Here is a 224,432-nt window from a genome sequence, read left to right on the forward strand (position 1 = left end):
CGCCTTCGCTGGGTGAACTGATTGCGCAGGGTAAGAACAACCTTCAGGCACCCTGGCTGGGGCTGACGGCCTTCTTCACTATGTCGATCATGCTTTCGTTGCTGATTTTCGTCGGTGAAGCAGTGCGCGATGCCTTCGACCCGAGAAAGACCTTCCGATGATCGACTGTCGCGTTTTGTTGGGTTTTGTGGCACTCTATTCGCGGAATGCTTTTGGAGAGTTTCATGAACAAGATTGTGCGTGACCACTACCCTGTAGAGAAGCTGCCTGCTGACCTTCGGCAAGGGCTGAGCGATCGTTCCACCGTGCGTGTTGTGATCGAGGTGGAAGAGACGCCGAAAAACCAGGGCGGTGAGCATCTTCGCGGCTTCGCTGGTCTGGAACAGAGACAATCAAAGCCGCTGACTGCTATCGACACCGTGAATATTATCGCCCGATATAGAGAAGAAAATCAGCAGCGCGTTACGGCAGACGAAGCGGTTGAACGTATCCGTCGTCTCCGCGATGAGTGGGATGATTGATGAAAGGTATTGAAAGAGTTTATCTCGATACGAATATTTTTATTATGGCAATTGAAGGCGATGACGAAGAAATCAGCAATAAACTGAATGATTTATTCCTTGTTGACAATGAAAATTCTCCAGTATTGGTGACAAGCCAACTGTCGTTATCTGAACTTGTCGTAAAGCCATACAGGGAACTAAACGATTCACTAATCGACAAATATGAGAATATGATATCGACCAGCGACTGGCTTGAAGTTGCGCCCGTTGAGATGCCGATATTGAGATATGCTGCCGTACTACGTGCGCAGCACAAAGGGCTAAAATTACCAGATGCCATTCATCTTTCGACTGCCATTGGAATGAGCTGTTCCCATTTTCTCACAAACGATCTCGGAATTCGCGGGCAATATCAACTTGTTCACGAGCGATATGGATTCGCGAAAAAAGCTCCTCCGATTAATGTTGTTCGCCCTGACGAGGCCAGTCTGACATCCATTACTGAAAGCCTCTCTGTATGACCGCTCCGCTTCTTTCCGTCCGCGATCTCTCCGTTGCCTTCCATCAGGGTGGCAAGGAGAGTGTGGCTGTCGATCATGTGTCGTTCGACATCATGCCGGGTGAGGTCGTGGCGCTGGTGGGTGAGTCGGGTTCCGGCAAGTCGGTGACCGCGAATTCCATTTTGAAGCTCTTGCCCTATCCGGCGGCGAGCCATCCCTCGGGGCAAATCCTGTTCGAGGGTAAGGATTTGCTGAATGCGTCGCTGCGCGATCTTCGCAATGTGCGCGGCAACGATATCACCATGATCTTTCAGGAGCCGATGACGTCGCTCAACCCGCTGCACAGTATCGAGCGGCAAATTGGCGAAATATTGGAGCTTCATCAGGCCATCACCGGTATCGAGGCACGAAAGCGGACGCTGGAACTGCTTTTGCAGGTCGGCATTCGCGAGCCTGAGAAGCGGTTGAAGGCCTATCCGCATGAACTCTCCGGTGGCCAGCGGCAGCGTGTGATGATTGCCATGGCGCTCGCCAACCGGCCGAAGCTGTTGATCGCGGACGAGCCGACGACGGCGCTGGATGTGACGGTGCAGGCGCAAATTCTGGAGCTTCTGGGCGATTTGAAGAACCAGCATGATATGTCCATGCTGTTCATCACCCATGATCTCGGCATCGTGCGTAAATTCGCAGACCGCGTGTGCGTGATGACCAAGGGCAAGATCGTTGAGACCGGCACGGTCGAGCAGGTCTTCAACAACCCGCAGCACGCCTATACCCGCCATCTTCTGGCTGCCGAGCCTAAGGGCGAGCCGCCGCTGTCTGATAGCAGCAAGCCGGTGGTGATGCAGGGAGACGAGATCAAGGTCTGGTTCCCGATCAAGGCCGGGCTGATGCGCAAGGTGGTAGATCACGTCAAGGCGGTGGATGGCATCGATATTACCCTGCGCGCCGGGCAGACGGTCGGTGTCGTGGGTGAATCCGGTTCCGGCAAGACGACGCTGGGCCTTGCGCTTTCGAGGCTGATATCCTCCAAGGGGCGCATCAGCTTTATCGGCCAGTCCATCGATGGCTATTCCTATTCCATGATGAAGCCGCTCAGAAACCGGCTTCAGGTGGTGTTTCAGGACCCTTACGGATCGCTGAGCCCCCGCATGTCGGTGGGGGAGATCATTGCCGAAGGTCTGCGGGTGCATGAGAAATCCCTGTCTGCCGATGAGCGGGACCGGAGGGTAGCGCAAGCGCTGGATGAGGTGGGGCTCGACCCCGCCACGCGCTGGCGTTATCCGCATGAATTCTCCGGCGGCCAGAGACAGCGCATTGCCATTGCCCGCGCCATGGTGCTGAAACCCCGCTTCGTCATGCTGGACGAGCCGACATCGGCGCTGGATATGAGCGTGCAGGCGCAGGTGGTCAATCTGTTGCGGGATTTGCAGGCCAAGCATGATCTCGCCTATCTCTTCATCAGCCACGACCTCAAGGTTGTGAAAGCGCTTGCCAATGATGTCATCGTCATGCGTCACGGCAAGGTGGTGGAAAGCGGACCGGCAAAGTCCATCTTCGAGGCGCCGAAGGAAGACTACACACGCGCGCTTATGGCGGCTGCCTTCAACATCGAGGCAGTCAAGACGGCGGCGGTGAGCGAGTAGGCGCGCTCAAGCGCCTGCTTTCGCTGAAAAACACGCTGGCCTTATGCGTCTTGCCCACGTAACATAAGTGGGGACATTGGGAACTGCGGGGCATGATGTCATCATGACAGCGCGATATCTGATCTATCAGCAGCAGGATGCTTTTCGTTAGCAGCACTTGTGCCGCACCCAAAAACGAAACAACCTTCTGGTGAATGATGGCCGATATTGAATACGCAAAGACCTTTTTCGAACAAAACCCCGATATTGAAATTCTTGAAGCCTTTGTCATCGATGTGAATGGCGTGCCGCGCGGCAAATGGATACCGCGTGAACGGGCCATCGACGTGCTGGAAAAAGGCATGGCCCTGCCACGCTCCGTCTATGCGCTGGACATCTGGGGTCGCGACGTCAATGCCGCTGGCCTTGCAGAAGGCACGGGTGATCCGGATGGCCTGTGTTTTCCTGTGCCGGGCACGCTCTCGCGCGTCACATGGCTGGGGCGCCCCACGGCGCAGGTGTTGCTGGCCATGCAGGACCCGGATGGCAGCGGTTTTTATGGCGATCCGCGCAATGTGCTGGCGCGGGTCATGAATGGCTTTACCAAGCGCGGTCTGACACCCGTGGTGGCCACGGAGCTGGAATTCTATCTCATCGACCCTGTGCGCTCGGCGCTCGACCCGGTGCGACCGCCGCGCAGCCGAGAAGGCCGCTGGCACACTGGCCAGACGCAGGTTCTGTCGATTTCCGAATTGCAGGATTTCGAAGAAGTCTTCCACGATATCGCCACCGCCTGCCGCGCGCAGGATGTGGGGGCTGATACGACCCTTCGCGAAAACGGCCCCGGTCAATACGAAATCAATCTCAACCATGTGCCGGATGCGCTCAAAGCTGCGGATTTCGCGGTGTTTCTGAAGCGCATCGTCAAGGGCGTGGCGCGCAAGCATGATCTTGATGCCACCTTCATGGCCAAGCCTTATGGCATGCAGGCGGGCAATGGCATGCATGTCCATTTTTCCATGCTGGATAGGGACGGCAACAATATCTATGCCGGCGAAAACGGCGCATCCGAAGCGCTGATGCATTCCGTCGGCGGTCTGTTGGAAAACATGGGAGAGAGCATGGCGGTGTTTGCGCCCCACGCGAATTCCTACCGCCGCCTGCGCCCCAGCGAACACGCCCCGACCTACGCCTCCTGGGGCATCGATAACCGGTCGGCTGCCGTGCGCGTCATCACCGCCAGCAAGCCCGCAACCCGCATCGAACACCGCGTGGCGGGTGCCGATACCAACCCTTATCTGGTGCTGGCCATGATCCTCAGCGCGGCCCTTGCCGGCATGAAGGAAAAGCGCCAGCCGGGTGGGGCCATCTCGGGCGATAGCCACGCCATCAATCACGAGCCGCTTCCGACCAACTGGGACTATGCGCTGCAGCGTTTCACGCGCTCCAGCTTTGCCTATGCGACCTTCGGGCAAAAATATCGTACGCTGTATTCCGCCTGCAAACAGCAGGAGCTTTCCGAGTTTTCGCTTCGCGTGACCGACGTAGAGTATGACGCATATATCAGGACGGTGTGAGATGGCTAAAGTAACCGCTAACCCCAATCCCGGCCACACGACCTCATGGTACGCGGCATCTGCGAACAACAAGACGGTGCGCACCACGCTGCAAGGCGATCAGGATGCGGATATCTGCATTATCGGTGCTGGTTTCACCGGCCTTTCGGCGGCGCTGGAACTGGCAGAAAAAGGCTTTTCCGTCATCGTTCTGGAAGGCGAGCGGATCGGCTTTGGCGCATCCGGGCGCAATGGCGGCCAGATCGTCAATGGTTATAGCCGCGACCTCGAAACCATCGCCGGGCGTTATGGCCGGGAGAAGGCAGCGCAGCTGGGTGCGATGTCGCTGGAAGGCGGGCAGATCATTCGCGACCGGGTCGCGAAATACACTATAGATTGCGATCTGGTGGATGGCGGTTTCTTTGCAGCCTTCACGCCCAAGCAGATCAAGGAAATGGCTGAGAACAAGGCCAATTGGGAAAAGCACGGCCATACCGGGCTGGAGATGGTCTCCAAGGCTGAGGTCGGCAAATATGTGAAGTCGGACCGCTATGCGGGCGGCATGATCGATCGTTTCGGCGGTCATATCCATCCGTTGAATTATGTTCTGGGCGAAGCGGCAGCGATTGAGAGCCTCGGTGGACGTATCTTCGAAAACTCGCGCGTCATCGCCGTGGAGCAAGGCTCAAACCCCGTTGTGCGGACGGCGCAGGGCAAGGTCGCCGCCAAATATGTGCTGGTCTGCGGCAATGCCTATCTCGGCGGACTGCTGCCGGAAATCGGCGAGCGGATGATGCCGGTGTCCAGCCAGGTCATGGCGACGGAGGTGCTGGATGCGGCGCTGATCGAAGAGCTTCTGCCTGCCAATTATTGCGTCGAAGATGCCAATTATATCCTGGATTACTACCGCCGCACCTCCGACAACCGCCTGCTCTATGGCGGCGGCATCGGTTATGGCGGCAGCGATCCCGCGGACCTGACCAGCGTTATCCGTCCCAATATGCTGAACACCTTTCCGCAATTGCAGAACACCAAGATCGATTTTGCCTGGAGCGGCAATTTCGCGCTGACGCTAACCCGCATCCCGCATATCGGACGTCTGTCACCCAACGTCTACTTCTCGCACGGCGATAGCGGCCATGGCGTGACGACGACGCAGCTTCTGGGCAAGATATTGGGAGAGGCGGTCGCAGGACATGCGGAACGCTTCGATGTCTGGTCGTCGCTGCCGAACTATCCATTCCCGGGTGGAAAGACGTTCCGTGTGCCGCTTACCATGCTCGGTGCGTGGTGGTATGGCCTGCGCGACAGGCTGGGGATTTAGAGCAATTCCAGCAAAAGTGTGAAGCGGTTTTGCGTCCGGAATTGCGTGAAAACCTATAGCGCCGACAGACCCTTCAAGGCGTTCTCGGTGATTTCGTCCGGCGTGGCGTCGATGCTGACCGTGACGACGCCGGGTTCGCCGGTTGGGACTTCCAGAGTGGCGAGCTGTGTCTTCAACAGCGAGAGCGGCATGAAGTGGCCGGTGCGTGCACCCATGCGCTGGGTCAGCAGCGCTTCGCTGCCTTCCAGATAGACAAAGGCCAATGGGCCACCGCAGGCTTTGCGCAGTCGCTCGCGATAGGTCTTCTTCAGCGCGGAGCAGGAAATGACGATGCCGCCCGCCTCATAGCCTTTGCGCAGTTCCGCGCCGACGAGATCGAGCCATGGCCAGCGGTCGTCATCGTTGAGCGGTGTGCCCGCAGCCATTTTCTCCACATTGGAAGCCGGGTGCAGCTTGTCGCCTTCCATGAAGGGAATGCTGAGCTTTTCGGCCAGTTCTTCGCCCACGGTGGATTTGCCGCAGCCGCTGACGCCCATGACGATGATTGCCTGTTTCACGAAAACCTCTGCATCTTCTCATTCGATCTTCATCCGCCTACAGCATGACGCTAACTGGCGGACATCTTTTCTGCGTGCAATTCAGTAGCCCGCACGCTGGGCAGCCTTTGCTTCCAGCATGGATAGCCCGCTATGGATCAACACGGCAAGGGCTGCAACGATGAGACCGCCCTGAAGAATGAAAGCAAGATTGTTGGATTGCAGCCCGGCAATGATGACTTCACCCAGCGTGCGCGCTGCCACCGTCGAGCCGATGGTGGCGGTGGAAAGGCTGATGACGGCGGACAGCCGGATACCCGCAAGAATGGCGGGCAGCGCAAGCGGCAGTTCGATGCGCCACAGACGCTGGAAGCCAGTCATGCCAGCACCGCGGGCTGCTTCGACAATAGCGGGCGGAAGGGTGGTAAGGCCAGTGATGGTATTTTCAAAGATCGGCAGCAGCGCATAGAGAAACAGCGCCATCAGCGTCGGTTTCTCGCCAAAACCCATGATCGGCACGGCAAGCGCCAGCACCGCAACAGGCGGAAAGGTCTGGCCGATATTGACGATGCTGCGCGAAAGCGGCAGGAATTCCCGCCCGAAACGCCGGGTAACGAGAATGGCCAGCGTACCGGCAATCACGATAGCGGCGCCCGTGGCAATCGCGACCGTCGCCAGATGAGACAGTGTCAGCGACAGAAGATTGGCCTGTATGTAGATGGCCGGGGCATTGGTCTGAACGAGAGGCTTGAACACGGGTTCGAACAGCTCTGGCTCCACGAGGAAGGTGATGAGCAGGAGGCTGAGTGCGGCCAGCAGAAAAGGACCGAGCCGCTTCGTCATGCAGACCCCGCCGCATTGTGCAGCAAGACCTCACGGCGAATGCGTCCTGCCGCCTGTCCATCCGGCCCGGTCACGGGCAATGTGTCACGCCCGGTCCAGAGCATAGCGGAGAGAGCATCGCGCTGGCTGGTCGCTGCGGGCAAAGGTTCGCCCTCGGCCTCTCCCGGCTCCACGATCTCGCCGACGGTTGCAACGGACAGCAGCCGCAGCGGTCTTTCCCGCTCACCGATCATGGTACGCACGAAATCCGTTGCCGGTTCGCGCACCAGCTCGGCGGGTTTGCCATATTGAACGATTTTGCCCTTGTCCATGACGGCGATACGGTGTGCCAGATGAAAGGCCTCATCCATGTCGTGGGTGACGAGAACGATGGTGACGCCCAGTTTTTTCTGGATCGCCAGCAAATCTTCCTGAGCCTTGGCACGAATGATTGGGTCCAGCGCACCGAAGGGTTCGTCCATCAGGAGAATATTCGGCTCCGCTGCCAGCGCGCGGGCCACGCCCACACGCTGTTGCTGGCCGCCCGAGAGTTCGTTGGGAAAACGGTTTGCATAAAGGGTGGGGTCGAGCTGAAAAAGCTCCAGAAGTTCGGTCACCTTGGCGTCGATTCGGGAGCGGTCCCAGCCGATCAGTTCGGGAACGGTTGCAATGTTTTGCGCCACGGTGCGGTGCGGAAAAAGTCCATGGCCCTGAATGGCATAGCCGATACTGCGACGAAGCTGGTAGCCGGGCATATCCAGAATATTCTGTCCGTCGATGCGGATGATGCCGGATGTCGGTTCGACCAGACGGTTAATCATACGCAGAAGCGTCGTCTTGCCGGAGCCCGACGTGCCGACGATAACGGTGATGCTGCGGGCTTCCATCGTCAGCGATACATTGTCGACGACGGTCGCGCCGTCATAGTCCTTGGTCAGATTTTCGACCTCGATCATGCGTTGCTCCCGCGCTTGAAAAAATTGCTGTCGATCAGCGCATCCAAAAGAATGGCAGCTGTAAATCCGAGAATGACGGTCGGGATCGTGCCCAGCAGAACGAGATCCATTGCCGTCTGGCCGATACCCTGAAACACGAAGACACCAAACCCGCCGCCGCCGATGAGGGCCGCGATGGTGGCAAGGCCAATATTCTGGACGAGAACGATGCGAATGCCTGTGAGTATGATGGGCAGCGCCAGAGGGAAATCCACTTTGATCAACCGCTGCCAACCCGTCATGCCGAGACCGCGTGCCGCCTCCCGCACAGAATTCGAAACGCCGTCCAGCCCGACAACCGTGTTGGAAACGACTGGCAGCAGCGAATAGAGAAACAGGGCGACGAAGGCCGGGGCCATGCCAATGCCGCGAATGCCGAGGTCGGATGCACCGGGGACATTGGCGGCAATCCATCCCAGCGGGGCAATCAGCAGGCCAAACAGCGCGATGGAGGGAATGGTCTGAACGATGTTGAGACTGTTCAGTACACCGGCACGCAGCTTCTGCACCTTGTAGCAGAGAACGCCGAGCGGAATGCCAACCAGAACGGCTGAAAACAGCGATCCGATGGCGAGCTGCACGTGCCGAAAGGCTTCCGTCCAGAAAATATCGGCGCGACTTTGATACTCTTTCAACAGGGAGAGATCGTCCCATTGCCCGGAGGCAAGCATGGTGCCGACAAGGGCGAGCGCCACAACAAGCAGCAGCACACGAATGGCGGGTTTGGGATCGAGCCGCGCAATCGCATCCGTCGCCATCACGATCAGACCCGCCATCAACAGCCAGAAGCCGCTGGCCGGGGAAACGCGGGCATAGGTGTTTTCAGCGGGGGTGAGATGGGAGGCCGAAAGGCCAATCATAAAGGCAAGAACGGCAAGGCCGATCAGTGCCGAAACAAGCCGGACCTTCGTTTCGCTGCGAAAAAACGCCACCGCCGCTGCGGCGATGACGATTGCGATGAGGCCATATCCGGCAAGAGGCGGCAGGGCGTCGAGGATGCCGCGCGTCTCGCCCTGGATGATGCGGTTGGCGCGAAATGCCGCAAAGGGCAGAGCCACCAGGGCATAGACCAGCAAGGCGGCGATCAGCGCGCCCACCTTGTCAGGCTTAAACGTCAGACGCTCAGGGGCAGAGAGGGCGCGCTGCAAAGTCGCCTCTTATTGTATGAGGCCGTTCTTCGTCAGAAAGTCCAACGCCACGTTTTTCGCCTGTTCGCCACCCACCTGTACGCGACCGTTCAGCTCCTGAAGGGTCTTGAGATCGAGTTTTTCAAAGACAGGCTTCAGCAGCTGCTCGATATTGGGATGTTCCTTCAGAACGGCTTCGCGAATGATCGGTGCAGGTTGGTAGACCGGCTGAACATTCTTGTCGTCTTCAAGCACCACGAGACCGGACGGGGCAATGCCGCCATCTGTGCCATAGACCATGGCCGCATTGGCATTATTGGTCTGGTTGGCAGCGGCAGCGATTGTTGCTGCCGTATCACCGCCGGAGAGGGTAATGAGCTGATCGGACTTCAGGGTGAAGCCATAGGTTTTCTGGAAGGCGGGCAGGGCGGCTGCGGAATTGACGAATTCCGACGATGCGGCAAGAACCATCTGGCCACCACCGGAGACGTATTTGCCGAGATCGCTGAGCGTCTTCAGATTGTTCTTGTCGGCAATATCCTTGCGGATAGCGATGCCCCAGGTGTTGTTGGCAGGCGAAGGTGTAAGCCAGACAATCTTGTTGGCATCGTAATCCAGCGTCTTGGCTTCTTCATAGGCTTTGGACGCATCCTTCCAGAGCGGATCGTCGGCCTTTTCGAAGAAGAAGGCGGCATTGCCGGTATATTCGGGATAGATATCGATCTCACCCGCTGTGATCGCCTTGCGTACGACCGGCGTCGCGCCCAGCTGGATGCGGTCGGTCGTCTCGATATTGTTCTTGTTGAGAACGGTCAGAATGATGTTGCCGAGGACGCTGCCTTCGGTGTCGATCTTGGACGACACAACCACCTGCGCCTGCGCAATCGACGCGTAAAGAGCGAGCGCCAATCCTGCGCCGGTCAGCTTCATCAAACGCTTCATCAACAATCTCCATGGGAACGGGTGCGGGCCAGAGGGAACGCGTCATGTCGATGAAATCGATGGTTCCCCGATTCAGTAGGCGGTAACGAAACCGAGAGCCAAATGGTTGCATCCGAATTTGAATTTATACGCAGCGACTAAAATGAACTCAGTCGGTTTTCCGGCGCGCATCCTTGCCCATGACCAGCGGCATCAGCGCGGAGAGGAAAAGCAGGCGCAGCACATGGTGGGAACCGACATAGGCGGTGTCTGCGTGCATCATCACGGCCATGGCCGCCATGGTTTCCAGACCGCCCGGTGAAAACGCGATCATGACGGCGTTGAGCGGCACGCCTGTTAGTCTCGATACGAACACGGCAATGACGGAGGCGAGCAGCATGACGACGACCGTCACCACACCGCCGGCAAGGAAGGCCTTTCGCATGTCCCGCAACGATGCGCGGGAAAAGCGGGTGCCGATAAGGCTGCCGAGAACGATATAGGTGGGTTGGCTGAGCCAGCTCGGCACGCCGCCACTGGTAAGGCCGGTAATGTGAATGCCGATGGAAACGGCCACGCCACCCAGCAGAAGCGCTGCCGGAAAGCGCCAGCGCATGAACAGCCAGCCGACCGCCAGTGACGCCAGAATGGTTAGGCCGAGTACGACAGGATGCATGGGCAGAGGTAGGATCGGCGGCTCGATACTGATCAGGTCGAGATATTCGACAATGAAAGGCACGGCGAGCGTCAGAGCCAGCACGCGCACGCTCTGGATGACGCTGACGGTTGCCAGATCGCTCTTCGTTTCCGCCGTCAGGCTGATGATGTAACTGAGATGGCCGGGCGAGGCGCCCAGCATCGCCGTGGTGCGGTCATAACCGAAGCCACGCAAAATCCAGTAGGCGACATAAAGAAGAATGACGACGGTGACGAGAACGGCAAGGAAGCTCAGCGGCCATGTCTTCGCAGCGCCAATCACCTCCGGCGTCACGCTCGTTCCCATGGAAATGCCGACGATGACGAATGTGGCGTTGCGCAGCAGATTGGGAACCGAGAGCCGAAGACCGGCGAGCCCGGCAAGCGTGACGGCAAGGGCCGGGCCGCAGAGAAAGGGTGCCGGGAAGTCGAGCATAAACGCAACCAGAGCGCCGATGCTACCAATGATGGCAGTGAGAATGAAACTCTGGAGGTCTGGCTTGATGATCATTGCGAATACTAAGGGGAATCGAAGAGGCGGATTTCGGTTTCCAGTTGCGCCCTTTCAGGCGCGCCCGTCAACCTTGAAGCCTTTAAAAAACAAAACCCGCGAACGAGGTCCGCGGGTTGCAAATCGTCATGCCGTCATACTCAGGCGGCAGGTGCGGCCACGGCTGCAACAGGGCGGCGCTTTGCCATCGTGTCTTCCAGACCCAGCAGGAAGCTGATCTGCGGGCGTGCCTTGACGAGGTCGTCGATGGAATATTGCGTCAGCACGTCGAAGAACGCGTTGAGCGCCTTGCGAAGGGCGGAGTTGAGGCCGCAGCTATCGACCAGTGGACACTCCACAGCACCGTCTTCGAAACATTCCGCCATGGCGAAGCTATCTTCGGTCACCTTGACCACGTCGAACAGGCTGATCTTGTCCGCAGGCTTGCCGAGCTTCACGCCGCCATTGCGACCGCGCACGGTTTCAACCAGGCCAGCCTTGTTCAGCGGCTGGAGAATTTTGAACAGGAACAGTTCGGAAACGCCATAGGCTTTCGCGATTTCTGGAATTCGGCTGAGGTGGCCGTCGTTGGCAGCGCAATACATCAACATGCGGACGGCATAGTTGGTCTGTTTGGTCAAACGCATGCTGATCTCCTAACTCCGGTAATTGTGGAGTTATATAGTTGCTTTTTCAGTTTAGAACAATTCCAGAAATGAAAAATTCTTTAACGGATTTTTCCATCTCACATTTGCCCTGTTGACCGCTCATTCGATTCATGAACAAACAACTCAAGAATCCAACTTATCGGAGGCATTTCCCATGGCAAGCATGAAATCCGTGATTTGTGCGATTGCGGCTGCGACATCGGTTGCCAGTGGCGGAATGTCCACAGCTTTTGCGGGTGGTGAGGTCAATGTCTACTCCTACCGCCAGCCGGAACTGATCCAGCCATTGCTGGACGCCTTCACCAAGGAGACCGGCATCGAAACCAATGTGCTGTTTCTGGACAAGGGTCTGGTGGAGCGTATTCAGGCCGAAGGCGTCAATTCCCCAGCCGATATTCTGCTGACCGTTGATATTGCCCGGCTGGTCGAAGCCAAGGAAGGCAAGGTCACCCAGCCGGTCCTGAACGATCCGGTGATCGAAAAGGACATCCCGGCCAATTTGCGTGACCCTGAAGGCGAGTGGTTTGGTCTGACGACGCGCGGGCGCGTGGTCTATGCGTCCAAGGATCGTGTCAGCCAGAAAGACATCACCTATGAGGAGCTTGCCGACCCGAAATGGAAGGGCAAAATCTGCATTCGTGATGGCCAGCACTCCTATAATATCGCGCTGTTCGCCTCGATGATTGCCCATCATGGCGTGGATTATACCCGCACATGGCTGACCGCGCTGAAGAACAATCTGGCGCGCAAGCCCGATGGCACCGACCGCAGTCAGGCCAAATCCATCTATTCTGGGGAATGCGATATCGCGCTGGGCAACACCTATTACGTCGGCCTGATGCTGACCAATGAGCAGGAGCCGGAAGAGAAGGTCTGGGGCAGTTCCGTGCGGGTCATCTTCCCCAATGCCAATGACCGTGGCACACACGTCAATATTTCCGGCGTTGCGATGACGAAATATGCGCCCAATAAGGACAACGCCCTCAAGCTGATGGAATTCCTGGCGTCCGGCGAGGCGCAGGAAATCTATGCCAAGCAGGTTTTCGAATATCCGGTTCTTCCCGGCGCGCAGACATCTGACGTGGTCAAGAATTTCGGGCCGATCAAGCCGGACACGCTGTCGTTGACAGAGATTGCGGCCCACCGCAGGCAGGCCTCCGAACTGGTGGACGAGGTCGGCTTCAACGACGGTCCGTCGAACTGATATCGGCTAAGCTTGAAGGATAATATGAGTGCCGTCTTCGAAGCGGCACTCGGCGCGGGATCAGCCGCGCTTGCGGCGCAGGCGGATGACCACGTCCACATGGGCAATTTCCATGCCCTCGGGTGGTTCCGGCAGGTTGTCGATCTGCAGATTGTTGACCGGAATATCCAGAACCTCGTTCTCACCTTCGACAAAAAAGTGATGGTGATCCGACACATTGGTGTCGAAATAGGTCTTGGCACCTTCGACAGCCAGAACGCGGATCAGCCCGGCTTCGGTGAACTGGTGCAGCGTGTTGTAAACGGTTGCCAGCGAAATCGGCACGCCAGCGCTCACGGCTTCGTCATGCAGCTCTTCAACCGTCAGATGGCGGTCACCCTTGGCGAACAGAAGATCGCCCAGTGCCACGCGCTGACGTGTTGGCCGCAGGCCAAAGCGGCGCAGCCGTGTTCCGATATCCAGTGTGGCGTCAAATGCCATGCTCATTCGGCCCCAAAAACCGGTAAAATAAACCCAATTTAGAAAGCATATAACTTTTACGCGCAGTGCTTTCAATAGTTTCCGCTGGCCAAGCGCGGCAATTGGCTGCAAAGCGGCGGTTTTTGCAAATTTCCTCTGGTTCCGGCCTTTCGCTTCCTGTATGCGGGCGCCATGTTTAGACGAGGCCTCTGAAAAGAGCGAGACGTGGCCGGATATGCAAGCTGCCCTTGTGGCGCTTCATTTTGAACCTAACTTGCTCTACAGAAGTCGTTCAACAACTGGTCAACGGGGAAACGGAAGCAATATGGCAACGAGGCAATCGAGCTACAATTACGAGGAAATTCTGGCATGTGGACGTGGCGAACTCTTCGGCCCCGGCAATGCGCAGCTTCCTCTGCCTCCTATGCTCATGGTTCACCGCATCACTGAAATTTCCGAAACCGGCGGCGCCCACGACAAGGGTTTCATCCGCGCGGAATATGATGTGTCTCCGGACGACTGGTATTTCCCATGCCATTTTCAAGGCAACCCCATCATGCCCGGCTGCCTCGGTCTCGACGGTATGTGGCAGCTGACCGGCTTTTTCCTCGGCTGGCTGGGTGAGCCCGGTCGCGGCATGGCGCTCTCTACGGGCGAAGTCAAATTCAAGGGCATGGTTCGCCCGGAAACAAAGCTTCTTCAATACGGCATCGATTTCAAGCGCGTCATGCGCGGTCGCCTCGTTCTCGGCACCGCCGACGGCTGGCTGAAGGCCGATGGCGAAACCATTTATCAAGCGTCGGACCTGCGTGTCGGCCTGTCGAAAGAAAAGACCGCCTGACCCCTGACGTTTGTGCGTGGCGGTTTCCGCCCAGAACAGACACGTCAGTCGGCAAACAAAGAAAAGGTCAACTTTATGAGAAGAGTTGTAGTCACCGGCCTCGGTATTGTTTCATCGATCGGCAGCGATGCCGCAGAGGTTACGGCGTCCCTAAGAGATGCGAAGTCGGGAATCTCGTTCTCACCGGATTTTGCCGAACATGGCTTCAAGTGCCAGGTCTGGGGCAAGCCATCGCTCGACCCGACCGATCTGGTCGACCGTCGCGCCATGCGGTTCCTGTCTCAGGGCGGCGCATGGAACCACGTTGCCATGAAGCAGGCGATTGCCGATTCCGGTCTGGAAGAAAGCGTCATCAGCGGCAATGAGCGCACCGGCATCATCATGGGTTCGGGTGGTCCGTCCACCCGCACCATCGTTGAGGCATCGGATATCACGCTGAAGAACAACAGCCCCAAGCGCATCGGCCCGTTCGCCGTGCCGAAGGCCATGTCTTCGACCGCGTCCGCCACGCTTGCCACATGGTTCAAGATTCACGGCGTCAACTACTCCATCTCGTCGGCCTGCTCGACCTCTGCGCATTGCATCGGCAACGCGGCGGAAATGATCCAGTGGGGCAAGCAGGATGTGATGTTTGCGGGTGGCCATGAGGACCTCGACTGGTCCATGTCGAACCTGTTCGACGCCATGGGTGCGATGTCTTCCAAATATAACGAGACGCCATCCGTCGCCTCTCGCGCCTATGACGCCAACCGCGACGGCTTCGTCATCGCTGGTGGTGCTGGCGTTCTGGTTCTGGAAGAGCTGGAACATGCAAAGGCACGCGGCGCAAAGATTTACGCGGAAATCGTCGGTTACGGCGCAACATCAGATGGTTACGACATGGTCGCGCCATCGGGTGAGGGCGCGATCCGCTGCATGCGTCAGGCCTTAGCGACCGTGAAGGGTGACGTCGATTACATCAACACCCACGGCACCTCCACACCTGTTGGCGACAGCAAGGAAATCGGCGCGATCCGTGAAGTGTTCGGCGCCAACATTCCGCATGTCCAGTCCACCAAGTCGCTGACGGGTCACTCGCTCGGCGCTGCCGGTGTGCAGGAATCCATCTATGGCCTTTTGATGATGCAGGAACGTTTCATCGGCGAGAGCGCGCATATCGAAACGCTCGATCCTGAATTCGAAGGCGTGAACATCGTTCGCAAGCGCATCGACAATGCCAAGATCGATACGGTTCTGTCCAACTCCTTCGGCTTCGGCGGCACCAACGCTACGCTCGTCTTCCAGCGCTACAACGGATAATTGCCCATGAATGGCATCATGCAGGGAAAACGCGGCCTCATCATGGGTGTCGCAAACAACCACTCCATCGCCTGGGGCATTTCCAAGGCGCTGGCCGCCCAGGGCGCGGAGCTTGCCTTTACCTATCAGGGTGAGGCTCTGGGCAAGCGTGTGAAGCCGCTGGCCGCAGAACTCGGCTCCGACTTCATCGTTCCCTGCGACGTCGAGGATATCGCCTCGGTGGATGCCCTGTTTGATGCCGTGCGTGAGCGCTGGGGTTCGCTGGATTTCGTCGTCCACGCCATCGGCTTTTCCGACAAGAACGAGCTGAAGGGTCTTTACGCGGATACGACGCGGGCAAACTTCAGCCGCACCATGGTCATTTCCTGCTTCTCCTTTACGGAAATCGCCAAGCGGGCTGCCGAACTGATGACCAATGGTGGCTCCATGCTGACGCTGACCTATAATGGCTCCCAGCGCGTCATTCCCAACTATAACGTGATGGGCGTGGCCAAGGCGGCTCTCGAAGCCTCCGTGCGCTACCTCGCTGCCGATTACGGTCCGAAGGGCATTCGCGTCAACGCCATTTCCGCCGGTCCGGTTCGCACGCTGGCGGGCGCTGGAATCTCGGATGCGCGCGCGATTTTCTCCTGGAACCAGAAGAATGCACCTATGCGCCGCACGCCTGACATCGAGGATATCGGTGGCTCCGCGCTGTACCTGCTGTCCAACCTGTCGCGTGGCGTGACCGGTGAATGTCACTATGTCGATGGCGGCTTCAACATCACTTCGATCCCGACGCTGGAAGTGCTTTACAACGCCGACAGCGAGTAAGGCGAAGCCCTGACACAATGAAAAAAGCCCGGTCATGCCGGGCTTTTTGTTATCTGCTTTCCACTCAGACCGGGTCGAAACCGAAGAGTTCTTCCGGGTTCGTCACCAACGCCTTGTGGCGGGCTTCCTCCGATGGCAGCCATGACAGGACCGTGTCCAGCAGGTCGGCATCGTCAGGATATTCCGCGGTGATCTTGGCATTGTTGTGTGGCCAGTTGGTGCCCCAGATGATGCGGTCCGGGGCGTATTCGGCAATCACGCGGGCGATGGCGGCGATGTCTTCGAAATCGGGTCCGCCGGAACGGCTGGATTCGTAGCAGCCTGCAAATTTGAACCAGCAATTGCCCTTGTCGATGAGCCGCTTTAACGCTGCGATCTGTGGGCTATCCGGCGTCACGCCTGCGAAGAACTTGCCGTGATGGTCGAAAATCCAGCGGCTCTTGATGGCCGACAGGCGTTCCTCGTGATCGAGAATGTGGGAGCCGTCGAACTGGACGGCAATGCACCAGCCGAGTTCCTGGGCAATGCTGTCGACCTCTTCCAGATGGGTTAGATCGACTGCGCCGCCCGGCAGGTCCATAATGCGCACGCCGACGACGCCGACCTCGATCAGTTCCTGCAATTCATCCAGCGGTGTCTCGCGGGTGACGACTGCGACACCCTTGGCGACACTGCCCATGGCACGCAGGCAGGCGATCAGATTGCCATTGTCGCGCTGGTGGGCATTGCCCTGGGTGATGACGACGCGGTCGATGCCGATCCAAGTCATCAGGCGACGATATTCATCCGGTCGCGGCGTGCCCTCGGGCACGGGTGGGCCACCGGCCAGCCCCGGAAATTCGGGCAGATACATGTGCATTTGCGTGTCGATGGCGCCCTTGGGCATAGCGATGCGCGGCTGTCTGCCCTCGAATGTTCGTGTCAGTGTCATGAGGTTCCTCCGGGCATCATGGCCCTGCTTGATACGGAAAGCGCCATGCGTCCTCCTGCGACGCATAGACGTGCTTTCGCGGGTATAAGGCCTTAGCGTTCCACCTGACGCAGCATGGCGCGGTAACGCTGCTGGCTTCCCTTCAGATGCTGGCGCATGGCTTCGCGAGCAGCAGCGGCATCGCCGTCTGAAATGGCGTGGGCGATGGCGTCATGCTCTTTTTGAAGCTGCTGCAGATAAGACGCTGCGGCTTTTTCGGATTGCGACGAGCGAAGGGCTGCGCGCGGAATGACATTCTGGCCCATCACTTCCAGAAACTCGCGGAAACGCGGATTATTGGTCGCATCGGCAATGGCAAGGTGAAGCTTGAAATCGGCTTCGGCGGTCGGCTTGCCGTTCTCGATGCAGTCCTGAACGGCGGAGAGGCAACGGATGATCGCCTCTTCCTGTGCCGGCGACCTGCGCACGGCGGCAAGTTCCGCCGCTTCGGTTTCCACGGCGGCACGCAATTCCAGAAGTTCGATGATGGAGGAAATGCGGTCGTGGTCGACATCCTGAAATGGCTGTGGCTGTTGCGTGGGTAGCGTCAGCACGAAAATACCGGCACCATGGCGCGCTTCGACCAGCTTGTCGGCACGCAAGGCAGCGACCGCCTCACGGACAACAGTACGGCTGACCTTGTAAAGCTCCGTCAGGCCCGCTTCGCTGGGCAGCTTGTCGCCAGGCTTGTAGACGCCGGATAGGATGGCCTGACGCAGGGCATCTGCCGTCTGGCTGACAAGCGAGCCGCCAGCGCGACCGATAGAGGAATTTTCTTTCGCGCCGCCTTCGACGGTTTCATTGAAGCTGGCCAATATTCACTCCAGGCAATTTGAGACATCGCTATGCGGGCTGTCTTCGTTATCGTTTATATTCTGCAAATATCCAGTAATTCAGCAAAATAGGCAATATTTATATTATTTCCGGCATTCACTGATATGATCTCCGGTATCCTGGCCGGGAATGCAAGGAATCGTTCCAATACAGGAAATGCGATATTTTCACGAAAGAAAATGTAAACGAAGCCGCCATATAATTGTATCGCATAAAAGCTTTCGGGCAGACATGCTTTCCCGTCATGAAGATTGAAAAAGCTCGATGCGATCACTGGTTTCCAAATTCCCACTGGCCCGGCGGTTTGCGCGCTCGCGTGATGGCACGGCAGCCATAGAATTCGCCATTCTGGCCATTCCCTACTTCGTCGTCGTTTTCGCCATCATCGAAACCTTTCTGGCAATGATGGCCGAGCAGCTGGTGACGAATGCGACAGACACCATGGCGCGCAAGCTGCGCACGGGGCAAATCGCCAGCACGATCACGCAGGAAGAGTTCAGAAAGCAGTTCTGTGCCGAGGTCTCTATCCTGATCACCTGCTCGGCAGAAGAGATCAAGACGCCCAAACAGCTCTATATCGATCTTCGGCAATTCGGCACCTTCGCTGCCATTCCCAAAACCATACCGCTGGTGCCGAACGGGGAATATTACGATCTGGATTCCTCGGCCTTCGGATTTTCACCGGGCGGTCCCATCTCCATCAATATGCTGCGGGTCTATTATCGCTGGCCGGTCATCACCGATCTGGTCCGTCCATACCTCACCAAAATCCGCCCAAGGGATGGTTCCATGCCCTCCCATTTTCTGATCGTTGCGACGGACGCCTTCCGCAATGAGGCCTATCAGTGAGCGTGCCGATGATGACACAGTCAAAACGCGCCCTGCGCGCATTGGGGCAGACCTTCAAACGGCTGAAGCAGGACAAGCAGGGCGTTGGCGCTGTCGAGTTCGCTATTATCTTTCCGTTGCTGCTGGCGCTTTACATCACCGCTTTCGAGCTGACGATCGGTTTTAGCGTCTATAAGCGCGCGACCCGTGCAGCGGGCGCCATCGCCGATCTGGCCTCGCAGCCGCAGACCGTCAACAAGGCCTTTCTCAACACGATGGAAGATGTCGCCGCGGGGATTTTCGTGCCCTATGCCACCACCGGCCTGACATTGAAGATCAGTGGCATTCAGGTAGATGCCAACAAGATCGCGAAGATCAGCTGGTCTTGGGATCAGGACGACAAGCGGCCTTATGCGGTCAATTCCATCGTCAACATTCCCGATAATCTGCGTCAGCCCAACGCGTTTCTGGTGCATGCGGAGTTGACGATACCGCACACGCTGTTGATGTTCATGTCATCGGTCTCAACATCGATCAGGCCGATCACCATCGGTCGCGACTATTACTTCGCCAAGCGTGAAGCCGACCCGATCACCTGCGGCGATTGCTGAGCCGCAACAGACATCCAGACATGAAAACGCCGCGGGATCGATCTGATTCCGCGGCGTTTTTGGTTTCGACGTGTCTTATTCGGACGGCATATCCAGCGTCCGGCTGAAATACAGTGCAACGATGGTGCAGAGCGCGCCGGAGAGAAGATAAATCCCCACCGCAAACAGGCCGAATTTCGACGAGAAGCCGAGCGCGACCAGCGGCGCAAAACCCGCACCGATCAGCCATGAGATATCCGACGTCAAAGACGCACCGGTATAGCGATATTCGCGGCTGAAGCGGGACGCGAGCGCCCCACCGGACTGGCCGAAGGAAAGGCCGAGCAGAGCGAAGCCGATCAGGACGAAAAGGTAGCGACCAATATCGCCCGATGCCAGAAGGATAGGGGCAATGAAGCTGAAGATCGCGATCAGTGCGGCGGCAATGCCGATCAGCTTGCGACGACCGATCTTGTCCGACAAGACACCCGAAACGACGATCATGCCGCCTGCGATGATGGCGCTGACGAACTGCACGAACAGGAAGTCGGACACTCGCTGATTGGTATTGAGCGATACCCAGCTGAGCGGAAACACGGTGACGAGGTGGAAGAGCGCAAAGCTCGCCAGCGGCACGAAAGCACCGGTCACAACGACGCGGGACTGGTTGCGCAGCATCTGGAACATCGGCTTGGGTTCCAGCTCATGCTGTTGCAGCATGGTCTGAAATTCGGGCGTCACGATCATGCGCAGGCGGGCAAACAGCGCCAGAACATTGAGCGCCAGGGCCACGAAGAACGGGAAGCGCCAGCCCCAGGCCAGGAATTCCGGGTTGGACAGCTGCGTGGTGAAGATGATGAAGAAGGCGCTGGCCAGACCAAAGCCCATGGCGGCACCCAGCTGCGGCATCATCGCATACCAGCCGCGCTGTCTTTCCGGCGCATTCATGGCCAGAAGCGAAACGAGACCATCCCATGCACCGCCAAGGCCAACGCCCTGTCCAATACGGAAGACGGCGAGCAGGATCGGCGCGAGCATTCCTGCGTCGTCATAGGACGGCAGGAAGCTGATCGCCATGGTCGATCCACAGAGGGTGAACAGCGCTGCGGTCAATTTGACGGCGCGTCCGAACTTGCGGTCGATCTGCAAAAACAGGAGTGAGCCAATCGGACGGGCGATGAAGGCGAGCGAGAAAACGGCGAAGGAATAGAGCGTTGCCGTGAGAGGATCGACAAACGAGAAGAAGACGTGAGGGAAGACCAGCGCCGATGCGATGGCATAAACGAAGAAGTCGAAAAATTCCGTCATTCTGGCCAGGATGACCGCGATCGTGATGCGATCGGGATCGACAGCGACAGGCGTTGTCGGCTGGCCGTTCGTTCCGTTATGGTCTTTATAAGAGGCCGTATCCGTGTAGCTCATAAAATTCCCTCCTGCGTATGGGCAAGCCATGTGTGTAACGCTCACGGCTCCTCATCCGTTCACATCACATGCGGCGGATTGTCACACAGGGGTTCAAGGCCGTCAAATGAAGATTGCTTGTAAGGGGTTGCCCATGCGGCATCCTATGAGATAATGCGTCACTTTCTACATTCAGATGTCTTTTCATGCGCCGCAATGATTGCGGTCTGAAAGTTATGTTGCACCGCGACAAACTACCTCATGTCATTTATGACGTTTGATAAGTATACGCCACAATACCCAAAACAGTACGAGTCCCAAAACGTGCGCACGCTTATGAAAATACCCTCCGCCCTCCTGGCCATTTCGTCGCTGCTGCTTTTGAGCGGCTGTGACCTCGTCGTGATGAATCCTTCGGGTGATATCGCCGTCCAGCAGCGCGATCTCATCATCACCTCCACGGTCTTGATGCTCCTCATCATCGTTCCGGTTCTGGCTCTCACGCTGTTCTTTGCGTGGAAGTACAGAGAATCCGCCAAGGCGGAGGATTACGATCCTGAATGGCACCATTCCACGCGCCTCGAAATGGTCATCTGGTCCGCGCCTGTTGCCATCATCCTGATGCTCGGCACTGTGACCTGGATTTCGACGCACCGTCTGGACCCATACCGTCCAATCGAGCGCATCGATGAAGAGCGTCAGGTCACTGCCGACATGAAGCCGATCACCGTTGAAGTGGTGGCCATGGACTGGAAGTGGCTGTTCTTCTACCCGGAGCTGGGCATTGGCAGCGTCAATGAATTCGCAGCACCGGTCGATGTGCCGATCAACTTCAAGATCACCGGTACCACGGCCATGAACTCGTTCTTCGTGCCTGCGCTGGCCGGCCAGATCTACGCCATGGGCGGCATGCAGACCAAGCTGCACGCGGTCATCAACAAGGAAGGCGTCTATGACGGCTTCTCGGCCAACTTCTCCGGCCCCGGCTTCTCGCATATGCGCTTCAAGTTCCATGGTATGAGCCAGCAAGGCTTCGACCAGTGGGTTGCCAAGGCCAAGGATGGTGGCAAAGGCTTCGGCCGCATGGAATATCTCGAATTCGCAAAGCCGAGCGAACGCGAGCCCGTGCAGTATTTCGCCAATGTCGATCCGGAGCTTTACGACGCGATCCTCAACCGTTGTGTGGAGCCCAACAAGCTTTGCATGCGTGACATGATGCACATCGACGCCAATGGCGGCGGCGGCAAGGAAGGCATCGATATCGCCAAGGCTCTGAACTCCGTGGTCTGCACGCCGCTTTCGCCTTACGGCGTAGCGTCCGGCCCGCAGTCTGTGCCAGCGGCCATCGAAGGCCAGACATTCGAGCCGGCAGCTCTGCCAGATACGAAGGCTGCCGTGTCGTCCGCTGGCAAGAGCGCTGGCTGAAGAAATGAATTGCATGTGGGCCGCGCGAGGTTCGCGCCGCTCTGAGCGTGCCGGTCCGTCCGGTCCGTAGATTCAATTACGTGGGGTGTTTCTGTTCGTCCAAATGGACGAACGGCGCTCCAAAAATCGCAAGAGGCTAAAATGGTCGTCAATACCGATCAAACGTCGTTTCTTTTCGGGAAGCTGACGTGGGAATCCATCCCCATTCATGAGCCAATTCTGATCGTGACCTTCGCGGTTGTGGCCCTTGGTGGCGCAGCCGTGCTCGGTGCGCTCACCTATTTCCGGCTCTGGGGTTATCTCTGGAAGGAATGGTTTACGTCTATCGATCACAAGAAGATCGGTATCATGTATATCATTCTGGCCCTCGTCATGCTGCTGCGCGGCTTTGCCGACGCCATCATGATGCGCCTCCAGCAGGCCATTTCCTCAGGCGGTTCTGAAGGTTATCTCAACCCGCATCACTACGACCAGATTTTCACCGCCCACGGCGTGATCATGATCTTCTTCATGGCAATGCCGATGATCACCGGTCTGATGAACTACATCATTCCGCTGCAGATCGGCGCGCGTGACGTGTCCTTCCCGTTCCTCAACAACTTCTCCTTCTGGATGACCACGGCTGGTGCCGTCATCACCATGATCTCGCTGTTCATCGGTGAATATGCCCAGACCGGCTGGCTGGCCTATCCGCCGCTGTCAGGCATTCAGGGAAGTCCGAGTGTCGGCGTCGACTATTATATCTGGGGTTTGCAGATCGCCGGTGTGGGAACGACGCTGTCGGGTATCAACCTGATCGTCACCATCATCAAGATGCGCGCTCCTGGCATGACAATGATGCGCCTGCCGATCTTCGTCTGGACATCGCTGTGTTCCAACATCCTGATCGTGGCTTCCTTCCCGATCCTGACCGGCACACTCGCGCTTCTGACGCTTGACCGTTACGTTGGTACGAACTTCTTCACCAACGATCTCGGCGGCAACCCGATGATGTATGTCAACCTCATCTGGATCTGGGGTCACCCGGAAGTCTACATTCTCGTGCTGCCTGCTTTCGGTATCTTCTCCGAAATCGTATCGACCTTCTCCAACAAGCGTCTCTTCGGTTATGCTTCGATGGTCTATGCGACGGTGGTCATCACCATTCTCGCTTACGTCGTATGGCTGCACCACTTCTTCACCATGGGCTCTGGTGCCAGCGTCAATGCCTTCTTCGGCATCACGACCATGATCATCTCGATTCCGACGGGTGCGAAGATCTTCAACTGGCTCTTCACCATGTATAAGGGCCGCATCAAGTTCGACGTCCCCATGTTGTGGGCCATCGGCTTCATGATCACCTTCGTCATCGGTGGTATGACGGGCGTTCTGCTCGCCGTTCCTCCGGCTGACTTCGTGCTGCACAACTCGCTGTTCCTGATCGCCCACTTCCACAACACGATCATCGGCGGCGTGGTCTTTGGTGTTCTGGCCGGTATCGCCTACTGGTTCCCGAAAGCCTTCGGCTACCGTCTCGATCCGTTCTGGGGCAAGCTGTCCTTCTGGTTCTGGTTCATCGGCTTCTACTTCGCATTCATGCCGCTCTATATTCTCGGCCTGATGGGTGTAACCCGCCGTCTCAGCCAGTTCGAAGACACCTCGCTGCAAATCTGGTTCATTGTTGCGGCCTTCGGTGCATTCCTCATCGCACTCGGCATTGCCTCCTTCATCATCCAGCTCGTCGTCAGCTTCCTGCGACGCGAAGAGCTGCGCGATGTCACCGGCGATCCCTATGGCGGTCGTACACTGGAATGGTCGACGTCTTCGCCGCCGCCTGCCTACAACTTCGCTTTCACGCCGGTCGTGCATGAAATCGATGCCTGGGCGCATATGAAGAAGCACAATGCAGAACGTCCGGTCGATGGTTTCATCCCCATCCACATGCCGAAGAATACTGGCACGGGCGTCGTCATCAGTGCGATCAGCGTCGTCCTCGGCTTTGCACTGGTGTGGCACATCTGGTGGCTGGCAATCGTTTCGATGGTTGCGATCATCGCGGTCTCCATCGCCCACACCTTCAACTACAATCGCGACTATTACATCCCGGTTTCGGATGTGACGGAAGTCGAAGCAGAACGTACGAAGCTGCTGGCAAATCAGGCGTAAAAGAATGTCTCAAGCACCTGCCCAGAGCGCCAACGGCGCAGAAAAGCCGGTCTTCTACCTGAAGGAAGACCACCACCCGGAAAACGGTACATCCATCGGTTTCTGGCTGTATCTGATGAGCGACTGCCTTATCTTCGCAACGCTCTTTGCAACCTATGCCGTCGTCGGCCGCAGCTATGCGGCCGGTCCTTCCGGCGCGGATCTGTTCGATCTGAAGCTGGTGGCGATCAACACCGCCTTCCTGCTGCTCTCCTCCATCACCTATGGCTTTGCCATGCTGGAGGCCGGCAAGAAGAACGTGAACACGACGCTGGTCTGGCTCGCCATCACCGGCCTGTTCGGCCTCGCCTTTCTCGGGCTGGAACTCTACGAATTCCATCACCTGATCGAAGAAGGCGCGACACCGCAGCGTTCGGCCTTCCTTTCGGCCTTCTTTGCGCTGGTCGGCACCCACGGTCTTCACGTCACCTTCGGCGTGATCTGGCTGGTGACGCTCATGGTGCAGGTCAAGAAGTTCGGCCTGCACGCTGAAAACATGCGCCGCCTGACGTGCCTCTCCATGTTCTGGCACTTCCTCGACGTGATCTGGATCGGCGTCTTTTCCTTTGTCTATCTGGTTGGAGTTCTGTGATGAGTGCAAACACACACGACCATAGCCACGATCACGCTCATGCACATGACCATGGTCACGATCACCACCACGATAGCGGCGAAGATCACGGCTCCTTCAAGAGCTACATGATCGGCTTCATCCTCTCGGTCATCCTGACGGCTATTCCGTTCTGGCTGGTCATGGGTGATGTCATCGACAACCGCACCACCACCGTCATCGTCATCATGATCTTCGGTGTGATCCAGGTTTTCGTGCACATGATCTACTTCCTGCACATGAACACCAAGTCGCAGGGCGGCTGGACCTTCATGTCGCTGCTGTTCACGCTCGTCGTGGTCATGATCACGCTCGTTGGCTCGCTCTGGGTCATGTACAACATGAACAAGAACATGATGCCGACCATGACCATGGAGCAGATGCGCAACATGCCGTAAGCGGCACCGTTGCAACGACCTAGTGGCCCGCGCAAAAAAAGCGGGCCGCTCTTCTCCGAGAGACACAAAACCCCATGAATCGGAGAGCGGATTCATGGGGTTTTCTGTTGAGCGGGAAAGCTCCGATGACCATTCAAAATGAAACCAAGCCACGCAAGGGCATCCGCCCTGCGGCCATCGTCGTCATCTTCATGACTGTTGTGCTGACCGGCTGCCTGCTGGCGCTGGGCACATGGCAGGTGAACCGTCTGGCGTGGAAGCGTGAACTGATTGCCAACGCCGAGGAACGCGCCCACGCCGCCCCCGTGGAAGCGCCTGTGGCCAGCGAGTGGCCGTCACTAACCGAGCCATCGCAATACGAATATCGCCGCGTCCACCTGTCCGGCACCTTCCACCATCAGGATGAGGTTCAGGTCTATACCGTCTCTGACCTCGGACCCGGATACTGGGTGCTAACGCCGCTGCAGCGCGACGATGGCTCCTCCGTCATCGTCAACCGCGGTTTCGTCCCCACCGACAAGCGCGAACCTTCCGCACGTCCCCAAGGTGAGGTCGAAGGGCGTATCGATGTTGTCGGCTTGATGCGTGCTCCGGAGACGGGTGGGCTCTTTCTGCGCACCAACGATCCGCAGAACAATCGCTGGTATTCCCGCAATATTGCCCAGATCGCCGAGACCAAGCAGATCGCAAATGCCGCGCCGTTCTACGTGGATGCAGACGCAACGCCCAATCCGGGCGGCCTCCCCATCGGTGGCAAGACCATGTTGACTTTCCCCAACAACCACCTGTCCTATGCCATCACATGGTACATTCTGGCGGGCATGGTGGTGGTTGCGGGCTGGTACGTCACGCGAAACCTCAATGCGCCGAAGATAGCCAGCAAGAACGAGGCCACAGGCGTTCAAGAGAGTACTTAAAGAAAGCGTTTCACCTTTTCTCTCGCGGTGATTATATCACTCGTTTGTTATCGCGGCCTCTGCGCCGCGCTTTTTGGGTGACGCATGGCACGGGCCTTTCTTCTCGTTCTGGATTCCTTCGGTGTCGGTGGCGCGCCGGATGCCGAGCAATATGGCGATCTCGGCTCCAACACGCTTGGCCATATTGCCGAATTCTGCGCTGCCGGTGCTGCTGATCGCGCAGGCCTGCGCTCCGGCCCGCTGAAACTGCCGAACATGTCGGCGCTTGGGCTTTTGAACATCGCCCATCTCTCGAGCGGCGAAACACCGGCTGGCATGGAGCCGCCCGAACGCATCTATGGCATCCATGGCTGCGCCAATGAGGTGTCGAAGGGCAAGGATACGCCGTCAGGCCATTGGGAAATCGCAGGTACGCCGGTGCGGTTCGATTGGGGTTATTTCCCGACCGAGGGCGATGCTTTCTCTCCTGAACTGGTCGAAGCCATTTGCGAGCAGGGCGAGGTGCCCGGCATTCTCGGCAATTGCCACGCATCCGGCACCGAGATCATTGCGCGTTTCGGGGCGGAGCACATCCGCACCGGCAAACCCATCTGCTACACGTCCTCGGATTCGGTGTTCCAGATCGCAGCGCATGAGACGCATTTCGGGCTGGAGCGTCTGATCGCTTTTTGCCAGACGGTACGCAAGCTGGTCGATCCCCTGAATATTGGCCGCGTCATTGCTCGTCCCTTCACCGGCGAAACCGTGACCACATTCGAGAGAACCGGCAACCGCCGCGATTTTTCCGTTTTGCCGCCAGAGCCAACTTTGCTTGATCGTCTGGTGGAGATGAACCGTAAGGTGCTGGCCATCGGCAAGATCGGCGATATCTATGCACATCAGGGCATTTCCCGCGTGATCAAGGCCAATGGCAATGACGCGCTGATGGATGCAACATTGCAGGCGATGGAAGAGGCCGAAAACGGCGATCTCGTCTTCACCAATTTCGTCGATTTCGACATGATCTACGGCCATCGCCGCGATGTCGCCGGCTATGCCGCAGCACTTGAAGCCTTCGACGCCCGCCTGCCGGAAATTCACCGCAAGATGCAGCCGGGTGATATCGCCATTCTCACCGCAGACCATGGCTGCGACCCGACATGGCGCGGCACGGACCACACCCGCGAGCGCGTGCCGATCATGGCCTTCGGACCCGGCATTCGTGAACGCAATATCGGCATCCGCTCATCCTTTGCCGATATCGGCGAGAGCATCGCCTCCCATCTCAGCATACCAACCGGCCGCCACGGCAGGAGTTTCATGTGACGTCACATTTGTTGAAAGCAGAAATCCACTGCCATCTGGAAGGTGCAGCCCCGCCTGCATTGGTGGCACAGCAGGCACAGAAATACGGCGTAGACAGCAGCAGCTTCCTGCGCGATGGCGCTTATATCTGGACGGATTTTGCCGAATTCATTCGCTGCTATGACGCCGTGGCCCAGGTCTTCAAGACCGAAGAAGACTACGCGCTTCTCACTGAGACCTACCTGACTGAACTGGCTGGCGAAAACACCATCTACAGCGAACTCATCATTTCGCCCGATCACGGCGACCGCATTGGTCTGGGTGCGGATGCCTATCTCTCCGGTATCGCTGCAGGCATTGCGGCGGCCAAGGAAAAGACCGGCATCGAAGCGCGCATCATCGTCACCGGCGAGCGTCATTTTGGCCCGGAAAGCGTGATTGCCGCCGCGGAATATGCAGCACGGGTCAAGCACCCGCTGATCACCGGCTTCAACATGGCAGGTGAAGAGCGCATGGGCCGGGTGGCCGATTATGCCCGCGCTTTCGACATTGCCCGCGACGCCGGGCTGGGACTGACCATTCATGCGGGTGAAGTCTGCGGTGCTTTCAGCGTTGCGGACGCGCTCGATCTTGTGAAACCGCAGCGGATCGGCCATGGCGTGCGATCCATCGAAGACGATGCAGTGGTCGCGCGGCTGGTCGAACTCGGTACCGTGCTGGAGGTCTGCCCCGGCTCCAACATTGCGCTCAACGTCTACCCGGATTTCGAAAGCCACCCCCTGAAACGTCTTCGTGATGCGGGCGTGCGCGTCTGCATCAGCTCGGACGATCCACCGTTCTTCCACACCTCGCTGGCGCAGGAATATGAGATCGCCCATCATGCCTTCGGGTTTAGCGATGCGGAGATCAATGCCATGACCCGTACATCGCTGGAGGCTGCTTTCGTGGATGAGGACACACGCGCGACGCTGCTTGCCAGGCTGAATGCGCAGCCTGAAGCGGCATAAATCGAGCGGGAACGGAGGTGCAAAATGCGTTTCCGGTCTTGCGAAAGCCGCTCATTCGGTGAAATACAGAGACATCATAGATAAAAGAAAAGGCCAGCTTCATGGACGGCGTCACCGTTATCGCTCATCCCCTCGTGCAGCACAAACTCACCATCATGCGCAAGAAGGAAACTTCCACAGCCGGTTTCCGCCGCCTGCTGCGCGAAATTTCCACGCTGCTGTGCTATGAGGTCACGCGCGATCTGGAAATGACGATGGAAACCATCGAAACGCCGATGCAGACCATCGAAGCGCCGGTTCTTGAAGGCAAGAAGCTGGTGTTCGCCTCCATCCTGCGTGCTGGCAACGGCCTGCTGGAAGGCATGCTGGAGCTCGTGCCGTCTGCCCGCGTCTCGCATATCGGTGTGTACCGCGATCACGACACGCTGGAAGCCGTCGAATATTTCTTCAAGGCACCGGACAATCTCGATGCGCGCCTGATCATCGTGGTCGATCCGATGTTGGCAACCGGCAACTCGTCCATCGCAGCCGTCGACAAGTTGAAGGAACGGGGCGCGAAGAACATGCGCTTCCTATGCCTGCTGGCCGCCCCCGAAGGCATCAAGAATTTCCGCGAAGCACACCCGGATGTGCCGATTTTCACGGCATCAATTGACAGCCACCTGAACGAACAGGGCTACATCATGCCCGGTCTCGGTGACGCGGGCGACCGCATGTACGGAACGAAATAAACAATAAAAAAGCGCCCTCAACGAGTTGAGGGCGCTTGGTATCTTAGTCGGCGTTACTTCATCGTTGGCATGACGAATTCCGCACCGCTTTTGATGCCGGATGGCCAGCGGGCCGTGACCGTCTTGGTCTTCGTCCAGAACTTGATCGAATCCGTCCCGTGCTGGTTGAGATCCCCGAAGCTCGAAGCCTTCCAGCCGCCGAAGGAGTGATAGGCCAGGGGAACCGGGATCGGAACGTTGATACCGATCATGCCGATATTGATGCGGCTGGCGAAGTCGCGGGCAGCATCACCATCGCGGGTGAAGATCGCAACGCCGTTGCCATATTCATGCTTCATCGGCAGTTCCAGCGCATCCTCGTAGTTCTTGGCGCGCACGACGGACAGAACAGGTCCGAAGATTTCCTGCTTGTAGATGTCCATATCGGTGGTCACGTTGTCGAACAGGCAGCCGCCCACGAAGTAACCATCCTCATAGCCCTGAAGCTTGAAATTGCGACCGTCAACGACAAGCTTTGCACCTTGCTCAACGCCACTGTCGATCAGGCCACTCACGCGTGTCTGCGCTTCCTTGGTGATCAACGGACCCATATCGGCCTTGTCATCGGTGTAAGGGCCGATCTTCAGCGCTTCGATCTGCGGAATGAGCTTTTCGATCAGGCGATTGGCCGTCTCTTCACCCACGGGAACGGCGACCGAAACGGCCATACAACGCTCGCCAGCCGAACCGTAACCGGCACCCATCAAGGCGCTGACGGCCTGATCGAGATCGGCATCTGGCATGATGATCATGTGGTTCTTGGCACCGCCGAAGCACTGCGCGCGCTTGCCGTTTGCGGCAGCCGTGGCGTAAACATAGCGTGCGATGGGCGTGGAGCCGACAAACGAGATCGCGCCGATATCCGGGTTGGTCAGAATGCCGTCAACCGCGCTCTTGTCACCATTGATGACGTTCAAAATACCCGCAGGCAGACCAGCTTCGATCATCAATTCGGCCAGACGGATCGGTAGCGATGGATCGCGCTCGGATGGCTTGAGGATGAAGGCGTTGCCGCAGGCAATCGCGGGAGCAAACATCCACATCGGGATCATGCCGGGGAAGTTGAAAGGCGTGATACCAGCGCCGATGCCGACCGGCTGGCGGATGGAGTACATGTCGATGGCAGGACCGGCGCCTTCGGTAAACTCACCCTTGGCCAGATGCGGAATGCCGCAGACGAATTCACAGACTTCCAGCCCGCGAATGATATCGCCCTTGGAATCCTCGACCGTCTTGCCGTGCTCGCTGGAGAGAAGAACCGCCAGCTCATCCATATTCTGGTTCAGTAAATCAACGAATTTGAAGAAAACGCGGGCGCGGCGCTGCGGGTTGGTCGCGGCCCACTTCGGCTGTGCGGCCTTGGCGCTTTCAACAGCGGCCAGAATTTCTGCATCGCTGGCCAGGGAAAGCGTTGCCTGCACTTCGCCGGTTGCCGGATTGTAGACATTGGATGTGCGACCGCTAGTGCCTGCCACATGCTTGCCGTCGATGAAATGACCGATCTGCTTCATGGATGTTCCTCCTGATTTTTTGATGCTCCCACCTTTGCGCTTTGAATTGCACAAATCAATGACTAGGAATAATCATCCGTTGTGCAAAAATCGGCATAACGAGGTCGCCATGAACTGGGATGATGTGCGTTTTTTCTTGAGCGTCGCGAGAAGTGGCCAGTTTCTGGCAGCCGCTAAAAAGCTCGGCGTCAACCACGCCACGCTCAGCCGCCGCGTCTCGTCGCTGGAAAGCGCACTCGAATGCCAGCTTTTTCTGCGCAACACGACCGGCTGCGAGTTGACGGAGGAGGGGAGCCGGTTCCTGATTTCGGCGGAGCGTATGGAAACGGAAATGCTCGCCGCGCAGGCAAGCCTCGGTCGGGGTGATGCCGCCATCAGCGGCACGGTGCGGATCGGTGCGCCGGATGGGTTTGGCGTTTCGTTTCTGGCCCCGCGCCTTGGCGCCCTGACGGCGCTGCACCCTGATCTGAAAATCGAACTGGTGCCGGTACCACGCTCTTTTTCGCTGTCGCAGCGTGAAGCAGATATTGCCATAACGATCGAAAGGCCGGAGCAGGGCAGGCTGGTGTTCTCCAAACTCACCGATTATTCGCTCGGCCTTTACGCCTCAAAATCCTACCTAAAAGAAAGCGGCTTGCCCGAGACGGTCGAGGCGCTGAAAAGCCACCGCCGGATCGGTTATGTCGAAGACCTGATCTTCTCGCCATCGCTGAACTACACCGGCGAAATCCTGCGTGATTGGGATGCGAGTTTCGAAATATCCAGCGCCATCGGCCAGACGGAGGCCGTGCGCTCGGGGGCAGGCATCGGCATTTTGCATGATTACATTGCTCGCAGTCATTACGAACTGGTGCGGCTATTGCCAGAGGTTTCGATCCGCCGATCCTACTGGACTGCCTTTCACGAAAACGCTCGGCAGTTGGCGCGCGTCAGAACCGTGGCGCAGTTTCTTCAGGATATCGTGTCCAGCGAACGGCAGATCTTTCTATAACGCTGTAACTGGACAGCTTACGATCTTTCATTTTTTCTGACGGAATTTTTGCAGGTTAGGCATCGCGCATATACAGATCGAGGCGTCCTTGGGCTTGACTTGGAAATGGACCTCGCGGAGTCATGGGCTTCTAGGGAGTTCAAAAACAAAATGCCCAATTTCATTCGCCAGCTTTCACCCACGGGTCTCGGGGTGGCTGTCATGCTGCTCGGCATGCTTCTCTTTGCGCTGAACGACGCCATGGGCAAATGGCTGGTGTCGACCTACAGCCTTGGGCAAGTGGTTCTGGTGCGCAGCGTTGCGGCCATTATCGTGCTGACGCCCATTCTATGGAGGGCTGGCTTGAGCAACGTCGTGCGTGTCGAGCGCCCGGGCTTGCAGGCCGCGCGCATGTTTTTCTCTACGGCTGAACTCTTCTGTTTCTATTTCGCGGTCAAGGCGCTGCCCTTGGCGGATGTCATGACCTACTGGCTGGCGGCCCCCATCTATGTTGCGGCACTATCGCCGTTTCTCTTGGGCGAAAAGGTCGGCTGGCGGCGCTGGACGGCGATTGCGATTGGTTTCGTCGGCGTCTTGATCGCGCTGAAACCCAGCTCGGCATCCCTGACGTCAGCGGCTCTGTTTTCCATTCTTGGCAGTGCGGCTTTTGCCTTCATGATGCTCTCCGGGCGTCAGCTGCGGAATACGCCCGATACGGTTCTGGCCTTCTGGCAGATCGTCGGGGCAGCGCTTGCCGGTATCGTCGCCATCGCCGTTACTCCTGCGGGCTGGGTGCCGCTGCAATCCGGCTTCGATCTGTCCCTGCTGGCGTTGCTGGGCATTGTCGCCATGACGGCGCATGTGCTGGTCAACCGCGCGCTGAAGCTGGCCGATGCCGCAACGGTAGCGCCGTTGCAATATACGCTGCTGCTCTGGGCCGTGGTATTCGGATGGCTGATCTTCGGCGATGTGCCGCAGTCCAGCATCGTCATCGGTGCTGGTCTCATCGTGCTGGCGGGCCTCTATATCTTCTTCCGGGAAAATACGCTCAAGCGCAGGCAGGCGAAATCCGCCAATCCGCCGCTGGATGACCTCGTCTAAGCTTTCGGATCAACGGGCCAGCCAACCGCCATCGACCGGCAGAACCGTGCCGTGAATATAATCGGCAGCGCTGGAGGCCAGAAACACCGCTGCTCCGCCAAGCTCTTCCGGCTTGCCCCAATGGCCTGCGGGAATGCGCGCCAGGATCGCCGCGTTTCGGTCCGGGTCGTTGCGCAGGGCTTCCGTGTTGTTGGTGTCGAAATAGCCCGGCCCGATGGCGTTGACGTTGATGCCCTTGGCAGCCCATTCACAGGCCAGAAGCCGGGTCAGACCGGCGAGGCCGCTCTTGGATGCCGTGTAGGAAGGAATGCGGATCCCGCCCTGAAACGACAGAAGCGAAGCAATATTGATGATCTTGCCCGGCTTGTTTTCCGCAACGAGATGACGGGCAAAGGCCTGGCTGAGAAAGAAGACCGTCTTCAGGTTCACATCCATCACCGCATCCCAATCGGCTTCGGTGAAATCCAGCGAATCGGCGCGCTTGATGATGCCTGCATTGTTGACGAGAATATCGGCGCCGCCAGCAAGGCGCACTGTCTCGCTGATGACCTCTGCCACGGGCGCAATTGAGGAAAGATCGGCCTTGATGCTGTGGCTCTTGCCGCCAATGGCCGTAATCGCCTCCTCCGTCTCTGTCATGGAAGACCGACCGACCAGCGCAACCGTTGCACCCGCACCCGCCAGCGCTGTGGCGATGCCCTGTCCAAGGCCGGTATTGGCACCCGTGACAATCGCTGTCTTGCCGGTCAGGTCGAAGGAAATCGTCATCGCGCTTCTCCATGCGTCGGAAACTGTTATGCGTCCGTCTTTACCGCAAGCGGATTACAGGGGCAAGAAACAAATAGTATCTCTTTTTAAAATGATATGACAACATGATTCGACGCAACTTTTGTTTGCAAATCGAACGGGAAAGGCGATGAAACGTCGTGATTGTGCCTAAAAAACAACTTTGATCTTGACGAAATCACAAAGTTGCGAGACTACAAAGGCATTCCAGCCCCTGACATCGGGCTTGGAGATTGAACTTTGGTGCCGGGCCCCTCTGGCGAGAGTTTTACGGCGCTCTCGCGATGTCGGTACCGCCTGCTTATGACGCCGGCGGATTTAAACCCATGAAAAATCTGACCATGCATTCCATGCGTGCACTTTGCGCCATGCCTGCTCCACGTTTTCCCGTTCGCCCAACCCGCGCGGGAGCCCTGTGATGACACCGACAACAAAATCCTCACTCACCTATTTCAAATGGGCCTTCATCGTCACCGTCGTCGGCCTTCTGCTGGGCGGCTGGCTCGGCTGGGAAATGACGGGCACCATCAGCGGCACCGCGACGATCTTCTTCATCTGCGCGGTTCTCGCGGTTCTGGAAATCTCGCTGTCCTTCGATAACGCCATCGTCAATGCCAACAAGCTGAAAGACATGACGCCGGAATGGCAGCATCGCTTTTTGACCTGGGGCATTCTCATCGCCGTCTTCGGCATGCGTATCGTTTTCCCGCTGCTCATCGTCGTCATCGCGGCCAATGTCGGCCCCTGGACGGCCATGGTCATGGCCGCGACGGAACCAGAGCGTTATGCGCAGATCATGAAGGACGCGCATCTGCCGATCGCGGCCTTTGGTGGCACCTTCCTGATGATGGTCGGCCTTAGCTTCTTCTTCGATCATGAGAAGGACGTGCACTGGGTTCGCTGGTTCGAAGAGAAGATCGCGACCTATTCGTCGATCAAGGGCATCGAGATCGCTTTCGTGCTGATCGTCATGCTGGTCTTTTCGCGCATCATCGCCAATAGCGCTGATCCGGCGCTGGGTCCTGAAGCAGCCACTCTCTTCTTCAGTTCGGCGATCTGGGGTCTGTTGACCTTCCTTCTCGTGGAAGTTCTGGGCGGTATTCTGGACCGCAGCCAGCAGGTGCTGGAAGGTGCGGCAAAGGGCGGCTTCGGCGCGTTCCTTTACCTCGAAGTACTGGATGCCAGCTTCTCCTTCGATGGCGTCATCGGCGCTTTTGCACTGACGTCCAACCTCTTCATCATCGCCATCGGTCTTGGCATCGGCGCCATGTATGTGCGCTCGATGACCATCATGCTGGTCGAAAAGGGAACGCTGGCGGAATACCGCTATCTCGAGCATGGCGCGTTTTATGCCATCCTCATCCTTTCGGTCATCATGTATGTCCAGAGCCTTGTCCACATTCCGGAAGTCATCACCGGTCTGGGCGGCGCAACGCTTATCGGTATCTCGCTGTGGTCCTCCATTCGCTACAACAGGCAGGAGAAGGCACGGGAAGTCGAAGGCGCGCAGGGCGCCGAGATTTAAAGCTTTTCAGGCTGTTCATCTCTAAGTGAACGGCGCGGAATTGTGCGATGCTACCAAATCGCTTAAAATATAAGCTCCGGCGACATCCTCGCCGGAGCTTTTTGTTTGCCAGAGCCTGAGTTGCGGGCTTTTTCGCTGAAATTCGCAACTGGCACGCTTGATGCATGTCTCTCTTCAAGTCCAGAGGGGACGCAAAGCTCGAAAACGAGCGCAAGAACCGCCGCCACATCGATGCGCACCAAGGTGCAGACATCATGGGCGGCGGTTTTGTTTTGTTCATTGATTTGCGCCAAAATCATTCGGATGACCTTTGTGGATTGCAAACGAACGGAGCCGGGAACGTGTCTGTCGAACTGTCGCCAAGCCAGGCGCTGAACCTCTGGCACCGCGTGGTGCTGGCGCAGGTCGAGGAAGATGCGCCGGATCTGACGGCCCGGCAGATGGCAATTCTGCTCCACATCTATCTCGTGCCACCACCGCATACCGTTAGAGGACTAGCCTCCGTGCTGGGCGTCACCAAACCCGTCATCACACGGGCGCTTGATAGCATGGGCACGCTGGGGCTGGTGGACCGGGAGCGCGATGAGCGTGACCGCCGCAATGTCATCATCAAACGCACGGTGGCCGGTGCGCTTTATCTGGAAAAATTCGGCGATCTGATCATCGAGCACGCCCGCAGGGCTTAGCCTCCCGCCTCAAAAAGGTGTATGCCGGTCATCGAATAAAGAAATGAAGGCGAGCAGGACGCAGCGACATGACAATTACGGACACCACACTCGACCGCCGCCTCAACATCTTCCGCGCCGATCTCGCTGATGAGACACTCAAGGGCAAGGTCGAAGCCGAACGTTTCGTCAAGGGAACACCGGCACAGGTCACGGTGCCGGTCATCGGGCTGCGTCCAAAGCCGGATTTGACCGCCGGTATCGATACGGAATTGCTGCTGGGCGAAACGATCAGGGTGTTCGAAAAAGCCAGCGGCTGGGCCTGGGTGCAGGCGGATGCGGATGGTTATGCCGGGTATCTGCCGGAGACGGCATTCGGTGAGACCGTAGCACCCACTCATCGCATCATTGCGCCCCGCACATTCCTCTATCCCGCCGCCGAACTGAGAAAACCGCCGGTTGCGGCGCTGTCCATGGGCAGCCAGATGCGTTTTGTCGGTGAAGCCGAAACGCGCGGCACACAATATCTGATGACCGAAAACGGCGAGGGCGTTATCGCAGCCCATTGCCTCAGCGTGGAGCAGAAGTCTGCAGAAGACTATGTTTCCATTGCCCTTTGCTTTCTGGAAACGCCCTATCTCTGGGGCGGGCGATCGGGCTTTGGCATCGATTGCTCCGGTCTGGTCCAGCTTTCCATGGCCATGGCGGGCACGTCGGTTCTGCGTGATACGGATATGCAGGTCCGCTCCCTCGGCACCGAGATCACCCGCGCAGAATTGCGCCGTGGCGATCTGGTGTTCTGGAAGGGCCATGTCGGCCTCATGGAGGACGAAGAAACGCTTCTGCATGCCAATGGCCACACGATGAATGTCTCGCGGGAAAATCTCGATGAGGCAATCAAGCGCATCGGCTGGCTTTACGAGATGCCAACCGCCTACCGCCGCCCTTGAAGTTTTCACGAAAACGTTTGCATCGATCCGGTGTTTTGGTGCGATTGTCGTTCTATATAACAGGGATAGAACATTCGGCAGGACCACCCCAATGGCACGACCAGCAATCAGCATCGCGGCTTTCCTTTTCGCCAGTCTCTCCTGTGCTGCGACCGGTCAGGCACAGACCGTTTATGAAAACGGCTACCTGCCTGCCCCCGATGCCTATGCCAATCTGCCGGGTGTGAAAGACCCCAAAACATTGCAGCCAAAAGAACGTTACACCTGCCATTCGGCCCCGGTGATTTCGAGCTATTCGGATGGCCCCTACCGCGACGTTTTTGGCAGTCGCGGGCTGGCCGTGCAGGGTTATCGCTGCACGGGGTCTGCCGGTGTGACGACGACCGGCACGCGCGTGCCGACATCGAAGGACTGGTATCCCGGCATCAACCCACCTGCGGTGGATTTCTAACGGCCAGCCAGAACCGTCTTTGCTGAAACCGGTCTGGACTTGCCGCTGTTTTATCAGATAAGTCTTTGTCTCCGGAGCAGATCAGGCTCCTGAAGGCTCAACGCCTTTCGAAATGCGCGGCGACACCGGTTTTGTCCGGTGCGGGGGATAGCAGCAGCAATGACGAAGACAGACATAGCGACCCGTGTTCACAACCACACCTGGAAGCTCGACCCCATCGTCCGCAGCCTTATCGATACGGACTTCTATAAGCTCTTGATGTTGCAGATGATCTGGAAGCTGTATCCAGAGGTGAATGCGACCTTCTCGCTGATCAACCGCACCAAGACCGTCAAGCTTGCCGATGAAATCGACGAGATGGAGCTGCGTGAACAACTGGATCACGCCCGCAGCCTGCGACTTTCCAAAAAGGAGAGCATCTGGCTGGCGGGTAATACCTTCTACGGCCGTTCGCAGATTTTCGAGCCGGAATTTCTGTCTTGGCTGGATAGCTATCAGCTGCCGGAATATGAGCTGTTCAAACGTGACGGGCAGTATGAGCTGAATTTCCACGGTCGCTGGATGGATACCACGCTATGGGAAATCCCGGCCCTCGCCATCATCAATGAGCTTCGTTCGCGCAGTGCCATGCGATCGCTCGGTTACTTCACGCTGGATGTTCTCTATGCCCGCGCAAAGGCCAAGATGTGGGAAAAGGTGGAGCGCCTGCGCGAATTGCCGGGTCTGCGCATTTCCGATTTTGGCACCCGCCGCCGCCACAGTTTCCTCTGGCAGCGCTGGTGCGTGGAAGCGCTGAAAGAAGGCATCGGCCCGGCCTTTACCGGCACCAGCAATGTATTGCTGGCTATGGATTCCGATCTGGAAGCCGTCGGCACCAATGCGCATGAGTTGCCGATGGTTGTTGCCGCACTCGCCCAGAACGACGAGGAGCTGGCTGCAGCACCCTATCAGGTGATGAAGGATTGGAACCGGCTCTATGGCGGCAATCTGCTGATCGTTCTGCCGGACGCTTTCGGCACTGCCGCTTTTCTGCGTAACGCGCCCGAATGGGTGGCGGACTGGACCGGCTTCCGTCCCGACAGCGCCCCGCCCATCGAAGGCGGCGAAAAGATCATCGACTGGTGGCAGAAGATGAACCGCGACCCGAAGAAGAAGCTGCTGATCTTCTCCGACGGTCTGGATGTGGATGCCATCATCGACACCTACAAACACTTCGAAGGCCGCGTGCGCATGAGCTTCGGCTGGGGCACGAACCTGACGAACGACTTCGCTGGCTGCGCACCCAAGACTATCGAAAGCCTCAAGCCCATTTCGGTGGTGTGCAAGGTCATCGATGCCAACGGCCGCCCGGCCGTCAAGCTTTCCGACAATCCGCAAAAGGCCACCGGCGAGCCGGAAGAAGTGCAACGATACCTGAAATTCTTCGGTCAAGAAGACCGCAAGGAACAGGACGTCGTCGTTTAAAGATGCGACGTGCGTTTCACACGGACGCCGCCTCAGCCTGCTGTGATCTGAATTTCAGGCTCAGCACCAGCGGTATGCTGATGGCGTAAATGGTGACGACCGACAGCCAGATCGCACCCGGCCATTGCTCCCTGACCACGAAATAGAAGCTGGAAAAGAACAGCGGTGCCACGATGGAAGCCAGACTGACGATGGATGCCAGTACGCCCTGGAACTGACCCTGCTGGCTGGCGTCCACCTGACGGGTGGCGAGAGACTGCAATGCCGGCACGCCGATGCCAGCAAGCGCAAATATGGGCATGATCGCAAAAATGACCCATCCCTGCGTGGCAAAGGCCATGACGATCAATGAAACGCAGGCGCAGGTTATACCGGTCAGAATGGCATTGCGCTCACCCAGCAGTTTGACGGCAGGGCCGGGAAGAAACGCCTGCGAAAGCGCCTGGCAGACCCCGAACGTACCAAGCGACAGGCCGATGGAAAGGCCGTTCCACTGAAAGGTGTCGGCACCCCAGAGCGCCCATGATGTGCCATAGGCTTCACCGGCGGCGCTGAAGATAAAAAACACGAAGACGATGGGCAGAACGCGTCTCAGCGAAAACACCCAGCGCAATGGACGAAGCGGATTGAGTGCGGCAAGGTCGATCGCCTCACGGCTTGGTTTGCGCGATTCCGGCAGCACGAAGAATGCCAGCAGCAGATTGAACCCGTTCAGCACCGCGGCGGCGATGAAGGGTAGTCGCACCCAGTAATCACCCAACGCGCCGCCCAGTATGGGACCGATGATGAAGCCAATGCCGAACATGGCGTTGAGAAGGCCGAACCGGCTAGCGCGTGTCTCTTCAGGCGAGATATCGGTGATGTAGGCACTCGCCACAGACACATTGGCGCTGGTCAGCCCGGCGATGGCGCGACCGAGCAGCAGCATCCACAGACTTGGGGCAAAGGCGAGGAAAAGATAGTTGATGGCGGCACCCGCCAGCGAGATCAGAAGGACCGGACGACGACCCAGCCGGTCGCTCAGCGAGCCGAGCACAGGGGCGAAAACGAACTGCATGGCCGCATAGAGTGCCGCCATCACGCCGATATAGGCAGCCACGTTTTCGGCATGGGTCACGCTTTGCAAGAGTGTTGGAAGAATTGGGAAGATGAGACCGATGCCAACGGCATCGAGAACGATGGCAGCGAAGATGACAATAAGGGATTTGCTCATGACGAGTTCCAGTCAACGCAAGCACGCGTAGGCGCTCGGCCTGATGGCTTGCGATTGGGTTGATATGCTGTGTTTGGAACCGCTGGCCGACAGTGGCCCTGAAAGACCAGAGTGGCGTGTGCTTGACCGCCTGGACGACAATTCGTCCACCTGTTTACTCCGCTACCGAGCGGATCAAGGGAAGCAGCCGCTTTTCGCGACGGCTGCAAAATAAGACGAAATGCCGTGTGTGGCAAGCATGTTTGATGGACATAGAAAATGACAGGATTTGCAGATGCCCAGAGGCTTGTCTGGGCATCTCGAAAGCACCTGTCAGGCTTGCAGTAACCGCCCTGTTACTTCTTGGCGAAGCTGCGCGAGATGTAATGGAACAGCGCGCGGATTGCCTGTGCCTCGCCGCCGACGGATGAGTGTGAGCGGTCGCTCAGAGACCAGCCGTAAATATCGAAATGCACCCATTTCTTCGTGCTTGTTACAAAACGCTTGAGGAAGAGGGCCGCTGTAATCGATCCGGCCATGCCGCCTGCGGGCGCATTGGTAATGTCGGCTGCGCGCGAGCGGATGTCCTTGTCGTAGCCCATGTAAAGCGGCAGGCGCCACAAGGGATCATCCACATCCATGCTGGCATCGGCAATGCTGTGGGCCAGGTCTTCGTCATCTGTGAAGAAGGGCGGTACGTCAGGGCCGAGTGCGACGCGGGCCGCACCCGTCAATGTCGCCATATCAATCATCAGATCAGGCGCATCCTCATCGGCATAAGCGAGCGCATCGGCCAGAATGAGGCGGCCTTCAGCATCGGTATTGTCGATCTGGACCGTCAGCCCCTTGCGGCTCTGGTAGATATCGCCCGGGCGGAAAGCGTTTGCAGAGATGGAGTTTTCCACCGCAGGCACGATGACGCGCAGATCGACGGGCAGGCGGGCATCCATGATCATCAGGGCCAGGCCCAGCACATTGGCCGCGCCGCCCATGTCCTTCTTCATCAGGGCCATGGAGGAGGAGGGCTTGATGTCGAGGCCGCCGGTATCGAAGCACACGCCCTTGCCAACCAGCGTCAGGCGCGGATTGCCCTTCTTGCCCCATGTCATTTCCAGAAGGCGCGGCGCGCTTTCACTGGCGCGACCGACCGCATGAACGAGCGGGAAGTTTTCCTTCAGCAGATCATCCCCGGCAACCACCGAAACCTGCGCCTTGTAATGGGCGGCAAGGCTGCGGAAGGCGATTTCCAGCTGATCCGGCCCCATATCGTTTGCAGGCACGTTGATGAGGTCGCGGGCCAGATAGACGCCAGCCAGAATGCGCTTGATTTCCGCATCTTCCGCATCGCGCGGGATCAAAAGCTTCGCGCCATTGCTCTTCACTGTGCGGTATTTGTCGAAGTGGTAGGCGCCGAGACCAAAGCCCAGCATCAGGCGATTGACCGTCAGCGGTGCCGTTTCGATGTGCCAGTCGCCCTCCGGCAATTCTCTCGCCAGTTTACCGCTGATGAAAGGCAGTTCGGATGGGTTGGTGCCGAGACCCATAAGCGCGCCACCAAGCGCACCTTCTGCAGACGGGATCAAAAGAATTGCACCCGCATCCGCCTTGAAACCTGCCTTGCGTGCCCAATCCAGCGCAATCGGATCAATCGCACCCTGTTCGATATGGGCGGGCGTCACGGCAAAAACCGGCAGCGTCTTGCCTGCTTTGGAACTGAAAGGCGTGGTGCGTTCGATAAATTGATAGGGAGGCATTAGGCTGCTTTCGTAAAGGTCTGGAATCGGCAAATTAACACTCTGTTAGGGTTAACAGATTATTGCTGGAGCGAGGGTTGCGTCGCATTTCATTATGCCATGCCGCCCATTGCGATCCAAACCGAAAGCCGGGGCAATGTCATGATTGCTGTTTCTAACATTTCAGCCCGCCACAAAACGCTGCTTCGCGGTGTCTGCGCGGCCGTGCTTGCCCTTTCGCTTGCAGGATGTTCCACCAACAAGCCGGACCGCATGTCGACGGGATCGATTGCTCCTGTCTCCCATTCCTATGATCAGATGAACATGGAGCAGTTGCGACAGGCAGAGGCCACCACCGGCAAAGCCTATGAGCGCAACCCTAAGGATCGCAACACCGGGCTCAACTACGCCAATCTTTTGATGATGACCGGCAAGAACACGCAGGCTCTCGCCGTGATGCAGCAGGTCGCCATCGCCTATCCATCCGACCGCGAGGTTCTCGCCTCCTATGGCAAGGCGCAGGCCGCTGCCGGACAGCTGGAGCAGGCACTCGGCACCATCGGCCGTGCACAGACGCCCGATCGCCCCGATTGGCGTCTTTATTCCGCCGAAGGTGCGGTGCTGGACCAGCTTGGCCGCTCCAACGAGGCACGGGCCAAGTATCGCCAAGCCTTGGATCTGAAGCCCAACGATCCGAGCATTTTGTCCAATCTCGGCATGTCCTACGTGCTTCAGAGTGATCCGCGCACCGCAGAAACCTATATGCGCTCTGCCGCCTCCCAGCCGGGAGCTGACAGCCGCATCAGGCAGAATTTGGCACTCGTCGTCGGCTTGCAGGGCCGGTTCGAAGAAGCCGAGCGCATCGCCATGCAGGAGCTTTCCGCCCAGCAGGCGCAGGCCAATCTCACCTATCTTCGCGGCATGCTGTCTCAACAGAACGCTTGGTCGCAACTGTCGGATAAGAACAAGAAGACGGCGACCAACTGATAATCCTGTGATCCATCGCTAAAAAAGGCGACCTTGACGGTCGCTTTTTTCGTTTGTCCGTCGTCGTCAGAACGTGTCGGAAATCCGAATGCCCGCAGGGCCGAGAATGACCGCCACCAGAACCGGCAGGAAGAACAGGATCATCGGCACAGTGAGCTTTGGGGGCAGGGCGGAGGCCTTCTTTTCCGCTTCGTTCATCCGCTCGTCACGGCCTTCCTGGGCGAGAACGCGCAGCGCCTGCGCCAAGGGCGTACCGTAGCGTTCAGCCTGGATCAGCGCCTGCACCACGCTTTTTACGCCATCCAGCTGGGTGCGAATACCGAGGTTCTCAAGCGCTGTTCGCCGGTCCTGAAGGAAAGAAAGCTCCGCCGTCGTCAGCACCATTTCCTCGGCGAGTTCTGGCGACTGGTCGGCCATTTCCTCGGCCACGCGGCGCATGGCCGCTTCCATCGATACGCCTGACTCCACGCAGATCAGCATCAAATCGAGCGCATCCGGCCAAGCGCGCTTGATGGATTTCTGGCGCTTGGACATCTGGTTGGAGATGAAAATATTGGGTGCATAGAAGCCGAGATAGCCGAAACCCAGCACGGCCATCAGGCGCAGGCCAAACGGCCTCGTGATCAAGTTTCCGGCGACGAAGACCCATAGGAAAGCAAGGATCAGAAAGACGAAGGGCAGAATGAAACGGGCGGCCAGAAAGGTATTGAGTGCGTTCTGGGATCGGTAACCGGCAGCGCGCAGCTTGTTGACCGTATTGGCATCCACCAGCGCTTCACGCAGGTTGAAGCGCTCGACGATGCGCCGCGCCGACTTGTTGTTGTTGGCGCGCAGCGACGCCTTGCCACCCTTTGCGGCTTCGCTCATACGGTCGCGTTCGCGGCTTCTGATCTGGTCGCGCTCGGTGGAGACGGCCTTCATGCGCTTGTTGAGGTCGCCCTTTTCGAAATAGGGGATGGCCAGCGTATAGAAGGTGGCAAACACCGCAACGGACACCAGAATGGCAATGATGAGGTGCGGGTTGGTCAGGCTGGCTGCAAGTTGTTCTGACATGGTGCTACCGCCTCAAATATCGAAGTTGATCATCTGGCGCATGATGACGATGCCGATGGACATCCAGATCGCCGATGCGCCCAGAATGAGATGCCCGCGTGGATCGGTAAACAGCACCATGATGTAGTCTGGCGAGGTGAGGTAGACGAGCGTCGCCACGATGAAGGGCAGAGCGCCGATGATGACGGCAGACGCCTTGGCTTCCATGGAAAGTGCCGCGACCTTGGCCTTCATTTTGCGCCGCTCACGCAGCACCTTGGAAAGATTGGCGAGCGCTTCGGAAAGATTGCCACCCGCCTGCGCCTGAATGGTGATGACGGTGCCGAAGAAGTTCACTTCCGGGAGCGGCATGGTCAGCATCATGCGGTTGATGCCTTCGGGAATGCTCATGCCCACCTGCTGCGCTTCCACGACGCGCTGGAACTCGGTCTTGACCGGCTCCTGCCCATCGGACGCGATCAGTCGAACGGAATCGTTCAACGGCAGACCGGATTTGATGGAGCGGTACATGACGTCGAGCGCGTTTGGAAACTCTTCCAGAAACTTGGTCTGCCGCCGCTTGACCAGAAAGCGCAACACCCAGCGCGGCAGGCCGAGCGCGCCGACAATGCCCCCGCCCAGCGCCAGAAGCAGTGGCGCCGCATAGAGCAAGGCGACGAGAAAGACGGAGAGTCCAAGCCCCGCGCTCATGAAATAGAATTTCTGGATGGAGATCGAAAGACCGGCCTGAGCGAGCCTGCCGCGCAGGCTCGTGTCCTTTCGGTCCTTGGACTTCTCGTTCTGCTTCTTCTCCAAGTCCTTCAGCGTATCCTGAACGGATTTGCGCCGCTTGCTCATTTCCTGAACGCGGTCGCGGGCAGCCTTGATCTTGGTGTGGTCGGTTTCCGCAGATTTGACGCGGTTTACGCGGCTTGCGGTCTTCTTCTCGACTTCGATTTGCGGGAACAGAAAGACATAGGCCATCGCGCCTGCCGAAACGGCGACGAGGATCACAAGCAGCATCACCGTCATGTTCATTTACTGTCCGCCTTGGCCTTGGGCCTGCCGCGCGTCCCCTGACGCTGGCACGCTTTATTTTATTGAGACTTGCTTTCCATTTCATCGAGAGCCGCCGCAAGGCGCTTTTCCTCGTTGAAATAGCGTGCGCGATCCCAGAAATGCGGCTTGCTGATGCCGGTGGAAACATGGCGGCCCAGCAACTTGCCGCCCGCATCTTCGCCGTCGATTTCGTAGCGCATCAGATCCTGGGTGATGATGACATCCCCTTCCATGCCCAGCACCTCGGTGATCTGGGTGATGCGGCGCGAACCATCGCGAAGACGGGCAGCCTGAATGACGATATCGACCGAGCCGGAAATGATCTCGCGCACGGTCTTGGCGGGAAGGCTGAAGCCTCCCATGGCGATCATCGATTCCATACGGCTGAGGCACTCACGCGGGGTGTTGGCGTGGATCGTGCCCATGGAGCCATCGTGACCGGTGTTCATGGCCTGCAACAGGTCGAACACTTCGGGGCCACGCACTTCGCCGACGATAATGCGTTCAGGGCGCATACGCAGGCAGTTCTTGACCAGATCGCGCATGGTGATCTCGCCTTCGCCTTCAATGTTTGGCGGGCGGGTTTCCAGACGCACCACATGCGGCTGCTGAAGCTGCAGTTCGGCGGTGTCTTCGCAGGTGATGACGCGTTCGGTCTTGTCGATATAGCTCGTCAGGCAGTTCAGAAGCGTCGTCTTGCCCGAACCGGTACCGCCTGAAATGACGACATTGCAGCGAACGCGCCCAATGATTTGCAGCAGAACCGCACCTTCCGGCGTGATCGCACCGAAGCGCACCAGCTGATCGAGCGTCAGCTTGTCCTTCTTGAACTTACGGATCGTCAGCGCCGGACCATCGATGGCAAGCGGCGGGGCAATGACGTTGACACGCGAACCATCCGGCAGACGAGCGTCGCAGATCGGGCTCGATTCATCCACACGGCGGCCAACTTGGCTGACGATGCGCTGGCAGATGGACAGAAGCTGGGCATTGTCGCGAAACCGGATATCGGATTCGATGGTCTTGCCGCCGACTTCGATGAAGGTCTGGCCGGAGCCATTGACCATGATATCGGCAATGTCGTCACGGGCCAGAAGCGGCTCCAGCGGACCATAGCCCAGAACGTCATTGCAGATGTCTTCCAGCAGTTCTTCCTGCTCGGAAATCGACATCGCGAAGTTCTTGATGGTAATGATATCATTGACGATATCGCGGATTTCTTCGCGCGCGCTCTCGGTATCGAGCTTGGCCAGCTGCGACAGATCGATGGTGTCGATCAGCGCGGAAAAGACCTGCGCTTTCGTCTGATAATAGTCGTCGGTGCGGACTCGCTTTCGCGCCTGCGCAGGGGCTGCATGCGTCGGCGGCGCAGGTGGCGCAAGCACCATGGTCTCGGCGGGCTCGGCCCGTGGCGTAGCGACGACGGGAGACGGGGCAGGGGCGGAGGCCGCCTGCCCTGTGGGTGTGGCTCTGGAGAAGCCTTCGTTGCCACGTTTTCCGAACATATGTTTCTTCCGGCATGTCGCTGCACAGGCAGCAATGCATTATTTGCGTTTTATGAGGTCCATGATTTTGCCAATGCCTGCGCGCTTTGCCTTGCGTGCGGAGGATCGGCCCGTCACGACATGGGAAATCTGCGAGAAGGTTTCGGCAATCGGGGATTTTGCATCGATTTCGCTGATCATGCGCCCGCTATTGGCGGCATTGCCAAACAGCTGCACATCGAAGGGAATGATCGCGATCGGTTCGATTTCCAGCGGTTCGAAGAAATCGGCAGGCGCGATTTCCGGGCGTTTGACCATGCCGACCTGGTTGAGCACGAGATGCGGAACCTTGTCGTTCGGTCGCAGCTTTTTCAGCGCATCCAGGAGGTTCTTGGTGTTGCGAAGGTTGGCGAGATCAGGCACTGCGGTGATCACCACCTCGTCGGCCTCCGCCAGTACCGTCTGTGTCCATTCCGACCAGATATGCGGAACGTCCAGAACGGCTATGGGGGTGCTGCGCTGAAGAAGTTCCAGCAAGGGCTGAAAGGTCAGCCGCTCGAAATCGTAAGACCTGTCCAAAAGCGAAGGGGCTGCGAGTAGGGACAGATGTTCGGAGCATTTGGTCAGCAAGCGATCAAGGAAAACCTCGTCCAGCCGTTCAGGCGCATAGACCGCTTCGGCAATTCCCTGAGCTGGGTCCTGGTCGAAGTCGATATTGGCCGTGCCGAAGGGCAGGTCGAGATCGGCAAGAATGGTTTCGGTCGAGAACAGGCTCGAAATACCGAAGGCGCAGTTGTGAGCAATGGTGGATGAACCGACACCACCCTTCGCGCCGATGAAAGCGATGTTGCGGCCCAGCGGCTCAGCCTCGGGGTCCACGAAAATGGCCGAGATGGAGGCCAGCAAATCCGGCATCTTGATGGGCGCGACGAGGTATTCGGAAATTCCGTTGCGGATGAGGTCGCGATAGAGCGAAATGTCATTGTAACGCCCAACGATGATGACGCGGGTCGTGGGGTCGCAGACTTCGGCCAGCGGTGCCAGATCGTTCAGCAGGTTAGAGGGCTCTCGCGCCGTTTCGAGAATGATGAGGTTCGGCGTCGGGCTGGATGAAAACATCGTCGCTGCCGCTTCGATCTCTCCATTCGTCACACGCAGGCTGACCTTGGTCATGCGCCTGTCGTTGGAAAGGCGTTCCATCAGCCGCTGCATGGCCTCGCTTTCGCAAAAGGCATGGATGGAGATACGGGGCAAAGGCCGCAAGCCGTCCATATCGCCTGCGCGCAATGGCTCGTCGGCGCTTGGCTCTTCGGGATGTCCGCGCTGAATATCGTAATCTACCGAGCTCATTGTTTTTCCCGTTGCCGCATGCGTTCTCTGTCGGACATCATTCCGTTGTCGCCGTCGTCTTGCCTGCACGATAATTGCCGATGACGACGGAGCGGCGCTCCGCATCGATCGGGCTCATGCCGCGCGGGCCGACAAGGTCCATCGGGTTGGCCACCTGGGCCGCCAGATTGTTCTGGGAAGCGCAGCCGAAATTGTACCAGTTCTTGTTGGAATAGGTGTTGTTGGACAGGTCTTCCGGCCACTGTCCGCACTGCCCGGTCATGGCCGTCATGGCAATGAAGCTCAGGCGAATGGGAGCGGCGTCGCCCGTTGGAGCAGCGCCATAATGCGTCTCCACGATCTTGCCAGCGGGGATGCCTGAAGAGTTCAGCACCGAGCGGATCTGGCGCTTGAGGATCGAGGCGGCTGCCGAATTCGCGGAGCCCGTCGGCACCTGGATTTGCACGACACCGGAGGACGTCGCCGTATAGCTCTGCGCAAAGCCCTTGATATTGTCGGCCATGCCCACCGTCAGGCGGTTGTCGCCGGACGAGACCGGAATATCCAGCGAGTGCTGCGCTTCCGAAAGCGTAATCGGGTGACGGGTGCGGTAATCGTCTGGAATGGCGCCTGTTGACATCGGGTCGCGCGCGCAGCCCTGCGCCAGCGCAGCTGTCGTCAGCAGTGCCAGAACGAGGCCGGCCCGGCGGGTGGTGTGGCGGTGTGCGAAAGGCTTCATCTGAAATATCTTTGTCATTTGTAGATAAACCCTACCGAGCCCTGATAGGGCTGTGTGTGAGCCTGCTGCCTGTTGCCGTAAACCTTGTTCACCCGGTTCATGAAATACATGGCCGCATCGTTTTCCGGGTTGAAGTTGTCGTCAGGCCGGGCGATCTCGTTACGCGATACCGGCCGCACCAGATAAGGCGTGGCGATGATGACGAGTTCGGTTTCGTTACGAATGAAGTCCTTGCTGCGGAACAGCGTGCCCAGAACCGGCACCTTGGAAACGCCGGGAATGCCGGACATTGCTTGGCGCACATTATCCTGAACGAGACCTGCGATGACGATAGAGCCGCCGGAGGGAAGTTCCACGCTGGTCGAGGCCTCACGCTTGCGGATCGACAGATATGTGCTGCCGGGAACCCTTGTGCTGCTGCCGTTGCCAGTCGTGACGCTGCCTTCATAGGTCGGCTCGGAAACGTTGGTCTCGATTTTCAGGCTTATGCGTCCGGGCGACAAGACAACGGGTCGGAAGTTCAACTCGATACCGTAATTCACCGTATCCGTTGAGCGCGTGACGGTCGGCTGACCTGTGGTGCTGTCGAAAGCCACTTCCTGTTCGGCAGCCAGACGAAATTCTCCGCCGACATAGAATTTTGCCTGCTCTCCAGAAATCGCTGTCAGGCTAGGCTCGGCCAGCGTCCGCATGACACCTGCCTGTTCCATGGCATTGAAATAGCTGCCAAGGGTCAACTTGCCGATTGTCCCGGTAATGTTGCCAGTGCCTGCGAGACCGATGGCGTTTCCGAGGTTGGATGGATTGGAGAACGAGACCTGACCATTTGAACCGCTGATCGAACCATTGAAACCAAGTTGCTTCAGAACCTGACGGCTGACTTCCGCAACCGTTACCTTCAGCGTTACCTGATCTTCACCCTCGATCGTCAGCATATTGACGATGGAGGATTGCTGGCGGTCTTCGGCAAAGATGGCGACGGCGCCATCACCATTGCTCTGGCTTGTTTCGGTAATGTTACGCGTGGTCGCCTCGCCACCCTTCAGGAAAGCGGAGGCGAGCTGGACGGCGCGGGCGGAATCCTGCGGCGTGCGCACACTTCCCGAAAGCACGATATTGTCTGAGACGATCTCGACGCGAATATCCGATTCCGGAATGAAGCGACGCAGATTGGCCTGAAGCCCGGAAATATCCCGCTCGACTTCCAGATCGAGGCTGACGATTTCCTGACCCTGATCTCCGAAGATGAAGATATTCGTCTGACCGACAGCCTTGCCGAACAGATAGATGCGCCGCGAACTGCGGGTCACGGCATCCGCCATGCTGGGATCAGCCACGAGAATATCGTGCGCATCCTGCGGCAGATCAATGACGAGTGCCTTGTTCAGGCCCAGCTTCAAGCGCTTGCGAACGCCTTGGCCGCTCTCACTGATGCGCACGATGCTGGCGCTTTGGGCAAGCGCTTCATGCGTAGAAAGCCCGAACGGCGCATTCATGCCGGGGAAACCCGAAAACGCGATACAAAACGCCAGTCCGCCCGTGACGGAAGAGCGCATGGCCTGTTTCAGACGCAAAAACCCATGAGATGCGATCATTGTGACGACCCTCCCTGTCCTTCCCGGACGATCGAGCCGGATTTGATCACTTGAATTGCCGGTTGTCCCGAGCCACCGCTCAAGAGATAGTCGGCGGCTTTCGTATCGCTGTCCTGAGCGTCGGCAATCGAGCGCAGGGATAGCGTCAAACGATCCGCCATCTGTTGCGCGACGGTCATGATTTTCGCCTGCTCAGGCGTCAGTTCCAGGGTCGCGGTTGCACCGACAACCGCAGTCGTGCCGCCTTCGCCTTCCTTGATCTGCTGGTCGATGGCCAGAACGCGGACATTGTTGAGGACGTTTTCGGTGATGAATGTGCCTGCATCACCCTTGCGCACCATGATGACGTCGACACGGTCATTCGGCAGCACGAAACCGCCCGCACCTGTCGCGACCGAGATTTCCGTGGCGACGGCACGTTTGCCGGCAGGCAGCAGCGAGGACATGATGCTGGTGCTGGAATCCACCAGCTTTTCAGAACGCAACGGCTCGCCTTCAAACAGCGGCAGCCGCACGATGGAGCCGGTCAGTTCGGTGATGGCGTCCGGTCTTTTGGTCTCTGTAACGAGGCTGTCATTGATGCTTCCCTGTGGCCAAGGCGCCCAGCGCACGGAATCCGGGCTTAACCGGCTGCCGACGGGAAGATTGACGGACGAAACCAGAACATTGACCGTCGGTTCTTTCTGGATAATCGCTTCCGCTTTTTCAACCACCTGCTGAGGGGTCGCAAGCTGCATGGCCAGCAACCCGGCAAGACCGGCGGCAACGACAGCGACAGAAAGAATGATGACACGCGACGGCTTCATGCTGGGACCTTGAAAGAGTCAGAATCTCTGCCCTCACCATGGCCCGCCATTGGTGTAATTATAGTTAATAAAATCTGTCGGCTTGTGGTTAATGAAAAATAAACGCAGCTATTATCGCCGGATTAGCTTTACAGCATGTGCTGCATTGCAAGCTGTACGATTGGCGCTTCGGGGTAGGTCAGCAGACCAGCGATGGCGATAGCGATGCCATAAGGGACTTTTTTCGCGACAAGAAGTGAGTCGGGAATAGGCAAGCCTGTGACCATGATTTCTTGAGAGCGGGAGCGCAGCAAGAGAATTGCTATTGTCAGAATACCGCCAATGAGCGCCACGCAAATCATGAACGTGACGAGCGATATATTAAATCCGAACCAAACCGCGGAAGCGGTCAAAAGCTTTGCATCGCCGCCGCCCATGACGTTGAGTGCGAAGAGCGCGAAGCAAACGCAAAAAACGATAAGTCCGGCAACAAGGCTCATGCCTACAGTATTCAAGTCCACGCCGAGTGCAAAAGCGATCACGAAAAAAGAAATTAGAAGCGTGATGGATACACGATTAGGAATTGTCATCGTGAACAGATCGGTAACTGCTGCAAAGCTCAGGCAGAAAGGTAAAAGCAAAAAAGCCGCAATACTAACCACAGTTCAACTCCCCAGCTTCACCTCTGTTTTTTGATCATAGGCTATCAAAAAGGTGTCATCAGCATAAACCCAAACGCCGCCCCATGGGGAGCGGCGAGGCATGTATTGGAGTGAAGCGTTTTTTACTGACCGGATTTTGTAGCAGCGGTCGTCATCTTCGTACCAAGATTGGTAAAGAGCGTACCGATCTGAGTGCCAACAGTCGTAGCACCAGTGATAATAGCAACGGAAATCAGTGCTGCGATCAGGCCGTATTCAATGGCGGTCGCGCCGGACTCGTCTTTCAGGAAGCGAGCGAAAATCTGTGTCATGCGGGTTCTCCTAAACTCTGTTTGTTGTTCAGCACGCCGACAACTGTTTTCCGTTGTTCGGTTGTCCCTAAATTACAGAAGCCCGATTTCCAACCGCTTAAGAAATCTCGTTAAAAAACGGTAAATACGAGGTTGAATTCAGCATAGTAAACAATGATGTAAAGGTGAATTTCAAATTTTACAGAAGGCTAGATGCGCCTGTTTCCAAGGGTTTCGGCGTGTTTTTTTTGAAAGCCTGCCTCAAAACGCGACGTATGCGTTGTGCAATTATGGGTCATTGGAGAGGTGTTGCCGACACAACCGGAAATTTGTGATCGATGCATATCATTATGGGATTCGTACTTAACGCTTCATTCACCAATCCCGCGCATGGTGTTCTTGATCACATTGCGCAATCAAGGCTGCCCCTATCCATGTCATCTGCTTTTATGGCTCGAATCGCTGTTTCCCTGACGGTGCTTGTCGCAACGCCAGCAATGGTGATGTCTGCCGATGACGATATGCTGCGTGTTTCCATGAATCACGCCCGCGTCCTGAAGCTTGATCGTCCCGTCAGCAAGGTCATTATCGGCAATTCCAAGGTCGCGGATGCCACTGTCGCAGACGCCACCACGATCGTTCTGACAGGCCGCAGCTTCGGTACCACCAATCTCGTGCTGCTGGATGCCGAAGGCAATGCCATCGTCGACGAGCGCGTGCTTGTTTCTATCGATGAAGGCAACACGGTGCGCGTGTTCCGCCAGACCGCCCGCACGGTTCTGTCCTGCACGCCGAACTGCGAAGAGCATTCGCCCAACGAAGGCGCAGCCGCTGGCGGCCAGTAAGCCATAATCACATTTTTAGGGTGTTTTTGTCAGCCACGACGCGAATCCGTTTTGGTCGTTGAAAAATGCGTTTTCGCTTGGCTGTTTCCCGAACAAACAACACTCATCACCTCGCCCCGAGGGCGATTTTTCTCAGTGTCATTTTCGGTAAGTGATTGATCTGGCTAAGATCAAAAATGGAATGGTGCCCAGAAGAGGTGCGAGGGCACCAAATCGAACCAACTGGGTTTTTGCACATTCCTCAATTATTTCAGAACCTTACTAGATGCCTTATCAGTCGGTGCTTTCCGTCGTTGTGGACATTAAGCGGCACGATTGTGGACCGCAAATCACTACTACTTCGGCCCGATCATGTTGCCAAGTACTCGCGATTAAAATGATGCGGCTGCATATCGTGCCGGTTGCAATAACGGCTTAACTCTGATGGAGATACCAAACTCATTTAGCAGTAGGTAATCTATGAAAAACGACCGGCGTACCTTCTTTCTCTATAATATTGAGATTGCTTCGAAGAAGGAGGGTGCCACTCTTCCTACGATGCAGGAACTAATGGGTGTTTGGAATAAAATGAAGCTGAGTGGCAGGACCTATCCGATTAACGGCGGCGAGGGAACCATGCTTCTCGGTGACGTTCGGTTTCACGCTGCTGACCAATATATGATTCTCTTACTTCGCTTATCCGACAAGAAAGCACCGAACAGTGTGTATTCGGACCCTACGAGTGGAGAATTCACTGAGCATCCGAAAACCGGCAACACTGGGTCAGACTTCGCGTGTCATGTTTTGATTTCGACCGCACCAGAGGCGGGAGTGCCAAACGTGCATACCTGCGCGATCGAACGAGTGACCAATATCCACGCCGGATTAGTTCAGAGAATTCTAAGTAAGCTGCTGAACTATGAATACCATGATAATTTGGAGTTCTTCTCATATCCGGCTCCAGGCGGCGGCCTGAACAAAGACGGACTTCCAAGAATGGAGCGCTGTTGCCCCCATGTGGACCTGAATGGACGCCCCTCGGCTGCTTTGATAACCGATATCAACACGGGTCACTTATCTGGCATCAGTTTGATCAGGGACGAACCCGTTCTGCCAATCGCGGGCGCTCCTTATCTAAAGAAGTCAAAGACCGAATTGAAGTTGACGATTGACAGGGGTAACCTTCCCAATCAGCTTTGGAACTCATTGGAACTCATTGGAACTCATTGGAACATGCGATGCACGCGAATTCGGGAGCGTATGGAAAGGCCAAGGTTTCATATAAGCGGCCCGGCTCAAGTCGGATCGTAACCGTCGAGCTTAACGCCGCAACCGGGCAACCGCTGAACGATATGTATATCGAAAGTTTCGAAGTGGGCCCAATTTTCCCACCGTTAGCGCAATCAACAAATACGACTGTTCCACGCCTGTATAACCCTGCGGTCACTCAATTCCTGACCTATAGGTCGATTTAGATGATCCGGGAGCTCATTTACGAACTGACGCGAGGTCTTGCCTACCGAAGTATTCAGCACCCTGAAATGACGAAATATACGGTATGGCTACCTCTGCTTGGATACGCGATAGCGATTGGTGTCTACTGTGGGCTTGGTTTGGATTTCGTGTGGTTGGGTGAGAAAGGGGTTTTCGCTGCATTTCTCACGATCTTATCGACCTTGCCCGGCTTTTATTTCGCTGGCTTGGCTGCGGTCGCGACATTCGGAGGAACGGGGATGGATACTCCGCTCGCCAACCCTGCGCCGACAATTTCCATCCGTGTCAAAGGTGTCTATCGTGATCACCCTTTGAACCGTCGCCAGTTTCTTTCCTATTTGTTCTCGTATCTAGTCATAATATCCTTCACGCTATGCTTGGCGCTAGTCTGTCTTAATGCGCTCGCTCCCGCTTTGCCCAGCATCGCGGCTCGGTTTTTGAATTACCCGTACGGTGAGTTCTTCTGGCTCGCTGTTAAATTCGGAGTGGGCTCGACGCTACTACTCGTCTTTTGTTCAATGCTCGTCACCACCCTACATGGAATTTTCTTCCTGACAGAGCGGATGCACCAGCCTTAGCTTCCGCACACTTTGGGTAGCCACAATAAAGTAGATTGTAACCACTATTGGATAGGAACACCTGATCGAATGCCTGAGGCGGAGGTTTCGATCCGTCTTGCGGACCATCTTTTCCGAACTCCCGACATTCGGCGGGACGGTTGATGTCGCTATCGAAGGTGCTTCGGTTCGTGTTCATCGGCTTCGAAACCGAAACGTCAGTCGTTCAGTATAATTTCGGCCATATCGTCGAGGGATCGCTTGACGGTTTCCCATTGGGGCATCGCACGGCTGAGAAGTCGAAAGAACTCTGGACTATGATTGTGTTCCCGCAGATGACAGAGTTCATGGGTAATGACATAATCAATGCATTCGCGGTTCGCGCGGACAAGGAAAGGATTTAGCGTAATTGTGCCCCCGGCTGCACAAGTGCCCCAGCGGGTTCTCATGTCCTTCAACTGGAATTTCGGAACTTCCTGCGGCCATGGTAGCCCTTTGGCAATGACGCTAAGACGATAGGCGAAGTAGTCCCGCGCCTTCAGCTTGTACCAAGCCCGGACCCGCGCTCTCACCGCATCGGTTGACAACTGATCATGCGCGACCTCAAGCAGAGCGCCTTTGAGCTTGATCGTCCGCTCTGTGCGGGGAACATGGCGAACCTTCAGACTGTATCGCCGTCCGAGATAAAGGATTTGTTCGCCGCTAACGTATTCACGCGGCAGGACATGCTCGAACCGTCGCCTCGCGTCAAGCACATGGTCATGAACCCACCGGGCTCGCTTCTGCACGGCCTTGCCGATATCTTCCGCAGTGGCTTCTTCAGGGGCTTCGACTTCGACCGTGCCGTTATGATGCACGTGGATGCGGACTCGTTCACGGCGTCCCGTGGCAATTCTTACGGTGTAAGGAATGGCCTCGCCGCCATAGTGCAGCACCCGTTCAAAGCGTCCCACGGCTCACCCCCAGTCGCACAACCTCGACAACGCGGTCGATGAGAGCGGTTGCTTGGTCGAGTCCGCCCAGTTCCTTGAAGTATCGGGGCAGGAGTTCGCGGCGGATTTCCGCCTCCACATTCACGGGATTGATCGAGTGTTTGGCGACGGCATCGTTGACGACGCTGTCGATGTGCATTGCTTCCGAGACAAGCCACTCCTCTCCCCGTTGCTGGGACACCGGGTCCCCGAGAACGAGGGGAAACAGCCCATAGTAAGCCTGTGCGTGACGATTGTCGCCAAAGCGATCAGGCACATTGGGGTTGGCTCTGGCTTTGGCTTGTTGCTCAAGGTCTTTGAAAAGCACGAACTGTTTGTGCGGGTGGTCGAACAGGGCTTCGGCCTCGCGGATTGCGTTGCGCAGCAGTTCGGAGAACACGGCCTGAGCGTATGGATCATCGGCAAGGTCCTGCTCGATGGTCTTGGTTAGGCGTGTCTTGATGACATCAGTTTCGGCTCGGGTCTTATCGTCGCCCCACGACTGCGGATCGTCGAGCGAATAAGCGGCTTGGTTTCGTGCAGTCGATAGCCAAAGCAGAAGCTGTTTAGGTAGCACTCCCCCGGATCTTCAAGCAAGACGCTCGACATCCCAACTTCATCAGGAGTTTCCGACGATGTGGTGAAGAATATGTCCCCTTTCTTTACCCGATGCTGTGCTTCCTTTGGGCCGATGTTGACAAAATCCACTTTGCTCATGTCAATAGCGGAGTTCCCAAATACCATCATGTAGGTAATGTACGGCGCTCCGCTGCCGAAGTCCTCTTTGGATTTTCCGGTAAGCCCCCCGTAAGTTTCCCCAAGCTCCCCAACCGATATTGTATCCCACTCCCCTTCGTACCCTTTCAGTCGCCGCTTGCCGGTCAACATTTGTTGCATGAGCGCCCGCTTCTGCGCCTCTGCATTAGCGAGCAGCTTCTCGGTGGTCTCTATGGCTTTGTCCCATGAGTATAGGATTTCCGAGATTTTCTTTTGCTCGATAAGGGGAGGGATGTCCCACGGTATTCGCTTGAAATCGTTGAAATACAGGCGGAGTCTGTCATCGGTGAGCCCATAGGAGTACGCCCAGAATCGGTGGATCATTTCTGGCAGCTTGAACAGGTGCGCAGCAAAAAAGGGATCAATACTCTTCCTAGGGGTGAGGACTACATATGCCGGACTGACTAGTGCATCTATTTCAGCAAGGCCGGAGGCACCCTGCCACATACGCATCATATTATACGCGATGTCACCTTGACGAACGCGTAAGTGCTCCTCCGGTGAGAGACTGGTCTCTGTACGGCGCTCAAGTGAGTCGCGCGGCACAAGGCCTCGATTAAGCGTCACCGACAGAGTCGGAAGCCCCGCGCTTCCCCGTTCGCGGCGGCTCGTGAAATGGGCCCCTAGTCTTGGTACTTGAGCATTCATTTGTAGCCAAGCTCCTTGAGGTAGCTTTCCATCTTGGCTTCAAGCTCATCCATGTTGGCCCTCAGTGCCTCTCGCTCTGCGTGAACCGCCATAAGATCGATCTCCACCTCCTCCTCAAATGTATCGACGTAACGGGGAATGTTGAGATTAAAATCGTTTGCCACGATCTGCTCTTGGCTAGCGAGATAGGCAATCCCGGTCCCGGAGGTTGGGGCGCTATAGTCTGCTTCTGGAACGGCGACACCCTGACAGAGAGGGTCGAACTTTCAGACGGTGCCCACGACACGACAAACAATAAAATGGAGTTGTCGGCAGCGTTGTCGGCACTCGTCTACATTCGTGAGCGTGGTGATTTCGACCAGTCTGTACCGATCACCGTTGTAAGCGACAGTAAGTATGTCTTGGATGGTTTCACAGACTGGCTTCCGAATTGGGTTCGCAACGGTTGGCGGACATCGGGCAAGAAGCCCGTTAAAAATCAGGACCTTTGGAAAGGCTTTGAATTTGTCGCAAACGGCCTGTCACTGACATTCCAGTGGGTGGAGGGTCATGCTGGCAACGTAGAGAACGAGGCTGCTGACGCGCTCGCTAATGCCGCCACGGACCGCTTTCGCGTAGCCGCCTAACCCCTCAAGAGACCCTATCGCCAACCTAATCAGCCTCCTCCGCATCCCGCGCAGGGGGCTTTTCTATATCCACCATAATTCAGGAAAATATCACATGGCCAATGGCTTATTCGGAATCAACATCGCTGCACCGCAGCTTGAACAAACCCGCCTAACACCCGCAGGTGTTCCCGGCAGCACCTTTATCCGCCCCGCTCAGCAGCAGACAGGGGGCAACCTCAAAGCCCTCGCTGACAGCCTACAGGGCCTCAACGGTGCCCTCCAGAACTACGGCAATGCCACCGCTCGACAGGAGCAGGACCCGCAGTCTCGGGCAAACCAAGAGTGGATCGCAAAGCGTCAGCTAATGACCACCGACCAGCTTCGTGAGGAGGCCCGTATTGGGTCCCCTGACGGCGTTCGTATTCGTGAAGACGCCTTGAACTCGCTGCTTGGTGAGAAGGCCAATGACGACTTCCGCGCCCGCTGGACCACCTTCTATAACACCGAGTTCGACCAGACCTCCGGCAATGCCGCCGCTGAATACGAACGGATGAGACAGGAAACGGCTGAGGCCCTTCCCAATGATCTATCCAAGGCCAGCTTCTACCGGATGACCAAGGATCACTTCTCATCGTGGATGCAGAAGGACACCGAGCGCAAGGTCGAGAACACGATGGGTGAGATCGACACGGCGATTGTCGGGTCTTTCAGAGCCACCATTGATGACGGCCTTGGCATCCACAAGCTGACCCCTCAACAGGCGGCTGATGCGGTGTTCAAGAAGTCGTCTTCCAACCGGGAGTTCCTCGGTCTGGACGGCAAGCGCCAGAATGACACCATCTTCAAGATCGCGGAAGAATACGCCCTCCAAGGCAACGAGGAACTGGCACGGGCATTGCTCGAAGGCCAGCGCACCGGAGCCGATGGGAACAAGCTTCCAGCGCTCAAGAGCATCCCCGCCTACACCGACAAGGTGATCAAGCTGCTGGACCAATCGGGGAATATCCGGGACCAGAACGCCAAGGATGGCAGCTTCAAGGTTCAGGTCGAAGACAATGATCTAATCCAGCGTGGAGCCTTCACCAAGGCTGAGGCTGACAAGCGCAGGGCAGCATCCCCCGGTATTTATTCCGACACACAGCTTGCAAATATGGTCGATCAGTCCAGCCGGACTCGCATCGCCATCGAACAGAAAGCCGAAGAGGAGCGGCAACGGCGTGAGCGGAAGCAAATGTCGGAAAGGGAGGAGGGCAGCGTGATTGCCCAGGCATTCTCAGCCATGACCAACATGAACGGTGCTGACCGCATCAAGGACGTGGAGATTGTCAGCCCGACAGGCGAAGGCACGAGGACACTCACTCGCCAGACGATCATCAACCAAGTGGTCAATCGCTTCGAAAGTCACATGGCCGACCGGACAGAAACCCTAATGCAGGGCGGCATGTCGCAAGAGCAAGCGGTCCTCCAGACTAACCGGGAGAAGATGACGTGGTATGCCGCAAACAAGATCGAGAACGATGAATGGAGCAGTGTTCTCAACGGGATTGCTGGCCGTGCCACAGTAGAGAACCTTTCCGAGCGCGGAAACGTCTCCAAGAAGCTGCTGGAACAGGCGGAACTCTATCGGACCTTGAGGGCCACAAACTCTCCGTATCTTTCCACGTTGTTGACGGACAAGAAGTCCACGGAGTTCCTTGAGGCTTACGATAACGCCGTCACCTTCCGCAGAATGTCCCCCGAAGATGCAGCTTTTACAGCAGCCTCATACGCGGCTCAGGACGAGAAGACGAAGGCGAGTGTCATGATTAATCAGCGTGATGCTGCCAAGCTCGCTGAGGACGCCCTAAGGGATATTGGGGCGGATGCCCGTGGGCAGAACAATGCTTATGTGATGGCGCGGATTGCCGCCATGTCACTCTCAGGTTTTACCGACAAGGAAATTAAGCAAAATCTCCAGAAGGAGCTTGAGGACAACTATGTGCCGATCAACGGCGTCATGGTCGCTGACAACCGCGATCTTCCTGACCATTTTCCCGAGTTAGTCGAGCAAGAGCTTGCCGACAGGATGGAAGTCTATGGCAAGCGCCTCGGTTTGGCCGAAGGTGATCTTTACGTGACCGCCGAAAGTGGCCAGTCGAAATGGCTGGTTATGAGCAAGTCCTTGGGCGGCGCTATCGGCTCCAGCGTGATTACTCCGGCGTCCCTCGAAGCTCGTCGCAACCGTCGCCGGATGGATCAAGAGGCGATAACCATGGGGATGATTGAGGCCAGCGACGGCAAGCGGGCAGAATACCAGCAGCGTTACAACGATGATATCCAGCGACAAAAAGCCAACATCGGACGCTTCTCTAAGCGATCAGGCTTCCTGTCTCAGACCATAGCGAAGAGACTGCAAGGCAACCTCGACAGTCAGCTTAATGGCGACCGGGAGAAGTTTGAGGGTCAGCTTCGTCTTGCCATTGAGGATTATAGGAAGAAGCGAGACGATGCTTCCAAGCGCCGTATGGACTTTTTCCGGTCGCTGGTTCCCTCGGTGACAATCGGCGGCAAGACCATCATCGACTAAACACAGTGGCCCCGCTTCGGCGGGGTCAACTATTTCAGGGGAACAGCCGAATTGCCAAGCGATTGCGGCTACGTGGATAAAGCCAAAGCTGCCTTCACCGCTGTAAGTGCGACCTCAAGCCTTGCGTCGGGGCCACCATATCGCTCACCCATGCTACCCTTTGAGTGCCCAAGCACAAGGTTGCGGTCGAATTCATCAACACGCGCCCGAAGCATTCGATCTTCCATCGTGTGGCGAAGCGAGTGAACCACGATCTTTGGGTCCTTTGTCACGGTGCGCACATGCTTCATAAGGCTGGCAGACGCTCCATCCGCACCGCGAACACGCCCATAGCGTGGAAACAGAAATTGCCCCTTTCCAGCGGCATTGAGTGCTTCACGAGCAGCGTCTAGTGCTGTTCCGACCAAAGGCACACGCCGTACCGAACCCGCAGTCTTGAGCCGTCTGTGAGGGTGATTGACGAGATCGATATATGGGATCGGCGCATCGATTTTTACGTCCGACACTAGCAGACCGGATATCTCACCAAGTCGGCATCCTGTTCCCTCAATCATTCGCCATATCTGCCATAGATCATGCCCCGCATGGGCCGCCATACGATTTCCTATAGCTTTCAGCATTTTATCCGAGATTGGTGATCGTTCATCACGCGCAACAGTATCAACCTTTATCGAAAGCTTGAGAAAAGGATTGAGTCCGTCTTTGACCCCAAGTTCGACGAGGCCGGTTGCTACGAGCGCCCGTACATCGTTCATATACCGTTTCACAGTTGCCGGCTTCATGCTGAGATCATGTAGCATATGATCGCGGACCTCTCGTGCGTCTTCGCGGGTGAGTTGGGCCAAGGGGCGGGTATCTTCTATCACGTGAGACAGATAGCCCATGACACGCTCGATGCGGCTTTTCTTGGCAGTCTCGTTGATGTCGCCTTTAATTTTCTCAGCAACATAGAGCCGCTTCGCGTCGGCAAGTGTTGGGACCGGACGCGCTACGCGCCCGCCGCTCGACAAAATGCCGAAGGCGCGATTTGCCACGGCGTCACCGCCGACATGTTCACCTGTATCGGGATCGATAGGAATTCCAGCTAGGTAGCTTTCGTGAAGAATATCGGCGGCGTCTGGATGGCTCGCATCAAGTTCGCGCCCGCCAACAAAGACTTTGCCGTTAGCCATACGAAGGGCAAGGCGCTGTGCTTCTTGATGAATCTCTAAAGCCGTTGAAGGTTGGTCGGCTTCGGCTGCATTACGTTTGGCATGGGCAACGAGTCGCTCAAACTCCAAATCGACTTTGGGATAAGCCTTCATGGCTTCCGGGCGAGTGGCACCGAGAAACCTTTTGAATTCGCCTTGATCTAGAAGATTTCTAACCGCCGTGGGAATGCGACGACGATATTGCCAAGTGCTCGCCTTGGTAAGTCTGGCATATTTCAAAACTAGCCCCATGTGGACCTCCGGTGGACCGGAAAGTGTACCGAAGGGACCTATTAAGTCTTGAAACTATTGAGAAATATGGCTTTCTCATAATGGAATGGTGCCCAGAAGAGGACTCGAACCTCCACACCCTTTCGAGTACCAGCACCTGAAGCTGGCGCGTCTACCAATTCCGCCATCTGGGCGACGAGGAGCCATGTACGGGGGCAGCCGTCTGGTGTCAACAGAGATTTTGAAGTTTTGTGACGATCATTGATTTTTCAACGAAAAAACTTGAGGAACCTTCGTGGATGCCTGTTGGCGACACATTGAGATGCCCACGACAGGCCTCCGTGAACCTGCCGTGAAAGGAATCAGCTATCCAGCCCTTCGTTCTTGGACCGGTCGAGGTGGCCGAGGTCGCGGTCGGGGTCGATGACATCGCGGACCCGTTGCTTGAGTTCCTTTGGTCCGGGGAAACCGCCATCGCGCTTGCGTTCCCATAGGACGTTTCCATCCAGCAGGATTTCGAAGCGTCCGCCGGTTGCGGGCACAAGGGAGACTTCTGCAAGGCTGTCGGAGAATGTATGCAGCAATTCCTGCGCCATCCATGCCGAGCGCAGGAGCCAGTTGCACTGGGTGCAATAGATAATGGAAATGCGTGGCTTGGCCGCTGTGTCTGGCATTTGGGCCCTCATCGGTGGTCCGGTTTCGAAACTATGAGGCCATGTTCTGCGGCCAAGCAGATGTTTGCAAGCGTCGATGTGGCGAAAATCTAGCCGATGTCTTTGTAGAACCACGTCGTATCGCAGTAACGACCATCGGGATGCATGGCGTAATTGGGGATGACGCCAACGCGCTGCCAACCATAGCGAGGGTATATCGCTTCGGCCTTGCTGCCGGAGGCCGTATCCAGAACCAGAAGTGTACGGCCACGGCTGACGGCTTCGGCTTCGACCCGCTCCATGAGCAGGCGCGACAGCCCAAGCCCGCGGGCGGAGCGATGCACCAGAAGTTTCATCAGGTCACCACGGTGAGGCTGGTTGGGTTTGGAGGACAGTCCCACCTGCACGGTGCCGAGGATTTTGCCGTCCACCTCTGCCACCACATGGATCGTGTCGCCATTTTCCACTGACTTTGCCACGTTCTGCCAGAAGGCAGTCGCATCTGCGGGCGCAAAGGGCAGCATGAAGCCGACGGAGGCGCCGCCATTGACGCAATCGGATAGGACTTCGCAAAGATCCGGGAGTACGGCCAGGGTTTCCTCGCCGTTCAGTATGCGGATAGTCGTCATTTAAAACTCCTGAAATGTCAGCGTTTTCGCTGGTCCAGCACCACGGCATAGCGGGCAGGATGGTCGGACGGATTGTGAAATATGTGCCCTTCGCCGACGGGCATGAACAGGCAGTCGCCAGGCTCCATCAGGTAGACCTCGGCACCTGTCGCCATTTCGAGGCTTCCCTCCAGCAGCCAGACATATTGCGTCATGCCGCGGCTTGCGGTGTGTGGAGGAAAACTGACCTTTGCATGGGGCGGAAAATCGACCTCGACGATATCGATATCGGAATCGACCCGCGGCGGAGAGATGACGCGGCGTACGTAACCGCTTTCCGGGTCCTTCCAGGTGGATTGATCCCGTTTGCGCATCAGCGGGGAAACGATCTCGTTATCCTGCGCAAAAAAGCCGGAGAGCGAAAGGCCCAATGCCGCGCAAATCCGCGCCAGTAGCGCTGCCGTTGGGCTGGCTTCTCCGCGCTCGATCCGCGAGATCATGGCGCGACTGACGCCGGAGGCGCTGGCGAGCTGCTCGAGTGTGAGGCTGCCCTGCGTTCGCAGATACTTGATGCGATCCGCTATCGAGCGTTCGAAGGTGTCGGTTTCATTTTCCATTATGAGAGAATATAAATCTCAGATGATGGAGTCAATATCCATGATGATGGAATTGTTGATCACTAAGTGAGAAATCCGGCATGCAGCTGTGCCATGCAGCATCTCAACTCGCCATATCGCTTGTCACATTTCTGCTAACGCTCGCCTGCCTGCTGAAAAAGCCCAACTTAAAAGGCTTTTAACCAAATTCCCGCTTTTCCAGCGCAAAGGCCCCTGCTATAGCGCGGAGCATGAGCACAAATTCGACCCGCACTCCGCTTGACCATATCCGCAACTTCTCCATCGTTGCCCATATCGACCATGGCAAATCGACCCTGGCAGACCGGTTGATCCAGTCTACTGGCGGCCTTGCCGAGCGCGATATGTCCGAGCAGGTGCTCGACAATATGGATATCGAGCGCGAACGCGGCATCACCATCAAGGCACAGACCGTGCGCCTGCATTACAAGGCCAATAACGGCGAAATCTATGTGCTGAACCTCATCGACACACCCGGCCACGTCGACTTTGCTTACGAAGTCTCGCGCTCGCTTTCGGCGTGCGAAGGCTCGCTTCTGGTGGTGGATGCGTCCCAGGGCGTGGAAGCGCAGACGCTGGCCAATGTCTATCAGGCCATCGACAACAATCATGAACTGGTGACGGTTCTGAACAAGATCGATTTGCCTGCTGCCGAGCCGGAGCGCATCAAGGAACAGATCGAAGAAGTCATCGGCATCGATGCATCTCAGGCCGTGCTGATTTCGGCCAAGACCGGTCTCGGCATTCCCGATGTTCTGGAAGCCATCGTTCACCAGTTGCCGCCGCCAAAGAGCGAGCTTGGCGAAAAGGGTCCGTTGAAGGCTCTGCTGGTCGATAGCTGGTATGATACCTATCTCGGCGTCATGGTTCTGGTGCGCGTGCTTGATGGCGTGCTGACCAAGGGCCAGACCATCCGCATGATGGGCACGGACGCGAAATATCAGGTGGAACGCGTCGGCGTTCTCACGCCCAAGATGGTGGCTGTCGACAGCCTCGGTCCGGGCGAAATCGGCTTCATTACCGGTTCGATCAAGGAAGTGGCCGATACCCGTGTCGGCGATACCATCACCGAAGACAAGCGCCCAACCGCGCAGGCTCTGCCGGGCTTCAAGCCTGCCCAGCCCGTGGTGTTCTGCGGCCTGTTCCCGGTCGATGCCGCCGACTTTGAAGATCTGCGCGCCGCCATGGGCAAGCTTCGCCTCAACGACGCGTCCTTCTCCTTCGAAATGGAATCGTCCGCTGCGCTCGGCTTCGGTTTCCGCTGCGGCTTCCTCGGCCTGCTGCATCTGGAAATCATTCAGGAACGCCTCGAACGCGAATTCGATCTCGACCTCATCGCGACTGCCCCTTCGGTGGTCTATCAGCTGACGATGACTGATGGCTCGGAGCGTGAGCTGCACAACCCGGCTGACATGCCTGACGTCGTGAAGATTTCCGAGATCCGCGAGCCGTGGATCAAGGCGACCATCCTGACACCAGATGATTATCTGGGTGGCATTCTGAAGCTTTGTCAGGATCGTCGTGGTGTTCAGACCGAGTTGACCTATGTCGGCAAGCGCGCCATGATCACCTATGAGCTGCCGCTCAACGAAGTCGTTTTCGACTTCTACGACCGCCTGAAGTCCATCTCCAAGGGTTATGCTTCCTTCGATTACCATCTCGATGGTTACCGCGAAGGCAATCTCGTGAAGATGTCGATCATGGTCAATGGCGAGCCGGTGGATGCGCTCTCCATGCTGGTGCACCGCATGGCTGCCGAAAAGCGCGGCCGCGACATGTGCGAAAAGCTGAAAGACCTCATCCCGCGCCACATGTTCAAAATCCCGATCCAGGCCGCCATCGGCAGCAACGTGATCGCGCGTGAAACCATCTCGGCCATGCGCAAGGACGTGACCGCCAAGTGCTACGGTGGCGATGCCACCCGTAAGCGCAAACTTCTGGACAAGCAGAAGGAAGGCAAGAAGCGCATGCGCCAGTTCGGTAAGGTGGACATTCCGCAGGAAGCCTTCATCGCAGCGCTGAAGATGAAAGACGATTGATCTTGCCTTCAAGCTTGATGCGTATAAACTATGCGCATCAAGTCGGAGGTCACTATGCCGTCTACAGCCAGAAAAGCAGTAAATCTTTCCCTGGATAGCGTGCTCGTCGAGCAGGCGCGTGAGTTGAAGATCAATATTTCGCGCGCGGCCGAAGAAGGCATAAGTCAGGCCATCAAGGCGGAACGTGAACGCGTGTGGCGGCTGGAAAATGCCGAGGCCATTCGGCAATCTAATGAGTATGTCGAAAAGCACGGTTTGCCGCTGGCACAATATCGTAAGTTCTGATGGCGCGTTTCGATATCTATCGCCTGAAGTCTGGCGCGCTGGTCATTGAGCTTCAGGCAACGATCATTGACAATCTCGACACACGCGTCGTGGCACCGTTGCTGTCTTTCGAAGAGTTTCCCAAGCCGATCCTGCGCCTCAATCCCAAATTAGAAGTGGCTGGAAAGACTGTGATAATGGTCACTCATATGTTGGGCGTCATATCCGTGCGGGATATTCACGAAACCATCGGTCGCTTTTCTGACGATGATCATGCGATCATGGCCGCAACGGATTTTCTGTTTCAAGGCTTTTGATATTTTCAGCCCCGATAGACGAGCGCAAAAAAACCGCCTGCCCGGTGGGGCAAGCGGCTCTTCACTTAACTAACAACCTCAGTTGTTAAGGCTGTGTCTGCGTGCCACCAGTGTTTGGCGAAGCAGGGGTCGTGTTGTTGGCTGGCGGAGCGGCCGGGGTCATTGGCGCTGGTGCTGGAGCCTGGTCGCTGACAGCCGGAGGTGTCGTTGACGACGTTGTGGTTGGGTCAGTTGTCGATGGTGCGCTCATCTGCATCCAGATGAAACCGCCGACGAGAAGGACGGCGATGACGGCTACCCAAGGTGCCCAGCCAGCCGACTTGCGAGCGGCTTCTGGCGTGGTACGCAGCTCCGGACGGTCCGGACGAAGATTAGGGTCGCGTGGCAGATTTGGATCGAAAGTCATGGTGTTTTCTCCTCTTCTATGGGGAGAAAATGCAAATCTGCGTGATTGGTTCCAGAAATGTGAGAATGATGAAATATACCGCTAGAGCGTTTCCTTGTTAAATGGAAACGGTTCTGTTGGTTCAAACGGGATCGACTGATTGTTCGGACGGCGCGTGCCGTAGCCTTAGCATACAGCCAAGCCGTCCGGGCAAGCAGACGGCCCGTTTCAACCAACCCGAAGGGCCGGGCATATTTCCGCCAGGGCTAAGGCGATCGGCTCGACCGTACCTTTGGGTATGCCCTTCGCCGATCGCCTTAGCCCTGACGAAAATCTGCTCCGGCAGAACGTTTCCATTTAACAAGGAAACGCTCTAGGCGCGCGATCTCATGGAAGCCATCGCCTGTTGCACTATGTCGATCATGCCTGGCCCATCGCATTGTGAGACATTGAACCGCATGAAGGCGGACGTGGTCTCTGCCTGACCGAAGATATTGCCCGGCGCGAGCACCATGTTTTTCGCCAGTGCGTGTCGGGCAAGTTCTGCGGCATCTACCCCGTCGGGCAGCTTGCACCACAGAAAGACCCCTGCCTGCGGCTCGATCCACGGCGTGATGCCAATTCCTTTCAGTCGCGTGGCGACATCCAGTCTTGCCTTGGCAAGCCGCGCCTTCACGGCCTCCATATGGCGGCGGTAATGGACGTCCTTGAGGGCGGTAAATACCAGCAGCTCACTCAGTTGGCTGCCGGAGAAACTGGCGGCGATCTTCATGTCCGCCAAAGGCTCGATCCAGTCTTTGGGTGCTGCAATGTAACCGCAACGGGCCGAAGCCGAGAGGGTTTTGGAAAAGCTGCCAATCTGCACGACGCGGTTGAGCCCATCGAAAGCGGCAAGACGCGGTGCCTTCTGCTCTTCGAAATCCGCAAAGATATCGTCCTCGATAATGGTCATCCCGGCCCGTTCGGCCAGCATCAGTACCCGATGCGCGGTGACCGGTGACAGCACGGCTCCGGTCGGATTGTGGATGGCGGAATTGGTGATGTAGAGCCGGGGCTGATGTTCGCTCAACGCCTGCTCGAACAGCGCCACATCCGGCCCATGGGGCGTGTAGGGTACGCCAACGACCTTGACACGGTGGGCGCGCAGCAGGGCGTGAAAGTTGAAATAGCACGGGTCGTCCACCAGCACGGTCTGGCCGGGCTCCAGCAGAAAGCGGCAGAGAAGATCGATGGCCTGCGTGCCGGAATCGACCAGCATGATTTGCTCCGAACCCGCCTGCACGCCCTGTTCTGCCAGCCGGCGGGAGAGAAGCTGCCGCAAGGGCACAAGCCCGAGCGGGGTGCTGTAGTCCGTCAAGTGCTGCACATCCCCGCGTGAAAGCGTGCGCATGGCACGGCGCAGGATGCCTTCAGGCATCCATGAGGCTGGCATCCAGCCGCAACCGGGTTTAGCCATATCGTCGCTGCCATCAAGCGCCAGCCGCGAGACCCAGAAAGGATCGATCGCGCGGTCGAGTTTTGGGCCGATATCGGCTAGAGAGAGCGGTGCAAGAGTGCTCGACACATAAAAGCCGGAGCCGGGGCGAGACCGGATGGCGCCTTCCGCCACCAGCCGTTCATAGGCCTCCACAACGGTCGAAGCGGAAACCTGCATGGCCTTGGCAAAGCCACGCACGGATGGCAACTTTGCGCCCGGCGTCAGCGTACGGGCAGAAATACGGCGTCGAATCTCCGCCATGACAGCCTCTATGCGGGGCGCTGAACTATCCACTTTCAAGGCGGCTATATTCATCCGTACTGCTCCAGAAACCATAACAGTTTGTGTAAACTGTATCGCACTGTTTCTGTCATTACCAGCCGTGACGGCGCATAGCTTTAGCCGAAATGGAGTTATGACATGGACAGAACATCGAGCGGCTGGTGGAGCGGATTTTTAGGCGTGGTCATCTTCAGCGGCTCTTTGCCTGCGACGCGTATGGCGGTGACGGGCTTTGATCCGGCGTTTCTGACGCTTGCCCGTGCCAGCATTGCCGGGCTGCTTGCTCTGGCGCTGCTTGTCACGTTTCAGCAAAAGCGACCGGCGCGCAGCGATCTTCTGTCTTTGGCCATCGTTTCGCTGGGCGTAGTCGTCGGCTTTCCGCTGCTCACCGCCCTAGCGCTGAAACATATTACCTCTGCCCACTCCATTGTCTTCATCGGCCTTCTGCCGCTCGCCACCGCCGTTTTCGCTGTCTTGCGTGGTGGGGAAAGGCCACGCCCGGCATTCTGGGTCTTCTCCTGCCTCGGCAGTGCCTTGGTCGCCGGTTTTGCGCTGACGCAGGATGGTGCCGCGTCGCTGAGCGGCGATCTCTTGATGCTGGGTGCCATTGCCGTTTGCGGGTTGGGTTATGCGGAAGGCGCTGCCCTGTCGCGGCGACTGGGCGGCTGGCAGGTCATTTCATGGGCGCTGGTTTTGTCGCTGCCCGTCATGCTGCCGCTCGCCATTTTCACTATGCCCGCATCCTGGGGCAACATAACCGGCATGGCCTGGGGCGGCCTCTTTTACGTGTCGCTGTTCAGCATGCTGATTGGCTTCATCTTCTGGTATCGCGGCCTGGCGCTTGGCGGCATAGCGGCTGTCGGGCAGCTGCAATTGCTCCAGCCCTTCTTCGGCCTCACGCTGGCCGCGACCTTGCTGGGTGAGCCGGTGAGTGTGGCGATGATGGTCGTCACACTGGGTGTCGTGGCCTGCGTGGCGGGTGCCAAGAAGTTTTCGACATAGGCGCCCGCCCGGTGATCAGCCGTTGCTGCGTGTCCAGCGATGCCAGGACTCTTCGCTGCCGCTGAAGACGTTGAGGTCGATCTTGCCTTCCACCCCGTGTGACAGGCCGGAGCCGGAATATTGCCAGAACAGCCATTTGCGGTCTGGATAGACCTTGGATGGATGCTGGGCCACGGCGCGCAGCCAGAAGGGATAGTTCAGGAATTCGCCCGACAGGTGGTCCTTATAGAAATCCGGTGCGGTGTAGATGATCGGGCGCTGGCCGTAATGGCGCTCCAGCATGTCCATGAAGACCTGCATCTTTTCCAGTACCTTGGCGCGTGGCAGGCGCATCTTGCAGCTGGATTCACCGTTATATTCCACGTCGATGACGGGTGGCAGGGCATCCGGGTCACGCGGAACGTTGCGAATGAACCATTCCGCCTGATGGCTTGCCGGGCGGCACCAGTAGAAGAAGTGATAGGCACCTCGTTTGACACCAGCCGCCTTGGCGCGGTTCCAGTTGGTCTTGAACATCGGGTCCAGATGGTCGCCGCCATCGGTTGCCTTGATGAAGGCGAAGTTCGCACCGCGTGATCTCAACCGTTCCCAGTCGATGTTGCCCTGCCAGCGAGAAACATCGACACCGTGAACCGGGAAATGCCGTGGCGTGACCTTGCCGAAATTGATTGGCTTGGCATCGCTGAAATTGGATTTGAAAATGCGCGAGCGCACCGCTGGACCGGCATTGATGGCAGGTGCTGCGGCCATGGCCATCTGCACCGGCTTTTCATTGGGCAGAACCACACCCGCCTGCGGGGCCATCGGTCTCTCGATCTCTGGCACCACGCGCGGCGCCGTCGTCTGATGATCAACGGCAGCAAAAGCGGGTGAGCCTGATGGCATCGGACCGCCCCAGGCCAGCACTTTTTGCGCGGGTTCGGCACGAAGCGGGGCGCCGACACTGGCTTGCGGCACGGGAGCCGAAGGCGTCACCGAACTCGTGGTTTCCTTGGAAGGTATGCCCGCCATCAGGCCTTCCGGCCCGGAGCTGGACGTACAGCCGGTAATGGATAGGCAGGCTAGGACGAAGGCTGGCACTGTCAATCGATGCATGAGAACCCGTACGCAAAACAAGCGGGCAAGCACAACGCGCACCACCCTGAGACCCGAGAAAAAATATGACTAACGACAAATTATCAAAAAAGGCTGAATCCAATCTTTACGGATACCAATGAGCCAAAGCGGGAGGAATTTTTTAAGGTCAAGATTTCGCTATCTAGATGTGAACGCCAGAAAGCAAAACGCGCGGACAAGATGCCCGCGCGTCAGTTAGATCATCAGTCGATGGAGCTTATGCCGCGAAACGATGGTTCCGCTGTCTGTCATGCGATTCCAGACGGAACTGCTCCAGCAGACTCAGCAGCTGATCGGTTTCTTCGTTCAGCTGTTCGCTGGCCGCACTTGTTTCTTCCACCATCGCCGCATTCTGCTGCGTCAGCAGATCCACCTCGCCGACGGAGCTGTTGATCTGCTGCATGGCAACGGACTGGTCCTGTGTCGCCTGGGTGATCTGCTGGACCTGATCGCTGACATGCGAAATCTGCGTGCCGATCTGGGCCAGTGCTTCACCCGTCTTGGTCACAAGGCTCGATCCGGCTGCGACTTCGGTGGAGGAGATTGCAATCAGCTCACGGATTTCCTTGGCGGCTGCGGCTGATCTCTGGGCAAGCTCGCGGACCTCATGGGCAACCACGGCAAAACCCTTGCCGGCTTCACCCGCACGCGCCGCTTCCACGCCCGCGTTCAAGGCCAGCAGGTTTGTCTGGAACGAGATAGAGTCGATGACCTCGGTGATATTGCCGATTGTCTGGGACGCATTCTCGATGCGCTGCATGGCTGAGACCGCATTGCGGACGATGACCAGCGATTCCTCGGTGTTGCGACGGGTCTTGTCGACAATGCCGTTGGCTTCGCGGGCGCGGTCCACAGCATTGCGCATATTGGAGTTGACCTCGTCCACCGCTGCTGCCGTTTCTTCCAGCGATGCCGCTTGGCGTTCGGTACGGCGGGCCAGATCGACGGCGGATTCCGACATCTGCTGGGCATTGCCTCTGATGGCACCGACATTCTCGCGAATGCCGCCAATCGTCTCGCGCAGCCGCAGCATGGACTGGTTGAAGTCTACACGCAATTGCTCCAGACGGTCGTTGAAGGGCGTGTCGATGGTGGTGGAGATGTCACCGGCAGACAGCCGCTCCAGACCGCCAGCCAAGGCGCTGACGGCAAACTGGATCTGGCGATCCAGCTCCTTGCGCTCGGCATCATTGGACTGCCGCTGTGCTTCGGCAGAAGCGCGCTGCTCTTCGGTTGCCACTTCCAGGCGGGTGCGCTCCTCGGCATTTTCCTTGAACACCTCAAGCGCACGCGCCATGTCGCCGATTTCGTCGTAACGGTTCTTTCCATCCAGCGGAATGTCGATATCGCCCTTGGCCAGACGCTTCATTGCATTGACGATGCCGAGGATCGGACCCTTGAAGGTCATGACCAGACCAATACCGGCAAAGATTGCGACGAACACACCGATGACCATGGCGGAGAGCGAGATGCTGTCGGCCTTGCTGCGTTCGGTATCGGCAGCGGTGCGCTGCTTTTCGGCGAAATCCGTCAGATTGACCCAGACACGGCGGATTTGCTCTTCCGCCATGCTGAAGGCAACCTTGCGCTGCTGCGAGAGGGCCAGCAGGTCGGCTGCGGCGCGGTCAAGTTTGGTTGCGGTTTCGTCGATGATCTTGGCACTCTTGCGGGTGATATCGGACATGGCCGTATCGCTCGACATCCCACCTGCCGAAACATTCAGACGGAAAGCTGCATCGCTGAACTTTTCCTGCGCTGCTTTGGTTGGGGCGGCGACATAGCCCGCCATTTCAAGCTCAAGGTTCTTGGCATCGTCACCGATCTGGCGCGCGGTTGCCAGAAATGTGCTGGCCTGTTCGATGGGCTGGTCAAGCTGGCCGAAAACTTCCGTCGCCTGCCGGGATTTGACGGTCGCAAAACCCTGGAGACGAATGGTTGCCGGGCGCATGAGGTTGACCACGCGCTCAATGGTGCCGACGGTGGCATCGTTGACGACACCAATGTCCAGCTGTGCACGGATTTGCGTCACGCCGTCGGCAAGCTGATCGATGATCATCTTCTGGTCAGCGGAGGCAATGGCGACGAGGTCCTTGACGGTTGGCTCCAGCGTGCCGATGGCAGCCTTCACCACGGCGGTCTTTTCTTCCGGCAAGGTAACCTTGTTGAAGTCTGTCACAACAGTGGCAATGAGATTGGCGCCACGGTTCAGCTTGTCGGCCTCACGCAAAAGCAGCTTGGCCTTGGTCTCGTCGGTCTGAAGCGTGTTTCTGATGTTGGTGGCGTTGGCCAGAAGACCGTTCAGCTCTTTCAGCACGGTGGAGAGGTCGGCACCCATGCCAGCACGAAGCGCCTGCTCCTTCTGGTGGCTCGACCACAATTCATCGACCTGCGCATCGATGGTTTTTGTCCGTTCGATTGCATCTTTTATTTCGGTGGAGCTTCCATCTTCGTTCGCGCGCAGGAAATTGGCTTGCTCGGCAAGCTGGCGGTGCAGCGCTGTCCGCGTCTCATCATTGGTGTTGTTCAGAAAAGATGTCATGCCGCCATAGACTTCCTTAAATCCCGTCAAGGATTGAAGGATGGTGTTGGAAACATCCATACGACTTTGCAAAAGGTTTGAGGCATAGAGGCCGGAAAGCCCTACTGCCAGAATACTTGCGACGAATGGCGCGATAAAAACAATGACTTTTGTCTGTATTTTGAAGCGCGCTAATAAGTTGTCGATAAGCATTATATTCCCCAAGGCCAGTTTTTGATTTTGACTTTCTTCGCCGCTGAAAAGACCAGCGCCCTACCACTTCTGCAACCGAGGTTTGAAAATAATGTTAATATTCAGTGAGTTCCGTATTGTATGATTTCGCATGGCAAAGCCGGCGGAAAGAACCACCGGCTTCAATCCCTATCCCAAAGATCAGTTACTGGCTTTAAGCGTCGTCTGAAACGCATCCACGATCAGCTTCACCAGTTGCGCGTGAATGTCCCTGCGGTCGCGCGGACCTGCTGGTTCGCAGATCGGGTCGATCTCCCCGACCGATTTCAGAAATTCGGAGGCTCCCGGCTTGCAGACGGGCAGGAAGCTGAAGTGATCGGCATCATCAACCTGCGCATAGGTCGCATGCGGCACATCCCTGGCAAGCTGGTCCGACAGCACGGAAACAGGTATCTTACCGACGCTGCCCAGATTGATGAAGGATAGCGGAATGTCGATGGCCTTCAGGCTGTCCTTGGTGAAGGCAACCTCCAGACCGGGATCGACAAGAACCGCCGTGCGGATGCGGGCATCGTGGTTGGACTGTTCGAACCGGGCCTTGTCGACACTGCGCAGATCGAACTTCGGCACAGTGATCTGCTCTTCATTCTTGTAACCGCGCCCACCGGCAAACCACTGGCAATCCATTGAGGTCGCATAATCAACGCAATATTGAACATAAGCGTCGAGATTGGCACGAGCACCGGCCAGTTCCAGCGCCGTACTACCACCCAAGGAAAAGCCGAGAACGCCGATACGACTGGGATCGACGGATTTCGACCATTCCGCATCGGCTGTCAGCGAGGTGATGATGGTGGAGATGTCATCCGTCCGCTCCCAGATTTTCGGTGTGTCTTCCGGGGTGGAATCGCCGCTTGTCGTGCCGGGGTGGTCGGGTGCGACGACGAGGAAACCAGCTTCCGCCAACGCCGTTGCAACCCACGCCATGCCGATACCGCGTGAGCCGGAGCCGTGCGACAGGATAACAAGCGGCAAATGTTCGGGTTGAATGGCGGCATTCTTGAGAGCAGAGGCACCCTCGAAAATCCTGTTTTCGCCGACCCTGACCGTTTCGCCTCTGCCATCAGACGGATACCAGACGGTGACGGCCAAATCCTTGGCGCGGGCAGGGGAATGGATGGTGATATCACGGGTGCCGACACTCTCACCCGCCAGAGCGGATTGCAGGGTGAATGCCGACAGAAGAATGGTTGCGGAGATGATGGAGCGCATGGAAAAGCCTCATGGTTTGAAACAACGAGGCTGGTGTCGACCTATCGCAGTTTTTTCACGCCCTGAAACATGTTTGAGGTCGTCCGCAAACGCGATCTGGTCCATGTAGGAGGCATTCTTCTTTTTGTTTCAGGTCGCCTGCCGTGGTTTTCATTCCCCTGCCTATCGTCGTCGCACTCTTGCTGTGTCTGATGCTGGTATCGATCCTTCGCGGCAATGGCGAAGGCAGAGCCAATCGACCGTTTCTGGCCTTGATTGCACTCAGCGCCGTGCAATCAACCCTTGTCGGTTTGCGCTGGGGATATCAGATCGACGCGCTGAAATTCGCCTTGCCGATCATGGCGTCATTCTTGCCGCCGCTCGCCTATGCCAGTTTTCGCAGTCTGATGAAGGACTGGAACGTCAGAAGTGCCGCAAACATTACCAGCATCGCCTTGCCGCCTGTGGTTATCGCCGTCACGCTGGTCGTGTTTCCCATTGCCATCGATTTCATGCTGATAACGCTCTTCGTCGGCTATGCGATTGCCATTGTGCTGCTTGGGCGCCGGGGTCCGGATGGGCTGGAGGAGGCGCAATTTGCTAGTGTCACATCGGTCCACCGCGCGCTCTATATTGCTGCCGCCGCTCTTTGCCTGTCGGCGGCTTTCGATGTTCTCGTCCTGCTCGATTTCCACTGGGCGCGCGGCGAAAATGCAGGCGTGATCGTCAGCAATGGCAATCTGCTCGGCCTCCTCCTGATCGGCCTTACCGCATGGGTTGCCGGAGACAGCAAACCGGAGACAGTGCCAAGCGCCATTGAGGCGGAGACGGAGGCAGCCAGCCCGACTGCCGAAGATCAAGAGATCATGTCACGGCTGGATGATCTGATGGCGCGGCAAAAATTCTATCGCGACGAGAACCTCAATCTGACCCGCTTGGCCCGCAGGCTATCGCTGCCCAGCCGCCAGATTTCCCACGCGATCAACCGCGCAACGGGCGGCAATGTCTCGCAATATATCAATGCGCTGAGGGTGCGGGATGCCTGCCGCCTGCTGGAGGAAACGGATCAATCCGTGACCGCGATCATGCTCGAAAGCGGCTTCCAGACCAAATCCAACTTCAATCGCGAATTCCGCCGCATCACCGGCATGAGCCCGCTGGCATGGCGGGAGCGCGAAGTCTGGAAGCTCGTCTCTGCCACCAATAAAAATGGCCACCCGGCATAGTCGGGCGGCCATTCGGTACGATCAAAATCAGATGATTACAGATTGCCGTTACGCTGCTGGATCATCATGTAGGTGTCGTAGGTGTATTCCGCGATCTGCGCCCAGAGATAGGCGTCTTTCTTGAAGGCCTGCTGGCTTTCGTAGATCTTCTTGAAGTTCTCGTTGACGGCGGAAATCTCCGCATAGGTCTCTAGTGCTGCCTTGTGGCAAACGTCGAGGATCTCCTGGCTGAAAGGCCGCAGGATCGCGCCCTGTGCCACCAGTTCCTTCAAGGCCTTGGGATTGTGGGCATCGTAGCGCTCCAGCATGGAGGCGCTGCCCACCGCGCAGGCGTCTTTCAGCATGCGCTTGTAGTTTTCCGGCAGGCTGTTGAACTTCTCGAGATTGACGAAGGCGTGGCAGGCCGGGCCACCTTCCCACCATGCGGGATAGTAGTAATATTTCGCGACCTTGTAGAAGCCGAGCTTCTGGTCGTCATAGGGACCGACGAATTCGGTGGCGTCGATGGTGCCCTTTTCCAGCGCGGCATAAACGTCACCGCCTGCGATCTGCTGCGGTGTGATGCCGACCTTCTGCATGACCTGGCCGGTGAGGCCGGCGATGCGCATCTTCAGACCCTTCAGGTCATCGATGGTGTTAATTTCCTTGCGGAACCAGCCGCCCATCTGCGCGCCAGTGTTGCCAAGCAGAATGGAATAGATGTTGTGCTTGGCCAGAAACTCGTTGAGCAGCTCGTTGCCGCCCGCCTGATTAAACCATGCGTTGGTCTGGCGTGCGTTGAGGCCGAAGGGAACAGACGTGCCGAGCGCAAAGGTCGGGTCTTTACCGACATAATAGTAGGAGCAGGTATGGGCCATTTCGACCGTGCCTGACGTCACGGCATCCGCAGCCTGAAGCGCGGGCACGATTTCGCCACCGGCAAAATGCTGAATGGTGAAGTTACCGCCGGATGCTTCCTTCACATGGTCGGCCACGATCTGTCCTGCGCCGAACAGGATGTCGAGACCCTTGGTGAAGGAAGAGGTCATGCGCCAGGTAATCTTGGGATTTTCCTGCGCGATGGCCGGTGCGGCAAGCGCGGTTGCTGTAACGCCAGCGCCGACGGCACCTGCATTGCGGATGAATGATCTGCGATCCATGTCGATTTTGCCTTGAATATAGAATTTAAGGCGAACCGCCTGGTACGCCTCCCGCGAACTACTAACCATGTCCGATTGCAGCCTTCAAGAGAATCTTGGTGATATTGCGTCAAGCATTTCCGTTTTTCTAATGGACGCAAGCTCTTGCTTTATCGCTTCATTGCGGGATCATCGAATGCCGGATTGTAGAACAGTGAAAGCGTCAGGCTGCGGGCGATGCGCTCGGCTGTGGCCATGAACCAGTCCCGCGCCTCCCGGCTGGGCGAAATCTCTTCCAGCGTCTGCGCAAAAAGCGCCAGCCATTGCGTAAACAACCCCTCGTTCAGCCCATCCATGCCATGATGCGCCTGCACCGGCTTGCCGCCATAGGCCCCGGTCTTGAAGGCGATGGCAGACCAGAAGCCTTTCATCTTATCCATATGCTCCGGCCAGCGACCATTCAGGCGATTGTCGAAGACCGAGCCGAGCGTCTCATGCTCGCGAATACGGGCGTAGAAGGTCTCTACCAGCCTTTCGATGAAGGCCGCATCGACGCCGATCTTCGCCATTGCTGCCTCCGCACGGCTTTGTATCTCTGCATTGTGCGCGGCCCGTGCCTGGATGCTTTCGGTCATCGATATCTTCTCCGTCATGGGCGCATTATGGACGCCCGATCCGCCGCTCACAATGCGACGTTTTGGACGTTGAAAAACGAATTAGAATGGTTCTAATTTCGCTTGCGGAAAATATCGCGGAGGATTATTTAGAATTATTCTAAGTAGGATGATCCCATGTTCCGCAGCCTCTTCTCCTTGTCAAAGCGCCCTTTCACATCTCTGGGTGAGCAGGAAATCCTCGCTCTCGCCATTTCGTCGGAGGAGGATGATGCGCGCATCTACCGGTCCTATGCCGCGCATCTGAAGGCGCAATATCCGCAGTCCGCGAAACTGTTCGAGGACATGGCCGAAGTCGAGCAGACCCATCGCAACATGCTGATCGAGCAGCATCGGGATCGTTTCGGCGAAATCATTCCGCTCATCCGCCGTGAACATGTGCGCGGGTTTTATGAGCGCAAGCCGGACTGGCTGGTGAAGAACCTGCCCCTTGAAACCATCCGCGAAGAGGCCGAGCGCATGGAGGCGCAGGCCATCCGCTTTTATGATGAGGCGATGAAGCACGTTACGGACGCTTCCACCCGCAAGCTGCTGGGCGATCTGGCCGAGGCTGAGCGCGGGCATGAAGACATTGCTGGCATGTTGAGCGGCAAGCATCTGCCGGAAGATGTGAAATCCGAGGAAGAGGAAACCGCAAAGCGTCAGTTCCTGCTGACCTATGTTCAGCCCGGTCTCGCCGGACTGATGGATGGCTCTGTCTCGACGCTCGCCCCCATCTTCGCTGCCGCCTTTGCCACCCAGGATACATGGCAGACCTTCCTGATCGGTCTGTCAGCATCCGTTGGCGCAGGTATTTCCATGGGCTTTACCGAAGCCGCCCATGATGACGGCAAACTGTCAGGGCGGGGATCGCCTTTGAAGCGCGGCCTTGCATCCGGCATCATGACCGCCATCGGCGGTCTGGGGCATACGCTGCCCTATCTCATTTCGCATTTCTGGACGGCAACCGCTGTGGCCGCCGTCATCGTCTTCGTGGAACTCTGGGCCATCGCCTTCATCCAGAACCGCTATATGGAAACGCCGTTCCTGCGGGCGGTGTTTCAGGTGGTGCTGGGCGGTTCGCTGGTGCTGGCGGCGGGCATTCTCATCGGTAATGGCTGATAGCGCTCGATACCGACAGCGTCCAGAAATGCCTGATCGTGGCTGACCACCAGAAGCGCGCCGTCATAGGCGCGCAAGCCCGCCTCGACAGCTTCTATGGCGTCGATATCCAGATGGTTCGTCGGCTCATCCAGAATGAGAAATGACGGTGGGGCGGCACCTCCCAGGGTACAGGCCAGACCCGCCCGCAAAAGCTGTCCGCCGCTCAATGCTCCGACCGTCTGCAAGGCCGCATCGGCGCGAAACATGAAGCGGGCCAGCGCCGCGCGGCATGCATTGTCGTCGGACTGCGGGTTCAAGCGGCGGAAATTGTCGAGAATGGATGTGGTGGCATCCAGAATGCTGACCTGCTGATCCAGCATGGCCCAGTCCGTGAAAAGCCTGATCTCACCGCGCCACGGTTTTAACGCGCCTGTTATAAGCGACAGCAGCGTGGATTTGCCCGAGCCATTCGCGCCGGTCACGGCAATCCGTTCCGGCCCGGTGATGGAAAAGGAGACATTACGCAGGACCGTTTGGCCCGGCAGATATCCCGCTGTGATCCCGTCCATCTGCAACACCATCTTCGTTGCAGGCAGGCCGGTTGAGGCAAGAGAGACCGATAGTGGCTGAAGCACTTCTATCTTGCGACGCGCCGTTTCGAGTGCCTGCGTAGCGTCGGCCTCTCGGCTTTCCGCCAACCTTGAATGGCTGCCGCTGGTGCCCTCGCTTCGGTTTTTCATGGCTCCGAGGAGGATGCGGGGCTGGTCGCCCTTGGCCGCCTTGCGCCGCCCGTTACCGTCTTTGCGCGCTTTGGCCTCGGCCCGCTCCTGCGTTTTGCGGGCGACCTCGTTCAGCTGTTTCTCAGCCTCGGACATGTCGCGCTCGACCGCAGCTAGCTCCAGCGCTTTCAGGCTGCGATAATGGCTCCAGTTGCCGCCATAGCGTTTTGCACCAAGCGAGGTGAGGTCCACGATGGCATCCATTGTTTCCAGCAATTCGCGATCATGGCTAACGACCACCGCCCCGCCGCGCCATGTCGAGAGGAAATCGATGACGGCTGTGCGGCCTTCGCGGTCCAGATTGTTGGTCGGCTCATCCAGCAGCATGAAATCCGGCTTTTGGAATACCAGCGCCGCAAGCCCTGCGCGTGTGCGTTGCCCACCGGAGAGGGATGACAGAGATGTTTCGGCACTGGCATCGAGACCGAGAAGACCAAGGGCCGACCACATGCGGTCTTCCAGCGTCCAGTCGGCAATCTCCAGTTCCGCAAGCGTGGCCTGACCGCTTTCGGCACGCCGAAGAATGGCGAGCGCTTGAGACACACCGAAAAGATCGGCAATGGTCTCATGCGCATCCACCTGCACGATCTGCTGCATCGTGCCGATGCTGCCCGTGATGGAGACGCTTCCGGCATGCGGGAGAACGTCGCCAGCGATCAGTCTCAACAATGTGGATTTTCCAACGCCGTTGCGACCCACAAGGCCGGTCCGCTCACTGTCGAAGCTGAGTGTCAGGTTTGAAAAGAGGGCGCGCCCGTCAGGCGTGGACCAACTGAGATTGGAGAGGGTTATGGAGGCAGGCATGAGCAGGGACTTTCCCGAAAACAACAAAAAGGGTGACTGTTGTTGTGGGGGAGAAATCCATGTCGAACACATCCTGCAAGAGTTGGCTGGAACCCTATAATAGGATCGGCTCAATATGTGTTCAAGCTAAAATGAGACTTTGGAAGGCGCTGTGACACGCCGTTCCCGAATTGCGGCAGGCGCGAACCCGCCGCATCGCGTCATCAACGCAGCGCGCCCACCAGAACGTCGCGACCATCTTCGATGGAGACCCAGCGGCCTGTGTTGAAGGATGCCTGGCGCTTGAGATAGGTGTAGTTGGTGTCCGTCCAGAGCTTCACATCGTCAGACAGATTGTCGAGAATGAAGTCACCCTCATTGGTGCGCACGGTCAGCACGGCGTGGCCTTCTCCATCTGGCTTGCGCACGACGGTGATGAGAAGGTCGGAAACGGCAAAGCCGCGTTCCATCAGCTTGCGGCGCTTCAGAAGCACGAAGTCCTCGCAATCGCCAGCGGTCTTGGGATATTCCCAGACCTCGTCCTTGCCGTAGACTTCCAGATCCGTCATGGCGACGATGGTGGAATTGACTTCCTTGTTGATGTCGCGAATGACCTTCCAACCATATTCCGTCACGCGTGGTGGCGGGGTCAGCTTGCTGCGGATATCGCATTCGGACATGTACTTCTGGCAGAACTCATAATGGCCGATTGGCTGGGACGTGATGCCGCCGGTGACCATGGACGGGCTACCCTTGTTATCTGCCTGCGCCGAGGCCGCAGAAAGTATTCCGGCCGCAACTGCTACAAGCAGAGCAAGCGCCCGCGGTGCATTCATCATGAAACCCGTCCCTTAAAATCTTAACGAAAAGTTAAAAAGGTTAGGGGCGGGAGTCAATCGGAACTCATGGTCCATGAATGCAAGATGAATAATATGGTTAAGATCGTTGCGCTTTTGCCGCCAAAACAAGGCTTTTGGCCGCTGCCAGCATCCGCTCGATATCCTGCGGACGCGACAATCGGTGGTCTCCATCACGGATGAGGCTTAGCACCACATCATCGGCGGGCAGGTGGTTGAGCAGCTTGAGGGCATGCTGATAGGGCACGTCATCATCCTTCATGCCCTGCAAGATATGCACCGGGCATCCCGTTTCGATGATGCCCTTGAGAACGAGATTGTTGCGCCCATCGTCTATCAGATTGCGGGTGAAGATGTTCGGCTCCGGGCTGTATTCCGATGGCTCCTCGAAATAGCCGCGCTCCGCCAGAGATGCTTTTTCGGCATCCGACAGATTAGGCTCTATCAATTCAGCGGTGAAATCCGGCGCGGGCGCAATCAGCAGCAATCCGGTGACCTGCGGTCCAGCCGCGTCTTTGCGCAGTTCCTCGATCAGCCGCAGCGCAATCCAGCCACCCATGGATGAGCCGATGGCAATGATGCGGTTGGGGGCCTTGTGGCGCAAAACGGCGATGGTTTCTGCCAGCCAGCGCGAGATCGTGCCCTTGTTGAAGTCGCCATTCGAGGCGCCGTGGCCGGAATAATCGAGGCGTATGCAGGCAAGACCGTTTTCAGATGCAAACCGGTCCAGCTCCACCGCCTTGGTACCCGTCATATCCGAACGATAACCGCCCAGCCACACCAGGGTCGCTGAATCCTCACCCGCCTGGGCTTCGCGCGCAAGGATCGCAATGTCTCTGGCGTCATCGGCGTTGCCAACGGTAATGTATTCAATCGCTTGTTCGCTCATGGGGGCATAAATCTCCTGCTTTTTACGCACCTTGTAGAGCAGATTCTTAAAAAGCACGACAGGAGGTGATTTTTTTGCGCGGACGTGCTATTGACTTCGCGGCGGCATTCACGACATTTCCGCCATTTGCACCGACAAGCTGGTTTTTGCCGACGCGATCCCGAAACAGATCAGGAGAATACGACCATTCGCAGACCGTTCAAAGCCGATGCCCCCGTCAAAGAGGGCCCGCGCTCCAACAGGGAAATTCGAATTCCCAAGATTCAGCTCATTGATGAAGAAGGCCAGAACCTTGGCGTGATGCCGACGGATCAGGCGTTGAAGATGGCAGAAGATGCCGGTCTTGATCTGGTTGAGATTTCGCCGAACGCGGAACCGCCGGTCTGCAAAATTCTTGATCTTGGCAAGCTGAAATATTCGACCCAGAAAAAAGCGGCCGAAGCGCGCAAGAAGCAAAAGATCGTTGAAGTCAAAGAAATCAAGATGCGTCCCAACATCGACACCCATGACTACGAGGTGAAGATGAAGGCGATGAACCGTTTCTTCGACGAAGGCGACAAGGTAAAGGTAACGCTGAAGTTCCGTGGCCGCGAAATGGCCCACCAGGAACTCGGCATGAAGCTTCTTCTTCAGGTCAAGGAAGACACCCTGGCGATTGCCAAGGTTGAAGCAGAACCGAAGTTGGAAGGCCGTCAGATGATGATGGTTCTGGCGCCAAAATAAGTCTGAAACGTCTGAATCCCAGGCGTTTACGTCCCGTCGCAGGGGAATTTATCATTCCCCGTTGCTCTTTTTCATAACTGCGGTTATAGGAGCGCGTCCGAACGGTCCGGCAGGGCATGCCGTGGCCGTTCCAGAATAGCTTGAAAGCAGGCTTCGTCTGCCTGTTTTCGATACAAAATAATGGAGTAGCAAAATGCCCAAGATGAAGACGAAGTCCGCCGCGAAAAAGCGGTTCAAGATCACTGGCACTGGCAAGGTTCTCGCAGCCGCTGCCGGTAAGCGCCACGGCATGATCAAGCGTTCCAACAAGTTCATTCGCGACGCGCGCGGAACCATGGTTCTGGCCGACGCTGACGGCAAAAAAGTCGTCAAGAACTACCTGCCGAACGGTCTCTAAGACTTTTCCGCACATTTGGACATTTTAAGGAGATCATGACATGGCACGCGTAAAACGTGGCGTAACTTCCCGCGCCAAGCACACCAAGACACTCAAGGCAGCCAAGGGCTTCTACGGCCGTCGCAAGAACACCATCCGCGCAGCCAAGGCTGCTGTGGACCGTTCCAAGCAGTACGCTTACCGCGACCGTAAGGTCAACAAGCGCAACTTCCGCGCTCTGTGGATTCAGCGTATCAACGCTGCTGTTCGCGAATTCGGCCTGACCTATGGCCGCTTCATCGACGGTCTGAACAAGGCTGGCATCGAAGTAGACCGTAAGGTTCTGTCCGACATGGCTATCCATGAGCCTGCTGCTTTCGGCGCTCTCGTAGACGCTGCGAAGAAGGCTCTTGAGTACCTCAAGGACGCTGGCACGACCAACGAATTTGAAACCGCTGTAAAGTAATTACGGCGCGGACAAACTGTTGTTCATTTTGAAACCCGCGCCGGGCCACCGGTGCGGGTTTTTCCATTTTTACCGCGGTCCGTCCCGACTGCGAAACGGGCATATGCCCACGAGTTTTGAATGTTAGAAGCCGCGGCCCCAGATGAGAAAGCAAGAGGTTTCCACGTCCATCTCGAGGATGCGGATATCGCTGCTCTCATGCAGGTTCTGCTGACGAGCGATCGGCGCATCCAGCAACTCAATCTTTCCGTCGGCTCCGTCTGGATCAAGCGGCAGGGCACGGAGCAGGCGCCGTGGTGGGTCAAGCTCCAATCGCTTCTGGGATCGGCGCTGCCTTATAAGTTTCTCAAGCCATCGCCCATTCTAACGCCCGCCGCCATGATGGCGCGCGAAAAGCGCAGAATGATCGAATTCGGCGAAAAGGGCTTTCCGGTGCCTGATATCATCTATGCATCCGAAACCGCCATCGTGCTGGGTGATGTGGGACCAACCGTGCAACGCATCCTCAAAAGCAAAATCCGTGCGGGCGATGTCGATCACGATGCGCTGCTTGTCGATTGCGCGGCAGCCATTGGCAATCTGCACGCAGCCGGTCTCTGCCACGGTCGCCCGCATGTGCGCGATTTCTTTCTGCGCGATGGCCGCATCGGTTTCATGGATTTCGAGGAAGAGCCACAGGCCGTCATGCCCATCGAGACTGCACAGGCGCGCGACATCTGGCTTCTCTTTTTACCACTCACAAACCTTGCCCAGCATGGTCGGCAAACGCTGGATGCTGCCTACCGCGCCTGGGCATCGCGGGCGCCGAAAGCGGCAATTGCCGAATTGCACCGGCTGGTGCGTGTTCTCGGCCGTTTTTTGCCGCTCGCCCGGTTGATTGGGCGCGTGCAGATGGGTAGTGATCTGCAACGCTTTATCGAGGCGACCGACTATCTGAAGAACGCTGTTGAAACCGAAGCCGCAGGCTAAAGCCCGGCGAGGCAGGAAAATATGACTGAACTGGATACTTTGAAATCGCAATTGATGTCGGACATCGCCGCCACCGGGGATGAAGCGTCTATCGAAGCCGTGCGCGTGTCTGCGCTGGGCAAAAAGGGTTCGGTCTCCGAGCTTTTGAAAACGCTGGGTTCGATGACGCCGGAAGAGCGCCAGACGCGCGGTGCCGCCATCAACCAGCTCAAGAATGAGGTTACGGATCTCATCACCGCCCGCAAGGCCGAACTCAAGGACGCCGCTATCACCGCGCGCCTGAAGGCGGAAACGCTGGATATCAGCCTGCCGGTTCGCCAGTCGCCTGCGGAACGCGGTCGCATCCATCCGATCAGCCAGATCGTCGATGAGATCACCGCCATCTTCGCCGATATGGGTTTTTCCATTGCCGAAGGTCCGGATATCGAAACCGACTATTACAACTTCACGGCCCTGAACTTCCCCGAGGGACATCCAGCTCGTGAGATGCACGACACGTTTTTCTTCCAGCCGGACGAGAATGGTGACCGCAAGGTGCTGCGAACGCACACCTCGCCCGTGCAGGTCCGCACCATGGAAACCCAGAAGCCACCGATTCGCATCGTCATTCCGGGCAAGACCTATCGTCAGGATAGCGACGCCACGCATTCGCCGATGTTCCATCAGGTCGAAGGCCTCGTCATCGACAAGACGTCGAATGTCGGCAATCTGCGCTGGGTTCTGGAAGAGTTCTGCAAGACCTTCTTCGAAGTCGACAGCGTCGTCATGCGCTTCCGCCCCTCCTTCTTCCCCTTCACGGAACCGTCTTTCGAGGTGGATATCCAGTGCGACCGCTCCGGCCCCATCGTCAAGTTCGGCGAAGGCAAAGACTGGATGGAAATCCTCGGCTGCGGCATGGTGCATCCCAACGTGCTACGTGCCGGTGGTCTCGATCCGGATGAATATCAGGGCTTTGCCTGGGGCATGGGGCTGGACCGCATCGCCATGCTGAAATACGGCATGCCCGACCTGCGCGACTTCTTCAACGCCGACGTCCGCTGGATGACCCACTACGGCTTCCGCCCGCTTGACATGCCGACCTTGTTCGGTGGTTTGAGCGCTTAAGGAGATAAACAATGAAATTCACACTCTCCTGGCTGAAAGAGCATCTGGAAACCGATGCGTCTCTCGAACAGATTTGCGAACGCCTGACCGCCATCGGTCTCGAAGTCGAGGACGTGGATGACAAGGCGGCTTATAAGCCTTTCGTCATTGCCAAGATTTTGACGGCTGAAAAGCACCCGGAGGCCGACCGTCTCAAGGTGTTGAGCGTCGATGCGGGTGATGGCAAGCCTGTGCAGATCGTCTGCGGAGCGCCCAATGCGCGCGCCGGTCTCGTCGGTGCGCTGGCGCGTCCGGGTGACTATGTTCCGGGCATCGATGTGACGCTGGCAGTTGGCAAGATTCGTGGTGTGGAAAGCCACGGCATGATGTGCTCCGAAAAGGAGCTCAACATGTCCGATAGCCATGATGGCATTATCGATCTGCCCGACGATGCGCCGGTCGGCACGTCCTTTGCGACCTATGCCGGTCTCGACGATCCCATGATCGAAATCAACCTCACGCCCAACCGCCCGGATTGCACCTCGATCTACGGCATCGCGCGCGATCTGGCGGCCTCTGGTCTCGGCACGCTGAAGACAAAGCCAGCACCGACCTTCAAGGTCGAAGGCGTGACCTCGGTCGACGTGAGCCTCGATCTGGACGATGCCGCACTCTGCCCCGGTTTCGGCTTGCGCCTCGTGCGCGGCGTGAAGAACGGCCCCAGCCCCAAATGGATGCAGCAGCGCCTGATCGCCATCGGCCTGCGCCCTATCAATGCGCTGGTGGATATCACCAACTACATGACCTTCGATCAGGGTCGCCCCATGCATGTCTTCGACGCGGCAAAGGTCAAGGGCAACCTCGTCGTTCGTCGCGCCAAGGACGGCGAAACCATCCTCGCGCTCGATCAGCGCGAATACAAGCTCGGCCCGACCAATGTCGTCATTGCCGATGATAACGGCATCGAATCCATCGGCGGCGTCATGGGTGGCGAGCATTCCGGCTGCGATGAAAACACGACGGATGTGCTGATCGAATCCGCGCTCTGGGACCCGATCAACATCGCCAAAACAGGTCGTTCGCTCGGCATCATCACCGATGCCCGTTACCGATTCGAGCGTGGCGTCGATCCCGGCTATATGGTGCCTGGTCTGGAGCGCACGACCGAGCTGGTGCTGGATCTCTGCGGCGGCACGGCAGCCGAAGCGAAGGTCGTCGGCTACAAGGGCTTTGAGCCCAAGTGGATCGATTTCCCGCTGTCGGAAGTTAAGCGCCTGACGGGTCTGGATGTTTCGGCTGAGGAAACGCTCGATATCCTCAAGGGTCTCGGTTTCGGCATCGAAGGTTCGGGCGAGCGCGTCAGCGTCTCGGCGCCCTCGTGGCGTCCGGATGTGGATGGCAAGGCCGACCTGGTGGAAGAGGTCATGCGCATCCATGGCGTCGATAACATCAAGCCGGAGCCGCTTGAAAGCCTTGGTGCCGTCAATGGCCGTATCCTGACGACGCTGCAAATCCGCACCCGCACGGCCAAGCGTTCGCTTGCCAGCCGTGGCATGCTGGAAGCAGTGACATGGTCGTTCATCCCGGAAGCGCAGGCCAGGCTCTTCGGTGGTGGTTCGCCCGCGCTGAAGCTTGCCAACCCCATCGCTGCCGATATGTCGGACATGCGCCCGTCTCTGCTGCCCGGCCTGTTAACGGCGGCCCAGCGCAATGCCGACAAGGGTCACGGCGATGTGGCGATTTTCGAAGTCTCCGGCACCTATGAAGGTGATACGCCGGAGGCACAACGTCGCGTGGCCGGTGGTGTGCGCCGTGGCACCGCATCGCTGGCTGGTTCCGGTCGCATGTGGTCCAACACGACCAAAGGCGGCGGCAAGCCGGTGGATGTCTATGATGCCAAGGCCGATGCGCTCGCCGTCATCGAAGCCTGCGGCCTGCCCATGGGCAATGTGCAGATCGAGGCAGGCGCTCCTAACTGGTATCATCCGGGCCGTTCCGGCACGATCAAGATGGGCCCGACGGTCATCTTGGGTTACTTCGGCGAATTCCACCCGAAGACGCTCTCCGAACTGGATGTCTCCGGCGCCTATGCGGGCTTCGAAATCTATCTCGATGCCATGCCCGAGCCGAAGAAGAAGGCGACCCGCACCAAGCCTGCGCTGGAGCTGTCACCGTTCCAGACCGTCAAGCGCGACTTCGCCTTCGTGGTGGACCGCTCCGTCGAAGCCGGCTCCATCATCAAGGCCGCAACCAGCGCCGACCGCAAACTCGTGACCGGCGTCAATGTCTTCGACGTCTTCGAAGGCGCATCCGTCGGCGAAAACAAGAAGTCCATCGCCATCGAAGTCCAGATTCAACCGTTCGACAAGACCCTGACGGATGAAGACTTCGAAGCGCTGACGGCCAAGATCGTCGGCAATGTCGAGAAATCGACGGGCGGCGTTCTGCGGGCATAATAAAACGGATGAGCCTCATGTTTAGGCTCATCCAAATTTTCAATTAAATTATTGATTTTTTTGGATTTTACACGCAAAATGCGGAAATTCCGTTTTTGGGTGTAAAAATGTTTGAAATCAATGCGTTGAGCGGGGATGATGTTCGGGCGTTTGTTGACGTGAGGCAACGCTATGAGGCCTTGCTGCAACTTCAGCATCAGCATTGGCACAGCTTCCGTGGTACGATGCGGTACGGTGAGCGCTCAGGCAAACAATATCTTCTTCGCCGCATCGATAAGTCAGATCGTTCCCTGGGATCGAGAACTGAGCAGACTGATAACGTCCTCGAAAGATTTCAGACAGAAAAAACAGCTATAGAGACGCGTATCGCTGGCTTGAAGGCAGAGATAGAGGCCCGTGCCCCATTAATGGTAGCGCGAGGTGTTGGCCGGATTCCCGCTGTCCCGGCGCGGATACTTCGCCGGCTGGACACTGCTCGTTGGCTGGGCGAGGGTGTAGTGGTGGTCGGAACGAATGCATTGTTTGCCTATGAGGCGCTGGCGGGCGTACGTATTGTTTCAGATGTCATTGCAACAGAAGATATCGATCTTTTAAGGGATGCCCGCCGCCGCATAAGCCTGAGCGCTCATGGCGTAAGCGAGCGCGGTTTGGTTGGGTTGCTTCAAGATGTCGATCCTAGTTTCGCCGCTGTGCGTCAAGGCAGCTTCCGGGCTGTGAACCGGAGTGGCTTCATGGTGGATCTGATCGAGCCTCTCTCGAAGTCTCCTCTACATCAGCCAGAAAGCGGCCTTTCCAATCATCAGGATGATCTTGTCAGCGTACCGATTGAGGGATTGGCTTGGCTGGTGAGTGCGCCGAAAAGTGAGGCCGTCATTCTTGACGAAACTGGCTTGCCGTTAAGAATGGTGACGATAGATCCAAGGGTTTTTGCGCTTCACAAACTGTGGCTGTCCGAAAAGGCAGATCGTGATCCGCTTAAAAAGCGCCGAGACAGACAGCAGAGCAATGTCGCTGCACAAATCGCCCAATACCATTTAGGGCTAAGCTTTGACGCTCAAGAGTTGAGCGCACTTCCGGCAGCGTTGCGACAGATGAAAGATCGTCTGGAGATGTCACCACCATCAAAGGCTCAGTGGTGACATCTCGCAACGTTTATTAACGGTTCGCCATCGCCGCCATTTTCTCGGGATACCGTCCACCCGCGACCTTCGCCGGAGACAGCAGCTCGCCCAGCTTCGCAGCCTCCTCCGCGCTAAGCACAACATCAGCCGCGGCCACGTTCTTTTCCAGATTGGCGATCTTCGTTGTGCCTGGAATGGGGACGATGAAATCGCCCTGGGCTAGTACCCATGCCAGTGCCAGTTGTCCGGCCTCCACGCCTTTTTCTGCGGCCATCTCTTCCAGAAGGGTGATCAGCGCCAGATTGGCGTCGAAGTTCTCGGCCTGGAAACGGGGCAGGGAGCGGCGGAAGTCGGTTTCGGAGAGGCCGTCGAGTTTCTTCAGAGCGCCGGTCAGCACACCGCGACCGAGTGGGCTGAAGGGTACGAACCCGATACCGAGTTCGCGGCAGGTGTCGAGCACGCCGTTTGTTTCGACATCGCGGGTCCACAGCGAATACTCGCTCTGAAGTGCCGTGATGGGGTGGGTGGCGTGCGCTTTGCGGACCGTCTCCGCATTGGCTTCGGAAAGGCCGAGATGGCGGATTTTGCCGGCCTGTACCAGTTCGGCCATGGCACCAACCGTCTCTTCAATCGGCACGTTGGGATCGACGCGGTGCTGATAAAATAGATCGATGACATCCACGCCCAGCCGTTTGAGGGAGGCATCGGCCACGGCATGAACATTTTCCGGTCGGCTGTCGGTGCCCACCATCATCTGTCCGGCTGGCTTGCTGGCATCGATTTTGAAACCGAATTTGGTGGCGATGGTGACCTTGTCGCGATGAGGCTTCAGACCTTTGCCGACGAGGACTTCATTGGTGAAGGGACCGTAGACTTCTGCCGTGTCGAAGAAGGTTACGCCGAGCTCGACTGCACGGTGCAGGGTCGCAATGGATGCGCTTTCGTCTGCGGACGGGCTATAGGCGTGGCTCATGCCCATGCAGCCGAGGCCGAGCGCTGAAACGGAGAGATTGTTTCCAAGAATTCTGTTTTGCATCTGTCTGCCTTCCATAAAGGAACCGCCCGTCACTACGGGCATGGGGTCAAGATAGCGCAGCAAGTGGGCAAAAATAATCGCTGTTATTCGCGCCGGGTTGTTCTATCATTTGGAACAATGAACCGTATTCAACTCTCCCAACTGGCCGTTCTGGCTGCCGTTGCCGAAGGGCGCAGCTTTCGCAAGGCTGCGGCTGAACTGGGTATTGCGCCGTCTGCCGTCAGCCACGCCGTGTCTTCGCTGGAGCTCAGCCTCGGCCTGCGCCTGCTTCACCGCACCACGCGCAGCGTCTCGCCAACGGAAGAGGGCAGGCGGCTGCTGGAAACGCTGGCACCGGCGCTGGCGGATATCGATGCCGTGATCGGTGCGCTGGCCGAACAGGGCGGTCGCCCCGCCGGGCCGCTGCGGATCACCATGCCGCGCCTTGCCGCGGAAGACATCGTCGTGCCACGACTGGGCGAGTTTCTTGCGCGTTACCCGGATATTTCACTCGAGATTTCCACCGATGACCGCTTCGAGGATATCGTCGCCAAGGGGTTCGATGCCGGTTTGCGGCTGGGCGAAAATCTGGAAGCGGATATGATTGCAGTCCGCGCCAGCGCCGCATGGCGCGGTGCCATCGTCGGTTCACCTGAATATTTCCAGAAGCACCCGGTACCGCAGCATCCGCGCGATCTCATGCAGCATCGCTGCATTCGCCGTCGGTTTTCAAGCGGGCTGATCTACCGCTGGGAACTGGAGAAGGATGGAAAGCCGCTGGTGGTCGATGTGCAGGGGCCGCTGATCCTTTCCGATCAAAGCCTCATTCGTGCTGCGGCAATCGATGGCGCGGGTCTGGCTTTTGTTTTCGAGCAGCGCATAGAGAGCGATGTGAGAGCGGGACGGCTGGTGAAGGTGCTGGAAGACTGGTGCGCGCCCTTCGATGGCTTTTACATCTATTATCCCTCGCGCCGGCAGATGCGTCCGGCGCTGAGGGCTTTCGTGGATTTCTTCCGCGTCAGAACTTGATCCGGTAGCGGATATGGCCGTCGCTTTGGACATAGCTGTCATAGAGCTTGCGGGCCTGAGCATTGTCTTCATCAGTGTGCCAATAAAGGCGTGACCAGCCCTTGTCCTTGCAGATGGAAATCAGGTCATCGATCAGCGCCCGACCTATGCCTTTGCCACGAATGTTGGCATCGATGAACAGGTCTTCCAGATAACAATCCGGCGTCTTGACCCATGTGCTGTCATGGCAGTGGTGGATGGCAAAGCCAACCACCTGTCCATCCAGAACCGCAAGGCGTGCAGAGACGCGCGATGCGGGGTCGATGATGCGTTCCCATGTATGGGCGGTCACGTCGTCGGGCAGATTGACCTTATAAAATGCGAGATAGTCATTCCACAGACCAAGCCACTCCGCCTGATCCTGACTGCTGGTATCACGAATGCTGAGATCCATTTATGCGCCAGCCTTGTCCAAAAGAGCCACCATCTCGTCCGTCAGCTTCAACTCCGTTGCGCGCTTGAAGCTTTCCAGCTGGGAAAGGCTGGTTGCGCTGGCGATGGGTGCAGTCACGGCCTTTTTGCGCAGAAGCCAGGCCAGCGCGATATCGGCGAGTTTCGCGCCGGTTTCGGCAGCAATCGTGTCCATGGCACCCAGAATAGCCAGACCGCGCGTGTTGACGTAATCACCAACGCGGTAGGAGCGCGCAACGCCTTCCGTATCCGCCTTGCTGCGATATTTGCCGGTCAGGAAGCCTGCGGCAAGGCTGTAATAGTTGATGACGCCGATGTCTTCTTTTGCCGTCAACTCGGCAAGCGGGCCTTCGAACCGCTCGCGTGTGTAGAGATTATATTCCGGCTGCACGACATCGAAGCGGGCTAGCCCCGTTTTCGCGGACACATCCAGCGCTTCTTGCAGGTCCGGAGCATCATAATTGGAGCAGCCGATGGCGCGCACCTTGCCCTGTTCCTTCAGCTTGGTGAAGGCACCCAGCGTTTCCTCGATGGGTGTACCGGCATCCGGCTTATGGGCGAGATAAAGGTCGATATAGTCGGTCTGCAGACGGCGCAGCGATGCCTCGACTGCTTCCGCGATGCGCTCGGCCTTGAGGCCTTTGTCATAGCCAACCTTGGAAACGATGATCGCCTTTTCACGGGGCACGCTGCCGCGTTTCAGCCATTTGCCGATGATGGTTTCGGACTCGCCACCCTGATGGCCATCCACCCATGCGGAATAGACATCTGCCGTATCGATGGTGTTGAAGCCTGCGTCGAAGAAGGCATCCAGCAGCTGGAAAGAGGTGTTCTCATCCGCAGTCCAGCCGAAGACGTTTCCGCCAAAGACGATCGGGGCGATTGAAAGGCCGGTTCGGCCAAGCGCGCGTTTCTCCACGGATGATACTCCCTTTGTTTTTTCTGATGTGTCGCAACAGTAGCAAGCGGATGGAGCCATAACCATTGAATTTCCTTGATGGCTGGCCCCCGGCTTGCGTGATGCAAACGACGTTCAGGAGGAAAGGGTTCGGTAAAAACTTGGCGGTTCTTTATGGTGTTGCTGCCACACGCGGCGAAGATGGCGGGCAGAGGCAAAGCCGGAGCGCTCGGCCACCGCTTCCATATCCAGTCGGGAATGCGCCAGAATATCGCGGGCGAGATTGACGCGCATCAGGTTGATGTAATCCACCACGCTGACGCCCGTATGCTCCCGAAACAGCCGGGAAAGGTGCCGCTCGCTTAAAGCCGCCGTGCCCGCCAGCCTTGCCAGCGACCATTCGGCGGCAGGATCGGCGACAATGGCGTCCTGTGCCTTGTGGACGGAAGGGTGAATGTGGTTGCGGCCTGAAAGCCAGGGCGAAATCTGCGGGTCGTTCGCCGTGCGCCTGATATAGATGACCATGATCTGGGCAATACGCGCCGCAATCACCGGACTGGTGAGTGTGGAGACGATATGCAGCAGAAGATCGATGCCGGTGGAAATGCCAGCGCTGGAAAAGCACCTGCCATCTTCCACGAACAACCGGTTCTCAAGGACTTTGGCCAAGGGCGCAAGCCGCCGCAATTCACCCACGCAATCGGCATGGGTGGTGCAGTGGTGACCATCGAAGACACCGGCCTCGGCGGCAATCAGCGCGCCGGAGCAGATGGAGACGATTGTGCTATCGTCCCGCACCGTTTTGCGCAGCCAATCCGCAAGAGTACGCCGTTCGGATAGGCTTTGCTTTGTTTCCACCAGAGAGCCGCCAGAAATCACCACCATGGCGTTGTCGGGCAGGGCATCTGGCAAGGCGTCTAGTCCGGCCAGTGAAAGGCCGATGGTCGTCGTCTGTGTGTCGCTCGCTGCAATATATATGCAATCGAAGCGGATGTTGTCCTGTTGCTGGTTGGCGTAGCGCAGAACCTCCAGCGGCCCCGCGACATCCAGCAACAGCGTTTGCGGCGGCAGCACCACGAAAACCGGAATGATCTTGGTTGGTGCGCCGCCAGTCGTCATCATGCGGCCTCTTTGCGTGCCTGCAACGCTTCGTCTACCGTCACGATGCGCGCAAAGCGACCGGAGAGCACCAGTTCCGTGCGTGTCGCGATATCCTCTGCCGAAAAAACTTGGCCTGATGCATGCGTCATGGGAAAGGTCAGCGTCGCCTCGGTCACGAAATCAATCGCGTAGCCTAGATCGGAGCCCTGCCGCGTGGTGGTTTCACAGCATTGCTCAGTGCGAATGCCGGAGATGATCAGCCGGTTGATGCCGTGCTGGGTCAGCCACACATCGAGACCCGTTCCGATAAAGGCCGAATGCCGGTTCTTGCGAAAAGTGACTGCTGGCTCAATGCGAATGCCTTCCAATGCGTGGATGAAACCGCTCTCCTCGGCAAAGGCCCGGTCGCCATCGGCATGGAAAATCTGGATGACGGGAATTCCCACTGCGTCTGCGCCATCAATCAGCTTTTGCTGGGCGGCGAGATAGGCAGGCAGGCCGCTCTCATCGAAATAGGGCGCGTGCCGGAAGGATTCCTGCACATCAATTACCAGAAGCGCTGTGTTTGAATGGGACATTTTCTGTATCTCCAATTTCTGATGATTACAGTTTCTCCCATTTGATGGAAAGACAAAAGTACGCAGAGCGCCGAAGAGAGGACATTTTCAGCCATAGATTTAGGTGGGGCGACTAGACTTTTCGGACGGTTGCTTGTCAATCGCAGCATGGTAAGGTGCGGCCCACCACAGTGGAGGCAAGCATGTTGCGTTTTGGAATTCTATCGACGGCGAAAATCGGCCGGGAACTCGTCATCCCCGCCATTCAGGATGCGGAAAATGCCGTCGTCACCGCCATTGCCAGCCGCGATATGAGCAAGGCGCGGCAACTGGCCGACCGTTTCTCCGTACCGCATGCCTTTGGCTCCTACGAAGAGATGCTGGCCTCCGACCTCATCGATGCCGTCTATATTCCTCTGCCAACAGCCCAGCATGTGGAATGGTCCATCAAGGCCGCCGATGCGGGCAAGCATGTGCTCTGCGAAAAGCCGATTGCGCTCAAGGCCGACGAGATCGACAGCCTGATTGCCGCACGGGATCGCAACAAGGTGCTGATCTCGGAAGCCTATATGGTGACCTATGCGCCGGTCTGGCTGAAGGTGCGCGAGTTGCTCGCCTCGGGTGCCATCGGCACACTCAAGCACGTCCAGGGCTCCTTCACCTATTTCAACCGCGATCCCGGCAACATGCGCAACATTCCCGAACTCGGTGGCGGTGCGCTTCCGGATATCGGCGTCTACCCCACCATCACAACCCGCTTTGCCACCGGCAAGGAGCCGAAGCGCGTTCAGGCTGTGGTCGAGCGTGACCCGGAATTCGGCACAGATATCTATGCCAGCGTGAAGGCGGATTTTGGTGATTTCGAACTGAGCTTCTATATCTCCACCCAGCTTGCGGGCCGGCAATTGATGGTCCTGCACGGCACAGAGGGTTACATCGAAGTCAAGTCACCCTTCAATGCCGACCGCTGGGGTGTCGAGGAAGTGGAACTGACCAATCAGAACCACGGACAGTCGCAAATCTTCCGCTTTCAGGATAGCCGCCAGTATCGTCGCGAGATCGAAGCTTTCTCCAAGGCCGCGATCGGTGAGGAGGCTGACGTCGTTTCGCTGGAAAGCTCGAAGAACAGCCAGCGTTTTATCGATGCGATCTATCGTGCTGCTGAAAAGGATGGCTGGGAAACGGTTTAATCCCGGGACTTCAGCGCCCGCGCATAACCGAAAACACCCAGTGCCAGCGCGGCAATTGATGTTGCCGCGAAAACCACTGGCCATTGCAGTTGCGGATTTCGCATCATCATTAGCGCGAAAAGTGCATAGCTGACGATGGATATGGTTGCGCTGATAATGATGGGTAGGGTGCTATTGAGGCGGCTGGAGTTAAGCCATCGACGAATGGCGTAGATCGCCACTACAAAGGCCGCGGCTGCACCAATTAACCTGGCAATGAGGAGGTCAATGTGTGCAGTGGTAAACAAAGCCCACGTAACAGCGAAATCGATCATCGCACAGATGGAATGCAGAAGAATGAAGAACACAAGCGTCACTGGTTAGTCCCGTTCCACGTCAGGGAAACGGCACTATAGCGCAAACACTACGTTCGCCCAGAGGTCAGGCCGTGCCTAACCGGCGCATTGCCATCATCCCAACAAAACCGCCTGTCAATCCAGCATTGTAACCAGCGACAGCAATCACCAGCGGCAAGAACTGAATGCCATCAGCGGAAAAGAGAGCTGCGCCCAGAAACGCGGTTACGATCAGAATGCCAACGCCTGCCATCGCAATGGCGGATCGCAGCATGAGAGCGGTAAAACCAAGTGAGATTCCGAGAATAAATACCATGATGCCGCTCCTCCTCCAGTGGGCCTGAGGAAAGGCATCGTCATCCTCAAAAACCCTTATTCTCCTCCAGGCATGCACTTTCAACGACGGACCTTAGCAGATTGTTGCAATTTTGTGAAATTTATTCGTCCGAAGATTGTCAAGGGCGTGTCATCAAGCGGATTTGCGAATCGCGGGCCATGGGTTAGAAACAGGCATGAGCGATATTTTCAGCCAGCCACTCACCAACCTCGCCGAATTTTCGGTTTCGGAGCTTTCCGGCTCCATCAAGCGCACGGTCGAAACCGCTTTCGACCAGGTGCGGGTGCGCGGTGAGATATCGGGTTATCGTGGTCAGCACACGTCCGGCCACGCTTATTTTTCGCTGAAGGACGACCGCGCCCGCATCGATGCCGTCATCTGGAAAGGCAGCTTCTCGAAGCTGAAATTCCGCCCGGAAGAGGGCATGGAGGTCATCGCCACCGGCAAGATAACCACCTTCCCCGGCTCGTCCAAATATCAGATCGTCATCGAAAGCCTGGAGCCCGCCGGTGCCGGTGCGCTGATGGCGTTGCTCGAAGAGCGTCGCCGCAAGCTCGCCGCCGAAGGTCTGTTCGATCAGGCGCGCAAGCGCCGACTGCCCTATATGCCAAGGGTCATCGGCGTCGTCACCTCGCCAACCGGTGCCGTCATCCGCGATATTCTGCACCGCATTTTAGATCGTTTCCCAGTGCATGTGCTTGTCTGGCCGGTCAAAGTGCAGGGTGAAGGCTCCGGCGAAGAGGTGGCCAACGCTATCAGAGGATTCAATGCGCTTGAGGTCGGCGGCGCCATTCCGCGTCCCGACGTGCTGATCGTCGCGCGCGGCGGCGGCAGTCTGGAAGACCTGTGGAGCTTCAACGACGAAATCGTCGTGCGCGCCGCTGCCGAAAGCCAGATACCGCTGATCTCAGCCGTCGGCCACGAAACTGATACGACGCTGATCGACCACGCTGCCGATGTGCGCGCGCCGACACCGACGGGTGCAGCCGAAATGGCCGTGCCTGTCAGGGCTGATCTGGAAGCGCAGCTTGCTGGCCTCTCCGCCCGTCTCTCCGGCTCCATGTCCCGCCAGATGGACAATCGTCGTCAGGGTGTGCGCGCGCTCGTGCGCGCCCTTCCGTCGCTAGATCAGCTGCTGGCCCTGCCACGCCGCCGTTTCGATGAGGCAGCCAGCGGCCTCGGTCGCGGGCTGGAATTGAACACGCTCAACAAGCGCCGCAGCTTCGAGCGCACCGCCTCTGGCCTTCGCCCAGATGTGCTGGCCCATGGCCTCAAACAGCAACGCCAGCGCATTCAGGAGCGCATGCAGCGCGCCGAAAGCCTAGTTGAGCGCCGCCTGTTGCAAGCGCAATCGCGCGTCTCATCGTCGGACTCGTCGCTGCGCTCTCTCCCCGCACGGCTCCTCGGACAGTTGGAGCGTCAGAAGGAGAGGGTGGCCAGCGCCACGCGCCGCACCGATACGGCCGTCCTGCACCGCATGTCGCAAAACCGCTCCGGCCTCGCTTCGCATGACCGCATCCTGCAATCGCTCTCCTACAAGAACGTGCTGAACCGCGGCTACGCCGTCATCCGCGACGAAGACAACCGCCCGTTGACCCGCGCCGCCGCCGTTGCCTCAGGAGCCGTGGTATCGATGGAGTTTGCGGATGGCCGCGTCTCTGCCGTGGCTGGCGGTGCGGATGTTCAGTCGATCGAGCCGACGCCCTCGGCACCCAAGAAGAAGCCGGTGAAATCGACCACGTCCGGCCCGGTTGATCAGGGCAGTTTGTTTTAAAAACATCTCTCGCCCGTCATTCCGGCCTTGAGCCGGAATCCAGTTGCCTGCGTGGCAAGAAGGTCTTTGCCTCGTATCAAATGCTGGGTGACTAAGGAGCCATCACTCCAGGCCCGCCAGAAACACCTTCAGCAACCGGTTGAACTCCCGCCTGTCATCCTCGCTCACCGCTGCCATCAGCCGATGCTGGTTCGCCACATGCGCCGTTACCGCCTCATCCACGACAGCAAAACCCTTGTCCGTCAGCGCAATCAACACGCTGCGCCGGTCCTCCGGGTTATTGATGCGCTCAACAAGACCCGCCTTCTCCAGCTGGTCGATGCGGTTGGTCATGGTGCCGGAGCTGACCATGGTCATGGCCAGCAGTTCGCCGGGAGAAAGTCGGTAGGGCTTGCCCGCCCGGCGCAGGGTTGCCAGCACATCGAAGGCGGAGGATGACAGGCCGTGTTGCATAAGAACCGCCTCCACCTCGCGCCCGAGATGGGTGGACAGCCGGTGCAGGCGGCCCATGATGCCCATCGGCTCGACATCGAGGTCCGGGCGCTCTTTTGCCCATTGCGCCAGAATTCTATCGACGTGATCATCTGCGGTTTTTTCACTCATCGGAAAGATGATATCATCGAGTATCTTGACGTCAAGATAAAAGCGCGTATCCTGTATTTATCTTGATATAGAGATTCTTGAAATGAAGAAAAATTCGAGTTACATCGCCGATGTCGTCATGACGGGCATTGCTCCCGCCATCTGGGGCAGCACTTACATCGTCACCACATCGTTTCTGCCGCAGGGTTACCCCATGCATGTCGCCATGCTGCGGGCACTGCCTGCAGGTCTATTGCTGCTGCTTCTGGTGCGCAAACTGCCCTTCGGCATATGGTGGGGCCGTGCCTTCATCTTGGGCGCGCTGAACTTCGCCTTCTTCTGGGCCATGCTTTTTGTTTCGGCCTATCGCTTGCCCGGCGGTGTGGCCGCCACAGTGGGCGCGGTGCAACCGCTGATCGTCATTGCCCTATCGCGGCTATTTCTGGGAAGAGATATCCGCGCACTCACCATCGTCGCGGGCTTGATCGGCATGGCGGGCGTGGCGTTTCTGGTGCTGACACCGCATGCCGCGCTTGATCCCATCGGCATTGCCGCCGCCTTCGCGGGCGCGGTGTCCATGGCGTTCGGAACGGTGCTGACACGCCGCTGGCAGCCGCCGGTTTCCAACCTCACCTTCACGGCGTGGCAACTGACGGCGGGTGGGCTTCTGCTGGTGCCGGTGGCGCTGTTTCTCGAGCCTGCCTTGCCCGCTCTCACGAGCCAGAATGTGCTGGGCATGGCCTATCTCGGGCTGATCGGTGCGGCCTTCACCTATGTCCTGTGGTTCCGCGGACTGGCCCGCATCGAACCCTCCGTGGCGGCTTCGCTCGGGTTTCTCAGCCCCGTTACCGCCACGCTTCTGGGCTGGCTGGCGCTCGGTCAAAACCTTGCGCCAGCGCAGATTGCCGGTTTCATCATGGTGCTGTTCAGTGTCTGGCTCAGCCAGAAAAGTCAGGCACCCCGATAGCGCCTATCAAGCCCACTCACCCTTGCGCATCACAGGCACCTTCGAGCCATCGGCTCTGACACCGTCGATATCCACCTTGTCGGAGCCAATCATCCAGTCGATGTGGATAAGGCTGGAATTTCCGCCCTGCGCCTTGATCTGATCTTGGCTCAGCGAAGCACCATCGAGGAAGCACTTGGAATAGCACTGACCAAGCGCGATGTGGCAGGACGCGTTTTCATCGAACAGCGTGTTGTAAAACAGAATGCCGCTGGCCGAGATGGGCGAGGAGTGCGGCACCAGTGCCACTTCCCCCAGACGCCGCGCGCCCTCATCCGTATCCAGCACCTTGTTCAGCACAGCCTCGCCCTTGGAAGCCTTGGCGTCCACAATGCGACCCGCCTCGAACTTGACCTGGATGTTGTCGATCAGCGTGCCCTGATGCGACAGCGGCTTGGTGCTGGAGACGTAGCCATCCACCCGCAGCGCATGCGGCGTGGTAAAGACCTCTTCGGTTGGAATGTTCGGGTTGCAGGTCACGCCGTTCTTGGCCATCGATGCACCGCCATGCCATTCATGGCTGTCTGCTAAGCCGATGGTCACATCCGTGCCGGGGCCGGTGAAATGCAGCGCGGCGAAACGCTCGCCATTCAGCCATTTGGAACGCTTGGCAAGGTTGGCATTGTGCTCGGCCCATGCCGCCACCGGATCGGCCAGATCGACGCGGGATGCGGCAAAAATCGCATCCGCCAGTTTCTTCACGGCCTCGTCTTCGGGAATGCCGGGGAACACCTGTTTGGCCCAGGAGGGGTTGGGGTAGGAGATGATGTTCCAGTTGATGTCGAAGTTGGAAATCTTCTCCAGCGCCGGCTTATAGGCCATGGAATTGGCCTTGTTGGCGCGCGCCACCTTGGCGGGATCGGCGTCCGCCAGCAGCATGGGGTTGTCGCCGGAAATGGCCAGACGTGCCGCGCCATTGGCGTAGGCCTTCGCCATGCCCTCATAAAGCCAGCCGGAGGCCTTATCGAAATTGCCATCGCTGGCGTGGGCGTATCGCGCAAGCGTCGTCTCTTCGTCGGAATAGAAGGTCGTCACCAAACCGCTGCCCGCCATATAGGCATGCTTGGTCAGAAACCGCACCAGCGGCAGGGCTGCCAGCGGCGCGGTGATGACCAGATCCTGATCCTTCTGCAATTGCAGCCCGACCTTGACGGCAACTTCGGCCAGTTTTTCGAGTTTGACGGGATCGATGGGAGAAACTGTCATGATGCGCCTTCATATGCTTCAATAGGAGGCGCAAAACATAGCCCATTCGCTGCGAAAGCCAACCGGCTTTCTGCTATTCGCTCACCAGCGGTGCCGCGATGGCTTTCAAAACCGACTGTGCATCCCTAGGCGAAAGACGCACCTGCAACCCACGCTGCCCGCCGTTCATATAGACGAGATCATGACCCATGGACTGGACCTCGATGGCCGTCGGCACCTGCTTTTTTTGGCCAAAGGGGCTGATGCCGCCGACATGGTAGCCGGTTGCCCGCTCCGCATTGTCAGGCTTCATCATCTGCGCGGATTTGCCGCCAAAGGCCGCCGCCAGCTTCTTCATGCTGACCTCATGGTCTGATGGCACGACAACGCAGACCGCCTTGCCATCCACCTCGGCCATCAAGGTCTTCAGCACCAGATGCGACTCAGCCCCGATGGCCTCCGCCGCCTGAAGACCGATGCGCTCGGCATTCGGGTCATAATCGTAAGTCACCGTGGTGAAGGAAATACCGGCCTTGGTCAGCACCTGCGTGGCACGCGTCGTTTTCGACATGGGGCTCGCCTAACCGAAAAGCGCCGCATAAATTTCAGGCTTGAACCCCACCGTGATCTTACCCTTGACCTCCAGAACTGGCCGCTTGATCATGGAAGGCTGCGCCTGCATCAGCGCAATCGCCTTTTCGAAGTTGAGGTCTGTCTTTTCGGCGTCATCCAGCTTCTTGAAGGTGGTGCCTGCGCGGTTCAGCACCGTTTCCCAACCGGCGGCATCGCACCATGTGTTGAGATGGGTCGCATCAATCCCGGCGCTTTTATAATCATGAAACGCGTAATCGATGCCCTCAGCGTCCAGCCAGTTGCGGGCCTTCTTCATCGTGTCGCAGTTCTTGATGCCGTAAATCGTAACCGTCATATCGTCAGCCTTTTCATGCTCTTCCCAATGAATAGCAAAATACCAGCCGCATTCAATCGCCATTAAGCCATGCAAATTTGCATGGGCTGGCATCCAAAAGAGTTCCAGCTAAGCTGCATGGCTTGCCTGCTATATCATGAGTTGTGCAAAAGCCTTCGAATGCTCATATTCTGGGCAACACGAAGGAGAAACCCACATGCGTAACGTTGCTAAGACATCCCGTAAATTCTTTGGCGAAACCTTTGCCGTTTTCGGCGCAGCTCTCGCAGTTTCCGCCGCCGTCCGTTCCCACCGCAAGCCAGCTGGTTCTGATCTCGACGCACTCGGCATCGACCGCAAGGCTTTCGACAAGGTTCAGCTCTAAGCTTGACTTGACGCTGGCGAGGCATGATGGCCTCGCCTTGGCATGAGGCGGTGTGCGCCTGTGCTGTGCAAGCGACGCGTTAAGCCTCGCTGACTTGGTTAAAACCAGCAGCTTGAGCAGCCTTGACGAACTTGCGATCAAAGGTAATGAACCCGCTGCATTGCGCGGTTCTTGCCAGATGCAAAGCATCACCAAAATCCATAGATTTTTCCATCAGATTCAGTGCATCTGAAACGCAGTCAGCGTCCTCGACGTTGACCGTTGGTAATCCGAAAAACGCGCGAAGTGCGTGGACGGATTGTATGCGGCTATACCCATAGGCGCTGCGCAAGACCCATTCGCTTTCCAGTGCCACCGTAACGGCGATAAACACGGGTTGCCCATCAATTATGGAACGGGCGCGAGCAGACTGCTCAGGGTGGTCGCCTGCAAGGTAACGAACGACGATATTTGTATCAATCGCGATCATGGATTCTGCGCGCTTCGGCTAATACAGCCTCATCCATCTCTTCCAACGTCTTTGGTTTGCCACTGAATGGCAGCATTCCAAACACGTCTTCGGGTCTTGTGGGTGCAAAGGCGGGAGCTCGTTTTAGCAGAACGCCTTCCGGAGTTTCCTCAACAGTCAAACGTGTTCCAGCTCCCCAGTCGCGATGCTGGCGTATGGTTTTGGGAAGAATGACCTGCCCTTTTGTGGAAACAGTTGTGGTGAGTTTTTCCGGCTGCGGCATGGTATCTACCTCAAAGTAAGACAGAAGTAAGATAGCCTATTCTAAAGTTTTATCAACGCCCAAACAAAAGCCGGGCTCCGTCTTTAGACAGAACCCGGCCAAATCACGCCGTCAAACTGGCCTTATTCCCACTCGATCGTGCCCGGTGGCTTGCTCGTCACGTCATAGACCACGCGGTTGATGCCCTTGACTTCGTTGATGATGCGGGTTGCCGCACGGCCCAGGAAGTTCATGTCGTAGGGGTAGAAATCTGCTGTCATGCCGTCCACGGAGGTCACGGCGCGCAGCGCGCAGACGAAGTCGTAGGTGCGGTAGTCGCCCATGACGCCGACTGTCTGCACTGGCAGCAGCACGGCGAAGGCCTGCCAGATGGTGTCGTAGAGACCGGCCTTGCGGATTTCGTCCAGATAGACGGCATCGGCCTTGCGCAGAATGTCGAGCTTTTCGCGCGTGACGACGCCGGGGCATCGGATCGCGAGACCCGGGCCCGGGAAGGGGTGGCGGCCGATGAAGCTCTCGGGTAGGCCGAGTTCGCGGCCCAGCGCCCGGACTTCGTCCTTGAACAACTCACGCAGCGGCTCCACCAGCTTCATGTTCATGCGCTCTGGAAGACCGCCGACATTGTGGTGGCTTTTGATGGTAACCGAAGGACCGCCGGAGAAGGACACGCTTTCGATGACGTCAGGGTAGAGCGTACCCTGTGCGAGGAATGCGGGTGCACCCTTGCCGTCGGAGGCGATCTTGGCAGCTTCAGCTTCGAAGGTCTCGATAAACAGGCGACCAATGGTCTTGCGCTTGGTTTCGGGGTCGGAAACGCCAGCTAGTTCTGTCAGGAACAGATCGGACGCATCCACATGCACCAGCGGAATGTTGTAGTGGTCGCGGAACATGGTCACGACCTGCTGGCTCTCGGCCAGACGCATCATGCCGTGGTCGACATAAACGCAGGTCAGCTGATCGCCGATTGCTTCGTGGATCAGAATAGCCGCAACGGAGGAATCGACGCCGCCGGAGAGCGCGCAGAGCACGCGGCCATCGCCAACCTGCTCGCGGATCTTGCGGATCATTTCGGCGCGGTAGGCAGCCATGGTCCAGTCGGATTTCAGGCCGACGATCTTGTGCACGAAGTTGGACAGAAGTTTTGCACCGTCAGGCGTGTGCATCACTTCGGGGTGGAACATCGTGGTATAATAGCGGCGCTCTTCATTGACGGCGATGGCAAAGGGCGCGTTCTCAGACGTCGCGGCCACTTCGAAGCCTGCGGGCAACTGCGTGACGCGGTCGCCATGGCTCATCCAAACCGGGTAACGTCCGCCCAGTTCCCAGAAACCGTCAAATAGCGGGCTTGCCTTTTTGATCTCGATATCGGCGCGACCGAATTCCGCCGCGTGACCACCTTCAACGACACCACCCAGCTGCGTGCACAGCGTCTGCTGGCCATAGCAAATGCCGAGGATCGGAATGCCTGCATCGAACACCGCCTGCGGTGCGCGCGGGCTTCCCTCTGCCGTGACAGATGCCGGGCCGCCGGAGAAGATCACACCCTTGGGCGCCAGCTTCTCGAATGCCTCTGCGGCGTTCTGGAAAGGATGGATTTCGCAATAGACTCCGGCTTCGCGAACACGGCGCGCAATAAGCTGCGTCACCTGGCTGCCGAAATCGATGATGAGGATGCTGTCGGGATGGGCTATCTGGGTCATGGCGAGCCTTTAAAGAAATCCGGGGCTTTAGGCAACCCGTGACATGGCCTGAAAAGCCAGAAAATAAGCGGCTGCGCAAGAGTTTTAGAGCGAAATGCTGCCATCTTCTATTGCGCTGCACAGCCTGTCCACAGCGTCGGCCAGCTTCTCATCGATCACATGCAGATACTCTGTCCAGTCATCGATATGATGAACATCCGCCTTGCCATCGGAGATTCCACGCAGACCGATCAACGCAACGTCGAACCGCTGGCAGACGCGTAGGATTGCGAATGTTTCCATCTCCACCATGTCAGCATCCACCCCGTCATAGGCAGCGCCGGAAACAACATTGGCACCGGTAGAAAGGCGCGCTTGCGCTACGCCGGGAATGCGCAACGGCATTGGAATGTGTGCGGGCAGATCGAGAAACGGCGTGCAGCCCTTTTGAAAACCGAAGGCGGACGCATCCATATCGCGGTAGGAGACGGACGTGGCCTGATAGACCTCCGCCTGCTCCAGCACACGAGACCCGGCAGAACCAAGCGAGACGACGAGATGGGGCAAGTGACTGGCGGCATGAAGCTCGCTCAGAACGGCCGTCAGCGAAATCGCCGCTTCTACCGGGCCGACACCTGTCATCAGCGGCTTGAAACGAGCCTTCAGGTGCGGGCCATATTCTGCATCCGCTGCCATAACGAACAGCAGGCGCTTACCCGCTACATCCACGATCTCATAGCTCATTCGTCGAAACCTTCGCGGCCCTTCATCACCATCATCGTTCCCGTCATCGAGGCAATCAGCTTGGCTGGTCCATCGGACAGCGCATAGGCACGGCCATCGGCGACGATGATATTGCTGCCCGGCTTGGTGATTTCACCGCGAAACAGAAACCGTTCGCCGCGCCCCGGCGACATCAGATTGACCTTGAACTCGATGGTCAGCAGTGAGGCTTCCGGCTCTATGATCGTGTAAGCGGCATAGGTGCAGGCGGTGTCGAGTGCTGCGGCAATCACGCCCGCATGCAGGATGCCGTGCTGCTGTGTCAGCTTTGGGTGAAACGGCAACTCGATTTCCACCAGCCGATGTTCGATGCGCGAAATCTCGGCCTTAATGGCCTGGACGACGCCTTGGCGTGCGAAGCTCTTTTCTATCCGCTGGCGAAAATCGCCGGGATCGGTGAAATCCATTCCCCTGCCTTTCCTGTTCTTTGACAAGACATGGCGCGTTGATCACGACATGGCAAGGGGAGGGCGTGTGCTAATTCAGATAAACAATGCTGGCATTCAGCAGTGTGGCGAAGGCCACCCACGCCGCATAGGGCACGAAAAGCCACATGGAAATCCGGTCGCGCGTCGATGTCATGATGATGAAGGCGATGACGCAGATCAGCATCGGCACGATGAGAATGAGCGCGCCGACAGGGCTTTCCATGGTGAAAAATATTGGCGACCACATGAAGTTCAGCAGCATCTGGCTGCCCCACAGCTGCATGCGCCCGCCCATGCGGCTTTGCAGCCATGTGCGCGCACCGGCAATCGCGATCATGATGTAAAGCGCGGTCCAGACCGGGCCGAAAATCCAGTTGGGCGGGTTGAAGAACGGCTTATTGAGAGATTGGTACCATTCGCCCGGCACATTGTTCATGCCGATCAGCGCCCCGATGGTGACGACGGCGAAGACGAAAATGAGATAGACCAGCGCTTTTTTCATGTCACATGAAAGGCGCAGACTATGCTTTGGTTCCAGCGCTATTTCAATAATTTAGCCAGCAAGTCTGACAATGTGCTGGTCCCATGCCACAGCACTGGTTTTCGCGCCAAACTGGCCGTCATAGGAGGAGGTGACGATGCCATTTGCAGCGGCGGCAACACCTGCCGCTTCGCGAAGAACGGTTTCACCAACAACTCGGCCAGTTTTCTCGTCCAGCATAACGGACGCATTGCCATTGGGCGATGTCAGGCCCACCACGCCATCCCGGCGGTTGACGACAATCGCCCCGACATAATTGGCCAGCCGCGTGGTGGTCTCCTCCGGTAGATCGATGAAACGCAGATCGTCGCCCTTGGAAAAATGCCCCACCAGCGGCGGCAGATCGTTGCGCGGTCCCTCATACTGGCAGGCAAACCAGATGCGCCCGTCGCGGCCCAGATCGACGTGGCGGGTGGAAAGCTGGCGCAGGTCTTTTGCAAGCCCGTGCCGCTGGATCAGCCGTCCCGTCGCCGCATCCAGCAGTACCAGCGATGGCTCCATCGTGTCGATATTCAGCTTCGTGCGCCCGAAATCTGGGTGGGTCTCGATGCCGCCATTGGCGATGATGATCATCCGCCCGTCATCGCTCACCGTCATGTCGTGGGTGCCGATGCCCCGCGCATCATATTCGCCGATGCGCCTGAAGCCATCGCGGGCATCGTAGAGGCCGATCACACCGCGATTGCGGTCGAAGTCATTTTCGCTGGCGTAGAGGATTGATCCATCGGGCGAAAACTGTCCGTGGCCGTAAAAATGGCGGTTCTCCGGCGTGTGCATGACGATGGGTTCACTACGTTTCGCCGGGTCGAACGCCATGAAGAAGGTGCCGGGTCTGCGCGCAAAAGCGACAGTTACCCCGGTGGCGCGGCTGGTCGCCATGCCATGGGCGCGGGCAGGCAGAACCAGCCGGTCGATAATCTCTCCGGCCTCGCTCACCGTCGCCACGCCATATGCGCCATCACGGTCGCGGAAGGCCGAGGCGAAAACGGCATCGGTGCGCTCCAGTGCATAGAGCGAACGCGGCGTAAGCGATGCCAGAAACGGCAGGCCCGCCGCCTTGATAAAGGCGCGCCGGTCGATCAGCAGCCGTTTGTCGCGCGTCACCACTCAATCCCCATCAGAAAAGGAAAAGCCGGAGCTGAGGCCAATGGCCCCGCCATATTGGTCGTTGATGCGGTAGATCAGGTCCTTGCCGTTCAGCAGCAGGTAATCCACCTTGGCCCGCTCCTTGTCGTCATCAAGCGCCTTTTCGACATCGGGCTCGATGGTACCTGATACGCGGACCATGGATTTGGTGATGAAATCGATGGAGCCGATGATGGAGCGCTGGTCGGGGGGCAGAAGATCGCTCATGCCAGCCTTGTGCAGCAAGCCCTGCACGGCAGCCACATTGTCGCCAATGCTTTTCCATGTCAGGCCGGAGCGCCAGTAGATCGCGATGCGCGGAAATTTGGCATTGTCCGGCCCCTTGTAGAAGGTCTCGATGCGCTGATCGCGAATGGCTTCGGAGCCGTGCACCAAGATGCCCAGCAGTGCCACCAGCGCCTCGCGCTCATCACGAAACACCGGATTATCAGGCCCCGGTTCCTTCCAGTTCTTTGCCGTCCCATCAGGCGCGTCCCAAAGGTCGGACAGTTCTTGGCCGATATTGGCGACATTGCCCGCAATGGCCGCGCCATAGCGGCAGCGGAAGCCGTTCTTGTCGGTCAGAATCTCATCCGCACCGGTGCCGTACAGCACATATTCCAACGCGCCGAAGCCCTGCGCGGCGACGCTTTTTGCCCGCAGTCCCTTCGGTGTCGTCACGCTCTCGTCTTTTTCCGAGAGGTAACGCTGCACCTGCTTGAGACCGAGACCCTTTTTGTCGGGATAATACAGCACCCGCTCGAATCGGTTCTGCTCGATGACGGGACCGACGCGGACGATCTCGATACCTGACCATGCGTGGGTCGCATCCGCAAAGCCCGCTTTCGCCGCCGCCATCGTGTCAGCGGAAGGGGAGGTGCACAGCGCCTGCATCTTGCGCTCAAGCGCCTTGGCGCTATCGCGAAAACCGTCATAACCGGGGCGGATGAAGCCATCCACGGCCTTTGCCATCACGCTGCGCACCTTCACCGGGTCGAGTGGCGGCGGCGGCATCAGCTCCACATCCTGCGCCAGTGCCGTGCCGAAGCTCATCAGAAAGGCGAGCGGCAGAAGGGCATGAAATTTTCGCATCGCGTTTTCCATCAAAGAGACTCCAGAAATGTCAGCAAAGCCTGCCGGTCGGACTTTTGCAAGGCGGCAAAAGCATCGCGCGCCTTTTGCGCCTCGCCGCCATGCCATAGGATTGCTTCTGTCAGGCTGCGCGCCCGCCCGTCATGCAGATAAAAATCATTGCCGTTGACGGCCTGCGTCAGCCCGATACCCCAGAGCGGCTGGGTGCGCCAGTCACGCCCACCAGCCTCGCCCACCTGCTGGCCATCCGCCAGACCTTCGCCCATGTCATGCAGCAGAAAATCGGAATAGGGCCAGATCAGCTGAAAGGAATGCAGCGGGTCGCTGGCATCGCGCTTCGTCACGAATTTCGGCATGTGACAGGATGCGCATCCCGCCTCGTAGAACTGCTGCTTGCCGCGCAGAACTTGGAGATCATCGACATTACGACGCGCCGGCACGGCCAGATTTTCGGTGTAGAAGGTCATGAGATCCAGCACGGGAGACGGGGCTTCCACATCACCCAATCGCGTCTGCACACCGGTGGGCATGGAAAGACAGTCTGCTTCCTTGTCCGTGCAGTCGCCATAGGCATTGGGCGCATCTGGTGAAGAAATGCCGATATCGTGGGACAGGGCGCTCGCCGCCTGATCCCGCACGCTGGCATTCTGCGCTTTCCAGCCGAACCGGCCGAGCTTCAACGCTCCGCTGCGGTGGTCGCGCACCCATGCCGGTCTGCCGCCATCAGGTCTGGCATTGGCCAGAATATCCTCATCCGCAATGGCCTCGATCAGGCCCAGACCCAGCGTCGGCTGAGCAATGCGGGCAGAAAGGGTCGTGTCACGTTCAAGCGGCCCATAATTCAGATCGTCGATGCGATAGCTTGGCTTGCGGAGCGATACGGTCTCGCCATCACCAAGCGTCACCGTCTGCTCCTCATAGGAAACGGCAAGCCTGCCTTCGGCTTTGAGACCGGGAACAGCAAGGTTCTGAAGCTGCCTGCCATAGGTCGCATCGGGGAAGTTCAAGACATCATGGTCAGCGATAGCCTTGAGCTCTTCCGGCGTGCGGGCAGGCCGGGCAAGACGCAGGAACATCGACACCGCATCCTCATTCCCCACTGGCGGTCGCCCGCGCCCATCCTTGATGTGGCAGGTCTGGCACGACCGCGCATTGTAAAGCGGCCCCAGCCCGTCGGACGCCTGCGTCGATGACGGCGAGGACACCCACAATTTCTGAAACAGCGCATTGCCCAGCTTGAAATCCTGGCCGCGCTCGAAGCTCATATTGGCGGATGGTTGCGAGAACGGATCGCGTCTGGCCGTCGTGGTTGCCGCCCCAGCGGACATGGCCTCGAAGGGCTCCGGTTTCGAGAAATCCACTGTGGGGCGCGTGATCCGGGTTACGCGCGCAAGGTCTGCGGTGGAAAGATCGTTGCGGGTGGTGGTTTCGGCTTCGGTGCCGCCCAATACACCATGGTTCGCTTGGCTTACCCCCCTCTGTCCTGCCGGACATCTCCCCCACAGGTGGGGAGATTGGCAAGTGGCAACCTCTCGCACATCTTCAACGTCGCGGATGAAGCGGAGAGCGTGAGACTGGCCGATCTCCCTCCTTGTGGGGGAGATGTCCGGCAGGACAGAGGGGGGTAAGCCAAGCGCACTGTCGTGGGTTATGGCAATACTGCTAGCTGCCAAGATAAACAGAAGACAGAAAAGGCGTAGCTGCCGCAAATGTCTCATGAAACCTTACACATCGGGTTTAAGGGAGCGCTCGCGCCATTGCCATGCAAGTTCGCGGCGTGATGGAGAGTGAACCTTGTTTTCCGCAAAATGTCTTGCAGCAATAGACAGGCCGCATGTCACCCACGCGGCCTGCAAAATCGTCTTACTTGAACACAGCGTTCGGGCTGTCTAGGCTGTCGGAACCTTCCAGCTGAATCTTACCCAGATCAAGCGCCGCAATCACGCGTTCAATCGTCTTGGTCTGGTCCAGCAGCCCGTCGATCGCCGTCTGCACCACGGCATTGCCGTCCTTGTTGCCTTCGGCAATCATCTGGTCGTAAGCCTCGACGGTCTGGCCGCGTTTTTCCATGGCATGCATGGCGCCCAGCGTCTTGTTCAGCTTGGCCTTCATTTCCGCGTCCAGCGTCTTGTCACTGGCGGCAACGAGTGAGGAAAGCGAAGGACCGGTCAGCTTCTTGCCGTCTACCGTTGTGTATTCACCGCTATAGGCAGCGGCGATGCCGATGGCGTCGTTGAGGTGCGAGTTGTAGGTGTTGTCGGAGAAGCAATCATGCTCTTCTTCTGGATCATGCAGCAGAAGGCCGAGCTTCATGCGCTCGCCTGCCAATTCGCCGTAGGACAGAGAGCCCATGCCGGTCAGAATGGCGGTCAGGCCCTTCTTCGGGTCGGCTTCCACCGTCTTTGCCGCTTCGCCATCCGGTGCCCAGTTGGCCACCATTTCCTTCAGGTCCGAAACCAGCAGCGTGGAGGCGGCCTTGAGGTAATCGGCGCGGCGGTCGCAATTGCCGCCGCTGCAATTCTTGGTGTCGTAGTCGGTGTAAGGACGATTGCCCGCACCTGGTCCGGTGCCGTTCAGGTCCTGGCCCCACAGCAGAAACTCGATGGCATGGTAACCGGTGGTGACGTTGGCTTCCACCTCGCCCGCTTCCGCAAGGCTCTGGATCAGCTCCGGCGTGATCTTGGAGGCATCCACCTCTTCGCCACCAACCTTAATCTTTTTGTTGGCGATGATATTGGCCGTATAAAGCTCGTTCTCGTCGCTTTCGGTGCCATAGGAGCCATCGACATAGTCGATCAGGCCTTCATCCAGCGGCCATGCGTTGACCTTGCCTTCCCACTCATCGACGATGGGGTTGCCGAAGCGGTAGACTTCCGTCTGCTGGTAGGGAACGCGGGCCTTGATCCAGGCTTCGCGCGCTGCCTTCAGAGTGGCGTCGCTCGGTGTTGCGATCAGCGCGTCGATGGCCTTATCCAGTGTTTCCGCTGTCGTCAGCGCATCCTGATATTTCGCATGGCCCAGTTCCGCATAATGCTTGACCACGGCCGCCGGGTCGGTCGCGGCGCGGACGGGAAGTGCGGTGAGGGTCACGGATGTGGCCAGAAGCGCAAGACTTGCGCCTAAAACGGTTTTGCGGAACATGATCTCTCCTTGGGCTCTCTCGTAACGAGGCCGTGAAGGCGAGTTCTGAACCAATCACAAACTTGTGTCAAATATTCTAGTTTAGAAGCTTTCCAAGCGAGCTGCCGGATTTTGATCGTTGTCAAATCCGGCGTTTCACAGTGGTTGCAGCATTCTTTAGAATATTGGAATTTGGCAGCGGTTTAAGCGTTCCGCTTCATGGCGCAGAAGAAGAAACCGTCCGTATCTGTCGTGGCGGGCGTCAGCGTTATGGTCTCGCCATCGGCGGAATGCGGCTTGACGGTTTCTGCCCCGAAGATGCCTGTCCAGCGCTCCAGCGCCGGACGGATGGAAAATTCCGGGTTCTCGGCGCAGAAACGGCGCACCTGACGCTCGTTTTCTTCCGGCAGAACCGAACAGGTCACATAGAGCAACTCGCCGCCGGGGCGAACGAAGGTCTTGGCTTGATCCAGCGCCTGACCCTGCTGCTCGACGCGCTCTTCCAGATTGCGCTGCGTCAGCCGCCATTTGGTGTCGGGACGGCGGCGCCATGTGCCGGTGCCGGTGCAGGGGGCATCGACCAGCACGCGGTCGAATTTACCGGCATAACGCTCCAGTCCTTCGGCGCGGTCATGAACCTGCACATTGCGTGTGCCAGCGCGCTTCAGCCGCTCGATGATCGGTGCCAGCCGCTTGCGGTCGGCATCGAAGGCATGAACCTGGCCTTTGTTGTTCATGGTCGCAGCCATGGCCAGCGTCTTGCCGCCGCCGCCTGCGCAATAATCGAGAATTTGTTCGCCTTCCTGCGCCCCGGCCAGATCGGCAACGATTTGCGATCCCTCGTCCTGCACCTCGAACCAGCCCTTCTGGAAGGACAGTTCGGCAGTGACATTGGGCAGGCGTGACGGGCCTTCGCCAGCCGCGATCCGCACGCCCTGGCGGGCAATGCGCGTGGTTTCGGCCTTGGCATCTTCCAACGCCTTGATGACCTTGGTGCGGGAAGCTTTCAGTGTATTGGCACGGAGGTCCAGCGTCGGGCGCTCATTCAGCGCCTTGGCCTGAAGCAGCCAGTCGTCGCCGAATGTGGCCTCAAAGGAGGCCTGCACCCAGTCGGGAATGTCGCCCTGTATATGAGAAGGTGCGTCTGAAAGCGCACGCGAGGCAAAGGCTGATAGAGCCGCCTCGGACAAGGGTTCCGGCGCGAACTTGTCGCCATCGAATTCGGCGCTCAGCTGTTCGGCGGATTTGCCCCATTGGCGCAGCATCACGGCATAACCCAGCGCGGTCGCGCTTTCGTCGTCCATCAGCCATGCGTGGGAAAGTTTCATGCGCAGGGCATCGTAAACGATGTTGCCGATGGCGGCCCTGTCGCCGGAACCAGCGAAACGATGCGCCAGTCCCCAGTCCTTCAGTGCGTCGGCGACGGGACGTCTGCGCGCCTCGATATCCGCCAACACTTCGATAGCCCCGGCCAAACGCCCGCCCAAACGCATTTTCTACCTCATTCACAATGTGTCCGGGTTGGTAGACGCGAATGGTGGCGAGGGCAAGCCTTCACCAAGAATTCCCTAAAAAACGCTTGGAGCCTGTTAGTTGGATGCAAGCACTTCGTAGCAGACCTTGGCCGTGCCGGAGCTGACCATGCCAATGTTCTTGGCGGCTGCCTTGGAAAGATCGAGAACGCGTCCCTTGATGAACGGGCCACGGTCGTTGATGCGAACCACGACGGCCTTGCCGTTGCGTGCATTGGTGACCTTCACCTTGGTGCCAAAGCGCAAGGAGCGATGGGCGGCGGTGAGGTTGGAAGGATTCATGCGCTCGCCCGAAGCAGTCTTGGAGTTCAGTGCATACCAGGATGCGCCTCCGCAGCCGGTGCCGGCATTCGCCTGAAGTGGAGCGATGATGGAACAGACGGCTATAGTTGCAGCCGCAAAAGTCATGCGTCGGATATTCGTCAAACTGTGCTTCCCTGATACTCGGCCCCGCGCCGATGAACTTAGGCGAATTGAACTGAGGTGAGTGTAGGGCGAGGGAAAAATGGCAAAAAATGGCCGAGCGCTAATCACGAAGTATTACAGTCTGTAACATTCGTGATGATGAGTCGTGAAGCGGTAATTAGATAGCCTTCGATGCTTTCAGGAAAAATTTATTTAGAATCAACAATAAGGAAGAAATTCATTGCAACTTCACGCCGTCGTGAATCAGATCACGAATTCATGGTGAAATATTTTTCCAAAGCATGAAAATTTTAGCCAAATTTGCGCATTAACAAAACCTTAAAAGGCCAAAATGCGATTAAAACCTTCCTCAAAACTGCCTTTGGAAGGATTTTTCATCGCAACGAAGATGAACATTCATTCATCTCGCCAGACTTCGTCCTGCCACAGCTGGCGCAGCGACTGGCGGTAATCGGGATAGGCAAAGCGGAAACCAAGCTCGGTCAGCTTGCGGTTGGAGACGCGTTTGTTCTCACCATAGAAAGAGCGCGCCATGTTGCTCAGCTCAGCAGTCTCGAAGGATTGCTCCTCCGGCGGCTCCACACCCATAAGGTCTGCTGCAAATGTCACCACATCCTGTGGCGGTGCGGGCTCGTCATCGGTGACGTTGAAAATGCCAGATGTATTTTTCTCGATCAGAAAGGCTGTCGCAGCCCCGATGTCTTCGACGCGGATGCGGTTGAACACCTGATCCTTCTTGACCAGCCGCCGCGCCGTGCCCTTGTCCAGATTGAGGAGGCCATTGCGCCCCGGCCCGTAAATGCCGGAAAGGCGCAGCACGCAGAGCGCCACACCTGTCTGGGCCGCCGCCGTCTCCCAGGCCTCTTCCGCTGCAACGCGCTCTTTGGAGCGCACGGAAACCGGACGGCAAGGCGTGTCTTCATCCACCCAGTCGCCATCATGGTTGCCATAAACGCCGACAGTGGAAAGATAGGCGGCCCATTGCAGTTGCGGCATCAGACTTTTGAGATCGCCATCACACAGCCGCAGCAGGGGATCGCCGGATGCACCGGGCGCGATAGACTGCACGAGATGGGTTACGCCGCGCAGCTCGCTGCGCAAATCCTCATTCAATGTCTCGCCATCAAAGATGAAGGGTGCAATCGCCAGACATTGCAGCGTGGAGATATTGTCTTCACCGCGCGTGGTTCCGGAAATTCGGTCCATCTTGCCCTGAAGCGCTCTGGCGATGGCCTTGCCGGAATATCCGGCACCGAAAATCATCAGATGCGACATCTACTCTCCTGCCATGCGCCACTCGTCCTGCACGTCCGAATCGTCTTCGGTCTTGCGGGTGGCAGCGTAGGCATGGAAGCTCTGCCTGTCCATCAGTCTTGAAAGCGCCCACACCGCCATGCCGCGCACGTCAGGCGATCCATCCTGCGCAAGTAGCTGACATTGCTGAATGAATTTCGCGTCACCGGAGTTTCCCGCCGCAATCAGAACATTGCGCACGAAGCGGTTTCGACCGATCCGCTTGACAGGCGATCCGCTGAAAAAGGCACGAAAACCCGCATCATCCAGGGTCAGCAGAAAGGCGATTTCCGGCTCTTTCAGTTCCTCGCGCGCCTGCAATTTCATCTCCGACGCACTGGCCGCAAACTTGTTCCACGGGCAGACGGCAAGGCAATCGTCACAGCCGTAGATGCGGTTGCCGATCATCGGGCGGAATTCGGACGGGATTGGCCCCTTATGCTCGATGGTCAGATAGGAAATGCAGCGGCGTGCATCCAGCTTGTAGGGCGCAGGGAAGGCGGCTGTCGGGCAGGCGTCCAGACAGGCGCGGCAGGAACCGCAATGGTCGCGCTCCGCCTCATCCAGACAGAGCTCGGCGGTGGTGAACATGCTGCCAAGGAACAGCCAGGAGCCATGGCTGCGGCTGACCAGATTGGTGTGCTTGCCCTGCCAGCCAAGACCGGCAGCCTCCGCCAGCGGTTTTTCCATCACCGGCGCGGTATCGACAAAGACCTTCACGTCTTCACCCGCGCGCGCCGCAAAGCGGGTGGCGATCTCCTTCAGTCGTCCTTTAATGACGTCATGATAATCGCGATTGCGTGCATAGACGGAGATTGCGGCCTTGTCGGGCTTGGAAAGAATGCCGCGCGGATCTTCATCCGGCCCGTAGTTCAGGCCGAACATCACCACGGAGCGCACGTCGCCCCACAGCGTCTTCGGGCTGGCCCGACGCTCTTGTGTCTCCTCCATCCATCCCATGGTGCCATGATAGCCGTGGCTCAGAAAATCCCGCAGCCTTTCGGGCGCCAGCGGAATACTATCGGGGGAGGTGATACGACAGAGATCGAAGCCAAGCGAAGCCGCTTCCGCGCGAACGAAATCCGTCAGCTTGGCGGCGCGAGCCTGTTGCTTCTGCAATGCCGTATCGATGGCGTGTCTCCTGATGCGAACGGCAGAAAGCCTGCCATTAGCATCACTATATATAAAGCCAGTGTCTCAGGCTTAAAAATCCAGATCCGCGTAGTGGGAAGAGGGCGCAAGGCGCGGCACGCGCTCAGCCAGAAGCGGGCGGAAGGAGGGGCGGGATTTGACGCGCTGATACCATTCCTTGGCAATCGGCGCTTCCAGCCATTTAATTTCGCCGAGATAGTCCAGAATTGAAACGGAAGCAGCCGCGGCAAGGTCGGCATAGCTGAGGCGGTCGCCCGCAAGCCATGTGCGCGAACCGGCCAGCCATTCCAGGTATTTCATGTGCTGGTGAACATTGGAGCGCGCGGTGCGCAGCAGCTTGCTGTCTGGCGGGCCGCCACCCTGCGCGGTGGACATTTGCAGCTTATAGGCGCGTTCGCGCACCAGCGGACGGGTCACGTCGGTTTCCATCTTTTGCAGGAACCATTCCGTCAGGCGGCGGATCTCCGCGCGCTGGAACGGGTCTTCGGCCAGAAGACGCCTGTCGCGTTTCAGCACACCATGGGTCTCGTCCAGAAATTCGGCCAGAACATAGGGACCACAGAGCGAACGCATATTGTCGTCGAGATAAACCGGCAGCGTGCCAGCGGGATTGAGTGCCAGAAATTCACGTCGTTTCTCCCAGGGCTGCTCTTCGACCAGATCCGCCTGAAAGCCGTATTCGGCCAGAATCAGCCGGACGAATCGGGAAGCCGTCGACATGGGAGAATGAAACAGAGTTGGCATCGGCACTCGAATTTTGAATTAGGAGAAGGATGTATGATGATCGCCAGAAGGCAGAAAGCTGCGGCTGTGCAGAAACTATAAGTTCAGCTTTTTTAAGACAGGCTTAAAATTTGACAGGTTGTTAAGCCGTTTTATTGCTGAGCGAGCCCCTTCGCCCATGAAAAAAGCGCCGTCGATCGACCGATGGCGCTTTTTAAGAGATACTGCATCAAGCGCATGGCTCGATGTGATCAGTTTGCCGAGATGGAACTCGTAGCGCATGGATCGACGCCGTATGCGGGCGAGCAGCCGGTCTTGCCAGCCGCGACCGTGCCCGGTGCCATGAACGAACCTGCCAGAACAACCAAAGCCGCACACGCAAAAAAGAGTGCGATAGACCTGCCCATTTTATACTTGCCTTTCAGACGATTAACGAAACGGTCCAAGCCGCTGCGCTATGATTGTTAGGTTCCGGATGTGTGTTGGATGTGGCGTTTATCAATAAAGCAGCTTGCTGAACACCGGGTTAATGCGAACTCTTGTCCACAGTTGCGCTTGTGCCACGCTTGCGATGTTGAAGTGCTGTTTGCATGATGTGCCCCCACATAATGAAAAGGGCAGCGAACACATTCGCCGCCCGTCGGGAGCATAACTCACCACTTTGAATTTGGTTGCATGCTTATTTTAAAAGCATTTCGAGAAAAGCGCTACGCCGCTTTTCCCTCCGCAAATGCGATAAAATTTAAGCCGCCTTGCCCGCATTGCTGAACTGGCCATTGGTGCGGTAGCTGACCATATAGGACGGCAGAACCGAAGCAACGCGCACGGGCGTGATGCCGATGCCGTCGAGCGTCAACCCGGCCTTTTCGGCCTCAGGCGAAACCACATTGTCGGTTCTCAGCATGGTGACCTGATCGGCGGTGAGCGGTGGTGTGATCAGCGGCACCAGTGAGGCGATCTTGCCCATCAGCGATGCGATGCCGAAAGGCACGCTGACCAGCGGGCGCTGGCGATAGGTGGCGGCGAGAACCGCCTCGAGACAGTCGCGGAACGTCATCACATCCTGACCGCCCAGCTCGTAAGTCGCGCCGCTCTTCAATGCGCCATCGACGCTGCGGGCAACAACTTCGGCCACATCTTCCACATAGACGGGCTGGAACTTGGTGTGACCACCGCCAATCAGCGGCAGGAAAGGCAGGCGCTGTGCCATGCCGGCAAATTTGTTGAAGAAATCGTCTTCCGGTCCAAAAACGATCGAAGGGCGCAGGATGACGGCATCCGGCAGAACCGAGTGGATGGCGGCTTCGGCGCGACCCTTGGTGCGGGCATAGCCAACAGAAGAATTGGCATCGGCACCAATGGCGGAGATATGCGTCAAAGTCGCACCGGCATTCTTGGCGGCTTCAGCCACAACGCGCGCGCCGAATTCCTGCACGGCGTCGAAGGTGTTGCGGCCGCTTTCGAACAGAATGCCGACGCAGTTCACCACATGGTCGGCATCCGCCACGGCCTTGTTTACGGAATCCTTGTAGCGCAGGTTGGCCTGGGCAAAGGAAATCTGCCCGACATTGCCCAGAGGCTGCAAAAAGCCGGCCAGATCAGGGCGACGAACGGCAACGCGAATGCGATAACCGCGCTTCGCGAGCGTCCGCACCACATGCCGTCCGACGAAGCCCGAACCGCCAAAAACGGTGACGAGAGGGGGAAGGTTGGCCAATGGCATGGGAGGCTCCTGCGAAGCGTTGATATAGCGTTTCCGTCTCTTAGCTTAAAGCCGGGACAACGGGAAGAGAGAACAGTATCCGCCAAACACCAGAATGAACGGATGCTTGACGATAATCAAAGGCCGTCCATGATCATCAGTTCGGAGTCGGCTACTTCCTTGCGGATTTTCAGCGCCTGCTGGTATTCCTCGGAATTGTAGCAGTCGAGTGCATGCTGCATCGATGGAAATTCGATGACGACATTGCGCGCCCGGCCCTTGCCCTCAAGCTGCGTTACGGAACCGCCACGGGCGAGAAAATTGGCGCCGTACCGTTCAAACGCCGGTGTCGCCGTGGAGATATAGTCCTTGTAACGCTCTGCGTCGCGCACATCGACCTGTGCAATCCAGTAACCCTTGGCCATGATGTTTTCCTCTCAGATTGCTTTTGACATTTCATCCAGAATGGCGCGCGCAGCAGCCTTCGGATCGGCAGCCTTGACGATGGGACGACCGACAACCAGATGGCTGGACCCGGCCTTAATGGCATCGAATGGCGTTACCACCCGCTTCTGGTCGCCCGCCTCGCCGCCGATGGGGCGAATGCCGGGGGTCACGACTGCCATGTCCGCTCCGACGATCTCACGCACCGCCGCAGATTCCTCCGCCGAGCAGACGATGCCGCCCATGCCTGCATCCCGCGCCTGAGCGGCTCGCTTCAGCACCAGCGAGCGTGCGTCGCCCTGATATCCGGCTTCCACCAGATCGGCGTCATCCATGGAGGTCAGAACAGTCACGCCTAGCAGGCAAAGCCCAGAACCTTCGGCCGCCTTGACCGCCGCCCGCATCGCTTTGGGGTAGGCGTGCAACGTCAGCATCGACATGCCCATCTTGGCGATGTTTTCCACGCCCGATGCCACGGTGTTGTCGATATCGAGAAGCTTCATGTCGAGGAAGATTTTCTTGCCGCTGGCGGCCAGTTCCTTGGCAAATTCCAGCCCACCGGCAAAGGCCAGCTGGTGGCCGATCTTGTAAAACAGAACATCGTCGCCCAATGCGTTGACGATGCTCTCGGCCTGCGCCACGGTTGGAAGGTCCAGCCCGACAATCAAGCGCTCGCGTGCGGTCATAGTGTCATCCCCTGCCATGTTTCAATCGGCGTCCAGTCGCATGTGATGCGCCTGTCTGCAAGGGAAAAACAGTAGAGATTGCCACCGCCGGGCGGCTGGTCTTCCCGTCGCGTGATGAGGTTGTGGGCCAAGTGGCATTTCAGCAATGTGCCGACGGCACCATGGCCGATAAAGGCAATCGGTTTCGCCGGATCGTGGCTGGCAAGGATCGCCTCGATGGCGGCAACGATACGCGTCTGCGCATCCGCCGCCGTCTCCCAACCCTTGTAGCTGGCATGGGGGTGGGCAAAGAACCAGTCGGCGGCGCGTTCGAACTGTTCCGGCGGCAGAAAGCCTGTCGCGCTGCGGTCATTCTCATGCATGTCCGCTGCGGTTTCCGGTGTTATGCCGCTGGCGCGGGCAAAAATCCGCGCCGTTTCGATGGCCTTGTTTTCTTTGCTGGAAACAATACGCCGCAGGCTTTTGGCCCATGGCAGCAGGCTCGCCTTGCGGGCCCGCTCTATGCCGATATCTGACAATCCCCAGTCGGGAACCGCCACCGTCGCATCGATCCGCACCTGCGGATGGGTGATGTAAAGCGCATACATGTGCGCAAGACTAACTCAGGCGCGGGTATAGGTCCACAGCTGCGCTGGCGGAATGTTGCGCACCACGAAGTCGAAATGGCGGATGTGGTAGAGATGCGGCTGGGCCACGATGGGCGATACCGGACCGTAGGAAATCTGTACCACCGGACGCCCATGCGGCACGCGCTTCAACAGCTCATCCAGCAGCTTGATGCGCGCTGCCATCGGGAAATTCAGCATCGGTACGGCTGAAATCACGCAGTCGAACATCTGGTCCTTCTGCTCGCCCAGTGTCGTATCCAGATCGAAAGCATCGCCATTGATGAAGTTGACGCCGGGATAGCTGCGCAGAAGCTGTTGATAGAAGTCGGTGGAATATTCGATAGCCGTGATCTGCTCCGGCTTCAGGCCACGACCCAGAATAGCCTTGGTGATACAGCCTGTGCCCGGCCCCAGTTCCAGAACGGGCAGGCCGGATTGGGGAGTGATGACACTGGCCATGCGCCGCGCGGTGATGCCGGATGTCGGAACGATGGCCCCCACCTTCTTGGGCTGGTTGACCATGCCCTTGAAGAAACGGATTTCCTCTTCGAATTTTCTGCCGAAGCGTTCTTTCAGGCTCAGTCCCATCCGCGTCCCCTCTGTTCACGTCGAAACAACATTTGTTGAAACTATGGCGATATGTTGTCTCGTCCTGTCGTAAAGGCAATGAAAAATGTCGCAACTGGAAAATCTTAACAAACTGTAAAAAATCCGCAAACAAAAATGCCGGTGAGGGCGTCACCGGCATTTTGCATAGTTCCCAGACGGGAGTGGCCTAAACGCGCATCGGCATCAGCACGTAAAGCGCATCATCGCCCGCGGTGTCACGCACAAGCGTCGGAGATCCGGCATCGGCCAGAAGGAAGATCGCGTCCTCGCCGGAAAGCTGGGCGGTAATATCAAGCAAATACTTGGCGTTGAAGCCGATTTCCATGCCGTCATGCTCGTAGCCGACAGCCACTTCTTCCGTCGCACTGCCCGAATCCGGGTTGTTCACCGTCAGCGTCAATTGACCTTCGGTAATGGCAAGCTTCACGGCGCGGCCACGCTCGGAAGAGATCGTCGAAACGCGGTCAACCGCCTTCGCGAAGGACTGGCAATCGACGCGCATTTCCTTGTCGTTGCCGGTCGGGATCACGCGCTGGTAATCCGGGAAGGTGCCGTCGATCAGCTTGGAGGTCATGACGATATCGCCGATGGTCATGCGAATCTTTGCGTCAGATACTTCGACCGTCACTTCCACCTCGGGATTGTCCACCAGCTTCTGCAATTCGCCAACCGTCTTGCGCGGAATGATGATACCAGGCATGCCTTCGGAACCCGAGGGCGCCTTCACATCGGCGCGGGCCAGGCGGTGGCCGTCGGTTGCCACCGCGCGCAGCTTCAGATCGTTGTCGCTCTCGATCGTGTGGAAGAAAATGCCGTTCAAATAATAACGTGTCTCCTCGGTCGAAATCGCAAACTGTGTGCGGTCGATCAGCATCTTCAGATCAGCCGCCTTCAGCTTGAAGCTGTGGCTGAACGTACCCGCCGTCAGATCTGGGAAGTCGGTTTCAGGCAGGCATTGCAACGAGAACTTCGAGCGACCGGAGGCTACCGTCATGCTCGACCCATCCGGGTTCGTCGCCAGCAGCACTTCCGAACCGTCCGGCAGTTTGCGCACGATTTCATAGAGCAGATGCGCAGGCACCGTCGTTGAACCGGCCTGTTCCACCATGGCCGGTGTGGCCTCGGTGATCTCAAGATCGAGGTCGGTCGCCTTCATGTCCAGCTTCGCGTCGGAAGCGCGCAGCAGCACGTTGGACAAAATGGGGATCGTGTTGCGCCGTTCCACCACGCGATGAACGTGGTTCAGCGATTTCAGAAGGTTCGACCGCTCGAGAGTAATACGCATGGACACTACCGCTTTCAACCGTTGCGATCCCAAAGCTCGGATCGCCAAGATAGTCTTCTCCAGCTTGGGTGCCGGATAATGTGGACGGGCAAAATGGCAGAGTTATTGAGGAAAATGCAAGAGGCTACTCGGCGCCATCTGTTTCATTTTCCACCTATACACAGTGTTCACAGGGCTTTGGTCAACAAGCGCCCTTGTTCCCGGCCCTCGTCTTGACCATAAAGGCAGGGAAACATGACATGATGGGAATGACGCGGTGACAGACGACATATCGACCGAAGAGGGTAACGACGCACTGGAATTAAATGGCCGCGGTTTCAAGGTCGGTGGTTTCACCGTTCCCGCCAGACCCATCGATGCGGCGCTTTATCTTGTCGCCACCCCCATCGGCAATCTGGGCGACATCACCGTGCGGGCGCTGGAAACGCTGGCCTCTGCCGATGTTCTGGCCTGCGAAGACACCCGCGTCACCCGCATTCTGCTCGACCGTTACGGCATTCGCAACCGGCCCTATTCCTATCATGAGCACAATGCCGAAGAGGCAGGGCCCAAGCTCATCGCTGCGCTGGATGCCGGAAAATCCGTGGCTCTGGTGTCGGATGCCGGAACGCCTCTGGTCTCCGATCCCGGCTATCGGCTGGGCCAGATGGCGCTTGAGGCAGGCCATCGTGTCGTGCCTATTCCGGGTCCATCGGCACCGCTTGCGGCACTCGTCGGCTCCGGCATGCCAAGCGATGCCTTCCTGTTCGCCGGCTTTCTGCCGGTCAAGGACAAGGGCAAGCGCGACCGCTTTTCAGAGCTGGCCAAAATCCCGGCGACCCTGATCTTCTTCGAATCCCCACACCGCATCAGCGCCACGGTAAAGGTGGCGTCTGAAGTGCTGGGCGTAAACCGCCGCGCGGTCGTCTGTCGCGAACTGACGAAAACCTTCGAGGAATTCCGCCGAGGGACGCTGGGTGAACTCACGGAGTTCTACAATGATGACCGCATCGTCAAAGGCGAGATCGTGCTTCTCATCGAGCCTCCGTCCTATGACGAAATTCCCGATATGGAAGATGTAGAAAAGCTGCTGAAGGACCTCGTCTCCTCCATGCCCGCCGCCAAGGCCGCGGCAGAGGCGGCAAAGCTCACGGGCCTGCCGCGCAAGGAACTTTATCAACGCATCCTCGACATGAAGGACAGCGATGGCGCCTGAGCCGAAGACGAAGCCGCCCATAAAACACCGGCGCCGCGCTGAAAAGCGCGGCCAGCGGGCGGAATATTGGGCCGCCCTTTATCTCATGCTCAAAGGCTATCGCATCCTCGCCCTGCGCCACCGCACGCCGCTGGGAGAAATCGATCTCATCGCCCGCAATAAGCATGTCATCGCTTTCGTTGAGGTCAAAGCCCGGAGCACCAAAACCAGCGCCGTCGATGCCGTCAGCTACGCCTCGCAAAACCGTATCCGTGCTGCCGCAGACCTCTGGCTGTCGCGCCGCCGCGATGCCGCTTTGCTGTCATCCCGCTTCGATATCATCGCAGTTTTACCGCGCCGCCTGCCAAAACATTTCATAGATGCCTTTTGAGGGTTGCACGCTGGCGGTGTGATTCGATGTGCTACCTCATTTATTAGGTTGTGCTGTAATAAATCTGCCATAAATTTGTAAAAAGCCCGTCATCGAAGGGGCCTATTCGCATCCTCACCCAACAAGGGCGGTAGAGGATCGAAACTATGATCAAGAAGTTTTCCATGGCTGCAATGGCCATCACGTTTTCGGCGACGTCTTCCATGGCGGCAACCAACATCACCTGGTGGCACGGCATGGGCGGCCGCAACGGTGAAGTCATCAATGAAGTCTCCCAGAAGTTCAACGCTGCCCAGAGCGAGTGCGCGATAACACCGGTTTCCAAGGGTTCTTACGAAGAAGCCCTGGCCAGCGGCATCGCTGCTTTCCGCTCCGGCGAACAGCCAAACATCCTTCAGGTCTTCGATGCCGGTGCTGCCACCATCATCAATGCCAAGGGCGCTGTCATTCCTGCTGAAGACATCATCACCAAGGCCGGTTACAAGTTCGACCGCGAAGCCTTCATTCCCGGTGTGCGCAGCTTCTTTGCTGCTGCTGATGGCAAGTTCGTCGGCATGCCGTTCAACTCGTCCGCGCCTATCATGTATCTCAACACCGAAGCCCTGAAAAAGGCTGGTGTCGAAGCGCCAAAGACCTGGGAAGAATTCGAAGCCATCGCACCGAAGCTGAAGGAAGCCGGTTTCATTCCGCTCGTTCAGACCCAGCTGACATGGGAATTCACCGAGAACTTCTTCTCGCGCAACAACCTTCAGTTCGCCACCAACAACAATGGCTACGACAGCGTTGTCGATACCAAGCTGAAGGTCACCGACCCGAACCTCATCATGATGTTCGAAAAGCTGAAATCCTGGAAGGATCAGGGCTACTTCGCCTATTACGGCGCAGGCTGGAACGATAACCAGAAGCCATTCGAAGAAAACAAGGTCGCGCTCTGGATCGGTTCTTCCGGCTCCTTCGGTGGCCTGCAGAAGACGGCACAGATGCCGTTCTCGGCAACCTTCCTGCCATACTGGGGCTCCATCAAGGGTGCAGGCACCAACTCCTTCATCGGCGGCGCTGCCCTGTTTGCCATGTCCGGCAAGCCTGAAGCAGAAAACAAGTGCGTTGCCAGCTTCTTCCAGTTCCTGACATCGCCTGAAATCCAGAAGTTCTACCACCAGGCAACCGGTTACGTTGCTATCACGCAGGCCGCTTACGAGCTGACCAAGAAGGAAGGCTATTACGAGAAGCAGCCTGTTGCCGAAGTCGGCATCAAGCAGCTGTCGCTTCCAGGCGGTGAATGGTCGAAGGGCTACCGCCTCGGCTTCTACCCACAGATCCGCGCCATCATGGAACGTGAATACGGCCGCATCTTCTCCGGCGAAGTCTCCGTCAAGGATGCCTTCAACATCATCGAAAAGGAAGGCAACGATCTTCTGGCCCGCTTCGCCAAGACCGCTGGCTGATTAAACGACCTCTGAAAGTAGACGGACCTTCCTTCATCACGAGGGAAGGTCCGTTGGTTATCTGCAAGGCTTGTCCAAATCCCCGCCGTCATCCTCGGGCTTGTCCCGAGGATCTAACGAACCACAACATTGAACGTGGTTAGATCCTCGGGACAAGCCCGAGGATGACGGCGAGTAAGAATGCGAAGCCTCCCATAGTCCCGGCCTCCCTTCAGCCTTGAAGAGAAGCCACAACCCACAAAGGTTTGCGCGCGTGGCTTATACGTCTTCACAACCGCGTCCCCTCCGGTTTCTGCCGGGCTTCATCGCCAAGGCCAGAAAGCCTGCGGTGACCGCTGAATCGGCTGCCAAAAGGGTGCAGTTCTCGTCGTCTGCGCTGCCTTACCTCTTCATCGCGCCGCAGCTGCTCGTCATTTTCGTGTTCTTCTATTGGCCGTCGGTGCAGGCCGTTCAGTCGTCTTTCTATATCGAAGACCCCTTCGGCTTCGGCTCCACCTTTGTCGGCCTTGCCAATTACTCCGATGCGCTGTTCAGCGCCGAATATCTCAGCATTGCCAAGTTCACGGTCATCTTCACCGTTCTCGTTACCATTTTCTCGCTGGCCATCGGCCTGCTTCTGGCGGTCAAGGCAGATGCGATCATTCGCGGCGCTTCCGCTTACAAGACGATGCTGATTTCGGTCTACGCCATCGCCCCGCCGGTCGCGGGCCTCATCGGCATGATGTTTTTCGATCAGCACATCGGCCCCTTCGTCAAGATCGCCGCCTATCTCGGCTGGCACATGCAGGTCGGCGTCAATTATTTCGACACCGCCTTCGCCATGATCTCCGTTTCGGTCTGGAAGCAAATCCCTTATAATTTCATCTTCTTCCTGTCGGGCCTGCAAAGCGTGCCGGTGTCCGTGCGCGAAGCCGCCTTTATCGATTGCCGCTCCGGTTTTCGCCGGTTCTGGACGGTCATCATGCCGCTGCTGGCACCAACCGCTTTCTTCCTTCTCATCATCAACATCACCTATGCGCTGTTTGATACCTTCGCAGTCATCGATGTGATGGTAAAGGACAAGGCCGCCAACAACCCCATTACCCTTGTCTACAAGGTGTTTCTGGATGGCTTCCGTGGCAACGATATCGGCGGTTCCTCTGCGCAGTCGGTCATTCTCATGGTCGTGGTTTTCGTGCTGACGGTCCTGCAATTCCGCTTCCTCGAAAAACGCATCCATTACGGTTGAGGATATAAGCCATGTACAAGTCCAAACCCCTCGACCATCTCATCCTCATCATCGGCTCGCTGTTTTTGATGCTGCCGGTCCTCGTCTCCTTCATGACATCGACCCACACGGCTGCCGAAATCCACATGAACGGTCTAGCCATCCTGCCGGGGAACAACTTTATCGCCACCTATGAAAAGGTGCTGACGCAAAAGGGCGGCTTTACGGGCCAGGTCACCGGCCTGAACATGGTCATCAATTCGCTGATCCTCGGCATCGGCTTTGCCGTCGGCAAGATCGCCCTATCGATGCTGGCGGCTTACGCCATCGTCTATTTCCGCTTCCGCTTTGCCACGCTTGCCTTCTGGATCATCTTCACCACGCTGCTTCTGCCGCTCGAAGTGCGCATCATGCCGTCCTATGAAGTCATGAGCAAACTGGGGCTTTTGAACTCCTATACCGGCCTCATCGTGCCGCTTCTGGCTTCAGCCACCGGGACGTTCTACTTCCGGCAGTTCTTCAAATCCGTGCCGGATGAAATACTGGAGGCCGCCCGCATCGATGGTGCAGGGCCGGTCAAGTTCTTCATCGATATTCTTCTGCCTCTGTCGCGCACCATGATGGCCGCCATCTTCATCATCATGTTCGTCTATGGCTGGAACCAGTATCTCTGGCCCATGCTGATGACCAATGATGAGAGCTTCTTCACCATCATGCGCGGCATCAAATCGATCCTGCAGGTCTGGGTCGGTTCGCAAATCCCCGATTACAACGAAGCTTTCGCGCTTGCCGTTCTGGCCATGCTGCCGCCTGTGTTGATCGTCGTCATCTTCCAGAGCTGGTTCATCAAGGGCCTCACCGAAAGCGATAAATAAGGAAAACGACAATGGCCGAGATCGAAATCAGTCAGGTCTGCAAGGATTATTCCAACGGCATGCGCGCCGTGCATGATGTGGACATCTCCATCAAGGATGGAGAGTTCATCGTGCTCGTCGGCCCCTCGGGCTGCGGCAAGTCCACACTCCTGCGCATGGTCGCGGGTCTGGAAGAAATTTCCGATGGTACCGTGTCTATCGGCAACCGCGTCGTCAATGACGTGGAACCCGCCGACCGCGACATCGCCATGGTGTTCCAGAACTACGCGCTCTACCCGCATATGTCGGTGCGTCAGAATCTGGAATATGGCCTTAAGAACCGCAAGACGCCAAAGGCTGAGATCGATGCGCGCGTGGCGGAAGCTGCCCGCATGCTGGAGCTTCAGCCTTACTTGGATCGTAAGCCCCGGGCTCTCTCCGGCGGCCAGCGTCAGCGCGTGGCCATGGGCCGTGCCATCGTGCGCAAGCCTGCCGCCTTCCTCTTCGATGAGCCGCTCTCCAACCTCGATGCCAAGCTGCGCGTTTCCATGCGCGGTGAGATCAAGCGCCTGCAACGCCGCCTCGGCACCACCTCCATCTATGTCACGCACGACCAGTTGGAAGCCATGACGCTGGCGGATCGTCTGGTGGTGCTGAATGCCGGTCGCATCGAACAGATCGGCGCGCCGCTGGAGGTCTATCACAAGCCCGCCTCCACCTTCGTCGCCAGCTTCATCGGCTCGCCTGCCATGAACCTTCTGGCAGGCGAACTGCACGGAGATCGCCTTGCCATCGGCCCCGCCATCCTGTCGCTTAACGGCTACGCACCCGCCTCCGGCAAGGTCACCGTCGGCATGCGTGCGGAAGATTTGCGGCTTGCCGGTGCGGGTGAAGAGGGCATGCCCTTCCGCGTCGATTACATCGAAGAACTCGGCTCACAGCGCCTCGTTCACGGCACGCTGGGCGACCAGACGCTGACACTGGCATGCTCGGCGGAAACCGAAATGCCGCAGGACCTGTCGCTATCGATTGCGCCTGAAAAGCTGCATTTCTTCGATGTCGAAAGCGGAAAACGCATCGAGGGTGCAGCGGCAAGTGCGCAGCAACCGGCGCAACAGCTCGCTGCCGCGCATTGAGAGACGCCAAAATGCTCTTCCATTAAAATTGGTGGTATTTTTGGAAGAGCATGCATACTCCATTTGTGTTATAAGCCTCACGTTGCAAGTTGGGGACGCAATATGGTTTTACATGTCATGATCGCAAGTGTGGCTGCGTTGGCGGGGCGCTCCGTGCCGTCGATACCGCTGTCGAAACGCCGGGAGAAGGCTGAGCCCGTGGTTTCTGCCGCCTCTCAGACCATGGACATGAAACCGTCGCCCATCAATCCAGACTGGATCATCGCTGGCGCCCCGCAGGCCCGCATGGCGGATCATTCCCGCAGCGGCGACCGCGCCGCCTACACCGCCCTTTGGGACTGCACCTCCGGCACCTTCCGCTGGTTCTTCGGCTGGGATGAAACCGTTCATATTATCGAAGGCGAGGTGCATGTGACGGCGGAAGACGGTTCCGTGCACGAGCTTCGCGCGGGCGATGTCGCCTATTTCAAGGCTGGCACATGGGCCACATGGCGGGTGGACACTTACGTCCGCAAAGTCGCCTTCCTGCGCCGCCCATTCCCTTGGCCGATAGCCTTTGCTTACCGTGTTAAGAACAAGCTCATGCCCGCCAAAGCACAGTCGCTTGCGACCTGATATTCTTCAATAAAACTCATAGGTAGGCCACCGCGTAACAGTTGCCTTTGAAGCTTCGCTAGCCTACATCTTGCGGGCTTTTAACAGGAAATTGCGCATGGCTAAAATCAAGAACGTCGCGATCCAGATGGATCATGTCTCCGGCATCAACATTGCGGGCGATAGCACCTTCGCGATCAGCCTCGAGGCGCAGGCCCGTGGCTACCGCCTGTTCCATTACACGCCGGATCGCCTATCCATGCGCGATGGCAAGATTTACGCCAGCGTCGAGCAGATGGAGCTGCGCGATATCAAGGGCGACCATTTTTCCCTTTCAGAGCCGGAACGCGTCGACCTCGCCACCATGGATGTCATCCATCTGCGCCAGGACCCGCCCTTCGACATGGCCTACATCACTTCTACCCATTTGCTAGAGCGCATTCACCCCAAGACGCTTGTGGTGAACGACCCGGCCTGGGTGCGCAATTCGCCGGAAAAGATTTTCGTTACCGAATTCGCCGACCTCATGCCCACCACGCTGATCACCAAGGACGTGGCTGAGATTTCCCGCTTCCGCGAAGAGATGGGCGATATCATCCTCAAGCCGCTTTACGGCAATGGCGGCGCTGGCGTCTTCCACTCCACCCGCGATGACCGCAACTTCTCCTCGTTGCTGGAAATGTTCGGCCAGATGTTCCGCGAGCCCTATATCGCCCAGCAATATCTGCCCGACGTCCGCAAGGGCGATAAGCGTATCCTGCTTGTGGACGGAGAACCTGTCGGCGCCATCAACCGCGTGCCTGCGGAAAACGACGCCCGCTCCAACATGCACGCCGGCGGTCGCCCTGAACCAACGGAACTGACAAACCGCGAAAAAGAAATCTGCGAACGCATCGGCCCGGCCCTTCGCGAACGCGGCTTCCTCTTCGTCGGCATCGATGTCATCGGCGACTACATGACGGAGATCAACGTCACCTCGCCAACGGGTATCCGTGAAGTAAAGAAATTCGGCGGTGCCGATGTTGCGAGCCTGCTGTGGGACGCGATAGAGCGCAAACGCGACGCTCAGGGCTGAGTTGCAAAGCAACAATGTGTGAAAAGGTTCGGCAGCGGGTGTGGCTCACCCCCTCTGCCCTGCCGGGCATCTCCCCCACATGTGGGGAGATCGAATCGCGGAGACCTTTCGCCCATCTCAAAGGCTGCGGATAGAACGATGAGCAAGCGTCTTGCCGATCTCCCTCCTTGTGGGGGAGATGCCCGGCAGGGCAGAGGGGGGTAGGCCCCACCCACTGCCACCTAAGACCACCTCATGTAAACATCACGCCGCCTTCGCGACATGATACTCCTTGATCGCAGCCATCTTGATAGCCGGATACCGTTCGGCCTCATAGCGCAGCGAAAACGCATCCTGCGCCAGAAATACCGGATCGCCATCCAGATCGCGCGCGATATCACCACGCTTGACGGTCAGGAACTTCTCCATATCCGCGGCCTGATCAGACGAAATCCAGCGGCAGATCGAGAAACGCGACATTTCGAACGAAACCGGCAGGCCATACTCGCCCATCAGTCGTTCCTTCAGCACATCAAGCTGCAACGCGCCCACCACGCCGACGATGGCGGGAGAGCCGTCTTCCGGGGAGAACAGCTGTACGACGCCTTCTTCGGCCATCTGGTGCAGCGCTTCCTTCAGCTTCTTGGCCTTCATCGCATCTTCCAGCCGCACGCGGCGCAGAATTTCCGGCGAGAAGTTCGGTACGCCCTGGAACACCAGGTTTTCACCCTCGGTCAGCGTGTCACCGATGCGCAATGTGCCGTGGTTGGGAATGCCCACCACGTCGCCTGCAAAGGCAGTATCTGCAATGTGGCGCTGCGAGGCGAAGAAGAATTGCGGTGCCGTCAGGCCCATCTGCTTGCCGGTGCGTGCCAGCCGCGCCTTCATGCCACGCTCCAACTTGCCAGAGCAGATGCGCGCAAAGGCAATGCGGTCGCGGTGGTTCGGGTCCATATTGGCCTGAATCTTGAACACGAAGGCCGTCATCTTGTCTTCATCGGCATGCACGGTGCGCGTATCAGCCACCTGGTTGCGCGGTGGCGGCGCAATGTCGCCCAGCGCGTTGATCAGATCTCGCACACCAAAATTACGCAAAGCCGAACCGAAGAACACCGGCGTCAGATGCCCTTCCAGAAATGCCGTGCGATCGAACGGGCGGCAGGCTTCGAGCGCCAGTTCGGTCTCCTCGATAAAGGCATCGCGCTCGTTCTCCGGCAAGCGGCTCGCCACCGCCTGCGGCCCGTTGACCTGCGTCGCCTCGACCTCATTGTCGGACCCACGCACCCGGTTGCTGGCCAGATGGTAGGAGCCGCAGAAACTCTTGGAACGACCGATCGGCCAGGTGATCGGTGCCGTGTCCAGCGCCAGCTTCTCCTCGACCTCGTCGAGAATCTCGAAAATATCCCGGCTTTCGCGGTCCATCTTGTTGACGAAGGTGATGATCGGAATGTCGCGCATGCGGCACACTTCAAACAGCTTCAGCGTCCGCGGCTCGATACCCTTGGCGGCGTCGATGACCATGATGGCGGCATCCACCGCCGTCAGCGTGCGGTAGGTATCGTCGGCAAAGTCTTCGTGGCCGGGGGTATCGAGAATATTGAAGACCTTGTCGTCATATTCAAACGTCATCACCGAGGTCACGACCGAAATACCGCGCTCGCGCTCGATCTTCATCCAGTCGGACCGCGTCTGGATACGGTCCTTCTTCGCCTTCACCTCACCGGCCAGCTGAATGGCACCGCCGAATAGCAGCAGCTTTTCGGTCAGCGTCGTCTTACCGGCATCCGGGTGCGCGATAATGGCGAAGGTGCGGCGGCGGGAAACCGCCTCTGCGAGTGTTTCGGTCATTAGACAAATCCTGTGGAATTGCGGGTTATCTAACGTTTCGGGGCCGCTTTTGCAATTGACCTTGGCACCGCGAGAGAAAACTAATGCGCGATGACCCATGAAAACCAAAATTGCCCCGCCCTTAATCTCCTTCGTCTGGACCACGCCGACGGCATAGACCTTCCGTCCTATGAGACCAGCGGTGCCGCCGGCATGGATTTGCGCGCTGCCGTTCCTGCCGACGAACCGCTCACTCTGAAGCCCGGCGCCCGCGCGCTGGTGCCCACCGGCTTTGTCTTCGAAGTGCCACAGGGTTTCGAGGCGCAGATCCGCCCACGCTCCGGCCTTGCCATCAAGAACGGCATCACCTGCCTCAACACGCCAGGCACTGTCGATAGCGATTATCGCGGCGAGGTCAAAGTCATCCTCGCCAATCTGGGCCAGGAGGATTTCGTGATCGAGCGCGGCATGCGCATCGCCCAGATGGTCATCGCCCCCGTCACGCAGGTCGCGGTCTTCGAGGTCACGGAAACCTCCGAAACCACCCGTGGCACCGGCGGCTTCGGCTCCACCGGCGTGTGATGCATCACAACCGCTTCGAGTTTTTCTACGCGGTATAAGTGAAATTGTTCACTTCTTGTTCTTGTTTTCCGGTTTGCGTTGTGCAAGGTTGCATGGGCGGATGGTTACACGCTTGATTGCGTGTTTTCTAAAATCCGCCTGTTGGGGGCTTGTATGGTTGCGCGTGTCAATACGGTGGCATTTCAGGGCATAGAGGGCGTGCCCGTCGAGGTTCAGGTCATGGTCGCGCCCGGCAAGGTCGGCATTCAGATCGTCGGCCTGCCGGATAAGGCCGTGGCGGAAAGCCGGGAGCGCGTACAGGCCGCTCTCCACGCCTCCGGCCTGGCGCTTCCAGCCAAAAAGGTCACCGTCAATCTGGCTCCAGCTGATTTGCCCAAGGAGGGCTCGCATTTCGATTTGCCCATCGCCCTTGGCCTCATGGCCGCATTGGGTGCCATTCCGGCAGAAGCGCTAAATGCCTATATAGTTTTGGGTGAGCTTAATCTTGATGGCACCATCGGCGCGGTATCTGGTGCGCTTCCAGCTGCCATCGGTGCCAATGCGCAGAGCAAGGGTCTCATCTGCCCAGCAGACAGCGGCGGGGAGGCGGCTTGGGCGGGCAGCGATATCGATGTTCTCGCCCCGCGCAGCCTCATCGCACTCGTCAATCATTTTCGCGGTACCCAGCGCCTGTCGCGCCCGGTCGCCGCCATCCGCGCCAATCCCGCCAACCTGCCGGACCTCGCCGATATCAAAGGCCAGGAAAGCGCCAAGCGCGCACTGGAGGTCGCCGCCGCCGGTGGGCATAATCTCCTGATGGTCGGCCCGCCCGGCTCGGGAAAATCCATGCTAGCGTCTCGGCTTCCCTCCATCCTGCCGCCGCTCTCTGCTGCGGAATTGCTGGAGGTATCCATGGTGCACTCCATCGCGGGTCAACTCTCCGGCGGCAAGCTGTCGGATCGCCGCCCCTTCCGTACCCCGCATCATTCCGCCACCATGGCAGCGCTTGTCGGTGGCGGTCTGCGCGCAAAGCCGGGCGAAGCATCGCTTGCCCATCACGGCGTGCTCTTTCTCGATGAATTCCCGGAATTTTCACCACAGGCCCTTGATGCCCTGCGCCAGCCGTTGGAAACCGGCGAATGCATCATCGCTCGCGCTAACCATCGCGTCAGCTATCCGGCGGAAATCCAGCTGGTCGCGGCCATGAACCCATGCAAATGCGGCATGGCCGGAGAGCCCGGCTTCACCTGCGCCCGCGGCCCGCGTTGCGTTACAGACTACCAGCAGCGCATTTCCGGCCCGCTGATGGACCGCATCGATATCCGCATCGAAGTCCCCGCCGTTTCCGCCGCCGATCTGATCCGCCCCATGGCCGCCGAAGCCAGCGCCGATGTCGCCAGACGGGTGGCCCGCGCCCGTGATATGCAGGAAGAACGTTACGCCCATGCCGGCTTCAGCGGCATCCGCACCAACGCCCGCTGCTCCACCGCCCTTATCGAAAAATTCGGTGAGCCCGATGCGCCGGGCCTACAACTGCTCCGCGATGCCGCCGAAAAACTGAAATTCTCCGCCCGAGGCTATCACCGCATCCTCAAAGTCGCGCGCACGCTCGCCGACCTCGACGACAAGGCAACGGTCACCCGCATTCATCTGGCAGAAGCGATTTCATACCGGATAGCTGGGGAGCGGCTGACTGCTGCGGCGTGAATGGGTTTGCGGGTGCGGTCGCAGGCTGGGTGGTTGCGCAATGGCCGAGGTTGGCCACGATACAACAATCTCTTTTTTGTAATATGGGGGCTGGGTGCAGGGCAAAACAGAGCAACCCTCATCCTGAGGTGCCCCGCAGGGGCCGCGAAGGACGGGGGTTGCGGGCTTTGGGCAAAGTGTGTGGCCGGATGCTTCAAGGGCGGTGCGCGCCACCTCTTCTTCGACAGGCTCAGGATGACGCATGAGGGAAGTGAATGTGGTTGCCCTACCCATTGAGAGGGTGGAGTAAGAGGCTGGAGATGGGGCGCAACTCAGCAACCCTCACCCTGAGGTGCGAAGGCGCAGCCGGAGCCTCGAAGGACGGGGTTGCGGGTTTGGGGCAGAATGTGCGGCGGATGCTTAGAGGCTTTGCCCTTCGGCCAAAGCGCCTCAGCATGAGGGCGGCGGGTGCGGTAGCCCGATCCAATCGATAGGTCAGCTTACGCCGCTTAGCCCCTCTGCCCGGCAGGGCAGGGGGCGCGAACTTGCTCCAGCACCAATTTAGTATCGCAGCAACGACTGCGCGAGGCTAACTTACAACCCCAACCCCTCAAACAACGCCGTCGACAAATACCGTTCCGCAAAGGATGGAATGATCACGACGATGGTCTTGCCCGCATTCTCCTCGCGTGCGCCGATCTTGATGGCGGCGGCGAGGGCTGCGCCGGAGGAGATGCCGACGGGGACGCCTTCGAGGCGGGCGACAAGGCGGGCGGTTTCGAAGGCGTCGTCATTGGTGACGGTGACGATTTCGTCGTAAATCTTGGTGTCGAGAACCGCGGGCGCGAAGCCTGCGCCGATGCCCTGGATCTTGTGTGGGCCGGGATTGCCGCCTGAGAGCACCGGGCTATCGGCAGGTTCGACGGCGACGACCTTGATGTCCGGTTTGCGTGCCTTCAGCACCTGTCCAACGCCGGTAATCGTGCCGCCGGTGCCGATGCCGGAGACGAAGATATCGACGTCGCCATTGGTGTCGTTCCAGATTTCCTCGGCCGTCGTCTTGCGGTGGATTTCAGGGTTGGCCGGGTTTTCGAACTGCTGGGGAATGATCGCATCGGGGAGCGTTTCGGCCAGCTCATGCGCCTTGGAAATGGCGCCCTTCATGCCCTTTGGACCTTCGGTCAGCACCAGTTCGGCACCCAGCAGCGCAAGCATCTTGCGGCGCTCGATTGACATGGTCTCGGGCATGGTCAGAATCAGCTTGTAACCCTTGGCGGCGGCGGCAAAGGCGAGCGCAATGCCGGTATTGCCGGAGGTTGGTTCCACCAGCGTTGTCTTACCGGGCGTGATCTTGCCCTGTGCTTCCAGCGACTCGATCATGGCAACGCCGATGCGGTCCTTGACCGAGGCGATGGGGTTGAAGAATTCGAGCTTGGCAAGGATCGTTGCCTTGACGCCCTTTTCTTTAGCCAGCTTGTCGAGGCGCACCAGCGGCGTGTCGCCGATCGTCTCGGTGATCGAGGAATAGATCCGCCCGCGTCCGGGTTTTCTGGCTTCAGACATGACACGCTCCCATTGTGCAAATGCAAAAAATTTCGCGCAGAATAGGAGGAATGATCTGGCGACGCCAGAGAACCAAAGTGCGTATGTAGCGCACTTCGTGGCATATCGTTCTCACGATTGGAGCATTGTCAGAAGAATGATCTCAGGTCGCGCGTGTGGCGATCATCGCAGCAGTCGCGGCCAGAATGCCGGCAGCGGTGCGGTTGAGGATGGTCAGCGCGCTCGGCCGCTTCAGCAGGGTGCGAGCCTTGGACGCCAGCAGAATATAGGGCAGCAGCACCGCCATCAGCACGGTAAAAGTTACGGCCAGAAGGATCATATATTCGCTGCTGCCGATGATGCGGATGTCGATCAGCGTTGGCACCAGCGCCACGTAAAACAGCATGGTTTTGGGATTGCCGAGCGTGATCAGCAGGCCTGAGAGGAACGACATGGCGATGCTGGTACTCTTTTTCGCCTGCAGATCCTGCGGCAGAAGTCCTGCGGTCCATAGCTTCCAGGCGATATAGAGCAGATAGGCAGCACCGGCGATTTTCAGGATCATGAAGGCTTCCTGAAAGGTCTGCGCCACGAAGGCGAGGCCCAAAATGACGGCGGTCAGATAGACCATATCGCCCAGCACCAGCCCAAGACCCATGAAGAAGGTTTCGCGAAAGCCGGAGCCCAGCGCCCGCGCCACGATGGCCGTCATGCCGGGGCCGGGGATGGCGGCGGCGATGAAGAGAGCGGTGGCATAGGCAAGGAGAGTGGCGATGCTCACGATCATGTCCTTCTGAAATCGGTACGCATCGATATAGCATGAAGAGTAGGCTTGAAAAGCGGAAACGTCGGAATGGACAAAGCCCGCCATGGGCGGGCTTTGCTGGTTTGATCGTGTTGATATGAATTACAGGAACGGACGGTCCGGCATGTCGTCGATGCTGATGACGCCGTCATTGTTCTTGTCGAGGCGGGCGAACATCTTTTCACCGGCTGCAGTAAATTCGGCCTTGCTGATCTGGCCGTTGCCGTCTGTGTCGATCATGGCAAACATCGCGTTCATGCGACCGCCGTGGCCACCTTTGCCGCCCATGCCACCGTGATGACCCTCATGCTTGCGGCCTTCGTGGCCCTTGCGGTCTGCCTGGTCTGGGCCGCCTTTTTTGCCATCCGGGCCATCAGCATTGGCGCGCTCAGGGCGTGGATTGGCTTCGCGGAAGGCTTCCATCTTGGCCCTGCGATAGTCCCGCATTTCCTTCGGTGTAATCGAGCCATCCTTGTTGGCATCGATTTCAGTGAAAAGCGCGTCCTGGCGGGCGGCGAACTCTTCCTTGGTGATCTTGCCGTCCTTGTTGGCGTCGGCTGTCTTCAGCAGATAGACGTAGGCCAGTTCCGGACGCATGGGCGGGCCGTGTCTGTCTGGGCCACCCCGTGGTGCCGCCATGGCGATTGGAGCAGCCGCGCTCAACATAAGGGCTGCGCCAAGTGCGGTGAGAGTCAATTTTCTCGTAATCATGGTTGGTTACCTTTTCCTTTGGTGTCCCTGGGGAAAAACTAGTCCGCACATCTCACTGCCGCCACTTAAACATCAGTAATGTGCATGACAAATCGGTAACATGCCTTAGCCTGCCGGTGCGGTCAGGCCCTTGAGGAAGCCGGTCAGATCGTCGGTGATAAAGTCGATATGCTCATCGGTGACGTCTGGAATCTCCCAGCGCTCCATGACGATGCCTTCGAGATTGCGCGGCACGAGAAGCACCGTCTTCATGCCCAAAGCTTTCGGCGCGGTGAGATTGCGCGGCAGGTCCTCGAACATCGCGGCTTTCGTCGTATCGAGCTTGGCCAACGCTGCGAATTTCTCGTAGGTCGCGCTGGCGGGCTTGGGCAGATAGTCGGCGGCGACGATATCGAAGATGTCCTCGAAATGGTCGAGAATGCCCAGCGCGCCAGCGGCGGCCTGCGCATGCGGCACGCTGCCATTTGTCAGAATGAACTTGCGGCCCGGCAGCGCCTTGATCGCCTCGCCCAGTTCCGGGTTGGGCAGAAGTGCTGAATAATCGATGGCATGCGCCCGCTCCAGAAAGGCATTGGGGTCGATGCCGTAATGGATCATCAGGCCCTGAAGCGTGGTGCCATGTTCATGGTAATAACGCTTCTGCAAAGCCCGCGCCTCGTCCGGCTCCAGCTTGAGCAGTTCGGCGACATAGGCCGTCATGTTTTTATCGATCTGTGAAAACAGGTTTACCTCGTGCGGATAAAGCGTGTTGTCGAGATCGAACACCCATTCGGTCACATGGGAGAATTCGGCAGCATTCGGTTCATTTTTCGGTTTCGTGCTCATGGCCCTCTTATGCCCTGTCATCGGCACAAATAAAATCGAAAAGGCGACGCTTGGAGCACTTTGCCGCCTTGGGGCGGAAAGCTGCGGCGTGATAATTTACGCGGCATGGAACTCTGGATACCCATCACCATCGCCGCTGCCTTCATGCAGAACCTGCGCTCGGCCTTGCAAAAGCATTTGCAGGGCTCGCTTGGCACGCGTGGCGCCAGTTTCGTACGGTTTGGTTATGGCTTCCCCATTGCCATCCTCTACGTGCTGTTTCTGCATTTTGTGGCAAAGCAGATTTTCCCGACGTTCAGCATGGCCTTTTTCATCTGGGCGGTGGTCGGCGGTCTGGCGCAGATTTACGCCACCATGCTGCTGGTCCACCTGTTTTCGCTACGCAATTTCGCTGTCGGCACGGCCTATTCGAAGACGGAGCCGGTGCAGGCCGCTCTGTTCGGTTTCGTCATATTGGGTGAGAAGCTGACGCCAGGCGCAATCATGGCCATCATCGTCGGTGTCATCGGTGTTATGACGATATCCATGGCGCGGTTACCTCTATCGTGGAGAAATACCGTCACGGCCATGACCAGCCGCACCGCGCTGATCGGCATAGCATCCGGCGGCGTCTTCGGCATATCGGCGGTGGCTTACCGAAGCGCGTCGTTGTCCCTGCAAGGTGCGGGGCCAATCATGTCGGCGGCAGTGACGCTCGCCTGCGTCACGACGTTCCAGACGGCCTTCATGCTGGTTTGGATGGCGTGGAAGGACAAGCGCGAGATCGTGCAGGTTCTCGTCACCTGGCGCTCGTCGGCTCTGGTCGGCATTGCCGGCGTGCTGGGTTCGGCGGGCTGGTTCACGGCCATGACGTTGCAACAGGTGGCCTATGTGCGGGCGCTCGGCCAAATCGAGCTCGTCTTCACCTTCATGGCGTCGTGGTTCCTGTTTCGCGAACGGGTCAACGCCATGGAACTGGCAGGATGCCTGCTGATCGTAAGCGGCATCCTGGGATTGCTGTTCTGGTAAAAGCGCGTCCAGGAAAAGTGTGAGCGGTTTTCCGTCCGGACGGGCGCAAAAAAATATCACGGAACGATGAGCGTGCCTGCACCTTCGGTGAAGATCTCCAACAGAACCGAGTGGGCCGTCTTGCCATTGAGAATGACGACGCCCTGCACGCCCGCCTTGATAGCCTCGATGCAGGTTTCGACCTTGGGGATCATGCCACCGGAAATCGTGCCGTCCTTGATCAGCGCCCGCGCTTGAGAAACCGTCAGTTCCTTGATCAGTTCCTTGTTCTTGTCGAGAACACCCTCGACATCGGTCAGGAACAGCAGGCGGCTGGCGTGCAGCGCACCGGCGATGGCGCCGGCAAAGGTGTCGGCATTGATGTTGTAGGTCGCGCCGTCACGGCCGGGAGCCACTGGCGCGATGACCGGGATCATCTCGGATTTGGCCAGAAGGTCCAGCAGCGTGCGGTCCACTTCCACCACTTCACCGACGAAGCCGAGGTCGAGAACGCGCTCGATATTGCTGTCGGGATCGATGACAGTCTTCTTGGCCTTTTCGGCAAAGACCATGTTGCCATCCTTGCCGCACAGGCCGATGGCCCATTCGCCGGTCTGGTTGATGAGGGCGACGATTTCCTTGTTGATCGAGCCGGCCAGAACCATTTCGACGATCTCGACCGTCTTGGCATCGGTCACGCGCAGGCCGCCTTCGAATTTCGATTCGATGCCCATCTTGCTCAGCATTGCGCCGATCTGCGGGCCGCCGCCATGGACGACGATGGGGTTGATGCCGGATTGCTTGAGAAGAGCGATGTCTTCGGCGAATGCCTTGCCCAGACCGCTATCGCCCATGGCATGGCCGCCATATTTCACGACGATGGTTTTATTCTCGTATTTCTGCATGAAGGGCAGGGCCTGTGCCAGAAGCCGGGCCTGCATTTCGCTTTCGGAACTCGCCATGGAAATAAACCTCGTCGTTGATTGCCGCGCTTTTAACCCAAGTTTTTGACGGATGAAACAACGGACACGGCATCGGATGCAGAAAATTCAAACGTGATCGCACCGTTATCGCCAATCCGATTGACATATGGGCGCAATCGGACCAGCTTTGTGCGTGGGGGAGTATGCGCATGTCGGCCATGGGTGGGCTGGCGGGTCGCTTAAGATGGCGGTGGCGCTCTAAGCCTGGAGTTCGATGACGGATGACCTTGCCGGATCGGGAAAAGCGTAGCGGTTTGAAAGACGAGGTGCTTGCGGGCGAATATGTGCTCGGAGCCCTGACCGCTGATGCGAGCGCCGAACTTGCCAAACGGGTGAAGACGGATCGCCAGTTCGCCGCGATGGTGCGTCGCTGGCAGGACAACCTCGCCGACACCCAGAGAAGCGATCACCGCACATTCTCATCCTATATCGATGCGTCGATGGATCATGCCGTGCGCAGGTCGGACGACAAGCTTCACCGCAGTATTTATGGGCGTTTCGCGATTATCACGGCATTGTGGAATTCGGTGCGCTTCTGGCGACTGACCACGTCGGCGGCCCTGCTCTGGGCGGCTGTTCTGCTGTTTTCTGTTGCTTGACATGGAGCGCTCTTTTTCATTCCTGCGTTTGTCGCGGGAATGAAAAAGGGGGCACATTGTGCCCCCATCAATTCAGCTGATACCGACCGTCTTGCAGATCTCGGCCCTTACAAGATCGAGGCCTGCGGATTTTTCTGACGAAGTTGCCAGAACTTCCGGGTAGGCCGCCGGGCGCTTGCGGATTTTTTCCAGCGTCTCGTTGGTAAGACGCGGAACGCCCGCTTCTTTGATCTTGTCCGTCTTCGTCAGAATGATCTGATAGGAGACGGCTGCCTTGTCGAGGAGGGATAGAACGTCCTCGTCATTTTTCTTGATGCCGTGACGGGAGTCGATCAGCACATAGACGCGCTTCAGGGTCGCGCGGCCACGCAGATAATCGAACACCAGCTTCGTCCAGGCATCGACATGGTCCTTGGGTGCCTGCGCATAGCCGTATCCCGGCATATCCACAAGCGCCATCGGTGGCAGGTCGCCCGCTTCACCGGAATAGCCCTCGGGAACGAAGTAGTTCAGTTCCTGCGTGCGGCCCGGCGTGTTGGACGTGCGCGCCAGCCCGCGATGGCCGACGAGCGCGTTGATGAGAGAAGACTTGCCGACATTGGAGCGTCCGGCAAAAGCAATCTCGGGCGGACCTTCGGGCGGCAGGAACTTCATGGCGGGCACACCGCGGATGAAAATCCAGGGCCTTCCGAAGAGCGGCTTTTCCGTTGCCGGCTGCCCGCCTGTGATATCGCTTGTCATTTCGATTGCACCGGCTTTCGCTTGAACAATCCTTTTATGTTGTCGAACAGCTCGATCTTGGCACCGTGGCGCTTCATGATGAGAGCCTGCTGGGTGATCGACAGCGTGTTGTTCCATGCCCAGTAGATGACGAGACCTGCGGGGAAGGAAGCCAGCATGAAGGTGAAGACCAGCGGCATCCAGGTGAAGATCAGCGCTTGTGTCGGATCGGGAGGCGTCGGGTTCATACGCATCTGCATGAACATGGTGATGCCCATGATGATTGGCCAGACACCGATCATCAGCGCGTGTGGCGGCATGAAGGGCAGAAGGCCGAACAGGTTGAACAGCGAGGTTGGATCCGGCGCGGACAAGTCGTGAATCCAGCCAAAGAACGGCGCGTGGCGCATTTCGATTGTGACGTAGATGACCTTGTAGAGCGCGAAGAACACCGGAATCTGCAACAGCATCGGCCAGCAACCGGCCACCGGATTGATCTTTTCTTCCTTATAGAGCGCCATCATTGCCTGCTGCATGGCCATGCGGTCATCGCCATGTTTGGCTTTGAGCTCCTCCATCTTGGGCTGAACACGCTTCATGTTGGCCATGGAGGCGTATTGCTTGCTGGCAAGCGGGAAGAACAACAGCTTCACGACGATGGTGGTGAGCAGGATGGCCACGCCGAAGTTGCCAAAATAACGGAAGAAGAAATCCATCAGTTTGAACATCGGCTTGGTGATGAAGTAGAACCAGCCCCAGTCGATCAGAAGATCGAACTTCGGAATGCTGTATTCATGCTCGTAGCGGTCGACCAGCGGAACTTCCTTGGCGCCTGCAAAGATGAGGTTTTTCAGTTCGATGGACTGTCCCGGCGCAACGGTGACGGCATCGCCACGGTAATCGGCCTGGTAACGCGGCTGACCATCTGTGAAGTGCGAATAGCGTGCTTCGACAGGCATGGTCTGCGGCGGCACAATGGCGGCTGCCCAGTATTTATCGGTGATACCGAGCCAGCCGCCGGTCGCCTTTGGCGTCGAGAACGGCTTTTCCTCGATATTCTTGTAGGACTCTTCCGTCAGGCTGCCATCGGTACCGGCAACGCCCAGAAAGCCTTCGTGAATGACGAAAACGGCAGGCGTGGCAGGCTTGTTGTTGCGGGTGATGCGGCCATAGGTCGAGAACGAAATCGGTTCCTGACCGGGGTTCTCGATCTTGTCGGTGATCGAGATCATGTAATGCTGATCGATCGTGAGTGTGCGGGTGAAGACCACGCCCTTCTCATTGGTGAAAGACAGCGTTACCGGTGTCGTTTCGGTCAGCTTGGAGCCTTCGGCGGCTGTCCAGACGGTGGAGGGGCCGGGAACGGTGCCCACAGCATCACCGGCGATATAGCCAAGCTCGGTAAAGTAGCCATCCTTGGTGTCGGACGGAGAAAACAGCGTGATGATCGGGCTCGAGTCATCGACCGTCTCATGGTAGTCCTTGAGACGGATGTCATCCAGACGTGCACCATTGAGGTTGATGGAACCTGCAACGGCGTTGGTTTCGATCTGCACGCGCTGCGACTTGGCAAGCGCTTCATCACGCGAAACGGTGGCTGCCTGCTGGCTGGTCGTGCCGGGCAGGGTGCCTGCTGGCGGCGTGGTGCCAGGCGCGGCATCGGTCGTCGTCTGCTGGGTTTGCTGCGTCGCCTGCTGCGCCTGACGAGCCTCGTCAGTGCGGCGCTGCTGTTCGATGCGCGGGTTCATATACAGGAACTGCCAGGCTAGCACGATGACAACCGAAAGGCCTATCGCGATAAAGTAGTTGCGGTTTTTTTCCATCATTCTTTCCTGGAGCGGGTCTCCCGGGAGCGTCCGGATTTCGCGCGTCCCTCGATCCGCTCTATGAGCAAGTGTTCCAGTACGGCAAATTCGGTTTTCAGTGCGTCCCTTCGGGCGACAATCACATAGTCATGTCCGGGTTTCATTGCAAACCCGGCTGAAAGCCTGACGGCTTCCCTCAAGCGGCGGCGCATTCGATTGCGTTCGACCGAATTTCCTTGGCGTTTGGTCACCGTAAAACCGACGCGAGGTGCGGTTTCAGGGGCCTGGCGATCCAGAACCTCCAGAAGAAAGGTACTGCCTCGCCTTTTTTCTCCTGCCTGAACAGCAAGAAACTCCGGTCGGTTTTTCAACCGACCGGGTATTTGTCTCTCATGCGTCATGTGCCACGACTTTCATCGGGCTTAAGGCCAATTAGGCCGAAAGACGGGCGCGGCCGCGTGTGCGGCGAGCAGCCAGAACCTTACGACCGCCGGCAGTTGCCATGCGAGCGCGGAAACCATGACGACGCTTGCGAACAAGCTTGGATGGCTGGAAAGTACGCTTAGACATTTATTTAATACCGCGGGGTGCGGCCCTTCTTGACTTTGTCCCTTATGGGACAAGAGCGTTTCGTTGATGCCAAGGCCAACCGCGCAAACGGTAAAATGCCCAGACGTGCGGGCTTATAAGGGCTTAGGGCCCGCAAAGTCAATCGCTGCCGGACAATCCTGTGCCGGCGGTTGGGCGGCGCAAGTAGAAATTTGTCTGCACTTGGCCACCTGAACTTGCGCCAAGGTCTTCTTTTAAAGAGCAAAGTGCCAGATCGCTAAAATCCGAAATTCTTTATTAAGAGAGCATAGATAAAGGTTATCATGACCAAATGTTATTTGGATTTCGATCTCACATGTGTGTGAGAGGGGCGTTTTTGAGGGGACTACGCAGTGAGGATACGGGGTAAGATCAATCTTCTGGTGGGGCTTTTGGGCCTTGTCGCATGCACCATTGGTGGTTTGTCGATCTACGCAGTCAGGGAGTACCAGACGCAGACAGTTGCGCTTGATGCGATTGCAGATCGCGCGCGTCGTGGTGAGACACTGAACCGGCTCGTTACTGCCGTCGTCATGGAAGCCCGCGGCATCTACGCTGCAAAGGACAAGGATGCTGCCGCCAAATTTGCTGACGGCATTACCAAGAACCTCAACGATATGGACAGCCTGCTGAAAGAGTGGAAACCACAGGTTCCCGCCAGCCAGGCCGCTCAATTCGCCAATCTCGAAAAACGCTTCGAGGATTTCCGGACTTTCCGGAGGGAGACAGCGCGTCTGGGCCGCGAGGTCAGCCCGCAGGATGCCAATACGCAGGGCAACAACGAAGCCAACCGCGAAAACCGCAAGGCCTATCAGGCCGATATCGATGCCGTCGTGAAGTCGGATATTCAGGAACTCACTGCCGTCAAGCTCCGCATCGAAAGCTTTGGCGAGATGATCTTCCTCGTCGTGGCATTCGTCACCGTGGGTGGCGTCCTTGCCGGTTCGGCCATGGGTCTCTACATCGGCTCCAAGGAACTAAGCGGACCTATTCTCAAAGTATCCGACGCGATGAATGCTGTTGCCGAAGGCAATCTCGAAACCGATGTTCCCTGTCTCGACCGCAAGGATGAAATCGGCGAGATGGCCGCAGCCGTCGAAGTCTTCAAGCGCAACGGTCTGGAAGTGCGCCGCATGAACGCGCAGGAAGCCGCCATGCGGGCCAAGAGCGACGATTTGCAGTCGGGTATGGCGCAGGTCGTCAGTGCCGCTGCCGCTGGTGATTTCACCAGCCGTATCACCAAGGATTATGGTGATGACAATCTCAACCGCTTCGCCAACAACATCAATTCGTTGCTGGTCAGTGTGGACAGCGGTGTCACGGAAACCGGTCGCGTGATCGAAAGTCTGGCCCATGGCGATCTGACGCAAACCATGAATGGCAACTTCCACGGTGTGTTTGCCGAGCTTCAGTCGAATGTGAACGAGACTTTCGTCAAGCTGAAGGGCACCATTTCCGAGGTTCGCGGCAGCACGGAAAGCATCAACGGCAATGCCAACGAGCTTCGCTCTGCCGCTGATGATCTTTCCAAGCGCACCGAACAGCAGGCCGCGGCTCTGGAAGAAACCTCTGCCGCGCTTGATGAGATCACCGCCGTTGTCCGCAATTCGACGGACCGCGCGCAGGAAGCCAGCACCATGGTTTCCGAAACCAAGGAAAAGACGGCCCATTCCGCCAAGGTCGTGCGGGATGCCGTATCCGCCATGGGTCGCATCGAGCAGGCATCGCGTGAAATCAGCCAGATCATCAATGTCATCGATGAGATTGCCTTCCAGACCAATCTGCTGGCGCTGAATGCTGGTGTCGAGGCTGCGCGCGCCGGTGAGGCAGGCAAGGGCTTTGCCGTGGTCGCGCAGGAGGTGCGTGAACTGGCGCAGCGTTCCGCCAATGCCGCAAAGGACATCAAGGCGCTGATCACGAAATCCGGTGAAGAGGTCGGCAACGGCGTGAAGCTGGTGCAGCGCACCGGTGAGGCGCTGGACGAGATCGAAACCCGCGTTCTCGGCATCAACGACCACATTCACTCCATCGCGACCGCCGCGAAGGAACAGTCCACCGGCTTGCAGGAAGTCAATACGGCCATCAACCAGATGGACCAGGTGACCCAGCGCAATGCCGCCATGGTGGAAGAGACCTCCGCCGCAACCCATAAGCTGAGCGGCGAAGCGCAGAACCTCGTCGCGCTGGTCGGTCGCTTCCGGCTGGGTAACGAGCAGGGCTCCGCATCCTACGCGTCGGCCTCCAGAGTGGCCTCCGCCTCGTCGCGGTCTGCCCCGGTCGCTTCACCAGCCCGCAAGATGATGGGCAATGTCGCCCGCGCCTTCAATGGTTCGGCAGCGGTTGCCCAGGCCAAGGACGACTGGCAGGAGTTCTGAGACCCCGAATTTTCAAGCATCAGCAAACGCCGCCAGCAATGGCGGCGTTTTCGTTTGGGCACGTCCGTTTCGGTGCCATTCGCCATGCATTTGAAAATCGGATGAAAAACCTTATTATGGCTTGGAATTCAGCCCTTGCGCCGATATGAAACCAGAGGCCCACGCATCAACAGGAACAGGCCTGGTGTTTTCGACAGTCATAAACAGGACCAGCCGTCAGGATACGGACCCGCAGAGCGAGGTGCCTGCCTTGACGAAGGGCTTGTCCGGTCGCCTGCTGTTGCTGACGGTGATCTTCGTGATGATTGCCGAAGTGCTGATCTTCGTGCCCTCCGTTGCCAATATGCGCCTCTCATGGCTGCGCGACAGGCTCAACACGGCCGCCGCCGCAGGCGTGGTGATCGACGGCCTGCAGACCGAACTCCCCCGGAGTGTCCAGAACGACACGCTGCTGGCCACGGGTGCCAAGCTCATCGCACTGAAGAAGGACGGTACCTCCACCCTGCTGGCCGCCACCGAAGTACCTCCGAGTGTCGATGATCAATACGACCTCTCCGACGTCTCACAGTTGGCGGCGGTGCGTGATGCCTTCTCCGTGCTGCTTTTCGGCGGCAACCGCGTCATCCGCGTTTTCGACGTGATTGGCGACAGCAACATGATCATCGAGATCGTGATTGGCGAGCACAAGCTGCGGGCCGCGATGATTGCCTATGCGGGCAACGTCCTGATGATCTCGGTGGCGCTGTCGCTCATTACGGCCAGCCTGATTTTCGTCTCCATCAACCGCATTCTCATCCGGCCCATCCGGCGCCTCACACTCGGCATGCAGGGTTTTTCCGAGCAGCCCGACGACCCGGCGCGGGTGTTCAAGCCGGATGACGGCAGCGACGAGCTGGCAGTGGCCGGTCGCCATCTGGCCGATATGCAGACGCAGCTGCAAAAGACGCTGCGGCAACAGAAGAACCTTGCGGATCTCGGCCTTGCCGTTTCCAAGATCAACCACGACATGCGCAACATCCTGTCTTCCGCCCAGCTGATGTCGGACCGTCTGGTGGATGTGGAAGACCCCATGGTGCGCAGCTTCGCGCCGAAGCTTCTGCGCACCATAGACCGGGCCGTGGGTTATACCAGCGAAGTGCTGGCCTATGGGCAGGCAACCGAAGGCGCGCCAAAGAGACGGTTGATCGATCTCGACGAGCTGGTGCAGGATGTGAAAGACATCCTCGCCATCGATCCCGCGAGCGGCATTGAATTCGTTGATAACGTTCCACCCGGCCTGCGCATTGATGCCGACAGCGAACAACTGTTCCGCGTTCTCTACAATCTCTGTCGCAACGCCGTTCAGGCGCTCCAGCAGGCCAGCGGCGAGACCTATCCCGACAAGCGGCTCACGATTGCCGCACAGCGCAATGCAGACGTGGTCAGCATCGTCATAGACGACAACGGCCCGGGCATGCCGCAAAAGGCCAGAGAGAACCTGTTCTCGGCCTTCCGTGGCTCCGCCCGCTCCGGCGGCACCGGACTTGGCCTCGTCATTGCCCGCGAATTGGTGCTGTCTCACAAGGGCACGATTGCGCTGGTGGAAAAATCCGACCATGGCACCCAGTTCCGCATCGAAATCGCCGACCGCAGCGAAGCCGACCGCCGCACGGCCAATGGCGGCTGAGCGTTACACGCCCGTCAGCGCTTCGCAAAACACGCTCCGATTTTTTGCGAAATTTTTATCCCGTTTTGACAGCGCTATTTTCTGCGCATCAAAAGACAAGCAATTTCAATGATTTGAAAAATTCATTGCAGGAAAATGACAAATTCTCAGCAAAATCGCTTGCATTCAACATGAGGACGTTTTAGAGGATCGCCACGCCAACGGAACATGTTTCTGCGGCACGCACCCGTAGCTCAGCTGGATAGAGCACCAGACTACGAATCTGGGGGTCAGGAGTTCGAATCTCTTCGGGTGCGCCACTTTTTCTCTTCTCTTTATAATGAATATTAAGCAACCTTGCCGAACGCCTTCGAGCAAGGTGATCGTCGTTATTGATCGCTCACGGTCCTCTTTCCGATCCTTATGAAACGTGTCCCGCGCCAACGCAGAGCGTCCGCATTTTGCTGTGCGCTGATGATGACCAAGCCGTTCGCCACTGCAAATTACCTATCTCGTTCAAGATAAGGTTCAGGTTCGGCCAAGTCGATCTTCGCCCGTAAGCCTCGTGCAAGGCCTCAAATCTACAACTGCCATCATTCTCTATAACAAAGCCATTGATTGTCGAAAAACTGATTTCCGAAAATGGAAGATGTGGCTGGTTTTGAGCGGGAATTGACTATCAGGACTGGCGCAAGCCAACATCATGCGGGATTGATACCATGTTGAACATTGTCGTGCCAATGGCGGGCCACGGAAGCCGTTTCGCCAAGGCTGGATATACACTTCCCAAGCCGCTTTTGCCGATCCACGATGTTCCTATGATGCAGCTGGTCATAGACAATCTTCGTCCCGATATCGAGCATCGGTTCATTTTCATTTGTCAGGCGGGGCATGTCCGCGATTTTGCTCTGGACGAAAAGCTGCGGGCATGGGCGCCGGGCTGCGAGGTTTTTCTGGTCGAGGAAGTAACCCAGGGCGCTGCCTGCACCGTGTTGCTGGCGCGGAACGCCATAGACAATGACAACCCGCTGATGATCGCCAACTGCGACCAGTATGTTGATGTCAACATCAACGAATATTTGGCCACCGCAGATCAGCAGGATGGCCTGATCATGACGATGCAGGCGGATGATCCAAAGTGGAGCTTCGTGTCTTTCGGAGAGGACGGCTATGTCGATAATGTCGTCGAAAAGCAGGTGATCTCCAACCATGCCACCGTCGGGATTTATAATTTCGGTCGCGGGTCGGATTTTGTGAAATATGCGGACCGCATGATCGAACGTGATTTCCGCGTCAATGGCGAATTCTACGTCGCGCCGGTCTACACCTTCATGATCGAGGACGCCCTCAAGATTGGCGCCTATTCCATCGGTTCGGTTGAAGACGGCATGTATGGTCTCGGTATTCCAGAAGATCTGACTTACTTCACCGGCTTGCCGTTGTCTGAAGACGTGACCCGACATTTGAAGGTGCAGGCATGATCGAAGTTCTCAGCCACAGAGGTTATTGGAAGACGCCCGCGGAAAAGAACACGGTCGAGGCGTTCAACCGTTCGTTCTCTCTGGGCTTCGGCACCGAAACAGATCTGCGCGACAGCCTTGTCGATGGCGTTGAGACGATTGTCGTTTCGCACGACATTCCAAAAGGCGGCGAAATAACGTTTAGTGAGCTTTTGCAGATTGCCAAGGCGCACGGTTCGCCATTGCTTGCGCTCAACATCAAGGCCGATGGGCTGCATGATCTTCTGACCGAGACGTTGCTTAGCGAAGGCTACAGCAACTATTTCCTCTTCGATAGCTCCGTTCCAGACCTTATTCAGGGCGTGAAGCGCAAGCTCATCTCCTATACCCGGCTCAGCGAATATGAGCCGGTTCCTTCGCTTTACGATGATCCCGGCGTCACGGGGGTCTGGGTGGATAATTTCCGTCCCGGTCGCTGGTATGATGCGCAGCGTATTGAAACGCTTTTGGCGGACGGAAAATCTGTGGCTCTCGTCGCTCCCGATCTGCACCATCGCCATGACGAATATGATGCGTTTCTCGACTGGCTGGTCTCCACCGGACTGCGTGACAGGGACCGCCTCGCCATCTGCACGGATAAGCCGGAATACGCACGCGACAAACTTCTCAATCAGGAACATTAAGATGACTGCAATCAAGTCGATTGTATTCGACATGGACGGCGTGCTGATCGACGCCCGCGAATGGCATTATGAGGCGCTTAATCGGGCGCTGGAGCTTTTTGGATACACGATACAGCGGCACGAACATCTGACAATTTTCGATGGTCTGCCGACGCGCAAGAAGCTTGAAATCCTGACCGCGATCCGCGGCTTGCCGGTGGCGCTGCATGGTTTCATCAATGAGATGAAGCAGCTCTACACCACCGAGATCATCCACACGAAGTGCAAGCCGGTCTTCAAGCAGGAATATGCGCTGGCGCAGCTACGCAAGGATGGCTACCGCCTTGCGGTCGCATCCAATTCCATCCGAAGCACCGTGGGTCTGATGATGAACAAGGCGGCGCTTGAGGACTATCTCGATTTCCAGCTCAGCAATGAGGATGTGAAGCAGGCAAAGCCTCATCCAGAAATCTACAGCCGCGCCATCGAGATGATGGGCATCTCGCCGCATGAATGCTTGATCGTCGAAGACAATGAAAATGGGATCAAGGCTGCCAAGGCTTCCGGCGCGCATGTGATGGTGGTTCACGATGTGTCCGAGGTTAGTTATCCCGCCGTCGTTGAAACCATCAGACAAATCCAAGGGTGAGTGTTGCGATGAATATTCTGTTCCTGTCCGCTGGCGAACCGAAGATCGACGCCACCGATTCCTACCCCACCGCGCTCGTGGAAATCAACGGCGTTCCGCTCATCCAGCGTCAGCTGGAGCAATGTGCGCAAATCCAGGATCACCAGCTCATCTTGGTAATTAAGGAAAAGGAATTACGCCGTTATCATCTCGACAAGGTCGTTCAACTGATCGACCCGGATGCCAAGGTCGTTCCCGTGCAGTCCGGCACCAAGGGTGCAGCTTGCACGGCGCTTCTGGCCGCTCATCTCATCGACAATGACACGCCCTTGCTCATTCTCAACGGTGACGAATTCCTCAATGTGCCGTTTGAAGACGTGCTCGCAGGCTTTGCGGATCGGCAGCTGGATGGTGGTACGCTGACCTTCAAATCCGTCCATCCGCGCTACTCCTTTGTGCGGCTGGACGATCAGGGGCTGGTCGTTGAGGCCGTAGAGAAAAACCCGATCAGCGACAATGCCACGGCAGGCTTCTATTACTTCCGCAAAGGCCGGGATTTCGTTGAGGCTGCAAAAAATGCCATCCGCAAGGATGCGCGCCATGACGGCATGTTCTACATCTGCCCTGTTTTCAATGAGTTTATTCTGGCCGGAAAATCGATCGGCATATCACCCATCGGCATCAAGGATTTCCACCCGATCAAATCTGCTCGCCAGTTGAACGAGTTCTCGGTCTTTGCGAGTGAAAATGCCTGAGAAAGATTCAACACTCGACCAGATGATCGGTGGATGGTTCATCGGTAATTTCGAACCGTCCATCATCAAGACGGATGCTTTCGAAGTGGGTGTCAAATCCTATCGCGAAGGCGACCGCGACCCTGCCCATTACCACAAGATCGCGCGCGAGATCACACTCGTGATCTCTGGCAAGGTCCGCATGCTGGACCGGGAATGGGATGCGGGAAGCATCATCGATATCCCGCCCGGCACGGTCAATGCCTTCGAGGCTTTGAGCGATGCCACTTTGGCGGTGGTTAAAGTGCCTAGCGCCCGGGACGACAAATATCTGGCTTGAGGTTGCTCTCGCGCTTTGGCAGGACCGGCAGGTCTTTAAAAATCTAAGGAAGTTCAGGGCACCGTTTCGGTGCCCTTTCTGTCTTTAAGCGCGAATCTCATCCATGAATTCGGTGTTGCCGCTACCCATCTGGAGAACACGCGGCCTGTTATGGATCTTGTAAAGCGGGTTATCGCATTCGGGATTGGCAAAGATCGTATTGGAATCCCAATAGCCGTCTTCCATGAACCTCAAGTCGCGGTGCATCGTCCGCAGGTAATAGTAGAGAAGATGCAGGTGCCTGCGGCCAGACAACTGGCTCATGATGATCGCATCATGGAACAAGGTAAGACTGTTTTTGCCAATGACATGGACGGCATCGCCGACACGGAAATGATCGCGCCAATGGTTGCGATATTCACGCCAGGGGAAATAGATCCCGTTGTGGTCGAGCTGAACATTCCAGCTGTCGAAGCTTTTCTTGAATTCGAGGTCGAAGCGCGACACGATGAGGCTGTCGAAATTTCCGGTCTCGAAAACTTTCCTGATCCCGGCTTTATAGGTTTCCGGCTGGGTGCTGCCTGCCTGATCGATCAGAACCGTTTCGCAATTGCCGATCTTTGCCTGAATTTCCTCAAGTGCCGGACTGTCATAGGTCGCCAGAAAGATTTGTGCTTCGGGGTCTTTTTCACGAACGGGGTTGATTAGTTTCTCGATAAGGGAATCGATGTTCGCCCGGCCGTCCATGGATAGTCCGAAGCGATCCGCTTCAAGAAAATTATTGCCCCTCAAAAGTACAGATAGTCTCATTCAATTTCTCTCCGAAGCTTTAAAGCGGCCTCTGCATAAAGTTTTGATATTTTCAGTGGTGAGGTGCTCTAGATCAGCGATGTATAGTTGGCGTAGCCGTCGCCAAGCTTGCCACTGATATACCACGCGTTCTGCGTCTTCCCCGGTTGAGGCGCTTGCGACACACCGGCGGGAAAAGAAGCTGGCAGAGATCGCTTCGTGGCTGGCTTCACATAACCCCTTCTGCAATAAACAGATCGGTTGATAGCCGGGGCTCTTCATTCGGCATTTGTCGCCAAGAGCCTTTGCAGGGAGTATCGGAATGGCCGCAAGGCTTGTCGCGTTCATAACATTGCTTGCCTTTCTTGCAGCCTGCGGCGGGCGGCCTGTCGGTGTCATGACGCCGACGGGGCAAATGGTGCAGGGCACTTCGCCGGTCAATCTTCTTGTGGCAACCACGCGTGCGCCGTCCGATGACAAGGCCATTCTGTTCGGCGGGGAACGCGGAACCGGGTTGAAGGTGGATGCGATCACCGTGTCCATTCCGCCTGCTGCCAACCGCACCGTTGGCCAGGTGCAGTGGCCAAAGAAGCTGCCGGCTGATCCGCTCAAGAATTTCACCACCGTCTCCGTGGAGCCGATTGCCGATGAGGCGCAAAGCCGTAGCTGGATCAAGACCCATAGCTTAAAGAACAAGCGCGTGCTGGTCTTCGTGCATGGCTTCAACAATCGTTACGAGGAATCGGTCTATCGCTTTGCGCAGATCGTCCATGATTCCGGCTCCGATGTGATGCCGGTCGTCTTCACATGGCCATCGCGTGCCAGCGTGTTCGATTATAATTATGACAAGGAAAGCACCAATTATTCCCGCGATGCGCTGGAAGAGATGCTGACGCGGCTGGCCAAGGACGGCTCTGTCAATGATGTGACCATCATGGCGCATTCCATGGGTACCTGGCTTGCGGTGGAGGCTTTGCGCCAGATGGCAATCCGCCATGGCCGCGTTTATCCCAAGATCAACAATGTCATTCTGGCCGCACCCGATCTCGATGTGGATGTGTTTGCCCGTCAATATGCCAGCCTTGGCAAAGAGAAGCCGAAATTCACGCTGTTCGTTTCGCAGGATGACAGGGCGCTAAGCCTCTCGCGCCGTATTTCCGGCAATGTCGACCGCCTCGGCCAGATCGATCCGGGTGCGGAGCCCTACCGCAGCCAGTTGGAGAAGGCCGGCATTACCGTGCTTGACCTGACCAAGCTGAAATCCGGCGATAATCTCAACCACGGCAAGTTCGCCGAAAGCCCGGAAGTCGTGCGCCTCATCGGCGACCGGCTGATTGCCGGGCAGACGGTGACGGATTCGGATGTGGGTCTGGGCGAAGCCATCGGTGCCGTAGGCATTGGTGCCGCGCAGACGGTTGGTACGGCAGCGAGTGTCGTGGTCAGCGCGCCGATTGCCGTGTTCGATCCACGCACGCGGGAAAATTACGGGCGACAGGTCGAGCGCCTTGGCCGCTCTGTTGGGAACACGGTCGGTTCGGTGGGAGACACGGCAACCAGCGTTGTCGATCCGCAGGCGCTGAACGGAAGCACACAGCGGTCGAACGATTGCAGCCTGTCCGTCAATCGTGGAAACTCCGAATGCCGGTATCGCTAACACCGTAATATACAAACAGTATTTAATCGGATATGACCGGCTGACAATAACCCATTTTCGGAGTGGCCCCCATGCGCTTCAGACGCACAATTCAGCTTCTCGATGTTCATTGCGAAGGTGAAATCGGGCGTGTGGCGACCGGTGGCGTGCCGAAAATTCCCGGCAACACGGTGGCCGAGCAGTTGCATTGGCTCAATACCGATCCGAAGGGCGAAGAGCTTCGCCGCTTCCTGACGCTGGAGCCACGCGGCGCACCCATCGGTTCCGTCAACCTGCTGCTGCCGCCCAAGCACCCGGATGCGGATGCCGCCTTCGTCATTCTCCAGCCGGATCAGGCGCATGCCAGTTCCGGCTCCAACTCCATTTGCGCCACGACGGCGCTGCTGGAAAGCGGCATGGTAGAGATGAAGGAGCCGGAAACCATCGTCATGCTGGAAACGGCAGCCGGTCTGGTCAAGGCCACGGCCACCTGTCGAGATGGCCGCTGCGACAAGGTGAAGCTCACCATGGTGCCATCCTTCGTTCACGAGCTGGATGTCGAAATCGACACGCCCGACTGGGGCCGCATCCGCATGGATATCGCCTATGGCGGCATTTTTTATGCGCTGGTGGATGTCGCACAAATCGGGCTGACCATCGACAAGGCCAATGCGGCAAAGCTGGTGGCAGCGGGTATGGTGCTAAAGGATATCGTCAACCGCGAGATACCCGTCATGCATCCCGAAATCCCGGCTATCTCGGGCGTGGCCTACGTCATGTTCCGCGATACCGAAGCCGATGGCACCATCCGCACCTGCACCACCATGTGGCCGGGCCGGGCGGATCGCTCGCCCTGTGGCACCGGCAATTCCGCCAACCTGGCCACGCTGCATGCGCGCGGCAAGGTGAGTGTGGGCGATGTCTACACATCTCGCTCCATCATCGGCACGCAGTTTGAGGTGGGCTTATCGGCTGTCACCGAAGTTGCGTGCAAAACGGCGGTCATTCCCACCATCACCGGGCGTGGTTTCACCTTCGGCCTGCATCAGGTCTGGCTCGACCCGAACGATCCGCTGGCCGATGGTTTTGCCATGACCGATGTCTGGGGGCCGCAGGCAGGCGCGATTTAACGCCAGCTTTTGCGCTGAAAAAGTGGTTTTTGCCGCTGTCTTCTCACGCAGAATGGTGTTAAACGGGCGCAATTCCAGCAAGCTGTCGGTCTTGTTTTACGCATGTCGTTATCGCAAAACCGCGGCACTTTTGCGCGACATGCTTTGGAGGCCCCACGATGAAGTCGATCACCCTTCGCCGCCCTGATGACTGGCACCTGCATTTGCGCGATGGTGCGATGCTGGAAGGCGTGATCGGTGATAGCAGCCGCCATTTCGCGCGCGCCATCATCATGCCCAACCTCGTGCCGCCTGTCGTGACGACTGCAGATGCGATTGCCTATAAGGACCGCATCGTAAAAGCCATTCCAGCGGGTGATCGTTTCGAACCGCTGATGACGCTGTACCTGACAGAACACACCAGCCCTGACGATGTGGAAGAAGGTAAGACAAGCGGCCTCATCACCGCCGTCAAGCTCTACCCCGCCGGTGCCACCACCAATTCCCATGGCGGTGTGCGGGATATGGATAAGGCCATGCCGGTGCTGGAGCGCATGGCGAAGATCGGCCTGCCGCTTTGCGTGCACGGCGAAGTAACGACGCCGGAAGTGGATATTTTCGACCGCGAAAAGGTTTTCATCGATACGGTTCTGGACCCGTTGCGCCAGCGCCTGCCGGAACTGAAAGTCACGATGGAGCATGTGACGACGCGCGATGGCGTGGATTATATCAAAGCGTCCAAGGCCAATCTGGCCGGATCGATCACCACCCACCACCTCATCATCAACCGCAACGCCATTCTGGTCGGCGGCATCAAGCCGCATTATTACTGCCTGCCGGTGGCCAAGCGCGAAGAGCATCGTCTGGCGCTGCGCGCTGCCGCGACCTCCGGCGATATCAGGTTCTTCCTCGGCACGGATTCCGCCCCGCATGTGGACCCGTTGAAGGAATGCGCCTGCGGTTGCGCCGGTGTCTACACTTCCATCAACACCATGAGCTGCCTTGCCCATGTGTTCGAACAGGATGATGCGCTGGACAAGCTTGAAGCCTTTGCTTCGCTGAACGGCCCGGCTTGGTATGGTCTGGCGCCGAATGACGAGACGATCACGATGGTCAAGCGCGATGAGCCGGTGAGCTTCCCCGCCAAGATCGACACCGGCGCAGGCCCGGTCACGGTGTTCGACCCGATGTTCCCGCTGCACTGGGATGTGACCTGATTTTTTCAATCGCTGCCGGTTTATCCGGCAGTTCTTTTATGCACTCGATGATCAAAAGAGGAAAATGTCGATGTCCCAGTTTACATTCACGGATCGCGCCCTTGTGGCTGAACTTGTTGCGAAGATGTTGTGGGAAATCAAGGCGGTGCATTTCAATTCGGAAAACCCCTACACCTTCGCATCCGGCATGAAGAGCCCGGTCTATATCGACATGCGCAAGCTGATTTCCTATCCCCGCATCCGCTCCGCCGTCATGGATTTCGCAGCGGCCAAGATCGTTGCCGATGCGGGCTTCGAGAAATTCGATTGCGTGGCCGGTGGTGAAACGGCTGGCATTCCCTTCGCGGCCTTCTTGGCGGAGCGTCTGGGCCTGCCGATGATCTATTGCCGCAAGAAACCCAAGGGCCATGGTCGCAATGCGCAGATTGAAGGCCATATGCCGGAGGGCGCGTGCGTGCTTGTGATCGAAGACCTCACGACCGCTGGCGGCTCCATGTTTACCTTCATCGATGCTATCAGGGCTGCCGGTGGCATTGTCGATCACGGCATTGCGCTGTTCTATTACGGCATCTTCCCGGAGGCCGAGGCACGTTTTGGCAACGGAAACGTGAAGCTGCATTACCTCAGCACATGGCGCAATGTTCTGGCGGTTGCTCGCGCGGAAAAGCTCTTCGATGACAAGACGTTGTCGGAAGTCGAGGCCTTCCTCGACAACCCGCTGCCATGGTCAGCTGCGCGCGGCGGGGTCAGCGAATTGCCGCAATCCTGATCTTGTTTGGGTGAGAATTTTCGGTTGGCAGACATCTGGCCATTTCGGGCGAAGTTGTTTAAATCGATTTAGTTTTTGATACGGAGGAGGACCGGATGATCCTGTGTTGTGGTGAAGCCCTAATCGACATGCTGCCGCGTGAAACCACGAAAGGCGAGCCGGGTTTTGCGCCCTATGCGGGCGGGGCGGTCTTCAACACGGCTATCGCGCTGGGGCGTCTCGGCGTTCCCTCCGCCTTCTTCTCCGGCATCGCCGATGACATGATGGGTGAAATCCTGAAGGACACGCTGAAGGCCAGCAATGTCGATTATAGCCTCTGCGCCTTCTCGCACCGCCCCTCCACAATCGCTTTCGTGAAACTGGTGGATGGCCACGCGACCTATGCTTTCTACGATGAAGGCACGGCGCTGCGCATGCTCTCCGAGGCCGATCTTCCCAACATCGGTGCCGACTGCGAAGCCATGCATTTCGGGGCGATCAGCCTCATTCCCGAACCCTGCGGCGGGACCTATGAGGCGCTGTTGATGCGCGAGCACGAAAAACGCGTCATCTCGCTCGACCCCAACATCCGCCCCGGCTTCATCAAAGACAAGCAGAAGCATCTGGAACGCATCAACCGCATGGCGGCCAAGTCGGATATCGTCAAATTCTCGGATGAGGATCTGGCCTGGTTCGGTCTGGAAGGTGACGAAGACACACTCGCCCGTCACTGGCTGCACCACGGCGCCAAACTCGTCGTCGTCACCCGCGGTGCCGAAGGTGCAGTTGGCTATACCTCCAGCCTGCGCGTGGAAGTGCCAAGCGAACGCGTAGAGGTGGTCGACACAGTCGGTGCCGGTGACACCTTCGACGCCGGCATCCTCGCCTCGCTGAAGCTTCAGGGCCTGCTAACCAAGCCACAGGTTGCGGCGCTAACGGAAGACCAAATCGCCAAGGCACTGGCACTAGGCGCGAAGGCTGCGGCGGTGACGGTGTCGCGCGCGGGGGCTAATCCGCCTTGGGCGAAAGAGATTGGGTTGTAAGTTTAGGGTAGGTTAGGGGTTGCTGCCAGCCATCTGTGTCCCACTTGTTTCAAAGCCGGGGCGGTTTCAGTTCCTCATTTCCTCGCTCTGCCTTTCTTCGGCCAAAACGCTCGCTCTATAAGCTCACATGGAAACCCTTGAGACCTATATGCCTGAAGATATCGGTTCGATTCTGATGATGGCCGTTTTTGCGGTCATCGGAATCTGGCTGGTGATGTTTGTGGTGCGCAAGCTGATCGGGATTGCGCTGGTGGCCGCTGTGATCATTGGCGGACTTATGGTCTGGCAAAATCCTGCAATGCTGCTGCACGCGCAAGATACCGCCACGCGCTATTACGAAGAGTGGCACGATGGTGGTGTTTCCAACGGAAACCAGCAACGCTGGTAAAGTCTGCGGCGCATATTTCCGCTTGTTCGAAAGAACAACCGAGGCACGCCTAGAAATTGCCCGTCAAAGCCGCGATGTCGCCGCTGTTGAGTGCTTCAAGTTCCCCTTCAATCTTGTCGAGAGGCCAGTCCCACCAAGCGAGACGCAGCAACTGCTCGATGACGTCTTCAGAATAGCGCATACGGATAAGCCTTGCGGGGTTTCCTCCGACAACCGCGTAAGGCGGTACATTGCGCGTTACGACCGATGCTGCCGCAACGATGGCACCGCTGCCGATATGGACACCCGGCATGATGGCCGCGTTCTGACCGATCCACACATCGTGATCCACAATCGTGTCTTTGACAGGCAGATCCTTGTAGCCGAATGTCTCCGGCTTGAAGATGCGGAACGGATAGGTGGTGAAACCCGTCATTGGGTGGTTGGCTGAGCTTGTGATAAAATAGCTGCCTCTTGCTATCTGCACGAATTTGCCGATGACCAACCTTTCGCGGACTTCGTGACCAAGGAAGGGCGCCAGAATGGCTGCCGTGTCCTCCAGCTTCCCAAAATGCGTGTAATAGCTGAAATCACCGACATCCATGCGGGGATGATCGATGACATTCTTCAGATAGACGGTTTCCTCATAGACCCGCCCATCGGGCAGGGTAATGGGGTGAATGGCGGTCGCATCGAGAAGCGGCATTTGGCAAAAGCCCCGATAAAGAGGAGAGTTTGCCAAGGCTATGCGCTTCTATCCGCCTTTTCCATCTGCCGAGATGGATTGGTCTCATGAATTGTTTTGATCCGTGAGAAGCCGGTCCGTGCTGCTGCAGCTGATAAACAAAATTTCTAGTGAATCACGCGGGCGAGAAATTTCGTTCGTTGATATTGTGGACAAGAGGCAGAGAATAGAACCATCTCTTCATTTTCACGTTAGACGGTAGCGATCGTCTTTTCGTTTTTCACGGATACAAAATGTCTGCTTCATCCACCACACGGGCACATAAGCCCTTCTACGCGTCGTTCGGCTTCCAGGTCTTCGCCGCCATGGTTGTCGGTCTTGTGCTGGGCTATATCGCCCGACAGATGGGAGCGTCCGAGACGGGGCCGAATTGGCTGGTTCAGACGCTGTCGACCATCGGCTCGATTTTTGTTCAGTTGTTGCGCGCACTTGTGCCGCTGCTGATTTTCACCGCCATCGTGGCTTCCATCGCCAATCTGCGGGAGCTGAACAATGCGGCGCGGTTGGTGTGGCAGACGCTGTTGTGGTTTGCCATCACGGCTCTGATTGCCGTTCTCATCGGCATTACGCTGGGTCTGCTGATCCAGCCGGGCATCAATTCGGGCGTAGCAGTGACGGCTGCGGCTGCACCCTCCAGCACCGGCTCGTGGCTTGACTTTCTCAAAGGCCTCATCCCCGCCAACTTGCTCGGTCTTCAGGCATCGACCAAGGTCACCCCGGGTGGTGCGACGACCGCGCTCAACTTCAACGTCTTGCAGATATTGGTGATTTCGATTGCTGTTGGCATTGCCGCTTTGCAGGTGGGTGAAAAAGCAGAGCCTTTTCTGGCCTTCAACCGCTCGCTGCTGGCCATTACGCGCAAGATTTTGTGGTGGGTCATTCGCCTGACGCCCATCGGCACGATCGGTCTTCTCGGCAATGCCGTTGCCGTGTACGGTTGGGAAGCGCTGGCATCGCTCGGCTGGTATTCGGCGGCAATCTATATCGGCCTCGCCATTGTCCTTTTCGTCGTCTACCCTATCGTTCTTGCGGCAAACGGGCTGAACCCGATCCGCTTTTTCTCCGGCGCATGGCCAGCCATCCAGTTGGCCTTCGTTTCCCGCTCCTCCATCGGCACGCTGCCGGTGACAGAACAGGTCACGGAGCGCAATCTCGGTGTGCCGCGTGAATATGCCGCCTTCGCCGTGCCGCTTGGCGCAACCACCAAGATGGACGGCTGCGCGGCCATCTATCCGGCGATCTCCGCCATCTTCGTTGCACAGTTCTACGGCCTGCCGCTTGGCATTCAGGAGTATGTGCTGATCGCCTTCGTCTCGGTTCTCGGCTCTGCCGCAACGGCGGGTCTGACGGGTGCGACCGTGATGCTGACGTTGACATTGTCCACGCTCGGTCTGCCGCTGCAAGGCGTGGGGCTGTTGCTGGCGGTTGATCCCATCCTCGATATGGGCCGCACGGCGGTCAACGTGGCGGGTCAGGCACTGATCCCGACCATCGTCGCCAAGCGTCAAGGCATTCTCGATCAGGCCGCCTATGACCGTCAGGAAGGCATAGACGCGCTGGACCCTGCGGTGGCACCTGCCGAGTAAGGCGCGCGACCATCGCTGAAAACAACAAAACCCGCCGGTCGCCCGGCGGGTTTTCGTTATGGGAGACGATTGGACGTGCTTACTTCGCCAGCCCAGACAGCGCCTTGACCAGACCCTGCGTAGAGCTGTCATGTCCTTCGGCACTTTCCTTGCCTTCCACCACAGGCAGAAGGCCGGTTGCCAGTTCCTTGCCAAGCTCCACGCCCCACTGGTCGAAGGAGTTGATGCGGAACAGCACGCCTTCCACGAAGACGCGGTGTTCGTAGAGCGCGATGAGGCGGCCTAGCGCAAACGGCGTCAGCTTGTCGTAGACGAAGGTGATCGACGGGCGGTTACCGGTGAAGACACGGTGCGGCGCGATGAAATCGGCTTTCTTGTCGTCCATGCCCTTGGAGGTCAGTTGTTCCTTCGCTTCGGCTAACGTGCGGCCCTTCATCAGCGCTTCCGATTGCGCAAGGCAATTGGCGATGAGCAGCTGATGCTGGTGGCGCAGCTTCGGCTCGAAGCCATTGGCGGCGATCATGAATTCGGTTGGAATGACGCTCGTGCCCTGGTGGATCAGCTGGTAGAAAGCGTGCTGGCCATTCGTGCCGGGCTCGCCCCATACGACAGGACCGGACTGACCTTCGACAGGCGTGCCGTCGATGGTCACACCCTTGCCGTTCGATTCCATATCCAGCTGTTGCAGATAGGCCGGGAAGCGCGACAGGCGCTGGTCGTAGGGCAGAATGGCGCGGGTCGGGTAATCCAGCACGTTGCGGTGATAAAAGCCGATGAGACCGAGCAGCATGGGCAGGTTCTGGAGCACCGGCGCTTCGCGGAAATGGGTGTCCATGGCATGGGCGCCATCCAGGAACTTGCCAAAATTGTCAGGGCCGATGGCGATCATCAGCGGTAGGCCGATGGCCGACCAGATGGAGTAGCGACCGCCGACCCAATCCCAGAAACCGAAGACCCGGTCACTATCGATGCCGAATTTCGCGACCTTGTCGAGCGCGGTGGAAACGGCGCAGAAGTGGTGGCCGACGGCCTCTTCGCCCAGTTTGTCGGCGATGAAAGCGCGGGCCGTGGCCGCATTCGTCATGGTCTCGATGGTGGTGAAGGTTTTCGACGCAATGATGAAGAGCGATGTTTCCGGGTCGATCAGCTTCAGCGTATCGGCAATATGCGCGCCGTCGATGTTGGAAACGAAATGCGCGCGTGGACCGTCATGGAAGGGCGCCAATGCCAGCGTGGCCATGACAGGACCAAGATCGGAGCCGCCGATGCCGATATTGACGATGTCGGTGATCTTTTTGCCGGTTGCACCCTTCAGCGTGCCGGAGCGGATGGCATCGGCAAATTTGCCCATGGCGGCAAGCACGCCGTTCACGTCCGGCATCACATCCTTGCCTTCGACGAGAACCGGCGTGTTGGAGCGGTTGCGCAGCGCCGTGTGCAGCACGGCGCGGCCTTCGGTGAAGTTGATCTCCGCGCCGGAGAACATTTCGTCACGCTTTTTCTCGACGCCGCCTTCGATGGCCAGCTTTTCGAGAAGCGCCAGCACCTCGTCATTCACGGCGCATTTGGAATAATCCATCAACAGATCGTCGAAGCGCACGCTGAATTGCTCGAAACGATTGGCGTTTGCGGCAAAAGCGGCGCGAAGATCGGTGGCGGCAGTCTTCGCGGCAGTGGATTTCAGGTTTTCAACGATGGCCTGCATGGAATGCTCCTCATGCTCCGTGGAAGGATGAGGAAACTATTCTTTTTCATCGGGCTAAATCAAGGCGAGATAGCTAAATCGATTGAAATATTGTGAAGCACACCAATCAGTTAGCCAGCTTTCGAAGTTCACGCCGCAGGATCTTGCCAACATTGGTCTTGGGCAGTTCCGGCAGAAACTCGATATGCTTGGGCCGCTTGTAGTTGGTCAGGCTTTTGGCGCAGAAGGCCTTAAGCTCTTCCACCGTCAACGCCTGGTCTTTTTTCACCACGTAAAGCTTCACGGCCTCGCCGGAATGCTCATCCACAACGCCCACTGCGGCGCATTCCTGCACGCCGGGATGGGCCGCTGCCACCTCTTCGATTTCGTTTGGATAAACGTTGAAGCCCGAGACCAGGATCATGTCCTTCTTGCGGTCCACGATCTTGGTGTAACCCGCCTCATCCATGAAACCCATGTCGCCTGAGCGGAAGAAACCGTCCGGCGTCATCACCTTTGCGGTTTCATCCGGGCGCTGCCAGTAACCCGGCATGACCTGCGGGCCGCGGATGCAAATCTCACCCACTTCGCCAAGGGCCAAGCTGTTGCCGTCATCGTCGCGAATATCCACATCTGTGGATGGCATGGGAAGGCCGATGGTGCCGCTGAAATCGGAGCGGCCCAGCGGGTTGACGGTCGCAACCGGGGAGGTTTCCGAAAGGCCGTAACCTTCGCAAATATGGGTGCCGGTGATAGACGCCCAACGTTCCGCCACCGGGCGCTGAACGGACATGCCGCCACCCATGACGAGAACCAGCGAGGAAAGGTCCAGTTTGCGGAAATCCTCATTGTTCAAAAGCGCGTTGAACAGCGTGTTGATGGCCGGGAAAACATGCGGCGTGTAACCGGACAGCTCCTTGACGAAGCCCGGAATATCACGCGGGTTGGCAATCAGCAGATTGTGGCCGCCAAGGGCGACACCCATCAGCGAATTCACCGTCAAAGCGAAGATGTGGTAGAGCGGCAGCGCGCAAACGAAGTTCAGCACGTCCGGTCGCTTCTTGTGAACGAAGACCGCATCCATCCAAAGCGATATCTGGGCCTTGTTTGCCAGAAGATTGGCGTTGGTCAGAACCGCGCCCTTGGAAACACCCGTCGTGCCGCCGGTATATTGCAGGAAGGCAACGTCTTGGAGGCCGATATTCGCGGGCTTCAACTCCATTTGTCTGGATTGCGCCAGCACTTGCTTGAAGGTCACAGCCTGCGGCAGTGCATAGGCCGGAACCATCTTCTTGACCTTACGCACCACGAAATTGACGAGATGACCTTTCAGGCCAAGCAGATCGCCCATCGCGGCAACGATTACATGTTTCACATCGGTCTTGGGCAGCGCCTGTTGAACGACATGGGCAAAATTTTCCAGCACGAAAATGGCTTTCGCGCCGGAATCCTTCAGCTGATGTTCCAGTTCGCGGGGGGTATAGAGCGGGTTGACGTTCACCACTGTCAGTCCGGCACGCAGAATGGCGTAGGTCGCGACGGGGTTCTGCAGAATATTCGGCATCATCACAGCAACGCGGTCGCCCTTTTGCAGGCCCAGTTGCTGCAGCCACGCGCCGATGTGGCGGGTCTGTTCTTCCAACTGGCGGTAGGTCAACGATTTGCCCATGCTGGAAAAGGCCTTGCGATCCGCATAGCGAGCACAGCTTTTTTCCAGAAGTTCTGCCAGAGAGGCATAGCCAAGGTCGGGAAGTTCCGCAGGCACACCCTGCGGATAAGATGCTAGCCAAGGCCGCTGCACGATGCGCGTTTCCTCACGGCTCAAATTCCTGTCGCTCATAGTTTCCTCCCCATGCCGGCACTTGCAATCGCCTACGATGCACGCTTGTACCAGCCTGCTCCTCAGCCCGACAGGTGCGCCAGCGAATATTGCAATCGTAGATGAAGCCTCCAAAACCATCCACTCACATCAGCGTATTTAACTCTAACGTAAACGTCAACTATTGCCGCTCCAAATCGCAGGCGCTTATGAGGGGGTCGGAAACCGATTGGCTTTTGACTTTAATCCTGATTTGCGCGATCAACAAAACCACCAGAAATGCACGGAAACCGCCCATGTTAGATATCGCCGCTCTCACACTCAACACCATCGGAAAGCGTTTCGGCGATGTGAATGTGCTTGAGAATATCGACCTGACGGTCATGCGCGGTGAGATCATTTGCCTTGTCGGGCGTTCCGGCTGCGGCAAATCCACCCTGTTGCGCATCATTGCCGGTGTGGAAACGCCGGATGCCGGTTCGGTGATGATGAATGGACTTGAGATTGCCGGGCCAACGACCTTCATGGAGCCGGAAAAGCGTCGCATCGGCTTTGTGTTTCAGGATTACGCGCTGTTTCCGCATCTGACGGTGGAGCAGAATGTTCTCTTCGGCCTGAAGGGCCAGCCGAAAGCGCAAGCCAGGGCCCGGGCTGCTGATATGATCGAGCATGTGCGGCTGGCAGATCTGGCCAAGCGCTATCCGCATACGCTCTCAGGCGGAGAGCAGCAGCGTGTGGCGCTGGCGCGGGCTCTGGCGCCGAAGCCGGACATCCTCTTGATGGACGAGCCCTTTTCCAATCTCGACCGCGGCCTTCGCGATAGCGTGCGTGAAGAGACGCTCGGTCTGCTGCGCGATCTCAAAACCACGGCCATCATGGTCACGCATGATCCGGAAGAGGCATTGTCGGCGGGTGACCGGGTGGTTTTGATGCAGCAGGGCCGCATCGTCCAAAGCGGCACGGGTTACGAGGTGCATGATAACCCAGTCAGCCGGTACGCCGCCGATTTCTTCTGCGCCTTCAACAAGGTGGAAGGCACGGTCAGAAACGGCCATCTGGAAACACCCATCGGCAATTTTCCGCATAAGGGTGATTTGCGCGAAGGCGCGAAGGCTTTTGCCTATATCCGGCCCAGCGCCATCACCCTTTCCACCGTGGATGCGGGGGCGGATATCTCCGGCCACATCACTAGCCGGGTCTTCATGGGTGAGATCGAACAGGTGTCGGTCAGCGTCAGCGGCCTGCCGCAGGATTTGCGGGTCCGCAGCATGAAAAGAAGCCCTGCGGACATGCGCAATGTCGGCCTATCGGTTGCCAAGGACAGCGTCCTTATGTTCACTTCCGATTGAATTCCGAGATTTCGTCCTCAAAAAAAGCGTCATATTCAACTCAAAGTGACGAAATCCCCCTAAAAATATACAGGGCATAACTTGATTTAATTGATCAGGTATGGTGCATGCATCTCCGACATCATTTTCAAGTCTCAAGGGGGATAGACATGACATCTTCGACCGTCGCCAGAGTAGCACTTCTTGCCAGCACCGTTGCTTTCGCAGCAAGTGCTGCCAACACTGCTGAACTGAACATTTACACGACACGCGAACCGGCCCTGATCCAGCCGTTGCTCGAAGCCTTCACCAAGGAAAGCGGCGTCAAGGTCAACACCGTGTTCCTGAAGGACGGTCTGGCCGAGCGCGTCTTGAGCGAAGGTGCGAGCTCTCCTGCGGACGTTTTGATGACTGTAGATGCCGGTAATCTGGTTGATCTGGTCGAAAAGGGCGTGACACAGCCGGTCGAATCCGACGTGCTGACGAAGGCTATTCCCGCTGAACTTCGCGATGCCAAGGGGAACTGGTTTGCGCTTTCCATGCGTGCCCGCGTTCTTTACGCCGCCAAGGATGTCGATCTGTCTTCCTTCAATTACGAGGACCTCGCTGACGCCAAGTGGAAGGGCAAGGTTTGCATTCGCTCCGGCCAGCATCCTTACAACACGGCACTCTTTGCAGATTACATCGCCCACCACGGCGCTGAAGCAACCGAAAAGTGGCTGGCTGGCGTAAAGGACAATTTGGCCCGCAAGGCTGGCGGTGGCGATCGTGATGTGGCCAAGGACATTCTCGGCGGCATTTGCGATATCGGTATCGCCAATTCCTACTATGTCGGCCTGATGCGCTCCGGCAAGGGCGGCGAAGAGCAGGTCAAGTGGGGCGAGGCCATCAAGGTCATCCTTCCGACCTTCAAGGATGGCGGCACACAGGTCAACGTATCCGGTGCAGCGGTTGCCAAGAACGCACCGAACAAGGCCGAAGCCGTCAAGCTTCTTGAATATCTGGCTTCCGATGAAGCCCAGAAGATTTACGCCGAAGCCAACTACGAATATCCCGTCAACAAGGGCGCTGCCGTCGACAAGATCGTCGCCTCCTTCGGTGAACTGAAGATCGACAACAAGCCACTGACGGAAATCGTCTCGCACCGCAAGGAAGCCAGCCAGCTGGTGGATAAGGTCGGCTTCGATAATTAAGGGCGTTCGCTCTTTGGGACTGCGGCTCTTCAGACTCCGTCACCCCGTACTCGATACGGGGTCCAGCCAGCCCAAGTCATTGGGCTGAAAGACTCTTTAGCTGCGCAGACGCGCAGTCTGGATACTGGCTCAAGGCCGGTATGACGGAAGGGGAGATCTCTACGCCCATTTGTTTTCAGGCGCCCGTTTCACGCGGGCGCCTTGCCTGTTTCAAGCAACCTCGTATTCCGCGCGGCAAAACCTTAAGATCAGCATGCACGCCACCACCAGCACGGCCATTCCTTCCAAACCCAGACTGCGGATCAATTCCGCATTCTGGTGGCTGCTGGCATCCTGCATCATTGCCGCGCTCGCCATGCTGCCGGTGCTGGCGCTATTCTCGGAAGCGATCAAAGGATCGTCGGGGCTTTGGCAGCATCTGCGCGATACCGTGCTGGCAACGGCACTTCCGGAAACGCTGATACTTCTGCTCGGCGTCGGCCTGCTTGCCGGGGTCGTCGGTACAGCCAGCGCATGGCTCGTCAGCGCCTATGATTTTCGCGGGCGAAAGCTGCTGGAATGGGCGCTGCTGCTGCCGCTTGCCATCCCAACTTATATCGTCGCCTATGCCTATCTCGATATTCTGCATCCGCTCGGCCCGGTGCAGGGCGTGGTGCGCTGGGTGCTGGGATATTCCAGCCCGCGCGAATTTCGCCTGCCCGATATCCGCTCGATGACCGGCTGCATCATTCTGCTCGGCTTCGTACTCTATCCTTACGTCTATATCCCTGTCAGGGCGATGTTTCTGACGCAGGCCGGAAATCTGCTGGATGCCGCGCGCATGCTTGGAACCTCGCGACATGCGCTGTTCTTGCGAGTAGCGGTTCCGCTTGCCCGTCCGGCCATTGCGGTGGGTGTCAGCCTGGCACTGATGGAAGCGTTGAACGATATCGGTGCATCGGAATTTCTGGGCGTGCGCACGCTCACCGTCTCGATTTACACCACTTGGGTCACCAAGTCGGACCTGCCCGGAGCGGCGCAGATTGCGCTCTGCATGCTGCTGCTGGTCGTGGCATTGGTTGCCATGGAGCGATGGGCGCGGCGCAGGCAGCGTTACTCAACCTCCGCGCAGAAAAGCACGGTTCTCACCCCAGCACGCCTTCAAGGCCCGCGCGGCATTCTGGCCTTCGGCATCGGCAGCCTGCCGATCCTGATCGGCTTTGTGGCCCCGGCCATCTATCTCGTTGTGGAAGCATGGAAGCGTTTCCAGTTCAGCGGCCTTTCCTCGCGCTTTGCGGCGGAAGCCTTGAATACCGTCCTGTTTGCCGGAACGGCGACGCTGGTCACGGTCGGAGCAGGGCTGATCGTCGCCTATGCGATGCGGCTTGCTCCGGGCAAAACTTCGATCTGGTCCTTCCGCCTCGCAACCGTCGGCTATGCCGCGCCGGGAACCGTTATCGCCATTGGCGTGCTAATCGCGCTTGGTGGCTTCGACCGGTTTCTGGATGCGACGATGCAGCAATGGTTCGGCATCTCGACCGGCCTCTTGCTGATCGGAAGCGGATCGGCCCTGATCTTTGCCTATGCGGCACGCTTCCTCACGATTGCAGGCGGCGGCATCGATGCGGGGCTGAGCCGCATTCCGCTTTCTTTCGATCAGGCATCGCGAACCCTGGGTCGCAGTTCGACCGCTACCTTCCGCAGTATTCATCTGCCCTTGTCGAGGGCGGCCATGGCTGCAGCCGCCTTGCTGGTGTTTGTGGATTGCGTCAAGGAACTGCCAGCCACGCTGCTGTTGCGCCCCCTGAACTTCGAAACCTTCGCCACCCATCTCTACGGTGAAGCGGCGCGCGGCACCTATGAGGAGGCTTCGATTGCAGCACTGGCCATCGTGGTGATCGGCATTCTGCCGGTGATGCTGCTTGCTCGTGTTGGCCGGGTGAGGGCTTAGAAACAGCCCCATATGTTACCGTCTTTTCATTTGCCAAATTCCGTCAGCAGCAATAATCATGAGTTAATAATTCATGTTTATGCGAAAGGAAAAGACATGTTGGCAGCAAACGCGGAACTGGCCACCACAAGCGGCAGCAAATATCTCGTCCAGCTCTTCAAGCATTTTGCGCACAAGATAGAGGTCAACTACTCCGAAACCCACGGTGAATGCACCTTCGATTTCGGCACTGCCAGCCTCGATGCAGATGAGGAACGCCTGAAAATCGCGGTGACGGCACCCGACGAGGAAAAGCTTTCGCGCGCCAAATCCGTGGTCGAAAGTCACCTGTTGCGCTTTGCCTTTCGTGAAGAGATCGACAAGCTCGACTGGCACTGAAGGCAATTGTAAGGGAACGATTTCGCCGCCGGAGGATTTACAAACCATAACGAATACAAAACCTAAGGAGGAAACGTTATGGTACATCACGCACCGCAGGCCGGTCAGGACCCCTACGTCAAGGATACGCCAAGCTTCATTGCGAGCGATAAGGTCGAAGGCACGAGCGTCTATGGCGCCGACAGCAAGAAGATCGGTTCCATCCAGCGCATCATCCTTGAAAAGCGCGGCGGCCGTGTCGCTTACGCTGTCCTTAGTTTCGGTGGCTTCCTCGGCATCGGCGACGACTATTACCCGCTGCCATGGGAAAAGCTGCACTACGATGAAGAGCTCGATGGCTACCGTATTGATCTCACCAAAGAGCAGATTGAAAACGGCCCGAAATTCGCCAGTCGCGATGACGATAGCTATTTCGGAAACGATGATCGCAAGGTCTACGACTATTATGGCGTCCCGCCATACTGGATGTAATCTCCAGACAGACATGGCCCCGAAAGGGGCCATTTTCGTATGCGCTTTAGGCAGACCGTAAACAAAGAAAAAGCCGACCCGTAGTCGCCTTCATCAGACTGCGAATACGGTTCAGCTCTGACTTTTCAAGCCTTCATGATGGCAGCAAATGCCAGCCGTCGCTATATGCCCATCAATGCGACCGGTGGCCCCTGGCCTCGGACACCGCATCTTCGAAGCACCTGCGTGCTTCCTCCGGCGTCTTGCGTCCATCCAGTGCTGCGCGGCATGCGCTGCGAGCCCTGACGAAGGTCAATCCGCGTGTATGCGGCCAATTTTCAGTGAGCAATGCCAGTGCATCGAACGGCCCGGCAATGATGTTTCTGGTACTCGTGTCGAAATTCACTTCGACAGGCTCTGTCCATATAGTTTGTTTCATCGGACACCTCCCTAACAGCCCATGTCAACGACTGAAAAGTTGACATGGTTCCCGTCAGAAAGAATATTTGCAATGTCGCACTTTTACAACTGTAAAGTTGTTATTAGCGGAAGCCGAAAAAAGACAGAATTGCCAGAACGATAACGACCAGGCCGACGATGTAAATGATCTGATTCATGAATATTCTCCACGTTTTTATATCGAACAGAACCGATAGCCGGTTCCCAGACGTTCGATGCTGAACAAAAGGCACTCACCGTAACGTGAGTGCCTGCGTGAAGTTCCATGAATATGAGAATTTCATTGTGCACGAGCAGATTGCGCTCGTGCCATCTGCTTGGTCGGCCCGGCTTGAAGCGGGCCGCAAATACGGTCATGCGCCCCGCAGCTTGAACTGAACCACATCAATGGTGCCAGCCCGGAAACCGGCTGCGCAATAGTGCAGATAATACTGCCACATGCGGCGGAAACGCTCATCGAAGCCCAAGGGTTCGATGCGATGCCAGTTGGCGAGGAAGGCGCGGTCCCACAGCATCAGGGTACGGTCGTAATCCTTGCCGAAGCGCAGCGTATCGGGAACTGCAAAGCCTTCGGTCGCGGCAGCGTCACGAAAGGCTGTGACCGATGGCAGCATTCCGCCGGGGAAAATGTAGGTCTGGATGAAGTCGGCATTGCGACGATAGTCATCGAAGCGGCTCTCATCAATGGTGATGACCTGCACCATGGCTTCGCCACCCTTAGCCAGAAGCTCGCGTAGACGGCGGAAATAGGTCGGCCAGTTTTCCTCGCCCACAGCCTCGAACATTTCGATGGAGACGATTTTCGAATATTTGCCTTGGCAATCGCGATAATCCTCAAGCCGGATGTCGGCTCGGTCGGCAAGTCCTGCGGTGGCAAGACGGGCTCTCGCAAAATCGGCCTGTTCACGGGAGAGAGTCAAGCCGGTCACACGGCATCCGGTTTTGGCGATGGCATATTCGGCAAAGCCGCCCCAGCCGCAACCAACCTCCAGCACATGGTCTTCGGGGCCGATCTGCAATTGCTCGACAATGCGGTCGTATTTGGCATTCTGCGCCTCGGCCAGACTTTGTCCCGGTTTTTCGAACAGCGCTGAGGAATAGGTCATCGTCTCGTCCAGCCATGCCGAATAGAAACGGTTGCCGAGATCGTAGTGAAACGCGATGTTGCGGCGGCTTCCCGATTTGGAATTGCGACGCAACCGGTGGCGCAAAAAGGCGAAAGCAGAGACGAGGCGGGACGGTTCGGAAACGGACAGCCAGTTCTTCTCGTTGGCAATGGCCACTTCCAAGAGGGTCGCGATATCAGGCGTATCCCAATCGCCGTCCATATAGGATTGCGCAAAGCCGAGGCTGCCACCCATCAGCAGGCGGCGTACCACGCGGCCTCGGTTCAGCGAGACCACACCGTGAGGGCCTGGCTCCTGCCCATTGACCACAAATTCGTATCCGCCCGGAAACAGCACGGTCAGGCGCCCATGCGTCATGTTCGTCAGCCGGCGGCAGAGCATCCTCTGCCAAAGCGGTGCATGTTCCATCAGAAAGGGAATGGTTTCTTGCTCAGCGTGGCTCATGTTTCATTCCTCCCATTGGTGCGCCCGGCACGGTCACGTCGCTGACGATGACCGAACTGGCGATGCGATTGCTCGCGGTCTCATGTCGATAAATCGGATTGCCCTTTGCCCAGAGCAGCAGTGCTTCCCAGTGAATTGCGCCCATGATCTTCACCGTCATTAGCGGATAGGTGATCAGCGCTTTCAGGAGTGCATTGCCGCTCAGTGCACGGCGTTTGCCGGCAAAGGACGCGAACAGCAGTTCGCCCTGGCTATCGCGTTCGTTGATGGCCACCAGAACCTTGTCGTCCGGCGGCTGAATGCGAAAATCATAGGTGCATTCCATCGGTACGAAGGGCGAGACATACATTTCCTTGGCGCAGGAATGCTGCACCGTGCCGGTCTGACCGACCACGGCCGGAATGATATAGGTGTGCCGCTCGTGGAATGTGTTGCAGACCTCGTAGAGAATGGCGACGAGGCGATAGTCGTCTTGCGCGTCATGGCAGAAATAGACGGTCAGCGGATTGAAGACATAACCGAAGATCCGCGGGTAACACAGCATATCGACCCGCAAACCAGCATCCGAAACGTTAATGCCCGCATCGGCCAGATGGCTTGCGACCCAGCGCTTCAGCCCGCCTTTTTCGCCCATGCCATGGTCGCTATCATGAAAGCTGAAAACGGCGCGGCGGTTATAGCCAAATAGGCGCAAGCCCTTGTCCAGAAGCGGCAGCTCATCCAGATCCAGCAGCAGCGAAAACACGCGGTAGCGCATTTTGTGAGCGTGCGGGCGGTGGCGCGCATGCACGACATGTCCGGCATAGATGGCGGAGCGGAAGGTCATGGTGCCAGCGCCTTTTCCGGGGAAAGGAAGATGCGCCCGGACTCGTTTTCCACGTTCCATGGGCGCTTCACGCCGCCCACGGCTTCCGCGACGGCCAGACCCGATTGCAGGCCGTCCTCATGGAAACCGCTACCGAAATGCGCACCACAGAACCATGTGTTCCGGCGTCCTTGCAGGCTCCACAACAGCTTCTGGGCTTCCAGCGCCTTGGTGTCGAACAGCGGATGGGTGTAGTCGAAGGTGCGGATTATTTTCGTGGGATTGACCGGACGCGATGGATTGAGCGTCACGAACAGCGGCGTCGCCTCATCGATGTTCTGAAGACGGTTCATCCAGTAAGTGACACAAAGCTGTTCTGCGCCGGTGGAATTGGGCTCGCTGAGATAATTCCAGCTAGACCAGACATTGCGGCGTTTCGGCATCAAGGTCTCGTCGGAATGCAGAACGGCGGTGTTACGCGTATAATCGAAAGCGCCCAGCACGGAGCGTTCGTTCGCGTCCGCATCGGCCAACAGCGACAGGGCCTGATCGGCATGGGTCGCGATCACCACATCGTCGAAAACGGACAGATGGCCGGACCGGTCCAGCACCTTCACGCCGTCGTCGCTGCGCCTTATGCCCGCAATCTTGCTATCCAGAACCACCATGCCTTTGAACTGCGACATGATGCGCGAGACATATTCGCGGCTTCCGCCCTTTACGGTGCGCCACTGCGGACGGCCCGAAAGCTGCACGAGACCGTGATTGACGAAGAAGCGAATGAAGGCATGCAGCGGATAGGCGCGCATGCCAGCGGCAGTGGTGGACCAAATCGCGGCCCCCATGGGCAGCAAATGGTCATCGATAAAGGTCAGAGAATAGCCATTGCTATCAAGATATTCCCCAAGGCTCACACCTTGCAGAGACGCGTCGTCCAACAAGGCCGGGGCCTGCTTATAGAAGCGCATCACATCACGCACCATGTGCCAGAAGCGAGGGCGCAGCAGATTGGACCTCTGCCCGAAAAGTCCGTTGATGCTTGTGCCGGAATATTCCAATCGACCACCGCGCAGGGACGCTGCGAAGGACATATCGGAAGCTTCGGTTTGGACGCCCAGATGATCGAACAGGGCGACGAGGTTGGGATAATTGCGTTCGTTGTAAACGATAAAGCCGGTATCGACGGCAATATCGGCCTTTCCGGGCCGGTCGACAGTCACCGTATTGGCATGGCCGCCCAGCCTACTATCGGCTTCGAACAGCGTCACATCGGCGGATTTGTCCAGCAGCCAGGCCGCAGAAAGACCGGTTACGCCGGAGCCTATGACGGCAATCTTGCGTCGGGCGGGTCGGTTGCTGTTGGCTGTCGTGAAGTCCATCATATCAGGTTCCGCATTCGATCTGTCACACAATACGCATGAGGTCGGCGAATGGATTGCTGGCAGTGCATTTTTTTGTTGGCGGTGATCCGGTCGCGGGCGTCTGGCGTAATCGGATTCATGACAATAAACGTTTCCATAGACGGCCTTGCGTGCCAATATATTCCGCGTCACCGGACCAATCCGGTCGCAGGCAAGCTGTATGGAAGCGGAGTGAAGCCGATCCGCATGAATGATACCGTCAGGAACACAATCGAGAGCGAATGCCCGGGTCTTATCAAGGCCGTGGCTGCCGAGCGCAGCGTCGAGGCCTTCGAAGTGCTGTTTCGTTATTACGGCCCGCGTGTGCGGATTTATATGTTACGGCAGGTGCGCGATGCGCAGGCCGCTGAGGAACTGATGCAGGAAACCATGATGACGGTCTGGAACAAGGCCGCGCTTTTCGATCCGGCGCGGGGCAATGTTTCCGCCTGGATTTTCAGAATTGCCAGAAATTTGAGAATCGATGCGCACCGCAAGGACAAGCGCCCGGAATTCGATATCAACGACCCCGCCTTAGTGCAGGACGATGCCCCCGCTGCCGATACGCAGATGGAAGAGGTGCAGGATGCCGAGCGCCTGCACCGCGCACTGGCGCAGCTGCCGCAGGAACAGCTGGATCTGTTGAAGCGCTCCTTTTTCGATGAAGTTTCCCACAGCGCCATCGCCGAGCAATTGGGCTTGCCGATTGGCACCGTCAAATCGCGCATCCGGCTTGCCTTCGCCAAGCTGCGCGCGGCTCTGGAGTCACGCACATGAGTGTACGGCACCACGTCAGTGATGAATTACTGCTGGATTACGCATCCGGAAGCCTCGGCGAAAGCTGGAGCCTTGCCGTATCGACGCATCTGGCCCTATGTCCCGAAAGCCGTCAGCGGCTGGAAGCGCTGGAAATGACCGGCGGCGCGCTGCTCAGCGATATCGCGCCCGCAGATGAGGTGTCCGACGACCAGTGGCAGAAGATACGCAAGCTGCTGAAAGCGGAGGCAACGCCTGTATCCGCGAAACCGGTACCCCAGACAAATGACAATGCCGTTCTGCCGGAGCCCCTGCGCTCCTATGCGGGCGGTGATGTCGATGCGCTGAAATGGAAACAACTCGGCCCCGGTGCCTACCACTTCCCCATCCGCACACGGGATGGCGAAGCCAATGTGCGGCTGCTGCGCATCCCCGCAGGAAAGCCGGTGCCGGAACATACCCATGGCGGACGTGAACTGACCGTCGTTCTGTCCGGTTACTTCCACGATGGTGCGGATGTCTTCCGTCGGGGCGACTTCGAAGAAGCCGACGAGGATTTGACGCACCAGCCGATTGCCGGTGAAGGCGAAGACTGCATCTGCCTTGCCGTCACCGACGCGCCGCTGAAATTCAAGAGCTGGCTGGTTCGGCTGGTACAGCCGGTTCTCGGCATTTAAGGAGAATGGACGATGGACTATCTAGTCGCCTACATCGGCACAGCCATCGTCTTTTTCGGTCTGGATTTCATCTGGCTGTCTAAAGCCTCCGCCTTTTACAAGCGTGAAATCGGCCCGCTCTTGCTGCCGAAACCCAATTTCGTCGCTGCCGGCATCTTTTATCTCTTCTACATCGCAGGCATCGTCTATTTCGCCGTTGTCCCGGCCATGAATGGCGGCGGCTGGAGCAAGGCTCTCATCGCGGGTGGAATTCTAGGCGGCTTCGCCTATGGCACCTATGACATGACCAATCTTTCCACCTTGAAGGGCTGGTCATGGCGCATCTGTGTGGCCGACATCCTTTGGGGAACCTTCCTGACAGGCCTCGCTGCCACCGGCGGTTTCTGGCTAGTTCAGGCCATCGCGTAATCCGCTTCCACGATCTTTCGCCATCTATCGTAATAGTCCGAGAGACCATGCAGCGCCTGCACTGCGTGATAGGATTGGCGGGGCGCATGGCGGATGGCCAGCAGCGCTGCACCCAGCGCCGTGCCTGACGGGCTGTTGCTATCGGTCACGAGCACATCCGATCCTGAAATTGCCGCCAGCGCCTGTGTGTAAATGCCATTGTTGCCGAACGGACCTTCAACGATGGTCGTCTTGGCATTGCCGACTAGGGCAAGGCAGGCCGCCGTCATCATCGCCGCATAGAGACTTGCCGCAACATAGCGCTCCGCGTCGCTACGTGGCTCGTTCAGCCAGTGGCCTTTGCGGCCGGGGTAGGGGCCGGAACCATCAACGGCATTGGGAAGATAGAGAATCTCATCAGCCAGCACAGCGTCCAGCGCCACTACGAGCTCAGCCTCGCTCGGTGGCTTTATACCCGCCGTCAACATCTCGAATTCCCGCCCACCCATGAAACGGGCCGAGGGAACGGGCTTTCCGAAGGCATCGACATTGACCAGCGTATCGCGCGCCGGGTCCAGCTTCTCCAGCGATGCGCCGACACCGAAGCAGATGACCCATGTCCCCGTGGAAACCACCGAGAACGGACGTTCACGTACCATCAGATGCGGCAGCAGCGACGCGTTGGAATCGTGCAGTCCGCAATAGACCGGCATATCGTTTTCAATACCTGTCTTCACCACCATCTCAGGCAAAACCGTTCCGAGCGGGTCGAATGCCGAGCGCACCGGTGCCAAGAGATCGGTGATACCAAGCGTCTCCGGTAGGCTCGAAAACGTTGACTTGCCCGGTTGCCAGAGATCCGTGTGGCAGCCCAGCGATGTCGCCTCATTGGCCTTCACGCCGGTCAGGCGATAGGCCCAATATTGCGGATAGGTCAGGATGTCCGTGACATCAGCGAATGCGTCGGGAAAGACGGTCTTCTGGTAATGCAGTTGCGCCCCGACATTCAGACCCATGGGTAAAGCGGGTGAAAAAGTCTCTTTAAAGCTCGGGCGCAGAGCGGCGTAGGCTTTTTGAATGTCGTCGGGATAGCTGTGTTCGTAATCCAGAACCGGCAGCGCCAGATTGCCCTTGCTATTCAGCAGGGCGGCACTCGCGCCATGTGTCGTGATCGAAATAGCCTGATATCCCGGCTCCACTCGAAACGCCGCCAGCCCTTCGATGATGAAACTCCACAGCGTCTCGATATCGTAATGCGGATAGGGCGGGGCGTTCATAACCCTGTTGGCGATCTTGCGAGAGGCGATTTCCTCGCCGCTCTCGCCATCGACCACGATCAGCTTGGCGTGCGTCTTGCCGATATCGATGATGGCGATGTGGCGGATCGGCTCGCTCATGGCAGGTGAAAGAGGGTTATGAGGTCGGTTGCAACAGGGGAGTTATCCTGATGGCTCTCCATGATGTCTGCCATATGCGCCCACCAACGTTTCATCACCGGATGGTCGGGCAGTGCGGCCATGCCATGGTTCTTCGGGCGGGTCAGAACACCGAAGAGAATGTTTGTTTCTGGATCGAGGTGGATCGAATAATCGCTCATACCCGCCTCGTGCAGCAGCGTCACCAGCTCCGGCCATATCTCATCATGGCGCTTCCTGTACTCGACCTCCATGCCGGGAAAGAGCTTCATCTTGAAGGCGTGTTTTTCGAATTCTGGCATGGTCTACCTCATAGCCCGCAGACGGCGCACGACGATGGGAATGGCGATGGTGATGATCAGCAGCAGTCCGACGAAAATCGACATGACGATGCCGGGAACGTTCAAAAGGCCAAGCCCAAAGGTGACGAGGCCCATGACGAAAGCCGCAATCACCACACCGCCAATGGTGCCGGACCCGCCCAGGATGGACACGCCACCCAGCACGACCATCGTTACCACTTCCAGCTCCCAACCTTGAGCAATGGAGGGGCGGGTGGAGCCGAGGCGAGATGTCAGGCAGACGGCGGCGATGCCGCTCATCAGGCCGGTCAGCAGGAAAAGGATGAACTTCACCCGCTCCACCGGAATGCCGGAAAAGCGTGCAGCAAAGGGGTTGGTGCCGATGACGAAGACCTGTCGCCCGAAATTCGTGGCGTGCAGCAGAATGGCGAAGATGACGGCCATGACCACGAACAGCACGAATTCAAACGAGATGACCCAGAACACATAGCCCTGTCCGAAATAGGCAAAGCTTTCAGGATATTTGCCAAAGGCCTGATCGCCCAGCACCAGATAGGAGATGCCGCGAAACAGGCTCATGGTGCCGATAGTGACGACGATGGAGGGCAGCTTCAGCCCCGCCACCAGAAAGCCGTTGAAGGCCCCGCAGACAAGGCCGGTGCCGATGCCGATGGCCACCAGCCCCGGCGTGCCGACACCCATCTGCACAGCGTAACCCATGGCGGTGGAAGCCAGCGCGATGATGGCGGCGACCGACAGATCAATTTCACCGGCGATGATGAGCAGCGCCATGGCAAACGCGATCAGCGCCTTTTCGGTAAAGTTGAAGGTGGCGTCCGAGAGATTATAGGCATCGAGGAAATAGGGCGACGCGAAGGAATTGACGATGAAGATCAGGATCGCCACGCCTAGAAGCAGCACTTCCCAGCTTGCCATGATGCGCTTGAACGGCGTGCCGAGCTTGTCTGGAATGACGCGCGGCGTAGAGGTTTCGGGTGCAGTCGCGCTCATGCCGATGCCTCCTTGATGATTTCGGTCTTGGCTCTGTCACGCAGGATGATGCGACCCTTCTTGGCTTCGGCGCGGGCGTTGAAGACCACGGCCAGCACGATCACGACGCCAGATATCGCCATCTGTGCGAAGGGCGAAATGCCAATGACCGGCAGTGCATTCTTGATGACGCCGAGAAATAGCGCACCCAACACAGCCCCAGCCACCGATCCGATGCCGCCAGCAATCGAAATGCCACCGATCACATTGGCCGCAACGCTGTCCAGCTCGAAACCCGAGGCGATATCGACATAGGCCACGGCATAGCGCGACACCCAGAGGTAACTCGCAAGCCCCGCAAGCGCACCTGATAGCACGAAGGCCAGAAAGCGCGTGCGGCCGACATCAATGCCCGCATAGATAGCGGCGCCCGGATTGCCGCCGGACGCATAGGCAGAACGTCCGAAGGAGGTACGCGTCAAGACCAGCCATGCACCAGCAACGATCAGGATCGCGACCCAGGAAAGAACCGGCATTCCCATAACCGGAGTGCGCGGCACGTTGAGAAAGGTGGGTGACATCTGGTGCGCATTCACCCATGCTCCACCTGAGAGAACAAAGGCCATGCCACGATAAATCGTCAGCGTTCCCAAGGTCACGACGATGGAGGGCAGGCCGAGCCACCAGACGAGAATGCCGTTGATCGAGCCCAGGAACGCGCCGATGACCACTGCCATGGCAATGAGGATGGGCAGGGGTATCGAGGGAAAGGCCGCATTGGTCATGGCCACCGCCATGCCGGTAAAGGCGAGATTGGCAGCGACCGAGAGATCGATGGATTTCGTCAGGATTACGCCCATCTGGCCAAGCGCCAGAATGATCAGGATCGACGTGTCATTGAAGATGTTGACGAGATTGGCCGGGCGCTCGAAGCCGGGGGAGCGCAGCGAGAAGCCTGCGATCAACAGGATGATGATGCCTGCCAGCAGCCATTCGCGATTTTTGAGCAGTCTTTTCATGGTGTGGCTCCTCTCACGCATTGCCAAATCACGCGTTTCCTGTGGCGGCACGCACCAGCTTTTCGGCTGAAAAATCGGCTCGTTCGAACATGCCCGCCATCAAGCCTTCGCGCATAACGATGGCGCGGTCGGACATGCCGAGAATTTCCGGCAGTTCGGATGAAATCATGATGATCGACAGTCCCTCGGCGGCAAGCTCGCTGATGAAACCGTGCACGGCAGCCTTGGAGCCGATATCGATGCCCTTGGTCGGCTCATCCAGAATGATGACCTTGGGCTGCGTCGCCAGCCATTTGCCGATGACCACCTTCTGCTGGTTGCCGCCGGATAGCGTGCCGACCGGAACGGAAAGTGCTGCCGCGCGCAAATCCAGCCGTGAGGCATATTTGCGCGCCAGCGCAAATTCATTGGCCGCCGCCAGAAAGCCCTTGCGCGATGTGCGAGCAAGGGACGGCAGCGACATGTTCTGATAAATCGGCAAATCCAGCGCCAGCCCGTGCCGTCCGCGCTCTTCCGGCACATAGACGATGCCAGCCCGGATCGCATCTTCCGGTGAACGTATGCTGAGCGGCTCACCATTCAGAGTGAGTGAGCCGTAGGCCGGGCGGGTGATGCCGAAGAGCGATTGGCAAAGCTCCGAGCGTCCCGCGCCGATCAACCCGTAAAGGCCGAGAATTTCGCCCTTGCGCAGATCGAAGGAGATGTCGCGAAACTCGGTGTCGTGGCAGTAGCGCTGCACCGAAAGCGTTGTCGCGCCGATATTGACCGCCTGCTTCGGGAAGGCGTCCTTCACATCGCGGCCCACCATCAGACGCACGATTTCGTCCTGCGGCGTCTGCGCCAGATCGCCGGAACCGACCATCTTGCCATCACGGAAAACCGCGTAGCTTTCGGCGATTTCATAGACCTCATCGAATTTGTGGCTGATGAACAGGATGGCCTTTCCCTGCCGCTTCAGGTTTTCCACGATGCGGAAGAGGTCATCGATTTCCTTGCGCGACAGAGCTGCCGTCGGTTCGTCCATGATGACGATGCGGGCTTCGACGGACAGTGCGCGCGCAATCGCCACCAGATGCCGCTGCGCAATCGACAGGTCTTTCAGACGTATCGTCGGATCGATCTTGCTCTCCAGCTGCTCTAGCAGCGCGCGTGATCGCTCGTTGATGGTCTTCCAGTCGATCAGCCCGAAACGGGCCTTCGGCGCATGGCCGAGGAATATGTTTTCACCAACCGATAGCTCATCGAACAGCACGGTTTCCTGATGAATGGCAGTCACGCCCGCATCGATGGCATCCTGCGCGCTGTGGAAGGTGACGGGCTGGCCATCCAGCAGGATTTCGCCTTCGTTGGGGCGGTAGATGCCGGTCAGAATTTTGACGAGGGTGGATTTGCCTGCACCGTTTTCACCGATGAGGGCTGTGACCTTGCCGGGGTAGAGCGCAATATTGACGCCATCCAGCGCTTTGACGCCGGGGAATATCTGGCTGATGCCGCGCATTTCGAGAATGGGCGAGGTGTTTGAGGCCTCGGGCGCTTCTGCAATTTTTGTTTCAACACGCATCATCTAATTTCTTTGATTTGTGGGTGGGGCGACCCCCCTCTGTCCTGCCGGACATCTCCCCCACAAGGGGGGAGATCGACCTGCGGCAGCCTCTCGGCCATCTCGAACGCTTGCGAAAAAAGTATTGGGTGAGCGCCCAGCCGATCTCCCTCCTTGTGGGGGAGATGCCCGGCAGGGCAGAGGGGGTAAGCCCCACCCTCAGTTCGATCACATCAGAAAATCTTCGAGAACTGATCGATATTCTTCGCGTCGTACACAAACGGATCGGCCATGGCGGCTTCGCTGTTCTCACCGACCTTGATCTTGCCCATGCGACCGGCTTCGATCTCGCTGCCCGGCTTGCCATCCGCATCACCCTTCACAAGGTGATAGGCGATCTGGGTAGCGGAATAGCCGAGGTCGATGGGGTTCCAGATGGCGAATTCCTTGGTGGCACCGGACTTGATGGCACCGGCCATTTCGGAGGGAAGGCCGAGGCCGGTCACGAAGACCTGACCGATCTTGCCCGCATCCTTCACCGCCTGCGATGCCGCCAACACGCCGACCGTGGTCGGTGCCACGATGACCTTCACATTCGGCTGCGAGGTGAGCAGGCCCTGCGCTTCGCGGTAGCTCTTGTCGGCCAGGTCATCACCATAAACGGTGGTCACGAGGTTGAGGCCGGGGAAGTCTTTCAGCTGCTTCTTCATCTCGTCGATCCAGATGTTCTGGTTCGTGGAGGTGGTGGTGGCAGATAGGATGGCGAAATCGCCCTTGCCGCCTTCCAAATGGTCGGCTGCCAGCTGCAGGCACATCTTGCCGATCAGCGCGTTGGAGGATGGGTTGAGCTGCAGAATGCGCCCTGCCGGTGCAACGCCGCTATCCCACGAAATGACCTTGATGCCGCGCTGTGCCGCCTTCTTCAGCGCTGGCACCACCGCATCCGGGTCGTTGGCGGAAATGGCGATGGCATCCACGCCCTGTGCAATCAGCGAGTTGATGACCTCGATCTGGCCTTCGGCTGTCGTCGTCGTCGGACCGGTATAGATGATCTCGACGCCGCCGAGGTCCTTGGCGGCTTCCTGCGCACCCTTGTTGGCCGCTTCAAAGAAGCCGTTGCCGAGCGATTTCACCACCAGCGCGATCTTGATGTCTTTGGCCTGCGCCATGCCGCCAAATCCGGCAACGCCGATGGCGACGCTGAGCGCCAGTGTCTGGCTGAGTTTTCTGCGTGTCAGTTTCATGTTGGTTCTCCTCCCGATTAAACCTCATTTCCGCAGCGGTGCTCCTCAAGCAACCGAAGCGGAATCCTCTTCGTCCGGTGGTCGCGGCACTTGCGCACCCGCAACAGCTCCGGCCACGATCAACGTCACGCCCGCCGCCTCCACCATCCGTGCCGCCTCGTCGGAAATGCCTTCATCGGTGATGATGGTGGAGACATTTTCCAGCGGGCAGAGAATGAGGCTTGAACGTTTGCGGAACTTGGAGGAGTCGATCATCACAATCAGCTCTTCCGCCTGCCGCATCAATTTCTGTTCGCTCTGAATGACGAGCGCATCCGACTCCATGATGCCGAGCGCGCCGACACCCTGCGCGCCGATGAAGATGCGCCGCGCATAAAAATTGCGGATCGCGTCATTCTCGAACGGCGACAAAATCAGGCTCTGGTCGCGATAAATCGCGCCGCCGGGAACGCTGACATTGCACTTGGAATGCTTGACCAGATGTTCGGCAATCGCAAAAGAATTGGTCATGACCTGCAATCGGCGGGCCGAGAGATAATGCACCATCTGGAACGTCGTGGTGCCGCCATTGATGATGATAGCATCGCCCTCTTCGCAGAGATCGACGGCCTTGCGTGCGATTGCGCGTTTCTTATCGATATTGACCGATTCAGACACACGAAACGGCCTCGCTGCAAGATTTCCGAGCTGCGGCGGATGTACCGCTTCTGCTCCACCACGCACGCGCCGCAGCTTCCCCTGCACATGCAAAGACGCGATATCCCGCCGGATCGTCGCTTCGGAAGCGTCCGTCAACTCGGCAATATCCTGCACCGTCACCACAGGCTTTTCCTGTATGGCGCTTAGGATAATGCGATGTCGTTCGCTCTCGTGCATGGGGTCCTCCTGAACATCAGTTATTCGTAAAGTTTTCGCATTGTCAATCAAGTTCGATCAAAATAAACAATGCTGCATCGCACAATGAAAATATATGATCGTTTATGATTGACATTGCGCTTTTGATTGCGCGATATCTCCCGTCAATGGGAGGCGGGCTGGTTCGATGAGTCCGCGAATAATCGATATGGGAGGATATTGCGATGGGACAGACCCGTCTTCTCGACAACCGCTGGGATGATGCCTACGCCGCGACACTCGATGAGCCGGCCAAGCTGCTCTATCGCTCCAACCTGTTGGGCGCAGACAAGCGCATCACCAATTACGGCGGCGGCAATACCTCGGCCAAGGTTCTGGAAACCGATCCGCTGACGGGCGAAAAAGTCCGCGTCATGTGGGTCAAGGGCTCCGGCGGCGATGTCGGCACCATCAAGCTGGATGGCTTTGCAACGCTCTATCTTGAAAAGCTGGAAGCGCTGAAGGGCATCTACAAGGGCGTCGAAGACGAAGACCGCATGGTCGGGTTTCTGCCTCACTGCACCTACAATCTCAACCCGCGCGCAGCCTCCATCGATACACCTCTGCACGGCTTCGTGCCGTTCGACCACGTCGACCACATGCACCCGGATGCGATCATCGCCATTGCCGCCTCGAAGAATTCAAAAGAACTCACGCAACAGATTTTCGGCGATGACATCGGCTGGCTGCCATGGCGTCGCCCCGGCTTCCAGCTGGGTCTCGATCTCGAAGCTTTCGTCAAGGCCAACCCCCGTGCCAAGGGCGTGGTGCTGGAAAGCCATGGCCTGTTTACCTGGGACAATGATGCCAAGCGGTGCTACGAACTGACGCTTGAGATCATCAACAAGGCGATCGAATGGTTTGCTGGGGAAACCGAGGGCAAGACAATCTTTGGTGGCGCAGTGGCCAAGAGCCTGTCACCGGAGCAGCGCCGCGACATCGCAGCCCGCCTGATGCCGGAAATTCGTGGCCGCATTGGTCGCGAGGAGCGTAAGCTCGGCCATTTCGATGATCAAGATGCTGTCTTGGAATTCGTCAACTCCAGGGATTTGAAGCCGCTAGGCGCGCTTGGCACATCTTGCCCGGACCATTTCCTGCGCACCAAAATCCGTCCGCTGATCCTCGATCTTGATACGGCAAAGCCGGATGTGGACGCGCTTCTGGCGGGGCTCGATCAGGCGCTGGAAGATTACCGCGCGGATTACGTCAGATATTACGAAAGCTGCAAACACTACAATTCACCTGGAATGCGCGACCCGAACCCGGTGATCTTCCTCATTCCCGGCGTCGGTCTGCTGTCCTTCGCCAAGGACAAGGCGACGGCCCGCATTGCCGGTGAGTTCTACGTCAACGCCATCAATGTCATGCGCGGCGCGTCCACCGTATCTGAATATCAGGGCCTGCCGGAACAGGAAGCTTTCGACATCGAATACTGGCTGCTGGAAGAGGCGAAGCTTCAGCGCATGCCGAAACCGAAGAGCTTGGCTGGCCGCGTAGCCTTCATCACAGGCGGCGCAGGTGGCATTGGCCGCGCGACGGCGGAGCGCCTTGCAAATGAAGGTGCCTGCGTCGTGCTGGCGGATATCGATGAAGGCGCTTTGGAAGCCACCAAGGGCGATTTCGAAAAGCGTTTTAGCACGGATGCGGTGCGCATTGTGAAGCTGGATGTGACGAAGGAAGACGCCGTGCTCGCCGCCTTCACCCAGGCCAGCGTTGAATTCGGCGGCGTCGATATTCTCGTATCTAATGCGGGCATCGCATCCTCGGCTCCGGTCGAAGAGACGACGCTTGCCATGTGGAACAAGAATATCGATATTCTTGCCACGGGTTATTTCCTTGTTTCGCGGGAAGCCTTCCGCCTGTTCCGTCGCCAGAATCTCGGCGGCAACATCGTCTTCGTCGCCTCCAAGAACGGCTTGGCTTCGTCGCCCAATGCATCGGCCTATTGCACGGCTAAGGCTGCGGAAATCCATCTGGCCCGCTGCCTTGCACTGGAAGGGGCTGATGCTGGTATCCGAGTCAATACAGTCAACCCGGATGCGGTTCTGCGTGGTTCGAAAATCTGGAATGGAGAGTGGCGCGAACAACGCGCAGCATCGTCCAAGATCGAAGTCACTGATCTGGAAGAGCATTATCGCAAGCGCTCGATGCTGAAACTGAATGTTTTTCCCGAGGACATTGCCGAAGCGATTTACTTTCTCGCTTCGGATGCCTCGGCAAAATCCACCGGCAACATCATCAATGTCGATGCTGGCAATGCTCAGAGTTTCACCCGCTAGTCGCGGGTGAAATACCTCTTATCGGCGCAGAATAACCCAGATGGCATGAATGATGCCGGGGATATATCCGCAAAGCGTCAAGAGGATGTTGAGCCAGAACTGCAGGCCAAGGCCGACCTGAAGAAAAACGCCGACTGGCGGCAGGAAAATGGCAAGTAGAATGCGAATAACGTCCACGATTGAATATCCCGTCTGATTGTTTCCAAGCACATAACGTGGGGAGCGAGGATTTGGTTCAATCGCGGGAGGCGAGGAACGGGAGGACAGCATGACCGAATTGAAAATAACGGCAGATATCGTTGATCGCGAAAATGAAAAGCGCGCGAGCGCCCATCGGGCGGATTATGAAGCGTTGGGCGCGCATCTGGCGCGCCGCAATATCGATATCGAGGCGATCACCGCGAAGGTGTCTGAATTCTTCGTTGCCGTTCCCTCCTGGGGCGTCGGCACCGGCGGTACGCGCTTTGCTCGCTTTCCCGGCAAGGGAGAGCCGCGCGGCATTTTCGACAAGCTGGACGATTGCGCCGTCATAAACCAGTTGACGGCGGCTACGCCCGATGTCTCGCTGCATATTCCCTGGGACAAGCAGGACCCGAAGACGCTGAAAGCCCACGCCGATGCACTCGGCCTCGGCTTCGATGCCATGAACTCCAATACGTTTTCGGACGCGGAGGGGCAGCAGCACTCTTACAAATACGGCTCGCTGAGCCATGCCAATGCGGCAACGCGCCAACAGGCGGTCGATCACAACATCGAATGTATCGAGATCGGTAACGCTCTCGGCTCAAAAGCGCTGACGGTGTGGGTGGGAGATGGCTCCAACTTCCCCGGCCAGAGCAATTTCACCAAGAGCTTTGAGCGCTATCTCTCAGGCATGGCGGAAATTTATAAGGCGCTGCCGGATGACTGGCGCATCTTTTCCGAACACAAGATGTATGAGCCCGCCTTCTATTCGACGGTGGTGCAGGATTGGGGCACGAACTACCTCATCGCCAACACGCTGGGTGAAAAGGCCTTCTGCCTCGTCGATCTCGGCCACCATGCGCCCAACACCAATATAGAAATGATCGTCGCTCGCCTCATCCAGTTCGGCAAACTCGGCGGCTTCCATTTCAACGACAGCAAATATGGCGATGACGATCTGGATGCGGGTTCCATCGATCCTTACCGCCTGTTCCTCGTCTTCAACGAATTGGTGGATGCCGACCACCGCGGCGTCAAAGGTTTCCACCCGGCCCATATGATCGACCAGTCGCACAATGTCACCGATCCCATAGAAAGCCTCATTTCCAGCGCCAACGAAATCCGCCGCGCCTATGCGCAGGCGCTTTTGGTAGACCGCGCGGCACTCGATGGCTTCCAGCAGGACAATGATGCTCTGATGGCATCCGACACGCTGAAGCGTGCCTACCGCACCGACGTCGAACCCATTCTGGCTGAAGCGCGCAGGCGATCAAACGCGTCAATCGACCCCATCGCCACCTACCGCGCCAGCGGCTACCGCGCGAAGGTCGCAGCCGAACGCCCGGAATCCAAAAGCGGCAGCGGCGGCATCATCTGAAGCCATCTGCGAGCGCGTAAAACCTTAACAAACGAAGGCACGCAAAGGCGTGCCTTCACGCTTTCATAACCAAATATGTCCGCCGTTAAAGAAATGTGTTTTTCGCCCCATGATCTTCACATTCAAGCTTATGTTAGCGAGGCATGAAGAAGCCAATAGACAGATCAGGCCTGATTTTCGTCGCGCTGCTATGCGTGCTCGTGGGCATCGTTGTCAGCATCGCGTTCCTGAACGGCGACAGGCAGCTTTCGCCACAAAGCCAGGATGGCACGCTAATACCGAGGACGACGGTTCAGCCGCAGCAGTAGTGCTTGCAGCTTTTTGTCATGCGTATTTCCGTTCGGAGAGGTGGTAGGGCTCCACAAGGCAATCGGCTGGAATGCCCCATTCTTTATGCAGCTTGTAGATCATATCCACGGTAAGAGCGCGTTTCCTGTTCAGGACTTCTGAGGCCCGCGAGCGTGAACCGAAAAGTGCGGCAAGATCACCCTGCGTCCGCCCTGTTATCTCCATATGTGTTTTGATCAACTCCACCGGCTCAGGCGCATTGATGTGGTGATGCTTGTCCTCAAAGGCTTCAATGAGGGTGGCAAGCACATCGAACCTGTCGGCATCATGCGTTCCAAGATCAGGTGGATTGTCGAAATAAGGGCTGATCTCCGCAATGGCCCATGCAAGATCAGCATCGTTTTTGATGGCACGAATATTGTCCATTACACTGTCTCCGGGTCGATCTGGTCATAATCCTTATGAGTACCGATAAACTTGATCAAAACGCGTTTGTAAGCATATGCGACATGGACAATCAGGCGATATTTATTGCCCGAAATATCGAAAATGACGCGGTTATCCGAAACGAAATCTACCGTCGCACCAAACGCAGTTTTTACGTCTGAAGGACCGTTCCACTCTGCTTTGCTGACAATCGCATACCAAGTCTTCAAAGGCGTTTCGGCTTGCGCATGACGCTCCCAAAACAACTTTAATGTAGACTTGGCGATGATCTGCATAGTGGCGACTATAGAGCATTCCCAAAAGGGGAACAATAGACGATTCCCAAATCGGGAACTTGAGTTGAAGATCGTTCTATCCGCAGGCACGCTGGCAAGCGTATTAGTGCAAAAAGCGATGATGAATTGAAGTGCGGTGGATAAAATGGTGCCGCTTGCAGGACTCGAACCTGCGACCCCATCATTACGAATGATGTGCTCTACCACCTGAGCTAAAGCGGCTTGCCGGGCGCCGAATATGTGTCGGCGCGGCGTATTGCGGGCTGATACAGGCATTGGGGATGGATTTCAAGTCTTGAATGCCGGTTCGATAAAAAATCCGTCATCTCATCCCCACACGCTGTATCAAGCCAGAATGCGGGCCTTGGCTGCTGCATATTCTGAGGCGAGGCGATCCACCAATGCGGAGACGGGCTCTACGGCCTTGACCGCACCCACGCCTTGGCCAGCCCCCCAGATGTCCTTCCAGGCTTTTGCGCCGCTCGTTGCTGCGCCGAAATCCATTTTCGAAGGATCAGCAACGGGCAGGTGGTCGGGGTCCATGCCGGCTGCAATGATCGAGGCTTTCATGTAGTTGCCGTGAATGCCGGTGAAGTAATTGGAATAGACGATGTCGCCAGCCTGCGCTTCCACGATGGCCTGCTTGTAGGCGTCAGACGCTCTTGCCTCGGTGGTAGCAATGAAGGGGGAGCCAATATAGGCCATGTCTGCGCCCATGGCCTGTGCCGCGAGGATCGCGCCGCCATTGGCGATGGCGCCTGCCAGCAACAGCGGTCCGTCGAACCATTCGCGGATTTCCTGCACCAGCGCGAAGGGAGAAAGCGTGCCTGCATGCCCACCCGCACCGGTCGCCACCGCAATCAGCCCGTCTGCGCCTTTACGAATGGCGGAATTGGCGTGGCGGTTGTTGATGATATCATGCAGCACGATGCCGCCATAGGAATGGATTGCGGCGTTGACTTCCGGAACCGCACCCAGGGAGGAAATGACGATCGGTACCTTGTATTTTACGCACAGGCCAAGATCATGCTCCAGCCGCTTGTTGGAGGTGTGGACGATCTGGTTCACCGCAAAGGGCGCTGCTGGTTTTTCAGGGTTGGCGGCATTATAATTGGCCAAGTCTTCGGTCATCATCGCCAGCCACTCGTCCAGTTGGCTTTCCGGGCGCGCATTGAGCGCCGGAAATGCGCCGACGAAACCGGCCTTGCATTGCGCCAGCGTCAATTCTGGATGGGAAATGATGAAGAGCGGTGAGGCAACCACCGGCAGTCGAAGATTGTCCCTGAGTACGGACGGCAGCATGTTTCCTCCCATGAATGACGTTTACGCGCACGTAAGATGTAGCGAAGCCGGAAACGGATGAAAAGCGAAAAAGCATCGAGTGCTGTTGTGGGGCAGCGGTCTGCCGCCGCGCTTCATTGTGTAAAGCGTTGAAATCTAGGTGGAGCGAGTGCGCTCATAAGGGTAGGCCGCGCGAGGAGACCATTCGATGAGCCGATCCTGCCAAGGCGATGTTTTCCCCAAGCCATTCCAATATTTAACGGTTGTCTCTCTTGCGGTTGGGCATGCGAGAGGTTACCGAATCGTAAACGAGCATCGCGCAACGTCGCCGGAATGCCGTTGCGTGCCTTCGGGTGCATAAATGATGCTCTGAATGACGTATCTGCGCATCGCGCTTTCCGAAAATAGACGTAATTTTCGGGCCAATGCGCTGAGCCTGTCGGATGGCAAAGAAAAGGACCGGTAGTGAGCGGACTGGAAACGGCAATCAGAAATGCCCTTGATAAATCGGACAGATCGAGCGCCGAGGTTCGGGCACGCATCTACCAGTCTTCCCGGCAGGCGCTGGAAGCGGGTCTGCGCAAGCAGGGTATAGACGACCCTACCGTTGTGGCGCAGCAGCGCCAGCGGCTGGAAGTGCTGATCCACGCCATCGAGAGCGAAGAGCGAAACCGCCTGTTGAGCGTGGTGGAAGATCACGTTCGGCGTGAAGCGGCAAGAACTCCCGCACCGCCGCCGCCACCTCAGGTCCGGCCTTCTGTCACTTCTCCCGCCCATCCAATGGACGATGAGGATGATGTTTTGCCCGTCGAGGCAGAGGTCCGTGGTGACCTGCCGGATGCAAAGCCAGCTGCCGCTGACATGGGTGACTTTCGTGCCGAGCGCGGCGTGGTCGCGCCGGATGCCCGGTCTGTTCCTGCCGATGCGGCGTCGCTTGCCTTTACGCCGGAGCGTGCCGCCAAAGCGCGGCGCAAGAAGGGCCTCGTCGCTCGCCTGTTCATCTATTTCACTCTGCTGGCCTTTATCGGCTTCGGCGCCTGGTGGGTCTACACTTCCGGTATTCTGCTGAGCCCCGCCGACCGTGATACCAGCGTTCCCAACCCGCCGCCGGAAGTGCAATCGGAAGATTTCACCGGCACCGAGGCGGCACCCCAGCCGAGCGTCGAGGCCGGTCGCGGCTTTTCTGAAGACTGGCAGGAAGTTTTCAATGCCGAGCGCGGCAATAACGGCATCCAGCCCGGATCGCTTGCCGCGGTCGAGCCCATCTCCACAGCTGCCGGGAAAGCCGTGCGCCTCACATCGCGTGTGGCGGAAGCGGATGGTAACGTCAGCATCACTGTTCCCGCAGATGTGTTGCGGGAAATGGCGGGCAAATCCTCAACCATTTCCGTCACACTGCAATCCTCCAGCGACCGGCAGACGCAGCTTTCCATCAGCTGTGATTTCGGCAGCCTCGGCGATTGCGCCCGTCACCGCTTCACGGCGACACCCGAGCGGGCGGATATGCTGATCAACGTCAATTTCGACCGGACGCTCGCCCCCAACGCACCGGGGCGCATCATCATCAACAGTGATATCGATGGCAATGGACGCCCGGTCAATCTCTACTCGGCGCGGATTTTGCCGGGGGAGTGATGCTCCGCTAAAGCCTTTCCCTCATTGCTTTGATAAGCACAAGAATGAGGGATCAGGTTGGCCTATTTCACGAAATCCGGCCCGAATCCTAGAATCTTGTCATCGATCTCGCCGATCACCTTTTTGTCCTTGCCGTCATAATCCAGCGATTTCAAAATGTGCTTGATGAGGTTGATGCGTGCGCGACGTTTGTCGTTGGCGCGCACCACGGTCCAGGGGGCGTCGTCGATGTGGGTCTTCTCCAGCATTTGGTCGCGCATGGCGGTGTAATCGTCCCACTTGGTCAGCGCGGCAATGTCCATGTCGGAAAGCTTCCACGCTTTCAGCGCGCTGTGCCGCCGATCATGGAACCGGTCGATCTGGGTTTCGCGACCCGTATCCAGCCAGAATTTGAACAGATGCGTGCCTTCATGCACCACCATTTTCTCCAGCCGCGGCGTTTCCTTCAGGAAACGCTTGTGTTCCTCGGGCGTACAGAAGCCCATGACCGGCTCCACGCCTGCACGGTTATACCAGGAGCGGTCGAACATGACGAATTCGCCAGCCGTTGGAAAATGAGAGATGTAACGCTGGAAATACCATTGCCCGCGCTCGGTTTCGGTCGGCTTGGACAGGGCGACGACACGGGCGGAGCGGGGGTTGAGATATTCCTTGATGACCGAGATGGCGCCGCCTTTTCCGGCGGCATCGCGGCCCTCGAAAACGGACAGGACGCGCTTGCCGGAAGCCTGAAGCCAGTATTGCACCTTCACCAGTTCGATCTGCAGCGCTTCCAGCGTCTCGTCATATTCCTCGCGGTTCATCTTCTTGTCATAGGGAAAGCCACCGGCGGAAAGCTTGTGGTCTTCCACCCAGTCCGGCAAAACCGGATCGTCGATGTTGAAGATGCGGGTTTTTCCGTCAATCTTGAGTTCGACCGAACGGTCCTTGGCGTTTTCGCTCATCATGGCTCCCTGGGTACTGCCGTTTGAGTTCGGCGTTGGTGCAATCAGCGCATATCCACCACGGAATATCAAGAAGACCCGCCTGTGCGGCTTTTTGGCAACCGTAAAAGATCAAGCTGTGGGAAAAGACATAGTGATGAATCTCTGTCATGAAAGAGCGATAAAAGGGACGATACGCTGATTTTCGGCGTCAGAGCCCGTCTGGATATGCGGCGGGCAGACCCGTCCGATATTTTCAGGCGGACTCGCAAAAGGAAAGCAGATGGCAATGGCAGTCACGGAAAGCGGCAGCACGTTTGGGCGGTACTGGCACGGGCTTCGCCGTAGCTGGCTGCCCATTCTGGTCGTCACTCTGCTGGCCATCGTCACGCTGACGGAACTGCGAACGCCCTATGTGCCGCTGGCTCTGTGGCTGGGCGCCGTGCTGGCCATTCTCGCCATCAGTTCCGGTGCCACGGTCAAGCCGCCCAAGCGCGTGGCCGTGCCTGAGATCGATGAGGAGCAGGCCGTCAGCGAAAGCTTGATTTCCGGCGTGCGCTCCGGGCTTGCCGTTCTCGACACGCCGGTTTTTATTCTGGATCGCAATGCCAGCGTTCTGTTTGAAAACAGTGCGGCAGAACGGGCTTTTGGCGCGCTGCCGGTCGGTTCGCATATTTCCGGCCGCCTGCGCTCGCCCGGCCTGCTGGATGTGATCAGGGAAACCATCGCCACCGGCCAGCCTAATCAGGTCGAACATTCCGAGCGCCTGCCATCCGAACGCGTCTTCATCGTCCGCATCGCACCGGCGGCAGCGCAGGAACACGCGGGGCCACCACTTTATATCCTGTCCTTCCGCGATGTGTCCGAACTGCGCCGCATAGACCGCATGCGCAGCGATTTCGTGGCCAATGCCAGCCACGAGCTGCGCACACCTCTGGCCTCGCTACGCGGCTTCATTGAAACCATGCAAGGCCCGGCGCGTGATGATCCGAAGGCGCGGGAGCGCTTTCTGGGTATCATGCTGGATCAGGCAACGCGCATGAGCCGCCTCGTGGACGACCTGATGTCGCTGTCGCGGCTGGAGCTGCGCGCCAATATCGCGCCGGACCAGAAGGTGGATCTCGTACCGCTTCTTGGCCATGTCAGGGACTCGCTGCTGCCGCTGGCCGAAGAACTCGACATTGCCATCAACCTTCACGTTCCCGAGGGAAAGGTTGAGGTGACGGGCGACCGTGACGAGCTGGTGCAGGTGTTCCAGAACCTCGTCGAAAACGCCTGCAAATACGGCCAGGATGGCAAGGTGGTGGATGTTTTCCTGCGCACGGAAGCGGGGAAACCCGTCGAAGTCGGCGTCGTGGACAAGGGGCCGGGCATTCCCGCAGAGCATGTTCCGCGCCTCACGGAGCGCTTTTATCGGGTCAGCGTAGCGGACAGTCGCTCCAAGAAAGGCACCGGTCTGGGGCTTGCCATCGTCAAACATATTCTGACGAGACACCGCGCCCGCCTGATTATCCGCTCGGAGCTGGATGTCGGAACGGACTTTACCGTGCGTTTTTGACATACAAGTCTCGCTATGCGTGCCGACGAAATAAATAAGTATTTAAAATCAGATATTTGAGTTGTCACAAATACTTCATTGAAGTGACATAAAAGGGTGGGGCAAGACTGGTTAAGAAGAGGCCGCCGGGGCAGCCCAGTTTTGGGCAAGCGGGTAAAAGCGACTGCCGGCAGCGTTCACAAAAGCCCACCATGGGCCCCATACGGGAGAGTAAAATGAATATCGTTAAATTGTCCGCAGCAGCCCTGGTGGCTTCCGTTGCCTTCGCAGGCGCCGCCGCTGCTCGCGACCAGATCCAGGTTGCAGGTTCCTCGACGGTTCTGCCATACGCAAAGATCGTTGCTGAAACTTTTGCTGAAACCTTTCCTGACTTCAAGGCTCCAGTTGTTGAGTCCGGCGGCACGGGCGGTGGTCTGAAGGCATTCTGCTCCGGCGTTGGTGAAGGCACCATCGACATTGCAAACGCTTCGCGTCCAATCAAGGCTGACGAACTTGCAGCTTGCAAGTCTGCTGGCGTTACCGACGTTCAGGAAGTCAAGATCGGCTACGACGGCATCGTTTTCGCGATGGACAAGTCCAACAAGGACGTCAAGCTCGAGCCTAAGGACCTGTATCTCGGTCTGGCCGCTGAAATCGTCAAGGACGGCAAGCTCGTTGCCAACCCTTACAAGAAGTGGTCCGAAATCAACAAGGAACTGCCTGATGTAGCAATTGCTGCCTACATCCCTGGTTCCAAGCACGGCACGCGCGAAGTCTTCGAAGAGAAGATTATGGCTGACGGCTGCAAGGAAGCTAAGGCAACCGACGCTATCAAGGGCCTCGTTGCAGACGCCAAGCAGGCTGCTGCAAAGTGCATCGCAGTTCGTAAGGACGGCGCTGCTGTCGACATCGACGGCGACTACACTGAAACGCTTGCTCGTATCGATGCCAACAAGACCGGCCTCGGCGTATTCGGCCTCGCATTCTACGAAAACAACAAGGACAAGCTGAAGGTTGCAACCGTCAGCGGCGTTGTTCCAACAACTGAATCCGTTGCAAGCGGCAAGTACCCTGTTTCCCGCCCGCTGTTCTTCTACGTCAAGAAGGCACATGTCGGCGTTATCCCGGGCCTCAAGGAATATGTCGAGTTCTTCACCTCTGACGAGATGATCGGCCCTGACTCCCCGCTGGCCAACTACGGCCTGGTTGCTGCCCCTGAAGCCGAGCGTAAGGAAATCCGCGCTCAGTTCGAAACTGGCAAGATCATGTAATCATTCTGGAAGGCGCGGCGACATCGTCGCGCCTTCCGTCCATCTTTCTGTTAGCAAGGCGCTGTGTGGGTTGACAGTTCCTATTTATCGTATGACCAAGCGGCCGATAAATAGGATGTATCAACCCGGAATGCCTGAGCCAAAATTAGGGAAGACGGCACCTGTCGCAAAACCATCGAACTGCAAAAGGTTCGACGCGGTTTTCGATGATCCGATGTGCAACAAAGCTGCCTGATACCGCATCTCTTTCTGGTGCGCCGAGGAAAGTCTCCATGAACACACCCATTATTTTGCTGATATTGGCGCTGATCGGCATAGCCAGCTATGTGCTGGGTTCACGCCGTGCTGTCGCTTTGGCGGGCGGTCGTCCGTCCTCCATGCATTCACGTGCAGGCTATCATGGCTCCTATGTTCTCATATGGGCTGTTCTGCCTGCTGCATTCATTTTGGCACTCTGGCTCATCATCAGCCCCATGATTGTCACTGCGACTGTCCGGGGTGAGTTTCCCGATGACATCAAGGCGCAGTCCGAGGCCCAGCAGAGCCTCAGCTACGGCATGGTCGGCTCGATTGCGCGCGGTCTTCAACGGCTGACGTCGGAAGAGCTTGCGCAGGCCAAGGCTGATCCGACAACTCTTCGTCCGCTGCTCGGCTCCAAGGGTGTCGCCATTGCCGGTGATCCGCAGCCCTACATGGTCGAAGCGGCTGAAACGCTCAACACCATGACGACGGCCAGCCGCCTTGGCATGATCATCATCGTCCTGGGTTCGGCAATTGGTTGCGCGATCTACGCGATGCGCGGCATTGCGCCTCGCTTCCGTGCCCGCAACAATGTCGAAAAGGTCATTCTGGCGGCACTGCTGCTGGCATCCTCCATCGCCATTCTCACCACCATCGGTATCGTTTTGTCGATGCTGACCGAAGCCATTCAGTTCTTCAACATGGTGCCGGCCTACCAGTTCTTTTTCGGAACAGTATGGGACCCGCGCTTTGCCGCTGCCGGTTCCACCGAAAGCGCCGGTCAGTTCGGTCTCATTCCGCTTCTGGCAGGTACGCTCTATATCGGCTTCGTGGCCATGCTGGTTGCCGTGCCGGTCGGCCTGTTCTCGGCCATCTACATGGCGGAATATGCCAGCCCACGCTTCCGCTCCGTGGCAAAGCCGCTGCTGGAGGTTCTGGCGGGCATCCCGACCATCGTCTACGGCTTCTTCGCCCTGACGACCGTCGGTCCGTTCCTTCGCGATATTTCCTCGCAGATCAACGGCCTGACAACGGGCGACTACACCAACTTCATCCAGGCGCAGAGCGTTATCACCGCTGGCTTCGTCATGGGCATCATGTTGATCCCATACGTGTCTTCGCTGTCGGACGATATCATCACCGCCGTTCCCCGCACGCTGCGTGACGGCTCGCTGGGCCTTGGTGCAACGCGCTCGGAAACGGTCAAGAAGGTCATTCTGCCAGCGGCCCTTCCAGGCATCGTCGGCGCCATTTTGATGACTGCCTCGCGCGCCATCGGCGAAACCATGATCGTTGTTCTGGCCGCCGGTGTTGCCGCCCGCCTTCAGCTCGATCCGTTCGAGCCGATGACAACGGTGACGGTCAAGATCGTCAGCCAGCTGACGGGCGACCTTGAATTCACCTCGCCACAGACACTGGTTGCCTTTGCGCTTGGCATCACCCTCTTTGCCATCACGCTTTGCCTCAATATCTACGCGCTCTATATTGTGCGCAAATACCGGGAGCAGTACGAATGACCGACGTCGTTACTCCGGGCTTTACCGCCCCAGCCGCAACGAAGAAGGTCCGTCGCGATATCGGCATCAAGCGCCGTTACGCCGCCGAGCGCCGCTTCCGGACTTACGGCCTTGCCGCCATCTCCTTCGGCCTTCTGTTCCTTTTCCTGCTTCTCTGGTCCGTCGTCGGCAAAGGCTATACGGCGTTCCAGCAGACCATGATCACCGTGCCGGTCGAGTTCTCGCAGCAGATCATCGATCCCGACAACGTCCGTGCCCAGAACCCTGCCAAGCTGATGACCGCGAACTACCCCGTGATTGCCCGCAATGCGGTGGCAAAGGCACTCGGCGTGTCCCTGGATGACCGCGATGGCCTTCGTGCCGTCAATGCGATGATCTCCGACAGCATTCGTGGACAGTTGCGCGATCTGGTGGTGGCCGATCCTAGCATCGTCGGCACGACGCGCACCGTGGCCCTCTTGGCTTCAGGCGATCTTGATAGCGTGGTCAAGGGTCAGGTCGATGTGTCCGTCAATGAGCAGAACCGTCGCATCTCCGACCAGCAACTCGTCTGGGTCAAGAAACTGACCGAAGCGGGCCAACTGGCCAAGGAGTTCAACACCGGCATCTTCTTTAACGGCGCATCCAGCCGTCCGGAAGCCGCAGGTGTCGGCGTGGCGTTGATCGGCTCCTTCTACATGATGCTGATCGTGCTGGTTCTGTCGCTGCCCATCGGCGTCGCCGCTTCCATCTATCTGGAAGAATTCGCACCGAAGAACCGCCTGACGGACCTGATCGAAGTCAATATCAACAACCTCGCCGCCGTTCCGTCCATCGTTTACGGTCTGCTCGGCCTGTCGGTCTTCATCAACTTCATGGGCTTCCCACGCTCGGCCTCGTTGGTCGGTGGCTTCGTCCTGACGCTGATGACGCTGCCCACCATCATCATCGCTACTCGTGCGGCGCTGAAGGCGGTGCCGCCATCCATCCGCGCCGCTGCCCTTGGCCTTGGCGCTTCGAAAATGCAGACCATCTTCCACCATGTGCTGCCACTGGCCATGCCCGGAATTCTCACCGGCACCATCATCGGCCTGGCACATGCCCTTGGCGAAACCGCACCGCTGCTGCTCATCGGCATGGTCGCCTTCGTCGCGAATTATCCGACAACGCCAATGGATCCGTCCACGGCCCTGCCGGTGCAGATTTACATGTGGGCGAACGAAGCAGAACGTGCCTTTGTCGAGAGAACATCAGGCGCTATCATCATCCTGCTTATGTTCCTCATCGTCATGAATGTGGGAGCAATCCTGTTGCGTCGCCGCTTCGAGCGTCGTTGGTAAACCTTACTTAGGGAAAATCGGGTCACCGGTTTTCCAGCCAGCATGCGATGTAACAAACACCGGGAGCTTGAGGCTATGAATATGTTGTCGGAAGCAGCAGTTGAAAAGGCGCTGGACAAGAAAATGAATGAAGTAACATACAAGATGATCGGCAAGGACGTTTCCGTTTATTATAGCGAGAAGCGTGCCCTTTACGATGTGAACCTCAATGTGCGTGAAAACACCGTGACGGCGCTCATCGGACCGTCTGGCTGTGGCAAGTCCACTTTCCTGCGCACGCTGAACCGCATGAACGACACCATCGACAGTTGCCGCGTTACCGGCAAGATCACGCTCGATGAAGACGATATATACGATCAGACGATCGACGTGGTGGAACTGCGCGCCCGCGTCGGCATGGTGTTCCAGAAGCCGAACCCTTTCCCGAAGACGATCTACGAAAACATCGCCTACGGTCCCCGCATCCATGGTCTGGCCCGCAACAAGGCGGATATGGATCAGATCGTCGAGTCCAGCCTTCAGAAGGCCGGTCTGTGGAACGAAGCCAAGGATCGTCTGCACGAATCCGGCACCGGCCTGTCCGGCGGTCAGCAGCAGCGTCTGTGCATCGCCCGCGCCATTGCGGTTTCTCCAGAAGTCATCCTCATGGATGAGCCCTGCTCGGCGCTGGACCCGATTGCAACCGCCAAAGTCGAAGAACTGATCCACGAGCTGCGCGCCAATTACACCATCGTCATCGTTACCCACTCCATGCAGCAGGCAGCCCGCGTGTCGCAGCGAACCGCCATGTTCCATCTGGGCCATCTGGTGGAAGAAAACGACACCGATAAGATGTTCACCAACCCGGATGACCAGCGCACGCAGGACTATATCATGGGTCGCTTCGGCTGATCTGACGCTGGTTCAAACCCTTCGCATGGCACCGCTTGAGCCCAACTGGGCTTGCGGGCCAGTGCATCGAAACTGGAGACTTCGAACATGTCGACACATTCCCATATTATGTCCGCCTATGATGATGAACTGAAGTTCCTCACCCGCCGCATCGCCGAAATGGGTGGTCTGGCTGAACAGATGTGCGCTGATGCGGTGCGGGCGCTGGTCAATTCCGATGCAGCGCTGGCCCAGAAGGTCATCTCTGATGATACGATCCTCGATCACGCCGAGCGCGAGATCGGCGACAAGGCCATCGTCACCATCGCCAAGCGTCAGCCTATGGCGGCCGACCTTCGCGAAATCATCGGTTCGCTGCGCATTGCCGCCGATCTGGAGCGCGTAGGCGACCTTGGCAAGAACACCGCCAAGCGCGTCATTGCCGTTGCTGGCACGGGCGTTCCGCGCAAGCTGGCCCGTGGTCTCGAGCATCTGTCGGAACTGGCACTGGTGCAGCTGAAGGAAGTGCTGGACGTCTATTCCACACGTTCCGTAGAAAAGGCGCAGGCCATCCGCGAGCGCGACGAAGAGATCGACGCCATGTACACCTCGCTGTTCCGCGAGCTGTTGACCTACATGATGGAAGATCCGCGTAACATCACCACCTGCACGCATCTGCTGTTCTGCGCAAAGAACATCGAGCGCGTTGGCGACCATGCGACCAATATCGCAGAAACCATCTACTACATGGCCACCGGCAGCCAGCCGGAAGGCGAGCGTCCGAAGGACGATAGTTCCAACACGCTCGGTGCAGTAACCGAGTAAGTTTTACAGCATCGGCACTTTGGATCGGAAACGATCTTCGGAATGCCGATGTGTAGATCAACAGGCCAGAGCGTCCGTGATGCGTCCAAATGAACGCATGGCGCTCTGGTAAGACTGGCGGAGTCCCAAGCCTATGGTGCCGAAAATCGCAGTTGTCGAAGATGAAGAGGCTTTGAGTGTTCTTCTTCGTTACAATCTGGAATCCGAAGGTTACGATGTCGACACCATTCCCCGTGGCGACGAGGCGGAAATCCGCCTGCAGGAGCGGACGCCGGATCTGCTGATCCTGGACTGGATGCTGCCGGGCGTTTCCGGCATCGAATTGTGCCGTCGCCTGAGAATGCGCCCCGAGACCGAACGCCTGCCGATCATCATGTTGACGGCACGCGGTGAGGAAAGCGAGCGCGTGCGCGGACTGGCCACGGGCGCAGACGACTATGTGGTCAAGCCCTTCTCCACGCCGGAACTGATGGCGCGCGTCAAAGCCATGCTGCGTCGCGCCCGCCCGGAAGTTCTGTCGTCTGTCCTGAAATGCGGTGACATCGAGCTGGATCGCGAAACGCATCGTGTTCACCGCAAGACCCGCGAAGTGCGCCTCGGACCAACCGAATTCCGCCTGCTGGAGTTCCTGATGGTCTCTCCCGGCCGCGTCTTCTCCCGCTCGCAACTTCTCGACGGCGTCTGGGGTCACGATATCTATGTGGACGAACGCACGGTCGATGTTCATGTCGGTCGTCTGCGCAAGGCTCTGAACTTCTCCAACATGCAGGATGTGATCCGCACCGTTCGCGGCGCTGGCTATTCTATGGAAGCCTGACGGGCGGCTCCATCACTGATCTTTCGCACAATGCGCGCTGTTGCCTCACCGGGTCAACGGCGCGCGTTTTGTATTTTTGCGCAGCTTAGGCAGGAATGTGTACGAGAAGGGGAGCCATCTCCAGCCGGTCACGAAGATATATTTTTGACCCCTTTGAACTGGTTTGCGCCAGAAGTTGCGGATGGAAAGGGGAGGCGGGGATATCCGCTTGCCGCGCAGTTTTCCTGAGTAAAAACAAAGGGCAGGTAAATTTTCAAAATTGAAAATCCAGCACGGATTATTATATTTCTGAAGAGGCTGCTGCGTTGCAAGATAAACGCTCATTTCAATGATCTGAAATTTAAAGTTTGACTATCCGGTCATAACCCTCTATCACTGGTTTATCGATATTTTGCTTGCTGAGCTTTGGTTGCCGCGCGATTAGCACCGCGTTTTGAACTAACCCTTTCCTTCAAAAAAATCGCTATACTCGCACACAGGGCGTCAGTTCTGTGATCTATAACTTATGCTTTGAAAGGGTTCATTATGACCACAGGCACAGTAAAATGGTTTAACTCCACCAAGGGCTTCGGCTTCATTCAGCCAGACAACGGCGGCACAGACGCATTCGTACACATCTCCGCTGTAGAGCGTGCAGGTATGCGCGAAATCGTTGAAGGCCAGAAGCTGAGCTACGACCTTGAGCGCGACAACAAGTCGGGCAAAATGTCGGCCTGCAATCTCCAGGCTGCTTAATACGGACTCCGCTTTCCTTTGACCACGGATGTACTGGCACTGTCGAAAGCATGAGACCAAGCGAGGTCAGGCACGTTGCCTGGCCTTTTTTTGTGCCGCCCGGCGGTACAGGCTTCGGACAAGGCGCCCATGGGCGCAAACGCTCCGGGCCACTCTATCCACCCCGCAGCGGCGTTTTTGGAAATCGATCCCGATTTCGGCTGATGCGACAGGAAGGAAATTCCATGTCTGAAACACACAGCAAATCTCGCCAGCAGGCGGAAATCGCATTCGGTGAAACGCAGTCGCAGTTCTTTGCACGCGGCCATGCGGTTGACGAACTCAATTCGATTGCCCAGGCGCGTGATGAAAAGACGCAGCGCCTGCGTGAAGCGCGCCTTGCCAAGGAACTGCAAGACAGCCTGGCACCTGCCAAGACACCCGCAAAGCGTGCTAAGAAATCCTGACCCTGATGGGTACGGCACCTCAACTGGAATAGAGACTTGAGAAACAACAAAAACGTTAAAAACAGTGAACTGACTGACCGCCGCAGCGCCGCTGCTGAGGCCAAGGCTGCCCTTCTGCAGGCCTATAAGGCCGCCAAGGAAGCCGCCGAACCCAACCGGGAAGCCAAGCAGGCAGAACGCATCGCCGTGGCGGAAGCCCGCGAAGCGCGTCGTGCCGAGCGCGAGCAGCAGAAGCGCGAAGAGCAGAGCCGCCTCGAAGCGGAACGGCTGGCGCATGAAGCCGAGCTTGAAGCCGCTGCGACTGCCGAAGAAGACGCCCGCAAGCTGGCCGATAAAAACCGCGTCGCCCGCGTCATCGAAGATGAGGCCGCCCGCAAGGCCGAGCGCGACCGTCGCTACGCCAACCGCAAGGCCCGCCAGGGTTAAAGCTATCTGCCATGATCCAGCAGCCATTCGAATGAAGGGCTGCGGTCTGGCGGGATGGACCTGTTGTCATTCGTGCTTGCGGAAACATTGGCGGTTACGCCGCCAATCAGAGGTGCCCGGCATCTCTGCGCATCCAGTGCGCCCGCGGAGCCGTCCTGAACGTTCTGCAGAACTGCTTTTCCCACATAGGTGAAATCCGGTCACAAGACTTCCGTTTCATGGAAGTCTTGTGTCATTGCAAGCAGGCATAGCTCAGCAGTTTGTAAGAGCATATGGCGCTATAAGGCTATAAAAGCCACGCCCAATATCCCGAGAAAGATAGAGCAAGCTTCATCGCTTTTGGCCGCGTGCGCAACTGGCGTGAAATTTCGGCCTATCAAAGCGATGGGCAGGTGTCGGCGCCTTAGTTGACGTTTGTCGATCCCATCGATCGTTGGCTCTGACTTCCTCTTTTGATCGTAGGCATGAAAAAAGCGGGCCAATGGACCCGCTTTTTTATCTCTTGCAATATGTCTGCTGCCCTTAAGCGCGACGGCGTTCGCTTACTGGCTGGTAAGCCATCTTCGCGTGGAACTTGCAGTAAGGCGAGGACTCGGAAGCTTCGCAGCCGCAGAAATGGAAGTCGTCCTTCAGCGGGTCACCGACTGGCCACTTGCAGGTGCGCTCGGTCAGTTCCGTCAGCGTCAGGCGCAGAGATGTTGGCAACGAGGCATTGTTGACGGGAACATATTCCAGAACCTGTGCCGTATCGATGTCCAGATCGTCCTTCAGCGCGGTGGCGCCAACCGTGCGGGGCGCCGGGCGTGCTGTTGCCGGGCGGGCTGGAAAGTTGGTTGCGCGGGGTGCCGTAGGGGCTGCAGGGCGCTTGGCGGCGGGGCGTGAGGTTGCAACCGTGCCACCGGCCTTTGCACGGCCTGGCAGGTTCAAACGGTGGACCTTGCCGATGACGGCGTTACGGCTGACGCCGCCGAGCTGGGCTGCGATCTGGCTGGCGCTCAGCCCTTCGGACCACAGTCTTTTGAGTTTCTCGACTCGTTCATCCGTCCAGTTCATACTGCTTCTCCGCTGGTCGCGCAGGCAGAATCCTTCTACGATGCCGTGGAGCGAACCACGCGCAGAATATCCGCCAGATTGTAGGTGACTAGGTCCGCCGCTTGCAGTCTAGTAATTGAGAGTTAACCTAATCGTAGGCCGACTCCGTGACAAGAGTCGGGAGAATCATCTGGAATCGATTTTCCGGTTTTCCCCAACTTGCTGCGTTCGTGAGTCAGAAAAGCAACACTTTGTAGGTCAGTAAAACCGCTCTACCAAGGCTTGAGAATGCCTGACAATGCGGACATTTGTTGACATCCCAGAATGAAGTGACAATAGTGCGCTCGCACGACAGGAAATACCCGAAGCCGCCGCGAGGCGGCATTTTTGATTTTCAGGCACGGAGCAACCGGTAAGCCCTATTGACAGCGCCTTTGCGCAGGGAGTGATGCAGCCATGGCCGACGCCGCGCCCCAAAGCGGATCATTGTTCGATACGTTTTCCAGAGCCCCGTTGCGCTTCGAGCGAGGAGAGGGCGTTTGGCTCGTCACCGAGAGCGGCGAGCGATATCTGGATTTCGGTGCGGGCGTGGCCGTCACTTCGGTCGGCCACAGCCATCCGCACATGGTGGATGCTCTTAAGTCGCAGGCAGAAAAGGTCTGGCACCTATCTAACCTCTATGAGGTTCCGGGACAGGAAACGCTGGCCACACGTCTGACGGATGCAACTTTTGCGGGTAAGGTCTTCTTCACCAATTCGGGTGCGGAAGCGCTGGAATGCGCCATCAAGACCGCGCGCCGGTACCATTATACGCATGGCAATCCGGAAAAATTCCGCATCATCACCTTTGAAGGTGCGTTCCACGGTCGTACCCTGGCAACCATCGCCGCGGGCGGCCAGCCGAAATATATTGAAGGCTTCGGCCCCAAGGTCGAAGGTTTCGATCAAGTGCCGTTTGGCGATCTTGAAGCGCTGAAGGCGGCCATTGTGCCGGAAACCGCAGCGCTGCTGATCGAGCCCATTCAGGGCGAAGGCGGTATTCGCGTTGTCGATCCGGATTTCCTGCGCACGCTGCGCGCGCTGTGCGAAGAGCATGGCCTGCTGCTGATTTTCGATGAGGTCCAGACTGGCGTTGGCCGTACTGGCAAGTTCTTTGCCTATGAATGGTCGGGCGTTGCTCCGGATATCATGGCCGTGGCCAAGGGTATCGGTGGCGGCTTCCCTTTCGGCGCATGCCTTGCAACGGCAGAAGCAGCATCCGGCATGACGGCTGGCGTTCACGGCACGACCTATGGCGGCAACCCGCTGGCTATGGCTTGCGGCAATGCGGTGCTGGACATAGTTCTGGCCGATGGCTTCCTCCAGCATGTGCGTGATGTCGCGCTGGTGTTCCGTCAGGGGCTGGCGTCGCTGAAGGATCGTTTCCCCGACGTGATCGATGAAATTCGTGGAGAGGGCCTGTTGCTGGGCGTCAAGGCCAAGGTGCCGTCTGCCGACCTGCTGCATGCCATTCGCGCCGAGCATCTTCTCGGCGTTCCCGCTGGCGATAACGTCATTCGTCTGCTGCCGCCACTGGTGGTGACGGCAGAGGAAGCGCGCGAAGGCCTGGCACGTCTGGAAAAGGCGGCGGAAGCACTCACCACGAAATTGGCGAAGAGCGCCTGAGGGGCGCATGTTCAGGCCAGCGTCGATAACGACGCGGCCTGCATCGATGGGACAGCATAAAATGGCATCAGCAAAACATTTTCTAGACCTTTCGGCCGTCGGTTCGGAAGACCTACGGGTCATCATGGACGACGCACGCGCCCGCAAGATCGCCACCAAGAATGGCACGGCGGAAAAGCCGCTGGCCGGCAAGATGCTGGCGATGATCTTCGAAAAGCCCTCCACCCGTACCCGCGTTTCCTTCGATGTCGGCATGCGCCAGCTCGGCGGCGAAACGCTGTTTCTGTCAGGCACTGAAATGCAGCTAGGCCGCGCTGAGACCATTGGCGATACGGCCAAGGTTCTGTCGCGTTATGTGGATGCGATCATGATCCGCACCACGGATCATTCCCGCCTGCTGGAGCTTGCCGAACACGCAACGGTCCCGGTTATCAATGGCCTGACGGATGACACGCACCCCTGCCAGATTATGGCCGATATCCTGACTTTCGAAGAGCATCGCGGTCCGGTCAAGGGCAAGACGATTGCCTGGACAGGTGATGGCAACAACGTGCTGCATTCGCTGGTCGAAGGGTCCGCCCGCTTCGGTTACAAGATGAACATGGCTGTTCCTATGGGCTCGGAGCCGCATGACCGCTTCCTCAACTGGGCGCGCAACAATGGCGGCGAGATCATGCTGTGCCATGATGCGGAACGCGCGGTCGATGGCGCCGATTGCATCGTCACCGATACCTGGGTCTCCATGAACCAGGAACACAAGGCACGCGGCCACAACATCTTCCAGCCCTATCAGGTCAATGCGGCCCTGATGGGCAAGGCCAATAAGGACGCGCTCTTCATGCACTGCCTGCCCGCCCACCGCGGCGAAGAGGTTACGGACGAGGTCATCGATGGGCCGCAGTCGGTCGTCTTCGATGAGGCGGAAAACCGCCTGCATGCGCAAAAGGCCATCATCGCCTGGTGCATGGGCGTCATCTGACGGGACCGCGCCTGAGCGCTTGAATTTCAGGCGTGGCTTCCTATTTCTAGCCCAGTTCAATGCCGCCGTTTGCTGAAAACGGCGGCTTTTCATCAATTGTTCGCCGCATGATGGCCCAGCACTGCTTTGCTTTCTGAAAGAAAGCGGGGCAGGAAGCACAAAGCTGTTTTCGGACAATCTGCCGTTTTAACGAAAGTTAAGGCGGCGGAGTGGTTCCGTTTTCATCGTCCCCGGTCTATCTGTGCAGTACGAACATAATGCCTGCCGGTCGGTACCTTCTCGGTCTCGATCACCCCGCGTGTAGCGCGGGCAAGGCGTCAAGGAGTTAGGATATGGCAGACGCAACGGTACAGCTGGACGAACTCACATTTGCTGGCGATGACAAGGTCGTTCCCTTTCAGGTGGACGGGCTGGATGTGCGCGGTCGCGCCGTGCAGGTCGGCCCGCTGCTGAACACCATTCTGGAACGGCATGAGTACCCACCGGTCGTCGCCTGTCTTCTGGCAGAGGCCGTGGTGCTGACAGCGCTTATCGGCACGTCGCTGAAATTCTCCGGCAAGCTGACACTCCAGACCAAGGGCGATGGCCCTGTGGATTTGCTGGTCGCGGATTTTTCCGCGCCGGAAAACATGCGCGCCTATGCCCGCTTCGATGAGGAGCGGCTGGCGGAAGCCATGGCTGCGGGTGAGACCTCGCCCGAGCAACTGCTCGGCAACGGCATCCTCGCCTTCACCATCGATCAGGGCGTGGGCATGCAGCCCTATCAGGGCATCGTGCCGCTGGATGGTTCTTCGCTGGAAGACATTGCGGGCGTTTATTTCCGCCAGTCAGAGCAGTTGCCCACCCGCGTGCGCCTCGGCGTTGCCGAACTCTTCGACCGTGATGCCGATGGCAAGCCACGCCACAACTGGCGCGCGGGCGGCATCATCGCCCAGTTCCTGCCGCAAGCGCCGGAACGCCTACGCCAGCGTGATTTGCACGGCGGCGATGGCGACGAAGGTGCGGCGGAGTATTCGGAAGACGATGCATGGACGGAAGCGGTTGCCCTGATCGACACCGTCGATATGGACGAGCTGACGGACCCGCAGGTGCCCTCTGAAAAGCTGCTTTTCCGCCTGTTTCACGAACAGGGCGTCCGCGTCTATGAACCGCAACTGATCGTGGATCGCTGCAATTGCTCTCGAGAGAAGATCAAGGGCGTACTGTCAGGCTTTTCCGCAGAGGAAATTCACGACAGCCAGGAAGACGGCGTCATCTCCGTGACCTGCGAATTCTGCTCGACGACCTATCATTACCCCGTCGAGGAATTGTCTACGGTCAATTAATGAAAAAGGCGTGATCAGCTGCCGCCTTTTTTAATTCAAAACCCGCGTCAAACCAGGGCTGTCCAGAGAAAATGCCGGTATCGCGACGATGAAGACTTCGCCGGTATCCGCCTGCATCTCGTAATGGCCGAACATCATGCCGGATGGCGTGTCCAGCGGGCAGCCGGAGGAATACTCATAGGTGTCACCGGGCTTGAGGTGTGGCTGCTCGCCAATCACGCCGGGTCCGGAGACTTCGTCCACCTGCCCGTTTTCATCGGTAATGTGCCAGTAGCGATTGACCAGCGTCACCGCCAGATCCGAATTGTTGGAAATCACGACTGTGTAGCCCCAGACATAGCGATTGTCGTCCGGGTCGGACTGCTCTTCAAGATAATAGGGGTCGACTGTGACCTCGATATCTCTTGTCAGTGCACGATACATTCACAGGGCCCTAAGTAATTGCTGTTCAATCATTCTAGACTACAGGCGCATGCCATCGTCAAGAAAGTGTAAAGCCATATTAGCTGTACTTCACAGAACAGTCGCGCATTTCGTCGATCAGGGATAAGATTAATGGTAAATGCTGGTGATTACAGCGTGTTAGCGCCGTTGCCACCCGTCTCTTGGATATAGGTCTATCGCAGATCAATTAAACATTTCTCTGCAAAATGCGTTTCACGATCCCGCAGTTGTGACTGACAGGGAAGGGGCGGCCCGGTAAATCTCCGGACCGCTTTTTCATATCAGGCGGAAACCTTGGCGAGGGCTGCTGCGAAGTCTTCCAGCAGGTCGTCGGTATCTTCGATGCCGCAGGAGAGACGCAACGTGCCGCCGGAAATGCCGAGCTCCGCACGGGCTTCATCCGTCAGGTTTTTGTGCGTGGTCGTGCCGGGATGCGTAATCAGGCTCTTGGCATCGCCGAGATTGTTGGAAATCTTGACGACATCAAGCGCGTTCTGCAACTGGAACGCCGCTTCCTTGCCGCCCTTCAGTTCGAAGCAGACCAGCGTCGAGCCGCCGGTCATCTGCTTGGCAATGATATCGGCCTGCGGATGGTCGGCGCGTCCGGGGTAGATCACCTTGGCAATCTTACCCTGATCCGCAAGGAAATCAGCAATCTTAACTGCATTGGCCGTCTGCTGACGCACGCGAAGCGGCAGGGTCTCGATGCCCTTCAGCAGGGTCCAGGCGTTGAAGGGAGACATGGCCGGGCCGGTATGGCGGAAATAATCCTGAAGCTCTTCCTCAATCCACTTCTTGTCGGAAAGCACGACGCCGCCAAGGCAGCGGCCCTGACCATCGATGTGTTTGGTGGCCGAGTAGACGACGATATGAGCGCCCAGTTCCAGAGGCTTCTGGAAAAGTGGCGTGGCGAACACGTTGTCGACAACCACTTTCGCGCCGATCTGGTTGGCCAGTTTTGCAACGCCTGCGATATCAACCACTTCCAAGGTCGGGTTGGTGGGGCTTTCCAGGAAGAAGAGCTTGGTGTTCGGCTGGATCGCCTTTTCCCAATTGGCCAGATCACGACCGTCGATCAGCGTGCATTCGATGCCGTATTTCGGTGCCAGCGTCTCGACAACCCAGCGGCAGGAACCGAACAGCGCGCGCGCAGCAACGATGTGATCGCCAGCCTTGAGCTGGCACAGAATGGCGGCGCTGACGGCAGCCATGCCGGATGCCGTGGCGCGGGCGTCTTCGGCGCCTTCCAGCAGGCACATGCGCTTTTCGAACATGTCGTTGGTGGGGCTTGCGTAACGGGCATAGATGAAGCCATCCGTCTCGCCCTTGAAGCGGGCCTCTGCGGCCTCCGAACTGTCATAGACGAAGCCCTGTGTCAGGTAGATCGCCTCGGATGTCTCGCCATATGGAGAACGCAGTGTGCCGCCGTGTACCAGCTGTGTTGCCGGGCGCCATTTCTTGCTCATGTCATCACCTTACAAACAAAAAAACCGGCCGCAAAAGCAGACCGGTTACAAGCACCCGGTCTTTTTAGCCACTTATTTAACGTGGCTGCAAGCCGACCGGCCAAATCACCACGGGATAAGATTGCCTTAACTCCGTTAACGACTTGCGTCAATGCTTTCCTTTTGGTTTTGTCGCCGTGAAAAGGGATGATGAAACCATGACGAGAACGACGGGCATATTGGCGGATGGCGCGATCCGGGAACTGTTCGGCTCTGGCCAGCTGAAGAGCGAACGGGCGCTGGATGCCGACCAGGTTCAGCCTGCCAGCCTCGATCTGCGTCTGGGTGCGAAAGCCTATCGCGTCCGCGCCAGCTTCATGCCCGGTCCCTCCACCAAGGTCATCGAAAAGCTGACCCGCCTCAGCCTGCACGAGATCGATCTCAGCGAAGGCGCGGTGCTGGAAACCGGCTGCGTCTACATCGTGCCCCTGATGGAGAGCCTCGCGCTCCCAGCAGCTATGTCGGCCTCTGCCAACCCGAAAAGCTCCACGGGCCGTCTGGATATCTTCACCCGCGTCATCACCGATTACGCGCAGGAATTCGACAAGATCCCGGCTGGTTATAACGGCCCGCTCTATCTCGAAATCAGCCCGCGCACCTTCCCCATCGTCGTGCGTCAGGGCTCACGCCTGTCGCAAATCCGTTTCCGCATCGGCCATTCCGTGCTCAATGAGGCGGAATTGTTGAGCCTGCATGAAGCCGACACGCTGGTCGCCAGCGATACTCCTAACGTTTCCGGCGGCGGCATCGCCCTTTCCATCGATCTGCAGGGCTTCGGTGAACATGGCCTGATCGGTTATCGCGGCAAACATCACACCGCCGTTGTTGATGTGGACCAGAAAGCAGCCCACGACGTGCTGGATTTCTGGGAGCCGATCCACGCTCGCGGTCGCGCAGAACTCATCCTCGATCCTGATGAATTCTATATCCTCGTATCGCAGGAAGCCGTCCACGTTCCTCCGCTTTACGCAGCCGAAATGACCCCCTTCGACCCGCTGGTCGGCGAATTCCGTGTCCACTACGCCGGCTTCTTCGACCCCGGCTTCGGCCACGCCAGCGCCGGCGGCACCGGCAGCCGCGCCGTCCTCGAAGTTCGAAGCCACGAAGTTCCCTTCATCCTGGAACACGGCCAAATCGTTGGCCGTTTGGTCTACGAACATATGCTGACCAAACCCGAAGGCCTCTACGGCGCGGGCCTAGGCTCCAACTATCAGGCCCAGGGCCTCAAACTCTCCAAACACTTTCGCGCCGAGTAACCCGGCCGAGTCTTGACAGCCCACTGGAACTATCAGACCTTGGGATCTGCGCGGGTGTAGCTCAATGGTAGAGCAGCAGCTTCCCAAGCTGAATACGAGGGTTCGATTCCCTTCACTCGCTCCATCAACCTTTTCAATCACTTACAGCCGGTTCGGTTTGCGGATTTTGGGCCGGTTTCACAGCAAGTTTTACACCGGCATTGATTTGCCGGATGATCGCCCGCGTTGCTGTATCCCTGCCGACTTACCTCCGAATGATGTTTAGTACCTCATCCTCGGACCATCCCTTGATCTCAGCAATGACCCGTTCGGGTAGTCCGACAGTGTAGAACTTCGTGGCTGCGGTTCCACGGAAGTCATGGAAATGCAGATTGCGCTCGCTTAGTCCCGCCAGCTTCTTGGCTGTATGGAATGATGAGGCTAGACCTTCCTGTGTCCATGACTCACCGCGACTGTTCATAACGATGGTTTTGCCGCGCTTGGGTATCCTCGCGTTACGTAGGTATCGAACAAAGATTGGCTTAATCGTCGCCGACATCAGTTTCGGCTAGACACGGGCTTTAATTTCTTCCAAGTAAAATTTACCGAAGCTATCAGCAATCAGTTCGGGTAAATTACCATCGCCGCTTGAGGGTGACCATAAAACGACTGCAAATTCTCCGTCGACTGATCTGTTTGACGCATCTAGCCAAAATAGAGAGCAGTAACCACTACTCATGATTGGTATAAGATGCTGAGGCAGGCCCGTAGTTTTTCGCTCGTCTAACGTTCGCCAAGTTACACTGGGTACGGACATTCCAGGCACCTTATTTGCGATTATGCCGTAAATTTCAGCATCGCCAAAGGCGCCCACTCCGAGTCTTTTGAGGAAGGCTTCATAACTCGGAGGGAAAGTTAAGCCAATCAACTCGGACGATTTGACTACGTCGACTTCGCTTGTGGGGCCTAAAAATCAGCTCGCGACGAATTTGCACTTAATAATCTGAGGGCGTTTTCAAAGCTCGTAATTCCACTCACTACCAAACCATTCATAGCGGATTAAATCAGTTTTTCATTTTGTAAAAATGCGAGATATTTCGTGTCTGACGCGCTAAATATTTGCTCACCCTCCAACATATATGAGCGCAATAGATGTTCTTTGGCCTCGTTTGTATTTCCCAACTCATATAAGGAAACTCCGATTCCTAACTGAACAAACGCATTTGAGAAGCCATCAGCGCTCGCTTCGGCTTCCCTGAAGTACGACAGCGAGCTATCGAAGTTTTCTAACTGAAGAAATGCGTCTCCAATTGACGCGTTTAGCCATACTGAAGCATCCCATACTCGTTTCGGATTTGGTAAAAGATAAAGCGCACATTGCCACGCGCTTATCGCTTTCGTTGGAGAGTCAAGTTCGATATGCTCGTCACCAATTGCTGAGAGACGAACGACTTCTTGGTAAATTTCATCTGGGATTTCGTTTTGAGTATTACTCACTGCTTCCCTTTTCTTTTAAATAAAAATCTAAATACTGTTTCTGCTCTCCAGCAAAGCCCTGCTTGCCGTAAATTTCATATATCCTCGAAAACACGTAAAAGGCTCTCTTTTTATCTCCAAGTTTATACATGGCTTCGCCTTCTGTCATCAAGACAAGGTGATCTTCATGATTTAGATCATCATACATTTTGGCCATGATATCGATCCATTTCGAAGCATTGTCCTTATCTCCCAGATCGACATAGTCTTGCACAAAACCTGCAGACAAGCTTTGAGGATAATAATCCCACTTTTCTTTGGGTTGCGGTATCAATTCCCAAGCTTGCAACCCTACTTCAACCGACCCCTCGAGATCACCCGCTTTGAATTTCTCAGCTGACAACTCCAACAGCTGATCAATCTGAGCTTTTACATCTTTTTCTATCTCAGGCTTTCTATCCATTGTTTCCTCAATTTGCAGGCGGGAGGTATCGAGAGGGCGTTTGCCCTCCCCGGCTCGAATTTGATGGACCCCATTCAAACCTATAGTTATCAGAGCTTAACATCCAATCTCGCACTTCTTGTGACCGCGCACCTTGGAATCGTCCCGTACTGTTCCAATAATCAACGGCGTCAACAGGGTAATGCCCCATATGTGTTTGAGGTGAATCGACCGGTCTCCAGACGTTGTTTTCTTGGTCAAAAAACTCGTCCTGCCCTCTACGGTTCGTACGTACCAATCCCTCCTCGCGCATTCTTTCACGGACTTCTTTGCCGGTACGCGATGTTTTGGACGGCGTATTTCCGAGATACTGTCTTCGAAGGCTAACGCGTCGAGTACTTCTAGCGCCTTGCACGCCAGTTTCGACCGCTCCAGCAGTTCTTCCTGCAACTCGCATACCTGCTGCAGCGGCTCCGGTGCCTCCTGCGACACCCTGAATCATTCCTACGGTATTTTCGACTTGCTGCGCAGTTTGTTCCGATGCTCCTGCAAATCTTGCTAGGTCGCCGGACCCGCCTGCGATTATTGTCGGTGTCGACTCCCCAGTCCAAGCCTGACGTAGTCCCGCTTGGAAGTTATCGTACCCATTCGCTACGAGCAAGCCGCCACCGATCATCGCAGGTACGCCGGGAGCCGCACCCACTCCTGTGCCTGTCGCAGCACCACCCACGCCAGCAAGAGCCGCTCCAGCTACAGCCTCAGCTGCCCCCCCGACTGCTTGTAGGCCACCGACAGTTCGGGTGACGACCATTCCATTGTTTTGGTCGAATTCGTTGATCGCCTGTCCAGCCTCAGACAGTTTATCTTCGGTCCAGTCCCACGCCTTTTCGTACCAAGCTTTATCTTCTTCATCAGTCGCGTCGGGGGCTGGCGCTGTATCGGTTGATTTCACATTGACGTATTCGCCGGGACAATTGCCGTTATTTAGGGTGCAACGATCTGTGTGCCTTTGAACTGGAATGCCGTTGGCTCGTACAATCGTTGATGATGTGACTGGATCAACAACTTCACCAACTGTACCTGACTTTACACCCAACCCCACTCCAGGCTCGTCGCCATAGGAACAATGAAACTGAGAGTTCCCGCGCTTTATGACCAGTCCGTTTGAACGAACGTTCGGTGAATAATTATTTTTATCATCGCCTTTGCCCCAACACATATAGGGGATCGGCTTCTCAGGAGATCGACACACGTCGGGCGACAGGCACACTGCCAATGCAGATGCGTCATCCGGTACGAATTCTGGCGGATTTGGATTTGCCGCAGTTGGCGGCGGATGATATTCGTCACCCTTCTTACGTTCATCGAAGTAGGCTTTTTTGTCGTCGCCGTCAGGATAATCCTTATACTCGACGTAGCCTTCCTCCAGATTCGGCTTATAGAACAGAGTGCTGTTTGGCAGATTTAGTTTTTGAGCCAATGCAGCGTTCGTGGTTGGGTCGTAACTGTATACGTTGATGGGTTCGAGAACAGTGGAGCCGTCGCTCATGCCCGAATCTCCGTATCATTTTTTGCAAATGAGAGTATTGGTAGGCCAAGCCTATCAGGCCAAGGAAACCCAATCCGCCACGTCAAAAAAACGCGTCCAACGCCCGGGCGCATATCGAAATGGACACCGTCCAGAACCAACGGTGCAGACTGTAAACCTCTGCCTTGATCGAGTTCTACACGGAGACCGAGGCGAGGTAGTGTTCCGGTGAGAGCCTCAAACTGGGGCAAGAGTCTTTGGAGTTCGAATGGCTCGTCGCCAGCCAACGATGGGTCAACGATCTGATCTCTTGGAGCAGCCTGCCAGAAGGAATAATCAAAATCTGATGGTAAAAGGGGATGGCGGTTCTGTAGCCATTCATCATCGTAAGTTCCAGCGAAGTCAGCCCGATCTTTCCAAAACGGAGAAATCGGAGCAAGGCCTGCCGGTTTCGGTCTGTCAGTAACGGCACCGATTAGATCGGCTTCATACTCGATTTGCGGTGCAGGCCACTCAGGTTGCTCCCTGAAACGGGCCTCGTCCACTAGGCCAATACCGACAGGATTTGCCTCTATGGCTTCATCCCCCAAACGACCGCCAAACGCCAGCCGCCAGTCTAGCGGCACATAAGACACTGGTTCGCCTACGGTCAGCTCCCAACCGTCTAAAGCATCTTCTTGTTGGCGATCTATCAGCCCCCGCCAAGTTTTACGTATTTTTGCACGCCAAAGGCGGGGACCGTGAACGCGTAGACGTTTTTCGACAGGGCCAACCCGCAGGCCGCAGGTCCATGATGGTGAGGGCTCGCCGTTCGGGGGAAAAGTAGCACCTATGAAGGTGACGTCTGTGCCGGGTTTGAATGGCGCTAGATCTGTGCAGGCCATCTGCGGCGTCTGGTGCGGATCGCCATCGTAAACATCGGACATGACAAGAGGTTGTTGCTTGTCTGCAAGTTGCAGAGGGCCGCCGTTGGTGAGTTTGAATGTGCCCCTCGCGACGACGACACCCATGAGGTCGCCGACCATATTGTATTGCCGGAACGCAAGTGCAGGGAACGGTGTACGATTGTCCACTGACATGGCATGTCAACCCTTCGCCGCTGAATCCGCTGACGTAGGACCGGCCTTGGAGAAACCGCCGCCCGGCTTGTTCAGATCAACCACGACGCCATTGATCTGCGTGGGACCTGAAGCAGTGAAGTTGAAATTCGTCCCAAGGATGATGACCGTGCCATCTTTGCGCATGATAAATTTCGATGCACCGCATTCGATGACGAACTCTTCTCCAACTATCGTTTTTTTGAATTTTCCAATGTTCTCAAGCGATGTTTGTCCAACATTAGAAACCTTGCTCACGCCGATCTGCTCAGTTTGTGCGACCCCGACAGACGTCGATTGGAACGACCCGATGATCGTGTTCATGATGCCGGAAAGTGGAAAGAGGCCGGAAGCGTCGGTTCCAACACCCGTGCCTGATCCCGCAAGCGCGGTCCCTGCATCCGCCCTTGGGCTGGGGCCTGATACGACACCCTCGCGCGACGACATGCCGCCAGCACCGAGAAAGCCAAGTGCCGATGAGGCGAGCGTGGTTGCGAAGGCTGCGACACCGGGACCACCACCGCCCGCAATCTGGGCGGCTTGGCTGAGCAGTCCTGCCGTCTGACCCGAGAGTGCTTGCACCCCCGCCATGGCCATCATCGCCATTGGACCGGTGCCGCCAACAACGGTGTTCACCGATCCGCCGATCTCATGCTTCTGATTGCCAGACACTTCCACCGCGCGGTTGCCACCAACGGACGCGACCTCATGGCGGTCGATACGCTTGGTGCGGTCATTAAGAACGCGCGTCGTCTGGTCCTTCTGGGCGTGGAAGAACTGGTTTTCCTTGCCTGCCTCGTCCTCGAAGGTGATTTCATTGAAGCCTTGGCCTTTGTGCGTGTTGGAGCGCAACACCATACGCGTCTTGTTGGCGGGCAGGTCGTAGGGAACGGAGTTGGACGGATTGTTGACGACCCCGATGACGAGCGGCTTGTCGGGATCGCCATCGACGAACGCAACCATCACCTCCATGCCGATACGCGGAATGACTTGTGCACCCCATGTACCTCCACCCCATGCCTGACTCACTCGCACCCAGCAGGTATCTGTGCCATCTTTCTTCGCCTTGCGGTCCCACGGGAACCACAGCTTGATGCGGCCATATTGATCCGGGTGGATTTCTTCACCTTCGGGGCCTGCAACAATCGCAACCTGCGTGCCCTCGATCTTCGGGCGCTTGGTCGTGCGGTGCGGGGTGAGCGGTACGCGGGCGGGGATTGCCTCGAAGGCGTTGCGGTATTCTGGCTCGTTGCTGTTGGTCTCGTAGGAACGGTCCACGATTGTGTGGCTGGCTCTGATGATCACATGCTCTTCGTATTCATGTTCGGGATGCGCGACCTCGTAAGGCGTAAAGCGGCGACCGGCTTCCAGAATGCGAGAGGTGGAGGCACCGAAGACGCGGTCGTGGTCGGCCTCGGTGGATTGCGTGCGTAACTTTTGCGCGCGCTCTGCCTCTTCCACCGTTTTGATGCGGGCCGGGTATTCGTAGAGCTCACGCTTGGTCGCATCCGGCATCTGCACCAGCGATGGTGTCATCGTGCCCGGTACCATGCCGGGGGTCTCAAAATTCCAATCGGCACCGGCGCGCTGGCCCGGTACATAGGAAAAGCGCCTCGCCCAGTCGTCGATGTGGTTGCGGTCCGATGAGCCCTGCGCCAGTCGCACCTTGCCTTCGCCCTGTGCTGATGGCGATGGTCCGAGCCAGCCATTGGCGCTATCGGCCACATGTAGCTTGTGAGAACCGTCTTCGTGGCTAAACCAGTAGAAAAGACCGTCCTCCTCGAAACGGCGCAGGAGATAGTCCAAATCTCGTTCGTTGAACTGAACGCTGTAGTGCTGCGGTGGTGGCGGAGAGATGATGCCGGATGTATCCGGTGCTGGAATGCCGTGTTCGGAAAACAGTGTTTCGGCAATCTCAACGCTCGTCTTGTCCATCCAGATGCGGCAATCGGAACGGCGGGACAGCAGCCACAGCTGCGGACGGATGGTCATCGAGTATGAGCGCAGGCCACGGGTGATGGGTGGGCCTTCATGCAGTTCCGTCACCAGACCGTTGAACGGACGACGCACGCCGCCATCTTCGCCTTCGCCCTGACTGACTTCAATCGAGACATCGACCAACCTGCCAATCAGCTCTTCCGGCTTCACCGCTTCCTTTTTGGCGCGGACATTCAGCTGGATTTCGAAGAGCTGCGACACGCCCTCATTGATGACCATGCGTTCGGGCAGCAACTGGTCTTCGCCGAGTGGCGACTTGACCTTCAAAACACGGCTGGCCTGGATGAAATCGGCGGACGATGGCTGCTCGGTCATGGGGAACCCCGGTGATCGGATAGAGTAAAATATCAATCAGCTGTCAAAATCTGAACGGAATGCAATCAATCATTGTGGCAAAAGCAAGGATTCACAAAAGTTTCACAACTTAACACAGGCCGGTGAGGCGCTCACAGCGACGCAACGTCGTTACCTAATCGCTAGTTTCGACAGCGTTTTGGAGGGAATCTAACAGCAATGAGATACGCTAAAAGCACAAAATTGCGACCAAGTCGCAGTCGAAGCATGATTCCGATAATCACGGCCTGGATACGAGGACGCCAATGAAAGCTATAGTGATTGGTCGATTAAACCTCTGGCAGTGTGACCGCTGGTTATATCCATCATATTGCATCCACGAACGAGCCGGCATTACGGTAGTCGTTACACCTCTTACTTCAAAATTACACATTACGGTTGAGTTCACGCGCAACGCGTGCTTCCATTCGTTAGATAGCCGATTACCTTCCGTCGATGCCAAGTCGCAACTCGAGAGGCCCATGTCTATTTTAGATAGGATATTTCGTCCGTTCGAGACGTTGATACGGCCGCTGGACATTCCCTTTCGCGCGTTGCCATCCAAAGGCCCGGTCGCAGTTCTGCTGCACTTTATTTCGATGTTTCGCGGTGTCCTGATTGCTTTGGCTTTGTCGTCCATGGCCATGGAAGCCATTAATTTGTCGATCATCTGGGGATTGTCCGCCATTGTCGATGGCGTGACGGCGCAGGGCGCGGCTGCTTTTCTGCAAAACGAATGGGCTTTGCTCGTTGTTCTTGGCTTGTTGATCTTTCCGGCCATGCCGATTGCATCATTTCTTCTCAATACATTGAATTCTCACACGCTCGGTATCGCGATGCCCGCGGCCATTCAGTGGCAGGGGCATAAGGCGGTCGAGCGGCAGGATCTTGCGTTTTTTCACGAGCTCTATGCCGGGCAGGTCGCGTCTCGCCTTTCGCAGGTATCATCTGCGGTGCAGCAGCAGATCATCAACGCATTTCAGGTCGGACCGCGTTTTGTGCTGCAGATGGTCGGGTCACTCGTCTTGCTTGGGGCACTGTCCTGGCAATTGGCATTGCCCGTCTTTATCTGGATCGTGCTGAATGTCGCCCTTGCCATTAAAATGGCACCTGTCTTTACGGAACGGTCGAGGCAGTCCGCTAAGCAGAAAAGCCTTGTGTCCGGTGCGATTACCGATCTTTACAGCAACATGCAGATGATCAAGCAATTTGCTGCCGAGGATAGCGAGGCGGGAGCGGTACGTCGTATCCTGAGTAAGGCTGTGCATATACAGCACCAAGAACAACGTGTGTTCCGCCTGTCCGAACTGGTGGTTGTCGTGCTGAACATGGCGTTGTGGCTGGCAATACTGTCTTTGGGCTTTTCCGGTTTGATCAGGGGTGACATCTCCGTCGGCGAGTTCGTCGCTGCGGTCTACATTCTGCAACGTCTATCGGGTCATACCTTCACCTTCCTGCAAATGGGCCAGCAGATATTTCAGGCAATCGGCACGATAAAGGATGCCATGCCTGTTATGACGACACCGCCGACGATTACCGATAAGGCGGATGCGAGCGAATTGCAGGTGTCGAAAGGGGAAATCAGCTTTGATGGTGTTCGTTTTGCCTACAAGTCTGGCAGGCCGGTGGTCGATGATCTGTCACTGACAGTTTCCGCTGGCGAGAAAGTTGGACTTGTCGGCTTATCGGGAGCGGGAAAGACGACGCTGGTGAACCTGCTTTTGCGTTTTTACGACATTCAGGACGGAGTTATTCGTATCGATGGTCAGGATATTCGCGATGTCACGCAGGTCAGCCTTCGCCGCAACATCGGGGTGATTGCGCAGGATGTCGCTCTGCTCCATCGTTCGGTCGGCGACAACATCCGTTACGGACGTCCGGATGCAACGCAGGAAGAGATAGAACACGTTGCGACTGTGGCCAAGGCCGATGCGTTCATCACGGACCTGACGGATAATGAAGGACGGAAGGCATATCAGGCATTTGTCGGGGATCGCGGCATCAAGCTGTCTGGTGGCCAACGCCAGCGGATCGCCATTGCCCGTGTGCTGTTGAAAGATGCTCCTATTCTCGTTTTAGACGAGGCAACATCGGCTTTGGACAGCGAGTCCGAGGCCGCCATTCAAGACAAGCTTAATCTTGTCATGGAGGGGAAGACGGTGATTGCCATCGCTCACCGTCTGTCCACCATTGCCAAAATGGACCGGATCGTGGTGTTGGATCGGGGCAAGATAATAGAAGAAGGACGGCCGGAGGCGCTGGTGGAGCAGGGCGGATTGTTCGCACAACTCTGGAACCGCCAGATGGGTGGTTTTATTCCGGAAGACTAGACTGCTTGCGCCGAGAGTCGTGCCTTCCCATCGACGAGGGCTGTAGTTTTCTCCAGTTAGCCCATCAAGCAGCAAATTTGCACACCGCATTAGCATGTTACGCTGTTCCGCTGACCATTCGCATGAGCAGGCCGTCAGCAGCATTGTTTGCTTATCTTTCTGGCTCTGGAACAAAAGCCGCTCAAGTTACGTTGGTTTTCCGAATAAAGAAAAGGAATTACCAATGTCTAAGATGGTAAAAATCATTTCTGCCTTTGCTATCTGTGCTGGTTTCTCGGCAATTACTGTCATTCCAGCGCATGCCTTGAGCGTCATAGCTCCGGCATTTGAGGGGCAGGCGCAGACGGAAAATACCTATAGTAACCCACCGGTTGCCTTTACCGGCAGCAAGGGTGAAGCTGCGAGTGGCGCTGGTTTTTCGCTGTCAGAGCAGGAAATCATGCATGTTCGCTGGTGTGCGCAGAAATATACGTCTTATCACGCGACAGATAATACCATCGAAGCAGCACATGGCGCGCGCACGGCTTGCAAGTCTCCTTACTGAGTTGAGGCCGTTTGCGTCGTAATCGATTGTGCAAAATATAACTTAAATTGTACTTGAATTCATTTTAGTTTTTCTTTGCCGCAGGTTTATGTGGCGTTTTGTTCCAGACAAAGGGCTTATATCTGAGCTCATAGACGGCACGCCAAGCCGCCACCGATAGCATGAGCCAGTAAAAAGGAGTCGCCAGCCATTTTTTGCCGATGAGGCCGCGTTCATGCTCGATCATGGCGCGGGTGCCCATCAACAAGAAGATGGTGTAGCTCGCTGCAATATTCAGCGTGTCCACGGCAAACAGCGCCAGTTGCGAGGCGGGGATTGAGCCTATGCCTTCTATCAACATCGTTCGGCTCATTATGAGTAAATAGAGAATGAACAGCGGATGCGTCAGCGATGATAGCAGCATGCCTCCGATCAGCAGATGGAAAACCAAATAGGCTTTCCATCCCATCTCCCGCGCAACGCGCACCGGAGAGCGCATCATCACCAGCCAGCTTTGTAGCCAGCCCTTGAACCAACGGGTACGCTGGTTCAGCCAGACCGGAATATCGGTGGGGGCGTCCTCTAGCGTCTGGTAGCTGATGACGTCGGAATAATAGCCGAGCCGATAGAGACGCATACCGAGATCGGCATCCTCCGTGACATTGTAGGGATCCCACGCCCCGACGCTGCGCAGGATCGATGTGCGGAAGTGGTTGGATGTTCCGCCCAGCGGCAGCGGCATCTTCATCCGCGCCAGCATGGGCAGCATGCGCCTGAAAAGGGCGGAATATTCAAGCGAGAAGGATGAGGTAATCCAGGAGACATGGGCATTGCTGATGATAAGCGGTGCTTGCAAGCAAGCCAGCTTGTCAGAACCATCGCGGAAGCGGGCATAGGCCTCGCGCAACTGTCGCGGATGCGGCCTGTCTTCGGCATCATATACGGCTATGAACTCTCCACGCGCACCGGCGAGCGCATAGGTCAAAGCCTTTGGCTTCGTGCGCGGCAAGGACGGCGGCACATGGACGATTTCAATATGGGGACCGGGGTCAAGCTGTTCGATCGCCGCTATGGTGGAACCATCGTCCGCTTCGCACACCAGCTTGATGTCCAGCCTGGATTTCGGCCAATCCAGCCGGTCCAGCGCCGTTACAAGCTGCTCCACAACCGTCTCTTCCCGGTAAAGCGCGACCAGAATCGTATAGACCGGCAGCTGCTCTTGGCTCGATTGCTCGACCAGTTTCAGGGTCCGCCAGTCCGGTTTGGTGCGCAGCGGCACAAGCCGAAACAGGACGGCGGCCATATAAAGTGCTGCGGTGAAAATATGCAGAAGCTGGAATGTCAAAGAGGGTGAGAGGATGAATGAACCACAGAGACATGTCACACCGACGCCCAGCAGAAATCCCTGTTTTCCGTGCAGTGTGATGCGCGCTGAATGAAGCGGTGTCGCATCGAACAGTGAGTTTACCGTCTGTCGTGTTCGTCTTTCCGCGCCTGCCTGCCACACGGCAGCGCGAAGTGCCGATGGCGTGGTGACAACGAGATCGGCAGCAATACCGGGAGTGACACCCAGAGCATGTTTCAGCCGCTCGATGCTGCCAATATCAGGAACGATGGCAATATAGGGTTTGGTGTCTTTTGGAGACAGGCGAACCATCCGCGTTTCCAGCAATTGAACATCGAGCGACGGTGTATCGACAACGATGCCTCCATCCAGCTCGGAAACGAATGGCAGCCGCAAGAAGCGGGCGAAAGCGCCAAAATAGGCGGTTTCCGTTATTATCTTGCTCGCCAGAAGCTCTGCTTCGAATGTCGACCCGTTTCGCAGTGCGCGGGCCGTAAACTCCTCGATATAGGGTTTCCCCAGTCCAAGGGTCTTGAGAAAGGCAGCTTCGTCGGTCTCTGCCACCGCGCTATCGAGAAACGAAAACGGATCGTCCTCAAGCGGGTCAAACACAATTTCGCCCTGCACAAGGATCGCATTTCGCGATTCTTGTGTATACTCGTCATAACGCGACATACACGTACCCATCCACCTAAGCGGTGGTGCCCCAACAATTCCCCGCGGCGGATCATATACATGCGCTTCCAGGTTGCACCCTTTAAATTAACGGGTATTTTCACCTCTTTCTTGTGCGCGAGCATTTTTTTTACGCCACACCCCCTACGTGCTGAGGAGCTGGCCAGCGGCGGACGCTTACCTGTGCTGTTCGATGCGCAGGAACGCTTGCCCAGTGCCGACTTATCGACCGTGCCGCGCGTGCGCTTTCTGATGTCGGTGGATTTTCCGCCTTTCAATTTTACCGATCAGGATGGGCGGCTGGTGGGTTTCCATGTCGATCTTGCCCGCGAGATTTGCGCGCAGCTGAAGATCGAGAGCAAATGCCAAGTACAGGCACTCCCCTTCGATGAGCTGGAAGCTGCCGTCGAAATGGGGGAAGGGGAGGCTGTCATGTCGGGCATCGCCTCCAGTGGGGATTTGCGAAAAAGCTTTAGCTTTACGAGGCCTTATATCCTTCTGCCAGCACGCTTCGCAGTCAATAAATCTGCAAAGCTAGAGGGCCAGTCGGCCACAGCACTCGCGGGAAAAAAAGTCGGCGTTGTCACCAATTCGCGCCACGAGGCGATGCTGAAGGCATTTTTCCCGACGGTGCTGGTCAATGGCTTCGACGGTTATGAGCCAATGTATGAAGCGCTCAAGACAGGCAAGATCGATGCGATCTTTGCCGATGGGCTGCGGCTACCCTTCTGGGTTTCGGGCACCGCATCGGATGGCTGCTGCAGCCTGTTTGATGGCCCCTATATGTCGGATCGTTTTCTCGGAGAAGGCCTGTCCATCATGACTGTCGATCCGGAAAACAAGCTCGTTCCTGCTTTCGATCAAGCGCTGGCAGCGCTATCGCGCAATGGGCGGCTGGAAGAAATCTACCGCCGCTATTTCCCTTATGGGTTGTTTTGAGCTGCTACTGGCTCGCCCAGATGATACGGGCCACCCACTCCACATCGGCCAGATCGAAACTGCGATTGGGGTGTTCAGGGTTAAGCGAAAATAGCTCGATGGTCTTTGCCGTCTGACGGGCCAGAACCTTGGCCATCACCTCGCCATCGCGGCTTTTCACCACTACGCGGTCTCCGCGCCGAACCTGCGCACCGGGCTCCACAATCAGCACATCGCCATCACGGTAAAGCGGCATCATGCTGTCGCCTTGCACTTCCAGTGCGTAGGCACCTGCCTTGTTGGCGGGGGAGGCGGGAAAGTCCACCACGTCCCAGCCCTGACCTGCCGGAAAACCACCATCATCGAAAAATCCGCCGGAACCGGCCTGGGCAAAACCGATCAGGGGAATGGCGCCCGTCTGGGGTGGAAAATTGCCGTCGGGCAAGGCGTTTTTGTTCGCATGTCCCATGGCAAAGCCGAAGAACTGGTCGATCGTCGCGCCGGTTGCTTCGAGAACTTTTGATATGGATTCTGTCGATGGCCAGCGCTGGCGCCCATCCGGTCCAACCCGCTTGGATTTGTTGAACGATGTCGGGTCCAGCCCCGCCTTGCGCGCCAGTCCAGAGGGCGTCAGCTGGTTCCGGTCGGCAAGCGTATCGATCGCACTCCAGATATTATCGTGTGACAGCATGGTTAACGGCCCGGGTGGAGCGGCGTCGTCACGCGGCTCTTTTGTATCATCAGAAATTTAGCCAAACCGGAACCAAGAGTAAAGTAAAAAAGGAATAAAATCCTTAAGCGACAAGCGTCGGCATATTGATCTTGGAAAGTTGAATGACCGCCTGGGTGCGGCTATCGACTTTCAGTTTCAGCAATATGGCAGACACATGCGCCTTGATCGTGGCTTCGGAAACGCTGAGCTCATAGGCGATCTGCTTGTTCAGCAGACCTTCGCCCAGCATGCCCAGCACCCGGCTTTGCTGCGGGGTCAGGGTCCGCAGCCGGTTGATGAGATCGGCCATGTCAGGATCATGCTCCTGCCCGGACTGACAGGATGCGGGTATCCAGACATCTCCCTCCAGCACGGCACGAATGCCAGCACGCATATCTTCGATGCCGGAGGATTTGGAAATAAAGCCGGAGGCCCCGAGTTCAATGGCGCGACGCATGGTGCCCGGATCGTCGGTGGCGGAGACGATGACGATGGGCAGGCTGGAAAATTCCGCCCGCAAGGCCATCAGCCCGGAAAAACCGCTGACACCCGGCATGGCAAGGTCTAGCAGCATCAGGTCGGCATCCGGCTGGTTCTCTGCCGCAGCCTTCGCCGCCTCGAAATCCCCCGCTTCGATAATGCTGTTGTCGCCCTCAAGCCCTGTTACCGCCTGGCGCAATGCGCCACGGAACAGGGGATGGTCATCTGCAATAATGATGGTGAGTTGTGACATGCCGCGCCCCCTCCCAAGAGCATTTCATGTTCGCCTCATTTTTGGCGGAGTTTGATCTCGCGTCAAGCACCGCCATGCCAAGGATTGCGTGAATATCGCGGCAATACAAGCTTTAGATTGCGATGGAGGCCTTCCGGGCGTCGTCAACGCGCAAAAATCTGCGTGAAGCGATGGACAAGCGCCGGCATTTGCGGCAAACCGCCCGCAGTGAAGGAGACGCCATATGAGTGAAACGCCCCCGATCATCAGCAATCCCGTTATTTACAAGATTGTGCCGACTGACCTTTGGCGAGACGCCAAAGAAGCGGGTGTTTTCAAAGGCGCGGCCATCGATCTCACGGATGGCTTTATCCATTTCTCTACCGCAGCCCAGGTCAAGGAAACCGCGCAGAAACATTTTGCCGGGCAGGACGATCTTCTGCTTGTGGCGGTGGATGGCGCTGCGCTGGGTGACAAGCTGGTGTTCGAAACCTCGCGCGGCGGTGATCAGTTCCCGCATCTCTATGCGCCCTTGCCTTTGGATGCGGTCCTGTGGGAAACGCCACTGACGCTTGATGATGATGGTGCCCACCAGTTTCCGGAGATTGCATGATGAGCGGAATTTTTTCCTCGATCGGTCGGCGCGGTCTGTTTCTGATGGACCCGGAAGTGGCCCACGGTATGTCGATCACCGCGTTACGCTCCGGCTTCATTCCCACCTGCATGGTGCCGCACGATCCGCGCCTGCAACAAACGGTCGCGGGCCTCGTCTTCCCCAATCCGCTCGGCATGGCGGCGGGTTATGACAAGAATGCGGAAGTGCCCGGTCCGCTGCTGAAGCTGGGC

At 57.5% G+C, this 224,432-nt stretch carries 226 protein-coding genes, 4 tRNA genes, 2 pseudogenes and 1 riboswitch (2 of these 233 cut by a window edge); of the genes and pseudogenes, 110 read left to right on the plus strand and 122 right to left on the minus strand.

From position 1 onward, the window contains the following. The 6 genes from AC27VJ_RS00800 to AC27VJ_RS00825 all read left to right on the plus strand — a co-directional run. Positions 1-161, plus strand: the 3' end of a protein-coding gene (locus AC27VJ_RS00800) for an ABC transporter permease (RefSeq protein WP_488682440.1). It extends 985 nt beyond the left edge of the window; the window shows 161 of its 1,146 coding nt (coding positions 986-1,146); its start codon lies off the left edge, out of view; it ends in the stop codon at positions 159-161. Positions 162-224: 63 nt separating this feature from the next. Beyond that, positions 225-521, plus strand: a complete 297-nt coding sequence (locus AC27VJ_RS00805; RefSeq protein WP_488682441.1) for a hypothetical protein — start codon at positions 225-227, stop codon at positions 519-521. Then, positions 521-1,024 (plus strand): type II toxin-antitoxin system VapC family toxin, encoded by a 504-nt coding sequence (locus tag AC27VJ_RS00810; protein ID WP_488682442.1) that lies wholly within the window; start codon positions 521-523, stop codon positions 1,022-1,024. Before AC27VJ_RS00805 ends, AC27VJ_RS00810 begins: the two co-directional genes overlap by 1 nt. Further along, positions 1,021-2,649 carry an ABC transporter ATP-binding protein gene (locus AC27VJ_RS00815; RefSeq protein ID WP_488682443.1) on the plus strand — a complete coding sequence of 543 codons (1,629 nt, stop codon included), beginning with the start codon at positions 1,021-1,023 and terminating at the stop codon, positions 2,647-2,649. The genes AC27VJ_RS00810 and AC27VJ_RS00815 overlap by 4 nt, the downstream gene beginning before the upstream one ends. A 194-nt stretch (positions 2,650-2,843) precedes the next feature. Continuing rightward, on the plus strand, positions 2,844-4,205 hold the full coding sequence (locus AC27VJ_RS00820) for a glutamine synthetase family protein (RefSeq protein WP_162727661.1): 1,362 nt from the start codon (positions 2,844-2,846) through the stop codon (positions 4,203-4,205). Position 4,206: 1 nt separating this feature from the next. Continuing rightward, on the plus strand, positions 4,207-5,508 hold the full coding sequence (locus AC27VJ_RS00825) for an NAD(P)/FAD-dependent oxidoreductase (protein ID WP_488682444.1): 1,302 nt from the start codon (positions 4,207-4,209) through the stop codon (positions 5,506-5,508). Positions 5,509-5,561: 53 nt separating this feature from the next. Here AC27VJ_RS00825 and AC27VJ_RS00830 read toward each other — a convergent pair whose 3' ends face one another. From AC27VJ_RS00830 to rirA, 7 genes are all read right to left on the minus strand, one after another. Continuing rightward, positions 5,562-6,044, minus strand: coding sequence for a gluconokinase (locus AC27VJ_RS00830; protein WP_488683150.1), 483 nt, complete (start codon positions 6,042-6,044; stop codon positions 5,562-5,564). A gap of 102 nt (positions 6,045-6,146) precedes the next feature. Beyond that, positions 6,147-6,887, minus strand: coding sequence for an ABC transporter permease (locus tag AC27VJ_RS00835; protein WP_488682445.1), 741 nt, complete (start codon positions 6,885-6,887; stop codon positions 6,147-6,149). After that, a complete protein-coding gene (locus AC27VJ_RS00840) occupies positions 6,884-7,822 on the minus strand; it encodes an ABC transporter ATP-binding protein (RefSeq protein WP_488682446.1) in 939 nt (312 codons plus the stop codon). Before AC27VJ_RS00840 ends, AC27VJ_RS00835 begins: the two co-directional genes overlap by 4 nt. Further along, positions 7,819-8,979 (minus strand): ABC transporter permease, encoded by a 1,161-nt coding sequence (locus AC27VJ_RS00845; RefSeq protein WP_488683151.1) that lies wholly within the window; start codon positions 8,977-8,979, stop codon positions 7,819-7,821. The genes AC27VJ_RS00840 and AC27VJ_RS00845 overlap by 4 nt, the downstream gene beginning before the upstream one ends. Positions 8,980-9,018: 39 nt before the next feature. Continuing rightward, complete coding sequence (gene osmF, locus AC27VJ_RS00850; RefSeq protein WP_353578266.1) at positions 9,019-9,930, minus strand: glycine betaine ABC transporter substrate-binding protein OsmF; 912 nt, start codon at positions 9,928-9,930, stop codon at positions 9,019-9,021. Between the two features lie 148 nt (positions 9,931-10,078). Then, the gene (locus AC27VJ_RS00855; protein ID WP_488682447.1) at positions 10,079-11,116 is read right to left on the minus strand and encodes an AbrB family transcriptional regulator; all 1,038 of its coding nucleotides are present in this window, start codon (positions 11,114-11,116) and stop codon (positions 10,079-10,081) included. Between the two features lie 140 nt (positions 11,117-11,256). Further along, positions 11,257-11,742 (minus strand): iron-responsive transcriptional regulator RirA, encoded by a 486-nt coding sequence (gene rirA / locus AC27VJ_RS00860; protein ID WP_113086304.1) that lies wholly within the window; start codon positions 11,740-11,742, stop codon positions 11,257-11,259. Positions 11,743-11,917: 175 nt separating this feature from the next. On the opposite strand from rirA, the gene AC27VJ_RS00865 reads away from it, so the two are divergent. Next, positions 11,918-12,967: a Fe(3+) ABC transporter substrate-binding protein gene (locus tag AC27VJ_RS00865; protein ID WP_488682448.1), complete on the plus strand. Its 1,050-nt coding sequence runs from the start codon at positions 11,918-11,920 to the stop codon at positions 12,965-12,967. Positions 12,968-13,027: 60 nt separating this feature from the next. Here the strand turns inward: AC27VJ_RS00865 and irrA are convergent, their stop codons facing one another. Beyond that, a complete protein-coding gene (gene irrA, locus AC27VJ_RS00870; protein WP_353578269.1) occupies positions 13,028-13,447 on the minus strand; it encodes an iron response transcriptional regulator IrrA in 420 nt (139 codons plus the stop codon). 304 nt (positions 13,448-13,751) lie between these two features. Between irrA and fabA the strand changes: the two genes are divergently transcribed. The 3 genes from fabA (at position 13,752) to fabI (ending at position 16,379) form a co-directional block, all read left to right on the plus strand. Beyond that, a complete protein-coding gene (fabA, locus tag AC27VJ_RS00875; protein WP_113086307.1) occupies positions 13,752-14,267 on the plus strand; it encodes a 3-hydroxyacyl-[acyl-carrier-protein] dehydratase FabA in 516 nt (171 codons plus the stop codon). A gap of 75 nt (positions 14,268-14,342) precedes the next feature. Continuing rightward, entirely contained in the window at positions 14,343-15,566 is a 1,224-nt protein-coding gene (fabB, locus tag AC27VJ_RS00880) for a beta-ketoacyl-ACP synthase I (RefSeq protein WP_488682449.1), read from the plus strand. Between the two features lie 6 nt (positions 15,567-15,572). Next, the gene (gene fabI / locus AC27VJ_RS00885; RefSeq protein ID WP_062451527.1) at positions 15,573-16,379 is read left to right on the plus strand and encodes an enoyl-ACP reductase FabI; all 807 of its coding nucleotides are present in this window, start codon (positions 15,573-15,575) and stop codon (positions 16,377-16,379) included. A 64-nt stretch (positions 16,380-16,443) separates the two neighbouring features. Here the strand turns inward: fabI and AC27VJ_RS00890 are convergent, their stop codons facing one another. Together AC27VJ_RS00890 and AC27VJ_RS00895 are read right to left on the minus strand one after the other, a co-directional pair. Next, entirely contained in the window at positions 16,444-17,310 is an 867-nt protein-coding gene (locus tag AC27VJ_RS00890; RefSeq protein ID WP_488682450.1) for an amidohydrolase family protein, read from the minus strand. A gap of 92 nt (positions 17,311-17,402) precedes the next feature. Beyond that, positions 17,403-18,164, minus strand: coding sequence for a FadR/GntR family transcriptional regulator (locus AC27VJ_RS00895; protein WP_488682451.1), 762 nt, complete (start codon positions 18,162-18,164; stop codon positions 17,403-17,405). Positions 18,165-18,447: 283 nt separating this feature from the next. Here AC27VJ_RS00895 and AC27VJ_RS00900 point away from each other — a divergent pair, with 283 nt between their 5' ends. Beyond that, positions 18,448-19,032, plus strand: coding sequence for a TadE/TadG family type IV pilus assembly protein (locus tag AC27VJ_RS00900; RefSeq protein ID WP_353578273.1), 585 nt, complete (start codon positions 18,448-18,450; stop codon positions 19,030-19,032). 8 nt (positions 19,033-19,040) lie between these two features. Continuing rightward, positions 19,041-19,622, plus strand: coding sequence for a TadE/TadG family type IV pilus assembly protein (locus AC27VJ_RS00905; RefSeq protein WP_488682452.1), 582 nt, complete (start codon positions 19,041-19,043; stop codon positions 19,620-19,622). Positions 19,623-19,697: 75 nt separating this feature from the next. On the opposite strand, the gene AC27VJ_RS00910 is transcribed toward AC27VJ_RS00905, so the two are convergent. Further along, entirely contained in the window at positions 19,698-21,023 is a 1,326-nt protein-coding gene (locus tag AC27VJ_RS00910) for an MFS transporter (RefSeq protein ID WP_353578275.1), read from the minus strand. 315 nt (positions 21,024-21,338) lie between these two features. Between AC27VJ_RS00910 and cyoA the strand changes: the two genes are divergently transcribed. The 8 genes from cyoA to upp all read left to right on the plus strand — a co-directional run bounded on the left by cyoA (position 21,339) and on the right by upp (position 29,558). Further along, positions 21,339-22,427: a ubiquinol oxidase subunit II gene (gene cyoA / locus AC27VJ_RS00915; protein ID WP_488682453.1), complete on the plus strand. Its 1,089-nt coding sequence runs from the start codon at positions 21,339-21,341 to the stop codon at positions 22,425-22,427. 141 nt (positions 22,428-22,568) lie between these two features. Beyond that, positions 22,569-24,572: a cytochrome o ubiquinol oxidase subunit I gene (gene cyoB, locus AC27VJ_RS00920; RefSeq protein WP_488682454.1), complete on the plus strand. Its 2,004-nt coding sequence runs from the start codon at positions 22,569-22,571 to the stop codon at positions 24,570-24,572. A 4-nt stretch (positions 24,573-24,576) separates the two neighbouring features. Next, positions 24,577-25,203: a cytochrome o ubiquinol oxidase subunit III gene (gene cyoC / locus AC27VJ_RS00925; protein WP_488682455.1), complete on the plus strand. Its 627-nt coding sequence runs from the start codon at positions 24,577-24,579 to the stop codon at positions 25,201-25,203. Continuing rightward, the gene (cyoD, locus tag AC27VJ_RS00930; protein ID WP_353578279.1) at positions 25,203-25,619 is read left to right on the plus strand and encodes a cytochrome o ubiquinol oxidase subunit IV; all 417 of its coding nucleotides are present in this window, start codon (positions 25,203-25,205) and stop codon (positions 25,617-25,619) included. The genes cyoC and cyoD overlap by 1 nt, the downstream gene beginning before the upstream one ends. A 125-nt stretch (positions 25,620-25,744) precedes the next feature. Beyond that, positions 25,745-26,536: an SURF1 family protein gene (locus tag AC27VJ_RS00935; protein WP_488682456.1), complete on the plus strand. Its 792-nt coding sequence runs from the start codon at positions 25,745-25,747 to the stop codon at positions 26,534-26,536. An 84-nt stretch (positions 26,537-26,620) separates the two neighbouring features. Then, positions 26,621-27,841 (plus strand): phosphopentomutase, encoded by a 1,221-nt coding sequence (locus AC27VJ_RS00940; RefSeq protein WP_488682457.1) that lies wholly within the window; start codon positions 26,621-26,623, stop codon positions 27,839-27,841. Beyond that, positions 27,838-28,827, plus strand: coding sequence for an adenosine deaminase (locus AC27VJ_RS00945; RefSeq protein WP_488682458.1), 990 nt, complete (start codon positions 27,838-27,840; stop codon positions 28,825-28,827). Before AC27VJ_RS00940 ends, AC27VJ_RS00945 begins: the two co-directional genes overlap by 4 nt. A 101-nt stretch (positions 28,828-28,928) precedes the next feature. Beyond that, complete coding sequence (gene upp / locus AC27VJ_RS00950) at positions 28,929-29,558, plus strand: uracil phosphoribosyltransferase (protein WP_113086320.1); 630 nt, start codon at positions 28,929-28,931, stop codon at positions 29,556-29,558. A gap of 53 nt (positions 29,559-29,611) precedes the next feature. Here upp and AC27VJ_RS00955 read toward each other — a convergent pair whose 3' ends face one another. Continuing rightward, on the minus strand, positions 29,612-31,108 hold the full coding sequence (locus tag AC27VJ_RS00955) for a CoA-acylating methylmalonate-semialdehyde dehydrogenase (RefSeq protein WP_488682459.1): 1,497 nt from the start codon (positions 31,106-31,108) through the stop codon (positions 29,612-29,614). Between the two features lie 109 nt (positions 31,109-31,217). Here AC27VJ_RS00955 and AC27VJ_RS00960 point away from each other — a divergent pair, with 109 nt between their 5' ends. Both AC27VJ_RS00960 and AC27VJ_RS00965 read left to right on the plus strand, forming a co-directional pair. Then, positions 31,218-32,099, plus strand: a complete 882-nt coding sequence (locus AC27VJ_RS00960; RefSeq protein WP_488682460.1) for a LysR family transcriptional regulator — start codon at positions 31,218-31,220, stop codon at positions 32,097-32,099. A 150-nt stretch (positions 32,100-32,249) separates the two neighbouring features. Next, complete coding sequence (locus AC27VJ_RS00965; RefSeq protein ID WP_488682461.1) at positions 32,250-33,179, plus strand: DMT family transporter; 930 nt, start codon at positions 32,250-32,252, stop codon at positions 33,177-33,179. Positions 33,180-33,188: 9 nt separating this feature from the next. On the opposite strand, the gene kduD is transcribed toward AC27VJ_RS00965, so the two are convergent. Then, positions 33,189-33,947 carry a 2-dehydro-3-deoxy-D-gluconate 5-dehydrogenase KduD gene (gene kduD / locus AC27VJ_RS00970; protein ID WP_488682462.1) on the minus strand — a complete coding sequence of 253 codons (759 nt, stop codon included), beginning with the start codon at positions 33,945-33,947 and terminating at the stop codon, positions 33,189-33,191. A gap of 436 nt (positions 33,948-34,383) precedes the next feature. Between kduD and AC27VJ_RS00975 the strand changes: the two genes are divergently transcribed. Next, complete coding sequence (locus AC27VJ_RS00975; protein ID WP_113086326.1) at positions 34,384-35,490, plus strand: DUF475 domain-containing protein; 1,107 nt, start codon at positions 34,384-34,386, stop codon at positions 35,488-35,490. A 62-nt stretch (positions 35,491-35,552) separates the two neighbouring features. Here AC27VJ_RS00975 and AC27VJ_RS00980 read toward each other — a convergent pair whose 3' ends face one another. After that, on the minus strand, positions 35,553-35,789 hold the full coding sequence (locus AC27VJ_RS00980; RefSeq protein WP_488682463.1) for a hypothetical protein: 237 nt from the start codon (positions 35,787-35,789) through the stop codon (positions 35,553-35,555). Positions 35,790-35,831: 42 nt separating this feature from the next. On the opposite strand from AC27VJ_RS00980, the gene AC27VJ_RS00985 reads away from it, so the two are divergent. The 4 genes from AC27VJ_RS00985 (at position 35,832) to pncB (ending at position 39,020) form a co-directional block, all read left to right on the plus strand. Then, positions 35,832-36,176 carry a MarR family transcriptional regulator gene (locus AC27VJ_RS00985; protein ID WP_113086413.1) on the plus strand — a complete coding sequence of 115 codons (345 nt, stop codon included), beginning with the start codon at positions 35,832-35,834 and terminating at the stop codon, positions 36,174-36,176. A gap of 68 nt (positions 36,177-36,244) precedes the next feature. Continuing rightward, positions 36,245-37,105 carry a C40 family peptidase gene (locus AC27VJ_RS00990; protein ID WP_488682464.1) on the plus strand — a complete coding sequence of 287 codons (861 nt, stop codon included), beginning with the start codon at positions 36,245-36,247 and terminating at the stop codon, positions 37,103-37,105. A 91-nt stretch (positions 37,106-37,196) separates the two neighbouring features. After that, positions 37,197-37,556: a hypothetical protein gene (locus AC27VJ_RS00995; protein ID WP_488682465.1), complete on the plus strand. Its 360-nt coding sequence runs from the start codon at positions 37,197-37,199 to the stop codon at positions 37,554-37,556. Positions 37,557-37,715: 159 nt separating this feature from the next. Beyond that, on the plus strand, positions 37,716-39,020 hold the full coding sequence (pncB, locus tag AC27VJ_RS01000) for a nicotinate phosphoribosyltransferase (protein WP_113086329.1): 1,305 nt from the start codon (positions 37,716-37,718) through the stop codon (positions 39,018-39,020). A 16-nt stretch (positions 39,021-39,036) separates the two neighbouring features. On the opposite strand, the gene AC27VJ_RS01005 is transcribed toward pncB, so the two are convergent. Together AC27VJ_RS01005 and AC27VJ_RS01010 are read right to left on the minus strand one after the other, a co-directional pair. Further along, positions 39,037-40,233 carry a TCR/Tet family MFS transporter gene (locus tag AC27VJ_RS01005; protein WP_488682466.1) on the minus strand — a complete coding sequence of 399 codons (1,197 nt, stop codon included), beginning with the start codon at positions 40,231-40,233 and terminating at the stop codon, positions 39,037-39,039. Between the two features lie 335 nt (positions 40,234-40,568). Continuing rightward, the gene (locus AC27VJ_RS01010) at positions 40,569-41,966 is read right to left on the minus strand and encodes a leucyl aminopeptidase family protein (protein ID WP_113086331.1); all 1,398 of its coding nucleotides are present in this window, start codon (positions 41,964-41,966) and stop codon (positions 40,569-40,571) included. A 141-nt stretch (positions 41,967-42,107) separates the two neighbouring features. Here AC27VJ_RS01010 and AC27VJ_RS01015 point away from each other — a divergent pair, with 141 nt between their 5' ends. Then, complete coding sequence (locus AC27VJ_RS01015; protein WP_488682468.1) at positions 42,108-42,932, plus strand: tetratricopeptide repeat protein; 825 nt, start codon at positions 42,108-42,110, stop codon at positions 42,930-42,932. Positions 42,933-42,998: 66 nt separating this feature from the next. On the opposite strand, the gene AC27VJ_RS01020 is transcribed toward AC27VJ_RS01015, so the two are convergent. The 9 genes from AC27VJ_RS01020 to AC27VJ_RS01060 all read right to left on the minus strand — a co-directional run bounded on the left by AC27VJ_RS01020 (position 42,999) and on the right by AC27VJ_RS01060 (position 51,928). Further along, positions 42,999-43,985, minus strand: a complete 987-nt coding sequence (locus AC27VJ_RS01020) for a type II secretion system F family protein (RefSeq protein WP_353578295.1) — start codon at positions 43,983-43,985, stop codon at positions 42,999-43,001. A 12-nt stretch (positions 43,986-43,997) separates the two neighbouring features. Next, positions 43,998-45,002 (minus strand): type II secretion system F family protein, encoded by a 1,005-nt coding sequence (locus tag AC27VJ_RS01025; RefSeq protein WP_488682469.1) that lies wholly within the window; start codon positions 45,000-45,002, stop codon positions 43,998-44,000. 59 nt (positions 45,003-45,061) lie between these two features. Continuing rightward, positions 45,062-46,528 (minus strand): TadA family conjugal transfer-associated ATPase, encoded by a 1,467-nt coding sequence (locus tag AC27VJ_RS01030; protein WP_488682470.1) that lies wholly within the window; start codon positions 46,526-46,528, stop codon positions 45,062-45,064. A 39-nt stretch (positions 46,529-46,567) separates the two neighbouring features. Next, positions 46,568-47,857: a CpaE/TadZ family protein gene (locus tag AC27VJ_RS01035; RefSeq protein ID WP_488682471.1), complete on the minus strand. Its 1,290-nt coding sequence runs from the start codon at positions 47,855-47,857 to the stop codon at positions 46,568-46,570. A 37-nt stretch (positions 47,858-47,894) separates the two neighbouring features. Continuing rightward, complete coding sequence (locus tag AC27VJ_RS01040) at positions 47,895-48,575, minus strand: CpaD family pilus assembly protein (protein ID WP_488682472.1); 681 nt, start codon at positions 48,573-48,575, stop codon at positions 47,895-47,897. A gap of 14 nt (positions 48,576-48,589) precedes the next feature. Continuing rightward, positions 48,590-50,170 carry a type II and III secretion system protein family protein gene (locus AC27VJ_RS01045; protein WP_488682473.1) on the minus strand — a complete coding sequence of 527 codons (1,581 nt, stop codon included), beginning with the start codon at positions 50,168-50,170 and terminating at the stop codon, positions 48,590-48,592. Next, positions 50,167-50,976, minus strand: a complete 810-nt coding sequence (gene cpaB / locus AC27VJ_RS01050) for a Flp pilus assembly protein CpaB (RefSeq protein WP_113086338.1) — start codon at positions 50,974-50,976, stop codon at positions 50,167-50,169. The genes AC27VJ_RS01045 and cpaB overlap by 4 nt, the downstream gene beginning before the upstream one ends. Positions 50,977-51,104: 128 nt before the next feature. After that, a complete protein-coding gene (locus AC27VJ_RS01055; protein WP_488682474.1) occupies positions 51,105-51,617 on the minus strand; it encodes an A24 family peptidase in 513 nt (170 codons plus the stop codon). 122 nt (positions 51,618-51,739) lie between these two features. Beyond that, positions 51,740-51,928: a Flp family type IVb pilin gene (locus AC27VJ_RS01060; protein ID WP_488682475.1), complete on the minus strand. Its 189-nt coding sequence runs from the start codon at positions 51,926-51,928 to the stop codon at positions 51,740-51,742. 428 nt (positions 51,929-52,356) lie between these two features. Here AC27VJ_RS01060 and AC27VJ_RS01065 point away from each other — a divergent pair, with 428 nt between their 5' ends. The 3 genes from AC27VJ_RS01065 to AC27VJ_RS01075 all read left to right on the plus strand — a co-directional run bounded on the left by AC27VJ_RS01065 (position 52,357) and on the right by AC27VJ_RS01075 (position 54,803). Continuing rightward, on the plus strand, positions 52,357-52,752 hold the full coding sequence (locus AC27VJ_RS01065) for a pilus assembly protein N-terminal domain-containing protein (RefSeq protein ID WP_488683152.1): 396 nt from the start codon (positions 52,357-52,359) through the stop codon (positions 52,750-52,752). Between the two features lie 459 nt (positions 52,753-53,211). Continuing rightward, positions 53,212-54,042, plus strand: a complete 831-nt coding sequence (locus AC27VJ_RS01070; protein ID WP_488682476.1) for a hypothetical protein — start codon at positions 53,212-53,214, stop codon at positions 54,040-54,042. A gap of 164 nt (positions 54,043-54,206) precedes the next feature. Then, positions 54,207-54,803 carry a hypothetical protein gene (locus AC27VJ_RS01075; RefSeq protein WP_488682477.1) on the plus strand — a complete coding sequence of 199 codons (597 nt, stop codon included), beginning with the start codon at positions 54,207-54,209 and terminating at the stop codon, positions 54,801-54,803. Between the two features lie 197 nt (positions 54,804-55,000). Here the strand turns inward: AC27VJ_RS01075 and AC27VJ_RS01080 are convergent, their stop codons facing one another. From AC27VJ_RS01080 to AC27VJ_RS01095, 4 genes are read right to left on the minus strand one after another with little or no spacing between them, the layout of a single operon-like run. Beyond that, positions 55,001-55,735, minus strand: a complete 735-nt coding sequence (locus tag AC27VJ_RS01080; protein WP_488682478.1) for a M48 family metallopeptidase — start codon at positions 55,733-55,735, stop codon at positions 55,001-55,003. Further along, positions 55,722-56,153, minus strand: coding sequence for a hypothetical protein (locus AC27VJ_RS01085; protein ID WP_488682480.1), 432 nt, complete (start codon positions 56,151-56,153; stop codon positions 55,722-55,724). The genes AC27VJ_RS01080 and AC27VJ_RS01085 overlap by 14 nt, the downstream gene beginning before the upstream one ends. A 47-nt stretch (positions 56,154-56,200) precedes the next feature. After that, positions 56,201-57,178, minus strand: coding sequence for a restriction endonuclease subunit S (locus AC27VJ_RS01090; RefSeq protein ID WP_488682481.1), 978 nt, complete (start codon positions 57,176-57,178; stop codon positions 56,201-56,203). Beyond that, entirely contained in the window at positions 57,175-57,342 is a 168-nt protein-coding gene (locus AC27VJ_RS01095; RefSeq protein ID WP_488683199.1) for a hypothetical protein, read from the minus strand. Before AC27VJ_RS01095 ends, AC27VJ_RS01090 begins: the two co-directional genes overlap by 4 nt. Here AC27VJ_RS01095 and AC27VJ_RS01100 point away from each other — a divergent pair. Together AC27VJ_RS01100 and AC27VJ_RS01105 are read left to right on the plus strand one after the other, a co-directional pair. After that, complete coding sequence (locus AC27VJ_RS01100) at positions 57,331-57,804, plus strand: ribonuclease H family protein (protein ID WP_488683153.1); 474 nt, start codon at positions 57,331-57,333, stop codon at positions 57,802-57,804. The two genes, AC27VJ_RS01095 and AC27VJ_RS01100, sit on opposite strands and share 12 nt — an antisense overlap. A 94-nt stretch (positions 57,805-57,898) precedes the next feature. Further along, positions 57,899-60,352: a hypothetical protein gene (locus AC27VJ_RS01105; protein ID WP_488682482.1), complete on the plus strand. Its 2,454-nt coding sequence runs from the start codon at positions 57,899-57,901 to the stop codon at positions 60,350-60,352. Positions 60,353-60,420: 68 nt separating this feature from the next. Here AC27VJ_RS01105 and AC27VJ_RS01110 read toward each other — a convergent pair whose 3' ends face one another. From AC27VJ_RS01110 to AC27VJ_RS01130, 5 genes are all read right to left on the minus strand, one after another. Next, a complete protein-coding gene (locus AC27VJ_RS01110) occupies positions 60,421-61,794 on the minus strand; it encodes a tyrosine-type recombinase/integrase (protein WP_488682483.1) in 1,374 nt (457 codons plus the stop codon). An 86-nt stretch (positions 61,795-61,880) separates the two neighbouring features. Further along, positions 61,881-61,967, minus strand: a tRNA-Leu gene (locus tag AC27VJ_RS01115). Positions 61,968-62,135: 168 nt separating this feature from the next. Further along, positions 62,136-62,447: an Rdx family protein gene (locus AC27VJ_RS01120; RefSeq protein ID WP_488682484.1), complete on the minus strand. Its 312-nt coding sequence runs from the start codon at positions 62,445-62,447 to the stop codon at positions 62,136-62,138. Positions 62,448-62,536: 89 nt separating this feature from the next. After that, the gene (locus AC27VJ_RS01125) at positions 62,537-63,055 is read right to left on the minus strand and encodes a GNAT family N-acetyltransferase (protein WP_488682485.1); all 519 of its coding nucleotides are present in this window, start codon (positions 63,053-63,055) and stop codon (positions 62,537-62,539) included. 17 nt (positions 63,056-63,072) lie between these two features. Next, positions 63,073-63,654 (minus strand): helix-turn-helix domain-containing protein, encoded by a 582-nt coding sequence (locus AC27VJ_RS01130; protein WP_488683154.1) that lies wholly within the window; start codon positions 63,652-63,654, stop codon positions 63,073-63,075. Positions 63,655-63,869: 215 nt separating this feature from the next. Here AC27VJ_RS01130 and lepA point away from each other — a divergent pair, with 215 nt between their 5' ends. Genes lepA through AC27VJ_RS01145 form a run of 3 tightly spaced genes read left to right on the plus strand, consistent with a single transcriptional unit; the run spans position 63,870 to position 66,289 of the window. Continuing rightward, the gene (lepA, locus tag AC27VJ_RS01135) at positions 63,870-65,708 is read left to right on the plus strand and encodes a translation elongation factor 4 (protein ID WP_162727672.1); all 1,839 of its coding nucleotides are present in this window, start codon (positions 63,870-63,872) and stop codon (positions 65,706-65,708) included. 54 nt (positions 65,709-65,762) lie between these two features. Next, a complete protein-coding gene (locus tag AC27VJ_RS01140) occupies positions 65,763-65,993 on the plus strand; it encodes a type II toxin-antitoxin system CcdA family antitoxin (RefSeq protein WP_488682486.1) in 231 nt (76 codons plus the stop codon). Then, entirely contained in the window at positions 65,993-66,289 is a 297-nt protein-coding gene (locus AC27VJ_RS01145) for a CcdB family protein (protein ID WP_488682487.1), read from the plus strand. The genes AC27VJ_RS01140 and AC27VJ_RS01145 overlap by 1 nt, the downstream gene beginning before the upstream one ends. 85 nt (positions 66,290-66,374) lie before the next feature. Here AC27VJ_RS01145 and AC27VJ_RS01150 read toward each other — a convergent pair whose 3' ends face one another. Beyond that, the gene (locus AC27VJ_RS01150) at positions 66,375-66,695 is read right to left on the minus strand and encodes a hypothetical protein (RefSeq protein WP_488682488.1); all 321 of its coding nucleotides are present in this window, start codon (positions 66,693-66,695) and stop codon (positions 66,375-66,377) included. A 352-nt stretch (positions 66,696-67,047) separates the two neighbouring features. After that, positions 67,048-68,487, minus strand: a complete 1,440-nt coding sequence (locus AC27VJ_RS01155; protein WP_488682489.1) for an aminotransferase-like domain-containing protein — start codon at positions 68,485-68,487, stop codon at positions 67,048-67,050. Positions 68,488-68,571: 84 nt separating this feature from the next. Here AC27VJ_RS01155 and AC27VJ_RS01160 point away from each other — a divergent pair, with 84 nt between their 5' ends. Then, positions 68,572-69,435, plus strand: coding sequence for a DMT family transporter (locus tag AC27VJ_RS01160; protein ID WP_488682491.1), 864 nt, complete (start codon positions 68,572-68,574; stop codon positions 69,433-69,435). Positions 69,436-69,450: 15 nt separating this feature from the next. On the opposite strand, the gene AC27VJ_RS01165 is transcribed toward AC27VJ_RS01160, so the two are convergent. The 3 genes from AC27VJ_RS01165 to AC27VJ_RS01175 form a co-directional block, all read right to left on the minus strand. Then, a complete protein-coding gene (locus tag AC27VJ_RS01165) occupies positions 69,451-70,530 on the minus strand; it encodes a glycoside hydrolase family 25 protein (protein ID WP_488682492.1) in 1,080 nt (359 codons plus the stop codon). A 238-nt stretch (positions 70,531-70,768) separates the two neighbouring features. Beyond that, a complete protein-coding gene (locus AC27VJ_RS01170) occupies positions 70,769-73,282 on the minus strand; it encodes a methyl-accepting chemotaxis protein (RefSeq protein ID WP_488682493.1) in 2,514 nt (837 codons plus the stop codon). Positions 73,283-73,462: 180 nt separating this feature from the next. Next, positions 73,463-74,533, minus strand: a complete 1,071-nt coding sequence (locus AC27VJ_RS01175) for an alpha/beta hydrolase family protein (protein WP_488682494.1) — start codon at positions 74,531-74,533, stop codon at positions 73,463-73,465. Positions 74,534-74,676: 143 nt separating this feature from the next. On the opposite strand from AC27VJ_RS01175, the gene AC27VJ_RS01180 reads away from it, so the two are divergent. Then, a complete protein-coding gene (locus tag AC27VJ_RS01180) occupies positions 74,677-75,738 on the plus strand; it encodes a helix-turn-helix domain-containing protein (protein WP_488682495.1) in 1,062 nt (353 codons plus the stop codon). 35 nt (positions 75,739-75,773) lie between these two features. Here the strand turns inward: AC27VJ_RS01180 and AC27VJ_RS01185 are convergent, their stop codons facing one another. After that, entirely contained in the window at positions 75,774-76,877 is a 1,104-nt protein-coding gene (locus AC27VJ_RS01185) for a TRAP transporter substrate-binding protein (RefSeq protein WP_113086352.1), read from the minus strand. Positions 76,878-77,026: 149 nt separating this feature from the next. Further along, positions 77,027-77,491, minus strand: coding sequence for a group III truncated hemoglobin (locus AC27VJ_RS01190; RefSeq protein WP_488682496.1), 465 nt, complete (start codon positions 77,489-77,491; stop codon positions 77,027-77,029). A gap of 156 nt (positions 77,492-77,647) precedes the next feature. Between AC27VJ_RS01190 and mbfA the strand changes: the two genes are divergently transcribed. After that, entirely contained in the window at positions 77,648-78,631 is a 984-nt protein-coding gene (gene mbfA, locus AC27VJ_RS01195) for an iron exporter MbfA (protein ID WP_488682497.1), read from the plus strand. Here the strand turns inward: mbfA and AC27VJ_RS01200 are convergent. The 3 genes from AC27VJ_RS01200 to AC27VJ_RS01210 form a co-directional block, all read right to left on the minus strand. After that, on the minus strand, positions 78,571-80,196 hold the full coding sequence (locus tag AC27VJ_RS01200) for an ABC-F family ATP-binding cassette domain-containing protein (protein ID WP_488682499.1): 1,626 nt from the start codon (positions 80,194-80,196) through the stop codon (positions 78,571-78,573). The genes mbfA and AC27VJ_RS01200 overlap by 61 nt on opposite strands. A gap of 203 nt (positions 80,197-80,399) precedes the next feature. Beyond that, entirely contained in the window at positions 80,400-81,014 is a 615-nt protein-coding gene (locus AC27VJ_RS01205; RefSeq protein ID WP_113086356.1) for a transglutaminase-like cysteine peptidase, read from the minus strand. A 97-nt stretch (positions 81,015-81,111) separates the two neighbouring features. Further along, on the minus strand, positions 81,112-81,921 hold the full coding sequence (locus AC27VJ_RS01210) for an alpha/beta hydrolase (protein WP_488682500.1): 810 nt from the start codon (positions 81,919-81,921) through the stop codon (positions 81,112-81,114). A gap of 186 nt (positions 81,922-82,107) precedes the next feature. Here AC27VJ_RS01210 and infC point away from each other — a divergent pair, with 186 nt between their 5' ends. The 7 genes from infC to AC27VJ_RS01245 all read left to right on the plus strand — a co-directional run bounded on the left by infC (position 82,108) and on the right by AC27VJ_RS01245 (position 89,133). Continuing rightward, on the plus strand, positions 82,108-82,644 hold the full coding sequence (gene infC / locus AC27VJ_RS01215; RefSeq protein WP_062587745.1) for a translation initiation factor IF-3: 537 nt from the start codon (positions 82,108-82,110) through the stop codon (positions 82,642-82,644). A gap of 193 nt (positions 82,645-82,837) precedes the next feature. Beyond that, on the plus strand, positions 82,838-83,041 hold the full coding sequence (gene rpmI / locus AC27VJ_RS01220; protein ID WP_113086357.1) for a 50S ribosomal protein L35: 204 nt from the start codon (positions 82,838-82,840) through the stop codon (positions 83,039-83,041). Between the two features lie 40 nt (positions 83,042-83,081). Continuing rightward, on the plus strand, positions 83,082-83,486 hold the full coding sequence (gene rplT / locus AC27VJ_RS01225; RefSeq protein ID WP_113086358.1) for a 50S ribosomal protein L20: 405 nt from the start codon (positions 83,082-83,084) through the stop codon (positions 83,484-83,486). 120 nt (positions 83,487-83,606) lie between these two features. Further along, positions 83,607-84,455 (plus strand): serine/threonine protein phosphatase, encoded by an 849-nt coding sequence (locus AC27VJ_RS01230; RefSeq protein ID WP_488682501.1) that lies wholly within the window; start codon positions 83,607-83,609, stop codon positions 84,453-84,455. 21 nt (positions 84,456-84,476) lie between these two features. Beyond that, positions 84,477-85,559, plus strand: coding sequence for a phenylalanine--tRNA ligase subunit alpha (pheS, locus tag AC27VJ_RS01235; RefSeq protein WP_488682502.1), 1,083 nt, complete (start codon positions 84,477-84,479; stop codon positions 85,557-85,559). An 11-nt stretch (positions 85,560-85,570) separates the two neighbouring features. Next, positions 85,571-87,994: a phenylalanine--tRNA ligase subunit beta gene (gene pheT, locus AC27VJ_RS01240; RefSeq protein WP_488682503.1), complete on the plus strand. Its 2,424-nt coding sequence runs from the start codon at positions 85,571-85,573 to the stop codon at positions 87,992-87,994. Between the two features lie 95 nt (positions 87,995-88,089). Continuing rightward, a complete protein-coding gene (locus AC27VJ_RS01245) occupies positions 88,090-89,133 on the plus strand; it encodes a GSU2403 family nucleotidyltransferase fold protein (RefSeq protein ID WP_488682504.1) in 1,044 nt (347 codons plus the stop codon). Between the two features lie 16 nt (positions 89,134-89,149). Here the strand turns inward: AC27VJ_RS01245 and AC27VJ_RS01250 are convergent, their stop codons facing one another. After that, positions 89,150-90,151 carry an aldo/keto reductase gene (locus tag AC27VJ_RS01250; RefSeq protein ID WP_488682505.1) on the minus strand — a complete coding sequence of 334 codons (1,002 nt, stop codon included), beginning with the start codon at positions 90,149-90,151 and terminating at the stop codon, positions 89,150-89,152. Between the two features lie 117 nt (positions 90,152-90,268). On the opposite strand from AC27VJ_RS01250, the gene AC27VJ_RS01255 reads away from it, so the two are divergent. Continuing rightward, positions 90,269-91,159: a LysR family transcriptional regulator gene (locus AC27VJ_RS01255; RefSeq protein ID WP_488682506.1), complete on the plus strand. Its 891-nt coding sequence runs from the start codon at positions 90,269-90,271 to the stop codon at positions 91,157-91,159. Here the strand turns inward: AC27VJ_RS01255 and AC27VJ_RS01260 are convergent. From AC27VJ_RS01260 to AC27VJ_RS01275, 4 genes are all read right to left on the minus strand, one after another. Then, complete coding sequence (locus AC27VJ_RS01260) at positions 91,149-91,592, minus strand: GNAT family N-acetyltransferase (protein ID WP_488682507.1); 444 nt, start codon at positions 91,590-91,592, stop codon at positions 91,149-91,151. The two genes, AC27VJ_RS01255 and AC27VJ_RS01260, sit on opposite strands and share 11 nt — an antisense overlap. Continuing rightward, a complete protein-coding gene (locus AC27VJ_RS01265) occupies positions 91,593-92,528 on the minus strand; it encodes an aldo/keto reductase (protein ID WP_488682508.1) in 936 nt (311 codons plus the stop codon). A gap of 114 nt (positions 92,529-92,642) precedes the next feature. After that, positions 92,643-93,626, minus strand: coding sequence for a GlxA family transcriptional regulator (locus tag AC27VJ_RS01270; RefSeq protein ID WP_488683155.1), 984 nt, complete (start codon positions 93,624-93,626; stop codon positions 92,643-92,645). Continuing rightward, positions 93,626-94,186, minus strand: a complete 561-nt coding sequence (locus AC27VJ_RS01275; protein ID WP_488682509.1) for an isochorismatase family protein — start codon at positions 94,184-94,186, stop codon at positions 93,626-93,628. The genes AC27VJ_RS01270 and AC27VJ_RS01275 overlap by 1 nt, the downstream gene beginning before the upstream one ends. Positions 94,187-94,368: 182 nt before the next feature. On the opposite strand from AC27VJ_RS01275, the gene AC27VJ_RS01280 reads away from it, so the two are divergent. Continuing rightward, positions 94,369-95,355: a Gfo/Idh/MocA family protein gene (locus AC27VJ_RS01280; protein WP_488682510.1), complete on the plus strand. Its 987-nt coding sequence runs from the start codon at positions 94,369-94,371 to the stop codon at positions 95,353-95,355. Here AC27VJ_RS01280 and AC27VJ_RS01285 read toward each other — a convergent pair. Together AC27VJ_RS01285 and AC27VJ_RS01290 are read right to left on the minus strand one after the other, a co-directional pair. Beyond that, entirely contained in the window at positions 95,352-95,711 is a 360-nt protein-coding gene (locus tag AC27VJ_RS01285) for a hypothetical protein (protein ID WP_488682511.1), read from the minus strand. The two genes, AC27VJ_RS01280 and AC27VJ_RS01285, sit on opposite strands and share 4 nt — an antisense overlap. Positions 95,712-95,775: 64 nt before the next feature. Then, positions 95,776-96,006, minus strand: a complete 231-nt coding sequence (locus AC27VJ_RS01290; protein WP_488682512.1) for a hypothetical protein — start codon at positions 96,004-96,006, stop codon at positions 95,776-95,778. Positions 96,007-96,202: 196 nt separating this feature from the next. Between AC27VJ_RS01290 and xseA the strand changes: the two genes are divergently transcribed. Next, positions 96,203-97,801: an exodeoxyribonuclease VII large subunit gene (gene xseA, locus AC27VJ_RS01295; RefSeq protein WP_488682513.1), complete on the plus strand. Its 1,599-nt coding sequence runs from the start codon at positions 96,203-96,205 to the stop codon at positions 97,799-97,801. A 102-nt stretch (positions 97,802-97,903) separates the two neighbouring features. On the opposite strand, the gene AC27VJ_RS01300 is transcribed toward xseA, so the two are convergent. Next, positions 97,904-98,404, minus strand: a complete 501-nt coding sequence (locus tag AC27VJ_RS01300; RefSeq protein WP_488682514.1) for a MarR family winged helix-turn-helix transcriptional regulator — start codon at positions 98,402-98,404, stop codon at positions 97,904-97,906. Between the two features lie 82 nt (positions 98,405-98,486). Between AC27VJ_RS01300 and AC27VJ_RS01305 the strand changes: the two are divergent. Beyond that, positions 98,487-99,409, plus strand: a pseudogene (locus AC27VJ_RS01305) (EamA family transporter). Here the strand turns inward: AC27VJ_RS01305 and AC27VJ_RS01310 are convergent. The 3 genes from AC27VJ_RS01310 to AC27VJ_RS01320 form a co-directional block, all read right to left on the minus strand. Further along, positions 99,357-100,595: an aminopeptidase gene (locus AC27VJ_RS01310; protein ID WP_488682515.1), complete on the minus strand. Its 1,239-nt coding sequence runs from the start codon at positions 100,593-100,595 to the stop codon at positions 99,357-99,359. The pseudogene AC27VJ_RS01305 and the gene AC27VJ_RS01310 overlap by 53 nt on opposite strands. A gap of 73 nt (positions 100,596-100,668) precedes the next feature. After that, on the minus strand, positions 100,669-101,145 hold the full coding sequence (gene ybaK / locus AC27VJ_RS01315) for a Cys-tRNA(Pro) deacylase (RefSeq protein WP_488682516.1): 477 nt from the start codon (positions 101,143-101,145) through the stop codon (positions 100,669-100,671). A 9-nt stretch (positions 101,146-101,154) separates the two neighbouring features. Beyond that, complete coding sequence (locus AC27VJ_RS01320; protein ID WP_488683156.1) at positions 101,155-101,502, minus strand: ArsC family reductase; 348 nt, start codon at positions 101,500-101,502, stop codon at positions 101,155-101,157. 196 nt (positions 101,503-101,698) lie between these two features. Between AC27VJ_RS01320 and AC27VJ_RS01325 the strand changes: the two genes are divergently transcribed. Beyond that, the gene (locus AC27VJ_RS01325) at positions 101,699-101,866 is read left to right on the plus strand and encodes a hypothetical protein (protein ID WP_488682517.1); all 168 of its coding nucleotides are present in this window, start codon (positions 101,699-101,701) and stop codon (positions 101,864-101,866) included. A gap of 79 nt (positions 101,867-101,945) precedes the next feature. Here AC27VJ_RS01325 and AC27VJ_RS01330 read toward each other — a convergent pair whose 3' ends face one another. From AC27VJ_RS01330 to dnaN, 22 genes are all read right to left on the minus strand, one after another. Further along, complete coding sequence (locus AC27VJ_RS01330; RefSeq protein ID WP_488682518.1) at positions 101,946-102,335, minus strand: type II toxin-antitoxin system VapC family toxin; 390 nt, start codon at positions 102,333-102,335, stop codon at positions 101,946-101,948. Next, the gene (locus AC27VJ_RS01335) at positions 102,322-102,597 is read right to left on the minus strand and encodes an AbrB/MazE/SpoVT family DNA-binding domain-containing protein (protein ID WP_488682519.1); all 276 of its coding nucleotides are present in this window, start codon (positions 102,595-102,597) and stop codon (positions 102,322-102,324) included. The genes AC27VJ_RS01330 and AC27VJ_RS01335 overlap by 14 nt, the downstream gene beginning before the upstream one ends. A gap of 122 nt (positions 102,598-102,719) precedes the next feature. Beyond that, positions 102,720-104,297 carry a glutamine-hydrolyzing GMP synthase gene (gene guaA, locus AC27VJ_RS01340; RefSeq protein ID WP_488682520.1) on the minus strand — a complete coding sequence of 526 codons (1,578 nt, stop codon included), beginning with the start codon at positions 104,295-104,297 and terminating at the stop codon, positions 102,720-102,722. Between the two features lie 84 nt (positions 104,298-104,381). Beyond that, positions 104,382-105,020 (minus strand): 5'-methylthioadenosine/S-adenosylhomocysteine nucleosidase, encoded by a 639-nt coding sequence (locus AC27VJ_RS01345; protein WP_488682521.1) that lies wholly within the window; start codon positions 105,018-105,020, stop codon positions 104,382-104,384. Then, a complete protein-coding gene (locus AC27VJ_RS01350; protein ID WP_488682522.1) occupies positions 105,017-105,466 on the minus strand; it encodes a PaaI family thioesterase in 450 nt (149 codons plus the stop codon). The genes AC27VJ_RS01345 and AC27VJ_RS01350 overlap by 4 nt, the downstream gene beginning before the upstream one ends. 70 nt (positions 105,467-105,536) lie before the next feature. After that, positions 105,537-105,989 (minus strand): TspO/MBR family protein, encoded by a 453-nt coding sequence (locus AC27VJ_RS01355; protein WP_488682523.1) that lies wholly within the window; start codon positions 105,987-105,989, stop codon positions 105,537-105,539. Positions 105,990-106,040: 51 nt separating this feature from the next. Further along, the gene (locus tag AC27VJ_RS01360; protein WP_488682524.1) at positions 106,041-107,135 is read right to left on the minus strand and encodes a DUF1513 domain-containing protein; all 1,095 of its coding nucleotides are present in this window, start codon (positions 107,133-107,135) and stop codon (positions 106,041-106,043) included. After that, the gene (locus tag AC27VJ_RS01365) at positions 107,136-108,257 is read right to left on the minus strand and encodes an imelysin family protein (protein ID WP_488682525.1); all 1,122 of its coding nucleotides are present in this window, start codon (positions 108,255-108,257) and stop codon (positions 107,136-107,138) included. After that, on the minus strand, positions 108,257-109,693 hold the full coding sequence (locus AC27VJ_RS01370; protein WP_488682526.1) for a di-heme oxidoreductase family protein: 1,437 nt from the start codon (positions 109,691-109,693) through the stop codon (positions 108,257-108,259). Before AC27VJ_RS01370 ends, AC27VJ_RS01365 begins: the two co-directional genes overlap by 1 nt. 415 nt (positions 109,694-110,108) lie before the next feature. Continuing rightward, complete coding sequence (locus AC27VJ_RS01375; protein ID WP_488682527.1) at positions 110,109-111,386, minus strand: imelysin family protein; 1,278 nt, start codon at positions 111,384-111,386, stop codon at positions 110,109-110,111. A gap of 182 nt (positions 111,387-111,568) precedes the next feature. Beyond that, positions 111,569-112,858, minus strand: a complete 1,290-nt coding sequence (locus AC27VJ_RS01380) for an RsmB/NOP family class I SAM-dependent RNA methyltransferase (RefSeq protein WP_488682528.1) — start codon at positions 112,856-112,858, stop codon at positions 111,569-111,571. A gap of 96 nt (positions 112,859-112,954) precedes the next feature. Further along, positions 112,955-113,323, minus strand: a complete 369-nt coding sequence (locus tag AC27VJ_RS01385) for a septal ring lytic transglycosylase RlpA family protein (RefSeq protein WP_113086387.1) — start codon at positions 113,321-113,323, stop codon at positions 112,955-112,957. 396 nt (positions 113,324-113,719) lie between these two features. Beyond that, entirely contained in the window at positions 113,720-114,598 is an 879-nt protein-coding gene (locus tag AC27VJ_RS01390) for an NAD-dependent epimerase/dehydratase family protein (RefSeq protein WP_488682529.1), read from the minus strand. Then, a complete protein-coding gene (gene queG, locus AC27VJ_RS01395) occupies positions 114,599-115,735 on the minus strand; it encodes a tRNA epoxyqueuosine(34) reductase QueG (protein WP_488682530.1) in 1,137 nt (378 codons plus the stop codon). An 84-nt stretch (positions 115,736-115,819) separates the two neighbouring features. Next, on the minus strand, positions 115,820-116,512 hold the full coding sequence (locus AC27VJ_RS01400) for a glutathione S-transferase family protein (protein WP_113086389.1): 693 nt from the start codon (positions 116,510-116,512) through the stop codon (positions 115,820-115,822). 75 nt (positions 116,513-116,587) lie between these two features. After that, complete coding sequence (locus tag AC27VJ_RS01405; protein ID WP_488683200.1) at positions 116,588-116,773, minus strand: hypothetical protein; 186 nt, start codon at positions 116,771-116,773, stop codon at positions 116,588-116,590. Between the two features lie 460 nt (positions 116,774-117,233). Beyond that, entirely contained in the window at positions 117,234-118,214 is a 981-nt protein-coding gene (locus tag AC27VJ_RS01410) for a complex I NDUFA9 subunit family protein (RefSeq protein ID WP_488682531.1), read from the minus strand. Positions 118,215-118,330: 116 nt separating this feature from the next. Then, positions 118,331-118,618, minus strand: coding sequence for a DUF1330 domain-containing protein (locus AC27VJ_RS01415; RefSeq protein ID WP_488682532.1), 288 nt, complete (start codon positions 118,616-118,618; stop codon positions 118,331-118,333). 12 nt (positions 118,619-118,630) lie between these two features. Next, entirely contained in the window at positions 118,631-119,323 is a 693-nt protein-coding gene (gene pyrF, locus AC27VJ_RS01420) for an orotidine-5'-phosphate decarboxylase (RefSeq protein WP_488682533.1), read from the minus strand. Continuing rightward, positions 119,320-119,910, minus strand: coding sequence for a histidine phosphatase family protein (locus tag AC27VJ_RS01425; protein WP_488682534.1), 591 nt, complete (start codon positions 119,908-119,910; stop codon positions 119,320-119,322). The genes pyrF and AC27VJ_RS01425 overlap by 4 nt, the downstream gene beginning before the upstream one ends. 15 nt (positions 119,911-119,925) lie before the next feature. Beyond that, positions 119,926-120,519, minus strand: a complete 594-nt coding sequence (pmtA, locus tag AC27VJ_RS01430) for a phospholipid N-methyltransferase PmtA (RefSeq protein WP_488682535.1) — start codon at positions 120,517-120,519, stop codon at positions 119,926-119,928. 187 nt (positions 120,520-120,706) lie between these two features. Beyond that, positions 120,707-121,825 carry a DNA polymerase III subunit beta gene (dnaN, locus tag AC27VJ_RS01435; RefSeq protein ID WP_488682536.1) on the minus strand — a complete coding sequence of 373 codons (1,119 nt, stop codon included), beginning with the start codon at positions 121,823-121,825 and terminating at the stop codon, positions 120,707-120,709. Between the two features lie 295 nt (positions 121,826-122,120). Here dnaN and rsmI point away from each other — a divergent pair, with 295 nt between their 5' ends. The 8 genes from rsmI (at position 122,121) to gshB (ending at position 129,701) form a co-directional block, all read left to right on the plus strand. Then, the gene (rsmI, locus tag AC27VJ_RS01440) at positions 122,121-123,020 is read left to right on the plus strand and encodes a 16S rRNA (cytidine(1402)-2'-O)-methyltransferase (RefSeq protein WP_488683157.1); all 900 of its coding nucleotides are present in this window, start codon (positions 122,121-122,123) and stop codon (positions 123,018-123,020) included. After that, complete coding sequence (locus tag AC27VJ_RS01445; RefSeq protein WP_488682537.1) at positions 123,010-123,390, plus strand: YraN family protein; 381 nt, start codon at positions 123,010-123,012, stop codon at positions 123,388-123,390. The genes rsmI and AC27VJ_RS01445 overlap by 11 nt, the downstream gene beginning before the upstream one ends. A gap of 146 nt (positions 123,391-123,536) precedes the next feature. Then, positions 123,537-124,835 carry an extracellular solute-binding protein gene (locus AC27VJ_RS01450; RefSeq protein ID WP_113086396.1) on the plus strand — a complete coding sequence of 433 codons (1,299 nt, stop codon included), beginning with the start codon at positions 123,537-123,539 and terminating at the stop codon, positions 124,833-124,835. Between the two features lie 253 nt (positions 124,836-125,088). Further along, positions 125,089-126,063 carry an ABC transporter permease subunit gene (locus AC27VJ_RS01455; RefSeq protein ID WP_113086397.1) on the plus strand — a complete coding sequence of 325 codons (975 nt, stop codon included), beginning with the start codon at positions 125,089-125,091 and terminating at the stop codon, positions 126,061-126,063. Between the two features lie 11 nt (positions 126,064-126,074). Further along, complete coding sequence (gene ugpE, locus AC27VJ_RS01460) at positions 126,075-126,917, plus strand: sn-glycerol-3-phosphate ABC transporter permease UgpE (RefSeq protein ID WP_113086398.1); 843 nt, start codon at positions 126,075-126,077, stop codon at positions 126,915-126,917. Between the two features lie 11 nt (positions 126,918-126,928). Then, positions 126,929-128,032, plus strand: coding sequence for a sn-glycerol-3-phosphate import ATP-binding protein UgpC (locus AC27VJ_RS01465; RefSeq protein WP_488682538.1), 1,104 nt, complete (start codon positions 126,929-126,931; stop codon positions 128,030-128,032). A 102-nt stretch (positions 128,033-128,134) separates the two neighbouring features. Further along, positions 128,135-128,647, plus strand: coding sequence for a cupin domain-containing protein (locus AC27VJ_RS01470; protein WP_488682539.1), 513 nt, complete (start codon positions 128,135-128,137; stop codon positions 128,645-128,647). A gap of 97 nt (positions 128,648-128,744) precedes the next feature. After that, positions 128,745-129,701 carry a glutathione synthase gene (gene gshB, locus AC27VJ_RS01475; protein WP_488682540.1) on the plus strand — a complete coding sequence of 319 codons (957 nt, stop codon included), beginning with the start codon at positions 128,745-128,747 and terminating at the stop codon, positions 129,699-129,701. A 243-nt stretch (positions 129,702-129,944) separates the two neighbouring features. Here the strand turns inward: gshB and AC27VJ_RS01480 are convergent, their stop codons facing one another. Further along, the gene (locus AC27VJ_RS01480) at positions 129,945-131,528 is read right to left on the minus strand and encodes a peptide chain release factor 3 (protein ID WP_353576820.1); all 1,584 of its coding nucleotides are present in this window, start codon (positions 131,526-131,528) and stop codon (positions 129,945-129,947) included. A gap of 90 nt (positions 131,529-131,618) precedes the next feature. Here AC27VJ_RS01480 and dut point away from each other — a divergent pair, with 90 nt between their 5' ends. Beyond that, positions 131,619-132,089: a dUTP diphosphatase gene (gene dut, locus AC27VJ_RS01485; RefSeq protein ID WP_488682541.1), complete on the plus strand. Its 471-nt coding sequence runs from the start codon at positions 131,619-131,621 to the stop codon at positions 132,087-132,089. Positions 132,090-132,242: 153 nt separating this feature from the next. Next, a complete protein-coding gene (locus tag AC27VJ_RS01490) occupies positions 132,243-133,775 on the plus strand; it encodes a YifB family Mg chelatase-like AAA ATPase (RefSeq protein ID WP_488682542.1) in 1,533 nt (510 codons plus the stop codon). Between the two features lie 573 nt (positions 133,776-134,348). Here AC27VJ_RS01490 and cysK read toward each other — a convergent pair. The 4 genes from cysK to AC27VJ_RS01510 all read right to left on the minus strand — a co-directional run bounded on the left by cysK (position 134,349) and on the right by AC27VJ_RS01510 (position 137,637). Then, positions 134,349-135,317 (minus strand): cysteine synthase A, encoded by a 969-nt coding sequence (cysK, locus tag AC27VJ_RS01495; protein ID WP_488682543.1) that lies wholly within the window; start codon positions 135,315-135,317, stop codon positions 134,349-134,351. A gap of 142 nt (positions 135,318-135,459) precedes the next feature. Continuing rightward, entirely contained in the window at positions 135,460-136,077 is a 618-nt protein-coding gene (locus AC27VJ_RS01500; RefSeq protein WP_488682544.1) for a LysE family translocator, read from the minus strand. Positions 136,078-136,203: 126 nt separating this feature from the next. Next, positions 136,204-136,812, minus strand: a complete 609-nt coding sequence (locus AC27VJ_RS01505; protein ID WP_488682545.1) for an EF-hand domain-containing protein — start codon at positions 136,810-136,812, stop codon at positions 136,204-136,206. A gap of 105 nt (positions 136,813-136,917) precedes the next feature. Further along, positions 136,918-137,637, minus strand: a complete 720-nt coding sequence (locus tag AC27VJ_RS01510; RefSeq protein ID WP_488682546.1) for a pyrimidine 5'-nucleotidase — start codon at positions 137,635-137,637, stop codon at positions 136,918-136,920. A gap of 105 nt (positions 137,638-137,742) precedes the next feature. Here AC27VJ_RS01510 and AC27VJ_RS01515 point away from each other — a divergent pair, with 105 nt between their 5' ends. Further along, positions 137,743-138,645 (plus strand): EamA family transporter, encoded by a 903-nt coding sequence (locus AC27VJ_RS01515; protein ID WP_488682547.1) that lies wholly within the window; start codon positions 137,743-137,745, stop codon positions 138,643-138,645. Between the two features lie 56 nt (positions 138,646-138,701). On the opposite strand, the gene argB is transcribed toward AC27VJ_RS01515, so the two are convergent. Beyond that, the gene (argB, locus tag AC27VJ_RS01520) at positions 138,702-139,586 is read right to left on the minus strand and encodes an acetylglutamate kinase (RefSeq protein ID WP_062451011.1); all 885 of its coding nucleotides are present in this window, start codon (positions 139,584-139,586) and stop codon (positions 138,702-138,704) included. Between the two features lie 242 nt (positions 139,587-139,828). Between argB and AC27VJ_RS01525 the strand changes: the two genes are divergently transcribed. Next, positions 139,829-140,206 (plus strand): hypothetical protein, encoded by a 378-nt coding sequence (locus tag AC27VJ_RS01525; protein WP_488682548.1) that lies wholly within the window; start codon positions 139,829-139,831, stop codon positions 140,204-140,206. A gap of 72 nt (positions 140,207-140,278) precedes the next feature. Here AC27VJ_RS01525 and yihA read toward each other — a convergent pair whose 3' ends face one another. The 4 genes from yihA to rpmH are packed head-to-tail and all read right to left on the minus strand — an operon-like array spanning position 140,279 to position 143,301. Then, on the minus strand, positions 140,279-140,947 hold the full coding sequence (gene yihA / locus AC27VJ_RS01530) for a ribosome biogenesis GTP-binding protein YihA/YsxC (protein ID WP_113088004.1): 669 nt from the start codon (positions 140,945-140,947) through the stop codon (positions 140,279-140,281). Continuing rightward, complete coding sequence (gene yidC, locus AC27VJ_RS01535) at positions 140,944-142,749, minus strand: membrane protein insertase YidC (RefSeq protein WP_488682549.1); 1,806 nt, start codon at positions 142,747-142,749, stop codon at positions 140,944-140,946. Before yidC ends, yihA begins: the two co-directional genes overlap by 4 nt. Further along, a complete protein-coding gene (gene rnpA / locus AC27VJ_RS01540; protein ID WP_113088002.1) occupies positions 142,749-143,132 on the minus strand; it encodes a ribonuclease P protein component in 384 nt (127 codons plus the stop codon). The genes yidC and rnpA overlap by 1 nt, the downstream gene beginning before the upstream one ends. A gap of 31 nt (positions 143,133-143,163) precedes the next feature. Further along, on the minus strand, positions 143,164-143,301 hold the full coding sequence (gene rpmH / locus AC27VJ_RS01545) for a 50S ribosomal protein L34 (RefSeq protein ID WP_111839965.1): 138 nt from the start codon (positions 143,299-143,301) through the stop codon (positions 143,164-143,166). 371 nt (positions 143,302-143,672) lie between these two features. Here rpmH and AC27VJ_RS01550 point away from each other — a divergent pair, with 371 nt between their 5' ends. The 8 genes from AC27VJ_RS01550 (at position 143,673) to AC27VJ_RS01585 (ending at position 151,163) form a co-directional block, all read left to right on the plus strand. Beyond that, positions 143,673-145,694, plus strand: coding sequence for a methyl-accepting chemotaxis protein (locus tag AC27VJ_RS01550; protein WP_488682550.1), 2,022 nt, complete (start codon positions 143,673-143,675; stop codon positions 145,692-145,694). 301 nt (positions 145,695-145,995) lie between these two features. Next, complete coding sequence (locus tag AC27VJ_RS01555) at positions 145,996-147,360, plus strand: ATP-binding protein (RefSeq protein WP_488683158.1); 1,365 nt, start codon at positions 145,996-145,998, stop codon at positions 147,358-147,360. A gap of 222 nt (positions 147,361-147,582) precedes the next feature. After that, positions 147,583-147,659 (plus strand) — tRNA-Arg (locus AC27VJ_RS01560). A 399-nt stretch (positions 147,660-148,058) separates the two neighbouring features. Continuing rightward, positions 148,059-148,820, plus strand: a complete 762-nt coding sequence (locus tag AC27VJ_RS01565; RefSeq protein WP_488682551.1) for a glycosyltransferase family 2 protein — start codon at positions 148,059-148,061, stop codon at positions 148,818-148,820. Continuing rightward, positions 148,817-149,482 (plus strand): PI-PLC domain-containing protein, encoded by a 666-nt coding sequence (locus AC27VJ_RS01570; RefSeq protein ID WP_488682552.1) that lies wholly within the window; start codon positions 148,817-148,819, stop codon positions 149,480-149,482. Before AC27VJ_RS01565 ends, AC27VJ_RS01570 begins: the two co-directional genes overlap by 4 nt. A gap of 1 nt (position 149,483) precedes the next feature. Further along, positions 149,484-150,110, plus strand: coding sequence for an HAD family hydrolase (locus tag AC27VJ_RS01575; protein WP_488682553.1), 627 nt, complete (start codon positions 149,484-149,486; stop codon positions 150,108-150,110). A gap of 8 nt (positions 150,111-150,118) precedes the next feature. Further along, positions 150,119-150,844, plus strand: coding sequence for a glycosyltransferase family 2 protein (locus AC27VJ_RS01580; protein WP_488682554.1), 726 nt, complete (start codon positions 150,119-150,121; stop codon positions 150,842-150,844). Continuing rightward, positions 150,837-151,163, plus strand: a complete 327-nt coding sequence (locus AC27VJ_RS01585) for a cupin domain-containing protein (protein ID WP_488682555.1) — start codon at positions 150,837-150,839, stop codon at positions 151,161-151,163. Before AC27VJ_RS01580 ends, AC27VJ_RS01585 begins: the two co-directional genes overlap by 8 nt. An 84-nt stretch (positions 151,164-151,247) precedes the next feature. Here the strand turns inward: AC27VJ_RS01585 and AC27VJ_RS01590 are convergent, their stop codons facing one another. Beyond that, positions 151,248-151,952: a hypothetical protein gene (locus AC27VJ_RS01590; protein ID WP_488682556.1), complete on the minus strand. Its 705-nt coding sequence runs from the start codon at positions 151,950-151,952 to the stop codon at positions 151,248-151,250. 301 nt (positions 151,953-152,253) lie between these two features. On the opposite strand from AC27VJ_RS01590, the gene AC27VJ_RS01595 reads away from it, so the two are divergent. The 6 genes from AC27VJ_RS01595 (at position 152,254) to AC27VJ_RS01620 (ending at position 158,069) form a co-directional block, all read left to right on the plus strand. Continuing rightward, entirely contained in the window at positions 152,254-153,585 is a 1,332-nt protein-coding gene (locus AC27VJ_RS01595; RefSeq protein ID WP_488682557.1) for an alpha/beta hydrolase, read from the plus strand. A 71-nt stretch (positions 153,586-153,656) separates the two neighbouring features. Beyond that, positions 153,657-154,694 (plus strand): 4-hydroxyproline epimerase, encoded by a 1,038-nt coding sequence (locus AC27VJ_RS01600; protein ID WP_488682558.1) that lies wholly within the window; start codon positions 153,657-153,659, stop codon positions 154,692-154,694. Between the two features lie 158 nt (positions 154,695-154,852). Further along, positions 154,853-155,890: a dihydroorotase gene (gene pyrC / locus AC27VJ_RS01605; protein ID WP_488682559.1), complete on the plus strand. Its 1,038-nt coding sequence runs from the start codon at positions 154,853-154,855 to the stop codon at positions 155,888-155,890. Between the two features lie 70 nt (positions 155,891-155,960). Further along, positions 155,961-156,659: an orotate phosphoribosyltransferase gene (locus AC27VJ_RS01610; protein ID WP_488682560.1), complete on the plus strand. Its 699-nt coding sequence runs from the start codon at positions 155,961-155,963 to the stop codon at positions 156,657-156,659. Between the two features lie 95 nt (positions 156,660-156,754). Next, positions 156,755-157,681: a carbohydrate kinase family protein gene (locus AC27VJ_RS01615; protein WP_488682561.1), complete on the plus strand. Its 927-nt coding sequence runs from the start codon at positions 156,755-156,757 to the stop codon at positions 157,679-157,681. 148 nt (positions 157,682-157,829) lie between these two features. Next, on the plus strand, positions 157,830-158,069 hold the full coding sequence (locus tag AC27VJ_RS01620) for a hypothetical protein (RefSeq protein ID WP_488682562.1): 240 nt from the start codon (positions 157,830-157,832) through the stop codon (positions 158,067-158,069). Between the two features lie 49 nt (positions 158,070-158,118). On the opposite strand, the gene AC27VJ_RS01625 is transcribed toward AC27VJ_RS01620, so the two are convergent. Beyond that, positions 158,119-158,754: a CatB-related O-acetyltransferase gene (locus tag AC27VJ_RS01625; RefSeq protein ID WP_488682564.1), complete on the minus strand. Its 636-nt coding sequence runs from the start codon at positions 158,752-158,754 to the stop codon at positions 158,119-158,121. 272 nt (positions 158,755-159,026) lie between these two features. Between AC27VJ_RS01625 and AC27VJ_RS01630 the strand changes: the two genes are divergently transcribed. After that, positions 159,027-160,379 (plus strand): dicarboxylate/amino acid:cation symporter, encoded by a 1,353-nt coding sequence (locus tag AC27VJ_RS01630; RefSeq protein ID WP_488682565.1) that lies wholly within the window; start codon positions 159,027-159,029, stop codon positions 160,377-160,379. A 79-nt stretch (positions 160,380-160,458) separates the two neighbouring features. Here the strand turns inward: AC27VJ_RS01630 and pgi are convergent, their stop codons facing one another. Together pgi and AC27VJ_RS01640 are read right to left on the minus strand one after the other, a co-directional pair. Beyond that, the gene (gene pgi / locus AC27VJ_RS01635) at positions 160,459-162,084 is read right to left on the minus strand and encodes a glucose-6-phosphate isomerase (RefSeq protein ID WP_488682566.1); all 1,626 of its coding nucleotides are present in this window, start codon (positions 162,082-162,084) and stop codon (positions 160,459-160,461) included. Positions 162,085-162,190: 106 nt separating this feature from the next. Further along, complete coding sequence (locus AC27VJ_RS01640; protein WP_488682567.1) at positions 162,191-163,903, minus strand: long-chain fatty acid--CoA ligase; 1,713 nt, start codon at positions 163,901-163,903, stop codon at positions 162,191-162,193. 275 nt (positions 163,904-164,178) lie between these two features. Here AC27VJ_RS01640 and AC27VJ_RS01645 point away from each other — a divergent pair, with 275 nt between their 5' ends. The 5 genes from AC27VJ_RS01645 (at position 164,179) to AC27VJ_RS01665 (ending at position 169,182) form a co-directional block, all read left to right on the plus strand. Continuing rightward, positions 164,179-165,231, plus strand: coding sequence for an ABC transporter ATP-binding protein (locus tag AC27VJ_RS01645; protein WP_488682568.1), 1,053 nt, complete (start codon positions 164,179-164,181; stop codon positions 165,229-165,231). A 149-nt stretch (positions 165,232-165,380) separates the two neighbouring features. Next, positions 165,381-166,403: a Fe(3+) ABC transporter substrate-binding protein gene (locus tag AC27VJ_RS01650; RefSeq protein WP_488682569.1), complete on the plus strand. Its 1,023-nt coding sequence runs from the start codon at positions 165,381-165,383 to the stop codon at positions 166,401-166,403. 253 nt (positions 166,404-166,656) lie between these two features. Continuing rightward, positions 166,657-168,333: an ABC transporter permease gene (locus AC27VJ_RS01655; protein WP_488682570.1), complete on the plus strand. Its 1,677-nt coding sequence runs from the start codon at positions 166,657-166,659 to the stop codon at positions 168,331-168,333. Between the two features lie 96 nt (positions 168,334-168,429). Continuing rightward, positions 168,430-168,711, plus strand: a complete 282-nt coding sequence (locus AC27VJ_RS01660) for a DUF2218 domain-containing protein (RefSeq protein WP_488682571.1) — start codon at positions 168,430-168,432, stop codon at positions 168,709-168,711. 78 nt (positions 168,712-168,789) lie between these two features. Continuing rightward, positions 168,790-169,182 carry a PRC-barrel domain-containing protein gene (locus tag AC27VJ_RS01665; RefSeq protein ID WP_353576848.1) on the plus strand — a complete coding sequence of 131 codons (393 nt, stop codon included), beginning with the start codon at positions 168,790-168,792 and terminating at the stop codon, positions 169,180-169,182. A 172-nt stretch (positions 169,183-169,354) separates the two neighbouring features. On the opposite strand, the gene AC27VJ_RS01670 is transcribed toward AC27VJ_RS01665, so the two are convergent. The 4 genes from AC27VJ_RS01670 to AC27VJ_RS01685 form a co-directional block, all read right to left on the minus strand. Beyond that, positions 169,355-169,600: a DUF982 domain-containing protein gene (locus AC27VJ_RS01670; RefSeq protein WP_113087981.1), complete on the minus strand. Its 246-nt coding sequence runs from the start codon at positions 169,598-169,600 to the stop codon at positions 169,355-169,357. Positions 169,601-169,973: 373 nt separating this feature from the next. Further along, positions 169,974-171,191 carry a class I SAM-dependent methyltransferase gene (locus AC27VJ_RS01675; protein WP_488682572.1) on the minus strand — a complete coding sequence of 406 codons (1,218 nt, stop codon included), beginning with the start codon at positions 171,189-171,191 and terminating at the stop codon, positions 169,974-169,976. Next, complete coding sequence (locus AC27VJ_RS01680) at positions 171,178-172,017, minus strand: DUF1365 domain-containing protein (RefSeq protein WP_488682573.1); 840 nt, start codon at positions 172,015-172,017, stop codon at positions 171,178-171,180. Before AC27VJ_RS01680 ends, AC27VJ_RS01675 begins: the two co-directional genes overlap by 14 nt. Then, positions 172,014-173,378 (minus strand): NAD(P)/FAD-dependent oxidoreductase, encoded by a 1,365-nt coding sequence (locus AC27VJ_RS01685; RefSeq protein WP_488682574.1) that lies wholly within the window; start codon positions 173,376-173,378, stop codon positions 172,014-172,016. The genes AC27VJ_RS01680 and AC27VJ_RS01685 overlap by 4 nt, the downstream gene beginning before the upstream one ends. Before the next feature lie 117 nt (positions 173,379-173,495). Between AC27VJ_RS01685 and AC27VJ_RS01690 the strand changes: the two genes are divergently transcribed. Genes AC27VJ_RS01690 through AC27VJ_RS01700 form a run of 3 tightly spaced genes read left to right on the plus strand, consistent with a single transcriptional unit; the run spans position 173,496 to position 175,237 of the window. Continuing rightward, the gene (locus tag AC27VJ_RS01690; protein WP_488682575.1) at positions 173,496-174,173 is read left to right on the plus strand and encodes a sigma-70 family RNA polymerase sigma factor; all 678 of its coding nucleotides are present in this window, start codon (positions 173,496-173,498) and stop codon (positions 174,171-174,173) included. After that, a complete protein-coding gene (locus tag AC27VJ_RS01695; RefSeq protein ID WP_488682576.1) occupies positions 174,170-174,829 on the plus strand; it encodes a ChrR family anti-sigma-E factor in 660 nt (219 codons plus the stop codon). The genes AC27VJ_RS01690 and AC27VJ_RS01695 overlap by 4 nt, the downstream gene beginning before the upstream one ends. A 12-nt stretch (positions 174,830-174,841) precedes the next feature. Further along, positions 174,842-175,237, plus strand: a complete 396-nt coding sequence (locus AC27VJ_RS01700) for a DUF2177 family protein (protein WP_488682577.1) — start codon at positions 174,842-174,844, stop codon at positions 175,235-175,237. On the opposite strand, the gene AC27VJ_RS01705 is transcribed toward AC27VJ_RS01700, so the two are convergent. The 7 genes from AC27VJ_RS01705 to AC27VJ_RS01735 all read right to left on the minus strand — a co-directional run bounded on the left by AC27VJ_RS01705 (position 175,222) and on the right by AC27VJ_RS01735 (position 182,602). Next, positions 175,222-176,613: an FGGY-family carbohydrate kinase gene (locus tag AC27VJ_RS01705; RefSeq protein WP_488682578.1), complete on the minus strand. Its 1,392-nt coding sequence runs from the start codon at positions 176,611-176,613 to the stop codon at positions 175,222-175,224. The genes AC27VJ_RS01700 and AC27VJ_RS01705 overlap by 16 nt on opposite strands. Continuing rightward, positions 176,610-176,933 (minus strand): L-rhamnose mutarotase, encoded by a 324-nt coding sequence (gene rhaM, locus AC27VJ_RS01710; RefSeq protein ID WP_488682579.1) that lies wholly within the window; start codon positions 176,931-176,933, stop codon positions 176,610-176,612. Before rhaM ends, AC27VJ_RS01705 begins: the two co-directional genes overlap by 4 nt. A 3-nt stretch (positions 176,934-176,936) precedes the next feature. Next, positions 176,937-177,944: an ABC transporter permease gene (locus AC27VJ_RS01715; RefSeq protein ID WP_488682580.1), complete on the minus strand. Its 1,008-nt coding sequence runs from the start codon at positions 177,942-177,944 to the stop codon at positions 176,937-176,939. Next, positions 177,941-178,942 carry an ABC transporter permease gene (locus AC27VJ_RS01720; RefSeq protein ID WP_488682581.1) on the minus strand — a complete coding sequence of 334 codons (1,002 nt, stop codon included), beginning with the start codon at positions 178,940-178,942 and terminating at the stop codon, positions 177,941-177,943. Before AC27VJ_RS01720 ends, AC27VJ_RS01715 begins: the two co-directional genes overlap by 4 nt. 28 nt (positions 178,943-178,970) lie before the next feature. After that, positions 178,971-180,506 carry a sugar ABC transporter ATP-binding protein gene (locus tag AC27VJ_RS01725; RefSeq protein ID WP_488682582.1) on the minus strand — a complete coding sequence of 512 codons (1,536 nt, stop codon included), beginning with the start codon at positions 180,504-180,506 and terminating at the stop codon, positions 178,971-178,973. A 209-nt stretch (positions 180,507-180,715) separates the two neighbouring features. Next, positions 180,716-181,726, minus strand: a complete 1,011-nt coding sequence (gene rhaS / locus AC27VJ_RS01730) for a rhamnose ABC transporter substrate-binding protein (protein WP_488682583.1) — start codon at positions 181,724-181,726, stop codon at positions 180,716-180,718. A 45-nt stretch (positions 181,727-181,771) separates the two neighbouring features. Further along, positions 181,772-182,602, minus strand: a complete 831-nt coding sequence (locus AC27VJ_RS01735; RefSeq protein WP_103585100.1) for a DeoR/GlpR family DNA-binding transcription regulator — start codon at positions 182,600-182,602, stop codon at positions 181,772-181,774. A gap of 203 nt (positions 182,603-182,805) precedes the next feature. On the opposite strand from AC27VJ_RS01735, the gene AC27VJ_RS01740 reads away from it, so the two are divergent. Next, positions 182,806-184,899: a bifunctional rhamnulose-1-phosphate aldolase/short-chain dehydrogenase gene (locus AC27VJ_RS01740; RefSeq protein ID WP_488682584.1), complete on the plus strand. Its 2,094-nt coding sequence runs from the start codon at positions 182,806-182,808 to the stop codon at positions 184,897-184,899. Between the two features lie 18 nt (positions 184,900-184,917). Here the strand turns inward: AC27VJ_RS01740 and AC27VJ_RS01745 are convergent, their stop codons facing one another. Then, positions 184,918-185,076, minus strand: a complete 159-nt coding sequence (locus AC27VJ_RS01745) for a YqaE/Pmp3 family membrane protein (RefSeq protein WP_082453484.1) — start codon at positions 185,074-185,076, stop codon at positions 184,918-184,920. Between the two features lie 91 nt (positions 185,077-185,167). Between AC27VJ_RS01745 and rhaI the strand changes: the two genes are divergently transcribed. Then, positions 185,168-186,460, plus strand: a complete 1,293-nt coding sequence (gene rhaI / locus AC27VJ_RS01750) for an L-rhamnose catabolism isomerase (RefSeq protein ID WP_488682585.1) — start codon at positions 185,168-185,170, stop codon at positions 186,458-186,460. A gap of 143 nt (positions 186,461-186,603) precedes the next feature. Continuing rightward, positions 186,604-186,768, plus strand: a complete 165-nt coding sequence (locus tag AC27VJ_RS01755) for a hypothetical protein (protein ID WP_488682586.1) — start codon at positions 186,604-186,606, stop codon at positions 186,766-186,768. A 16-nt stretch (positions 186,769-186,784) separates the two neighbouring features. Here AC27VJ_RS01755 and AC27VJ_RS01760 read toward each other — a convergent pair whose 3' ends face one another. From AC27VJ_RS01760 to AC27VJ_RS01775, 4 genes are all read right to left on the minus strand, one after another. Continuing rightward, entirely contained in the window at positions 186,785-187,174 is a 390-nt protein-coding gene (locus AC27VJ_RS01760; RefSeq protein WP_488682587.1) for a helix-turn-helix domain-containing protein, read from the minus strand. Then, complete coding sequence (locus AC27VJ_RS01765) at positions 187,174-187,470, minus strand: type II toxin-antitoxin system HigB family toxin (protein WP_113088783.1); 297 nt, start codon at positions 187,468-187,470, stop codon at positions 187,174-187,176. The genes AC27VJ_RS01760 and AC27VJ_RS01765 overlap by 1 nt, the downstream gene beginning before the upstream one ends. A gap of 146 nt (positions 187,471-187,616) precedes the next feature. Further along, positions 187,617-187,692: transfer RNA gene (locus AC27VJ_RS01770), tRNA-Thr, on the minus strand. 123 nt (positions 187,693-187,815) lie between these two features. After that, entirely contained in the window at positions 187,816-188,772 is a 957-nt protein-coding gene (locus AC27VJ_RS01775; RefSeq protein WP_488682588.1) for an NAD(P)H-dependent flavin oxidoreductase, read from the minus strand. A 444-nt stretch (positions 188,773-189,216) separates the two neighbouring features. Here AC27VJ_RS01775 and AC27VJ_RS01780 point away from each other — a divergent pair, with 444 nt between their 5' ends. Continuing rightward, positions 189,217-190,386 carry a hypothetical protein gene (locus tag AC27VJ_RS01780; RefSeq protein WP_488682589.1) on the plus strand — a complete coding sequence of 390 codons (1,170 nt, stop codon included), beginning with the start codon at positions 189,217-189,219 and terminating at the stop codon, positions 190,384-190,386. Between the two features lie 62 nt (positions 190,387-190,448). On the opposite strand, the gene ppk2 is transcribed toward AC27VJ_RS01780, so the two are convergent. Continuing rightward, positions 190,449-191,330: a polyphosphate kinase 2 gene (ppk2, locus tag AC27VJ_RS01785; RefSeq protein WP_488682590.1), complete on the minus strand. Its 882-nt coding sequence runs from the start codon at positions 191,328-191,330 to the stop codon at positions 190,449-190,451. Between the two features lie 331 nt (positions 191,331-191,661). Between ppk2 and phoR the strand changes: the two genes are divergently transcribed. The 7 genes from phoR to phoB all read left to right on the plus strand — a co-directional run bounded on the left by phoR (position 191,662) and on the right by phoB (position 199,705). Then, positions 191,662-192,867: a phosphate regulon sensor histidine kinase PhoR gene (phoR, locus tag AC27VJ_RS01790; protein WP_488683159.1), complete on the plus strand. Its 1,206-nt coding sequence runs from the start codon at positions 191,662-191,664 to the stop codon at positions 192,865-192,867. 215 nt (positions 192,868-193,082) lie between these two features. Further along, positions 193,083-194,117: a substrate-binding domain-containing protein gene (locus AC27VJ_RS01795; protein ID WP_488682591.1), complete on the plus strand. Its 1,035-nt coding sequence runs from the start codon at positions 193,083-193,085 to the stop codon at positions 194,115-194,117. A gap of 272 nt (positions 194,118-194,389) precedes the next feature. Further along, positions 194,390-195,874: a phosphate ABC transporter permease subunit PstC gene (pstC, locus tag AC27VJ_RS01800; protein WP_113088787.1), complete on the plus strand. Its 1,485-nt coding sequence runs from the start codon at positions 194,390-194,392 to the stop codon at positions 195,872-195,874. Continuing rightward, positions 195,871-197,193 carry a phosphate ABC transporter permease PstA gene (gene pstA, locus AC27VJ_RS01805; RefSeq protein WP_488682592.1) on the plus strand — a complete coding sequence of 441 codons (1,323 nt, stop codon included), beginning with the start codon at positions 195,871-195,873 and terminating at the stop codon, positions 197,191-197,193. Before pstC ends, pstA begins: the two co-directional genes overlap by 4 nt. A gap of 75 nt (positions 197,194-197,268) precedes the next feature. Continuing rightward, a complete protein-coding gene (gene pstB, locus AC27VJ_RS01810; RefSeq protein ID WP_113088789.1) occupies positions 197,269-198,084 on the plus strand; it encodes a phosphate ABC transporter ATP-binding protein PstB in 816 nt (271 codons plus the stop codon). A gap of 87 nt (positions 198,085-198,171) precedes the next feature. Continuing rightward, complete coding sequence (gene phoU, locus AC27VJ_RS01815; protein WP_488682593.1) at positions 198,172-198,888, plus strand: phosphate signaling complex protein PhoU; 717 nt, start codon at positions 198,172-198,174, stop codon at positions 198,886-198,888. A gap of 133 nt (positions 198,889-199,021) precedes the next feature. Beyond that, complete coding sequence (phoB, locus tag AC27VJ_RS01820) at positions 199,022-199,705, plus strand: phosphate regulon transcriptional regulator PhoB (protein ID WP_045229896.1); 684 nt, start codon at positions 199,022-199,024, stop codon at positions 199,703-199,705. Positions 199,706-199,750: 45 nt separating this feature from the next. Here the strand turns inward: phoB and AC27VJ_RS01825 are convergent, their stop codons facing one another. Beyond that, positions 199,751-200,029: a hypothetical protein gene (locus AC27VJ_RS01825; protein ID WP_488682594.1), complete on the minus strand. Its 279-nt coding sequence runs from the start codon at positions 200,027-200,029 to the stop codon at positions 199,751-199,753. A gap of 201 nt (positions 200,030-200,230) precedes the next feature. On the opposite strand from AC27VJ_RS01825, the gene AC27VJ_RS01830 reads away from it, so the two are divergent. The 3 genes from AC27VJ_RS01830 (at position 200,231) to AC27VJ_RS01840 (ending at position 201,312) form a co-directional block, all read left to right on the plus strand. Beyond that, positions 200,231-200,440: a cold-shock protein gene (locus tag AC27VJ_RS01830; RefSeq protein ID WP_045229895.1), complete on the plus strand. Its 210-nt coding sequence runs from the start codon at positions 200,231-200,233 to the stop codon at positions 200,438-200,440. Between the two features lie 224 nt (positions 200,441-200,664). Further along, the gene (locus AC27VJ_RS01835; RefSeq protein ID WP_113088791.1) at positions 200,665-200,886 is read left to right on the plus strand and encodes a hypothetical protein; all 222 of its coding nucleotides are present in this window, start codon (positions 200,665-200,667) and stop codon (positions 200,884-200,886) included. A gap of 36 nt (positions 200,887-200,922) precedes the next feature. Further along, the gene (locus tag AC27VJ_RS01840; protein WP_113088792.1) at positions 200,923-201,312 is read left to right on the plus strand and encodes a DUF6481 family protein; all 390 of its coding nucleotides are present in this window, start codon (positions 200,923-200,925) and stop codon (positions 201,310-201,312) included. Between the two features lie 522 nt (positions 201,313-201,834). Here AC27VJ_RS01840 and AC27VJ_RS01845 read toward each other — a convergent pair. Next, positions 201,835-202,365, minus strand: a complete 531-nt coding sequence (locus tag AC27VJ_RS01845; protein WP_353576871.1) for a GcrA family cell cycle regulator — start codon at positions 202,363-202,365, stop codon at positions 201,835-201,837. A 435-nt stretch (positions 202,366-202,800) separates the two neighbouring features. On the opposite strand from AC27VJ_RS01845, the gene AC27VJ_RS01850 reads away from it, so the two are divergent. The 3 genes from AC27VJ_RS01850 (at position 202,801) to AC27VJ_RS01860 (ending at position 206,313) form a co-directional block, all read left to right on the plus strand. Then, positions 202,801-204,009, plus strand: coding sequence for an aspartate aminotransferase family protein (locus tag AC27VJ_RS01850; protein ID WP_488682595.1), 1,209 nt, complete (start codon positions 202,801-202,803; stop codon positions 204,007-204,009). 61 nt (positions 204,010-204,070) lie between these two features. After that, positions 204,071-204,988, plus strand: a complete 918-nt coding sequence (gene argF / locus AC27VJ_RS01855) for an ornithine carbamoyltransferase (RefSeq protein ID WP_488682596.1) — start codon at positions 204,071-204,073, stop codon at positions 204,986-204,988. Positions 204,989-205,320: 332 nt separating this feature from the next. Further along, positions 205,321-206,313 carry an Hsp33 family molecular chaperone gene (locus AC27VJ_RS01860; RefSeq protein ID WP_488682597.1) on the plus strand — a complete coding sequence of 331 codons (993 nt, stop codon included), beginning with the start codon at positions 205,321-205,323 and terminating at the stop codon, positions 206,311-206,313. Positions 206,314-206,343: 30 nt separating this feature from the next. Here the strand turns inward: AC27VJ_RS01860 and apaG are convergent, their stop codons facing one another. Both apaG and AC27VJ_RS01870 read right to left on the minus strand, forming a co-directional pair. Further along, the gene (apaG, locus tag AC27VJ_RS01865) at positions 206,344-206,736 is read right to left on the minus strand and encodes a Co2+/Mg2+ efflux protein ApaG (RefSeq protein ID WP_488682598.1); all 393 of its coding nucleotides are present in this window, start codon (positions 206,734-206,736) and stop codon (positions 206,344-206,346) included. A gap of 302 nt (positions 206,737-207,038) precedes the next feature. Continuing rightward, on the minus strand, positions 207,039-208,223 hold the full coding sequence (locus AC27VJ_RS01870; protein WP_488682599.1) for an O-succinylhomoserine sulfhydrylase: 1,185 nt from the start codon (positions 208,221-208,223) through the stop codon (positions 207,039-207,041). Positions 208,224-208,266: 43 nt separating this feature from the next. Then, a riboswitch (SAM riboswitch) is annotated at positions 208,267-208,345 on the minus strand. Positions 208,346-208,420: 75 nt separating this feature from the next. On the opposite strand from AC27VJ_RS01870, the gene AC27VJ_RS01875 reads away from it, so the two are divergent. Both AC27VJ_RS01875 and AC27VJ_RS01880 read left to right on the plus strand, forming a co-directional pair. After that, entirely contained in the window at positions 208,421-209,518 is a 1,098-nt protein-coding gene (locus AC27VJ_RS01875; protein WP_488682600.1) for a 2'-deoxycytidine 5'-triphosphate deaminase, read from the plus strand. A 50-nt stretch (positions 209,519-209,568) separates the two neighbouring features. Further along, positions 209,569-209,642: transfer RNA gene (locus AC27VJ_RS01880), tRNA-Gly, on the plus strand. Between the two features lie 120 nt (positions 209,643-209,762). Here AC27VJ_RS01880 and AC27VJ_RS01885 read toward each other — a convergent pair. The 7 genes and pseudogenes from AC27VJ_RS01885 to tssI form a co-directional block, all read right to left on the minus strand. Continuing rightward, complete coding sequence (locus AC27VJ_RS01885; RefSeq protein WP_488682601.1) at positions 209,763-210,056, minus strand: tyrosine-type recombinase/integrase; 294 nt, start codon at positions 210,054-210,056, stop codon at positions 209,763-209,765. 9 nt (positions 210,057-210,065) lie between these two features. Beyond that, positions 210,066-210,449: pseudogene (locus AC27VJ_RS01890) on the minus strand (SMI1/KNR4 family protein); the annotation flags it as partial. Between the two features lie 107 nt (positions 210,450-210,556). Next, entirely contained in the window at positions 210,557-210,994 is a 438-nt protein-coding gene (locus AC27VJ_RS01895; RefSeq protein ID WP_488682602.1) for a tetratricopeptide repeat protein, read from the minus strand. Next, positions 210,987-211,436 (minus strand): hypothetical protein, encoded by a 450-nt coding sequence (locus AC27VJ_RS01900; RefSeq protein WP_488682603.1) that lies wholly within the window; start codon positions 211,434-211,436, stop codon positions 210,987-210,989. Before AC27VJ_RS01900 ends, AC27VJ_RS01895 begins: the two co-directional genes overlap by 8 nt. Before the next feature lie 7 nt (positions 211,437-211,443). Further along, entirely contained in the window at positions 211,444-212,964 is a 1,521-nt protein-coding gene (locus tag AC27VJ_RS01905; RefSeq protein ID WP_488682604.1) for a PAAR-like domain-containing protein, read from the minus strand. Then, on the minus strand, positions 212,961-214,022 hold the full coding sequence (locus tag AC27VJ_RS01910; protein WP_488682605.1) for a DUF2169 family type VI secretion system accessory protein: 1,062 nt from the start codon (positions 214,020-214,022) through the stop codon (positions 212,961-212,963). Before AC27VJ_RS01910 ends, AC27VJ_RS01905 begins: the two co-directional genes overlap by 4 nt. Before the next feature lie 6 nt (positions 214,023-214,028). Next, positions 214,029-216,353 (minus strand): type VI secretion system tip protein TssI/VgrG, encoded by a 2,325-nt coding sequence (gene tssI, locus AC27VJ_RS01915; protein ID WP_488682606.1) that lies wholly within the window; start codon positions 216,351-216,353, stop codon positions 214,029-214,031. 500 nt (positions 216,354-216,853) lie between these two features. Here tssI and AC27VJ_RS01920 point away from each other — a divergent pair, with 500 nt between their 5' ends. After that, a complete protein-coding gene (locus AC27VJ_RS01920; RefSeq protein WP_488683160.1) occupies positions 216,854-218,701 on the plus strand; it encodes an ABC transporter ATP-binding protein in 1,848 nt (615 codons plus the stop codon). Positions 218,702-218,795: 94 nt separating this feature from the next. Further along, a complete protein-coding gene (locus AC27VJ_RS01925; protein ID WP_488682607.1) occupies positions 218,796-219,245 on the plus strand; it encodes a BA14K family protein in 450 nt (149 codons plus the stop codon). Positions 219,246-219,309: 64 nt separating this feature from the next. Here AC27VJ_RS01925 and AC27VJ_RS01930 read toward each other — a convergent pair whose 3' ends face one another. Continuing rightward, positions 219,310-221,196 carry a glycosyltransferase family 2 protein gene (locus tag AC27VJ_RS01930; protein WP_488682608.1) on the minus strand — a complete coding sequence of 629 codons (1,887 nt, stop codon included), beginning with the start codon at positions 221,194-221,196 and terminating at the stop codon, positions 219,310-219,312. Between the two features lie 108 nt (positions 221,197-221,304). Between AC27VJ_RS01930 and AC27VJ_RS01935 the strand changes: the two genes are divergently transcribed. Further along, complete coding sequence (locus tag AC27VJ_RS01935; protein ID WP_488682609.1) at positions 221,305-222,183, plus strand: transporter substrate-binding domain-containing protein; 879 nt, start codon at positions 221,305-221,307, stop codon at positions 222,181-222,183. A 4-nt stretch (positions 222,184-222,187) separates the two neighbouring features. On the opposite strand, the gene AC27VJ_RS01940 is transcribed toward AC27VJ_RS01935, so the two are convergent. Both AC27VJ_RS01940 and AC27VJ_RS01945 read right to left on the minus strand, forming a co-directional pair. Then, positions 222,188-222,853, minus strand: coding sequence for a S24 family peptidase (locus AC27VJ_RS01940; RefSeq protein ID WP_113088805.1), 666 nt, complete (start codon positions 222,851-222,853; stop codon positions 222,188-222,190). A gap of 103 nt (positions 222,854-222,956) precedes the next feature. Further along, on the minus strand, positions 222,957-223,607 hold the full coding sequence (locus AC27VJ_RS01945) for a response regulator (RefSeq protein WP_353576880.1): 651 nt from the start codon (positions 223,605-223,607) through the stop codon (positions 222,957-222,959). Positions 223,608-223,830: 223 nt separating this feature from the next. Here AC27VJ_RS01945 and AC27VJ_RS01950 point away from each other — a divergent pair, with 223 nt between their 5' ends. Both AC27VJ_RS01950 and AC27VJ_RS01955 read left to right on the plus strand, forming a co-directional pair. Further along, a complete protein-coding gene (locus AC27VJ_RS01950) occupies positions 223,831-224,199 on the plus strand; it encodes a DUF952 domain-containing protein (protein WP_488682610.1) in 369 nt (122 codons plus the stop codon). Continuing rightward, positions 224,199-224,432 carry the beginning of a quinone-dependent dihydroorotate dehydrogenase gene (locus tag AC27VJ_RS01955; protein ID WP_488682611.1) on the plus strand. The gene runs 855 nt beyond the window's last position, so only the first 234 of its 1,089 coding nucleotides appear in the window; its start codon is at positions 224,199-224,201; the stop codon falls past the right edge of the window. The genes AC27VJ_RS01950 and AC27VJ_RS01955 overlap by 1 nt, the downstream gene beginning before the upstream one ends.

This window comes from Agrobacterium sp. 20P9.1.2 (genome assembly GCF_057799395.1).

What these genes read in the sequence shown, in the direction of transcription:
- cpaB (WP_113086338.1), bottom strand. Translation starts at nt 50,976, where the DNA reads ATGAAGCCGTCGCGTGTCATCATTCTTTCTGTCGCTGTCGTTGCCGCC.
- AC27VJ_RS01620 (WP_488682562.1), top strand. Translation starts at nt 157,830, where the DNA reads ATGCCTGAAGATATCGGTTCGATTCTGATGATGGCCGTTTTTGCGGTC.
- apaG (WP_488682598.1), bottom strand. Translation starts at nt 206,736, where the DNA reads ATGTATCGTGCACTGACAAGAGATATCGAGGTCACAGTCGACCCCTAT.
- AC27VJ_RS00965 (WP_488682461.1), top strand. Translation starts at nt 32,250, where the DNA reads ATGCCCAATTTCATTCGCCAGCTTTCACCCACGGGTCTCGGGGTGGCT.
- AC27VJ_RS01170 (WP_488682493.1), bottom strand. Translation starts at nt 73,282, where the DNA reads ATGCTTATCGACAACTTATTAGCGCGCTTCAAAATACAGACAAAAGTC.
- AC27VJ_RS01110 (WP_488682483.1), bottom strand. Translation starts at nt 61,794, where the DNA reads ATGGGGCTAGTTTTGAAATATGCCAGACTTACCAAGGCGAGCACTTGG.
- AC27VJ_RS00890 (WP_488682450.1), bottom strand. Translation starts at nt 17,310, where the DNA reads ATGACACTGACACGAACATTCGAGGGCAGACAGCCGCGCATCGCTATG.
- AC27VJ_RS01450 (WP_113086396.1), top strand. Translation starts at nt 123,537, where the DNA reads ATGATCAAGAAGTTTTCCATGGCTGCAATGGCCATCACGTTTTCGGCG.
- AC27VJ_RS00990 (WP_488682464.1), top strand. Translation starts at nt 36,245, where the DNA reads ATGACAATTACGGACACCACACTCGACCGCCGCCTCAACATCTTCCGC.
- pheS (WP_488682502.1), top strand. Translation starts at nt 84,477, where the DNA reads ATGACTGAACTGGATACTTTGAAATCGCAATTGATGTCGGACATCGCC.
- AC27VJ_RS01650 (WP_488682569.1), top strand. Translation starts at nt 165,381, where the DNA reads ATGACATCTTCGACCGTCGCCAGAGTAGCACTTCTTGCCAGCACCGTT.
- AC27VJ_RS01685 (WP_488682574.1), bottom strand. Translation starts at nt 173,378, where the DNA reads ATGATGGACTTCACGACAGCCAACAGCAACCGACCCGCCCGACGCAAG.
- yidC (WP_488682549.1), bottom strand. Translation starts at nt 142,749, where the DNA reads ATGGAAAAAAACCGCAACTACTTTATCGCGATAGGCCTTTCGGTTGTC.
- AC27VJ_RS01565 (WP_488682551.1), top strand. Translation starts at nt 148,059, where the DNA reads ATGTTGAACATTGTCGTGCCAATGGCGGGCCACGGAAGCCGTTTCGCC.
- AC27VJ_RS01185 (WP_113086352.1), bottom strand. Translation starts at nt 76,877, where the DNA reads ATGGATCGCAGATCATTCATCCGCAATGCAGGTGCCGTCGGCGCTGGC.
- AC27VJ_RS01415 (WP_488682532.1), bottom strand. Translation starts at nt 118,618, where the DNA reads ATGGCCAAGGGTTACTGGATTGCACAGGTCGATGTGCGCGACGCAGAG.
- AC27VJ_RS01205 (WP_113086356.1), bottom strand. Translation starts at nt 81,014, where the DNA reads ATGATGAATGCACCGCGGGCGCTTGCTCTGCTTGTAGCAGTTGCGGCC.
- mbfA (WP_488682497.1), top strand. Translation starts at nt 77,648, where the DNA reads ATGTTCCGCAGCCTCTTCTCCTTGTCAAAGCGCCCTTTCACATCTCTG.
- AC27VJ_RS01735 (WP_103585100.1), bottom strand. Translation starts at nt 182,602, where the DNA reads ATGCACGAGAGCGAACGACATCGCATTATCCTAAGCGCCATACAGGAA.
- AC27VJ_RS01665 (WP_353576848.1), top strand. Translation starts at nt 168,790, where the DNA reads ATGGTACATCACGCACCGCAGGCCGGTCAGGACCCCTACGTCAAGGAT.
- xseA (WP_488682513.1), top strand. Translation starts at nt 96,203, where the DNA reads ATGAGCGATATTTTCAGCCAGCCACTCACCAACCTCGCCGAATTTTCG.
- gshB (WP_488682540.1), top strand. Translation starts at nt 128,745, where the DNA reads ATGGCTAAAATCAAGAACGTCGCGATCCAGATGGATCATGTCTCCGGC.
- AC27VJ_RS00865 (WP_488682448.1), top strand. Translation starts at nt 11,918, where the DNA reads ATGGCAAGCATGAAATCCGTGATTTGTGCGATTGCGGCTGCGACATCG.
- AC27VJ_RS01875 (WP_488682600.1), top strand. Translation starts at nt 208,421, where the DNA reads ATGACGAGAACGACGGGCATATTGGCGGATGGCGCGATCCGGGAACTG.
- AC27VJ_RS01325 (WP_488682517.1), top strand. Translation starts at nt 101,699, where the DNA reads ATGCGTAACGTTGCTAAGACATCCCGTAAATTCTTTGGCGAAACCTTT.
- upp (WP_113086320.1), top strand. Translation starts at nt 28,929, where the DNA reads ATGGACGGCGTCACCGTTATCGCTCATCCCCTCGTGCAGCACAAACTC.
- AC27VJ_RS01515 (WP_488682547.1), top strand. Translation starts at nt 137,743, where the DNA reads ATGGAACTCTGGATACCCATCACCATCGCCGCTGCCTTCATGCAGAAC.
- AC27VJ_RS01290 (WP_488682512.1), bottom strand. Translation starts at nt 96,006, where the DNA reads ATGGTATTTATTCTCGGAATCTCACTTGGTTTTACCGCTCTCATGCTG.
- AC27VJ_RS00955 (WP_488682459.1), bottom strand. Translation starts at nt 31,108, where the DNA reads ATGAAGCAGATCGGTCATTTCATCGACGGCAAGCATGTGGCAGGCACT.
- AC27VJ_RS01950 (WP_488682610.1), top strand. Translation starts at nt 223,831, where the DNA reads ATGAGTGAAACGCCCCCGATCATCAGCAATCCCGTTATTTACAAGATT.
- AC27VJ_RS01580 (WP_488682554.1), top strand. Translation starts at nt 150,119, where the DNA reads ATGAATATTCTGTTCCTGTCCGCTGGCGAACCGAAGATCGACGCCACC.
- AC27VJ_RS01030 (WP_488682470.1), bottom strand. Translation starts at nt 46,528, where the DNA reads ATGTTCGGAAAACGTGGCAACGAAGGCTTCTCCAGAGCCACACCCACA.
- pstA (WP_488682592.1), top strand. Translation starts at nt 195,871, where the DNA reads ATGACCGACGTCGTTACTCCGGGCTTTACCGCCCCAGCCGCAACGAAG.
- AC27VJ_RS00825 (WP_488682444.1), top strand. Translation starts at nt 4,207, where the DNA reads ATGGCTAAAGTAACCGCTAACCCCAATCCCGGCCACACGACCTCATGG.
- AC27VJ_RS01380 (WP_488682528.1), bottom strand. Translation starts at nt 112,858, where the DNA reads ATGCGTTTGGGCGGGCGTTTGGCCGGGGCTATCGAAGTGTTGGCGGAT.
- AC27VJ_RS01025 (WP_488682469.1), bottom strand. Translation starts at nt 45,002, where the DNA reads ATGAACATGACGGTGATGCTGCTTGTGATCCTCGTCGCCGTTTCGGCA.
- AC27VJ_RS01345 (WP_488682521.1), bottom strand. Translation starts at nt 105,020, where the DNA reads ATGAGCTATGAGATCGTGGATGTAGCGGGTAAGCGCCTGCTGTTCGTT.
- AC27VJ_RS01590 (WP_488682556.1), bottom strand. Translation starts at nt 151,952, where the DNA reads ATGAGACTATCTGTACTTTTGAGGGGCAATAATTTTCTTGAAGCGGAT.
- rpmH (WP_111839965.1), bottom strand. Translation starts at nt 143,301, where the DNA reads ATGTCTAAGCGTACTTTCCAGCCATCCAAGCTTGTTCGCAAGCGTCGT.
- AC27VJ_RS01680 (WP_488682573.1), bottom strand. Translation starts at nt 172,017, where the DNA reads ATGACCTTCCGCTCCGCCATCTATGCCGGACATGTCGTGCATGCGCGC.
- AC27VJ_RS01350 (WP_488682522.1), bottom strand. Translation starts at nt 105,466, where the DNA reads ATGGATTTCACCGATCCCGGCGATTTTCGCCAGCGGATAGAAAAGAGC.
- AC27VJ_RS01365 (WP_488682525.1), bottom strand. Translation starts at nt 108,257, where the DNA reads ATGGAAAACGCGATGCGAAAATTTCATGCCCTTCTGCCGCTCGCCTTT.
- pncB (WP_113086329.1), top strand. Translation starts at nt 37,716, where the DNA reads ATGACGAAGACAGACATAGCGACCCGTGTTCACAACCACACCTGGAAG.
- AC27VJ_RS01870 (WP_488682599.1), bottom strand. Translation starts at nt 208,223, where the DNA reads ATGAGCAAGAAATGGCGCCCGGCAACACAGCTGGTACACGGCGGCACA.
- cyoA (WP_488682453.1), top strand. Translation starts at nt 21,339, where the DNA reads ATGAAAATACCCTCCGCCCTCCTGGCCATTTCGTCGCTGCTGCTTTTG.
- AC27VJ_RS01250 (WP_488682505.1), bottom strand. Translation starts at nt 90,151, where the DNA reads ATGCAAAACAGAATTCTTGGAAACAATCTCTCCGTTTCAGCGCTCGGC.
- osmF (WP_353578266.1), bottom strand. Translation starts at nt 9,930, where the DNA reads ATGAAGCGTTTGATGAAGCTGACCGGCGCAGGATTGGCGCTCGCTCTT.
- ugpE (WP_113086398.1), top strand. Translation starts at nt 126,075, where the DNA reads ATGTACAAGTCCAAACCCCTCGACCATCTCATCCTCATCATCGGCTCG.
- rhaS (WP_488682583.1), bottom strand. Translation starts at nt 181,726, where the DNA reads ATGAAACTGACACGCAGAAAACTCAGCCAGACACTGGCGCTCAGCGTC.
- AC27VJ_RS01275 (WP_488682509.1), bottom strand. Translation starts at nt 94,186, where the DNA reads ATGTCCCATTCAAACACAGCGCTTCTGGTAATTGATGTGCAGGAATCC.
- AC27VJ_RS01825 (WP_488682594.1), bottom strand. Translation starts at nt 200,029, where the DNA reads ATGAGCGTTTATCTTGCAACGCAGCAGCCTCTTCAGAAATATAATAAT.
- AC27VJ_RS01700 (WP_488682577.1), top strand. Translation starts at nt 174,842, where the DNA reads ATGGACTATCTAGTCGCCTACATCGGCACAGCCATCGTCTTTTTCGGT.
- AC27VJ_RS01410 (WP_488682531.1), bottom strand. Translation starts at nt 118,214, where the DNA reads ATGCCATTGGCCAACCTTCCCCCTCTCGTCACCGTTTTTGGCGGTTCG.
- AC27VJ_RS01910 (WP_488682605.1), bottom strand. Translation starts at nt 214,022, where the DNA reads ATGTCAGTGGACAATCGTACACCGTTCCCTGCACTTGCGTTCCGGCAA.
- AC27VJ_RS01010 (WP_113086331.1), bottom strand. Translation starts at nt 41,966, where the DNA reads ATGCCTCCCTATCAATTTATCGAACGCACCACGCCTTTCAGTTCCAAA.
- AC27VJ_RS01470 (WP_488682539.1), top strand. Translation starts at nt 128,135, where the DNA reads ATGGTTTTACATGTCATGATCGCAAGTGTGGCTGCGTTGGCGGGGCGC.
- AC27VJ_RS01015 (WP_488682468.1), top strand. Translation starts at nt 42,108, where the DNA reads ATGATTGCTGTTTCTAACATTTCAGCCCGCCACAAAACGCTGCTTCGC.
- pyrF (WP_488682533.1), bottom strand. Translation starts at nt 119,323, where the DNA reads ATGACCGCACGCGAGCGCTTGATTGTCGGGCTGGACCTTCCAACCGTG.
- AC27VJ_RS01335 (WP_488682519.1), bottom strand. Translation starts at nt 102,597, where the DNA reads ATGCCGCAGCCGGAAAAACTCACCACAACTGTTTCCACAAAAGGGCAG.
- AC27VJ_RS00805 (WP_488682441.1), top strand. Translation starts at nt 225, where the DNA reads ATGAACAAGATTGTGCGTGACCACTACCCTGTAGAGAAGCTGCCTGCT.
- AC27VJ_RS01510 (WP_488682546.1), bottom strand. Translation starts at nt 137,637, where the DNA reads ATGAGCACGAAACCGAAAAATGAACCGAATGCTGCCGAATTCTCCCAT.
- AC27VJ_RS01165 (WP_488682492.1), bottom strand. Translation starts at nt 70,530, where the DNA reads ATGCATCGATTGACAGTGCCAGCCTTCGTCCTAGCCTGCCTATCCATT.
- AC27VJ_RS01725 (WP_488682582.1), bottom strand. Translation starts at nt 180,506, where the DNA reads ATGATGCGTGTTGAAACAAAAATTGCAGAAGCGCCCGAGGCCTCAAAC.
- AC27VJ_RS00840 (WP_488682446.1), bottom strand. Translation starts at nt 7,822, where the DNA reads ATGATCGAGGTCGAAAATCTGACCAAGGACTATGACGGCGCGACCGTC.
- AC27VJ_RS00900 (WP_353578273.1), top strand. Translation starts at nt 18,448, where the DNA reads ATGCGATCACTGGTTTCCAAATTCCCACTGGCCCGGCGGTTTGCGCGC.
- AC27VJ_RS00830 (WP_488683150.1), bottom strand. Translation starts at nt 6,044, where the DNA reads ATGGGCGTCAGCGGCTGCGGCAAATCCACCGTGGGCGAAGAACTGGCC.
- AC27VJ_RS01795 (WP_488682591.1), top strand. Translation starts at nt 193,083, where the DNA reads ATGAATATCGTTAAATTGTCCGCAGCAGCCCTGGTGGCTTCCGTTGCC.
- AC27VJ_RS01200 (WP_488682499.1), bottom strand. Translation starts at nt 80,196, where the DNA reads ATGCCTGCCTCCATAACCCTCTCCAATCTCAGTTGGTCCACGCCTGAC.
- AC27VJ_RS01005 (WP_488682466.1), bottom strand. Translation starts at nt 40,233, where the DNA reads ATGAGCAAATCCCTTATTGTCATCTTCGCTGCCATCGTTCTCGATGCC.
- AC27VJ_RS01505 (WP_488682545.1), bottom strand. Translation starts at nt 136,812, where the DNA reads ATGATTACGAGAAAATTGACTCTCACCGCACTTGGCGCAGCCCTTATG.
- AC27VJ_RS01645 (WP_488682568.1), top strand. Translation starts at nt 164,179, where the DNA reads ATGTTAGATATCGCCGCTCTCACACTCAACACCATCGGAAAGCGTTTC.
- AC27VJ_RS00815 (WP_488682443.1), top strand. Translation starts at nt 1,021, where the DNA reads ATGACCGCTCCGCTTCTTTCCGTCCGCGATCTCTCCGTTGCCTTCCAT.
- AC27VJ_RS00835 (WP_488682445.1), bottom strand. Translation starts at nt 6,887, where the DNA reads ATGACGAAGCGGCTCGGTCCTTTTCTGCTGGCCGCACTCAGCCTCCTG.
- AC27VJ_RS01400 (WP_113086389.1), bottom strand. Translation starts at nt 116,512, where the DNA reads ATGCCAACTCTGTTTCATTCTCCCATGTCGACGGCTTCCCGATTCGTC.
- pstC (WP_113088787.1), top strand. Translation starts at nt 194,390, where the DNA reads ATGAACACACCCATTATTTTGCTGATATTGGCGCTGATCGGCATAGCC.
- AC27VJ_RS00975 (WP_113086326.1), top strand. Translation starts at nt 34,384, where the DNA reads ATGACACCGACAACAAAATCCTCACTCACCTATTTCAAATGGGCCTTC.
- fabB (WP_488682449.1), top strand. Translation starts at nt 14,343, where the DNA reads ATGAGAAGAGTTGTAGTCACCGGCCTCGGTATTGTTTCATCGATCGGC.
- cysK (WP_488682543.1), bottom strand. Translation starts at nt 135,317, where the DNA reads ATGTCTGAAGCCAGAAAACCCGGACGCGGGCGGATCTATTCCTCGATC.
- guaA (WP_488682520.1), bottom strand. Translation starts at nt 104,297, where the DNA reads ATGACCCAGATAGCCCATCCCGACAGCATCCTCATCATCGATTTCGGC.
- AC27VJ_RS01375 (WP_488682527.1), bottom strand. Translation starts at nt 111,386, where the DNA reads ATGTTCCGCAAAACCGTTTTAGGCGCAAGTCTTGCGCTTCTGGCCACA.
- rnpA (WP_113088002.1), bottom strand. Translation starts at nt 143,132, where the DNA reads ATGACGCATGAGAGACAAATACCCGGTCGGTTGAAAAACCGACCGGAG.
- pheT (WP_488682503.1), top strand. Translation starts at nt 85,571, where the DNA reads ATGAAATTCACACTCTCCTGGCTGAAAGAGCATCTGGAAACCGATGCG.
- AC27VJ_RS01860 (WP_488682597.1), top strand. Translation starts at nt 205,321, where the DNA reads ATGGCAGACGCAACGGTACAGCTGGACGAACTCACATTTGCTGGCGAT.
- argB (WP_062451011.1), bottom strand. Translation starts at nt 139,586, where the DNA reads ATGGCGAGTTCCGAAAGCGAAATGCAGGCCCGGCTTCTGGCACAGGCC.
- AC27VJ_RS00980 (WP_488682463.1), bottom strand. Translation starts at nt 35,789, where the DNA reads ATGATTTTGGCGCAAATCAATGAACAAAACAAAACCGCCGCCCATGAT.
- AC27VJ_RS01660 (WP_488682571.1), top strand. Translation starts at nt 168,430, where the DNA reads ATGTTGGCAGCAAACGCGGAACTGGCCACCACAAGCGGCAGCAAATAT.
- AC27VJ_RS01320 (WP_488683156.1), bottom strand. Translation starts at nt 101,502, where the DNA reads ATGACGGTTACGATTTACGGCATCAAGAACTGCGACACGATGAAGAAG.
- AC27VJ_RS01935 (WP_488682609.1), top strand. Translation starts at nt 221,305, where the DNA reads ATGCGCTTCCAGGTTGCACCCTTTAAATTAACGGGTATTTTCACCTCT.
- AC27VJ_RS01740 (WP_488682584.1), top strand. Translation starts at nt 182,806, where the DNA reads ATGGGACAGACCCGTCTTCTCGACAACCGCTGGGATGATGCCTACGCC.
- AC27VJ_RS01690 (WP_488682575.1), top strand. Translation starts at nt 173,496, where the DNA reads ATGACAATAAACGTTTCCATAGACGGCCTTGCGTGCCAATATATTCCG.
- dnaN (WP_488682536.1), bottom strand. Translation starts at nt 121,825, where the DNA reads ATGCGTATTACTCTCGAGCGGTCGAACCTTCTGAAATCGCTGAACCAC.
- AC27VJ_RS01075 (WP_488682477.1), top strand. Translation starts at nt 54,207, where the DNA reads ATGATCCGGGAGCTCATTTACGAACTGACGCGAGGTCTTGCCTACCGA.
- AC27VJ_RS01760 (WP_488682587.1), bottom strand. Translation starts at nt 187,174, where the DNA reads ATGGACAATATTCGTGCCATCAAAAACGATGCTGATCTTGCATGGGCC.
- AC27VJ_RS00820 (WP_162727661.1), top strand. Translation starts at nt 2,844, where the DNA reads ATGATGGCCGATATTGAATACGCAAAGACCTTTTTCGAACAAAACCCC.
- AC27VJ_RS01755 (WP_488682586.1), top strand. Translation starts at nt 186,604, where the DNA reads ATGAAGAAGCCAATAGACAGATCAGGCCTGATTTTCGTCGCGCTGCTA.
- AC27VJ_RS01160 (WP_488682491.1), top strand. Translation starts at nt 68,572, where the DNA reads ATGGACAGAACATCGAGCGGCTGGTGGAGCGGATTTTTAGGCGTGGTC.
- pgi (WP_488682566.1), bottom strand. Translation starts at nt 162,084, where the DNA reads ATGCAGGCCATCGTTGAAAACCTGAAATCCACTGCCGCGAAGACTGCC.
- AC27VJ_RS01555 (WP_488683158.1), top strand. Translation starts at nt 145,996, where the DNA reads ATGATTGCCGAAGTGCTGATCTTCGTGCCCTCCGTTGCCAATATGCGC.
- AC27VJ_RS01255 (WP_488682506.1), top strand. Translation starts at nt 90,269, where the DNA reads ATGAACCGTATTCAACTCTCCCAACTGGCCGTTCTGGCTGCCGTTGCC.
- AC27VJ_RS01140 (WP_488682486.1), top strand. Translation starts at nt 65,763, where the DNA reads ATGCCGTCTACAGCCAGAAAAGCAGTAAATCTTTCCCTGGATAGCGTG.
- AC27VJ_RS01920 (WP_488683160.1), top strand. Translation starts at nt 216,854, where the DNA reads ATGTCTATTTTAGATAGGATATTTCGTCCGTTCGAGACGTTGATACGG.
- AC27VJ_RS01390 (WP_488682529.1), bottom strand. Translation starts at nt 114,598, where the DNA reads ATGTCGCATCTGATGATTTTCGGTGCCGGATATTCCGGCAAGGCCATC.
- irrA (WP_353578269.1), bottom strand. Translation starts at nt 13,447, where the DNA reads ATGGCATTTGACGCCACACTGGATATCGGAACACGGCTGCGCCGCTTT.
- AC27VJ_RS01705 (WP_488682578.1), bottom strand. Translation starts at nt 176,613, where the DNA reads ATGAGCGAGCCGATCCGCCACATCGCCATCATCGATATCGGCAAGACG.
- AC27VJ_RS00905 (WP_488682452.1), top strand. Translation starts at nt 19,041, where the DNA reads ATGATGACACAGTCAAAACGCGCCCTGCGCGCATTGGGGCAGACCTTC.
- AC27VJ_RS01615 (WP_488682561.1), top strand. Translation starts at nt 156,755, where the DNA reads ATGATCCTGTGTTGTGGTGAAGCCCTAATCGACATGCTGCCGCGTGAA.
- AC27VJ_RS01830 (WP_045229895.1), top strand. Translation starts at nt 200,231, where the DNA reads ATGACCACAGGCACAGTAAAATGGTTTAACTCCACCAAGGGCTTCGGC.
- AC27VJ_RS01925 (WP_488682607.1), top strand. Translation starts at nt 218,796, where the DNA reads ATGTTACGCTGTTCCGCTGACCATTCGCATGAGCAGGCCGTCAGCAGC.
- pstB (WP_113088789.1), top strand. Translation starts at nt 197,269, where the DNA reads ATGAATATGTTGTCGGAAGCAGCAGTTGAAAAGGCGCTGGACAAGAAA.
- AC27VJ_RS01845 (WP_353576871.1), bottom strand. Translation starts at nt 202,365, where the DNA reads ATGAACTGGACGGATGAACGAGTCGAGAAACTCAAAAGACTGTGGTCC.
- AC27VJ_RS01105 (WP_488682482.1), top strand. Translation starts at nt 57,899, where the DNA reads ATGGCCAATGGCTTATTCGGAATCAACATCGCTGCACCGCAGCTTGAA.
- ppk2 (WP_488682590.1), bottom strand. Translation starts at nt 191,330, where the DNA reads ATGAGCGAAAACGCCAAGGACCGTTCGGTCGAACTCAAGATTGACGGA.
- tssI (WP_488682606.1), bottom strand. Translation starts at nt 216,353, where the DNA reads ATGACCGAGCAGCCATCGTCCGCCGATTTCATCCAGGCCAGCCGTGTT.
- AC27VJ_RS01155 (WP_488682489.1), bottom strand. Translation starts at nt 68,487, where the DNA reads ATGGTTTCTGGAGCAGTACGGATGAATATAGCCGCCTTGAAAGTGGAT.
- argF (WP_488682596.1), top strand. Translation starts at nt 204,071, where the DNA reads ATGGCATCAGCAAAACATTTTCTAGACCTTTCGGCCGTCGGTTCGGAA.
- AC27VJ_RS01210 (WP_488682500.1), bottom strand. Translation starts at nt 81,921, where the DNA reads ATGAGCGAACAAGCGATTGAATACATTACCGTTGGCAACGCCGATGAC.
- AC27VJ_RS00960 (WP_488682460.1), top strand. Translation starts at nt 31,218, where the DNA reads ATGAACTGGGATGATGTGCGTTTTTTCTTGAGCGTCGCGAGAAGTGGC.
- AC27VJ_RS01230 (WP_488682501.1), top strand. Translation starts at nt 83,607, where the DNA reads ATGTTAGAAGCCGCGGCCCCAGATGAGAAAGCAAGAGGTTTCCACGTC.
- AC27VJ_RS01630 (WP_488682565.1), top strand. Translation starts at nt 159,027, where the DNA reads ATGTCTGCTTCATCCACCACACGGGCACATAAGCCCTTCTACGCGTCG.
- AC27VJ_RS01175 (WP_488682494.1), bottom strand. Translation starts at nt 74,533, where the DNA reads ATGCGCTCCATCATCTCCGCAACCATTCTTCTGTCGGCATTCACCCTG.
- AC27VJ_RS01330 (WP_488682518.1), bottom strand. Translation starts at nt 102,335, where the DNA reads ATGATCGCGATTGATACAAATATCGTCGTTCGTTACCTTGCAGGCGAC.
- cyoD (WP_353578279.1), top strand. Translation starts at nt 25,203, where the DNA reads ATGAGTGCAAACACACACGACCATAGCCACGATCACGCTCATGCACAT.
- AC27VJ_RS00995 (WP_488682465.1), top strand. Translation starts at nt 37,197, where the DNA reads ATGGCACGACCAGCAATCAGCATCGCGGCTTTCCTTTTCGCCAGTCTC.
- AC27VJ_RS00940 (WP_488682457.1), top strand. Translation starts at nt 26,621, where the DNA reads ATGGCACGGGCCTTTCTTCTCGTTCTGGATTCCTTCGGTGTCGGTGGC.
- AC27VJ_RS00935 (WP_488682456.1), top strand. Translation starts at nt 25,745, where the DNA reads ATGACCATTCAAAATGAAACCAAGCCACGCAAGGGCATCCGCCCTGCG.
- AC27VJ_RS01715 (WP_488682580.1), bottom strand. Translation starts at nt 177,944, where the DNA reads ATGAGCGCGACTGCACCCGAAACCTCTACGCCGCGCGTCATTCCAGAC.
- AC27VJ_RS01425 (WP_488682534.1), bottom strand. Translation starts at nt 119,910, where the DNA reads ATGTATGCGCTTTACATCACCCATCCGCAGGTGCGGATCGATGCGACG.
- pyrC (WP_488682559.1), top strand. Translation starts at nt 154,853, where the DNA reads ATGAAGTCGATCACCCTTCGCCGCCCTGATGACTGGCACCTGCATTTG.
- AC27VJ_RS01640 (WP_488682567.1), bottom strand. Translation starts at nt 163,903, where the DNA reads ATGAGCGACAGGAATTTGAGCCGTGAGGAAACGCGCATCGTGCAGCGG.
- AC27VJ_RS01065 (WP_488683152.1), top strand. Translation starts at nt 52,357, where the DNA reads ATGGCTCGAATCGCTGTTTCCCTGACGGTGCTTGTCGCAACGCCAGCA.
- cyoC (WP_488682455.1), top strand. Translation starts at nt 24,577, where the DNA reads ATGTCTCAAGCACCTGCCCAGAGCGCCAACGGCGCAGAAAAGCCGGTC.
- AC27VJ_RS01260 (WP_488682507.1), bottom strand. Translation starts at nt 91,592, where the DNA reads ATGGATCTCAGCATTCGTGATACCAGCAGTCAGGATCAGGCGGAGTGG.
- AC27VJ_RS01150 (WP_488682488.1), bottom strand. Translation starts at nt 66,695, where the DNA reads ATGACTTTCGATCCAAATCTGCCACGCGACCCTAATCTTCGTCCGGAC.
- rpmI (WP_113086357.1), top strand. Translation starts at nt 82,838, where the DNA reads ATGCCCAAGATGAAGACGAAGTCCGCCGCGAAAAAGCGGTTCAAGATC.
- AC27VJ_RS01070 (WP_488682476.1), top strand. Translation starts at nt 53,212, where the DNA reads ATGAAAAACGACCGGCGTACCTTCTTTCTCTATAATATTGAGATTGCT.
- AC27VJ_RS01575 (WP_488682553.1), top strand. Translation starts at nt 149,484, where the DNA reads ATGACTGCAATCAAGTCGATTGTATTCGACATGGACGGCGTGCTGATC.
- AC27VJ_RS01090 (WP_488682481.1), bottom strand. Translation starts at nt 57,178, where the DNA reads ATGAATGCTCAAGTACCAAGACTAGGGGCCCATTTCACGAGCCGCCGC.
- AC27VJ_RS01775 (WP_488682588.1), bottom strand. Translation starts at nt 188,772, where the DNA reads ATGCTGCCGTCCGTACTCAGGGACAATCTTCGACTGCCGGTGGTTGCC.
- AC27VJ_RS01190 (WP_488682496.1), bottom strand. Translation starts at nt 77,491, where the DNA reads ATGACCGAAAGCATCCAGGCACGGGCCGCGCACAATGCAGAGATACAA.
- AC27VJ_RS01670 (WP_113087981.1), bottom strand. Translation starts at nt 169,600, where the DNA reads ATGAAACAAACTATATGGACAGAGCCTGTCGAAGTGAATTTCGACACG.
- AC27VJ_RS01885 (WP_488682601.1), bottom strand. Translation starts at nt 210,056, where the DNA reads ATGTCGGCGACGATTAAGCCAATCTTTGTTCGATACCTACGTAACGCG.
- rplT (WP_113086358.1), top strand. Translation starts at nt 83,082, where the DNA reads ATGGCACGCGTAAAACGTGGCGTAACTTCCCGCGCCAAGCACACCAAG.
- AC27VJ_RS00855 (WP_488682447.1), bottom strand. Translation starts at nt 11,116, where the DNA reads ATGATCATCAAGCCAGACCTCCAGAGTTTCATTCTCACTGCCATCATT.
- AC27VJ_RS01270 (WP_488683155.1), bottom strand. Translation starts at nt 93,626, where the DNA reads ATGACGACTGGCGGCGCACCAACCAAGATCATTCCGGTTTTCGTGGTG.
- AC27VJ_RS01355 (WP_488682523.1), bottom strand. Translation starts at nt 105,989, where the DNA reads ATGAAAAAAGCGCTGGTCTATCTCATTTTCGTCTTCGCCGTCGTCACC.
- AC27VJ_RS01300 (WP_488682514.1), bottom strand. Translation starts at nt 98,404, where the DNA reads ATGAGTGAAAAAACCGCAGATGATCACGTCGATAGAATTCTGGCGCAA.
- AC27VJ_RS01405 (WP_488683200.1), bottom strand. Translation starts at nt 116,773, where the DNA reads ATGCGCTACGAGTTCCATCTCGGCAAACTGATCACATCGAGCCATGCG.
- AC27VJ_RS01045 (WP_488682473.1), bottom strand. Translation starts at nt 50,170, where the DNA reads ATGATCGCATCTCATGGGTTTTTGCGTCTGAAACAGGCCATGCGCTCT.
- dut (WP_488682541.1), top strand. Translation starts at nt 131,619, where the DNA reads ATGACCCATGAAAACCAAAATTGCCCCGCCCTTAATCTCCTTCGTCTG.
- AC27VJ_RS01600 (WP_488682558.1), top strand. Translation starts at nt 153,657, where the DNA reads ATGCGCTTCAGACGCACAATTCAGCTTCTCGATGTTCATTGCGAAGGT.
- AC27VJ_RS01445 (WP_488682537.1), top strand. Translation starts at nt 123,010, where the DNA reads ATGGCGCCTGAGCCGAAGACGAAGCCGCCCATAAAACACCGGCGCCGC.
- AC27VJ_RS01655 (WP_488682570.1), top strand. Translation starts at nt 166,657, where the DNA reads ATGCACGCCACCACCAGCACGGCCATTCCTTCCAAACCCAGACTGCGG.
- rhaI (WP_488682585.1), top strand. Translation starts at nt 185,168, where the DNA reads ATGACCGAATTGAAAATAACGGCAGATATCGTTGATCGCGAAAATGAA.
- AC27VJ_RS01835 (WP_113088791.1), top strand. Translation starts at nt 200,665, where the DNA reads ATGTCTGAAACACACAGCAAATCTCGCCAGCAGGCGGAAATCGCATTC.
- phoU (WP_488682593.1), top strand. Translation starts at nt 198,172, where the DNA reads ATGTCGACACATTCCCATATTATGTCCGCCTATGATGATGAACTGAAG.
- AC27VJ_RS01720 (WP_488682581.1), bottom strand. Translation starts at nt 178,942, where the DNA reads ATGAAAAGACTGCTCAAAAATCGCGAATGGCTGCTGGCAGGCATCATC.
- AC27VJ_RS01035 (WP_488682471.1), bottom strand. Translation starts at nt 47,857, where the DNA reads ATGAGCTCGGTAGATTACGATATTCAGCGCGGACATCCCGAAGAGCCA.
- AC27VJ_RS01940 (WP_113088805.1), bottom strand. Translation starts at nt 222,853, where the DNA reads ATGCTGTCACACGATAATATCTGGAGTGCGATCGATACGCTTGCCGAC.
- rhaM (WP_488682579.1), bottom strand. Translation starts at nt 176,933, where the DNA reads ATGCCAGAATTCGAAAAACACGCCTTCAAGATGAAGCTCTTTCCCGGC.
- AC27VJ_RS00810 (WP_488682442.1), top strand. Translation starts at nt 521, where the DNA reads ATGAAAGGTATTGAAAGAGTTTATCTCGATACGAATATTTTTATTATG.
- AC27VJ_RS01310 (WP_488682515.1), bottom strand. Translation starts at nt 100,595, where the DNA reads ATGACAGTTTCTCCCATCGATCCCGTCAAACTCGAAAAACTGGCCGAA.
- AC27VJ_RS01525 (WP_488682548.1), top strand. Translation starts at nt 139,829, where the DNA reads ATGACCTTGCCGGATCGGGAAAAGCGTAGCGGTTTGAAAGACGAGGTG.
- ybaK (WP_488682516.1), bottom strand. Translation starts at nt 101,145, where the DNA reads ATGTCGAAAACGACGCGTGCCACGCAGGTGCTGACCAAGGCCGGTATT.
- AC27VJ_RS01945 (WP_353576880.1), bottom strand. Translation starts at nt 223,607, where the DNA reads ATGTCACAACTCACCATCATTATTGCAGATGACCATCCCCTGTTCCGT.
- AC27VJ_RS01465 (WP_488682538.1), top strand. Translation starts at nt 126,929, where the DNA reads ATGGCCGAGATCGAAATCAGTCAGGTCTGCAAGGATTATTCCAACGGC.
- AC27VJ_RS01850 (WP_488682595.1), top strand. Translation starts at nt 202,801, where the DNA reads ATGGCCGACGCCGCGCCCCAAAGCGGATCATTGTTCGATACGTTTTCC.
- AC27VJ_RS01625 (WP_488682564.1), bottom strand. Translation starts at nt 158,754, where the DNA reads ATGCCGCTTCTCGATGCGACCGCCATTCACCCCATTACCCTGCCCGAT.
- AC27VJ_RS01280 (WP_488682510.1), top strand. Translation starts at nt 94,369, where the DNA reads ATGTTGCGTTTTGGAATTCTATCGACGGCGAAAATCGGCCGGGAACTC.
- phoB (WP_045229896.1), top strand. Translation starts at nt 199,022, where the DNA reads ATGGTGCCGAAAATCGCAGTTGTCGAAGATGAAGAGGCTTTGAGTGTT.
- AC27VJ_RS01490 (WP_488682542.1), top strand. Translation starts at nt 132,243, where the DNA reads ATGGTTGCGCGTGTCAATACGGTGGCATTTCAGGGCATAGAGGGCGTG.
- cyoB (WP_488682454.1), top strand. Translation starts at nt 22,569, where the DNA reads ATGGTCGTCAATACCGATCAAACGTCGTTTCTTTTCGGGAAGCTGACG.
- AC27VJ_RS01765 (WP_113088783.1), bottom strand. Translation starts at nt 187,470, where the DNA reads ATGCAGATCATCGCCAAGTCTACATTAAAGTTGTTTTGGGAGCGTCAT.
- AC27VJ_RS01020 (WP_353578295.1), bottom strand. Translation starts at nt 43,985, where the DNA reads ATGTCAGAACAACTTGCAGCCAGCCTGACCAACCCGCACCTCATCATT.
- AC27VJ_RS01610 (WP_488682560.1), top strand. Translation starts at nt 155,961, where the DNA reads ATGTCCCAGTTTACATTCACGGATCGCGCCCTTGTGGCTGAACTTGTT.
- AC27VJ_RS01570 (WP_488682552.1), top strand. Translation starts at nt 148,817, where the DNA reads ATGATCGAAGTTCTCAGCCACAGAGGTTATTGGAAGACGCCCGCGGAA.
- AC27VJ_RS01675 (WP_488682572.1), bottom strand. Translation starts at nt 171,191, where the DNA reads ATGAGCCACGCTGAGCAAGAAACCATTCCCTTTCTGATGGAACATGCA.
- AC27VJ_RS01585 (WP_488682555.1), top strand. Translation starts at nt 150,837, where the DNA reads ATGCCTGAGAAAGATTCAACACTCGACCAGATGATCGGTGGATGGTTC.
- AC27VJ_RS01595 (WP_488682557.1), top strand. Translation starts at nt 152,254, where the DNA reads ATGGCCGCAAGGCTTGTCGCGTTCATAACATTGCTTGCCTTTCTTGCA.
- AC27VJ_RS01145 (WP_488682487.1), top strand. Translation starts at nt 65,993, where the DNA reads ATGGCGCGTTTCGATATCTATCGCCTGAAGTCTGGCGCGCTGGTCATT.
- AC27VJ_RS01905 (WP_488682604.1), bottom strand. Translation starts at nt 212,964, where the DNA reads ATGAGCGACGGCTCCACTGTTCTCGAACCCATCAACGTATACAGTTAC.
- AC27VJ_RS01695 (WP_488682576.1), top strand. Translation starts at nt 174,170, where the DNA reads ATGAGTGTACGGCACCACGTCAGTGATGAATTACTGCTGGATTACGCA.
- AC27VJ_RS01125 (WP_488682485.1), bottom strand. Translation starts at nt 63,055, where the DNA reads ATGACGACTATCCGCATACTGAACGGCGAGGAAACCCTGGCCGTACTC.
- yihA (WP_113088004.1), bottom strand. Translation starts at nt 140,947, where the DNA reads ATGACAAGCGATATCACAGGCGGGCAGCCGGCAACGGAAAAGCCGCTC.
- AC27VJ_RS01040 (WP_488682472.1), bottom strand. Translation starts at nt 48,575, where the DNA reads ATGAAGCCTTTCGCACACCGCCACACCACCCGCCGGGCCGGCCTCGTT.
- AC27VJ_RS00910 (WP_353578275.1), bottom strand. Translation starts at nt 21,023, where the DNA reads ATGAGCTACACGGATACGGCCTCTTATAAAGACCATAACGGAACGAAC.
- AC27VJ_RS01060 (WP_488682475.1), bottom strand. Translation starts at nt 51,928, where the DNA reads ATGACACAGATTTTCGCTCGCTTCCTGAAAGACGAGTCCGGCGCGACC.
- pmtA (WP_488682535.1), bottom strand. Translation starts at nt 120,519, where the DNA reads ATGGGACTGAGCCTGAAAGAACGCTTCGGCAGAAAATTCGAAGAGGAA.
- AC27VJ_RS01900 (WP_488682603.1), bottom strand. Translation starts at nt 211,436, where the DNA reads ATGGATAGAAAGCCTGAGATAGAAAAAGATGTAAAAGCTCAGATTGAT.
- rirA (WP_113086304.1), bottom strand. Translation starts at nt 11,742, where the DNA reads ATGCGTTTGACCAAACAGACCAACTATGCCGTCCGCATGTTGATGTAT.
- fabA (WP_113086307.1), top strand. Translation starts at nt 13,752, where the DNA reads ATGGCAACGAGGCAATCGAGCTACAATTACGAGGAAATTCTGGCATGT.
- fabI (WP_062451527.1), top strand. Translation starts at nt 15,573, where the DNA reads ATGAATGGCATCATGCAGGGAAAACGCGGCCTCATCATGGGTGTCGCA.
- kduD (WP_488682462.1), bottom strand. Translation starts at nt 33,947, where the DNA reads ATGACGATTTCCTTCGACCTGACCGGCAAGACAGCGATTGTCACGGGT.
- AC27VJ_RS01480 (WP_353576820.1), bottom strand. Translation starts at nt 131,528, where the DNA reads ATGACCGAAACACTCGCAGAGGCGGTTTCCCGCCGCCGCACCTTCGCC.
- AC27VJ_RS01120 (WP_488682484.1), bottom strand. Translation starts at nt 62,447, where the DNA reads ATGCCAGACACAGCGGCCAAGCCACGCATTTCCATTATCTATTGCACC.